This window comes from Shinella sp. GW835-FHT14H05, from assembly GCF_058793575.1.
The window spans coordinates 1-222147 of record NZ_JBXAFY010000008.1; the positions used below are offsets into that span (position 1 = coordinate 1).

The 222147-nt window shown below is 62.8% G+C and carries 222 protein-coding genes and 6 pseudogenes (1 of these 228 only partly in view); 82 read left to right on the forward strand and 146 right to left on the reverse strand.

The window, feature by feature from the left end; all coding sequences use genetic code 11:
• A pseudogene (locus AC1Q6Z_RS22205) lies at nt 1–228 on the forward strand (IS3 family transposase); the annotation flags it as partial.
• Between the two features lie 260 nt (nt 229–488).
• Here the strand turns inward: AC1Q6Z_RS22205 and AC1Q6Z_RS22210 are convergent.
• Genes AC1Q6Z_RS22210 through AC1Q6Z_RS22220 form a run of 3 tightly spaced genes read right to left on the reverse strand, consistent with a single transcriptional unit; the run spans nt 489 to nt 3222 of the window.
• Nucleotides 489–1535, reverse strand: coding sequence for a 2Fe-2S iron-sulfur cluster-binding protein (locus AC1Q6Z_RS22210; protein ID WP_492649305.1), 1047 nt, complete (start codon nt 1533–1535; stop codon nt 489–491).
• A complete protein-coding gene (locus AC1Q6Z_RS22215) occupies nt 1448–2554 on the reverse strand; it encodes a flavin-nucleotide-binding protein (RefSeq protein ID WP_492649306.1) in 1107 nt (368 codons plus the stop codon). The genes AC1Q6Z_RS22210 and AC1Q6Z_RS22215 overlap by 88 nt, the downstream gene beginning before the upstream one ends.
• A gap of 56 nt (nt 2555–2610) precedes the next feature.
• Nucleotides 2611–3222, reverse strand: a complete 612-nt coding sequence (locus AC1Q6Z_RS22220; RefSeq protein ID WP_492649307.1) for a glutathione S-transferase family protein — start codon at nt 3220–3222, stop codon at nt 2611–2613.
• A 120-nt stretch (nt 3223–3342) separates the two neighbouring features.
• Between AC1Q6Z_RS22220 and AC1Q6Z_RS22225 the strand changes: the two genes are divergently transcribed.
• The gene (locus tag AC1Q6Z_RS22225) at nt 3343–4236 is read left to right on the forward strand and encodes a LysR family transcriptional regulator (protein WP_492649308.1); all 894 of its coding nucleotides are present in this window, start codon (nt 3343–3345) and stop codon (nt 4234–4236) included.
• Nucleotides 4237–4290: 54 nt separating this feature from the next.
• Here AC1Q6Z_RS22225 and AC1Q6Z_RS22230 read toward each other — a convergent pair whose 3' ends face one another.
• The 4 genes from AC1Q6Z_RS22230 to AC1Q6Z_RS22245 all read right to left on the reverse strand — a co-directional run bounded on the left by AC1Q6Z_RS22230 (nt 4291) and on the right by AC1Q6Z_RS22245 (nt 7458).
• Complete coding sequence (locus AC1Q6Z_RS22230; protein ID WP_256115366.1) at nt 4291–4629, reverse strand: carboxymuconolactone decarboxylase family protein; 339 nt, start codon at nt 4627–4629, stop codon at nt 4291–4293.
• Between the two features lie 72 nt (nt 4630–4701).
• Complete coding sequence (gene gstA, locus AC1Q6Z_RS22235; protein WP_492649309.1) at nt 4702–5313, reverse strand: glutathione transferase GstA; 612 nt, start codon at nt 5311–5313, stop codon at nt 4702–4704.
• A gap of 92 nt (nt 5314–5405) precedes the next feature.
• Nucleotides 5406–6272, reverse strand: a complete 867-nt coding sequence (yghU, locus tag AC1Q6Z_RS22240) for a glutathione-dependent disulfide-bond oxidoreductase (protein ID WP_492649310.1) — start codon at nt 6270–6272, stop codon at nt 5406–5408.
• A gap of 97 nt (nt 6273–6369) precedes the next feature.
• Complete coding sequence (locus tag AC1Q6Z_RS22245; RefSeq protein WP_492649311.1) at nt 6370–7458, reverse strand: NADH:flavin oxidoreductase; 1089 nt, start codon at nt 7456–7458, stop codon at nt 6370–6372.
• A 62-nt stretch (nt 7459–7520) separates the two neighbouring features.
• Between AC1Q6Z_RS22245 and AC1Q6Z_RS22250 the strand changes: the two genes are divergently transcribed.
• From AC1Q6Z_RS22250 to AC1Q6Z_RS22260, 3 genes are all read left to right on the forward strand, one after another.
• Nucleotides 7521–8498, forward strand: coding sequence for a LysR family transcriptional regulator (locus tag AC1Q6Z_RS22250; RefSeq protein ID WP_492649312.1), 978 nt, complete (start codon nt 7521–7523; stop codon nt 8496–8498).
• Nucleotides 8499–8947: 449 nt separating this feature from the next.
• Nucleotides 8948–9196, forward strand: coding sequence for a DUF6894 family protein (locus tag AC1Q6Z_RS22255; RefSeq protein ID WP_256115372.1), 249 nt, complete (start codon nt 8948–8950; stop codon nt 9194–9196).
• 245 nt (nt 9197–9441) lie between these two features.
• Nucleotides 9442–9663, forward strand: coding sequence for a hypothetical protein (locus tag AC1Q6Z_RS22260; RefSeq protein WP_256115373.1), 222 nt, complete (start codon nt 9442–9444; stop codon nt 9661–9663).
• A 28-nt stretch (nt 9664–9691) separates the two neighbouring features.
• Here AC1Q6Z_RS22260 and AC1Q6Z_RS22265 read toward each other — a convergent pair whose 3' ends face one another.
• Complete coding sequence (locus tag AC1Q6Z_RS22265) at nt 9692–9883, reverse strand: DUF2934 domain-containing protein (protein WP_369431621.1); 192 nt, start codon at nt 9881–9883, stop codon at nt 9692–9694.
• A gap of 327 nt (nt 9884–10210) precedes the next feature.
• On the opposite strand from AC1Q6Z_RS22265, the gene AC1Q6Z_RS22270 reads away from it, so the two are divergent.
• A complete protein-coding gene (locus AC1Q6Z_RS22270) occupies nt 10211–11107 on the forward strand; it encodes a transglutaminase family protein (protein ID WP_492649313.1) in 897 nt (298 codons plus the stop codon).
• A 76-nt stretch (nt 11108–11183) separates the two neighbouring features.
• The gene (locus AC1Q6Z_RS22275) at nt 11184–11999 is read left to right on the forward strand and encodes a transglutaminase-like domain-containing protein (protein WP_492649314.1); all 816 of its coding nucleotides are present in this window, start codon (nt 11184–11186) and stop codon (nt 11997–11999) included.
• A gap of 119 nt (nt 12000–12118) precedes the next feature.
• Here AC1Q6Z_RS22275 and AC1Q6Z_RS22280 read toward each other — a convergent pair whose 3' ends face one another.
• From AC1Q6Z_RS22280 to AC1Q6Z_RS22310, 7 genes are read right to left on the reverse strand one after another with little or no spacing between them, the layout of a single operon-like run.
• Complete coding sequence (locus AC1Q6Z_RS22280) at nt 12119–13186, reverse strand: 4-oxalomesaconate tautomerase (protein ID WP_492649315.1); 1068 nt, start codon at nt 13184–13186, stop codon at nt 12119–12121.
• Between the two features lie 31 nt (nt 13187–13217).
• Nucleotides 13218–13724 (reverse strand): tripartite tricarboxylate transporter TctB family protein, encoded by a 507-nt coding sequence (locus AC1Q6Z_RS22285; protein WP_256115378.1) that lies wholly within the window; start codon nt 13722–13724, stop codon nt 13218–13220.
• A complete protein-coding gene (locus tag AC1Q6Z_RS22290) occupies nt 13721–14710 on the reverse strand; it encodes a tripartite tricarboxylate transporter substrate binding protein (RefSeq protein WP_492649316.1) in 990 nt (329 codons plus the stop codon). The genes AC1Q6Z_RS22285 and AC1Q6Z_RS22290 overlap by 4 nt, the downstream gene beginning before the upstream one ends.
• Nucleotides 14711–14738: 28 nt before the next feature.
• Nucleotides 14739–16259, reverse strand: a complete 1521-nt coding sequence (locus tag AC1Q6Z_RS22295) for a tripartite tricarboxylate transporter permease (RefSeq protein ID WP_256115380.1) — start codon at nt 16257–16259, stop codon at nt 14739–14741.
• A 1-nt stretch (nt 16260) separates the two neighbouring features.
• Nucleotides 16261–17145 carry an NAD(P)-dependent oxidoreductase gene (locus AC1Q6Z_RS22300; protein ID WP_256115381.1) on the reverse strand — a complete coding sequence of 295 codons (885 nt, stop codon included), beginning with the start codon at nt 17143–17145 and terminating at the stop codon, nt 16261–16263.
• 47 nt (nt 17146–17192) lie between these two features.
• A complete protein-coding gene (locus AC1Q6Z_RS22305) occupies nt 17193–17867 on the reverse strand; it encodes a 4-carboxy-4-hydroxy-2-oxoadipate aldolase/oxaloacetate decarboxylase (protein ID WP_492649317.1) in 675 nt (224 codons plus the stop codon).
• On the reverse strand, nt 17864–18598 hold the full coding sequence (locus AC1Q6Z_RS22310; RefSeq protein ID WP_492649318.1) for a PIG-L deacetylase family protein: 735 nt from the start codon (nt 18596–18598) through the stop codon (nt 17864–17866). Before AC1Q6Z_RS22310 ends, AC1Q6Z_RS22305 begins: the two co-directional genes overlap by 4 nt.
• A gap of 111 nt (nt 18599–18709) precedes the next feature.
• Here AC1Q6Z_RS22310 and AC1Q6Z_RS22315 point away from each other — a divergent pair, with 111 nt between their 5' ends.
• Nucleotides 18710–19933, forward strand: a complete 1224-nt coding sequence (locus AC1Q6Z_RS22315) for a LysR substrate-binding domain-containing protein (RefSeq protein WP_492649319.1) — start codon at nt 18710–18712, stop codon at nt 19931–19933.
• A gap of 118 nt (nt 19934–20051) precedes the next feature.
• On the opposite strand, the gene AC1Q6Z_RS22320 is transcribed toward AC1Q6Z_RS22315, so the two are convergent.
• From AC1Q6Z_RS22320 to AC1Q6Z_RS22390, 15 genes are all read right to left on the reverse strand, one after another.
• Nucleotides 20052–21167 (reverse strand): TRAP transporter substrate-binding protein, encoded by a 1116-nt coding sequence (locus tag AC1Q6Z_RS22320; RefSeq protein WP_492649320.1) that lies wholly within the window; start codon nt 21165–21167, stop codon nt 20052–20054.
• Between the two features lie 65 nt (nt 21168–21232).
• The gene (locus AC1Q6Z_RS22325) at nt 21233–22804 is read right to left on the reverse strand and encodes a TRAP transporter large permease (RefSeq protein WP_439617965.1); all 1572 of its coding nucleotides are present in this window, start codon (nt 22802–22804) and stop codon (nt 21233–21235) included.
• 18 nt (nt 22805–22822) lie between these two features.
• On the reverse strand, nt 22823–23371 hold the full coding sequence (locus AC1Q6Z_RS22330; RefSeq protein WP_439617977.1) for a TRAP transporter small permease subunit: 549 nt from the start codon (nt 23369–23371) through the stop codon (nt 22823–22825).
• 130 nt (nt 23372–23501) lie between these two features.
• Entirely contained in the window at nt 23502–24146 is a 645-nt protein-coding gene (gene mctR / locus AC1Q6Z_RS22335; protein WP_492649321.1) for a two-component system response regulator MctR, read from the reverse strand.
• Nucleotides 24143–25534 carry a two-component system sensor histidine kinase MctS gene (mctS, locus tag AC1Q6Z_RS22340; RefSeq protein WP_492649473.1) on the reverse strand — a complete coding sequence of 464 codons (1392 nt, stop codon included), beginning with the start codon at nt 25532–25534 and terminating at the stop codon, nt 24143–24145. The genes mctR and mctS overlap by 4 nt, the downstream gene beginning before the upstream one ends.
• A gap of 180 nt (nt 25535–25714) precedes the next feature.
• Nucleotides 25715–26638 (reverse strand): bifunctional methylenetetrahydrofolate dehydrogenase/methenyltetrahydrofolate cyclohydrolase FolD, encoded by a 924-nt coding sequence (gene folD, locus AC1Q6Z_RS22345; protein WP_492649474.1) that lies wholly within the window; start codon nt 26636–26638, stop codon nt 25715–25717.
• A gap of 2 nt (nt 26639–26640) precedes the next feature.
• Nucleotides 26641–27525, reverse strand: coding sequence for a formyltetrahydrofolate deformylase (purU, locus tag AC1Q6Z_RS22350; RefSeq protein WP_492648819.1), 885 nt, complete (start codon nt 27523–27525; stop codon nt 26641–26643).
• A gap of 35 nt (nt 27526–27560) precedes the next feature.
• On the reverse strand, nt 27561–28706 hold the full coding sequence (locus tag AC1Q6Z_RS22355) for a quaternary amine ABC transporter ATP-binding protein (protein WP_492649322.1): 1146 nt from the start codon (nt 28704–28706) through the stop codon (nt 27561–27563).
• A gap of 4 nt (nt 28707–28710) precedes the next feature.
• Nucleotides 28711–29583: an ABC transporter permease gene (locus tag AC1Q6Z_RS22360; RefSeq protein WP_492649323.1), complete on the reverse strand. Its 873-nt coding sequence runs from the start codon at nt 29581–29583 to the stop codon at nt 28711–28713.
• 117 nt (nt 29584–29700) lie between these two features.
• On the reverse strand, nt 29701–30705 hold the full coding sequence (locus AC1Q6Z_RS22365) for a glycine betaine ABC transporter substrate-binding protein (protein ID WP_492649324.1): 1005 nt from the start codon (nt 30703–30705) through the stop codon (nt 29701–29703).
• Between the two features lie 108 nt (nt 30706–30813).
• Nucleotides 30814–31812, reverse strand: coding sequence for an Ldh family oxidoreductase (locus AC1Q6Z_RS22370; RefSeq protein ID WP_492649325.1), 999 nt, complete (start codon nt 31810–31812; stop codon nt 30814–30816).
• 10 nt (nt 31813–31822) lie between these two features.
• Nucleotides 31823–32401 (reverse strand): DUF3726 domain-containing protein, encoded by a 579-nt coding sequence (locus tag AC1Q6Z_RS22375; protein ID WP_492649326.1) that lies wholly within the window; start codon nt 32399–32401, stop codon nt 31823–31825.
• Nucleotides 32398–34092 (reverse strand): hypothetical protein, encoded by a 1695-nt coding sequence (locus AC1Q6Z_RS22380; protein ID WP_492649327.1) that lies wholly within the window; start codon nt 34090–34092, stop codon nt 32398–32400. The genes AC1Q6Z_RS22375 and AC1Q6Z_RS22380 overlap by 4 nt, the downstream gene beginning before the upstream one ends.
• Nucleotides 34089–35084 (reverse strand): membrane dipeptidase, encoded by a 996-nt coding sequence (locus tag AC1Q6Z_RS22385; protein ID WP_439619095.1) that lies wholly within the window; start codon nt 35082–35084, stop codon nt 34089–34091. Before AC1Q6Z_RS22385 ends, AC1Q6Z_RS22380 begins: the two co-directional genes overlap by 4 nt.
• A gap of 4 nt (nt 35085–35088) precedes the next feature.
• On the reverse strand, nt 35089–36540 hold the full coding sequence (locus tag AC1Q6Z_RS22390) for an aldehyde dehydrogenase family protein (protein WP_256120232.1): 1452 nt from the start codon (nt 36538–36540) through the stop codon (nt 35089–35091).
• A gap of 99 nt (nt 36541–36639) precedes the next feature.
• On the opposite strand from AC1Q6Z_RS22390, the gene AC1Q6Z_RS22395 reads away from it, so the two are divergent.
• A complete protein-coding gene (locus AC1Q6Z_RS22395) occupies nt 36640–37533 on the forward strand; it encodes a LysR family transcriptional regulator (RefSeq protein WP_439619097.1) in 894 nt (297 codons plus the stop codon).
• Here the strand turns inward: AC1Q6Z_RS22395 and AC1Q6Z_RS22400 are convergent.
• A complete protein-coding gene (locus AC1Q6Z_RS22400; protein ID WP_492649328.1) occupies nt 37530–38489 on the reverse strand; it encodes a GlxA family transcriptional regulator in 960 nt (319 codons plus the stop codon). The genes AC1Q6Z_RS22395 and AC1Q6Z_RS22400 overlap by 4 nt on opposite strands.
• A gap of 95 nt (nt 38490–38584) precedes the next feature.
• On the opposite strand from AC1Q6Z_RS22400, the gene AC1Q6Z_RS22405 reads away from it, so the two are divergent.
• Genes AC1Q6Z_RS22405 through AC1Q6Z_RS22420 form a run of 4 tightly spaced genes read left to right on the forward strand, consistent with a single transcriptional unit; the run spans nt 38585 to nt 43614 of the window.
• A complete protein-coding gene (locus tag AC1Q6Z_RS22405) occupies nt 38585–39835 on the forward strand; it encodes a sarcosine oxidase subunit beta family protein (protein ID WP_492649329.1) in 1251 nt (416 codons plus the stop codon).
• A 23-nt stretch (nt 39836–39858) separates the two neighbouring features.
• Entirely contained in the window at nt 39859–40131 is a 273-nt protein-coding gene (locus AC1Q6Z_RS22410) for a sarcosine oxidase subunit delta (protein WP_492649330.1), read from the forward strand.
• Nucleotides 40128–43094 carry a sarcosine oxidase subunit alpha family protein gene (locus tag AC1Q6Z_RS22415; RefSeq protein ID WP_492649331.1) on the forward strand — a complete coding sequence of 989 codons (2967 nt, stop codon included), beginning with the start codon at nt 40128–40130 and terminating at the stop codon, nt 43092–43094. The genes AC1Q6Z_RS22410 and AC1Q6Z_RS22415 overlap by 4 nt, the downstream gene beginning before the upstream one ends.
• Entirely contained in the window at nt 43087–43614 is a 528-nt protein-coding gene (locus tag AC1Q6Z_RS22420) for a sarcosine oxidase subunit gamma family protein (RefSeq protein WP_492649332.1), read from the forward strand. Before AC1Q6Z_RS22415 ends, AC1Q6Z_RS22420 begins: the two co-directional genes overlap by 8 nt.
• A 215-nt stretch (nt 43615–43829) precedes the next feature.
• Here the strand turns inward: AC1Q6Z_RS22420 and AC1Q6Z_RS22425 are convergent, their stop codons facing one another.
• The 3 genes from AC1Q6Z_RS22425 to AC1Q6Z_RS22435 form a co-directional block, all read right to left on the reverse strand.
• Nucleotides 43830–44036 (reverse strand): hypothetical protein, encoded by a 207-nt coding sequence (locus AC1Q6Z_RS22425; RefSeq protein WP_492649333.1) that lies wholly within the window; start codon nt 44034–44036, stop codon nt 43830–43832.
• A 62-nt stretch (nt 44037–44098) separates the two neighbouring features.
• Nucleotides 44099–44695 carry an enolase C-terminal domain-like protein gene (locus tag AC1Q6Z_RS22430; protein ID WP_492649334.1) on the reverse strand — a complete coding sequence of 199 codons (597 nt, stop codon included), beginning with the start codon at nt 44693–44695 and terminating at the stop codon, nt 44099–44101.
• A complete protein-coding gene (locus AC1Q6Z_RS22435; protein ID WP_492649335.1) occupies nt 44689–45234 on the reverse strand; it encodes a carbon-nitrogen hydrolase family protein in 546 nt (181 codons plus the stop codon). Before AC1Q6Z_RS22435 ends, AC1Q6Z_RS22430 begins: the two co-directional genes overlap by 7 nt.
• A 303-nt stretch (nt 45235–45537) precedes the next feature.
• Between AC1Q6Z_RS22435 and AC1Q6Z_RS22440 the strand changes: the two genes are divergently transcribed.
• Entirely contained in the window at nt 45538–45747 is a 210-nt protein-coding gene (locus AC1Q6Z_RS22440) for a TOBE domain-containing protein (RefSeq protein WP_023511854.1), read from the forward strand.
• Between the two features lie 142 nt (nt 45748–45889).
• Here the strand turns inward: AC1Q6Z_RS22440 and AC1Q6Z_RS22445 are convergent, their stop codons facing one another.
• The 4 genes from AC1Q6Z_RS22445 to AC1Q6Z_RS22460 all read right to left on the reverse strand — a co-directional run bounded on the left by AC1Q6Z_RS22445 (nt 45890) and on the right by AC1Q6Z_RS22460 (nt 51997).
• Nucleotides 45890–47107: a molybdopterin molybdotransferase MoeA gene (locus AC1Q6Z_RS22445; protein WP_492649336.1), complete on the reverse strand. Its 1218-nt coding sequence runs from the start codon at nt 47105–47107 to the stop codon at nt 45890–45892.
• Nucleotides 47108–47366: 259 nt separating this feature from the next.
• Nucleotides 47367–48401 (reverse strand): XdhC family protein, encoded by a 1035-nt coding sequence (locus AC1Q6Z_RS22450; RefSeq protein WP_492649337.1) that lies wholly within the window; start codon nt 48399–48401, stop codon nt 47367–47369.
• Nucleotides 48402–48416: 15 nt separating this feature from the next.
• The gene (locus tag AC1Q6Z_RS22455; RefSeq protein ID WP_492649338.1) at nt 48417–51179 is read right to left on the reverse strand and encodes a molybdopterin-dependent oxidoreductase; all 2763 of its coding nucleotides are present in this window, start codon (nt 51177–51179) and stop codon (nt 48417–48419) included.
• Complete coding sequence (locus tag AC1Q6Z_RS22460) at nt 51176–51997, reverse strand: FAD binding domain-containing protein (protein WP_492649339.1); 822 nt, start codon at nt 51995–51997, stop codon at nt 51176–51178. Before AC1Q6Z_RS22460 ends, AC1Q6Z_RS22455 begins: the two co-directional genes overlap by 4 nt.
• A gap of 212 nt (nt 51998–52209) precedes the next feature.
• On the opposite strand from AC1Q6Z_RS22460, the gene AC1Q6Z_RS22465 reads away from it, so the two are divergent.
• On the forward strand, nt 52210–53112 hold the full coding sequence (locus AC1Q6Z_RS22465; protein ID WP_439618271.1) for a LysR family transcriptional regulator: 903 nt from the start codon (nt 52210–52212) through the stop codon (nt 53110–53112).
• A 338-nt stretch (nt 53113–53450) separates the two neighbouring features.
• Here AC1Q6Z_RS22465 and AC1Q6Z_RS22470 read toward each other — a convergent pair whose 3' ends face one another.
• On the reverse strand, nt 53451–54278 hold the full coding sequence (locus AC1Q6Z_RS22470; protein WP_492649340.1) for a helix-turn-helix transcriptional regulator: 828 nt from the start codon (nt 54276–54278) through the stop codon (nt 53451–53453).
• Nucleotides 54279–54378: 100 nt separating this feature from the next.
• Between AC1Q6Z_RS22470 and AC1Q6Z_RS22475 the strand changes: the two genes are divergently transcribed.
• Nucleotides 54379–55278 carry an SDR family oxidoreductase gene (locus tag AC1Q6Z_RS22475; protein ID WP_492649341.1) on the forward strand — a complete coding sequence of 300 codons (900 nt, stop codon included), beginning with the start codon at nt 54379–54381 and terminating at the stop codon, nt 55276–55278.
• A 98-nt stretch (nt 55279–55376) separates the two neighbouring features.
• Here AC1Q6Z_RS22475 and AC1Q6Z_RS22480 read toward each other — a convergent pair whose 3' ends face one another.
• The gene (locus tag AC1Q6Z_RS22480) at nt 55377–56030 is read right to left on the reverse strand and encodes a hydrolase (RefSeq protein WP_492649342.1); all 654 of its coding nucleotides are present in this window, start codon (nt 56028–56030) and stop codon (nt 55377–55379) included.
• Nucleotides 56031–56182: 152 nt separating this feature from the next.
• On the opposite strand from AC1Q6Z_RS22480, the gene AC1Q6Z_RS22485 reads away from it, so the two are divergent.
• The gene (locus AC1Q6Z_RS22485) at nt 56183–57076 is read left to right on the forward strand and encodes a LysR family transcriptional regulator (RefSeq protein WP_492649343.1); all 894 of its coding nucleotides are present in this window, start codon (nt 56183–56185) and stop codon (nt 57074–57076) included.
• Between the two features lie 264 nt (nt 57077–57340).
• Here the strand turns inward: AC1Q6Z_RS22485 and AC1Q6Z_RS22490 are convergent, their stop codons facing one another.
• The 11 genes from AC1Q6Z_RS22490 to AC1Q6Z_RS22540 form a co-directional block, all read right to left on the reverse strand.
• A complete protein-coding gene (locus AC1Q6Z_RS22490; protein WP_492649344.1) occupies nt 57341–58345 on the reverse strand; it encodes a glycoside hydrolase family 3 N-terminal domain-containing protein in 1005 nt (334 codons plus the stop codon).
• Nucleotides 58346–58378: 33 nt separating this feature from the next.
• Nucleotides 58379–59161: a DeoR/GlpR family DNA-binding transcription regulator gene (locus AC1Q6Z_RS22495; protein ID WP_492649345.1), complete on the reverse strand. Its 783-nt coding sequence runs from the start codon at nt 59159–59161 to the stop codon at nt 58379–58381.
• On the reverse strand, nt 59158–59787 hold the full coding sequence (locus tag AC1Q6Z_RS22500; RefSeq protein ID WP_492649346.1) for an HAD family hydrolase: 630 nt from the start codon (nt 59785–59787) through the stop codon (nt 59158–59160). The genes AC1Q6Z_RS22495 and AC1Q6Z_RS22500 overlap by 4 nt, the downstream gene beginning before the upstream one ends.
• Before the next feature lie 97 nt (nt 59788–59884).
• A complete protein-coding gene (locus tag AC1Q6Z_RS22505) occupies nt 59885–61534 on the reverse strand; it encodes a GMC family oxidoreductase (protein WP_492649347.1) in 1650 nt (549 codons plus the stop codon).
• Entirely contained in the window at nt 61531–63033 is a 1503-nt protein-coding gene (locus tag AC1Q6Z_RS22510; protein WP_492649348.1) for a GMC oxidoreductase, read from the reverse strand. The genes AC1Q6Z_RS22505 and AC1Q6Z_RS22510 overlap by 4 nt, the downstream gene beginning before the upstream one ends.
• A gap of 8 nt (nt 63034–63041) precedes the next feature.
• On the reverse strand, nt 63042–64145 hold the full coding sequence (locus AC1Q6Z_RS22515; protein WP_492649349.1) for an ABC transporter ATP-binding protein: 1104 nt from the start codon (nt 64143–64145) through the stop codon (nt 63042–63044).
• Nucleotides 64146–64149: 4 nt separating this feature from the next.
• Nucleotides 64150–65025 (reverse strand): carbohydrate ABC transporter permease, encoded by an 876-nt coding sequence (locus tag AC1Q6Z_RS22520; RefSeq protein WP_492649350.1) that lies wholly within the window; start codon nt 65023–65025, stop codon nt 64150–64152.
• A complete protein-coding gene (locus AC1Q6Z_RS22525) occupies nt 65018–65911 on the reverse strand; it encodes a carbohydrate ABC transporter permease (protein ID WP_256120208.1) in 894 nt (297 codons plus the stop codon). Before AC1Q6Z_RS22525 ends, AC1Q6Z_RS22520 begins: the two co-directional genes overlap by 8 nt.
• A gap of 69 nt (nt 65912–65980) precedes the next feature.
• Nucleotides 65981–67228, reverse strand: a complete 1248-nt coding sequence (locus tag AC1Q6Z_RS22530) for an ABC transporter substrate-binding protein (RefSeq protein ID WP_256120207.1) — start codon at nt 67226–67228, stop codon at nt 65981–65983.
• Between the two features lie 63 nt (nt 67229–67291).
• Nucleotides 67292–68605, reverse strand: a complete 1314-nt coding sequence (gene hisD / locus AC1Q6Z_RS22535; RefSeq protein WP_492649351.1) for a histidinol dehydrogenase — start codon at nt 68603–68605, stop codon at nt 67292–67294.
• A 94-nt stretch (nt 68606–68699) separates the two neighbouring features.
• Nucleotides 68700–70502 carry a thiamine pyrophosphate-binding protein gene (locus AC1Q6Z_RS22540; RefSeq protein ID WP_492649352.1) on the reverse strand — a complete coding sequence of 601 codons (1803 nt, stop codon included), beginning with the start codon at nt 70500–70502 and terminating at the stop codon, nt 68700–68702.
• Nucleotides 70503–70878: 376 nt separating this feature from the next.
• On the opposite strand from AC1Q6Z_RS22540, the gene AC1Q6Z_RS22545 reads away from it, so the two are divergent.
• The gene (locus tag AC1Q6Z_RS22545) at nt 70879–71568 is read left to right on the forward strand and encodes a hypothetical protein (RefSeq protein ID WP_492649353.1); all 690 of its coding nucleotides are present in this window, start codon (nt 70879–70881) and stop codon (nt 71566–71568) included.
• Between the two features lie 9 nt (nt 71569–71577).
• Here the strand turns inward: AC1Q6Z_RS22545 and AC1Q6Z_RS22550 are convergent, their stop codons facing one another.
• Nucleotides 71578–72402 carry a helix-turn-helix domain-containing protein gene (locus AC1Q6Z_RS22550; RefSeq protein WP_256120203.1) on the reverse strand — a complete coding sequence of 275 codons (825 nt, stop codon included), beginning with the start codon at nt 72400–72402 and terminating at the stop codon, nt 71578–71580.
• Nucleotides 72403–72530: 128 nt separating this feature from the next.
• Between AC1Q6Z_RS22550 and AC1Q6Z_RS22555 the strand changes: the two genes are divergently transcribed.
• Nucleotides 72531–73529, forward strand: a complete 999-nt coding sequence (locus AC1Q6Z_RS22555; protein WP_492649354.1) for a Gfo/Idh/MocA family protein — start codon at nt 72531–72533, stop codon at nt 73527–73529.
• A gap of 26 nt (nt 73530–73555) precedes the next feature.
• Complete coding sequence (locus tag AC1Q6Z_RS22560) at nt 73556–74440, forward strand: sugar phosphate isomerase/epimerase family protein (RefSeq protein ID WP_492649355.1); 885 nt, start codon at nt 73556–73558, stop codon at nt 74438–74440.
• Nucleotides 74441–74741: 301 nt separating this feature from the next.
• On the opposite strand, the gene AC1Q6Z_RS22565 is transcribed toward AC1Q6Z_RS22560, so the two are convergent.
• A complete protein-coding gene (locus tag AC1Q6Z_RS22565; protein WP_256120200.1) occupies nt 74742–75671 on the reverse strand; it encodes a LysR family transcriptional regulator in 930 nt (309 codons plus the stop codon).
• Between the two features lie 97 nt (nt 75672–75768).
• Here AC1Q6Z_RS22565 and AC1Q6Z_RS22570 point away from each other — a divergent pair, with 97 nt between their 5' ends.
• Both AC1Q6Z_RS22570 and AC1Q6Z_RS22575 read left to right on the forward strand, forming a co-directional pair.
• Nucleotides 75769–76089, forward strand: coding sequence for a nuclear transport factor 2 family protein (locus AC1Q6Z_RS22570; RefSeq protein WP_492649356.1), 321 nt, complete (start codon nt 75769–75771; stop codon nt 76087–76089).
• On the forward strand, nt 76089–76868 hold the full coding sequence (locus AC1Q6Z_RS22575; protein WP_492649357.1) for an SDR family oxidoreductase: 780 nt from the start codon (nt 76089–76091) through the stop codon (nt 76866–76868). Before AC1Q6Z_RS22570 ends, AC1Q6Z_RS22575 begins: the two co-directional genes overlap by 1 nt.
• A 44-nt stretch (nt 76869–76912) precedes the next feature.
• Here the strand turns inward: AC1Q6Z_RS22575 and AC1Q6Z_RS22580 are convergent, their stop codons facing one another.
• The gene (locus tag AC1Q6Z_RS22580) at nt 76913–77218 is read right to left on the reverse strand and encodes a hypothetical protein (protein WP_492649358.1); all 306 of its coding nucleotides are present in this window, start codon (nt 77216–77218) and stop codon (nt 76913–76915) included.
• Between the two features lie 370 nt (nt 77219–77588).
• Between AC1Q6Z_RS22580 and AC1Q6Z_RS22585 the strand changes: the two genes are divergently transcribed.
• Together AC1Q6Z_RS22585 and AC1Q6Z_RS22590 are read left to right on the forward strand one after the other, a co-directional pair.
• The gene (locus AC1Q6Z_RS22585) at nt 77589–78758 is read left to right on the forward strand and encodes an ATP-grasp domain-containing protein (protein WP_492649359.1); all 1170 of its coding nucleotides are present in this window, start codon (nt 77589–77591) and stop codon (nt 78756–78758) included.
• A gap of 4 nt (nt 78759–78762) precedes the next feature.
• On the forward strand, nt 78763–79497 hold the full coding sequence (locus AC1Q6Z_RS22590; RefSeq protein ID WP_256120196.1) for an esterase family protein: 735 nt from the start codon (nt 78763–78765) through the stop codon (nt 79495–79497).
• A gap of 36 nt (nt 79498–79533) precedes the next feature.
• Here the strand turns inward: AC1Q6Z_RS22590 and AC1Q6Z_RS22595 are convergent, their stop codons facing one another.
• A complete protein-coding gene (locus tag AC1Q6Z_RS22595) occupies nt 79534–79731 on the reverse strand; it encodes an SGNH/GDSL hydrolase family protein (protein ID WP_256120195.1) in 198 nt (65 codons plus the stop codon).
• A 354-nt stretch (nt 79732–80085) separates the two neighbouring features.
• Here AC1Q6Z_RS22595 and AC1Q6Z_RS22600 point away from each other — a divergent pair, with 354 nt between their 5' ends.
• The 6 genes from AC1Q6Z_RS22600 (at nt 80086) to AC1Q6Z_RS22625 (ending at nt 85212) form a co-directional block, all read left to right on the forward strand.
• Nucleotides 80086–81006 (forward strand): LysR substrate-binding domain-containing protein, encoded by a 921-nt coding sequence (locus AC1Q6Z_RS22600; RefSeq protein ID WP_492649360.1) that lies wholly within the window; start codon nt 80086–80088, stop codon nt 81004–81006.
• A 205-nt stretch (nt 81007–81211) separates the two neighbouring features.
• Nucleotides 81212–81982, forward strand: a complete 771-nt coding sequence (locus tag AC1Q6Z_RS22605) for an ABC transporter ATP-binding protein (protein WP_492649361.1) — start codon at nt 81212–81214, stop codon at nt 81980–81982.
• A gap of 53 nt (nt 81983–82035) precedes the next feature.
• The gene (locus AC1Q6Z_RS22610) at nt 82036–82800 is read left to right on the forward strand and encodes a transporter substrate-binding domain-containing protein (protein WP_492649362.1); all 765 of its coding nucleotides are present in this window, start codon (nt 82036–82038) and stop codon (nt 82798–82800) included.
• A 5-nt stretch (nt 82801–82805) separates the two neighbouring features.
• Nucleotides 82806–83495: an ABC transporter permease gene (locus AC1Q6Z_RS22615; RefSeq protein ID WP_256120191.1), complete on the forward strand. Its 690-nt coding sequence runs from the start codon at nt 82806–82808 to the stop codon at nt 83493–83495.
• Nucleotides 83492–84184, forward strand: coding sequence for an ABC transporter permease (locus AC1Q6Z_RS22620; protein ID WP_492649363.1), 693 nt, complete (start codon nt 83492–83494; stop codon nt 84182–84184). The genes AC1Q6Z_RS22615 and AC1Q6Z_RS22620 overlap by 4 nt, the downstream gene beginning before the upstream one ends.
• Nucleotides 84185–84249: 65 nt before the next feature.
• On the forward strand, nt 84250–85212 hold the full coding sequence (locus tag AC1Q6Z_RS22625; protein WP_492649364.1) for an arginase family protein: 963 nt from the start codon (nt 84250–84252) through the stop codon (nt 85210–85212).
• A gap of 31 nt (nt 85213–85243) precedes the next feature.
• On the opposite strand, the gene AC1Q6Z_RS22630 is transcribed toward AC1Q6Z_RS22625, so the two are convergent.
• From AC1Q6Z_RS22630 to AC1Q6Z_RS22650, 5 genes are read right to left on the reverse strand one after another with little or no spacing between them, the layout of a single operon-like run.
• Complete coding sequence (locus AC1Q6Z_RS22630; protein WP_492649365.1) at nt 85244–85993, reverse strand: ABC transporter ATP-binding protein; 750 nt, start codon at nt 85991–85993, stop codon at nt 85244–85246.
• The gene (locus tag AC1Q6Z_RS22635; RefSeq protein ID WP_492649366.1) at nt 85990–86823 is read right to left on the reverse strand and encodes an ABC transporter ATP-binding protein; all 834 of its coding nucleotides are present in this window, start codon (nt 86821–86823) and stop codon (nt 85990–85992) included. Before AC1Q6Z_RS22635 ends, AC1Q6Z_RS22630 begins: the two co-directional genes overlap by 4 nt.
• Nucleotides 86820–87737, reverse strand: a complete 918-nt coding sequence (gene nikC, locus AC1Q6Z_RS22640) for a nickel transporter permease (protein ID WP_256120186.1) — start codon at nt 87735–87737, stop codon at nt 86820–86822. Before nikC ends, AC1Q6Z_RS22635 begins: the two co-directional genes overlap by 4 nt.
• Nucleotides 87734–88795, reverse strand: a complete 1062-nt coding sequence (locus tag AC1Q6Z_RS22645) for an ABC transporter permease (protein WP_492649367.1) — start codon at nt 88793–88795, stop codon at nt 87734–87736. Before AC1Q6Z_RS22645 ends, nikC begins: the two co-directional genes overlap by 4 nt.
• 12 nt (nt 88796–88807) lie before the next feature.
• Nucleotides 88808–90439 (reverse strand): ABC transporter substrate-binding protein, encoded by a 1632-nt coding sequence (locus AC1Q6Z_RS22650; protein WP_492649368.1) that lies wholly within the window; start codon nt 90437–90439, stop codon nt 88808–88810.
• 292 nt (nt 90440–90731) lie between these two features.
• Here AC1Q6Z_RS22650 and AC1Q6Z_RS22655 point away from each other — a divergent pair, with 292 nt between their 5' ends.
• Nucleotides 90732–90893, forward strand: coding sequence for a hypothetical protein (locus AC1Q6Z_RS22655; RefSeq protein ID WP_256120183.1), 162 nt, complete (start codon nt 90732–90734; stop codon nt 90891–90893).
• A 119-nt stretch (nt 90894–91012) separates the two neighbouring features.
• Here the strand turns inward: AC1Q6Z_RS22655 and AC1Q6Z_RS22660 are convergent, their stop codons facing one another.
• A complete protein-coding gene (locus AC1Q6Z_RS22660) occupies nt 91013–91579 on the reverse strand; it encodes a cysteine hydrolase family protein (protein ID WP_492649369.1) in 567 nt (188 codons plus the stop codon).
• A 110-nt stretch (nt 91580–91689) separates the two neighbouring features.
• On the opposite strand from AC1Q6Z_RS22660, the gene AC1Q6Z_RS22665 reads away from it, so the two are divergent.
• Complete coding sequence (locus AC1Q6Z_RS22665; protein WP_492649370.1) at nt 91690–92130, forward strand: Lrp/AsnC family transcriptional regulator; 441 nt, start codon at nt 91690–91692, stop codon at nt 92128–92130.
• A gap of 25 nt (nt 92131–92155) precedes the next feature.
• On the opposite strand, the gene AC1Q6Z_RS22670 is transcribed toward AC1Q6Z_RS22665, so the two are convergent.
• The 3 genes from AC1Q6Z_RS22670 to AC1Q6Z_RS22680 form a co-directional block, all read right to left on the reverse strand.
• The gene (locus tag AC1Q6Z_RS22670) at nt 92156–92554 is read right to left on the reverse strand and encodes a response regulator (protein ID WP_492649371.1); all 399 of its coding nucleotides are present in this window, start codon (nt 92552–92554) and stop codon (nt 92156–92158) included.
• Nucleotides 92555–92749: 195 nt separating this feature from the next.
• Nucleotides 92750–94222, reverse strand: coding sequence for an FAD-dependent monooxygenase (locus tag AC1Q6Z_RS22675; RefSeq protein WP_492649372.1), 1473 nt, complete (start codon nt 94220–94222; stop codon nt 92750–92752).
• Nucleotides 94223–94231: 9 nt separating this feature from the next.
• On the reverse strand, nt 94232–95767 hold the full coding sequence (locus AC1Q6Z_RS22680; RefSeq protein ID WP_492649373.1) for a S41 family peptidase: 1536 nt from the start codon (nt 95765–95767) through the stop codon (nt 94232–94234).
• Nucleotides 95768–95926: 159 nt separating this feature from the next.
• On the opposite strand from AC1Q6Z_RS22680, the gene AC1Q6Z_RS22685 reads away from it, so the two are divergent.
• The gene (locus AC1Q6Z_RS22685) at nt 95927–96901 is read left to right on the forward strand and encodes a helix-turn-helix domain-containing protein (protein WP_492649374.1); all 975 of its coding nucleotides are present in this window, start codon (nt 95927–95929) and stop codon (nt 96899–96901) included.
• Nucleotides 96902–96920: 19 nt separating this feature from the next.
• Here the strand turns inward: AC1Q6Z_RS22685 and AC1Q6Z_RS22690 are convergent, their stop codons facing one another.
• From AC1Q6Z_RS22690 to AC1Q6Z_RS22715, 6 genes are all read right to left on the reverse strand, one after another.
• A complete protein-coding gene (locus AC1Q6Z_RS22690; protein ID WP_492649375.1) occupies nt 96921–97520 on the reverse strand; it encodes a histidine phosphatase family protein in 600 nt (199 codons plus the stop codon).
• The gene (locus AC1Q6Z_RS22695) at nt 97517–98557 is read right to left on the reverse strand and encodes an ABC transporter ATP-binding protein (RefSeq protein WP_492649376.1); all 1041 of its coding nucleotides are present in this window, start codon (nt 98555–98557) and stop codon (nt 97517–97519) included. The genes AC1Q6Z_RS22690 and AC1Q6Z_RS22695 overlap by 4 nt, the downstream gene beginning before the upstream one ends.
• Nucleotides 98558–98568: 11 nt before the next feature.
• Nucleotides 98569–100296 (reverse strand): ABC transporter permease, encoded by a 1728-nt coding sequence (locus AC1Q6Z_RS22700; protein ID WP_492649377.1) that lies wholly within the window; start codon nt 100294–100296, stop codon nt 98569–98571.
• A 51-nt stretch (nt 100297–100347) separates the two neighbouring features.
• A complete protein-coding gene (locus AC1Q6Z_RS22705; RefSeq protein ID WP_492649378.1) occupies nt 100348–101460 on the reverse strand; it encodes an ABC transporter substrate-binding protein in 1113 nt (370 codons plus the stop codon).
• Nucleotides 101461–101543: 83 nt separating this feature from the next.
• Entirely contained in the window at nt 101544–102401 is an 858-nt protein-coding gene (locus AC1Q6Z_RS22710; RefSeq protein ID WP_492649379.1) for a MurR/RpiR family transcriptional regulator, read from the reverse strand.
• A gap of 171 nt (nt 102402–102572) precedes the next feature.
• The gene (locus AC1Q6Z_RS22715) at nt 102573–103202 is read right to left on the reverse strand and encodes a TetR/AcrR family transcriptional regulator (protein WP_492649475.1); all 630 of its coding nucleotides are present in this window, start codon (nt 103200–103202) and stop codon (nt 102573–102575) included.
• A gap of 84 nt (nt 103203–103286) precedes the next feature.
• On the opposite strand from AC1Q6Z_RS22715, the pseudogene AC1Q6Z_RS22720 reads away from it, so the two are divergent.
• A pseudogene (locus AC1Q6Z_RS22720) lies at nt 103287–103454 on the forward strand (O-methyltransferase); the annotation flags it as partial.
• Between the two features lie 30 nt (nt 103455–103484).
• Nucleotides 103485–104201: pseudogene (locus tag AC1Q6Z_RS22725) on the forward strand (aldo/keto reductase); the annotation flags it as partial.
• A gap of 28 nt (nt 104202–104229) precedes the next feature.
• Here the strand turns inward: AC1Q6Z_RS22725 and AC1Q6Z_RS22730 are convergent.
• Entirely contained in the window at nt 104230–105165 is a 936-nt protein-coding gene (locus AC1Q6Z_RS22730) for a LysR family transcriptional regulator (protein WP_492649380.1), read from the reverse strand.
• Nucleotides 105166–105392: 227 nt separating this feature from the next.
• Between AC1Q6Z_RS22730 and AC1Q6Z_RS22735 the strand changes: the two are divergent.
• Together AC1Q6Z_RS22735 and AC1Q6Z_RS22740 are read left to right on the forward strand one after the other, a co-directional pair.
• Nucleotides 105393–105611: pseudogene (locus AC1Q6Z_RS22735) on the forward strand (MFS transporter); the annotation flags it as partial.
• A gap of 356 nt (nt 105612–105967) precedes the next feature.
• A complete protein-coding gene (locus AC1Q6Z_RS22740; protein WP_492649381.1) occupies nt 105968–106258 on the forward strand; it encodes a hypothetical protein in 291 nt (96 codons plus the stop codon).
• Between the two features lie 131 nt (nt 106259–106389).
• Here AC1Q6Z_RS22740 and kduD read toward each other — a convergent pair.
• Nucleotides 106390–107145: pseudogene (gene kduD, locus AC1Q6Z_RS22745) on the reverse strand (2-dehydro-3-deoxy-D-gluconate 5-dehydrogenase KduD).
• A gap of 3 nt (nt 107146–107148) precedes the next feature.
• Nucleotides 107149–107985: a 5-dehydro-4-deoxy-D-glucuronate isomerase gene (kduI, locus tag AC1Q6Z_RS22750; RefSeq protein ID WP_492649382.1), complete on the reverse strand. Its 837-nt coding sequence runs from the start codon at nt 107983–107985 to the stop codon at nt 107149–107151.
• A gap of 141 nt (nt 107986–108126) precedes the next feature.
• On the opposite strand from kduI, the gene AC1Q6Z_RS22755 reads away from it, so the two are divergent.
• Nucleotides 108127–109167: an aldo/keto reductase gene (locus AC1Q6Z_RS22755; protein ID WP_492649383.1), complete on the forward strand. Its 1041-nt coding sequence runs from the start codon at nt 108127–108129 to the stop codon at nt 109165–109167.
• A gap of 48 nt (nt 109168–109215) precedes the next feature.
• On the opposite strand, the gene AC1Q6Z_RS22760 is transcribed toward AC1Q6Z_RS22755, so the two are convergent.
• From AC1Q6Z_RS22760 to AC1Q6Z_RS22770, 3 genes are all read right to left on the reverse strand, one after another.
• The gene (locus AC1Q6Z_RS22760) at nt 109216–110184 is read right to left on the reverse strand and encodes an aldo/keto reductase (protein WP_492649384.1); all 969 of its coding nucleotides are present in this window, start codon (nt 110182–110184) and stop codon (nt 109216–109218) included.
• A gap of 1 nt (nt 110185) precedes the next feature.
• A complete protein-coding gene (locus AC1Q6Z_RS22765; RefSeq protein ID WP_492649385.1) occupies nt 110186–111064 on the reverse strand; it encodes an amidohydrolase family protein in 879 nt (292 codons plus the stop codon).
• Nucleotides 111065–111142: 78 nt separating this feature from the next.
• Entirely contained in the window at nt 111143–112129 is a 987-nt protein-coding gene (locus tag AC1Q6Z_RS22770) for an aldo/keto reductase (RefSeq protein WP_492649386.1), read from the reverse strand.
• A gap of 160 nt (nt 112130–112289) precedes the next feature.
• Here AC1Q6Z_RS22770 and AC1Q6Z_RS22775 point away from each other — a divergent pair, with 160 nt between their 5' ends.
• The 6 genes from AC1Q6Z_RS22775 to AC1Q6Z_RS22800 all read left to right on the forward strand — a co-directional run bounded on the left by AC1Q6Z_RS22775 (nt 112290) and on the right by AC1Q6Z_RS22800 (nt 118243).
• Entirely contained in the window at nt 112290–113510 is a 1221-nt protein-coding gene (locus AC1Q6Z_RS22775; protein WP_492649387.1) for an ABC transporter substrate-binding protein, read from the forward strand.
• A 106-nt stretch (nt 113511–113616) separates the two neighbouring features.
• Nucleotides 113617–114486: a branched-chain amino acid ABC transporter permease gene (locus AC1Q6Z_RS22780; protein WP_435268846.1), complete on the forward strand. Its 870-nt coding sequence runs from the start codon at nt 113617–113619 to the stop codon at nt 114484–114486.
• Between the two features lie 19 nt (nt 114487–114505).
• On the forward strand, nt 114506–115507 hold the full coding sequence (locus AC1Q6Z_RS22785) for a branched-chain amino acid ABC transporter permease (protein WP_492649388.1): 1002 nt from the start codon (nt 114506–114508) through the stop codon (nt 115505–115507).
• Nucleotides 115504–116229 carry an ABC transporter ATP-binding protein gene (locus tag AC1Q6Z_RS22790; RefSeq protein WP_435268848.1) on the forward strand — a complete coding sequence of 242 codons (726 nt, stop codon included), beginning with the start codon at nt 115504–115506 and terminating at the stop codon, nt 116227–116229. The genes AC1Q6Z_RS22785 and AC1Q6Z_RS22790 overlap by 4 nt, the downstream gene beginning before the upstream one ends.
• On the forward strand, nt 116226–116954 hold the full coding sequence (locus tag AC1Q6Z_RS22795) for an ABC transporter ATP-binding protein (protein ID WP_435268849.1): 729 nt from the start codon (nt 116226–116228) through the stop codon (nt 116952–116954). The genes AC1Q6Z_RS22790 and AC1Q6Z_RS22795 overlap by 4 nt, the downstream gene beginning before the upstream one ends.
• Nucleotides 116954–118243: a nickel-dependent lactate racemase family protein gene (locus AC1Q6Z_RS22800; protein WP_492649389.1), complete on the forward strand. Its 1290-nt coding sequence runs from the start codon at nt 116954–116956 to the stop codon at nt 118241–118243. Before AC1Q6Z_RS22795 ends, AC1Q6Z_RS22800 begins: the two co-directional genes overlap by 1 nt.
• Here the strand turns inward: AC1Q6Z_RS22800 and AC1Q6Z_RS22805 are convergent.
• Nucleotides 118224–119000, reverse strand: coding sequence for a FadR/GntR family transcriptional regulator (locus AC1Q6Z_RS22805; protein ID WP_492649390.1), 777 nt, complete (start codon nt 118998–119000; stop codon nt 118224–118226). The two genes, AC1Q6Z_RS22800 and AC1Q6Z_RS22805, sit on opposite strands and share 20 nt — an antisense overlap.
• Here AC1Q6Z_RS22805 and AC1Q6Z_RS22810 point away from each other — a divergent pair.
• From AC1Q6Z_RS22810 to larB, 4 genes are read left to right on the forward strand one after another with little or no spacing between them, the layout of a single operon-like run.
• Nucleotides 118966–120021, forward strand: coding sequence for an NAD(P)-dependent oxidoreductase (locus AC1Q6Z_RS22810; RefSeq protein ID WP_492649391.1), 1056 nt, complete (start codon nt 118966–118968; stop codon nt 120019–120021). The genes AC1Q6Z_RS22805 and AC1Q6Z_RS22810 overlap by 35 nt on opposite strands.
• A complete protein-coding gene (gene larC / locus AC1Q6Z_RS22815) occupies nt 120018–121241 on the forward strand; it encodes a nickel pincer cofactor biosynthesis protein LarC (RefSeq protein ID WP_492649392.1) in 1224 nt (407 codons plus the stop codon). The genes AC1Q6Z_RS22810 and larC overlap by 4 nt, the downstream gene beginning before the upstream one ends.
• Nucleotides 121238–122035, forward strand: a complete 798-nt coding sequence (gene larE / locus AC1Q6Z_RS22820; RefSeq protein WP_492649393.1) for an ATP-dependent sacrificial sulfur transferase LarE — start codon at nt 121238–121240, stop codon at nt 122033–122035. Before larC ends, larE begins: the two co-directional genes overlap by 4 nt.
• On the forward strand, nt 122032–122700 hold the full coding sequence (larB, locus tag AC1Q6Z_RS22825; protein ID WP_492649394.1) for a nickel pincer cofactor biosynthesis protein LarB: 669 nt from the start codon (nt 122032–122034) through the stop codon (nt 122698–122700). Before larE ends, larB begins: the two co-directional genes overlap by 4 nt.
• Nucleotides 122701–122705: 5 nt before the next feature.
• On the opposite strand, the gene AC1Q6Z_RS22830 is transcribed toward larB, so the two are convergent.
• From AC1Q6Z_RS22830 to AC1Q6Z_RS22845, 4 genes are read right to left on the reverse strand one after another with little or no spacing between them, the layout of a single operon-like run.
• On the reverse strand, nt 122706–123554 hold the full coding sequence (locus tag AC1Q6Z_RS22830) for a fumarylacetoacetate hydrolase family protein (protein ID WP_492649395.1): 849 nt from the start codon (nt 123552–123554) through the stop codon (nt 122706–122708).
• A gap of 28 nt (nt 123555–123582) precedes the next feature.
• On the reverse strand, nt 123583–124326 hold the full coding sequence (locus AC1Q6Z_RS22835; RefSeq protein ID WP_492649396.1) for an SDR family oxidoreductase: 744 nt from the start codon (nt 124324–124326) through the stop codon (nt 123583–123585).
• A gap of 2 nt (nt 124327–124328) precedes the next feature.
• Entirely contained in the window at nt 124329–125084 is a 756-nt protein-coding gene (locus AC1Q6Z_RS22840; protein ID WP_439618207.1) for a FadR/GntR family transcriptional regulator, read from the reverse strand.
• Nucleotides 125081–126535 (reverse strand): FAD-binding oxidoreductase, encoded by a 1455-nt coding sequence (locus tag AC1Q6Z_RS22845; RefSeq protein WP_435268859.1) that lies wholly within the window; start codon nt 126533–126535, stop codon nt 125081–125083. Before AC1Q6Z_RS22845 ends, AC1Q6Z_RS22840 begins: the two co-directional genes overlap by 4 nt.
• A gap of 161 nt (nt 126536–126696) precedes the next feature.
• Between AC1Q6Z_RS22845 and gloA the strand changes: the two genes are divergently transcribed.
• Nucleotides 126697–127113 carry a lactoylglutathione lyase gene (gene gloA / locus AC1Q6Z_RS22850; protein ID WP_492649397.1) on the forward strand — a complete coding sequence of 139 codons (417 nt, stop codon included), beginning with the start codon at nt 126697–126699 and terminating at the stop codon, nt 127111–127113.
• A 100-nt stretch (nt 127114–127213) separates the two neighbouring features.
• On the opposite strand, the gene AC1Q6Z_RS22855 is transcribed toward gloA, so the two are convergent.
• From AC1Q6Z_RS22855 to AC1Q6Z_RS22875, 5 genes are all read right to left on the reverse strand, one after another.
• On the reverse strand, nt 127214–128173 hold the full coding sequence (locus AC1Q6Z_RS22855; RefSeq protein WP_492649398.1) for an ABC transporter permease: 960 nt from the start codon (nt 128171–128173) through the stop codon (nt 127214–127216).
• A gap of 10 nt (nt 128174–128183) precedes the next feature.
• The gene (locus AC1Q6Z_RS22860; protein ID WP_492649399.1) at nt 128184–129686 is read right to left on the reverse strand and encodes a sugar ABC transporter ATP-binding protein; all 1503 of its coding nucleotides are present in this window, start codon (nt 129684–129686) and stop codon (nt 128184–128186) included.
• A 5-nt stretch (nt 129687–129691) separates the two neighbouring features.
• The gene (locus AC1Q6Z_RS22865) at nt 129692–130675 is read right to left on the reverse strand and encodes an ABC transporter permease (protein ID WP_492649400.1); all 984 of its coding nucleotides are present in this window, start codon (nt 130673–130675) and stop codon (nt 129692–129694) included.
• Nucleotides 130676–130835: 160 nt separating this feature from the next.
• Nucleotides 130836–131918 (reverse strand): sugar ABC transporter substrate-binding protein, encoded by a 1083-nt coding sequence (locus AC1Q6Z_RS22870; protein WP_435268864.1) that lies wholly within the window; start codon nt 131916–131918, stop codon nt 130836–130838.
• A gap of 376 nt (nt 131919–132294) precedes the next feature.
• Entirely contained in the window at nt 132295–133299 is a 1005-nt protein-coding gene (locus AC1Q6Z_RS22875) for an oxidoreductase (protein WP_492649401.1), read from the reverse strand.
• A 102-nt stretch (nt 133300–133401) separates the two neighbouring features.
• Here AC1Q6Z_RS22875 and AC1Q6Z_RS22880 point away from each other — a divergent pair, with 102 nt between their 5' ends.
• Entirely contained in the window at nt 133402–134334 is a 933-nt protein-coding gene (locus AC1Q6Z_RS22880; protein WP_492649402.1) for an AraC family transcriptional regulator, read from the forward strand.
• A gap of 30 nt (nt 134335–134364) precedes the next feature.
• Here the strand turns inward: AC1Q6Z_RS22880 and AC1Q6Z_RS22885 are convergent, their stop codons facing one another.
• Nucleotides 134365–134682, reverse strand: a complete 318-nt coding sequence (locus AC1Q6Z_RS22885; protein ID WP_492649403.1) for an ArsR/SmtB family transcription factor — start codon at nt 134680–134682, stop codon at nt 134365–134367.
• A gap of 79 nt (nt 134683–134761) precedes the next feature.
• Here AC1Q6Z_RS22885 and AC1Q6Z_RS22890 point away from each other — a divergent pair, with 79 nt between their 5' ends.
• Both AC1Q6Z_RS22890 and AC1Q6Z_RS22895 read left to right on the forward strand, forming a co-directional pair.
• Nucleotides 134762–135112 carry a putative quinol monooxygenase gene (locus tag AC1Q6Z_RS22890; RefSeq protein WP_492649404.1) on the forward strand — a complete coding sequence of 117 codons (351 nt, stop codon included), beginning with the start codon at nt 134762–134764 and terminating at the stop codon, nt 135110–135112.
• Between the two features lie 105 nt (nt 135113–135217).
• Nucleotides 135218–136426 carry an MFS transporter gene (locus AC1Q6Z_RS22895; RefSeq protein ID WP_492649405.1) on the forward strand — a complete coding sequence of 403 codons (1209 nt, stop codon included), beginning with the start codon at nt 135218–135220 and terminating at the stop codon, nt 136424–136426.
• A gap of 14 nt (nt 136427–136440) precedes the next feature.
• Here the strand turns inward: AC1Q6Z_RS22895 and AC1Q6Z_RS22900 are convergent.
• Nucleotides 136441–136840, reverse strand: a pseudogene (locus tag AC1Q6Z_RS22900) (fatty acid desaturase); the annotation flags it as partial.
• A gap of 48 nt (nt 136841–136888) precedes the next feature.
• On the opposite strand from AC1Q6Z_RS22900, the gene AC1Q6Z_RS22905 reads away from it, so the two are divergent.
• The 3 genes from AC1Q6Z_RS22905 to AC1Q6Z_RS22915 all read left to right on the forward strand — a co-directional run bounded on the left by AC1Q6Z_RS22905 (nt 136889) and on the right by AC1Q6Z_RS22915 (nt 137859).
• Nucleotides 136889–137044, forward strand: coding sequence for a hypothetical protein (locus AC1Q6Z_RS22905; RefSeq protein WP_435268870.1), 156 nt, complete (start codon nt 136889–136891; stop codon nt 137042–137044).
• Between the two features lie 268 nt (nt 137045–137312).
• A complete protein-coding gene (locus tag AC1Q6Z_RS22910) occupies nt 137313–137678 on the forward strand; it encodes a hypothetical protein (protein WP_492649476.1) in 366 nt (121 codons plus the stop codon).
• Complete coding sequence (locus AC1Q6Z_RS22915; RefSeq protein ID WP_492649406.1) at nt 137560–137859, forward strand: oligopeptide/dipeptide ABC transporter ATP-binding protein; 300 nt, start codon at nt 137560–137562, stop codon at nt 137857–137859. The genes AC1Q6Z_RS22910 and AC1Q6Z_RS22915 overlap by 119 nt, the downstream gene beginning before the upstream one ends.
• Here the strand turns inward: AC1Q6Z_RS22915 and AC1Q6Z_RS22920 are convergent.
• On the reverse strand, nt 137841–138647 hold the full coding sequence (locus tag AC1Q6Z_RS22920; protein WP_492649407.1) for a phosphate/phosphite/phosphonate ABC transporter substrate-binding protein: 807 nt from the start codon (nt 138645–138647) through the stop codon (nt 137841–137843). The genes AC1Q6Z_RS22915 and AC1Q6Z_RS22920 overlap by 19 nt on opposite strands.
• Nucleotides 138648–138733: 86 nt before the next feature.
• Between AC1Q6Z_RS22920 and AC1Q6Z_RS22925 the strand changes: the two genes are divergently transcribed.
• Together AC1Q6Z_RS22925 and AC1Q6Z_RS22930 are read left to right on the forward strand one after the other, a co-directional pair.
• A complete protein-coding gene (locus AC1Q6Z_RS22925; RefSeq protein WP_492649408.1) occupies nt 138734–138964 on the forward strand; it encodes an FAD-dependent oxidoreductase in 231 nt (76 codons plus the stop codon).
• A gap of 6 nt (nt 138965–138970) precedes the next feature.
• On the forward strand, nt 138971–139606 hold the full coding sequence (locus tag AC1Q6Z_RS22930; RefSeq protein WP_492649409.1) for an FAD-binding protein: 636 nt from the start codon (nt 138971–138973) through the stop codon (nt 139604–139606).
• Here AC1Q6Z_RS22930 and AC1Q6Z_RS22935 read toward each other — a convergent pair.
• Complete coding sequence (locus tag AC1Q6Z_RS22935) at nt 139599–139916, reverse strand: hypothetical protein (protein WP_435268875.1); 318 nt, start codon at nt 139914–139916, stop codon at nt 139599–139601. The genes AC1Q6Z_RS22930 and AC1Q6Z_RS22935 overlap by 8 nt on opposite strands.
• On the opposite strand from AC1Q6Z_RS22935, the gene AC1Q6Z_RS22940 reads away from it, so the two are divergent.
• Nucleotides 139915–140133, forward strand: a complete 219-nt coding sequence (locus AC1Q6Z_RS22940) for a hypothetical protein (RefSeq protein WP_492649410.1) — start codon at nt 139915–139917, stop codon at nt 140131–140133. The genes AC1Q6Z_RS22935 and AC1Q6Z_RS22940 overlap by 2 nt on opposite strands.
• A 77-nt stretch (nt 140134–140210) precedes the next feature.
• Here AC1Q6Z_RS22940 and AC1Q6Z_RS22945 read toward each other — a convergent pair whose 3' ends face one another.
• Both AC1Q6Z_RS22945 and AC1Q6Z_RS22950 read right to left on the reverse strand, forming a co-directional pair.
• Nucleotides 140211–140816 carry a nucleoside deaminase gene (locus AC1Q6Z_RS22945; protein WP_435268876.1) on the reverse strand — a complete coding sequence of 202 codons (606 nt, stop codon included), beginning with the start codon at nt 140814–140816 and terminating at the stop codon, nt 140211–140213.
• A gap of 79 nt (nt 140817–140895) precedes the next feature.
• Entirely contained in the window at nt 140896–142383 is a 1488-nt protein-coding gene (locus tag AC1Q6Z_RS22950) for a nucleobase:cation symporter-2 family protein (protein WP_492649411.1), read from the reverse strand.
• A 714-nt stretch (nt 142384–143097) separates the two neighbouring features.
• Here AC1Q6Z_RS22950 and AC1Q6Z_RS22955 point away from each other — a divergent pair.
• A complete protein-coding gene (locus AC1Q6Z_RS22955) occupies nt 143098–143796 on the forward strand; it encodes a class I SAM-dependent methyltransferase (RefSeq protein ID WP_492649412.1) in 699 nt (232 codons plus the stop codon).
• Here AC1Q6Z_RS22955 and AC1Q6Z_RS22960 read toward each other — a convergent pair.
• Genes AC1Q6Z_RS22960 through AC1Q6Z_RS22975 form a run of 4 tightly spaced genes read right to left on the reverse strand, consistent with a single transcriptional unit; the run spans nt 143768 to nt 147609 of the window.
• Nucleotides 143768–144565, reverse strand: coding sequence for an ABC transporter ATP-binding protein (locus AC1Q6Z_RS22960; protein ID WP_492649477.1), 798 nt, complete (start codon nt 144563–144565; stop codon nt 143768–143770). The genes AC1Q6Z_RS22955 and AC1Q6Z_RS22960 overlap by 29 nt on opposite strands.
• 8 nt (nt 144566–144573) lie before the next feature.
• A complete protein-coding gene (locus AC1Q6Z_RS22965; RefSeq protein ID WP_492649413.1) occupies nt 144574–145611 on the reverse strand; it encodes a FecCD family ABC transporter permease in 1038 nt (345 codons plus the stop codon).
• Nucleotides 145608–146612, reverse strand: a complete 1005-nt coding sequence (locus AC1Q6Z_RS22970) for a FecCD family ABC transporter permease (RefSeq protein ID WP_492649478.1) — start codon at nt 146610–146612, stop codon at nt 145608–145610. Before AC1Q6Z_RS22970 ends, AC1Q6Z_RS22965 begins: the two co-directional genes overlap by 4 nt.
• 19 nt (nt 146613–146631) lie before the next feature.
• Nucleotides 146632–147609, reverse strand: a complete 978-nt coding sequence (locus AC1Q6Z_RS22975) for an ABC transporter substrate-binding protein (RefSeq protein ID WP_439655532.1) — start codon at nt 147607–147609, stop codon at nt 146632–146634.
• Between the two features lie 222 nt (nt 147610–147831).
• On the opposite strand from AC1Q6Z_RS22975, the gene AC1Q6Z_RS22980 reads away from it, so the two are divergent.
• Nucleotides 147832–148713, forward strand: a complete 882-nt coding sequence (locus tag AC1Q6Z_RS22980) for a LysR family transcriptional regulator (protein ID WP_256120166.1) — start codon at nt 147832–147834, stop codon at nt 148711–148713.
• Between the two features lie 16 nt (nt 148714–148729).
• Here AC1Q6Z_RS22980 and speB read toward each other — a convergent pair whose 3' ends face one another.
• The 7 genes from speB to AC1Q6Z_RS23015 form a co-directional block, all read right to left on the reverse strand.
• Complete coding sequence (speB, locus tag AC1Q6Z_RS22985; RefSeq protein ID WP_256120165.1) at nt 148730–149692, reverse strand: agmatinase; 963 nt, start codon at nt 149690–149692, stop codon at nt 148730–148732.
• 10 nt (nt 149693–149702) lie between these two features.
• Entirely contained in the window at nt 149703–150473 is a 771-nt protein-coding gene (locus AC1Q6Z_RS22990; RefSeq protein ID WP_492649414.1) for a creatininase, read from the reverse strand.
• Nucleotides 150474–150484: 11 nt separating this feature from the next.
• Nucleotides 150485–151189: an SDR family NAD(P)-dependent oxidoreductase gene (locus AC1Q6Z_RS22995; protein WP_492649415.1), complete on the reverse strand. Its 705-nt coding sequence runs from the start codon at nt 151187–151189 to the stop codon at nt 150485–150487.
• Nucleotides 151186–151932 carry an SDR family NAD(P)-dependent oxidoreductase gene (locus tag AC1Q6Z_RS23000; RefSeq protein ID WP_492649479.1) on the reverse strand — a complete coding sequence of 249 codons (747 nt, stop codon included), beginning with the start codon at nt 151930–151932 and terminating at the stop codon, nt 151186–151188. The genes AC1Q6Z_RS22995 and AC1Q6Z_RS23000 overlap by 4 nt, the downstream gene beginning before the upstream one ends.
• 5 nt (nt 151933–151937) lie before the next feature.
• On the reverse strand, nt 151938–152711 hold the full coding sequence (locus AC1Q6Z_RS23005; protein WP_435268885.1) for an ABC transporter ATP-binding protein: 774 nt from the start codon (nt 152709–152711) through the stop codon (nt 151938–151940).
• Nucleotides 152712–152718: 7 nt separating this feature from the next.
• Nucleotides 152719–153501, reverse strand: a complete 783-nt coding sequence (locus tag AC1Q6Z_RS23010) for an ABC transporter permease (protein ID WP_492649416.1) — start codon at nt 153499–153501, stop codon at nt 152719–152721.
• A 71-nt stretch (nt 153502–153572) separates the two neighbouring features.
• Nucleotides 153573–154568 (reverse strand): ABC transporter substrate-binding protein, encoded by a 996-nt coding sequence (locus tag AC1Q6Z_RS23015; protein WP_492649417.1) that lies wholly within the window; start codon nt 154566–154568, stop codon nt 153573–153575.
• Between the two features lie 105 nt (nt 154569–154673).
• Here AC1Q6Z_RS23015 and AC1Q6Z_RS23020 point away from each other — a divergent pair, with 105 nt between their 5' ends.
• A complete protein-coding gene (locus AC1Q6Z_RS23020) occupies nt 154674–155570 on the forward strand; it encodes a LysR family transcriptional regulator (RefSeq protein WP_435268888.1) in 897 nt (298 codons plus the stop codon).
• A 169-nt stretch (nt 155571–155739) separates the two neighbouring features.
• Here the strand turns inward: AC1Q6Z_RS23020 and AC1Q6Z_RS23025 are convergent, their stop codons facing one another.
• Nucleotides 155740–157197: an aldehyde dehydrogenase family protein gene (locus tag AC1Q6Z_RS23025; RefSeq protein ID WP_492649418.1), complete on the reverse strand. Its 1458-nt coding sequence runs from the start codon at nt 157195–157197 to the stop codon at nt 155740–155742.
• Between the two features lie 9 nt (nt 157198–157206).
• Nucleotides 157207–158985 carry a thiamine pyrophosphate-binding protein gene (locus AC1Q6Z_RS23030; protein ID WP_492649419.1) on the reverse strand — a complete coding sequence of 593 codons (1779 nt, stop codon included), beginning with the start codon at nt 158983–158985 and terminating at the stop codon, nt 157207–157209.
• Nucleotides 158986–159195: 210 nt separating this feature from the next.
• Between AC1Q6Z_RS23030 and AC1Q6Z_RS23035 the strand changes: the two genes are divergently transcribed.
• The 3 genes from AC1Q6Z_RS23035 to AC1Q6Z_RS23045 all read left to right on the forward strand — a co-directional run bounded on the left by AC1Q6Z_RS23035 (nt 159196) and on the right by AC1Q6Z_RS23045 (nt 162110).
• Complete coding sequence (locus AC1Q6Z_RS23035) at nt 159196–160251, forward strand: aminopeptidase (protein ID WP_492649420.1); 1056 nt, start codon at nt 159196–159198, stop codon at nt 160249–160251.
• Between the two features lie 231 nt (nt 160252–160482).
• Nucleotides 160483–161505 carry a Bug family tripartite tricarboxylate transporter substrate binding protein gene (locus AC1Q6Z_RS23040; RefSeq protein ID WP_492649421.1) on the forward strand — a complete coding sequence of 341 codons (1023 nt, stop codon included), beginning with the start codon at nt 160483–160485 and terminating at the stop codon, nt 161503–161505.
• Nucleotides 161506–161624: 119 nt separating this feature from the next.
• Nucleotides 161625–162110: a TIGR02444 family protein gene (locus AC1Q6Z_RS23045; protein WP_492649422.1), complete on the forward strand. Its 486-nt coding sequence runs from the start codon at nt 161625–161627 to the stop codon at nt 162108–162110.
• Nucleotides 162111–162125: 15 nt separating this feature from the next.
• Here AC1Q6Z_RS23045 and AC1Q6Z_RS23050 read toward each other — a convergent pair whose 3' ends face one another.
• Genes AC1Q6Z_RS23050 through AC1Q6Z_RS23105 form a run of 12 tightly spaced genes read right to left on the reverse strand, consistent with a single transcriptional unit; the run spans nt 162126 to nt 174463 of the window.
• Entirely contained in the window at nt 162126–163217 is a 1092-nt protein-coding gene (locus AC1Q6Z_RS23050; RefSeq protein WP_492649423.1) for an AbrB family transcriptional regulator, read from the reverse strand.
• Complete coding sequence (locus AC1Q6Z_RS23055) at nt 163217–164221, reverse strand: XdhC family protein (RefSeq protein ID WP_492649424.1); 1005 nt, start codon at nt 164219–164221, stop codon at nt 163217–163219. Before AC1Q6Z_RS23055 ends, AC1Q6Z_RS23050 begins: the two co-directional genes overlap by 1 nt.
• Nucleotides 164222–164271: 50 nt before the next feature.
• Nucleotides 164272–165927, reverse strand: coding sequence for a UbiD family decarboxylase (locus AC1Q6Z_RS23060; protein WP_256120156.1), 1656 nt, complete (start codon nt 165925–165927; stop codon nt 164272–164274).
• Complete coding sequence (locus AC1Q6Z_RS23065) at nt 165924–166703, reverse strand: alpha/beta fold hydrolase (RefSeq protein ID WP_492649425.1); 780 nt, start codon at nt 166701–166703, stop codon at nt 165924–165926. The genes AC1Q6Z_RS23060 and AC1Q6Z_RS23065 overlap by 4 nt, the downstream gene beginning before the upstream one ends.
• Before the next feature lie 5 nt (nt 166704–166708).
• Nucleotides 166709–167431, reverse strand: a complete 723-nt coding sequence (locus AC1Q6Z_RS23070) for an enoyl-CoA hydratase/isomerase family protein (protein WP_492649426.1) — start codon at nt 167429–167431, stop codon at nt 166709–166711.
• 54 nt (nt 167432–167485) lie between these two features.
• Nucleotides 167486–168523: a Bug family tripartite tricarboxylate transporter substrate binding protein gene (locus AC1Q6Z_RS23075; RefSeq protein ID WP_492649427.1), complete on the reverse strand. Its 1038-nt coding sequence runs from the start codon at nt 168521–168523 to the stop codon at nt 167486–167488.
• Nucleotides 168524–168547: 24 nt separating this feature from the next.
• Nucleotides 168548–169354 (reverse strand): IclR family transcriptional regulator, encoded by an 807-nt coding sequence (locus tag AC1Q6Z_RS23080; RefSeq protein WP_435268899.1) that lies wholly within the window; start codon nt 169352–169354, stop codon nt 168548–168550.
• The gene (locus AC1Q6Z_RS23085) at nt 169351–171693 is read right to left on the reverse strand and encodes a xanthine dehydrogenase family protein molybdopterin-binding subunit (RefSeq protein ID WP_492649428.1); all 2343 of its coding nucleotides are present in this window, start codon (nt 171691–171693) and stop codon (nt 169351–169353) included. Before AC1Q6Z_RS23085 ends, AC1Q6Z_RS23080 begins: the two co-directional genes overlap by 4 nt.
• Nucleotides 171693–172175, reverse strand: coding sequence for a (2Fe-2S)-binding protein (locus AC1Q6Z_RS23090; RefSeq protein ID WP_256120150.1), 483 nt, complete (start codon nt 172173–172175; stop codon nt 171693–171695). Before AC1Q6Z_RS23090 ends, AC1Q6Z_RS23085 begins: the two co-directional genes overlap by 1 nt.
• Nucleotides 172172–173047, reverse strand: coding sequence for an FAD binding domain-containing protein (locus AC1Q6Z_RS23095; protein ID WP_492649429.1), 876 nt, complete (start codon nt 173045–173047; stop codon nt 172172–172174). The genes AC1Q6Z_RS23090 and AC1Q6Z_RS23095 overlap by 4 nt, the downstream gene beginning before the upstream one ends.
• Nucleotides 173044–173859, reverse strand: a complete 816-nt coding sequence (locus AC1Q6Z_RS23100; RefSeq protein WP_492649430.1) for an IclR family transcriptional regulator — start codon at nt 173857–173859, stop codon at nt 173044–173046. Before AC1Q6Z_RS23100 ends, AC1Q6Z_RS23095 begins: the two co-directional genes overlap by 4 nt.
• Nucleotide 173860: 1 nt before the next feature.
• Nucleotides 173861–174463 (reverse strand): SRPBCC family protein, encoded by a 603-nt coding sequence (locus tag AC1Q6Z_RS23105; protein WP_256120147.1) that lies wholly within the window; start codon nt 174461–174463, stop codon nt 173861–173863.
• Nucleotides 174464–174682: 219 nt separating this feature from the next.
• On the opposite strand from AC1Q6Z_RS23105, the gene AC1Q6Z_RS23110 reads away from it, so the two are divergent.
• From AC1Q6Z_RS23110 to AC1Q6Z_RS23120, 3 genes are all read left to right on the forward strand, one after another.
• Complete coding sequence (locus tag AC1Q6Z_RS23110) at nt 174683–176725, forward strand: tripartite tricarboxylate transporter permease (protein WP_492649431.1); 2043 nt, start codon at nt 174683–174685, stop codon at nt 176723–176725.
• A gap of 87 nt (nt 176726–176812) precedes the next feature.
• Nucleotides 176813–177355: a carboxymuconolactone decarboxylase family protein gene (locus AC1Q6Z_RS23115; RefSeq protein WP_492649432.1), complete on the forward strand. Its 543-nt coding sequence runs from the start codon at nt 176813–176815 to the stop codon at nt 177353–177355.
• Between the two features lies 1 nt (nt 177356).
• Nucleotides 177357–177929 (forward strand): UbiX family flavin prenyltransferase, encoded by a 573-nt coding sequence (locus AC1Q6Z_RS23120; protein WP_435268907.1) that lies wholly within the window; start codon nt 177357–177359, stop codon nt 177927–177929.
• 8 nt (nt 177930–177937) lie between these two features.
• On the opposite strand, the gene AC1Q6Z_RS23125 is transcribed toward AC1Q6Z_RS23120, so the two are convergent.
• Both AC1Q6Z_RS23125 and AC1Q6Z_RS23130 read right to left on the reverse strand, forming a co-directional pair.
• Nucleotides 177938–178201 (reverse strand): TonB-dependent receptor domain-containing protein, encoded by a 264-nt coding sequence (locus AC1Q6Z_RS23125; RefSeq protein ID WP_492649433.1) that lies wholly within the window; start codon nt 178199–178201, stop codon nt 177938–177940.
• A gap of 66 nt (nt 178202–178267) precedes the next feature.
• On the reverse strand, nt 178268–178915 hold the full coding sequence (locus AC1Q6Z_RS23130; RefSeq protein ID WP_435268909.1) for a TetR/AcrR family transcriptional regulator: 648 nt from the start codon (nt 178913–178915) through the stop codon (nt 178268–178270).
• Nucleotides 178916–179201: 286 nt separating this feature from the next.
• Here AC1Q6Z_RS23130 and AC1Q6Z_RS23135 point away from each other — a divergent pair, with 286 nt between their 5' ends.
• The 5 genes from AC1Q6Z_RS23135 to AC1Q6Z_RS23155 all read left to right on the forward strand — a co-directional run bounded on the left by AC1Q6Z_RS23135 (nt 179202) and on the right by AC1Q6Z_RS23155 (nt 184962).
• On the forward strand, nt 179202–179765 hold the full coding sequence (locus AC1Q6Z_RS23135) for a TRAP transporter small permease (RefSeq protein ID WP_492649434.1): 564 nt from the start codon (nt 179202–179204) through the stop codon (nt 179763–179765).
• A 10-nt stretch (nt 179766–179775) separates the two neighbouring features.
• Nucleotides 179776–181056 (forward strand): TRAP transporter large permease, encoded by a 1281-nt coding sequence (locus AC1Q6Z_RS23140; protein WP_435268911.1) that lies wholly within the window; start codon nt 179776–179778, stop codon nt 181054–181056.
• 56 nt (nt 181057–181112) lie between these two features.
• Nucleotides 181113–182129 carry a TRAP transporter substrate-binding protein gene (locus tag AC1Q6Z_RS23145; RefSeq protein WP_256120139.1) on the forward strand — a complete coding sequence of 339 codons (1017 nt, stop codon included), beginning with the start codon at nt 181113–181115 and terminating at the stop codon, nt 182127–182129.
• Between the two features lie 61 nt (nt 182130–182190).
• The gene (locus AC1Q6Z_RS23150) at nt 182191–183051 is read left to right on the forward strand and encodes a shikimate dehydrogenase (protein WP_492649435.1); all 861 of its coding nucleotides are present in this window, start codon (nt 182191–182193) and stop codon (nt 183049–183051) included.
• 21 nt (nt 183052–183072) lie between these two features.
• Complete coding sequence (locus AC1Q6Z_RS23155) at nt 183073–184962, forward strand: bifunctional sugar phosphate isomerase/epimerase/4-hydroxyphenylpyruvate dioxygenase family protein (protein ID WP_492649436.1); 1890 nt, start codon at nt 183073–183075, stop codon at nt 184960–184962.
• Between the two features lie 175 nt (nt 184963–185137).
• Here AC1Q6Z_RS23155 and AC1Q6Z_RS23160 read toward each other — a convergent pair whose 3' ends face one another.
• From AC1Q6Z_RS23160 to AC1Q6Z_RS23185, 6 genes are all read right to left on the reverse strand, one after another.
• A complete protein-coding gene (locus AC1Q6Z_RS23160) occupies nt 185138–186064 on the reverse strand; it encodes a MaoC/PaaZ C-terminal domain-containing protein (RefSeq protein WP_492649437.1) in 927 nt (308 codons plus the stop codon).
• Nucleotides 186065–186126: 62 nt separating this feature from the next.
• Entirely contained in the window at nt 186127–187113 is a 987-nt protein-coding gene (locus tag AC1Q6Z_RS23165) for a TRAP transporter substrate-binding protein (protein WP_256120135.1), read from the reverse strand.
• Between the two features lie 32 nt (nt 187114–187145).
• Nucleotides 187146–188420 (reverse strand): TRAP transporter large permease, encoded by a 1275-nt coding sequence (locus AC1Q6Z_RS23170; protein ID WP_435269395.1) that lies wholly within the window; start codon nt 188418–188420, stop codon nt 187146–187148.
• A complete protein-coding gene (locus AC1Q6Z_RS23175; RefSeq protein WP_435269396.1) occupies nt 188417–188932 on the reverse strand; it encodes a TRAP transporter small permease in 516 nt (171 codons plus the stop codon). The genes AC1Q6Z_RS23170 and AC1Q6Z_RS23175 overlap by 4 nt, the downstream gene beginning before the upstream one ends.
• Nucleotides 188932–189678 (reverse strand): SDR family NAD(P)-dependent oxidoreductase, encoded by a 747-nt coding sequence (locus tag AC1Q6Z_RS23180; protein ID WP_439618160.1) that lies wholly within the window; start codon nt 189676–189678, stop codon nt 188932–188934. Before AC1Q6Z_RS23180 ends, AC1Q6Z_RS23175 begins: the two co-directional genes overlap by 1 nt.
• Complete coding sequence (locus AC1Q6Z_RS23185) at nt 189662–190729, reverse strand: Gfo/Idh/MocA family oxidoreductase (protein ID WP_492649438.1); 1068 nt, start codon at nt 190727–190729, stop codon at nt 189662–189664. The genes AC1Q6Z_RS23180 and AC1Q6Z_RS23185 overlap by 17 nt, the downstream gene beginning before the upstream one ends.
• A gap of 205 nt (nt 190730–190934) precedes the next feature.
• On the opposite strand from AC1Q6Z_RS23185, the gene AC1Q6Z_RS23190 reads away from it, so the two are divergent.
• Nucleotides 190935–192008 (forward strand): LacI family DNA-binding transcriptional regulator, encoded by a 1074-nt coding sequence (locus tag AC1Q6Z_RS23190; RefSeq protein ID WP_492649439.1) that lies wholly within the window; start codon nt 190935–190937, stop codon nt 192006–192008.
• A gap of 7 nt (nt 192009–192015) precedes the next feature.
• Here AC1Q6Z_RS23190 and AC1Q6Z_RS23195 read toward each other — a convergent pair whose 3' ends face one another.
• Genes AC1Q6Z_RS23195 through AC1Q6Z_RS23220 form a run of 6 tightly spaced genes read right to left on the reverse strand, consistent with a single transcriptional unit; the run spans nt 192016 to nt 198300 of the window.
• Nucleotides 192016–192621, reverse strand: coding sequence for a dihydroxyacetone kinase subunit L (locus AC1Q6Z_RS23195; RefSeq protein ID WP_435269400.1), 606 nt, complete (start codon nt 192619–192621; stop codon nt 192016–192018).
• Nucleotides 192618–193619 carry a dihydroxyacetone kinase subunit DhaK gene (locus AC1Q6Z_RS23200; RefSeq protein ID WP_439618156.1) on the reverse strand — a complete coding sequence of 334 codons (1002 nt, stop codon included), beginning with the start codon at nt 193617–193619 and terminating at the stop codon, nt 192618–192620. The genes AC1Q6Z_RS23195 and AC1Q6Z_RS23200 overlap by 4 nt, the downstream gene beginning before the upstream one ends.
• Before the next feature lie 13 nt (nt 193620–193632).
• Nucleotides 193633–195345, reverse strand: a complete 1713-nt coding sequence (locus tag AC1Q6Z_RS23205) for an acetolactate synthase catalytic subunit (protein WP_492649440.1) — start codon at nt 195343–195345, stop codon at nt 193633–193635.
• Nucleotides 195346–195388: 43 nt separating this feature from the next.
• The gene (locus AC1Q6Z_RS23210; RefSeq protein WP_492649441.1) at nt 195389–196600 is read right to left on the reverse strand and encodes a CaiB/BaiF CoA transferase family protein; all 1212 of its coding nucleotides are present in this window, start codon (nt 196598–196600) and stop codon (nt 195389–195391) included.
• A gap of 2 nt (nt 196601–196602) precedes the next feature.
• Nucleotides 196603–197403 carry a CoA-transferase subunit beta gene (locus tag AC1Q6Z_RS23215; protein WP_492649442.1) on the reverse strand — a complete coding sequence of 267 codons (801 nt, stop codon included), beginning with the start codon at nt 197401–197403 and terminating at the stop codon, nt 196603–196605.
• A 3-nt stretch (nt 197404–197406) separates the two neighbouring features.
• Nucleotides 197407–198300 (reverse strand): CoA transferase subunit A, encoded by an 894-nt coding sequence (locus AC1Q6Z_RS23220; protein ID WP_492649443.1) that lies wholly within the window; start codon nt 198298–198300, stop codon nt 197407–197409.
• Between the two features lie 137 nt (nt 198301–198437).
• Between AC1Q6Z_RS23220 and AC1Q6Z_RS23225 the strand changes: the two genes are divergently transcribed.
• The gene (locus AC1Q6Z_RS23225; protein WP_492649444.1) at nt 198438–199229 is read left to right on the forward strand and encodes a shikimate dehydrogenase family protein; all 792 of its coding nucleotides are present in this window, start codon (nt 198438–198440) and stop codon (nt 199227–199229) included.
• 14 nt (nt 199230–199243) lie between these two features.
• Here AC1Q6Z_RS23225 and AC1Q6Z_RS23230 read toward each other — a convergent pair whose 3' ends face one another.
• From AC1Q6Z_RS23230 to AC1Q6Z_RS23245, 4 genes are read right to left on the reverse strand one after another with little or no spacing between them, the layout of a single operon-like run.
• A complete protein-coding gene (locus AC1Q6Z_RS23230; protein WP_256120122.1) occupies nt 199244–199993 on the reverse strand; it encodes an ATP-binding cassette domain-containing protein in 750 nt (249 codons plus the stop codon).
• Between the two features lie 50 nt (nt 199994–200043).
• Nucleotides 200044–200961, reverse strand: a complete 918-nt coding sequence (locus AC1Q6Z_RS23235) for a substrate-binding domain-containing protein (protein WP_435269407.1) — start codon at nt 200959–200961, stop codon at nt 200044–200046.
• Nucleotides 200962–201010: 49 nt separating this feature from the next.
• The gene (locus AC1Q6Z_RS23240; RefSeq protein WP_256120120.1) at nt 201011–202018 is read right to left on the reverse strand and encodes an ABC transporter permease; all 1008 of its coding nucleotides are present in this window, start codon (nt 202016–202018) and stop codon (nt 201011–201013) included.
• Nucleotides 202019–202028: 10 nt separating this feature from the next.
• A complete protein-coding gene (locus AC1Q6Z_RS23245; protein WP_439618150.1) occupies nt 202029–202952 on the reverse strand; it encodes a MaoC family dehydratase in 924 nt (307 codons plus the stop codon).
• Between the two features lie 204 nt (nt 202953–203156).
• Here AC1Q6Z_RS23245 and AC1Q6Z_RS23250 point away from each other — a divergent pair, with 204 nt between their 5' ends.
• The 3 genes from AC1Q6Z_RS23250 (at nt 203157) to AC1Q6Z_RS23260 (ending at nt 206986) form a co-directional block, all read left to right on the forward strand.
• A complete protein-coding gene (locus AC1Q6Z_RS23250; RefSeq protein WP_492649445.1) occupies nt 203157–204299 on the forward strand; it encodes a LacI family DNA-binding transcriptional regulator in 1143 nt (380 codons plus the stop codon).
• A 12-nt stretch (nt 204300–204311) separates the two neighbouring features.
• Nucleotides 204312–205487 (forward strand): CaiB/BaiF CoA transferase family protein, encoded by a 1176-nt coding sequence (locus AC1Q6Z_RS23255; protein ID WP_492649446.1) that lies wholly within the window; start codon nt 204312–204314, stop codon nt 205485–205487.
• Nucleotides 205488–205945: 458 nt separating this feature from the next.
• Nucleotides 205946–206986 carry a glutamine synthetase beta-grasp domain-containing protein gene (locus AC1Q6Z_RS23260; protein WP_492649447.1) on the forward strand — a complete coding sequence of 347 codons (1041 nt, stop codon included), beginning with the start codon at nt 205946–205948 and terminating at the stop codon, nt 206984–206986.
• 211 nt (nt 206987–207197) lie between these two features.
• On the opposite strand, the gene AC1Q6Z_RS23265 is transcribed toward AC1Q6Z_RS23260, so the two are convergent.
• The 11 genes from AC1Q6Z_RS23265 to AC1Q6Z_RS23315 all read right to left on the reverse strand — a co-directional run bounded on the left by AC1Q6Z_RS23265 (nt 207198) and on the right by AC1Q6Z_RS23315 (nt 218262).
• On the reverse strand, nt 207198–208226 hold the full coding sequence (locus AC1Q6Z_RS23265) for a trans-3-hydroxy-L-proline dehydratase (RefSeq protein WP_492649448.1): 1029 nt from the start codon (nt 208224–208226) through the stop codon (nt 207198–207200).
• A gap of 22 nt (nt 208227–208248) precedes the next feature.
• Nucleotides 208249–208968, reverse strand: a complete 720-nt coding sequence (locus AC1Q6Z_RS23270) for an amino acid ABC transporter ATP-binding protein (protein WP_256120115.1) — start codon at nt 208966–208968, stop codon at nt 208249–208251.
• Nucleotides 208965–209618, reverse strand: coding sequence for an amino acid ABC transporter permease (locus tag AC1Q6Z_RS23275; RefSeq protein WP_492649449.1), 654 nt, complete (start codon nt 209616–209618; stop codon nt 208965–208967). Before AC1Q6Z_RS23275 ends, AC1Q6Z_RS23270 begins: the two co-directional genes overlap by 4 nt.
• A gap of 9 nt (nt 209619–209627) precedes the next feature.
• Nucleotides 209628–210290, reverse strand: a complete 663-nt coding sequence (locus AC1Q6Z_RS23280; protein WP_435269415.1) for an amino acid ABC transporter permease — start codon at nt 210288–210290, stop codon at nt 209628–209630.
• 111 nt (nt 210291–210401) lie between these two features.
• Entirely contained in the window at nt 210402–211223 is an 822-nt protein-coding gene (locus AC1Q6Z_RS23285) for a transporter substrate-binding domain-containing protein (RefSeq protein WP_492649450.1), read from the reverse strand.
• Between the two features lie 124 nt (nt 211224–211347).
• The gene (lhpI, locus tag AC1Q6Z_RS23290) at nt 211348–212271 is read right to left on the reverse strand and encodes a bifunctional Delta(1)-pyrroline-2-carboxylate/Delta(1)-piperideine-2-carboxylate reductase (RefSeq protein WP_492649451.1); all 924 of its coding nucleotides are present in this window, start codon (nt 212269–212271) and stop codon (nt 211348–211350) included.
• 2 nt (nt 212272–212273) lie between these two features.
• On the reverse strand, nt 212274–213281 hold the full coding sequence (lhpH, locus tag AC1Q6Z_RS23295) for a trans-3-hydroxy-L-proline dehydratase (RefSeq protein ID WP_256120111.1): 1008 nt from the start codon (nt 213279–213281) through the stop codon (nt 212274–212276).
• A gap of 114 nt (nt 213282–213395) precedes the next feature.
• Nucleotides 213396–214562 carry an N-methyl-L-tryptophan oxidase gene (gene solA, locus AC1Q6Z_RS23300; RefSeq protein ID WP_492649452.1) on the reverse strand — a complete coding sequence of 389 codons (1167 nt, stop codon included), beginning with the start codon at nt 214560–214562 and terminating at the stop codon, nt 213396–213398.
• Between the two features lie 28 nt (nt 214563–214590).
• Nucleotides 214591–215061 (reverse strand): GNAT family N-acetyltransferase, encoded by a 471-nt coding sequence (locus tag AC1Q6Z_RS23305; protein ID WP_492649453.1) that lies wholly within the window; start codon nt 215059–215061, stop codon nt 214591–214593.
• Nucleotides 215058–216092, reverse strand: a complete 1035-nt coding sequence (locus AC1Q6Z_RS23310) for an Ldh family oxidoreductase (RefSeq protein ID WP_492649454.1) — start codon at nt 216090–216092, stop codon at nt 215058–215060. The genes AC1Q6Z_RS23305 and AC1Q6Z_RS23310 overlap by 4 nt, the downstream gene beginning before the upstream one ends.
• Complete coding sequence (locus AC1Q6Z_RS23315; protein ID WP_492649455.1) at nt 216085–218262, reverse strand: N,N-dimethylformamidase beta subunit family domain-containing protein; 2178 nt, start codon at nt 218260–218262, stop codon at nt 216085–216087. Before AC1Q6Z_RS23315 ends, AC1Q6Z_RS23310 begins: the two co-directional genes overlap by 8 nt.
• A gap of 125 nt (nt 218263–218387) precedes the next feature.
• Between AC1Q6Z_RS23315 and AC1Q6Z_RS23320 the strand changes: the two genes are divergently transcribed.
• From AC1Q6Z_RS23320 to AC1Q6Z_RS23340, 5 genes are all read left to right on the forward strand, one after another.
• Complete coding sequence (locus AC1Q6Z_RS23320) at nt 218388–219068, forward strand: GntR family transcriptional regulator (protein ID WP_256120106.1); 681 nt, start codon at nt 218388–218390, stop codon at nt 219066–219068.
• A gap of 138 nt (nt 219069–219206) precedes the next feature.
• A complete protein-coding gene (locus AC1Q6Z_RS23325) occupies nt 219207–219407 on the forward strand; it encodes an AcvB/VirJ family lysyl-phosphatidylglycerol hydrolase (protein WP_492649456.1) in 201 nt (66 codons plus the stop codon).
• A 229-nt stretch (nt 219408–219636) separates the two neighbouring features.
• Nucleotides 219637–220050, forward strand: a complete 414-nt coding sequence (locus tag AC1Q6Z_RS23330; protein WP_492649457.1) for a hypothetical protein — start codon at nt 219637–219639, stop codon at nt 220048–220050.
• 211 nt (nt 220051–220261) lie between these two features.
• Nucleotides 220262–221701, forward strand: coding sequence for a DegQ family serine endoprotease (locus AC1Q6Z_RS23335; protein WP_492649480.1), 1440 nt, complete (start codon nt 220262–220264; stop codon nt 221699–221701).
• Nucleotides 221702–222110: 409 nt separating this feature from the next.
• Nucleotides 222111–222147: the start of a LysR substrate-binding domain-containing protein gene (locus tag AC1Q6Z_RS23340; RefSeq protein ID WP_492649481.1), read on the forward strand. It continues 854 nt past the right edge of the window; the window shows 37 of its 891 coding nt (coding positions 1–37); the start codon lies at nt 222111–222113; its stop codon lies off the right edge, out of view.

Consider the following 222147-nt stretch of genomic DNA (forward strand, 5'->3'; position numbering starts at 1 on the left):
CTGGTTCACTCGATGAGCCGACGCGGCAACTGCCACGACAATGCGGTGGCCGAGAGCTTCTTCAATCTTCTGAAGCGAGAAAGGATACGTCGCAGGCTTTACCGTTCACGCGATGAAGCGCGCCAGGATGTGTTCGATTACATCGAGATGTTCTAAAACCCGAAACGCAAGCACGTCAGAAACGGAATGCTGTCGCCCGTTGAGTTCGAAAGGCAGCAGAAAATCTAACCCAAGGGTGTCTACAAAACTCGGGGCTATTCAGCCATTTTGATCAGCGAAAGCGAAGGGAAGTCCTGTCGGGCAACGGTGAATGCGCCGAGATTGACGTGAAATCCGTCTTGAAGTTCACACGCGGCACGAGCGGCCATCCTTTCGCGACTCCAGACCATCTCAGGCAAACTAAGCTCTCGAAGAAATCTGAACCGACGCCCCATGAATAGGAAGGAGTAACGCGTCGAGATTTCGTCGGCTTAAAGACATGGACAAGATCAGAGATTGACATGTAGGTCGCCGCCGGCCGCCGGGACCGAGCAACAGATCAAGGCTTCGTCGTCCGTGACAGCGTAGGCAGGGTTCGATTGATAACTGACTTGGCCTTTTAAGATCTTCGTCCTGCAATCCCCACAGTTACCAGCCCGGCACCCGAAAGGCGGGGTCAATCCTCTCAGCTCGGCAAGTTCCAACAGGGTCCCGCCATCCGGCTTCCAGCGAGCCTCCTTCCCCGATTGAGCGAAGATCACCCGGACAGGCTCTGTGGCCGCGGGTACGGCGGGAGCGGCGCGCGGACCTGGTTCTGCCTCACGCTTCAGGCCGGATGGCCCGAAGGCTTCGGCGTGGATCCTGCCATCGGCAATGTTCAGTCGCCGCAAACCGTCATAGATCGCCTGCATGAAGGAAGCAGGCCCGCAGAGATAGAAATCGTAGTCACCAAACGGCAGATGCGCCTTCAGCAACTCCATGTCGATGCGGCCTGCGGCGTCATACCTCCCCACGTCGGCAGATGCGGGACCACTCAGGACCCGGACATCTTGGACGGAGCCCTGCCCGCGCTCGACCAGTTCGGCAATCTCGGCATCAAAAGCCCTCTCGTCAAGCGTGCGCGATGATCTGAACAGCCAAACCGGGCGGCGATGGCGCGTCCTGTCACCCTCACGAACGACGTGGCGCAGCATAGACAGCAGCGGCGTAATGCCAATGCCTGCAGCCAACAACACGGCCGGTCGACTGCGTTCCATCGCATCGATGGTGAAGGCACCGGCCGGCGCCAGGGCCTCAATCTCGTCTCCCTCCCGCATAGCATGCAGGAGTGAGGACGCCCTGCCCTCGCGCTTGACGCCCAATCGGTAATAACCATCAGAGGGCGCACTCGACAGTGTGTAGCTACGACGGATGAATTCGCCGCCATCGGCGATCCGGATCGGCAAATGCTGCCCCGCCAGATACGGGATCAGCGCCTCGCCATCCACCGGGGCCAGATGCAGGGAGCGGATTGTTGCGCTTTCGGCAACGATCTGCTCGATGCGGACCGCCGCCATATCTTCGCCTTGGCGGCCGCCTGAAGGCGCGCCTCCGCCTCCTGCCAGTTGCCGGTCATCAGGATGCTTGGCGACATTCCGTCTTCCGCAAATGTCCACCGCAAGGGCAGCGCATCTGGCCGCAACACCACTTGTTCGGGGATGACCCGCCAGAGCCGTTCGGCACCCTCAAAGGCCGCAATTTCCGGACTATCCAGAATGACCTCGGTTCGGCCAGCAATCTGCAGCGTATCGCCTGTCTCATGATCGATGAACAGCAGGCCAGCGCGCGGATTGACGAGGAAATTGCCGAGCGTGTTGAAGAACAGGTTGCCGTTGAAATCCGGAATGGTAAGCCCGCCGTCCGCGTCGATGCGCACGAAGCCCTGCCGGCCGCCGCGATGGGAGACGTCGACCTGCCGGCCCTCGCCTTCGCGGTCCGTATAGGAGGCCACGAAGAACGTATCGGCCGCCGTTATGATTTGCCGCGCACGGTCTTCCAACCGGTCCGAAACGAGGGACGCTGACGACGACATCTCGGCCGGATCTCTGACGAACCGGAAATGCCGGTTCTGGATATAGCGCGGGCAGTTCCCGTAGCTGTCGTCGACAGCGACCGAAAACCTATCATTTCCGCTGCGGACGATCCTACCGTTCATTCGGTTGCGGCGTCGCGTGATAAGATCGACGCCAAGCAACCCGACAGGATCACCGTCATCCATACCCTTTTCCGCCGGATCGCCGGGATCGCGGATTGCATTGATCTCCAAGGTCTGCGGATCGGGAGAATGCAGAAAACCCGGCTCGCCACAACGGATCGTCGCCCAGGGAACGCCCTGGTGATCGACGGCTCCGATGGCAATGAATGAGATGAGCGGAAAGAACTCGCGATGTTGTTCGAGCAAGAAATGCCGCACGAATTTGCGCCCGACCCTATCCATTTGCTCGGCAACGCCAGCGTGGCGCTGCAATTCAAGCTCACCCTCGTGCCAGGGAGAAGGGGCTGGAGTGGCCTCCGACAAATCCGATTTTTGAAACATAACGCCTCCTTCTCCAAAGAGGATGCGGCCGGAACGGGCCGGCCGCGCCCACACCGTCAGGCCGCGAGACCGATTGCCGTCTTGGGGAAAGGCACAAAGCCCGGCAGTGCTTCGATACGGGCAAGCCAATGGCGGACTTCCGGGTGCGGCGTCAGATCGACATTCCCCTCCGGCGCGCCGACGATGTAGCTGTAGAGTGCGACATCGGCGATAGTCGGTCGGTCGCCGACGATGAACCGATGCCGTCCGAGTTCGGCGTTGACGAGACCCAGAATGTGGTGAGCGCGGGCAATCACCTCGTCGGCGCGAAAGTCGGCTTTGAACACCGTGATCAGGCGAGCCGCGGCGGGACCGTAAGCGATCTCGCCAGCAGCGACGGAGAGCCACTTCTGGATAGCCGCGACAGACTGGAGATCATCGGGCAGCCAGTCTTTCCGGCCGAGCTTGGTGGCCAGATAAACGAGGATGGCATTGGAATCGGCGACGATGACACCGTCATCGTCAAGGACCGGAACCTGACCGAACGGATTGAGCTTCAGGAAATCCGGCGCCTTATGAGCACCATTTGCGAGATCCACGTCAACGATGTCTGCCTTGACGCCAAGAAGCGACAGGAACAGGAGAGCGCGATGCGCATGACCGGAAAGTGGGAAATTGTAGAGTTTCATGGAAGGCTCCTTTGAAGTGCTGAACAAAAGCGTCGATGACAGCAAGGAAACTATTGGCATCCGAATTTCTGTAGTAGATTGATATCTGAAAAGGTATCCTCTCGAATTCTGGAATGATCGATGGATCGTCTCGACGCCATGTCCGTGTTCATCGCCGTGGTCGAGGCCGGCAGTCTCTCGGCTGCGTCTCGTGCGCTGCATTCGCCGCTCCCGACCGTCAGCCGCAAGATTTCCGAGCTTGAGGCCCATCTCGGGGTTCGCCTGATCACACGCACCAGCCGCAAGATCCTTTTGACCGAGGCAGGAGAAAGTTATGTGGGAGCCGCCCGCGAAATCCTTGGGCGCGTCGAGGAGGCCGAACGCCGAGCATCGGGTGAATATATTGCCCCACGCGGGGACTTGACGATAACGGCGCCGATCGTCTTCGGCCGCCTGCATGTGCTGCCCGTCGTCACGGATTTCCTAAAGGCGTTTCCCGACATCAATATCCGCCTGACGATGAGCGACAGGTCGGTCAGCCTCGCCGACGAGCAGATCGATGTGGCGCTTCGGATCGGCCATCTGGCAGATAGCAGCCTGATCGCCACTCGCCTCGGCTCGATCCGCACGACTGTTTATGCCAATCCGGATTATCTGAGGCGCAATCCTGGCCCCACCCACCCGCGCGATCTAGCGAACTTGGACTGCATCTCCTTCGAAGGACTGCTGTCAAACCGGTTCTGGACATTCCGTGACGGGCGGCAGGAGATATCCACGCCTATCCGGTCACGCCTTTCCGTCAACACGGCAGAGGCGGCGGTGGATGCCGCCTCTGCCGGTCTTGGTATCACCCGTGTCATAGCCTATCAGGCACGACGTGCCGTAGAGGCGGGCTTGCTGGCGCCCGTCCTTGAAGACTTCGAGTTGGATCCGTCGCCGGTACAACTCGTACATCTGTCGCAAGGCCTGATGCCGCTGAAGCTCAGGACTTTTCTAGATTTTGCCACTCCACGGCTCAGGGCAGTCCTGTCATAGCGGAACAGTTGATATCGAGGCCCGCAAGCTGCTCGCAACTTGATGTCGACCGCCTCAGCCGTGTTCGGCCGCTCCGAAGGCTTCAAGCGCACGGGTCGAATAGACCAGTGCCGCACCCGCATTCATCGCGACCGCCACACTCAACGCCTCGGCCAGTTCCTCGCGGGTGGCGCCAGACTTGAGCGCTTCGGCGCTGTGGATTGCGATGCATCCGTCGCAGCGCGTGGTGACGGCGACGGCAAGGGAGATGAGTTGACGCGTCTTCTCATCCATCTGCTCGGTCTTGCGGCCTGCGCCGGATATAGTGAGGTAGCCTCTCACAATGTCGGGTGACAGTTTTTGCAACTCGCCGACATTTGCCAGAAGGTTCGTGCGATTTTCATTCCAGTCCATTTGAGATTTCCTTTTTGGTCGGCCATCGCCAGTGCTGTGACCTGTAGTCGAGGATGTGAATGCGATCTGTGGTCAGCCGAGCATTACCCCCTCGGCCTCGAGCGATGCCCGTACCGTCGGGCGCTCGCCCATGCGCGCCATGAAGCGCCGGATCGCGGGATAGGCCGAAAGATCGACGTTCACGCGGTGCGACCAGGTCAGGATGTTGAAGAGATAAGCGTCGGCAACCGAGAAACCACTCTCCAGCAGATAGTCGTTGCGGGACAAGTGATCGTCCAGATAGGCGAAGCGGGTCGCGAGATTTCCTTCGATGAACCTCAACTTCGAGGCGTCGTCCAGATGGGGGTAGAACAGGTTCGCATAGCCCTTGTGCATGTCGGTCGCGATGTAACTCAGCCATTCCAGGGCTCGATAGCGCTCAGCGGATCCATGCGCCGGCAGGAGCCCGCGATCGGGATTGTGATCGGCGATCCATTGTAGGACGACAGCACCTTCGGTGATCACCTCGCCGTCATCCAGCTTGAGCGCCGGCACAAAACCCTTCGGCGTGACCTCAAAATAGTTTCCCTCGATGGTCGTCTTCGTCTTGAAGTCGACCTTGACGAGATCGAATGTCTGCCCGGCTTCCCGCAGGGCAATCTGCGGGGCAAGCCCACAGGAACCGGTGGCGTAATACAGCTTCATATTCACTCCATGGATAAGACTTCGCGCAGGCGGGATTGCCCGCGCTTTGATTGAATGGGAGATATCTGCAGTTCAGCGTGAAATGGCCTGCGCTATCGGAACAGGGCGTCGAGATCGGCAGCGCTGTGGCGTTCCCGCAGGAATTCGCTGGCCCCTCCGGACGTACGATTGACGATCCTCCCCCGCGCCACGGCAGGCCGGGCAGCAATCGCGCGGTACCAGCGCAAAAGATGCCTGTATTCCTCGACGTTCAGGAACTCATGAGTGTTGTAGACGCCATAAAGACTGCCCGGTTGCCAGGGCCAGACGGCGATGTCGGCGATCGTGTACTGATCGCCGGCCAAAAATTCGTGGCGCGCCAGGTGCGTGTCCAGCACATGTAACTGACGCTTGACCTCAATCGCGTAGCGGTCGATCGCGTATTCGATCTTGAACGGCGCATAGGCATAGAAGTGGCCGAGGCCACCGCCCACAAAGGGCGCCGTTCCCACCTGCCACATCAACCAGTTGAACGCCTCTGTGCGGGCGCGATGCTCGGTCGGTAGGAAGGCGCCGAATTTCTCCGCGAGATAAACGAGAATCGAGCCGCTCTCGAAGACAGGAGTGGCCGGCTCCGTCGACCGATCGACAAGTGCCGGAATCTTGGAATTGGGATTGATGGCCGTGAACCCGCTTCCAAACTGGTCGCCCTCGAAGATATCGATCAGCCAGGCATCGTATTCGGCGCCGGTATGCCCGGCAGCCAATAGCTCCTCGAGCATGATCGTGATCTTCTGGCCGTTGGGCGTGCCCTGCGAATAGAGCTGCAAAGGTTGCTCGCCAACGGGCAGTGCCTTTTCGTACCTGGCGCCGGACACCGGCCGGTTGCTGGTGCCGAAGACGCCGCCATAAGTCTGTTTCTGAGACCAGACCTTCGGTGGCACGTAACCTGCCGGCAGGTTTTCTTCTGAGGCATTCATGACATTCTCCTTTCGCCCACGATGAGTGGGACGTTCTGAAAAGCTTGTTGGTTGCTGATTTTGAAGGGGGAGCTGCTCGAGCCCTAAGCGGCTGATGTCACGGGCTGCCCGGCCGGACAAAGCTTTCCCATCCGCGCATGTGGTTGATGAAGCGCTCGCTCAGACCACCGTCGCGCAGAAACTGCGCGGTTACCGGCAGTTTTGGGCCCTCGTGCAGCGGGTTGGCTTTGACGAGGAGCGGGAAATCGCGCTCGAGGATGCCGGCGCGGCCGATCAACACGAAATCGCACCCTTCCTCGAGCAGTTCTGCGCTGCGCCGGGCGCTCATGATCTTTCCAGCCGTGCCGACGCGGACACCCCGACGGGGGATTTCGGTGAAGACGCTAAGCATGCGTTTTCCGCGAAACGTTCCCGTCCCGACGATCTGGGCAGAATCCCACAGCGCGAGATCGAGATAGTCGATCAGTTCCCGGTCGAGGATTTCCCAAACGATCTCGCGAAGTTCCTCCAGCAGAAGGCCATAGCGTTCGACCGAAAGGCGCCAGCCGATCTGGAAATCCGGTCCGCAGGCACGCCGGATACCCTCGATGATCTCTATCGTCAGCCGGGCTCGGTTTTCGATGCTGCCACCGTATTTGTCCTTTCGGTCGTTCATCAGCGGCGACAGGAACTCCGACAGGATCCACCCGAATGCGCCATGCGGCGCAACACCGTCGAACCTGGCAAGCTGGGCCCGTTTGGCAGCCGCGATGAAGCTGTCGCGGATCCGCTCTACTGCCTCCGTGGTCAACGCCGAAATCCCGGGCAGCGTCCGGCCAGATGCCGGCGACGGAATACCTCCGAGCCGTGGATTGGCGCGATGACCGGCATGGTGAAGCTGCACCGACGACAATCCGCCGCCCTCGCGGATCGCGGACGCCATCTGTGTCAGGCCCCATAGTTCTGCATCGTCTTGGATGCCGAGCTGCCGCTCGTAGGCGATGCCACACCCCTCGACATAGGCCGCCCCGGTATGCACCAGCCCGTAGCCGGACCGGGCGACTTGCCGGATCCAGTCCAAATCGAACTCGGTCGCGGTACCGTCGTGTTCGCTTTGCTGATTGGTGAGCGGTGCAAGCATGAAGCGATTTTGCATCGGCGGCCCGTGCAGAAACGTAAGGAGTTCAAACAAGTGCGAATGCGACATCGAAAACGTCTCCGGTGGCAGTGTCTTTCGTCGCGGCGGTAACGATGGCGACGGCATGTCCCTTGACTACCGAAGTCGATAAGACCGATAAACAAGCCGCATTTCCGAACATTGCGGACAAACTGGATGCCATGAAGATCAGAATGGAAAGCGTGAGTGCGATGTCAGCCTTCGTTCAGGCCGCAGAATTGCGCAGCTTCAAGCTAGCAGGCCAGCAGTTTGGACTGTCCTCTTCGGCAATCGGAAAGACCATTGCCAAGCTGGAGGAGCAGCTTGGCGTTCGGCTCTTCCACCGTTCGACGCGCGCGATCAGATTGACCGCGGAAGGCGAGATGTTCTTCGATCGTTGCCGTCACATCCTGTCGCAAATGGAGGCTGCCGAAGCCGAACTTGCACACACGACCGCAGCGCCACGCGGAAGACTTCGCGTGGCTGTTCCCTTTTCTCTCGATCTTCTGACACCGCTGCTGGGCGCATTTGCGGAAAAATATCCGGAGATCGAGCTTGATCTTGATTTCAACGATCGCATGGTCGATGTGATCGATGACGGTTTCGATGCGGTGATCCGATCCGGCGAAGTCTCCGATAGTCGTCTCATGCATGTGAAGCTCGGTGAGTTTTCGAACCTTTTGGTGGCCGCCCAAAGCTACATCGCGCGATTTGGAGAGCCGCGCATAGCTTCGGATCTCATCAATCACCGTCTCCTGCACCACCGCTTCTACGACACCGGCAAGCTCGGAGGCTGGGATCCCATCGTTCCGGAGGGGATGGTGCTGCCGGTGACTCTGGCGGCAACGTCGCTTGAGCCATTGATCCGGTTTGCCGAAGCGGGACATGGGATCGCGTGGCTTCCGGACTTCGCGGTAGCAGCCCGAATCCGTACCGGTGTTCTTCAGGAGGTGCTTCCCGGCTCCCAGAAACGGACACGCGCCTTCCGGCTGCTGTGGCCCCGAAGCAAGACCCCGCCACCAAAACTGTCAGCGTTCGTCAAATTCATGACCGAAGCCATTAGAAGTGGATTACACGCAAATTTCGGGTAAGCGGCGATGTCGGCTTATCGATCACACGGCGACCCTCGACAGTTGCTCGACTAAGCCCTTGAAGGGATATGAACCTACAACGTGAGACCCTTACTCCTCGCGAGATTCTCTCGACAATTCATCGACACAAGAGGGCGCAACATCTTATTACAACGCACGGGTTACCCGGAAGCCTCGGCTGAACATGCGATCATTCGTCTTTCCGACCACAGGCGCGGACGCATAGTCATCATTTCAGCAGTCGGCGAGGCCTAGCGTTTCGAGGTTCTTCAAAAGCGCCTGAGCGTACAGACTGTGGTCACCGATTCCATCTTGGGCGGTCGTCCCCGCAGCCGCGCTCCATCACGCACGTCGCCGGCACACTTGCGTCGGCTCTTTTCGCAGCGATCAGGGGGAACGTTGCGACGGATTCGTCATTGTCTATCCGCTGAGGTAGCATGGAGGGACCGATGGCCAAATTCTACTTCAAGATCCAGGATCAGGAAGACGTGTTTCAGCCGGATCGAAGTTTCGAATTTTCCGGGCTGGACGAAGCGGAGAGCGAGGCCAAATTACTCCTGGCGGAAATCGCGGTTGACGGACTCCCTCGGGGCAAGCTCGATTGCCTTGCGGTAGAACTTCAGGACGAAAACCACGTGCCGCTCATCACTGTGCGGCTCGTTATGGAGGTCATTCCCCACGGCGTCCATGAAGCGTAGGTCCGCGGAGAAGATATCTCTTCGATAGTCAGACGCGGCGGAACAAGTTGCAGTGCCAGCTATTATGCTCAGATCAAAGGGTCTTAACGCACGGCCAAACAAGCGAGCGCCCTATCTGCCTCGGGCGCTCGTTTCCTATTTGTGGATCACCTTCAAACTTCCCACTCGTAATCCGCATAAGTTGAGGTCAATTTCGCGCAAGCTTATTTAGTCAGGTTACACAGCCGAACGTATAGGAGGAGGGCGTGGAAATATCTGGCAATGCCGAAGAGCAGATTTCTAGCATTGAACGCGCGGCCTGGAACATTGCAGCTCGACACCTCGCACGCGGTCAAAAGGACCCCGTGCAAATGATTGTGGAAGCGATCAATGAAGAACGGGCGCGCTATATCGAATTATTTCGGTTGGCCGCAGGCGAAACAACCGAAATACCACCACACCTAGCCGACCCCGATTTCGAGCGGTGAAAGCAGCGCGGAACGAAAATCGTCGCCGCTAGGCTTTACCGTTCAAAGTGCGAAGGCTAGGATTCGTTGAAGGACTGGCTCCATCGACAGAACGCTCCGCGTCATCGACGTCTTTTTCGGCCTGAAGCCAATGGCCTAGAGAGCGCCCATCTAGCGACCCCTCCTGCTGCCAGATTTCAAAGGCACGCGCCTTGATGCGCCTGTCGCGTTCGTCGCCCATGGTGTCACCTGAAACCGAGGAAAGACAGCACGACAAGGACGATGACGACGAGGCCGACAATGTAGATAATTCGGTTCATGATGGAACTCCATTTGATTGGGGAGACGAACGCCGTTTCCGAGTAGAAGTTCCAATCAATTGCCCGCTGCAAATTCACGACGCGTTCTGCCTAACTCTCAATTCGCTCGGGTGTGGATTTCGCTTCGAAGCGAAAGCGACCGGACAATTGAAGCTTCGACCACCAGAGTCTGCTACGTATCGTCTTTGGATCGACCTCTATTAAACTGCAATCGGTTTCGAGGTGGCGCCGCCACAATTGGTGATTGTATGACCATATTTTCTGTCCGGCATGTCACCACGTATCAGTATAAGAGGCGCGTGGCGTTTGGTGAACATCGACTGCTGTTTCGACCGAGGGATAGTTTCGATCAGACACTCCTGAATTCTCGCCTTTCTGTGGAACCGCAACCGGATCGTATCCGTTGGATTCTCGATGTTTTCGGCAATTGCGTCGCGCTCGTCGGTTTTTCCCAAACCTCACGTAACCTCCGCTTCGAAACGATCATTCGCCTTGAGCACACGCCGCAGGCGGCGATGGATCTGCAGATCGACGAGAGGGCCCTGACCTATCCTTTTGTCTATGACGCGGAAGAGGCGCCAGATCTGGAAAGTACAATCAAGCGCCATTACCCCGATCCCGATGGTGAGATCGCCAGATGGGCACAGCAGTTTGTGAAGATCGGACAGCCCACTGAAACCGGCCATCTGTTGATGACGATGTGTTACGCGATCCATGAGGGCTTTGCCTATGCCCGGCGCATGGCGCACGGAACGCAGGCGCCGCTCGAGACGCTAAAACTTCGGCGCGGCACCTGCCGGGATTTCGCGCTGCTGATGATGGAAGCGGCGAGATCGCTCGGCCTCGCAGCACGCTTCGTCACCGGTTACATCTACGTTCCCGATCGTGACGGCTCAACGACGCTCGGCGGGGGATCAACTCATGCCTGGTGCCAGGTGTATCTGCCCGGCGCGGGTTGGGTGGAGTTCGATCCGACCAACGGCATCGTCGGCAACCGCGACCTCATCCGCGTCGGCGTTGCGCGCGATCCCAGACAGGCCATCCCCCTTTGGGGCAGCTACGACGGCAGAGCCTCCGACTTCGAGAATATGTCCGTGCAGGTTAATGTTACGACCGACGATCAGGATGCCAAACACAATGGATGAGTGGAACTCCCGCGTTTTCCGGGCGTTGCACTCGACAGCCTCGTTGGCAAAACTTCCTCCTCCAAAGGACGCGAACATGAAAATACGTGCTGGGTTTCACGTCGGCTATGAATGCAAGCAGGCGACGCCGATGCTGCTGGTCCTCAACATCCACCCATCACGCCGCCCGGATCTTCTCACGGAACAGGTGCTGAGTTTCGATCGGCCGATCGAGACATGGGATTACATCGATGGCTTCGGCAATGCGTGTAGCCGGATCGTTGCGCCGCCGGGGCTGACCACGATCTCCACGAGGTTCGAAATCTATGACAGTGGACAGCCCGATCCCGTGCCGGAAAATGCCTTCCAGCATGACATCAAGGACTTGCCGGACGACGTTCTGGTCTACCTGCTCGGCAGCCGCTATTGCGATACCGACCATCTGGCGGATTTCGCCTGGGAGACGTTTTCAGCCACTCCGCTCGGCTGGCCGCGGGTACAGGCCATATTAGATTTCGTCCACAACCATATCGCCTTCGATTACCAGAAGGCGGATCCGTTGAGGACTGCCTCCGGCGGATATGCCGACCAGACAGGCGTCTGCCGCGACTTCGCCCATCTCGCGATCACGCTTTGCCAGTGCATGAACATTCCGGCCCGCTATTGCACGGGTTATCTCGGCGACATCGGCGTGCCGATAGACCCAAACCCGATGGATTTCAGCGCTTGGTTCGAAGTCTATCTCGGAGGGCACTGGCATACCGTCGATGCGCGGCACAACACGCCCCGCATCGGCCGTATATTGATGGCAACCGGCCGGGACGCCACCGATGTGGCGCTGACAACCGCCTTCGGGCCGGCAATTCTCTCCCGCTTCGAAGTCGTGACAGAAGAGATTTCCCACGCTGCCTAGAAGGGCATTCGAAAATGCGAAGTCGAGAACTGCTGACGTTGAAGGAGAACGACCCCGGAACCACAGCTTTTCTCTGACGCAAAATCCGACGTCGCGGTGCGGATCCACATCTGGTGACCTCACTTTAAAAAGACTTGCCCATCCAACAGCTTGCGGGCGGTACGCAGGAACGAGCATTCACCGAGCCCGCCCGGTGCATCCTTGTCGAGCCGCAGCAGGATGTCCATCTGGCCCGTTGGATGCTCGACGGCGACGGTCTTAACTTCGCCTTCCGGAAGCACCGCCATGGAGGCTGCCGGGCTTTCAGAAAACATGCAGGCCGTCGCCACACTCAGCGCACCGAAAACACCGATGGAGGCATGCACGCGGTGGGGAATGAAGCTGCGGGTCATGATGGCGCCACCGCTGGTCGGCGGGGCAACGAGCGTCATCTTGGGCACGGATTTTTTCGCGACGTCACCGAGGTTCATCAATGGACCGGCTGCAAGCCGGATGCGCTCGACGCGCGCCTTGACCGTTTCGTTCGCTTCCAACTCCTCGCGGCTTTCATAACCCGTCAGTCCGAAATCCGAGGCGCGCATGACGACAACGGGCATGCCATTGTCGATCAGCGTGCAGGTCACGCCGTCGATCACGGTCGCGGCCGAACCGGTCGGCAGCAATGCGCCACAACTTGAACCCGCAGCATCGGTGAAGGCGAGGTAGACGGGCGCCGCCGATCCCGGAACGCCATCGATGCGTGCCTCGCCGGCATAGACCGGCCGGCCGTTCTCGGTGCGGATTCGCGCGACGGCGGATTGTGCAGTGTTCTCCATGAATATGCGGATGACGGTCTCACCCTCTTGGGCCCTGACGAGCCCGCGTTCAATTGCAAACGCGCCGATGCCGGCGAGGATGTTACCGCAATTCTGGTTGTCGCTGACGAGCGCCTGGTCGACGAAGACCTGGAGGAACAGGTAGTCGACGTCGAAATCCGGCCGCGTCGAGGCCCGCACGACCGCCACCTTGCTGGTCAGCGGGTCCGCGCCGCCGATGCCGTCGATCTGGCGCGGATCGGGCGAACCCATGATGCGCAGCAGAAGCCGGTCGCGTTCCGCGGGGTCTGAAGGCAGGTCGTCGGCGAGGAAATAGGCCCCCTTCGACGTGCCACCCCTCATCATCATGCACGCGATGCCATCCGGCGTCATGTCCGTCACTCCTATCGATCTCTATTCAAGTTCAGGGAAGCGGCAGTTCGAGCAGCTTGCCGAACAGCCCATAGGCAATCGCCCAGAAGCCGACACCCGTCGCGATCGCGCGCACGAACGGCCTTTCCCCGGGAAAGAGCAGCGTCGCCACGCCCGTGCCAATACCGAGGCAGAGCGCAAGGCCTATCCAGTTCGCGCTGAGCGCCACGGCAACGAAGAGGCCGAGCAGGCCGGCAACACGCGGCACGTCGATCCTGTCGCTTGAACCACCGAGGTCGATGCCGCGCAGGACCTGCACCAGATAGACCGCCGAGACGATGAGGCCGAAGACGGAGACCTGCATCGGCAATGACCCCGGCCCAACATCGCCGCGCGAATGGCCGGCAGGCAGAGCGAGGCTCATGAAGAGGAAGCTCGCATTCCACGCGATGGAAATGCAGGCCGCAACGAGGTTCTGCCAGAAGTGCTTGCGGGTGGCCTCTCCCCCCGGCGCGGGGGAGAGGTGGGAGCCCGGAACAGCCGAAGCCTGGTTCGTCATTGGGCGTATCCGTTCGCTTTCAGGAATTCGAGCTGGTTGGTGAGGTCGCTTTCAGCCCGCTTGGTGAATTCCTCTTCCTTCCAGTCTGGGCTGTCCTGGAACTGCTCGGTCTGGAACTTCTTCCAGTCTGCCGAGGCAGTGACCTTATCGACCGCCGCCTGGATCGATTCGACCACATCGTCGGGCGTTCCAGCCTTCACGGCGATCCCGCGCCAGACCGCGCCTTCGATGTCGTAGCCCTGCTCCTTGAAGGTCGGCGTATCGGGCAGGAATTCGCTACGCTTGTCGGTGGAAACGCCGAGCAGTTTGATCTCTCCATTCTTGACCTGGGCAAGGCCGGTCGATGGCGTCATCATCGCGGCGTCAATATGTTTGCCGAGCAACGCAAGTGTCACCTTGCCGGAGGCGTCATGCGGGATCCAGCCGCTCTCAAAGCCGCCCGACTTCATTAGCTGGTAGAGCATATACTGGTGGAAGCCGCCGGGCGCATGGCCGCCGACCTTCTGCCCGCTCGGGTTTTCCTTCATGTATTTCACGAAGTCGTCGACGGTCTTGAACTGGCTGTCGGACAATACCGCCAGCGAGGATGGCTCCGACTGCATGGCACGCAGCATGCGGAAGTCCTTGAGCTCGAAGGGAATGAGGCCCTGGGCGATTCCGAAAGTCAGCGTTCCCGTGAAGACGAGGATGTTGTAGCCGTCCGCCGGCTGGGTCATGATCTGCGAAACGCCGACCGCACCGCTGCCGCCCGGCCGGTTGTCGACCTTGACGCTCCAGCCGGATTCCTTTTCCAGAAGCTCGGCGAGCTTGCGGCCATAGGTATCGAGCGCTCCCCCGGCACCCGCCCAGACCACGAGTGTCACGGACTTTTCCGGAAAACCGGCCGCCATGGCCGGGGCCGGCAAAGCGACGCTTGAAAGGGCGAGCGCCAGTCCCAGGGCTGCCCCCGCCACGCGCGTGCCGAACGTTCTTCTATTGATGGTCATATGCCTTCTCCTCCTGTTGAACTTTTGATCAGCGGGCAGTGCCGTTCGCCGTTTCGTCGACATCGACCTGCCGCACGCGGCGCTTCTGGAGCCGCCGCCATAGCGGCGTCAGCAGGCTGACGAGGCTGAGGACGAGGAACAACAGGCTGACCGGATCGGTGATGAAAATCATGTAGTCGCCCTGCGAGGAAACCAGCGCTGTGCGGTAGTTGGATTCCACGAGATAGCCGAGCACCATTGCGAGAATGATGGGCGCGACGGGGAAGCGCAGCTTCTTCATGAGATACCCGACGACGCCGAAACCAAGCATCAGGTAGACGTCGAACATCAGGTTGCGGATGGCGAAGGCGCCGAGCACGGCAAAGGCCATGATGCCGACCGCGATCACCGCATCCGGCAGGCGCATCACCCGCGCCATCAGCGGCAGGAACAGCGAGCCCGCGGCATATTGCACGAGCGACGCGATAATCGTGCCGAAGAGGATCGCATAGACCAGCGAGGGCGCTTCGGTGAAGAGCTGCGGGCCGGGATGTAGGCCATGCATGATGAGCGCGCCAACCATGATGGCGGTCGTCGGCGAGCCCGGCACGCCAAGTGCGAGAAGCGGAACGAGCGCCCCGCCGACGGTCGCGTTGTTGGAGGCTTCGGGCGCGGCGATGCCGTTTGCAGAGCCATGGCCGAATTCTTCGGGACGGCGATCGCGGGCCCGCGCATAATCGCGGGCGACCCAACAGGCGATATTGCCTCCAACGCCGGGCAGGATGCCGAGCAGCGTGCCGATGACCGAACCAGACAGCATGGAGCGCCAGGTTTCCTTCCACAGCGCGCCGGACATGAAGACATGGCCGACCTTGTCCTTGATGACAGGTGCGGCCGCCACACGGTTCTCGATCATCACCAGCGCTTCCGACACAGCGAAAAGGCCGATAAGAGCGGCAAGGAACGGCACGCCTTCATAAAGCTCGAACAGGCCGAAGGTGAAGCGCGGCGTGCCGGCAATGGGGTCGATGCCGATCGTCGCGAGTGCGAGACCGAAGGCCGCGCAGACAAGCCCCTTGACCAGCGAGCCGCCGGAAAGTGCCGCGACAGACGTGAGCCCGAAAATGCCGACGGCAAAATATCCCGCTGGGCCGAATTTGAGGGCGAGCGAGGCCAGCGGCATGGCCAGCAGCAGCAGGGCCAGGCCACCGAAGACGCCGCCGACGGTCGATGCGGTGAGCGAAATCGAGATCGCCTCGTTCGCCTTGCCTTTACGGGCCATGGCGTAGCCGTCGATGGCGGTGGCTGCGGCGGCGGCCGTACCGGGCGTCGAGAGCAGGATCGCGCTGATCGAACCGCCATACTCGGCCGAGGTATAGAGCGAGATCATCATCAGCATGCTGAGCTCGGGGCCGAGATTGTAGGTGAAGGGAATGAGCAGGCTCAACCCGATCGATGGGCCGAGGCCCGGAAGCGCGCCGATGACGATGCCAAGCAGTGCACCGATAATGAGGACCGCCAGGCCCGAAAAGGAGAAGATGACGCCGAGCGACTGGATAATACCATCCATGTCAGAGGTCCTTTGCCAGGCGGCGTGCCAGCACGGGCACGAAACCGCGATATCCGTCCGTCACGGCAAGGCCCTGATCCTTCATCGCCGCGTGGGCGCTGGCGATCGTCTCGCAGGCGGCCCGCGACATGGAAGCCTTCAGCCCGAACAACTCGACGGTTTCGGCCGCTTCTGTCATTTCGGTCACGCGACGCGCGCCGTGTTCGAAGGTTCGCGACAGGTAGTAGTCCGCGATCTGCCGCCAGTCGAGCCCCGGAAAGGTTTCCCCAACGGAATCGAGGATGCGTTCGGTGACGCCAGCCCGCTCCGCCGACGACAGCGCCTCGATCAGCAGCGCTTCGACACCCTTGATCATCACCGAGCGGATCATCTTCAGCGAGGAGGCCTGGCCGGGCGTGTCGCCGACGGCCTCGAGATTCATCCCGAGCGCATTCAGCCGCTCGGCCGCCTCACCCGCCCGCTTTCCGGCTACCAGGATTGGCACCTTTTCCGCATAGGGTGGCACCCGAGCCATCACGGCACCTTCGACGAAGCTGCCCTTGCCGGTCTCGATTTCCTTTGCGGCGAGCGCCTTGGTATCGGGACCCACGGAGTTGAGATCGATGAAGATCGCGTTTGCCGAAAGATAGGGAGCGGCCGAGGCTGCAACGGCCTTGGTCGCCGCGCCGACCACGAGCGACAGCACGACATCCGCTGAAGCGATATCCGCAATGTCGTCGAGCGGCTGCACGCCCCTTTCGGATGCGATACCGCGCAGGCCAGCCGAGGTTGTCGGGTCTCGGAAGCGCAGGTCGTAGGCGGCAAGCCGCGCCGCGTTGCGGTTGTTGAGGCCGCCGGCGATGGATTGTGCTGCCTCGCCGAAGCCGATGAAAGCAATCGTGGTCATTCGTCCTCCCGTGCGGAAAAGGTTCCTCCACCTTCCCCGGCTTTCGATCAATCGATGTAGGTCAGCCCCTTGGCGGCAAGCGCCTCGCGCATCTTGTAGATGTCGAGACCCAGTTCGCCCGCGGCAAGCCGCTCGCGGGTCTGCCGCTCCTTTTCCATCCGCGCCCTGGATGCCCGCAGTGCGGTTTCCGCCTCGGTCTTCGGCACGACCATCACGCCATCGTCATCCGCAACGATGACGTCGCCGGGCGCGATACTGGCGCCGGCACAAACGATCGGGACGTTGACGGAGCCGAGCGTCGCCTTGACCGTGCCCTGCGCGGAGACGAAACGCGACCAGACGGGAAAGCCCATCTCCTCGAGTTCCGCGACGTCGCGAACGCCCGCTTCGATCACCAGGCCACGCACGCCACGCACCTTGAGCGATGTCGCGAGCAGTTCACCGAAATAGCCGGCATCACACAGTGAGGTGGGAGCGACGACGAGAATGTCGCCCTCCTGGCATTGCTCCACCGCCACATGCAGCATCCAGTTGTCCGCCGGCGGGATCGAGACCGTCACCGCCGTACCGGCCACGCGGGCGCCATGCCAGATCGGCCGCATGTAGGATTGCAGCAGGCCGACGCGGCCCATGGCTTCATGTACAGTTGCCGTGCCGCATTCCGCCAGCGCATCGACGACGTTAAGCGGCGGCCGCACGATGTTCCGGTGCACGACATTCATGCCAGCGCTCCATGGCCGAGCGTGCCGGTGACGTGCGGGAAGACCGCCTCATAGGCCTCGCCATAGGTGACCTTGTAGTCGGAGTTGCGCGCGGCCTGCACACCGCGCTGCAGGGCCACGCGGGTATAATATTCCCAAAGATGTTCCTGGCCCTCCATGCACTTGATGGCGGCCAACTTCTTCTCCCAGACGTCAGTGATGTCGAGAAGGAAATTGGGTTTCCAGTTGCATTGTTCCGGCTGGTGCGGCTCGAAGAGGTAAACCGGTGGAGCACCGAGCACGGGCACATCCGGTCGGTGGCCATGCGCCTGCGCGATGACCCGCGCATGCTGCGCGAACTCGGTCGCCATCGGGTGGTCGAAGTTGTAAGGGTCTTGGCGGGAGTGGGTCAGCATGAATTCCGGGCGGATCTCGCGATAGAGATCGACCAGCCGGTCAAATGCCCCCGACGTGATCTGCATGGGATAGTCGCCGAGATCGTAGAACTTAATGTCGTGGACGCCGAGGGCCCTGGCGGCGTTTTCCGCCTCGCGCTTGCGGTCAGCCTTCACGGCCTCCAACGTCATGCCGGGCTTACGCCACAGCTTGGCGGATTCGCCGCGTTCGCCGAACGACAGGCATACGACGGTGACATTGTAGCCCTGCTTTGCGTGGGCCGCGATCGCGCCGCCAGCCCTCCAGACGAAGTCGGCGGAATGGGCGCTGACAACGAGTCCGGTTTTCTGATGCATAATCATGCTCCTCCATTTTCGAGGGTCACACTCGCACCGATCGGGTTCCCGGCGCTAATACGAAAGCCGTTGCTTGTTATAGTTTTTTGCGAATCAGCTTACGATGCCAGCATGATCACGACCGACCTCAATCTTCGCCACCTGCGCGCCTTCATGCAGGTCTGCGAGACGGGCAGCCTCAACCGGGCGGCCGCGGAGCTGAATGTTTCGCAGCCCTCTATCTCTGTGGCGCTGGCTGGAATCGAAATGCGTTTCGGCGCGAAGCTTCTCGCCCGCTATGCCGCCGGCAGCCAGCCGACAACCGCCGGCGAAGTGCTCCTGGCGCGCTTGCGGCGCATGGAGGAACAGTTCGCCTCTGCGCTCGGCCAGGCGCTAGGTGCCAGTTCGCAGCGCGACCCCGCGCTGATCTCCAAGACCCTCGCCCGCATCAGCTTTCGCCAGATCGAGGCGCTGATCGCGCTCGCCGGCAGCGGCTCGATCGCCGAGGCGGCACGCGCCGGTGGCAGCTCAGCAGCCGCGCTGCACAGAACGCTGCACGAATTACAGGCCAATGTCGGAAAGGCGATTCTGGTTCGCAGCCCAAGCGGCGTGGCGCCGAACACTCTCGGTCGCCGCCTCGCCATGCGTTGGCAGGTCGCTCTCACCGAGCTGGAACAAGCGGGCGACGAGCTGAAGGAACTGGAAGGCCGCATGGAGGGAAGGATCAAGATCGCGAGCCTGCCGCTTGCCCGCACTCTGCTCTTGGCTCGCGCAATCAATCCGCTTTTGGCGGCCCATCCAAATGCCCGGATCGAAGTAATGGATGGTTCTTACGAACTGTTGTCCCAGCAGTTGCGTGTCGGGGCGAGCGATATTCTCATAGGTGCACTGCGCTCGGGTAGCGATCTGGCGGGCTTGCGAACGGAAGGGTTGTTCGACGATCCCTATGCGATCGTCGGTCGGGCGGGGCACCCGCTTCTTTCGCACCGCAGAGGCGCATCGCTCGATGACCTCGCGCGGCAGGAATGGGTAGCTCAGCGGCCGGGAACTCCCATTCGCGCCGCCTTCGACACCCTGTTCGAGAAATGCCCCACTTCGCCCCGCGCCAGCATCGAGACGAGCTCGCTCATCCTTACCCGCGCCATCATCCTGGAAAGCGACCGCCTGTCGATGCTTTCCCGCCGTCAGATCGCCGTCGAGGAACGCGAAGGCCTGTTGACCTGTGTGCCCGTTGCGCAGGATGTGCGTGAGCGTCTCGGCACGCGCACCATCGGCATCACAGTACGCGAAAACTGGCTGCCGAGCAGGCTGCAATCCACTTTCCTTGATCACATCCGCATGGCAGCGTCGCCCTAGAACGCTGCCATGCTTTCCTGGCTCGATCGCGAATGCACAACGTTGCCTAACGACGAGTGCCGGTCTTCACCCTACGACTTAATTACCTAACCGGCCTGGTCACAAGACAGTACGCGTACTACTTACCTGCGGCCTGCGCGGCGTACATATAGCTGTCATAGCTGTATTCTGCGACGCGGAACCACTCGAACGATTCGTCGCGGAACTTCTTCCAGCTCGGATAGATCTTCGCCCAGGCCGGGTGCTTCTCGCTATATTCGGCGTAGAGCTCGAAGGTCGCCTTGTAGGCGGCGTCCATCACGTCGCGCGGCATCGGGCGAAGATTGACGCCCTTGCCGACCAGCGAGCGGATCGCGGTCGTGTTCTTCACGTCGTAGAGCGCCTGCATGTTGATGTTGGCAGCCTTGCAGGCGGTGTCGAGCGCGACCTTGTAGGCTTCCGGCAGTGCCTCGTACTGGGCCTTGTTGATGAAGAAGTGGATCGTCAAACCGCCTTCCCAATAGGCAGGGTAATAGTAGTAGGGAGCGATCTGGTAGAAGCCGAGGCGTTCGTCGTCATAGGGACCGACCCATTCGGCGGCATCGATCGTGCCGCGTTCGAGCGCCGGGTAGATGTCACCGCCCGGAAGCTGCTGCGGCACGACGCCGAGGCGCGACATGACTTCGCCAGCGACACCTGCAATGCGCATCTTGATGCCCTTCAGGTCGTCGAGCGACTTGATTTCATTGCGAAACCAGCCGCCCATCTGGGCGCCTGTGCCGCCGCCCGGCTTGCCGACGATGCCGTATTCCGACAGGAATTCGTCATAAAGCTCGTTGCCGCCGCCATGGTAGAGCCAGGCATTCTGCTGGCGGGCATTGAGGCCGAAGGGGATGGTTGAGCCGATCGCGAAGGTCGGGTTCTTGCCGGTAAAATAGTAGCCGCAGGTATGGGCGATTTCCACGGTGTCGCTCTGCACCGCATCTATCGCCTGCGGGCCTGGCACCAGTTCTCCGGCCTGGAAGACCTGGATCTGGAACTTGCCCTCGGTAATCTTCGACAGCGCTTCTGCCATGACGACCGCGCCGCCATAGATTGTGTCGAGGTTGTTCGGGAAGCCAGATGTCAGGCGCCATTTCAGGGTCGGCAGTTCCTGGGCGATTGCGGGTGCCGCGAGCGATGCGCCAGCGACCGCTGCGGCGCCGCCGAGCGCGCCCTTGGTCAGAAAGTTGCGGCGGTTCAGAATGTCAGTCATCGTTTCCTCCTCAGGTGGCTACGTGGACCGGCCGGCACGGATGTCCGACGGACCGTTGGTTTGGGTTAGTTGGACTGGGCAGGCTGGCCGAAGCTTGGCTGCGGCGAACCGAATTCGGGCGTCTCCGTTCCGAAGGACGGCGTCGAACTGTCGTCGGACGATTCGGGTGCGCCGAAAGGCTGCGTCGGCGTTCCGAACGGGTTTTCACCCTCGGCGCCCGGCATCGGCACGTTGAGCTGGATGGTTGCCGGGTCGACCGCGGTCGCGCCGGACTTGTAGTGGGTGACGAGGCCCGGGAACGCCACGACGACAGCGACCATGAACAGCTGGATTCCGAGGAACGGCAGGGCGCCCATGTAGATCTGGCCCGAGGTCACCGGCTGGATCGTCGCCCCGGTCACCCTGTCCTTATAGGCCCGGTTGGGTGCGACGGAGCGCAGGTAGAACAACGAGAAGCCGAAGGGCGGATGCATGAACGAGGTCTGCATGTTGATCGCCAGCATCACGCCGAACCAGATGAGGTCAATGCCGAGCGCATCGGCAACCGGCGCCAGAAGCGGGATGATGATGAAGGCCAGCTCGAAATAATCGAGGAAGAAGGCAAGGAAGAAGACCAGCAGGTTGGCGACGATGAGGAAGCCAATTTCCCCGCCGGGGATCGAAGTCATCAGATGCTCGACCCAGATATGGCCGTCGACGCCGTAAAAGGTCAGCGAGAAGACGCGCGCGCCGAGCAAGATAAAGATGACGAAGGACGAGAGTTTTGCCGTGGCGTAGAGCGCCGACTTCATCATCGATAGGTCGAGACGCCGGTTGCCCGCAGCCAGAATGAGTGCGCCAACCGCCCCCATCGCGCCGCCTTCTGTGGGTGTCGCAACGCCGATGAAGATCGTGCCGAGCACCAGGAATATCAGCACGAGCGGTGGCACGAGCGACGTGACCACCTTGCGGGCGAGCTTCCAGCCGCGCAGCGTGCGGGCCTCCGGCGGCAGCGCCGGGACGCTGGCGGGCTGCAGGTAGGACATGAGAATAATATAGCCGGCATAGATCCCGACGAGCAGCAGGCCGGGCACCAGCGCGCCCTTGTACATGTCGCCGACCGAGCGGCCGAGCTGGTCAGCAAGGATGATCAGCACGAGGCTCGGTGGGATGATCTGTGCGAGCGTTCCCGACGCCGCGATCGTCCCGGCCGCTACGCGCCGGTCATATCCATAGCGCAGCATGATCGGCAGTGAGATCAAGCCCATAGAGATGACCGAGGCCGCGACAACGCCGGTGGTGGCCGCGAGAATGGCACCAACAAAGATGACCGCGAAGGCAAGACCGCCACGGATCGGGCCGAAGAGCTGGCCGATCGTATCGAGCAGATCCTCGGCCATGCCACTTCGTTCGAGGATCAATCCCATGAAGGTGAAGAAGGGAATTGCGAGCAGCGTTTCATTCGACATCTGCCCGAAGATACGGTCGGGCACGGCGCCGAAGAGGTTGATCGGTAGAAGGCCCATTTCGATGCCGATGAAGCCGAAGACGAAGCCGACGAAGGCGAGTGCGAAAGCGACAGGATAGCCCATCAGCAGCACGACGATCAGCGACAGAAACATGATGGGCGCGAGATTTTCCGCGAAGAAAGCAAACATGGGATCAGGTTCCTGGCGTTAGAGCGTCTGGGCTTCAGCGTCAGCAAGTGCCGTCGCGTCGGGCATGTCGCCCCGCAGGATCGCGATGCGCTTGATGAGCTCGGAGACGCCTTGTAGCGTCAGCAGGCCGAAGCCGATGGGGATCAGCGCCCAGACCGGCCAGAGAAGCAGCCCGCCGGTGTTGTTCGACACCTCGCCACTCAGGAACTTCGACACCACTATCGGCCAAGAGAGGTAGATCGTGATCAGGCAGAAGGGGAACAGAAAGAAGATCGTACCGAGGATCTCCACCCAGAGCTGGGCTTTCCGCGGCATGTGGCCATAGACGAGATCGACCTTCACATGCTCGCTGCTGAGCAGCGTGTAAGCGGCGGCAATCAGGAAGACGGCGGAAAAGAGGTACCACTGCGCTTCCAGCCACGCGTTGGAGCTCAGGTTAAAGAGCTTGCGCGTGACGGCGTTGACAGCACTGATCAGCACCGCGGCGAGCAACAACCACGACACCGATTTACCAATAAAGGTGTTGAGCGCGTCGATGGCGCGCGACAGCGACAAAAGGCCGGACATGATGAATTCCTCCCCAGCCGGCACCTCTTTGCCGACCGTCGCGGAAGTCGTATGGCGTCCTTATTGGGGGAACAAGACGGGCGGGATCGCCAAATAAAACCGCCTACCCAGTAGTGGGTAGGCGCAGATCTCAGCCGTCGGACAGACTAAAACCATTGTCGATCGCATAGCGAATGAGGCCGGCGGTCGTTGAAATTCCAAGCTTCTTCTTGATGTTCTTGCGATGTGTTTCGACCGTGGCCTCTGAAAGCGAAAGCGATTGGGCGATGTCGCGGTTGCTCTTGCCAGATGCCAGCAGCGTCAGCACGTCGTGCTCGCGGGTGGTGAGCGGGTTGGCGGGCTCGCTCGGTCGGCGTTCGAGGAGAACGTCGGAAACGCCGGACGAGAAATAGGTCCGGCCTGCCGCGACGGTCTCGATCGCCGTGACGATCTCGTCGGTCGAGACGTCCTTGAGGATATAGCCGGAGGCGCCATGCAGGACGGAGGCCGAGATATATTCACGGCTGTCATGCATGGAGAGCATCACGATGCGACAATGCGGCAACTTCACCTTGAACAATTCGATGGCGTCGATGCCGCTGAGCTTCGGCATGTTGATATCGATGAGCACCACCGCCGGATTGGTCTTCACCGCGACCTCCAGCCCGGTCAGCGCCAATCCCGCCGTGCCGACCACCTCGATATGCGGAAAAGTTTCGAGCACGGCGCGCAGGCCGTCGAGAACCAGCGGGTGGTTGTCGATGAGCACAACCTTGATCGGCTTGGTCTCGCTCACGCGGCTTCAGCCCGTTTATCCGCATCCGCATTTGCCGAGAGCGGCAGCATGGCGGTCAATACGGTACCCTCTGATGTACTCTTGACCAACAGCACGCCGCCGAAATGCGCCATGCGCTCCTGCATGTTGCGCAGGCCGAGGCCGTTCTGGTGCCCGTCCCCGGTCCTGCCCACACTGTCCTCAAAGCCGTTTCCATCGTCGGTGACTGTCATACGCGCTCGGCCGCGGGCGTTCCAGAGCCTGATCTGCACGTCGCGGGCACCGGAATGACGTTCTATATTGTTCAAGGCTTCCTGCGCCACCCGGTAGAGCGCGGTGCTCGCCTCGGGCTTCAGCCTGTCCTTGCCGGGATCGGCTTCCAGCACGGTACGAATGCCCGTTCGTTCGGAAAAATGGCTGCTGAGGGCGGTTAGCGCAGCGGTAAGACCAAGGTCGTCCAATGCGGGTGGCCGCAGGTCGTGCGACAGCCGGCGAACCTCCTTGATCGCGCCGTTGAGTGCGTCCACCCCCTTTTCGATGGCGCTGGAGGCGTCGTCGGTGTGGTTGCGGACCTTACGGCTGGCAAGGTCGATGGCATAGCGCACGCCGACGAGGTTCTGCGATATGCCGTCGTGCAGTTCGCGGGCGAGCCGCGTGCGCTCCTCTTCCTGGGTGTTGATGATGCGTTGCGTCAAGGCTTTCAGCTTGCCGTCCGCCAAGCGCCGCTCACGCAGTGTGACGAGCATGCAGGTGGCAAAGACCACCATCACGGCAGGCACGGCGATAAGTGCGACCACCAGAAAGGTATGGCCGATCTTTTCCCGCAGGTCGGCCTTCGCCGCCGCCGTCTGGGCGAAAACATCATCAAGATAGACGCCTGTTCCCAGCATCCACTGCCACTTATCAAGACCCATCGCGAAGGACAGCTTGTCGGCCATGGTTTCGGACGAGGGCTTTTCCCACTTGTACTGGTAGAGCCCGCCGCCTTCCTTCGCCTTCTGGATCAGATTGGCAATCACCTGATTGCCGTCGGGGTCGGTCAGGTCCATCCAATTGTGCCCCGGCCGAAAGGTCTGGCGCGGGTGGACGACGTTGTTACCATCGTAGTCATAGACGAAGAAATAACCGTCTTTGCCGTAATCGAGCGACGTTAGAATGCCACGAACGCGATCCTTAGCCTCTTCGTCATTGGCATCCGCCGAAGCATAGACCTCCTCGATCGCCGAGCGGGCAAGGTTGGTAAGGTTTAGCAGTTCGGTCTCTTTCGCCTTCAGCATATTGCGTTCGAACGTGTCGATGCTGCTCTGGGCAAGGCTCGTCGCCTGCCAAGTGATGAAGGCAGTAATGGTGAGGATCGCGATGACGAGCGGCACTACCGCAAGCGCGACGATCTGATGACGAAGGTTCACAGCACCCTCCAAATGCAATTTTTTAGAATGCAAAGCTAAAACGAGCCACGGCTTCACGCCAGTCCCTCGTCTGATGTAGCAGAACGGGCTTTGGAAAAACTTGGATGCCTGACAATCTCGCCTTCTGGCTCTTTAGTGGCATCGAACCACCGACAACTAATTTAACCGCCTGATAAAGCGCTAGGTCGAAAGAAACGGGCCAGTGCAGACCTTCGGCGGCGTCCTGCCGGCCTTGCGGTAGGCGGCGATGACGGTGTTGGCCATCAGCATGGCGATGGTCATCGGGCCGACGCCGCCGGGGACCGGCGTGATGGCGCCCGCGACCTTGGCGCATTCCTCGAAGGCGACGTCGCCGACCATGCGCGACTTGCCCTCGCCCTTCTCAGGTGTGGCAATGCGGTTGATGCCGACGTCGATGACGGTAGCGCCCGGCTTCACCCAGTCGGCCTTCACCATTTCCGGACGACCGACGGCGGCGACCAGGATATCGGCATTGCGGCAGACGGCGGCGAGGTCCTTGGTGCGCGAATGGGCGGTGGTCACCGTGGCGTTCGCGGCGAGCAGCAGGGCCGACATCGGCTTGCCGAACAGGTTCGAGCGGCCGATCACCACGGCATTGAGGCCGGAGAGATCGTTGCCGTGCGTGCGGCGCACGAAGACCATGGCGCCGGCCGGCGTGCAGGAGACGAGGCCGCCATCGAGATCGCCCGTTGCGAGCTTGCCGGCATTGACGACATGCAGGCCGTCGACGTCCTTCTCCGGCTTGATCGACTGGATGATCGGCTCGGAATTCAGGTGCTTGGGCAGCGGGAGCTGCACGAGGATGCCGTGAACGCTTTCGTCGGCGTTCAGCGTCTCGACGAGGCGGGCGAGCTCTTCCTGCGTCGTCTCCTCCGGCAGCGTGTGCTGGATGGAGGTGAAGCCGCATTCCTTGGCCATTCGGCTCTTGGAGGAGACATAGGCGTGGCTTGCCGGGTCGTTGCCGACGATAACGACGGCGAGGCCGGGCTTCACGCCGGCATCCTTCTCCAGGGCGGCGGTCGCCGACTGCACGCTCTCAATCACGGAAGCGGCAACCTGCTTCCCATCGACGATCTCGACCACGGTCACCCCATGCGCTCGGAAGCGTAGGAACCGGGGCTCGGCGGGAAGACGATGGTCTTGTTGCCGTTCATGAACACGCGGTGGTGGATATGGGCATGCACAGCGCGGGCAAGAACCTGGCTCTCCACGTCGCGGCCGATCGAGACATAATCCTCCGCCGACTGCGCATGGGTGATGCGCGCCACGTCCTGCTCGATGATCGGACCTTCGTCGAGATCCTCGGTAACGTAGTGCGCCGTGGCGCCGATCAGCTTCACGCCGCGCTCGAAGGCCTGCTTGTAGGGGTTGGCCCCCTTGAAGGACGGCAGGAACGAGTGGTGGATGTTGATGATGCGGCCCGACATCTTCTTGCAGACTGCATCCGACAGCACCTGCATGTAGCGGGCGAGAACGATGAGTTCCGCGCCGGACTGCTCGACCACTTCCATCAGCCGGGCTTCGGCCTGCGGCTTGTTCTCCTTCGTCACCTTGATGTGGTGGAAGGGGATGTCGTGGTTGACGATGACCTTCTGGTAATCGAAGTGGTTGGAGACGACACCGACGATGTCGATCGGCAGGGCGCCGATCTTCCAGCGGTAGAGCAGGTCGTTCAGGCAATGGCCGAAGCGCGACACCATGAGCAGCACCTTCATGCGCTCGTCGCTGTCGTTGAAGCGGTAGGTCATCGCGAATTTCTTGCCGACGGCGGCAAAGCCGGACTTGATCTCCTCTTCCGACACGCCTTCCTGCGAGAGGAAGGTGAGGCGCATGAAGAACAGGCCCGTCACCAGGTCGTCGAACTGCGAACTGTCGGAGATATAACACCCCTTCTCGGCGAGGTAGCCGGTGATCGCGGCGACGATGCCGCGGGTCGATTGGCAGGATACGGTCAGCACATGGCTCTTCATCGGTTCTTTTCTCTTGGATGTGGCGCCGTCGCGCCTCAGACCGGGCGTGCCGAACGCGCCAGTGCCTTGAAGGCCATTTCGCGTGTCAGCATGCCCGTCGCCGCGCCGCCCTCCGTGACGAGGATGGCGTCCTGCGCGGCGAGCAGCGGGAAGCACTGGCCGATGGCGGCACCAGCATCGACGGACGCCACCGCGATCGCCTCGCCCGTCGCTCCGCGCGCGAGAAGGCGGGGTGCGACACCATTGGTGACGACGACGCCCGGATGCTCCCGCAACAGCGCGGCCGAGCGTTCCGGGGTCGCCTCGGCGCTCGTCAGGACCGGAACCTTCGTAAAGGCCTCATGGGCATACATCGCCCGCGACAGGTCGACCTTGCGCACGAAGCGCTCGACATAATCGTCGGCCGGGCGGAATAGAATCTCCTCGCCCGTGCCGACTTGGCGCAACTCGCCGTCCTTGAGGATGGCGATGCGGTCGCCGAGATGGAGCGCCTCATCGAGATCGTGCGTGATGAAGATGATCGTCTTCTTCAGCCGCGCCTGAATATCCTTCAGCTGCTCCTGCATGTCGCTCTTGATCAGCGGGTCGAGCGCGCTGAAGGCCTCGTCCATCAAGAGCACGTCCGCCTTGGTCGCGAGCGCCCGGGCAAGGCCGACGCGCTGCTGCATGCCGCCCGAAAGCTGCCGCGGGAAGCGGTTCTCGAAGCCCTTCAGCCCGACGAGCTCCAGCTGTTCCATGCCGAGCGCCACCGCCTCGCGGCGGTTAACGCCCTGCAGGATCGGCCCGCAGATCGTGTTTTCCAGCACCGTCTGGTGCGGCAGCAGGCCGAATCGCTGGAACACCATGGAAATGCCGTTGCGGCGGAAGACCAGGAGCTCCTTCGCGTTCATCTCCATGATGTTACGGCCATCGACGAGGATGCGGCCAGCGGTGGGCTCGATCAGCCGGTTGAAGTGGCGGATCAGGGTCGATTTTCCCGATCCCGACAGGCCCATGATGACGAAGGTCTCGCCGTTGCGGATCGAGAAATCGATGTCCTTGAGGCCGACGACACAGCCGGTCTTCTGCAGCACCTCGGTCTTCTGCGCCCCGGCGCGCAGCTCGGCGATCGCATCGTCCGGGCGGTCGCCGAAGATCTTGTAGACCTTCTCGATCTGGATTTTCACGTCGGAAGCGGTCACGGCCTCACTCTCCGCTGGCAAGGTGTTTCTGGGCGCGCCGTCCATAGGACTGGGCGATGCGGTCGAAGATCACGGCGAGGAAGACGATGGCGATGCCGGCGATGAGGCCGCGGCTCACTTCCAGCCGCTGGATGCCCTGCAGCACCTGGTAGCCGAGGCCGCCCGCGCCGATCATCGAGGCGATGACCACCATGGAGAGCGCCATCATCGTCGTCTGGTTGATGCCGGCCATGATCGTCGGCAAGGCGAGCGGGATCTGCACTTTGAAGAGCTTTTGCCGGGGCGTCGCGCCGAAGGCGGTAATCGCCTCGACCACCTCGCCATCGACCTGGCGGATGCCGAGATCGGTGAGCCGGATGACCGGCGGAATGGCGAAGAACACGGTGGCGAGGATGGCCGGGATCTTCCCCGGGCCGAACAGCATGACGAAGGGGATGAGATAGACGAAGATCGGCAGCGTCTGCATGATGTCGAGCAGCGGCAGGGCCATCGAGCGCAGCCAGTCCGAGCGCGCCATCGCGATGCCGAGCGGAATGCCGACCACGATGGCCACCACCGTTGCGGCGAGCATGAGCGCGATCGTCGCCATGGCGTCGTTCCACAGGCCCAGCGCGCCGATGAAGACCAGCATGACCGCAGCACCGGCGGTCGCCTTCAGGCTGCGCGATGCGGAATAGGTCAGGGCGGCGATCGCGGCGATGGTGACGTACCAGGGCAGCCATTGCAGGAAGGTCTCCATGCCGCTGAGCAGCTTGAGCAGCGGCATCAGCAGCCGCTCGAACATATCGCCATAGTTCGCCACGACCCAGCTGAAGCCATCGTCGATGGCAAAGCGAAGACCGCGGGTGTCGATGAGCTCGGGGAAATTGTCTGCCACGGCACAAGCCTTTCAGAATACATCTCTTGCCGGCCACAACGCGGCGCGAACCATCGGCAAAGGAAGGCTGCAGGACGGCGCAACCGGGAGGATTGCGCCGACCCCACAAGATGGGCCTCAGAGCGAGGCCTTGACCTTCTCGGCGACATCGGCTGGCACCCACTTGGTCCAGATCGCTTCGTAGTTCTTGAAGAAGTACGTCGCGACCTCCTCCGGCGAGGCCTTGTTGTCGTCGCCCCAGGCCAGCACGTCGCTGATCTCGGCATTCGGCACCTGCATTTTCGACAGGAACTCGGCGACGGCGGGGGCCTTTTCCTTGAGGCTGGTCGTCGCTGCGACGGCGACTTCACCGATCGCCCAGCCGGTTAGTTCCGGCTTCTCGCACTTGGCATCGGTGAGGCAGGTGAACTTGGCCGCATCATAGGCCGGCATCTCGAGCACCTTCAGCTTGTATTTGCCGATCACCTCGGTCGGACCCCAGTACCAGCCGATGAAGGGCTTCTTGCGCGAGACCTGCCGGGCGATGGTTGCCTTCAGGTTGGCGCCGGAACCGGTTGGATAAATCTCGTAGGTCCCTTCGAGGCCGAGCGCCTTGACGAGGTTGTTGGTGATGATCTCGCAGCCCCAGCCGGGCGGGCAGGCATAGAAGCGGCCCTTGCCGGCGTTCGACTCGTCTTCGAAGACCTTCCAGTTGTCCTTGAGGTCGCTGACGGAGCGGATTTCCGGATGCGCTTCGGCGACATAATCCGGGATCCACCAGCCCTCCTGGCCGCCGCTGGCGAAGATATCGCCCGCCTTGTAGACGGTACCCTTCGCCAGCATCTGGTCCCACGTCGATTTGACGGTGGAGACCCAGAGCTCCGGAGCGATATCCGGCTCGCCCTTGGCCAGCATGGAGGAGGCGGTCGGCACCGTGTCGCCGGGCACAATCTGGACATTGCAGCCGTAGCCTTCGGCAAGGATCGCCTTGGTCACATAGGCGAGTGTGCCGGCGGAAAGCCAGGTCATTTCGGCGACGGTGATGGGGTCGGTCGTGCCGCATTCCGCAGCCTGGGCGGCGTTGCCGCCGAGAACCATGCAGGACAGGCAGGCGCCCGCAAGAATGGATGTCTTGATCTTCATGTCCGTTCCCTTTGTTGTGGTTGTGGTGGTCTTGACAATTACGATGTCGAAAGCGGCCACTTTTATCAAACCGAAATAACTGATCCGGATTTCAGAAAAACTTTAGCGTTAAAGCGCCTCGATCCGCTCGATCAGCGCCGCATCGACAGGCACGCCGTAGCGCTCGGTGTGTGTGCGTGCCGCCCCCCGGCGGCCACCGGGAAGCCGCGCGCCGTCCTGCGTGGTGATGGCGCCAAGCAGGCTTGCGACCTGTTGCGAAAAGCCTTCGGAGAAGGCTGAAGGGTCGAAGGCGATGAAACATTGACCGGTTTTCGGCGGACCGCCCGCCGTGCCGGAAAACGGGCTGGCATCCTTGCTGAGCATCGCCCCCGACAGGCAGGAGGCCAGGATTTCGACGAGAAGCCCGGCACCGAAGCCCTTGTGTCCGCCGGCGGGCAGCATCGATCCCTTGAGCGCGGCGGCCGGATCCACCGTCGGCGCGCCCTCCGCATCGAGCGCCCAGCCAGGCTCGATGGGCCTGCCCTCGCGTGATCGCAGAAGGATTTCGGATTTCGCGACGACGCTCGCCGACTGGTCGAGCACGAGTGCCGCCCCGCCCCCGCCATCGGGAACGCCGAGCGCGAAGGGATTGGTGCCAATGACCGGGGCGCGGCCGCCCGGCGGCGCAATGGAGGCCGGCGCATGGGTGGTGCAGAGACCGAGCAGGCCGGCTTCGGCGATGCGCTCCGCGTGGTGGCCGAGCACGCCGCAATTGTAGGAGTTGAACACCGTCATCACGGCGACGCCGTTTTCGCGCGCAGCGGTGATGAACTTCGCCCAGCCGGCATCGATTGCCGGATGGGCGAAGCCGGTTGCCGCATCGACGACGACCGCGCCAGGACGCGGGCGCGACACGACGGGTTGCGCCATACCATCGACCTTGCCAGCGCGCACATGCTCCGCATAGATCGGCACATAGTGCAGCCCGTGGCTGCGGATGCCATCGCGCTCCGCCAGCATCGTCGAGCGGGCGACGGCGGCGGCATTGGCTTCACTGGCGCCCGCGGCCACCAAGGCGCGCAGGCACAGGTGCTCGATCGCGGCGAGCGTCATCATCCGGTCCGTCATGGAAACATCCTCAATCGTTGTCGGTCGTGCCGGCGCCGGCGCCCTGGGCGCGCGACAGGTCCGAAGCCGGCACGTAGGTCCTGGCTGCCAGGCTAAGCGCTGCCGCGTAGGCCGCGGCATCGGTCGCCGTTGGCCGCGGCGATCCGGAGCAGGCGGGCGCGGCATCGTCAGGCATAACGCGCAAGGTCTTCATGGTGAGCAACAGGCCGCCGACATCGCTCACCCGGGCGAGTGGGGCGACATCGCCATTTCCCTGCTGCACGGTGAGGTTCAGCCCCGTATCCATCGCCGCCGCGCCGGCAAGGCCGATCAGCAACAGGCTATAGGCCTGATCCTCAGGCAAGCCCTGCTGGGTCTCTCCGCAGCACAGCGCATCGATGGCCGCTTGACCACGGAGAACGGCCTGCCTGCCCTGTGCCTCGTCGCCAAGGGCATCGACGACGACCCTGATGGCATCGACGCCGCGCGCCGAGAGCCAGACGGCTGCGTGGCCGATTTCTTCCGCGACGCCATGGGGCAGGCCCGCGCCGCTGGCCGCCTTGCGGGCGAGCGATTGCACTTCGTTGTAGGAAAGAAGGATCGTCGTCACGGCAGCACCGGAAGCCAGCAATCGTCGGTTTCGCCGGCCGTGATCTCGCCGGCCGTCGGCGCACCCTGGAAAAGCGTGATGCGGGTCCAGCGATCCGAGCGCGGGTCGAACTTCGAGGCGCCGAAGAAGGCGAGCTTGCAGCGCAGCATGTCGATCGGCAGGCAGCGATCCGACAGCAGGTTGTCGCGGATTTCCGCATAGGGCGCAGCCGCCGTCGTCTGGATGCGGCGCACCACGTGACGATGCTGCGGGAAACGCGCGAGGAAGGCGGCGACCGTCTGCCCGTCCGGCGTATCCGCAAGGTCGGCGGCGAGCTGCTGCACTTGCCGGGCGATATCGAGCGGCAGTTCCAGATCCGCGCCGGGCTCCGTGGCGCGACGACCGAGGCGGGGTTCCAGCTTCTCCTCCGAGACATACCAGAACTGGGCGGTTTCGGCCGGCGCGTCGAAGGCGATGGCCATGGCCCAGCCGTAGTGATCACGCAGGAGCCCGCGAAGGGCTGAGACCCGCATGCCCGTTTCAGGCCCCCCTTCCCGCGCGGCCGCCATGCCGTCCGCAAGATCGTCGTTCTCCGCGCCCGCCATTTCAATGATGAGAGCGGCCAGCAACTCCTGGAAGTCTATGGACAGGGATTGCGAACGGTCGAGCAGTGAGGCGACCGGGAACGAGGTGGCCAGCAGCCTTGCAGGATCGATCCAGCCTTCGGCTTGCGCCCATTCCCTGCGCAGGAGCAGGAGGCGTGCCATCAAAGCATCGTCCTCGACCGACCATTGAGCGAGATGCAGGGCCGCCTGCCGCCAGAGATCGGCCAACCGGTTCAGCGCCGCCGCATCCAGATACGGCTTCGCCCGCACCCGCGCCAAGGCGGTTTCGCGGGCGAGGACCCAGTTGTTCAGAAGCACCGGATGGTTCGCCAGGAACGGCGCCATGCCGAGGCCGGTGGAATTGCCGACACCGATATGGCGGCGCAGGTCCGGCGCGAGCGGCACGAAGGTTTTTGGCGCTCTGCGCCGGGCGACGTGCTCGACCAGATCGTGGGAGAATTCACGGATCAGCCAGACGGTCAGCATCTCCGCCTGGAAGGGACCGGCGAGCCCCTCGCGTTCCGCCAGCACGAAACGATCGGCAATGCCGAACTTGCCGTTGCCGTAGACGGCGGTGGTGCGCAGCAGGTAGCCGACCTCGCCGAGGCGCTGCCGATCCGGCTGGAGGCCGTGGGCGAGGCTGTCGGCGACATGCTCAAAGAAGCGTACGGACTTGTTGGCGCGGCTCAGCACCAGATCGCACGGGCCGAACCGCCCCGCTTCCTGCCGCGGCGCATTCGCCCGCAGCCGGTCAATCTCGGTCGCGTCGGGAATACCGTCATAGAGCACGTAGCTCGTATCCCAGGCTTCCGCGATCACGCGGTCGGAGCGCTGGTCGTCGGGAAGCGGGCAGGAGAAGGCAACGAGACTGTAGTCGTGCCCGCCGAGCGTGAGCGTATAGACCGCATCGCCAAAACCCGCATCGTCCATGCTCCAGAGCGATCGGCGGACCGTGGTGCCGCTTGCAGTAAGACGGCGGATCAGGCTGCGCAGGAAGCTGAGCCGCGTCGGGAAGGAGGCACCCATCCGCTGCAGACGCATGACGACGTCCGGCGAACGCAGCGCCAACGCCGGTCCTGTCGTGATGTCGAGCGCCCGGCTGGTCATGGCATCGGCCCGAAGGACGCGGTGTAGAACCGCAGCCAGTTGCCGCCCATGATGCCGCCGACCTCCTCCTCGGAGAAGCCGGCATTGCGCAGGCCATGGCGCAGGTTGCCGAGGTCCGCATTGCTGCCGAACCAGGCCGGCTGCCGGGGAAAGCCCGCCGCTGCCGCCGATCCTTCACCGTAATCCGTCGCCTTCGACCAGCGGCCGTTGCGCATCCAGGTCACCACGGAATCCGGCTGATCCTGGCACAGATCGCTGCCGATGCCGACATGCTCGACGCCGTAGCGCGATGCCGTATCCGCGACCATGGCGCAAAAACTTTCCAGCGTGCAGTTCGACCCGTCCTTCAGGTGATGCGGATAGAGCGACAGGCCGAGCATGCCGCCCGACTGCGCCAGCGCCTTCAGCACGGCGTCGGATTTGTTGCGCAGTGCGGGATGCCACCAGTGCGGATTGGCGTGGGTAATGGCGATCGGGCGCGTGGAAATCTCGATTGCCTCCAGCGTGGAGCGTTCGGCGGAATGGCTCATGTCGATGACCATGCCGACCCGGTTCATCTCGGCGATAGCCTGCCGGCCGAAACGGGTAATACCCGGATCTTCCCCCTCGTAGCAGCCGGTGGCAAGCAATGACTGGTTGTTGTAGGAGAGCTGCATGAAGCGCACGCCGAGCATGTGGCAGACCTCAATGAGGCCGATGTCATCCTCGATCGGCGACGGGTTCTGCAAGCCGAAAAAGATGGCCGTGCGCCCTTCCCGCATGGCGCGCTCGATATCGCTGCCGGAGCGGCCGGGGAAGATGAGATCCGGGTGACGCTCGAAATGGCGGTTCCAGGCGATGATGTTGGCCACCGTCTCGCGGAAATTTTCGTGATAGGCGATGGTGGCATGCACGGCATGCACGCCGCCGGCCCGCATCTCGGTGAAGACGCTCGGGCTCCAGTTGGCATATTGCAGGCAGTCTACGAGGGGGCTGGCGATCTTTGCGTCCATGGCCTTACTCCGGCTCCCCCGCCCGAATATAGGCGGTCTTGACCTGAGTGTAGAACTCGGCCGCCGAACGGCCCTGCTCGCGTGAACCGAAACTCGAATCCTTCCGCCCGCCGAAGGGTACATGATAGTCCGTCCCCGCCGTCGGCAGGTTGATGGTGACGCAGCCGGTTTCGACATGGCGCCGGAAATGCGTGGTGCGGGCAAGCGAGCGGCTGAAGATGCCGGCGACGAGGCCGAAGCGCGTATCGTTGACGACGGAAAGTCCCTCCTCGTAGGAAGAGACCGTCTGCACGGCGGCGATGGGCGCGAACATTTCCTCGCGGTTGAAATCCATGGCATTGGTCGTGCCGGTCAGGAGCGCCGGCGTCATGTAGAAGCCGTCATGGGCGAGTTGCAGGCGCTCGCCGCCGATGGCGACTTCGGCACCTGCGGAACGGGCGCGATCCACCCACGCGAGGTTCGCCGCAAGCTGGCGTTCGCTCACCACCGGCCCGACCTGCGTGCCGTCCGCGAGCGCATGCCCCACTTTCAACGCGGCGACGGCTGCGGCAAGTTTTTGGACGAAGACGTCATGGACCTTTTCATGCACCACAAGGCGCGAGGACGCCGTGCATTTCTGCCCCGTGCCGGAATAGCCGCCGCCAATGGAGGCCGCAACCGCGAGGTCGAGATCGGCGTCATCCATGATGAGCAGCGCGTTCTTCGAGCCGAGTTCCAGCTGGAATTTCGTGAGGTTCGCGGCGGCCGCGACTGCGACCTGGCAGCCGACCTCGTAGGACCCGGTGAAAGTGATGGCATCAACGCCGCGATGGCCGGCAAGCCCGTTGCCGACGACGGCGCCCGGCCCCATCAGCAGCTGGAATGCGCCATCCGGCAGGCCGGCGCGGTGGATGATGTCGGCGAGCGCGAAGGCCGAGGCCGGCGTCTCGTTGGCCGGCTTCCAGATGACCGCATTGCCGTAAGCGAGTGCCGGCGCGATCTTCCAACTCGCCGTGGCGGTCGGAAAGTTCCATGGCGAGACGACGGCGACAAGCCCCATCGGCTCGCGGCGCATGTCGATCTCGATGCCGGGGCGCACGGAATCCGCGTTCTCGCCGAGCTGGCGCAACACCTCGGCTGCATAATAGGTGAAGAACTGGCCGGCGCGAAAAACCTCGCCGCGGCCTTCCGCCAGCGGCTTGCCCTCTTCGCGCGACAAGAGTTCACCGAGTTCGGCGGAGCGCTCCATCAGTTCCATGCCGATCTTGTTGAGGATCGCTTGGCGCTGTTCGAGCCCGGTCGCCCGCCAGGTCGGCATCGCTGCACGACCGGCGGCAATCGCCTCGTCGACATCGGCTTCATCGGCCTGCGCATAGAGGCCGATCAGGTCGGTGACATCCGACGGATTGCGGTTTTCATGGAAGCGTGCGCCCTGCCTCCATTTGCCGCCGATCAGGTTGGCGTAGCGTTCTGCCATGTGCGGTCTCCATTCTGTTGAGACGAAAATCCGCCAGCACAGCACTTCAATCAAGCGGATATTTCTGTTATCAATTTCAGAAGAATTGAAGTTGGTGCTATGATCAAGCTGGAAGCATTGCGGGTCTTCGTGACGGTGGCGGAGAGCGGGAACATCAAGGACGCGGCCGATGCCGTCGGCCGCACGGCCTCGGCCGTGTCGATGACACTGAAACAGCTGGAAGAAGAGATCGGCGGGCCGCTGTTCCAGACCGACCGCAAGAACAGCCTGACGGCGCTCGGCAACCTGATGCTCGATCTCGGCCGCGAGCAGATCCGCAGCTTCGACAAGTCGGTCAGCATCATGCGCGCCTTCGCGCACAGCCGCATCGGCAGCCTGTCAATCGCCTCCGTGCCATCGGTGGCGACGAACGTGCTGCCGCCGATCCTGCAACGGTTTCTCGAAACCCGGCCGCAGGTGCAAGTGGAGCTTTTCGACATAGACACCGCGCAGGTGCGGCGCATGGTGGAGAGCGGCGTCGCCGATATCGGCATCGCCGGCGAAAGCCGCACAGGCGGCGGGGTGGAATTCACGCCACTCTTCTCCGACCGGTTCAAGTTGCTGTGCAAAGACGACCACGATCTTTGCCGTCTGGATCGGCCCGTGGAGTGGAGCGACCTCAAGGCTGCAACGCTGATCCGCAACGGCGCTTCCGACAGGATCGAGGCGGAAGACTATAAGCAGATTTCGGCACGTTCGCTGATCACCGTCTACAACGTCACCTCGCTCGTCGCGATGGTGAAGGCGGGTCTCGGCCTCACCATTCTGCCTTCGCTAACCATGTATGGGGCCTATGAGGGCGTGGCGGCGCTGGACCTCGGCGATACGACGGCGAGCCGTCAGGTAGGGCTTGTCGAACGGCGCGATGTGCCGCCTTCTCCGGTCGCTGCCGCTTTCCGCGCCTTCGCCCTGAAGGAAATCCCGGTCCTGGTTTCCGAGCAGCTCGGCGGTTAGCGTCGCGCACCCGCCGGTGTCTGTCCATAGGCGGCCTTAAAGGCGCGGGAAAAATGGCCGGCGCTGGAAAAGCCAGTTGCATAGGCGATCTCGGCGATGGACAGCGGGCTCTGCTCCAGGAGCCGGCGACCATGCGCCAGACGGATCGCGCGGTAAGTATTGAGAAAACTTTCCCCGCGATGGGTTAGAAAAAGCCGGTCGAGATGCCGCGGGCTGATGCCGGCAAGTCTTGCCATTTCAGGACGGCCGAGCGGATTTTCGATCGACGCCTCCATCATCTCCAGCACCGTCAGCAGCGCCGGATGATGGGTGCCGTAACGCTCGGCCGCCGAGCCGCGCTGGGGATCGGCCGATTCGGCGACGGCGGTATGGAGATACCAGTCGCTGACACGACGGGCGAAATCCGCGCCCATGCGCTCGGCGATGACGGCATGCATCATGTCGAGCGGCGCTACGCCGCCGCCGCAGGTCACGCGCCCGCCATCGACAACGAAGCGCGCCTGGCGCGGCGCGAGATGCGGAAAGGTCTCGCGCAGCAGCGGCGCATGCTCCCAATGGATCGTGAAGTCGCAGGTTTCCAGCAGACCGGCGGCGGCCAGGATATACGCGCCGCTCGAAATGCCGCCAATGCGCACCCCGTCGCGGGCGAACTTTCGCAGGGGCGCATGCAGCGCGGCGCTGTCCCGCCAGTCGGCCGGGTTGCCGCCGGCGCAGACATGCAGCGTGTGGCAGGCGCCGCCGAGATCCGCGAGCCGGCCGCAGGCGATCTCCAGTCCGGCGGAACTGCGCACCGGCAGGCCGTCCGCCGAAAGCGGTACGATGTCGTAAAGCGGAGTGCCGGCAATGAGGTTTGCCGCGCGCAGCGGTTCGCTCGCCGAGGCATAGGACATCAGGGCGAAATTCGGCACGAGCACAAAGCCGATGCGCTGGAGGTTGCGGGTGTCTGGCAGGAGCATGGCCCAAATCTATCCGAATTTGTCCTTATCATGCAATATAGGCAAGCCCGCCGCTGCTACGAAAAGCAAACAGCCTCTTTTCGACGAGCGATGCCATGCGCTACTCAGCCTTCTCCCTCCTCTGGAACGGCCTTCGCGGCAACCGCGACTGGACGCCTGCCTGGCGTCAGCCTGAACCGAAGCCGCATTACGACGTGGTCATCGTCGGTGGCGGCGGACATGGGCTGGCGACCGCCTATTATCTCGCCAAGGAATTCGGCATCGCCAATGTGGCGGTGCTGGAAAAGAATTACATCGGCTCCGGCAATGTCGGCCGCAACACGACGATCATCCGCTCCAACTATCTGCTGCCCGCCAACAACCCGTTCTACGAGCTGTCGATGAAGCTCTGGGAAGGGCTGGAGCAGGATTTCAACTTCAACGCCATGGTCTCGCAGCGCGGCGTGCTTAACCTCTATCATTCCGACGCCCAACGCGACGCCTTCACGCGGCGCGGCAATGCCATGCGCCTGCACGGCGTCGATGCCGAGTTACTGGACCGGGAGGCGGTGCGCCGCATGGTGCCCTTCCTCGATTTCGACAATGCGCGCTTTCCCATCAAGGGCGGGCTGCTGCAGCGGCGCGGCGGCACCGTGCGCCACGATGCGGTGGCCTGGGGTTATGCGCGCGGCGCCGACAGCCGCGGCATCGACATCATCCAGGGCTGCGAAGTGACCGGCATCCGGCGTGAGAACGGCCGCGTTACCGGCGTCGAGACCAGCCGCGGCTTCATCGGCTGCGGCAAGCTGGCGCTGGCGGCGGCCGGAAATTCCTCCGAGGTCGCCCGCATGGCCGATCTCAAGCTGCCGCTGGAAAGCCACGTCCTGCAGGCCTTCGTGTCCGAGGGGCTGAAACCCTTCATCGACGGCGTCGTCACCTTTGGCGCGGGACATTTCTATGTGTCGCAATCCGACAAGGGCGGGCTCGTCTTCGGCGGCGACATCGACGGCTACAATTCCTACGCCCAGCGCGGCAACCTCGCGACCGTCGAGCATGTCGCGGAGGCCGGCAAGGCGATGATCCCGGCGCTCTCGCGGGTGCGGGTCCTGCGGGCGTGGGGCGGCATCATGGACATGTCGATGGACGGCTCGCCGATCATCGACCGCGCCCACATCGACAATCTCTATCTCAATGCCGGCTGGTGCTACGGCGGCTTCAAGGCGACGCCCGCCTCCGGCTTCTGCTTCGCCCATCTTCTGGCGCGCGGCACGCCGCACGAGAAGGCTGCGGCCTTCCGCCTCGACCGTTTCCGCCGCGGCCATCTTCTCGACGAAAAGGGCCAGGGCGCCCAGCCCAACCTCCATTGACGAACCGATCGAGGACCTTCGACATGGCAAGCCTTGTGCCCTGCCCGCATTGCGGATCACGACCGAAAGAGGAATTCACCATCAAGGGCGCGGCGCTGGCGCGCCCCGCACCCGACGCCGACCCGGACAGTTGGTTCCACTACGTCTATCTCCGGGAGAACCCGCGTGGCGCCTATGAGGAATACTGGCACCACACTGCCGGCTGCCGCCGCTGGCTGGTCGTCTGCCGCGATACCGTAACCCATCAGGTCAACACCTCCCAGGATGCCGCCGCCGCGAAAGGACAAGCCGCATGACCTCCTATCGTTTGCCGCAGGGCGGCTTGATCGACCGCGGCCAACCCCTTTCCTTCACCTTCGACGGCAAGGCCATGCAGGGCGTCCAAGGCGACAGCCTCGCCTCAGCACTTCTCGCCAATGGCCGCCGTCTCGTCGGCCGCAGCTTCAAGTATCATCGCCCGCGCGGCATTCTGACATCAGGCGCGGCGGAGCCGAATGCTCTGATGACCATCGGCGGCAGCGGCCGCACGGAGCCCAACACCCGCGCGACCATGCAGGAGCTTTATGCCGGCCTCGAAGCCCGCAGCCAGAACCGCTGGCCGTCGCTCGCCTTCGATATCGGCGCGCTCAACAGCCTCGCCTCGCCGTTCCTCGGCGCAGGCTTCTACTACAAGACCTTCATGTGGCCCGCGCCGTTCTGGGAGAAAGTCTACGAGCCCTTCATCCGAAAAGCTGCCGGCCTAGGCCGGGCGACGCATGAGGCCGACCCGGACAGCTACGACAAGTGCTGGGCGCATTGCGATCTGCTGGTCGTCGGCAGCGGGCCGGCGGGCCTCGCCGCGGCGCTGACAGCCGGCCGCGCCGGCGCCAGAGTCATTGTCGCCGATGAACACGCCATGGCTGGCGGCTCATTGCTTTCGGAGACCGCAATCATCGGCGGAACGCCAGCATCCGCCTTCGCCGAGGCCTGCGCGACGGAGCTAAGATCGCTGCCCAATGTCACCTTTCTGACGCGCACCACCGTCTTCGGCTGGTATGACGGCAATGTCTTCGGTGCAGTCGAACGCGTGCAGAAGCATATCGCGACACCGTCGCCGTCCCGGCCGGTCGAGCGTCTCTGGCGCATCGTCGCCAAGGGCGCAATCCTGGCAACCGGCGCGGAGGAGCGACCGCTTGTCTTCGGCGGAAACGACATTCCCGGCGTGATGATGGCCGGCGCCATGCGAACCTATCTCAACCGCTACGCCGTTGCCCCCGGCAGGACGACGGCGATCTTCACCGCCAATGATAGCGGCTACCAGCTGGCCGCCGACCTGGAGGCGCGCGGCGTCCGCGTTTCGGCCATCGTCGACCCGCGGGCGGCGGGCGGCGCGACCTATGCCGGCAAGGCACGTGTGCTGCGCGGTGCCGTCGTCACGGACGCCCATGGCGGCAGGAGCCTCACCGCCATCGATATCCACAGCGGCAGCCGTACGGAACGGCTGAAGGTCGATGCGCTCGCCATGTCCGGCGGCTTCAGCCCGGTCATCCATCTCGCCTGCCACCGCGGCGGCAGGCCGGTCTGGTCGGATGAGAAGGCCGGCTTCCTGCCGCCGGCCAACCTCGGCGGCCTCACGCCCGCCGGTGCGGCCCGCGGCATCGACGGACTTGCGGCCTGCCTGAACGACGGCGCGCGGCGGGGGGCCAACCTGGTGGCCACGTTCGGTTTTACCGCAACGCCGGTCGCCTTCGGCACGGTCGAAGGCGATGTGCCTGTGTCGGCCCCCGCCAAAACTCTCTGGTCAATCCCCGGCGGCAAGGGAAAGGCCTTCGTCGATTATCAGAACGACGTACATCGCAAGGATCTCGACCTCGCGGTCAAGGAAGGCTACGGCCATGTCGAGCTAGCAAAGCGCTATACCACCGGCGGCATGGCGACCGACCAGGGCAAGCTCTCCAACGTCAACGCCATCGGACTTCTCGCCGAGGCGCGCGGCTTTTCGCCGGGCGCGGTGGGCACGACTACCTTCCGCCCGTTTTATACCCCAGTGTCCTTCGGTGCGCTCGCTGGCGCTCATCACGGGGAGCATTTCCAGCCCGTCCGCCGCTCTCCGCTTCATGGCTGGGCGGCCAAGCATGGCGCGGTCTTCGTTGAAACCGGCCTTTGGTATCGTTCCGCCTGGTTCCCCCGCACCGGCGAGAAAGACTGGCGCGAAAGCGTCGCCCGCGAAGTCGTCAACGTGCGCAGGAATGCCGGCCTCTGCGACGTGTCGATGCTCGGCAAGATCGAAATCTGCGGTCCCGATGCAGCCGAATTCCTCAACCGCGTCTATTGCAACACCTTCCTGAAGCTGCCGATCGGAAAGGCGCGATACGGCCTGATGCTGCGCGAGGACGGCATGATCTACGACGACGGCACGACGAGCCGGCTGGAGGAAAACCGCTTCCTCATGACGACGACCACCGCCTATGCCGCGGGCGCCATGAACCATCTCGAATTCTGCGCCCAGGCGCTCTGGCCGGACCTCGATGTGCGCCTTGCCTCCATCACCGACCAATGGGCGCAGATGGCGATTGCCGGGCCGAAATCCCGGAAAATCCTGCAGGCGATCATCGACGAGGATATCGGGGACGCAGCCTTCCCGTATCTGGCGGCGCACGAGGTTTCGCTTTTCGGGGGCGCCTTGCACGGCCGGCTGTTCCGCATCTCCTTCTCCGGCGAGCTCGCCTATGAGCTCGCCATACCCGCAGCCTATGGCGACAGCGTCGCGGAGGCGCTGATGGCGACAGGTCGGACGGAAGGCCTCATGCCCTACGGCGTCGAGGCACTGAGCGTGCTGCGCATTGAAAAAGGCCATGTCACCCACAACGAGATTAACGGGACGGTGGCACCCGCCGATCTCGGTTTTGGTAAAATGGTCTCGCTGGCCAAGCCGGACTTCATCGGCAAAGCCATGCTGCAACGCGAAGGCCTTGCCGCACCCGACCGGCCGCGCCTCGTCGGCGTCGTGCCGCTCGACCCTGCCGACACCTTTCGCACCGGCGCACATATCCTCGCCAAGAACGCGGCGGCGACGTTGGAGAACGACCAGGGCTATGTGACGTCCAGCGCCCATTCCCCGCATGTCGGCTCGACGATAGGCCTGGCGCTGGTCAAACGCGGGGACGAGCGGCACGGCGAGGAGGTCGTCGTCTGGAATGGCCTCAATGGCGAATTCACCTCCGCCCGGCTCTGCCCGCCCGTGTTCTTCGATCCCAGCAACGAGAAGCTCCATGCCTGATCTTCGCGCCCTGCCCGCCCTCGCCGATCGCACGCCTCTCGTCTCGCACGGCATCCGTCTCTCACCGCTTCCCGAGGGGACGGTGCTGCAGATGATTGTCGGCCCCGGCGCACCGGACCAGACGGCAAATGTCGAACGGCTCGCCAATGAATCTGGATTGGCGGCACGTCCCCTTTCACCCGGCCAGTGGCTGCTCATCGGCGATAAGCCGACGCGCCATGCCGATAGGAAGCAACTGCTTGCCGCACTCGAACCGCAGGCAAGCGGTATAGATCAGAGCCATGGCCGCGTGCGCATGCGGCTGGAGGGACCGATGGCCGTGAAGGTCCTGGCGAAGGGGACCGCCGTCGACTTTAATCAGCGTGCCTTTCCGCCCGGGAGATTCGTCGCGACCCTGATCGGCCATATCGCGGCCCACCTCACGCGCCATGACGTGGAGGATTTCGAGATTTCAGTCCTGCGTGGATTGGCGGAGGCATGCTGGATCGATCTCGCCGGTATGTGCGAAGAATTCGTATAGCGCGATGTTCTAGCCGAACTGTCATGCCTCGATAATCCCGCCCTTATAGCTGACCGTTGCACCGGCTCGAAGTGGTGACCCGAATACACCAAGGTGTTGATCCAACTTGAACCGTCGGCACGCCCTTCGAATTTCACAAGTGTTTGCCAACGGCACTTAGTCACGCAACACTGGGAGCCTGCATCCTGCACCTGGGAGATGAGTTTGCTGATATGTCAGCTGGACGTGAAGTGCTCAACAGTGAATTCATCCAGCACCGCCCTATCAAATTGGAACCCCCATCCCGCCCGATCGATGAGGATCAGTTGCCCGTCTTTATAGACCTGGCGTGTTTCCGGCGTCACAAGAAGCTCGAAATTGTAAATGTCCTTCTCAGGCAGGAAATGTTCGACCTCTCCGCAGCGCGCGTTACGCGGATCCATTCGCTGACACCGCCGAGCACGCTAACATCTGGCTGCAGTATGTCTGCAGAACGCTGTTCGATCTACATGCGGAACTCGTGGCGTGTCTGGTGTATCTCGCGTGTCGCTACCGGGGTTTCCAGCCTATGGGCAAGTTCAGCATGCCCGGCATAGTCGTCGGGTGAAAGAGGCTCCTCGAACCACCAGAGGCCGTCGTCTCCCGCCGCCTTTTCGAAAACGCGTGCCGCGTGCAACGCCTCACTGAAGTCGCGGTAGGCATTGTTCGCATCGAGCGCGAGCCTGCCTCGACCATCCATAGCATCGATCGTTGCCCTCACACGGTCGGCGTCTTCTTTGATCGAGAGCCCACCCACTTTGATCTTGTGGTCCGAAAAACCATGCTCGACGTTGAACCGTATTTCGCGATGGACAGCCTTGGCCCATTCCCCGTCATACGGCCGATAATATCCGCCAGACGCATAGGCCGGTACCAGCCTCACTGCGCCGCCCAGCATGACGGCCAGCGGTAAACTCCTGCGTTTCGCCGCAAGATCCCATAGCGCCATGTCGACGGCGGAAATCGCGCGCAGCGCGATCCCCTGCCGGCCGGTCAGGAGTGTCTCCTGATACATGCGGTCCCAATGGCCCCAGATGTCGTCGGCATCGGCGCCGATCAGCACGGGCGAGAGGAGTTCGGCAACGATCTTTGCGGCAACCGCGCCGCCGCGCGTACACGACGAGGTAGTCGCGCTTGGCAATCCGCGTGGGCTTGGCGACAGTCGGCGAGAAGGACGGACTGGACAGGCCAGTTCGTCGGCAATGCGATGAAATCAGCGCCCGCCAAAGCCAGCGTCCGCGAGACCTCCGGAAAGCGAATCTCGTAGCATATCGCCACGCCGACCTTGCCCACCGCCGTCTCGAAGACCGAAACCACGAAGCGATCTGCGCCAAGGAACGGCAGATGACGCTTGCGGTGGATGCCGGTCACGCCCCTGGGCCCGATGATTGCCGCTACATTATCGAGCTTCGGCCCGACCCGCTCCAGAAAGCCGACAACGACCTCCATTGAATGCTCGGCGCAAAGCAGGCGCACCTGTTCCAGCTCAGGCCCATCCTGTTCGATGGCGCATGCATCGACCGACGTGATGTTGACGATGTGGCTGGTCGGGCCGGGCGGGTTCACGAGCTGGCGCAAGTCGCGCACCGCCGCCACCATCATGTGATAGGTGCCTCCTCACGCTGATGGCGTTTTCCAAATCCCAGTCCTCGTCAGGAATTTCGGGGATCGGTTTGCGCGGAGGCGTGCGAGCATGAAGAGGTCCTCCGATAGGAGCCGAGGGATAGCAGGTATCCCCGAAAGGCAGCGACGCTATATTTTATGGAATATTTCGCTTTTCACCGATGATACGCGGGCAAATTTTCGCGAAAACGCCTGATAGTCTGGAGCTGTTCTCTCTGTCTGGACCGTAGTAGCTTTGCAACATGGCATGCTATCGCGTACTCGCCAAAACAGGAGACTCCCATGAAGATCAGCGCACGCAACCGCCTCAAGGGCAAGATCATCGAAGTAACCAAAGGCGCGACCACGGCTCATGTACGCATCGAGGTTGCCGGCGGCGCGGTCGTCACCGCATCCATCACCAATGAATCCGTCGATGAACTCGGCCTCGCCGTTGGCGGAGAAGCCTACGCCGTCGTCAAGGCGTCGGACGTGATGGTCGCCGTCGATTAAACCGGGCTAAAAATCGCTTGCCGCAACATAGAACGCGGCAAGCGCTTCGTCCTACATATGTTCCCGCGCATATATCCTAATTTCACGGCCCCGTGACAACAGCAGTCCCTCTTCCGGCGAGGACATCAGGCTGGCACCCTTGTCAGAATGGTAAAACCTCGACGACATCTCCCTCTAGTATCTCGGTTTGTTCAGAGTGGAGAACGATCATGACGTCAGCGACGGCAAGGTAACGGAGCCTCGCAGAGCCTTGGTCCGGCAAGGGTTCGACCGCCGTGGCACGGCCAAGCAAACCTTGACGCAATCGCCCTAGAAGAACCTGCGTCCGCCCCGGCGGTTTGGCGATCTTACTGGTGACTGGCAAATGCCAGGCGTGCCGCTCATTTGATCCCTTCCCACCAAGGCGGGCGATGATGGCACGCCCCAGAAGGGCGAAGCTCGCTGCCGCCGCCAAAGGATTTCCGGGGAGGAGCAGAATGGGGCAATCGTCGATATCGCCAAAGCCGACGGGCTTTCCCGGCCGCATGTCGAGCTTCCAGAACTCAAGGTAACCACGCCGGACGATGATCCGTGTCAGGTGATCGGCAAAACCAGCAGACGCGCCGCCAGTGGAAATCAGGAGATCGTGGTCGGCTGCCGCGGCGACAAGCCGTTCAAGAATGAGTTCTGGGTCGTCGCGGGCAATGCCGAGATCCGTGACGGCGGCTCCGGCGGCTTGGAGCATCCGAAGGAGCATGGGCCGGTTCGTATCGAATATTTTACCCGGCTCGAGGAGACCGGGATTGTCAACAAGTTCGTCACCTGTTGACAGAAGTGCCACCTTCGGTCGTGCCGCAACCAAAACGGATCTAAGCCCAAGCGATGAGAGAAGCGCGATTTGGCCAGGCCCGATGCGGGTGCCGGCCACCATCACGACCGTGCCCTGGGCAACGTCTTCCCCCTTTTTGCGGATATGCAGCTTGCCACCGGCGGGAGCTCTGAGATGAACCTGATCGCCATCAAGCCGGGCGGCTTCCTGCACGACGACACGGTCGGCGCCGGGTGGCACCGGAGCACCCGTCGTTATTCGCGCCGCCTCACCAGCGCAGAGCGCGCTCAAGGCTTCCTGCCCCGCCGTAATTGTCTGAGTGATTTTAAGGCAGGCGGTTCCATCCGGCCGCACATCATCTGTTCGGATGGCAAAGCCGTCCATCGCCGCATTGTCGAAACGCGGCAGCGAGACAGAGGCGACTATATCTTCCGCCAGAAGATGATCATAGGCCGCAGAAACGGAAACCCGCATGGGTGGTATTGCCGCTTCTATGTAGCTGGCGATAAAGGCCAGCGCATCGTCAAGGCTCCTTACTTCGCGATCGCTCATTGATCTTTCCACGCCCAGTTCGCTCGATTACTCGAGAGCGCGCCGTGGCAAAGCTAGCATAGGGACCAAGACATCCGCTCTTCCGAATCCGATATATTTTTTGGAATATAATGATGCAAAGATGCCAGTCGAGTCTCAACTGGGATAAGCGCATCTCGAAATCGTGTGATGATGGATCCATGCAAGCGAACTCCATCAGGCGTGCGAGCTTCCTCGCCGGTCCTGCACGTATTGGCGGCTCAGGCCGGCGCAAAGCTTCTCAACGAACGGCCGCGGCATTGCCGGAGCAGCAACCCACCGCCAGCGGTTGGCTGATGGGTTCCCAGATCGGCAGTGGAGATATCTCTCTCCCATCGGACAAGAGACCGACGCCTGCGCTTGCGCTGACATTCGCCTGCATGATCTCCGCCAGGATGGAGAGCGCGATGGAGGATGCACTCTTGCCGCTTTCGAACAAGCCCGCCGGCCCGCGGATGCGACCGAGCTTCTCTTTTTCCACACCGAAGCGCGCAAGGATGTCGAGCCGGCGCTGGTGGGTCTTTCGACTGCCCATGGCGCCGACATAGAAAGCATCGGTCTCCAGGATCAGCGGCAGCAGGTTCGTTTCCCATTCATGATCGTGAAACATCACCGCGACCGCCGTGTGGCGGTCGGCGTGAACGATGGGCAGGCTTGCCGCGCTTGGAATCGGCACGACCTCGACGCCGGGCGTTTTCAGGATCTCCTCGCGTGTTTCCGCATCGGGCGAATAAAGCACCACTTCGAAACCGGTAACAAGACCGAGCCTTGAGAGCTGGACCGCGGAGGGACCGATGCCGGCGATGATGATGCGCGTGCGCGGAGCGTAGATCCGGGTCAGCGTTTCGCTCTCGTCGCCCGCAAGTGATGGTACATGCATGATGGCCGGCAGACGGCGGTGCAGGCGCGCGTCGATCGCGACGAGATCGTCATCAGCAATGTTGACGTCAAAGACGAGTTCGATCGCACTGCCGCAGGGGAGTTGGATGTCGAAGTACTTCGATCCGCGACCATAACGCACGCGTCTGTTTTCGCCGTCCTGAATGGCGGCGATGGCTTCGCTCACCACGGCGCGCTCGATACAGCCTCCCGAAAGATAGCCCGTCCAACGCCCGCTTTCCGAGACGGCCATCTGCGCGCCAAGAGGGCGTGGCGACGATCCTTCGATCTGGACAAGCGTGACGATTGCGATCCGCTCGCCGCGGCGTTTTCGGTCAACGGCGAAATCGATGACATAGTCGTCGAATTGATCCCGTGATCCGGCCGGCATTTTCATCACGCATTCCTTTTTTCAGGCAGGTTCATAGACGACCGCCGCGGCGCTCGCTTGCGAAGGCCGCGCCTCTGCGGCGAGCTTGTAAAGCCGATCCGCCTTGAAGGGCGTTGCGTAGAGCCGCACGCCGATGGCGTCTCGAATAGCGTTGCCGAGAGCAGCGGCGACCGGATTGTAAGGGCTCTCGCTCATGGATTTGGCGCCAAGCGGACCTATGCGATCGTACGTGTCGGCGAAATAGACCTCGGCACGGGGGATGTCGGCGAAAGCCGGAATGTGATAGCCGCGGAACGTCGGATTGGTGACCTTTCCCTCTCCATCGATGTTCAGGTCTTCATAGAGGGCCGCGCCGATCGCCTGCGCGACACCTCCTTCCACTTGCCCGCGGCACTGCATCGGATTCATCACCGTTCCGGCGTCCGCCGCGTGGATCGAGCGCAAGATGCGGATTTCGCCATAACGACGGTGGATTGCCACCTCGAAACCCTGGACATTGAAGGCGACCGACCGCGGCGTACCACCGCTGCGCCCCTGCCCCGACAATTTTACGCCTGCCTCCGCAGCAGCGACAGCCAAGACAGGGAGAGCGATGCGACGGCTGCCGGCTATAACGGCACCTTCGCCAAGCTTGCATTCCGATCGCCCGACATTGGCCAAGGACGCTGCAAAATCCAGGATAATGCCGGCAAGATCTTCCGCGGCCTCCCGGGTTGCCGATCCCGCGACCACCGTTCCGGTGCTGCCGAAAGCGCCGGTATCGTGCGAAATATGATCCGTATCCGACTGCTTGATGCGGACGTGGGCCAGCGTCGTTCCAAGCAAGGAGGCGACAATCTGGCAATGTACGGTCGTGGTACCATTGCCGAATTCCGCCGTGCCGGTCTTCAATTCGTAGGTACCATCAGGCAGGAGCGTGACCCGGCTTTCGGCCCGGTGCCCGCGCGGCGGGATCGTGTCGATCATGCCGGCAGCGACACCGCGCCCGACAAGCCAATCGTCCGAAAGATTAGGGGCTGGGCTGCGGGCAAGTGCGGCTTCTACCATGTCGAGGCACTGGTCCAGGCCGTAACTACCGTACTCCACATCATGAGGCCCATCGTCAGCCGATGTCATCGGGTCACCGGGCACAACCACATTTCGCCTGCGGAACTCGATCGGGTCCATGCCGATCTGGCGCGCGATCTCATCCATCGCGGATTCAACCGCAAAATTGCTCTGGCTCAGCCCGTATCCGCGAAAGGCGCCGCTCGGCATTTCGTTGGTATAGACCGCGACGGAATCGACTTTCTTGTTCGGGCAGCGGTAGAGCGCTATGCATTCGCCAGAGCCGTGATACATCACACCCGGCCCGTGATTGCCATAAGCGCCTGTATTGGAAAGCATGCGCATGGAGATGGCGGTCAGCAGACCGTCTTTCGTCGCACCGACCTTCACCGTGATCTTCATAGGGTGACGGCTGGTGGAGGCGGAGAACTGCTCCGTTCGTGTGTACTCGAGTTTTACCGGTCGACCGGTCTTGAAGACCGCAAGTGCCACGATATCCTCGGTGATCATTTCCTGCTTGCCGCCAAAGCCCCCGCCGACGCGCTCCGCAAAGACGCGAACCTTCTCCTGCGGAAGATCGAAGAGCGTGCAAAGGGCATCGCGTGTCAGGAACGGCACCTGCGTGCTCGTTCGCATATTGAGCCGCCCGTCACCATCGAGCCAACCGATAGCTCCATGCGTTTCCAGATGAGCATGTTGCACCCGTTGGATGTAATAGGTGCCCTCGTGGATGGCATCCGCCTTCGCAAAACCTTTGTCGACATCGCCCAGATGCCCATGCAGCTCGGCGACGATATTACGCTGTGGATGGGCGATGCGTGAGGAAAGCGGCTTGTCATGAACGACATGCGCACCCGGCCGTAGGGCTTCTTCGGGATCGAAGACCGCAGGCAGCAACTCATATTCGACAGCGATCAGCTTGCAGGCTGCTTCCGCAATACCCTCGCTGTCAGCGACGACCGCCGCGACACGCTGTCCGATATGGCGAATGACTGGATCCAGCACCAGCGTGTCGTCTGGATCGTCGGTGTACATTTCGTGACGTGCGGTCGAAAAATAGTGATCCGGCGCATCTGCGTGGGTCAGCACAGTCACAACGCCCGGCAGGGCAAGTGCATTGCTTGTATCGATGGAAAGAATACGAGCGGATGGATGCGGCGAGCGCAGGATTTTCATATGCGTGAGGCCAGCAAGATCGCCAACCGGTGCGACATCCATCGTATAGCGCACGCGACCTGTTACCACGCCGGGTCCAGCGGGCGCGGCGAGGTTTCGCCCGCACGCCTGACCCGCACCGACACGCTCGACATGCTTGACGCCCTCAATGGCATCCGCGATTGCGCGATAGCCGGTGCAACGGCAAAGATTGCCCTTCAGCGCCGCGGGAAGATTGCGCCGCTGGGCCTGGTCGAGCGCCGCCGCGGTCATGATCGCACCTGCCGTGCAGAACCCGCACTGGAAACCCTGCGCATCGAGGAAAGACTGCTGAACCGGGTGAAGGTCGTCCGGAGAGCCGAGCCCTTCGATCGTCGTGACTTCCTGGTTCTCTGCCCGAAAGGCCGGCACGAGGCAGCTGTGCACGGGCCGTCCGTCGATGTGAACCGTACAGGCGCCACAATCGCCCGCGTCGCAGCCCTTCTTCACGCCGAAGCAGCCAAGATCCCGCAGGAACGTGCGCAAACACTGGCCCGGCCGCGGGATCGCCTCATGCGTCTTGCCGTCAACGAGATAGGTCATGTCCATTCTCCAAGCTCTTTACGGATTTCCTCCGCGAAAAGGTGCGTCATATGTTGGCGCCAGTCGGGCAGGCCATGAATGTCGTCATAATAGAGCGCGTCCGGAATATCGTTTTCGAGGCGGCGCTCCAGTTCGCGGGCGCTTGGGCAGTGCGGGAATGCGAACTGCACCGGTCGGCGCGTCGAAGCGGTGACCGTGAGCACGAAGCCGCCCTTGGCCGAGAGCGTACCGATGAGAAGCACGCCCGAGCGACCTAGCGGGGTAAGGCTCGCCCGGCGAAATGCCGTCCTGCGTGAAAGCGCCTCCCACGGCAGGTTGATACCGCGCAGAATTTCGCCAGGCCGCAGATCATTGCTCAGTGGCCCTTTTACGAAATCGACGACCGGGACTTTTCGTGCTGAACCATCCGATGACCATATCGTGCAAACCCCTTCGAGCGCTGCGGTCAACGAGATCATGGGGCCGGCCGGCAGGGACATGCACAGGTTGCCGCCGACAGTAGCCATGTTCCAGATCTTGAACGAGGCGAGGAATGAGCGGCAGCATTTGCCGATCAGTCGCGCTGCAGGCCATGCGACAGGTGGCTCGAAAGCATCCAGCGTCGCTACCTTGCAGGTCGCGCTGATCGATAGACCGGCATCGGTTGTTATAAGAGGCTGCCAGTCGAGCAAAGACAGATCCACGAGCCTCTGAAGTTTGGGTTGCGGCTCAGAAAACAACCATGTCCCACCGCCAAGCCATGCATCACCCTCCTGAAATGGCCAAAGTTCGGCGCGGCTCTGCGGCCTGCTGACGGCGTTGATCGTGTTGATATCCAAGGCGAAGACCTCCGGTGAACATTGGCAACGTGAATGTCCTTCATCCGGATTGATCTTGCTATTTCCAATTTAAGAGCGAATTGTTGCCTAAAAGGCATCAATGAACGGAACGTCTCATGCGCACGCCAGAAGCTGCCCCCATTCGGCCATCTCCGCCACGTGAGCGCGCACTGTCCCCTATGCTGCTCGCCCGTATATTTCACCAGCCGGCCATGATCTATTTCCAGACCGCCGCGGAACTGTTGTCCATCCGGGAATGCGCGCGCCGCCTCAACGTCGCCTCGTCTGCCGTATCCAGGCAAATCACCCAGCTTGAGGACGCATTGGGCATGGCATTATTTCAGCGCGAAGGCCGCCGCATCAAGATGACCGCCGCCGGCGAAATTCTCTATAGGCACGTCCGTCGTGTCGCCTCGCCGCTTGAAGCGGCAGTATCGGAGCTCGACATGCTGCGCGGGCTCAAGACCGGTTCCGTCCGTATCGCCACGGTCGAAAGCGTCGGTCTGTCCTTCCTGCCGGCCCTTCTGACGGCGTTTTCGCAGCGTCACCCGACATTGCATCTAAATGTCGAAGTCACGTCCTCGTCCGACGTCGTCTCCCGCCTCATCGACGAAACAATCGACGTCGGTTTCGGCTTTGTGACGGCACCGCCTCGTGAGATCGAAATGGCGGTGCGCCGCGACGTGCGTGTCGGCGCGCTCATGCGACCGGATCACCCGCTTGCCTCTCAGCAAAGCCTTACCCTCGCAGACTGCTTTGCCCACCCTGTTGCCATCGGAACGCGCGATCTCTCCATCCGCCGGGCAATCCAGCCCAATCTCGAAGCGGCAGCAACGGCACGGCCGCCATTACTGGAGGTCGGATCGATCCGCATGCTCGTGGAGTTGGCACAAGCCGGGCATCATATTTCCATCATGACACCAATTGGTGCACACAACGAGATCGGCAGCGGAGCATTGATTTTTCTCCCTCTCACCGATCCTGGGCTTTCGACCAATCGCTTCGGGCTGATGGTCCGAACCGGTGCAGACCTGCACTTCGCCCCTGCCGTCTTCTATGAACATGCAAAAGAGCATTTCCGCAGCCTGGAACTGCCTGGGGCGGTGCTATCCTAGTTTACCCGAAGAGCATCACGCTTTCACGTCGCTCCAGGCCCGAAAGCCGGAGGCAAGCTCGCTCTCAACGGGATATAGTCGGAGACCTCGTAGGCGTCGGCGCCTACGATTTTGGTGAGCGGTGATCCTGAATATCATTTCGGCAAAGGTGTCGGCACGGCTTTGGGATATCTACGAAGATGGGTTTAAATCTCTTCCTGGGCCGTGGTGACGACTTAACGATTTGCGATTCCTCGCAAGGAGCAAATCAGATTCAAGCCTGATTTTTGGGCAAGATCAGTCATGCCTGCCGATAAGGCCCCATTTATCATGGGAGCGGTTGTATCAGGCGCGCTGCCTCAGCGCTGCGCCCCCGAAATCAGCGAGCGAAACTGCTCCATCACCTCAGGGTTCGCTGGACTGTAAACCATCATGTTGAGGTCCGATCTGCCCTCGACCGCAAAATTCGAGAATTCAAGCTCTATCGGCCCCAGGACGGGATGGTGGAGGCGCTTGACGCCGTCTCGGAAACCCGCGATTTCATTGTCCTCCCAGAGCGTCTTGAACTCCGGGCTGCTGGCTGAAAGCTCATCCACCAATTGCTGAATTTCCGCGCCGGCACCTGCCCGCGTGGCATCGGCTCGGAAAGCGGCAACGACATAGCGCGCGACACTCTGCCAATCGTCCTGCGCCGCGCGAACCCGTTCGTCAGAGAACATCATGCGAAGGATGTTGCGCTTATCCTTGGGGAGCTTGGCATAGTCCGTGAGGATCACGGTTGCTGCCGTATTCCACGCCACCACATCCCATGTGGCTGTCCTGATGATGGCAGGGCTGAAAGGCATGGCATCGAGGACGCGTTGGAGCCGCGGGGTAATGCCTTCGGGCTGGCGGTATCGCGCCTCCGGCGGATGGCCGAAAGCGAGAATGTGAAGATGGTCACGTTCGGGCTCGGTCAGCATGAGCCCGCTGGCGATCCGATCAAGCACATGGGCTGAGGGGGCTCCGCCACGCCCCTGCTCCAGCCAAGTATACCAGGTCGGGCTTATGTTCGAGCGCTGGGCGACCTCTTCGCGACGCAAGCCCGGCGTGCGGCGGCGTCCAACCTGGAAGCCGAATATCGCGGGATCAAGCCGCATTCGCCGGTCGCGCAAGAACGTGCCCAGGATATTTTCGGAATCGCTCACGCTGATGATCCTGTTGGTGATTATACCATGATAAAGTCACTACTTTAACAGGACAATTTTTCATGGGATCAGGCGCTACGTCAATATCGGAGACTTTCCCATGCGTGTTTTCCTAACGGGTGCCACAGGCTTCATCGGATCCCGGATTCTTCCCGAATTGCTGGCCGCCGGCCATGAAGTCATCGGCCTCACCCGCTCCAAGGCCGGTGCGGACGCTTTGGCAGCGGCAGGCGCAAGCGCTCATCTCGGAACGCTGGAGGATCCAACCGGCCTCGCGGACGGAGCACGGAACGCCGACGCCATCATCCATACTGCCTTCGATCATGATTTCACGAATTTCGTGGCAAATTGCGAAAAGGATCGCGGTGTCATTGCCGCACTCGGGTCTGTACTGAAGGGGTCGGATCGGCCGCTGCTCATCACGTCGGGCGTTGGCATGGGGGACCCAGGCGACGGTCGGCCTGCCAGGGAAGAGGTTTTCGATGCACATCATTTCAATCCGCGCATCGCGTCGGAACTGGCGGGGCAGGTCTTGCTCGAAGCAGGCGTGAACCTCTCCGTCATGCGGCTCCCGCAGGTGCACGATACCTTCAAGCAGGGCTTGATCTCTCCCTATATCGACATGGCGCGGGAGAAGGGCGTGGTCGCCTATGTCGGGCAAGGCGCCAACCGTTGGGCGGCCGGCCACGTACGCGATGTGGCCAAGCTCTATGTGCTTGCCCTCGATCGCGCCGAGGCAGGTGCCCGTTACCATGCTGTCGCCGAAGAAGGCGTGGCGGCGCGGGACATAGCCGAGGTGGTCGCTGCCGGCCTCGATCTTCCGGTTGTCTCTCTTTCGCCGGACGAGGCGGCACCGCATTTTGGTTGGTTCGCGATGTTCGCCGGGGCGGATATCGTCGCATCCAGTGCCCAGACGCGGGAGAAATTGGATTGGGTGCCGACAGGCCCGAGCCTGATCGAAGACCTGCGGCAGATGGATTATTCCGTGAAGACAGCCTGACGTCCGGCGCGTTAGACATCAATACGAGCAAGGTAAAGCGGATGACGCAGGTCGACGAGCGGTCGGTTGCTCGAAATCCTGGTCATCCGCAGCAAAGATCAGCCGGCGGCGCTGGGCACCGGCGTGTTGAGCAGCTGTTGTTCCCACAAGTAGGCGATGCCGCTGCCGCCAAAGTGCTGGATGAGAATCTCGGTCAGCGCCTCGACATGCTCTGTGCGCGCCCAATCCCGTTGCCATTCGCCGGCGAGCGCCATCACCGTCATCACATTCGCGCCGGCCGTGATCATCCGCTGGATGGCAACCTCGTGAGACTCCTTCGAAATCCCGCCCGACGCATCGGTAATCACGGTCACGTCCCAGCCTTCGCCGGCGGCCTGGATCACAGGCATTGCGACGCAAATCTCGGTCCACAGGCCGGCGATGATCAATTGCTTGCGGCCGGTCGCCTTGACGACATTCACCACATTCTCGTCCTGCCAGGTGTTCACCCATGTGCGATCGATGACGTCCTGACCCGGAAATACGTCGGTGATCTGCTTAAAGAGAAGTCCGCCGCGCGCCGCGATCACGCTGGTGAGAACGGCCGGAACATTGAAGGCTTTTGCGAGCTTTGCCAGCGCTGTCGTGCTGTTAACCACAGCTTGCGGGTCGTGGCTGTTGAGGTTCGCGAGTTGGTAGGGTTGATGGTCGATCAGAACGAGGACCGAGTCTTCCGGGCGAAGAAGCGAATCGAGGCCGTTACGAAGGGTCATCAAGATTTCCTTTCTCTGCCGCCATGGCGGCAATGGGTTCACGGGGGACATTCGCCAATGAGTGACGTCGCCGGAACGCAATTTGCTGTTCCTTTTCGTGATGCGGTAGTGCCATAGTCAGGCAATCTGTGGAGCGAAATGAGGAACGCGGAATGGACATCGAAGACCTGCAGACATTCGTTGCCGTGGCCGATGCAGGGGGTGTATCGGCCGCCGCGCGCCGGCTCGGCGTCTCCAAGTCGATCGTCAGTCGACGGCTCTTTCGGATTGAGGCAGAGCTTGGTGTGCAGCTTCTGGCACGCACGACCCGCGGGGCGGCGCTCACAGAGGCGGGAATGACCTTCAGGGACCACGCGGCCAGGGCCAGCGCCGAGATCGATACGGCGAGAGAAGCGATCCTGCCGACCGGCGAGCTGCGCGGCCGCCTGAGGGTGGCGATGCCGCTCTCGTTCGGCCCGACCCATTTCGCCCCCGTGCTTGCAGAAATGGCGCAGCGCCACCCGCAGCTCCACATCCATGCCGCCTACAGCGATCGATTTGTCGATCTGGTCGCCGAAGGTTTCGATTGCGCGATCCGGGTCGGTTACCTTCAGGACTCCAACTTGATCGCGAAGCGCGTCGGGCCGATCTATGGAAAGCTCGTCGCAAGCCCGACTTACATCAAAACGCACGGTTCACCGGATACGGTGGAACAGCTCGCCGACCATCAGGCCCTCATGCAGGGAACGGAGGCCTGGCAGTTCATGGATGGCGAAAAGGTTGTCACGGTTCAGCCGCAGGGCAGGTTCAAGGCCGACAATGCGACTGCGCTTGCCTCCGCCGCGGCCGCGGGGCTCGGCATCGCCTGGCTCCCCGATTGCATCACACACGACTATGTGGTCTCCGGCGCGCTCGTTCCGGTGATGACAGGCTACCCCCCACCGTCGGCAGGGGCCTATGTCGTCCGACCGCCGGGTAAGCACCCTGCGCGGAAAGTCCGGGTGCTTATCGAAATGCTGATCGCGTATTTCGCTCAAAACCCAGACGTTTGGGGTTTCGACCGTTAAGACCGAAACTTGCAGCGCGCCTTAAGCTCGTCGCTGACATTCTCCCGCCACTCTCCCAAACATCAGCCTCGCCCAGGATGACGAGCACCTTGGGCGACGCGTTGCTCCGTCGGAGCCGCCGGCAAGACGCCGGCACGGCCGATCTGGTCGGAGCGTCGCACCAAAGTTGCTGCCGGCGCGGTTGATCTCCTGCAGCGCACCCATTTCGCCATCGACGGCGGCGGCGACGATACCCTGTTCGGCATCGACCGCGATGTTTTCCTCTTACGAGGCGGCCGCATTCCGCCGCACGCCGGCGGCTGCTTCCGAAAGACGACCCAGAGATATCCGTCCGGATCGCGCCGCCGCGGCAATGCCATCGCATAAGGCATCAAGGTGCGGCCCTCCCCCAACCAAAAGCAGATCGGCTCCCGCATTGACCGAAGAGATGGCGGTTTCAAGCAGCGAGCGGCCGCGCATGGTGGCCGGTGCATCAAGGTCGTCGCTGACGATCAGGCCCCCGAAACCGAAATCGTCGCGCAGCATCGCCATGACTGCCGGCGACGTACTCGCGGCATTTTGCCCGTCGAACGCGGCAACGGGCGCCGGGCCGGTCATGATCGCCTTGGTTCCAGCTTCGATCGCCGCCCTGAACGGCAGGGCATTGTGCAGAATGCGCTCCCGCGGCGTGAGCAGGGAAACATCGACGAGTGCCGGGTCGCCCGCCAGATCGTTGAAGCCCGGAAAATGCTTGGTCACGGCGGTAATGCCGGCGCTCTGGACGCCCGTGACGAAAGCGGAAACCAGCCTTGCCACGGCCTCCGGATAGCTGGCCATCGTGCGGCCCCGCAGCCATGGGTTCTGTCCGTCGATGACATCGGCGATCGGTGCCAGGAACATCGACACCCCGAGTTCACGGGCAGCCGAAGCCGTGATCCGGCACCGCTCGGCAAGCGATGCATCGTCAAGCGCGTGGGCCTCGTCCAGCGAGGGGAGCGGCGGAACCAGTCCCATGAGCCGCTGGATGCCGCCGAGTTCCTGATCCACCGCAACGATCAAATGGGGCGTGACGGATTTCAGTTCTGCGATGCGGGCCTGGAAGACGGCCGGCGTTTCGGCGGCGAGCCTTTCTGCGGACATGGCGCGTGCGACATATTCCGCCCGCGTCTCGCCGATCAGAATGGAACAGCCACCCTTTTCCAGGAAGGGCACCATGACATCCAGCACATCGAGCGTATCGAATGCTGGCAGCAGGATCGCCCGGGCGTCCTCGTCAGGTGAAAAAGCCATCGTCATCTCCGTGATGCAGGATGTTAAGAGGTGTCAGACAATCGTGACATCGACACCGGCCTCGCCGATGGCGGTGAGGATGGCGGTGTCCTTGCTGTCTGTGAAAAGTGCCGAAACGGCGGAAATCCGGGCGACTTCATGGGTTGCGGCCTGGCCGAGCTTGTCGGCGGTCGCCAGAAGAAGAGTCTTGTTCGCGGCCCTGACCATCGTGGATTTGAGGTGTGCATCCTCGAAGTCGTCGCTGCGCAGCATCAGGTCGTGATCGACGCCGCACGTACCGAGGATGCAGTAGTCGGCCCGAACCGCCCGCACGGCATCGATCGCTCCGGCACCGGTCGCGCTGCGGGTCAGCCTGCCCAGGCGGCCGCCGATCATGATCACTTCGGCGAGCGGATGGTCGAGCGCGGCGGCGGCTACATCGACGGCGGTCGTGATGATGCGAATGGAGAGCGCCGGTGAAAGACTGCGCACAAACTGGACGACGGTCGTGCTGGAATCCACCAGCAGCGTCGCGCCGTCCGGGATCGCCGCGGCGGCGGCAAGCCCGATCCGCTGCTTCTCTCCGGCATGCAGCATTTCGCGACGATGGAAATCGAGCGCAGGCGTGACAAGCCGCGCCGCACCGCCGTGAAACCGCTGCACGAGGCCTGCATCCGAAAGGTCGCGCAGGTCGCGGCGGATCGAATCTTCCGAAACGCCGAATTCCTGCGCGAGCCCGGCCGCGAGGACCCGCCCGCTTGCATTGACCTTGTCGAGAATGACAGCCTGCCGCTCCTCCGGGGAAAGCGCCGCCAGTTCCGCCTTGTCCGCGCTCATGCCGTCGCCTCCTCCACATGGGCAAGAAGTCCAAGCGCCGTTAGCCGAGCCTCGAGGGCCTCGGCCGTGCGGAAGTGTTCGGTGTGGAAACCAAGGGCTGCCGCTGCGGCAATGTTCGCCGCGTTGTCATCGATGAAGATGCACTCCTCGGCGCGCACACCCGCCCGCTCCAGGAAGCGGTTGAAGATCGCGGCATCCGGCTTCACCAGCTTCTCCGTGCCGGAAACGACGAGAACGTCGAACAGGCCCAGGAAGGGATAGATGTCCTTCGCCCGCGGGAAAGTCTCGGCCGACCAGTTCGAAATTGCGTGTACTGGAACACCAGCCGTCTTCAGGCGCCGGAGAATCTCGGCCGTCCCGGCGACCTCTCCTCCCAGCATTTCGTGCCAGCGCAGCCAGTAGGCCTCGATCAAGGCGACCCGCTCGGGATGACGCTCGCCAAGCGCGGCGATGCCCTCGGCAAAAGGCCGGCCCGCATCGAACTGCTCGTTCCAGGCCGATGTGCAGACCTCGCTGAGGAAAGCGGACACCGCCGCCTCGTCAGGGAGCAGCTTGCGATAGAGATAGGCGGGATTCCAATCGATCAGGACGCCACCGATATCGAACACCACAACAGTCGGATTCATTTTTGCCTCTTTGTGCATGTATTGATTCTAATTATGCACGAATAGGCGGATATACGCAATAAAAAACACAAAAGAATACGGCGCTTCTCATCACGCCCTACGACCGCAGAAATTCGGCCGCACGCTCGCCGATCATGATGCAGACCGAATTCGGGTTGCCGGAGATCAGCGTCGGCATGACAGACGCATCGGCGATACGAAGCCGTTCAATTCCATGCACGCGCAGTTTCGGATCGACCACCGCCATGTTGTCGCCGCCCATCCGGCACGTTCCGGCAGGGTGAAGCGCCGCGTGCGCATCCTTGACGCAGAAGGCCCTGATATCCTCCCGCGTCTTGAGCGCCGGCGATGGCGCGTGCCGTGCCGCCACGAATTTCGAGATTGCCGGCTGCGCCATGATGTCGATGGCGGCCATCGCACCTTCGGTCATGGCGTCGAGATCGTAGGGATCGTAGAAATAGCGCGGCGCCACGCGCGGGTTCGCCGCCGGGTCGGCGCTAAGGAGTGTGACTTCTCCCCTGGAGCGCGGCCGGATCTGTCCGAGATTGACCGTGCAGCCATTGCCGCCGGGAACCGCATCGACACCCTCCTCGATGCCCGCACCGACGACCATGAAATACTGGATATCCGGGCTCGCCTCGCCCCGGTTGCCCCACCAGAAGGCGCCGCCTTCGATGAGGTTGGAAGATGCGGGGCCGTTGCGGAACAGCGCATAGTTCAGCCCGGCAAGCGCCTTCCAATGCGGCTTCTTGTACTTGTCGTAGCTGTGCGGGCCGTTGAGTTGGTAGACGAGCGAAATCTCGATGTGGTCCTGCAGGTTCTGGCCGACACCCGGCAGGTCGGCGTGCACGTCGAGGCCCTGGCGCCGGATCTGGTCCGCCGGGCCGACGCCCGACAGCATCAGGAGCTTGGGCGTGGCGATCGCCCCCGTCGAGAGGACGACCTCCTGGTCGGCGCGGTACACGACCGTGCGCTTGCCCTTGACACACTCGACACCCACCGCACGCCCGTTCTCGATGAGCACGCGCGTGACCATGGCGCCGGTTTCCACACGCAGATTGCGCCGCTTGCGTGCCGGGTTGAGATAGGCCACGGCAGCGGAGCTACGGCGACCGTTGCGGGCCGTGATCTGATAGAGGCCACAGCCTTCCGGATCGCCGGAGTTGAAATCCGGATTGTAGGGCAGGCCCGCCTGCTGGCATGCCTGGAGCCAGGCGCGGGTCAGCGGATGGATGTAGTCGATATCGGAAACGCCAAGCGGACCGCCGACACCGTGGGCGGCGTTGCAGAAGCGATTGTTGTCCTCGGCGCGCTTGAAGAAGGGCAACACATCGGCATATCCCCAGCCTTCGGCGCCAAGCGCAACCCATTGCTCATAGTCGGCCGGCACGCCGCGAATGTAGATCATGGCATTGACCGAGCTGCCGCCGCCCAGAACCCGGGCCTGCACCATGGTCGGCGTCTCCGTGCGCTCCTGTTCGGCCATCGGCTCCCAGGGAATGCGCTTCAGGAGGTCGCCTTGCGCAGTCTTGTAATAGGCGCCGGGAATGTGGATGTACGGGCTGCGGTCGCGTGGTCCCTCCTCGAGCAGGAGCACGTTGACGGCGGGGTCTTCCGATAGGCGCGCGGCGATGACGCAACCCGTCGAGCCGCCACCGACCACGATATAGTCGAATGTGGTGATCTCGTCCGGATGCCGGGGCGAAATGCCGTAGCGCGCCGATCCCATATCCCGAAGTCCCATCATCGCCCCCTTGAAATGGCGCTGCCGGCCTTGATCGCGAGGGCAGCAATGGTCAGAGCCGGATTGACGGCGGCCGATGTCGGCAGCACGGAGGCATCCGTGACGTAGAGGTTTTCGACATCATGGCTGCGGCAATCGAGATCGACGACCGAGGTTTGCGGATCGCTGCCCATGCGGGCGGTTCCGCATTGGTGCGACGTCGTCTTGCGGCCGAAGGTGTGCGTCAGCACGATCGGGAAACCGGCCTTGCGCATGACCGCGCGGGTCTTGGCAATCAGCGCCTCGTGCGCGCGCATGTTCGAGCGGATCCAGTGCATGACGATGCGATTGTCGCGCACCATCACCCGGCTTTCCGGGTTGGGCAGGTCCTCGCTCGTCAGGAACCAGCCATAGGCGTAGCGCGCGATGAGTTTTGCAATCCACGTTGGCGCCGGAAATGGAAGATTGGCCTTGAGGATATTGCCAGTGATGTGGCCGAGAAGCTGCACGTTGCCGAGCGGCGCGCCGTATTCGTTGTCCGCGTTGTAGAAATCGTTGAAGGCGATGGTCTTCTGGTAGACCGAGGTATTGGCCGCGAAGGGATCGATCGTCAGCATCGCCGTCGTGTTGTGGTTCATGAAATTGCGGCCCACCTGGTCCGAGCCGTTGGCGAGGCCGGTTGGATGCGCCTTGCTTGCGGAGCGCAGGAGAAGCGCTGCTGTCTGGACCGCGCCCGCCGCCACGGCGAAGCGATCGGCGGAAATGCGGTGCTCGATCCCGTCCTTCACATAGACGGCGGCGATGACCCTGCGGCCCGTCTCGTCGGTCTCCAGCCGTGTCACGCTGGCGCCGGTCAGGAGGCTGACATTCTGATGGGCAAGCGCACTTGCGAGCGGCCCCACCTCCGCATCGATCTTGCCGACGCCCGTGTTCGGAAACGCATCCCACCCTGTCTTTGCCCGTTTCAACCAGGCCTCGATATCGATCGAGAGCGGAAGGGCGGCCGGATGGATGCCCGCCTTTTCCAGCCGGCGGCGGACGGCGGCAATCGCCGGTTCGTCAGGAACCTTCGGATAGGCATAGGACGTGTCATGCGGCGGCTCCGTTGGATCCTCGGAAACCGAACCGCGCACTTGGAAAATGCTTTCGGCTGCATCGTACCAAGGCGAAAGCGCCTCGTAGGACATCGGCCAGCCCGGAGATGCGCCGTCCATATGCGGGCGCGGAGCAAAATCCTCGCGGCGGTAGCGATACATGACGGCACCGAAGAACTTCGAATTGCCACCCACATAATAATAGTTGCCCGGAAGGAAACTCTCGCCATCCGTGCCCAGCCATTCCTCCGAAGAGCGGTAGAACCCTTTCTGGAAGATCGCACGGTCATCGCGCGCTTCCGGGCTGTCCTTCAGGTAATCGCCACGCTCCAGAATGACGATCCGCAGGCCGGAGGGGGCAAGGCTGTGTGCCAGGGATGCGCCGCCGATGCCGGAGCCGATGATGACGATGTCTGCGGTCTGGGTCATGATGTCTTTCAGTCGATGCGCGTTTCGGATTCGATGTCGAACAGCACGGTCTTCGATGTGTCGACGGACAGGGCGGCTTCCTGCCTCGCATGGGCCTGCTTGGGCGGAAGACGGGCCGTCACCTCGACGCCGCCAAGCTGGAAGACGGCCAGGGTGTCAGGCCCGGTCGGCTCGACCACGTCGAAGTCGATGGTGAGCGATGGCGGGGCAGCGCCGCCCGTGGCAATCGAGAAGTTTTCCGGGCGGATGCCGACAAGCACCTTCTTGCCGGCGTAGCGCTGCAGGGCCTCCGGCGACAGGGTGATGCCGGCAATGCGTGCCGCCGGGCGTTTGGCGATGTCGATGACGGCCGTCGCCGTCGAGCCCTGCACCTCCAGAACCGCCGGCACGATGTTCATGGCCGGTGACCCGACGAAGCGTGCGACGTAGACATTGGCCGGCCGGTCATAAACGGCCTGCGGCTCGTCGAGCTGCTGCACGACGCCGTCCTTCATGACCGCCACGCGGGTGGCAAGCGTCATGGCCTCGATCTGGTCATGCGTGACATAGACGATCGTCGTGCCGAGGCGGGCATGGAGGCGTTTGATCTCCGTGCGCATGTCGACGCGCAGCTTGGCATCAAGGTTCGACAGCGGCTCGTCGAACAGGAACAGCTTCGGTTCGCGCACGATGGCACGCCCCATGGCCACGCGCTGGCGCTGGCCGCCGGAGAGCTGCGACGGCTTGCGATCGAGCAGATGGTCGATCTGCAACAGGTCGGACGCCGTCTTCACGGCCTTGGCGCGGTCGGCCTGGGTGACGCGCCGGATCTTCATGCCGAACTCGATGTTCTGCCGCACGGTCATCGTCGGGTAGAGCGCGTAGGACTGAAACACCATCGCGATATCCCGATCCTTCGGCGAAAGCTCGTTGACGGTCTTTCCCGCGATGCGGATCTCGCCACCCGAGATCGTTTCTAGCCCGGCGATCATGTTGAGAAGCGTGGACTTGCCACAGCCGGAAGGGCCGAGCAGCACGAGGAAATCGCCGGTTCCGATGGAGATCGAAACCTCCTTCAAAACCTCGAAATGACCATAGGATTTGCGGACGCGATCGATTTCAAGAGTGGACATGGGATCAGCCTTTCACGGCACCGGCCGTCAGCCCGCGGACGAAATATCGACCAGCGACGATGTAGACGACCAAAGTTGGGATGGCGGCGATCATGGCGGCGGCCATGTCGACATTGTACTGCTTGCGACCGGTGGTCACGTTGACGATGTTGTTGAGCGCGACCGTGATCGGGCTGCTCGAACCGGAGGTGAAGGACACACCGAAGAGGAAGTCGTTCCAAATCTGCGTGAACTGCCAGATGCAGGACACGACGATGATCGGAATGGAGGTCGGCAGGATGACACTCCAGAAAATCCGGAAGAAGCCCGCGCCATCGACCATCGCCGCCTTCGTGAGTTCATCCGGCAGCGACACGAAGTAGTTGCGGAAGAACAGCGTCGTGAAGCAGACGCCGTAAGAGACGTGGACGGCGACGAGACCGGGAATGGAGCCGGCGAGACCCAGCAGTCCGAGCGTGCGCGCCATGGGAATGAGGATCGCCTGGTACGGCAAGAAGCAGCCGAAGAGCATGAGGCCGAAAACGAAATTGGCGCCGGGGAACTTCCATTTCGTGAGGATGTAGCCGTTGATCGCGCCGATCCCCGTCGACAGGGCGACGGCCGGGATGACCATCAGCAGCGAGTTGACGAAATAGGGTTTCAGCCCGGTGCATTCGGTTCCGATGCAGGCCTGCGACCAGGCCGCCCGCCATGCATCGAGCGTCACCACCTTGGGAAGGCCGATGAACGAGCCGCCATAGATTTCGTCGAGCGGCTTCAGCGAGGTCGAGACCATGACCCAGAGCGGCATCAGGTAGAGCAGTGCCACGATCATCAGGCAGGTGTAGATGACGATGCGGCCCAGCCGCGCCTTGCCGGATTGCGAAAGTGCTTCAGCCATTGTTCTTCTCCCGCAGCTCGGAATAGAGGTAGGGAATGATGATCGCCGCGACGGTCATGAGCATCATCACGGCACTGGCCGCACCGACGCCCATCTGGTTTCGCCGGAAGGTGGCGGAGAACATGAAGGTCGAGGGCAGTTCGGTCGCCGTTCCGGGGCCGCCGTTCGTCAAGGCCAGCACCAGGTCGAAACTCTTGATGGCGATGTAGCTGAGGAGGACGATCACGCTCAGCATGGCCGGGCGCAGCATGGGAATGATGATCTGCCGGTAGATCAGCGGCAGCGTGGCGCCCTCGATCTGTGCCGCCTTGATGACGGAGTTGTCGATGCCTCTCAGCCCCGCAAGGAAGATCGCCATGGCAAAACCCGAAGACTGCCAGACACCGGCCACCACGACGGTGTAGATCGCCATTTGCGGGTCGGTGATCCAGTCGAAGCGGAAGTCCGTCCAGCCGAGGTCGTTGACCACCCGCTGGATGCCGAGACCAGGATTCATGATCCACTTCCAGGCCGTTCCTGTGACGATGAACGACAGCGCCATCGGATAGAGATAGATCGCCCGCAGCGCTCCCTCGGCCCGGATGTTCTGGTCCAGGAGGATCGCCATCAGCAGGCCCAAGCCCGTGGACAGCGCCAGGAAGAGCGCGGAAAAGATGAACAGGTTGGCGACGGCGGTGTGCCAGCGGGGGGTCGCCCAGAGGCGCACATATTGTTCAAGGCCGACGAAATCGTAGGTCGGCACGAATTTCGACGAGGTGACGGAAATCAGCCCCGTCCACAGGATAAACAGGTAGACGGTGACGATGACGACGAGCAGGCTGGGAGCGACGACGATGCGCGGAAGCCAGGCTGCCAATCGCGATGACATGCGCGTAGAAGCGCTCATGGGTCAGCTCCGATTGCGGGTACGGTGGAGGAGCCGACAGGCGCGGCTCCTCCGGTTGGCAGTTGGGCTTTAACGCGCGTTGTCGATGCCGGAGACCAGCATCTTGACGGCGTCTTCCGAGCTCATGTTGCCGACGAAGAACTGCGCGGCGACGTCGCTGAAGACGGAGGCGAATTCCGGCTTGGCGGCGAAGCCGTGCGTCATAGCGCCCTGCATGCTGCCCTTCTCGATTGCCGCGGCGCGCTCCTGGTAGCCGAGCTTGGCGCAATCGTCGAAGTCGTCGACCGAGACGTCGCTGCGGGCCGGGATCGAGCCCTTGATCAGGTTGAAGCCTTTCTGGACCTTCGGATCCATGATGGTCTCGGCAAGTGCCGTCTGCGCGTTCTGCACGTTCTCGTCCTGTACGGTGAACATGCCGAAGCTATCGATCAGGTACTGGAAGGAGGTCACCTGGCCGGGCGTGGCGAAGCAGTAGAAGTCCTGGTTGGGCTTCAGGCCCTTCGCCAGGAACTCGCCCTTCGCCCAGTCGCCCATGAACTGCATCGCGGCTTCCCCGTTGATGACCATGCCCGTGGCAACCGCCCAGTCGCGGCCGACGAAGTTGTTGTCGACGAGGCCGCGCACCTCGCGCAGCGTGTCGAACACCTTCACCATCTCGGCACTGCCGAGCGCTGCCGGATCGAGATCGATCGCCGTCTTCTGGTAGAATTCCGGTCCGTTGACGTCCGACAGGAGGGCGTCGAAAATGATCCCGATCTGCCACGGCTCGTCACCCATCGCGACGGGAACGATACCCTTCTCCTGAAGCGTCTTGCCGGCCGCGATCAGCTCCGCCCAGGACTTCGGAACGGCAATGCCGGCATCGTCGAAGATCTTCTTGTTGGCCCAGACCCAGTTCTGGCGGTGCATGTTGATGGGGGCTGCAATGAAGGCATCACCCGATGTCACGAAGGGCAGGAGCTGAGGGGCAAGCGCTTCACGCCAGCCGCCGGTCTTGGCGAGGTCGTTCAGGTCGCGAACGACGCCCTGCTCCGCCCACTGAACGCCTTCCCAGCCAAGAAACTGCATGGCGCCCGGCGGGTTGCCCGCCGTGAGGCGCGAGCGCAGCGCCTGCTGCGCATTCGCGCCGCTCATGCCGCCAACGGCGGAATCCTTCCACGTAAACCCCTTGGCCTCGAGCTCCTTGCGAATGACGTTGAGCGCGTCCACCTCGCTTTGCGAGACCCAATGGTGCAGAACTTCGATCTCGCCTTCCGCACGCGCCGCAACGGGCACGAGCATGGTGGCGGCAAGAACAGTGGCAATAAACTTCGACATGACGTTGGTCCTCTCTGGTTGAGTTTTTTAGCGCGGCCCCTGTCGGGCTCTTGTGCGTGGTCGTTAAACGGGGTCTGCGGGCATCGCGTAGCCGACGTTGCGGCCGCCGTAGCGGCGGACACGAATGTTTGCCTGCTCGGCATGCCCGGCGAAGCCTTCCATCAGGCAGAGCCGCGAGCCGTAGGCGCCGATCATCGCGGACGCCTCGTCGGTCAGGACCTTCTGGTAGGTGCAGGTCTTCAGGAATTTTCCGACCCAGAGGCCGCCGGTGTAGCGGGCCGCCTTGTTGGTCGGCAGCGTATGGTTGGTGCCGATCACCTTGTCGCCGAAGGCAACGTTCGTGCGGGCACCCAGGAACAGCGCGCCGTAGTTCTTCATGTTGGCGAGGAAGTAGTCCGGATCGCGGGTCATGACCTGCACATGTTCGGACGCCACGCGGTCGCCTTCCGCCAGCATCTCCTCGATGGTGTCGCAGAGGATAATCTCGCCGAAATCCTCCCACGCCTTGCCGGCGACCTCGGCCGTCGGGAGGATCGCGAGCAGGCGCTCGATCTCAGAAAGCGTATCGCGCGCCAGCTTTTCCGAATTGGTGATGAGAATCGCTGGCGAATTGACGCCATGCTCGGCCTGGCCGAGGAGGTCCGTCGCCACCAGTTCGCCGTCGACGCTGTCGTCGGCGATGATCAGCGTTTCCGTCGGGCCGGCGAAAAGGTCGATGCCGACGCGGCCGAAGAGCAGCCGTTTTGCTTCTGCCACATAGGCATTGCCGGGGCCAGCCAGCATGTCGACCGGATCGATCGTTTCCGTGCCGTAGGCCATCGCGGCGATCGCCTGTACGCCGCCGATGCAGTAAATCTCATCGGCGCCGGCAAGCGCCTGCGCCGCAACGATCTTTTCGGCAATCTTGCCCTGGAAGGGCGGTGCGCAGGTGATCACCCGCTGGCAGCCGGCGACACGCGCCGTCAGCACGGTCATGTGGGCGGATGCCAGCAGCGGATATTTGCCGCCCGGCACATAGCAGCCGACATTCTGGATCGGCACGTTCTTGTGGCCGAGCACGACGCCCGGCAGGGTCTCGACCTCGACGTCCTTCAGCGCGGCCTTCTGGACCTCTGCGAACCGGCGGATCTGATCCTGCGCAAAATCGAGGTCCTCGCGCTCCCGGGCCGTGAGCGCGTTGATGCAGCCCGCGACCTCATCCTTCGTCAGCCGGTAGGATTCGCGATCGAACTTGTCGAACTGCACGGAAAGTTCGCGAACCGCCTTATCGCCGCCATCCCTGACTTTTGCGAGAAGTGCCTCGACCGCCTTGGTGACCGCGCTGTCGGTTCCGCCGTCGTCGATGGGAGCCTTGGCTGTTTTGATGTGCCGGATCATGACAAAGTCTCTTCGTTCACGGCCGCCGTGGGCGCCGCGCTATCAAGGATCTTGGGAGGGCAAGGGAGGCTCAGGCCTCCCCTGCTCGCGATGTCTAGAGGTGCTGTTCGCGGGCGCGCATCTCTGCGTGTGCGGCCTGCTCCTTCTCGTAGTAGGCCGGCGACGGGAAGTCCCACCAGCCGGTGGCGAAGGGACCGGCGGCATCGCGCGAGACGATCACTTCGACGAGGGCCGGACCGCCGCATTCGAGCGCCGCCTTCAGGCTGCTTTCGAGGTCCTCGTCCTTCTCCACCTTCCACGCCTGAAGGCCGAAGGCCTTGGCGGAGGCCGTGATGTCGGCGGAATAGGGCGCGCCGTTACCGGCGTGGTGGTTGAACTCGGAGGCGATGTGGCGGCCCATGAACTTGCGCTGTCCGCCGCGGATCGACATGTAGCCCTGGTTGTTCAGCACGAGGAACACGACATTGATGCCGTTCATGACGGCCGTGCCCATTTCCGGCAGCGACATCATGAAGTCACCATCGCCGACGATGGCGACGACCTGCCGGTCCGGGCAGGCGAGCTTGGCGCCAAGCGCTGCCGGCACCGCCCAGCCCATCGGCGAATAGGAACCGGAGGTGAGATGCGTACGGGGTTCGTAGATCGGGAAGCTCTGCTTGACCGAGCCCTGCGTATTGCCCGAGCCGACGACGACGATGCCGTTTCGATCGAGCACCTTGCGAAGCGCCATCAACGGGCGCTGCGAGGTGAAGGGCGTCTCGCGGCTGTTTTCGCGCGGCTCGACCTGGGCGCGCCATTCGGCCTTGGCCTTCTGCACGTCGGCGAGGAAGGTCTCGCGACGCGAAAGCATCTTCTGCGAGTCCGCATCGGAAATCAGCGAGAGAATCGCCTCCAGCGTCACCTTGGCATCGGCGACGATGCCGACTTCCGTCTCGTAGTTCTTGCCGATCTCGCGCGGGTCGAGGTCGATATGGATGAGTTTGGCCGAGGGGATCGAGAAGGAGACGCCCTTGGCATAGGAGGAGGCCGACCAGTCGGTGAAGCGGCAGCCGACCGAAACGACGACGTCGGCCGATGCGGTGATCTTGTTGCCGCAGGTCGTGCCCGTCTGGCCGACGGCGCCGATGAACAACTGGTGATCTTCGGAAATGGCGCCCTTGCCGTTCCAAGTGATCGAGACGGCGGCACCGAGCTTTTCGGCAAGGCGCGTCAGTTCTGCCGATGCATTGGCCGTGATCGCGCCGCCGCCGGCAACGATGACCGGGCGCTCGGCGGAGAGAAGAACCTTCAGCGCGGCTTCAATGGCCTTCGGATCCGGATAGGCGACGCCGACCGGCAGGCGCTTGCCGAGCGGATGGATGGTGACATCCGCCGCCTCGACCTGAACGTCCATCGGGACTTCGACATGAACCGGACCCGGGCGGCCCGTCAGCAACTCGCTGAAGGCACGGTGCATAATGCTTGGGAGGACCTGCACCGAATTGGCCTGCCAGGCGCGCTTGGTCACCTGCTCGGTGATGCGCGGAAAGGCATTGTCCTGCTGGCGTTCCAGCTCCTGCATAGTGCCGTGGCCATGCATATAGGTCTGGGGCGAGCCGGAAACGTAGAAGAGCGAAGTGGAATCGCAATAGGCGGTTGCAAGGCCAATGATCGTGTTGGCCGCGCCCGGACCGACCGAGGTGGAGCAAGCCATCGGCTTGCCGCAGGCGCGGTAGTAGCCGTCGGCCATGTGAACCGCGCTCTGCTCGTGCATCACCTGGATGAAGGGGATTTCCGATCCCTCCTGCAGGAACGCGTCGAACAGCGACCAGATGCCGTGGCCGGGCACGCCCGCCACATATTCGACGCCATATTCCTTCAACGCTTTCGCGACGACTTGACCACCTGTCAGCTTCATTGATCGACCCTCTGAAATCTCGTTATCTTGTGAGCAGGACGGGGACGCCCTCCAGCGATAGGCTTATTCTTCCGCCGAGCGGGGCAAACTCGCAAGTTCGCAGCCATCGAAACACTGACGCGAGATGACGCACTTCAAAAGCAGTTTTGCGTCAGGGTTCATGATCGCGACGGCCGCGCCGCCGCCGACGCGGTCAATTTGCAGCGGTCCGCTGGCATCCCGGTGGCGAGCGGCAGGTGATCCAGAACAACGCCCTCCTTCGCAAAGTGAAGCTGGAGCCGCGCCATCATGCGAATAAATTAATTCCGGCGCGCACTTTTTTCGCGGCGCGCGCTATGGCTTTCTCAGAACACGGACAGACAAAAGAGGCACCGCCGTGCAGAACCTGAGCAGAGACCTGGCTTTCGCAGACGACTTCATTTCCGCAACGCTTATCGAGAACGTCGCGGACTATGACGTGACGGACGCCGTCGTGGTCAATATCAGCCCCTCCCCGATGATCACCGGCGACGAACATCCCGCCATCGTACCGGCGTGGAAGTCGACCTGGCTGAAGGGCGGCCGCATCCGCTCGGCGGATCGCGCCGCGATCATCAAGGTCGTCAGGCCGACCAATCTCGGTGGCTGCATGTTTCGTGGCTGGGACTGGCTGGGCAACCGCATCCGCAGCTTTCCCCGCGACACGCCGCTCTACATATCGGCGCAGGACGAGATCGGCACCGTCACCCTCGATCCCCGCGTCTTCACCAATGAACGCGCGGCAGCCGAAGCGCCGCAGACCTTCACGCTGAAGCTCAATCTTTGGTGGTCGCCCGGCGACACGGATTGCTTCATCCATAACGAGCACCCGTTCCTGGAAACGCACACGCAGATCCATGGGTCGGGTCGCATGCAGAAATTCAAGGCGCGCGACGCAGCGACGCTCTATGAGGACGTGGTGATGCCGATCGGCTATTCGCACGATCCCTTCTGCCGGGTCACCGGCGAGAACCAGTGGACCTATCCCTGGCACCGCTACTATGCGGATACCGACAGCGTCTGGCTCGCCGTCGAACTGCACCCCTGACGGCGGCCTTCAACTCATCTGGATCATGTCGGAGCCGTCGCCGAGATATTGCAGTGCCTCGCGCGGAATGCTGGGATCATTGCGGTCCATTACCGTCAGCTCCTTGAGATGCTCGCGGCGCAGCAAGCCAGGCCCCCGGTAGTGCAGCGCGACCTTCGTGGAATAGGGCTGGCGGAAAACGGTCGCAGCAATGCCGCTGGAAATTCCGAACATGAAGCGCTTGGCGTTCCGCTTGACCTGCGCATAGACGCCAAACGTCAATTCGTTCGACTGGATGCCCTCGAAATCCGCGGTGAAGAGGCGATCGGCGACGGGGAAGCAGAAGCCGTAATATTTGAAGACATATTCCGTCTTCTTCGGGTCGTCGAAGCTCGGGAAACGCTCGACATAATAGTGCTGGAGGAATTCCTTGTTGCGATAGATGCAGAAGGCCGAGCGCAGCACGAAGCCCTTATAGATCGAGGAAAACTGATAGCGGTCGTAGATCCCGACGATGTCGTTGTGATCGGCATTGTTCTCCACGATCATCTCCGACACGAAGCGCGAGAACTCCGGCAGTTGGCGGGCGGTCGCCATCGCATGGAAGAAGTTGCCTTCCACCAGCGTGCGGAACTCCTCCGGGTCGGCAAAGAGCATGGCGACGCTGAGGCCGAAATAGTTCGCGATGATCCTCAGATTGGCCGCCGACGGCACATGCGCGCCCGACAGGTACTTGTTGAACTGCTGCCGGTTGACATTGATCTTGCGGCAGACGGCGGCCACGGAGCCGTGCTGCTCGCACAGCGTTCTCAGGTTCGCCGCCAGGGCGGCCCCATCTCTTCCCAGCTGTTCCATTAAAGCCCCCGGCATGACGCACTGTGACGCTGATTGTACTTCATATCGCTAAAGACATCAATTGTCTGCGAAGTTGTAGCGCGCTTGGCGACCGGTCAATCTCCGGATGATGAAGAGGAGGACGTGCGGTGCATTCCGGGGAAGAACTTGGATGGTCGGTCATGGGCACCGGCACCATTGCAACCGAGCACATGGTGGCGGCGATCCGTTCGGTCGGGCATCAGCCCCTGTGGGTCGTCAGTCGGAACCGGCAATATGCGACACATTTCTCGCAGGACATGCAGATAGCCGGCATCGCCGTCGATGCGCGGCCGGCCCTTCGCGATCCGCGCGTCCAATTTGCTTATGTCAGCGCCGCCCGCGACCGTCGCAAGCACTATATCCTGGCCGCGGCGGCGGCGCGAAAACACGTCCTGTGCGACGGCCCGATTGCCGGCAACAGCCGCATCGCGGCAAACTTGGCCGAAGAATGCAGGAAGGCCGGCATCCTCCTGGCCCTCAACCAGCCATTCCGCACCCTCTCGCCGCACCAGACCATGCGCCGGCTGCTGCAGGATGGCGAGATCGGCACGCTGCAGTCGCTTCTCATCGCGCGGGGCGCACCATTTCAACTCCCGCCCAACCGTCACATCGACGAGACGATGGATCGCGGCGCCGCCCTTCTTGAAATATCCGTCGACAGCATCGATCTGGCACGATTTCTCACCGGTCAGGAACCGGCGGCGGTGACTGCCCTTTCGTCCGTGCCAGGCGGCGCCGACGGCGACCAGATATCCTACGCGATCCGCCTGTCCGGTGGCGCGCTCTTTCAATCCTACGAGAGTTTCACGACCGCGGAGTTCGAAAGTATCGTCATGCTCGCCGGTGACCGTGGCACGCTCACTGCGCACGGAACCCTTAGCGGCAGAGGGACCGGTGCCCTTGTGCGCCGCCTCAACGGCCGGAACGAGCTTATTCCGGTGCGCGAACGCGACCAGCACATGACCACGATCGAGGCATTCCTCGCCCTGCCCCAAGGCTCGGGCACATGGATGTCGCTTGCCGACGACAACGTCATCGCTCTGCGCGCCGCCGAAGCCGTCCAGGCAGCGGCACGCAGGCGCCACGTTTCCGTCAGCAGCCCGTAATGAACGAACAGAGGAAGCCGGCAGCCATGACCAGAACCCAGAACCAACTCATCTTTCATTCGATGGCATCCAAATCGAACACCTTGGCCATCGACATCGAAATCGCCCGTACTATCGGGTTCGATGGCCTTGAAACCTCCGGCAACAAGATCGGCGCGTTTCTCGATGCCGGCTTCACCGTGCCGGAGTTGAAGGCGCGCCTCGACGGCCTTTTCCTCCCCGGCATCGGCTTTCTGATCGATCTGGAACGACAGGGCGACGCCCGTCGGCAGATGCTGCGCGAAGCCGAACAACTTTGCGTGTTGGCATCCGCGGCGGGCGCGAGAGGGATCGAAGCCATCACCGGTCCTTTGGATATCCGCGTTTTCGAGCCGGGCGCCGCGGAGCGCTATCCACATCTCTACCGCGGCCTGATCGACCTGCCAAAAGATATCCAGACCGAACAGACGGCCGCCAACCTTCAGGCCGTGGCCGACATCGCCGCCTCCCACGGACTAATCGTCTATCTCGAAGCCCTGTCGTGGACGCCGCTCAACACAATGGATGCGCAACAGCGGATCCTCGACTTGTGCAAGCGGGACAATGTACGGATCGTCATCGACTTCTGGCACTCCTATACCTCGGGGGATACGCCGGAGCAGATCGCACGACTGGACAAGGACCTGATCTACGGTGTGCACCTCTGCGATTCCCTGCCCTATACCGGCGGCATACCGAACGAACCGCTGCTGCGCGACGTCCCCACCGGACAGGGCGTCCTCGACCTTCAAAGCTGGGTAGATGCCGTGAAATCGACGGGCTATGACGGCTGGTGGAGCTGCGAACTGTTCTGCAACCGGCAGCATCAGGACAACAGCTTTGCCGTGGCGCGCGATCTGAAAGCCCTCATGGAGCGCCTGATTCCGGCATGACCGATGGGTTCGTCGACCCGCTTGCTAGAGATCGGGTCGCCCTTGCCATGGCCGTGTCGAACCGGGGAAGCCTCTGCTGCAAAATGGGTGCGAAGCCATGCCGGAACGCTATATCGCACCGTGCGGATTATGAACAAAAAATACGAAATAAAGCACGCCACATCGCTCTATTATAATGGCGGATAATCCCTTTTACCGGGCCATTCTTTTGCAAGGCCCGGCTTTAAAACGGGCAGGTCCGCTCTGCATCTTCGCATCTGCCGGCAACGGCAACTGATCACCACGCTTTGCAGTCTTAAGGTTATTGCATACGCCTGTTCCGGCGCTTTGCGACACTTTTCCCCGCCACCTCACGCGCCAAGGCGAGAAAAGCCTTAACGCCGGCGGATAGATTTCGGCGGCCGGGATAATACAGGCAGAGCCCTGGAAAGGGCGGCGTCCAATCCTCCAGCACGCGGACCAGACGGCCTGCCTCTATATCGGCGAGGACGCCTTGCTCCATGAAGCAACCAATGCCGATATTCTCCATGACGGCGGTTCGCGCGAGGCTTACTTCGTCGAGCATGATAGGCCCCCGCACGTCGATCTGAACCGTCTCCCCGTCCTTCTCGAAACGCCATCGGAAAAGCGCGCCGTCCGGCAAGCGCACACGGATGCATTTGTGGCCGAGAAGGTCCGGTGGGACACGCGGTTTTCCGTTGTGCCTGAAATAGTCGGGAGACCCGACGATAGCATATCGCTGCGGGCGGCCGAGTGGGACCGCGATCATGTCGCTGGGAACCAGGCCGGCAACCCGCACGCCTAGATCAAAACCATCGGCAACGATATCGATCAACCGCCCTTCGGTCACCAGGTCGACGTTCATGTCCGGATAGCGACGAAGAAATTCGATGACGAGCGGCGAGATGATTTCGCGCGCGGCAAACGGAGCGGCGTTGATCCGTATCGTCCCCGAGGGCGTCTCCCGTTGGGATCGCACCATATCCAATGCGCCATGGATATCCTGAAGTGCAGGCCCCACCCGTTCCACGAACAGCCTGCCGGCATCGGTCAGCGAGACGCTGCGCGTCGTGCGATTGAACAGGCGCACGCCAAGATTTGCCTCGAGCTTTCCGATGGCATGGCTCAGCGCGGTCGTGGACATCCCGAGATCGATGGCGGCCGCTCGAAACGTTCTCCTGCGCGCAATTGCGATGACGGCATTCAGGTCGTTCAGGCCAGCGCGCTCCATTGTCCCGATTCGTTCAATTAGTCATCCCGTTTTATCCCACTTATTCATACAATCGTCGAGCCTTATCTAGGAGGAACATGCAGATGAGGAAGAAGCGATGGATATGCCTGACGTTGTGAAAGCCTATTTCGACGCCGACAGGCGCAACGACCCGGATGCCCTGGCTGCGGTGTTCTCCGCGAGCGCCGTGGTTAAGGACGAGGGCTCCCGCCATGAAGGTGTGGGCGCAATCCGTAGCTGGTGGGTGGCAGCAAAGAAAAAGTACCATCACGTCGCCGAGCCCATCGAGACGAAAGGTGCGGGTGACAACGTTTCCGTCCGTGCGACGGTGACGGGACAATTTCCCAACAGCCCCGTGACGCTCGATTTTTCCTTCACCGTCAAGGACGACAGGATCGTCGGACTGGAGATTGGCTGATGACCGGATTTCTCACGTTGAAAGGCAAACGCGCCCTCATCACCGCTGGAACGAAAGGCGCGGGCGCCGCGACCGTCGAACTGTTCCGGGCGCTTGGTGCGCAGGTGGTCACGACCGCCCGCGCCCGGCCCGAGGCCCTGCCTGAAGAGCTCTTCATTGCTGCCGATCTCACCACCGAGGAAGGTTGTGCCGCCGTGGCCCAGGCCACGCGTGAGCGGCTTGGCGGCGTCGACATCATCGTGCATATGCTCGGCGGCTCCTCGGCGCCGGGCGGCGGCTTTTCGGCGCTGACCGATGCCGAGTGGCACAAGGAGCTGTATCTCAATCTCTTCCCTGCCATCCGGCTTGATCGGCAGCTTGTTCCGGAAATGGTCGCTCAGGGATGTGGCGTCGTGATCCATGTCTCTTCCATCCAGAGGGTCCTCCCCCTGCCGGAGTCGACGACTGCCTATGCGGCGGCGAAGGCCGCGCTTTCGACCTACAGCAAGGCCCTGTCGAAAGAGGTGTCTCCCAAGGGCGTGCGCGTGGCGCGGGTGTCGCCGGGCTGGATCGAGACCGAGGCGGCGGTGCGTCTGGCCGAACGCCTGGCAGAGCAGGCCGGCACCGACTATGAGGGCGGCAAGAAGATCATCATGGATGCGCTCGGCGGCATTCCGATGGGCCGGCCGGCAAAGCCGCACGAAGTCGCCAACCTCATCGCCTTCCTTGCCTCCGACCGAGCTTCGGCGATAACGGGGACGGAATACATCATCGATGGCGGAACCGTGCCGACAGTATAGGCGCAACCCGCCGAGGGGCAGGACGCAGCCTGGAAAAAATCAGTTCAGGCCGTCTTCCCATGCGTTTGGCGGTGGATAATCGCCCTCCAGCGTGCAACCGGCACAAAAGCTGCGACAAACAACAGGAGCGCCGCAGCGAGCAGCAGCGCCGAACCCGGCCGCTCCAACAGCACCAGCGCATCACCGCGCGACAAAAGCATGGTGCGGCGAAAATACTCCTCCATCATTGGCCCGAGTACGAAACCGATGAGCTGCGGCGCGGGCTCGAAACGGTCGAGCCGCACCCAGAGGCCGATCAGCGGAATGTTCAGCTCCAGCAGGAAGACATTGCCGATGAGGAAGCTGACCACCAGGAGGCCCCAGAAGAGGCGCAGATGCTCCTCGACGATGCGCGGGCCGGGATGCCGACCAGCGTGCGGCAGAAAGAGGCGATCGCCGTCATGACGAGCGCGACGCCCGCCCAGCCCACGCCCGCAGCCCGAAGTACAACCACGCCGCCGTGCCGGCCGTCTGCCACCGCATCATGGTGCATGCGAGCCTTCGCGCCGGCGCCGAAGGACGCGCGCGTCTGCGCCGGATCGAGGCCGTCAACGCGGCGATCGGTAGCCTTTAGGCGGGCCGGACAAAACGGTTTTGCGCTGCGATTGTGGCGCCAAGCCCCACTTTTCTCTCATTTCGACCTCGACTAATATTCCCTTTCACCTCCCGGAGCAGTTCCTCGTGAAATTCGTGTTCTTCTCTCCGCACTTTCCCGCCAACAATGCCGACTTCTGCGATCGCCTCCGGCAGGCCGGCGCCACGATCCTGGGGATCGGCGACGCGCCCTTCGACCGCCTCGCCCCGAAGCTCAAGAACGCCCTCAGCGAATATTACCGCATCGCGGACATGGAGAATGCCGACCAGGTGCTGCGCGCCATGGGCCATTTCATCCATCGCTGGGGCCGCATCGAACGGTTCGAATCGCTCAACGAGCACTGGCTGGAGCAGGACGCGGCGATCCGCACCGATTTCAACATTCCCGGCATCCGCAGCGATTTCATCGAGAACCTCAAGCACAAGTCGAAGATGAGCGCCTTCTTCAAGAAGGCCGGCGTCGAGACGATCCGCCAGCACGGCTATGTCGACCGGGCCGGCGTGGAGGCCTTCATCGCCGAGGTCGGCTATCCCATCGTGATCAAGCCGGACCAAGGCTCGGGCGCCAGCAACACGCTGAAGATCAGCGACAAGGGCGACCTCGACGCCTTCGAGGCGGCGAAAAAGCCCGGCGTGCGTTATGTCGCCGAACAGTTCATCGACGGCATCATACTGACCTATGACGGACTGGTGAACCGCGACGGCGAGATCGTCTTCGCCGCCAGCCACCGTTTCGAGCAGAGCATCATGGGCGTGGTCAACGCCGATTCCCACCTCAACTACTATTGCCTGCCCTTTGTCGATCCCGCAGTGGAAAAGGCCGGCCGCGCCGCCGTCAAGGCCTTCGGCATTCGCGAAAAGTTCTTCCATATCGAGTTCTTCCAGACGCGGGCGGATGGGCGCATCGTGGCGCTGGAGGTCAACATGCGCCCGCCCGGCGCCTGGATGACCGACGCCATCAACTACTCCTACGATATGGACGTCTATCGCGAATGGGCCGGCATGGTCGTCAACAACAAGGTCGCCGGCCCCTTCACGGGGCGCTACTATACCGGCTATGCCAGCCGCAAGAATCACATTCGCTACGTCAACGACCACGGGGCGATTCTGGCGGCCCATGGCAAGAAGATCGTGCATTGCGCGCCGATCGAGGATGTGTTCAGCCGGGCTATGGGCAATTTCGCCTATCAGTTCCGTTCGGAAGATTTTGAAGAGGTGAAAGCCATCGTGCGCTTCATCCAGGATGTGGAGCGTTAATACGGTGCAGGTCGACTATCAGAAGCGCTTCAGCCATCACCTCGGGCGGGAGATGGAGTTCAAGACCTACGGCCATGCCGGCCGGCCGGTGCTCGTCTTCCCCACATCCAACGGACGCTTCTACCAGTACGAGGATTCAGGCGGCGTCAACGCGCTCGCCGATCGCATTAACGCCGGCGAAATCCGGCTCTGGACCGCCGACGGCATCGACGGCGAGAGCTTCTTTTCCAACGGCCACGACCTTCCGGCCCGCATCGCCCGCCACGAATCCTATTTCCGCTACATCAACGACGAATTGCTGCCGGAGATCCTTGCCGCCGGCGGCGGCTTGCCGATCCTGTCGGGCTGTTCGATGGGCGCCTTCCACGCCAGCAACTTCCTGTTCCGCTTCCCCGACCGCGCCGCCGGCGTCATCGCGCTGAGTGGCGTCTACTCCACTCGGCATTTCTTCGGCGATGCACTGGACGGCCAGATCTACTTCAACTCGCCGGTGAACTATCTCGCAGGAATGCCCGAAGGCGATCTCCTCGACCGGATCCGCTCGCGCCGCCTCTTCTTCTGCTGCGGCCAGGGCGCCTGGGAGGAGCAGATGATCGAGGACACCCGTCACCTGGAGGCCGTGTTGCGCGAGAAGGGCATTCCCGCCTGGGTCGATTTCTGGGGGCCGGACGCGAGCCACGACTGGCCGTGGTGGCATAAGCAGATCGCGTATTTCTTCGGCAAGTGGCTGGAAATGTAAGCCACTCCGGCAGGGGAGGTGCCGGAGTGGCTTTGCTCAGAACAACGCCGCGACCTTGTCGGCGATCGCGTGTCCGAGCGTGATGTTGGTCTCGGCGGAGAAGTGGATGCCATCCACGCCGTCGGTCGAGACGTGGTCTCCGGCCGACAGGTACTCGACCTTCATGAAATCGGCGAGCGCCTTAGACTTTTCATAGCCGTCGCCGAACATGCCCTCGAACCAAAGGTCCGGCATGGGGTAAGCGGCGATGGGGTGCCGGATAGGGCGCGCCGACGCCGACCACGAGTTTGCCTATGCCGTCTGCTGCTTCTCCTCCTTCATCCCGGCCAGTATCTGTACGGCGCTGTACGATCTCGTCCGAGAAGAAATCCCACCATCGACGAAATCGTCGGCAAGACCTATGCTGCCCCCAAGGCAGTCGGCGCGGCAAGCCTGCCGTTCAGCTCGCGCTTCATGGTGAAATGAGGCCGCGGGGTTCCCTCGTCGCGCCCAACTGCATGTTGGTGTTGCCGTGAAGCGCGTTGCGTGGTCTCAGAACTGCGCGTATCGTCGCGCGCAATATCCTCCTTCACATGTTCGTTGATTCCGTTGGCCGACCTGCGCAACCTTCCCCTGCCGACGCTGCGAACCTTCGAGGCGGCCGCGCGCCATCAGAGCCTTGCCAAGGCGGCGGCCGAGCTTCACCTGACCGACAGCGCGGTCAGCCATCAGATCCGCCGTCTTGAAGAGGCGCTCGGCTGCGAACTCTTCGCCAAGGCTGGGCGCGGCGTGGCGCTGACGGACGCTGGCCGCATCCTCGCAAAGACGGTGTCCGCCGCACTTCAGGAAATCCTCGCCGCCACGATGCGCCTCTCCGACGCGAGCCAGGTCGGCGGGCGGCTCGACGTCGCGTGTCCGCCCATGTTCGCCAACACTTGGCTTGCCCGGCACATCAGCGATTTCTGCCAGGACCATCCCTCGATCGAATGCCATATCCGCCTGGTCGAGAACCAGCGCGTGCACGAACTCGGCGACATCGATGTCGGCATCTCCTTCGGCCCGGGTGGATGGGCGGACCGCTGGTCCGCGCTTCTTGCGCATGTCAACGTCACGCCGGTTTGCAGCCCGCTGCTGTTCGAGCGCATTGGCGGATCGATCACCCAACCAGCCGATCTTCGCCACTGCCTGTTGCTGCACTGGGACGACGGGTCCGAATGGCGGCGGTGGTTTTCCGAAGCCGGCGAGCCTGATCTCGCCCAGCAGGCTCGTCATCTCTATTGCAGCGACCTCGGCATGGCGATCGACCTTGCGATCCACGGCACCGGCGTTGCGCTGGTGAGCGACACGCTGTCGGCGTCGGACCTCAAGCGCGGCGTGCTGATCAAACCCTTCTCCTTTTCTATCGACGCTTTCGGCGGCTGGCATGTGGTCTGCAACAATGCGAGCCTTGGCCGATCCGTGACGCGGCTTTTCCTGCGCTGGCTGCTTGCACGCTTCGGTCGCGATGCCTCCTGGGACACTCTTCCCTGACGGGTTTCGCCGACGCGAAAGCTGACGGGAAATCATAAATTATTCCATTGGCTTCGCGGCTAAGTGCCATAGGGCCGATCGATACATGATTTCACATCATGTATCGGGTGAAGAATCGTCATTTGCGCAAAATGCAGCCATGTCCCTAGATGGCAAAAGAATTGAGCGGAAGAGCGGTTCGAGCCGCCTCGCCAAGAGGGATCCGATGCTGAAACTCAGCGCGACAGACATTCACAAGTCCTATGGGGCGCATGAGGTGCTGAAGGGCGTTTCGCTCCAGGCGAAAGCCGGTGACGTCATCAGCGTCATCGGTGCCAGCGGCTCCGGCAAGAGCACGTTCCTGCGCTGCATCAACTTCCTGGAGCGCCCGAGTGCCGGCACCATCGCCATCGACGGCGAGGTGCTGGCAACGGTCAAGGATCGCGACGGCATGCTGCGGGCGAATGACCGGCACCAGTTGCGCCGCATGCGCAGCCGGCTTGCCATGGTCTTCCAGAATTTCTGCCTCTGGTCGCATATGTCGGTGCTGTCGAATGTCGCCGAAGCGCCGGTCAGCGTGCTCGGCCTTTCGCGCAAGGACGCGATCGAGCGGGCGAAGGCCAACCTGGCGAAGGTCGGCCTCAACCATGAGGTCCTGGAGAAATACCCCTCCCATCTTTCCGGCGGCCAGCAGCAGCGCGTGGCGATCGCGCGCGCGCTCAGCATGAACCCGGACGTCATGCTTTTCGACGAGCCGACATCGGCGCTCGATCCGGAGCTCGTCAGCGAGGTCCTGCGCGTCATGCAGGCACTTGCGGAGGAAGGGCGCACGATGATCGTGGTCACGCACGAGATGGGCTTTGCGCGCCACGCCTCCAGCCGCGTTGTCTACCTCCACCAGGGACGGGTGGAGGAAGAGGGCACGCCGGACGTCATCTTCACCCAGGCGAAAAGCCCGCGGTTGCAGCAGTTCCTGGCCGGCCGGCTCCAGCACTAAACGCCGGCGATCCCCAAAATCCAGACAATAACCAAACCCGAGAGGACGGAACAATGAAGGCTATGCTCAAATCCCTGTGCGCCACCATGATCGTGGCCGCGACCCTGACGACGGCCCAGGCCGCCGAGACGCTCGACATCGCGACCGACGCCACATTCCCGCCGTTCGAATATATCGATTCCGAAGGCAAGCTCGTCGGCTACGACATCGAGCTGATGCAGGCTGTCTGCGAGGCCGCGCAACTCGACTGCAACATCTTCAACGCCGCCTGGGACGGCATGATCCCCGGCCTGATCGACGGCAAGTACGACGCGCTGATCTCGCAGCTCACCGTCACCGAAAAGCGCCGCCAGGTCATCGCGTTCAGCGATATCTACGACCGCCCGATCTTCCGTTTCGTCGCCAAGAAGGGTGCCGCGCTCGACATCACGCCCGAGGGACTTGCCGGCAAGACGATCGCCGTGCAGACCGGTACGCCGATGGACGCCTATGTCACCAGCCACTATCCGACGGCGACGATCACGCGCTACGACACCGGCAGCGCGCCCTATCTGGAGCTTACGGCCGGCCGCGCCGACCTGCATATCAGCTACCAGGCCCAGGTCATTCATGGCTTCCTGAACAGCGATGCGGGCAAGGATTTCGAGCTCGTCGGGCCGCAATTGACCGGCGCGGACGCCAAGGAGTTCGGCGAAGGGGTGGCGATCGCCATCAATAAGAAGAACGAGGCCCTTGTCGAAAGCGTCAACAAGGGCCTCGCCATCATCCGCGAGAACGGCAAGCTCGACGCCATCAACGCCAAATATTTCGGTCAATGACGGGCATGGTCGCCGCATTCACCGCGACCATCCTGGCAGCGGGGTCGACGACCCTGCTGCTGGCCGTGGCCTCGCTCGTCGTGGCGACAATCCTCGGCATGGGGGCCGCCTTCGCCAAGCTTTCCGGCAACCGGCTGCTCAGGACGATTGCCTCGGCCTACACCTTCGTGGTGCGCGGCATTCCCGACCTCGTCGTCATGCTGCTGATCTATTACAGCCTGCCGGCCCTGCTCAACCAGTGGATCGACGCGATGGGTATCGACGCGCGCGTCGAGTTCCCCCCAATCGTCGCCGGCATCGCCACGCTCGGGCTGATCTTCGGCGCCTATATGACGGAAACGTTCAAGACGGCGTTGCAGAACATTCCCAAGGGGCAGATCGAAGCGGCGATCGCCTATGGCCTGACGCGGCGGCGCATGTTCGTCTGCATCATCCTGCCGCAGCTCATCCGTCTCGCCCTGCCCGGCTTCACCAACAACTGGCTGGTGCTCGCCAAGGCGACGGCGCTGGTGTCGCTGATCGGGCTGCAGGACGTGATGTTTCGCGCGAAGGGCGCCGCGGAGGCGACCGGCATGCCCTTCACCTTCTATCTCATCGCCGCCGGGTTCTATCTGTTCGTGACCGTCTTTTCCCTCATCCTACTGGCGCTGCTGGCGCGCCGCTTCGAGATCGGCCTTCGGGAGCTTGCGCCATGAACTGGGACGTCATCGCCGAAAACCTTCCCCTTTACGCCGAAGGGGCAAAGCTGACGCTGCTTCTCGCGGTCGTTTCGCTGGCCCTGTCCTTCGTGCTCGCCGTGCCGCTGGCCTTCCTGCGCAACAGCCGGGTTCCAGCGGTGCGTTACGCAATCCTCGGCTACACGCTGGTCTTCCGCGGCACGCCGCTCTTGGTGCAGCTATTCCTCGTCTATTTCGGCCTCGCCCAGTTCGAGCTCATCCGCGCCAGCGTGTTCTGGCCGTGGCTTTCGAGCCCGATGGTCTGCGTACTTCTGACTTTCGTGCTCAACACGACCGCATACAGCACGGAGATCTTCGCCGGCGGGCTGCGCCACATTCCGGTGGGCGAGATCGAGGCGGCGCGGGCCTATGGCATGTCGCGCCGGGCACAGGCCTTTCGCATCCTCATTCCCGGCATGCTGACCCGGTCGCTGCCGCTCTACGGTAACGAGATGATCATGATGCTGCACGCCACCGCGCTCGCCAGCACCGTGACCCTGCTTGAGACGACCGGCGTCGCGCGCAGTATCACCCTCAACTATTACATCCAGTTCGAGCCCTATGTGACGGCCGCCGCGATCTACCTCACGCTGACATTCGTGCTGGTCTCCGGCTTCCAGCTCATCCAGCGGCGCTGGGCCGGCTACCTCGAAAGCCGGATCGGCTGATCGCCGCCGCCCTCATCCATCCAGAGTATTTTCCGGCTTAACGCCGCAACACAGGAGGACCATCCATGAATGAAAAGCCCGATCTCGGCGCGCTCTTCGGCGCGGCTGCCGAAACCGCGACCTTCCTCGGCCTTGCGGCCTGCGACAACCTCGACGCGCTCTCCGCGCCCGTGGCGCTGATCGGCGCGCCCTGCGCCACGCCCTATGCCTCGGTCGGCGCCTATTGCCGCAACGCGCCGGACGCCTTGCGCAAGGCGACGGGTGCACTGACCGCCAATGTCGACCGCCACGACTTCGATCACGGCGGCCCCGTCTTCCCGGCACCACACTTGCGGCCCGTCGACTGCGGCAACCTGCCCTTCGACGAAGCCGACACCGCCGGCAATCGCAAGAAGATCGCCGAGGCCGTCAGCAAGGTGCGCGCGCAGGGCGCCGTGCCGGTGCTCATCGGCGGCGACGATTCCATCCCGATCCCGATGATCGAGGCGATCGGCGCTTCGGCCGGCGACCAGAAATTCACGATCCTGCAGATCGATGCCCATATCGACTGGCGCGAAATCCACATGGGCGAGCGCCTGGGCCTGTCCTCCACCATGCGCCGCGCATCGGAAATGCCGCATGTCGAGCGGATCATCCAGGTCGGCGCGCGCGGCATCGGCTCGGCGGCGACGAGCGACTACGAGGATGCGCTCGCCTGGGGCGTCACGTTCGTGACCGCCTACGAGCTGCATCGGCAGGGCGTCCACGCCGTGCTCGATCTCATCCCGGAAGGCAGCAACATCATCATCTGCATCGACGCAGATGCGCTCGACCCGTCGATCGTCCCGGGCGTCATCGGCCGCGCGCCGGGCGGCCTCAGCTATTACCAGGCCGTCGATCTCATCAAGGGCGCCGCCGGGCGCGGCCGGATCGCCGCCATGGATTTCGTCGAGTTCATGCCGGAACGGGACGTCGACGGCATCGGCGCGCTGACCTTCGCCCGCCTGATCACGACGGCGCTCGGCGTTCTGGTTCGCCAGGCGGCATAACCAACGGCCTGCCGGTACGCCCGGCAGGCCCTCAAACGTCGCGCCGAAAACCTTCGCTGGCGGCGAGAAGGCCGCGGGTGTAATCCTGCGTCACCTTGCGCGCCGCGAGATCCGTGGCGGTGAGCTGTTCCACCGTGCGGCCGTTCTGCATGACCATCAGGCGGTTGCACATGTGGGTAATGACGGCGAGGTCGTGGCTGACCATGACGAAGGTGAGATTGCGGGCGGTGCGCAGCTGTTCGAGCAGGTTCAGCACTTCGGCCTGCACCGAGGCATCGAGCGCCGACGTCGGTTCGTCCAGCAGCAGGATGGAGGGTTCGAGGATCAGCGCGCGGGCGATCGCCACGCGCTGGCGCTGGCCACCGGAAAGCTGGTGGGAATAGCGGAAGCGGAAACCGGAGCCGAGCCCCACCTCGTCCAGCGCCCGCACGATGCGGCCTTCGGCATCGTCAAAACCGTGGATCGCTAGCGGTTCGAGCAGCAGCCGGTCGACCGTCTGGCGCGGGTGCAGCGAACCATAGGGGTCCTGAAAGACCATTTGGACCTTGCGATAGAACGCCTTGTCGCGTTTGCCGCCGAGGACCTTGCCGTCGACCGTGATGGTGCCGGCAGAAGCGGGCGCAAGGCCGGCAACCGCGCGCAACAGCGTCGACTTGCCGGAACCGGATTCACCGACCAGCCCGAAGGAGCCGCCGGGCGCGACGGACAGGCTCACATCCTCCAGTGCCACGAAATCGTCGAAGGCGACACCAAGCCCGTCGATGGCGAGAGCCGGCGTCATGTTCTCCACTCCGGCCTGCGGTCGAGCACCGGCAGCGGGTGCCGGTCGGCGCCGATCTCGGGCATGCAGTTGAGCAGGCCGCGGGTATAGGGGTGCCGGGCTTCGGAAAGCCTTGCCGCTGGCAGCTCCTCCACGATGCGGCCGGCATACATGACGATGACGCGGTCGCAGAAGGAGGAGACGAGCCGCAGGTCATGCGAGATGAAGATCAGGCCCATGCCCCGATCGGCAACCAGCCGGTTGAGGATCGCGAGCACGTCGAGCTGCACCGTCACGTCGAGCGCCGAGGTCGGCTCGTCAGCGATCAGGAGTTCGGGGTCGGCAATCAGCATCATGGCGATCATCGCGCGCTGGCCCATGCCACCGGAAACCTCATGGGGATAAAGACCGAAGACGCGCTCGGGATCGCGGATCTGCACGGCCGCGAGCATGTCGAGTGCGCGTTTTCGAGCCTCCGCCCGCCCGACCCGCTCGTGCGTGCGGAGCGTCTCGACGATCTGGCGGCCGATGGTCATGACCGGGTTCAGCGAATATTTCGGGTCCTGCAAAATCATCGCTATGCGCTTGCCGCGCAGCGCCCTTCTCTCGGCTTTCGAGGCCTTGAGGAGGTCGATGCCGCTGAATTCCAAGCGTTTCGCATCGATTACGCCATGCTCGGCGGTGAGCCCCATGATGGCGCGGCCGGTTTGCGACTTGCCGGAGCCAGATTCGCCGACGATGCCGAGCCGCTCGCGCCCGAGCGTGAAGGAGACGCCGCGCACGGCCTCGATGACGCCGGTGCGGGTCGGAAAGGAAACACGCAGATCCTCAACGTCAAGCAACGCACTCATTGGCCGCTCCCACGCGGATCGAGCGCATCGCGAAGGCCATCGCCGAGCAGATTGAAGCCGAGGCTGACGACGAGGATGGCAAAGCCCGGTGCGGCGGCGACCCACCATTGATCGAGGATGAAGCGGCGGCCGGAGGCGATCATCGCGCCCCATTCGGGCAGCGGCGGCTGCGCGCCGAGACCGAGGAAGCCAAGGCCGGCGGCCGTGAGGATGATGCCCGCCATGTCGAGCGTCACGCGCACGATGAGCGAGGAAATGCAGAGCGGCATGATATGGCGCAGCACGATGCGCCAGGGCGAGGCGCCCATCAGCTGCACCGCCAGGATATAGTCCGAGTTTCGCACCGTCAGGGTTTCTGCCCGCGCGATGCGCGCATAGGGCGGCCAGGAGGTGATGGCGATGGCGATGATCGCATTACCGATGCCCGGCCCGAGTGCGGCGACGAAGGCGAGCGCCAGCACGAGCTTGGGAAAGGCGAGGAAGATATCGGTGATGCGCATCAGCACCGCATCCACCCAGCCGCCGGCATAGCCGGCGACCGTGCCGACCAGAAGGCCGATGGGTGCCGCAATGACTGCCACGAGCAGCACGACCTGCAAGGTGAGGCGCGAACCGTAGATGAGGCGCGAGAGGATGTCGCGGCCCTGGTCGTCCGTGCCGAGCCAATGCGCCGGCCCCGGCGTCATCAGGCGGGACTTGGCGAGATCGCCGACATAGGGCGAATGGGGGGCGAGCAGCGGGGCGAAGATGGCGAGAAAGACCATGCCGAGGATGATCAGCAGGCCGACGACGGCGAGCCGGTTGGCGGTGAACCGCCGCCAGGCGACATAGGCGCGGCCGAGGCGGGCTTGCAGGCGCGATTGCGGCCGGTCGGTGAGGAGCCATTCGCGGCGGGTCATTGCGGTCTCGCTCATCGTGTCCTCGTTCTCGGGTCGAGCATGCGGTAGAGCAAGTCGGACAAAAGGTTGATGGCGATGAAGACGGAGCCGATCACGATGGTGCCGCCCAGCACCGCGTTCATGTCGGCATTTTGCAGCGAATTGGTGATGTAGAGGCCAAGCCCCGGCCAGGCGAAGACGGTTTCCGTCAAGACAGAACCCTCCAGCAGGCCTGCATAGGAGAGCGCGATGACGGTGACGAGCGGCACCGCGGCATTGCGCAGCGCATGGCCCCAGATGATCCGCGTCTCCGACAGGCCCTTGGCGCGCGCGGCGACGATATATTCCTGGCCGAGCTCGTTCAGCATGAAGGAACGCGTCATGCGGCTGATATAGGCCATGGAGAAATAGCCGAGCAGCGAGGCCGGCAGGATGATGTGCGAGACGATGTCGCGCAACGCGGCCCAGTCGCCGGTGATGATCGCGTCGAGCAGGAAGAAGCCGGTGACGGGCGTGAACGTATATTCGAACACCACGTCCATGCGCCCGGGGCCGGAGGTCCAACCGAGGCGGGCGTAGAAGACGAGCAGCGCTAGCAGGCCCAGCCAGAAGATCGGCACGGAATAGCCGATGAGGCCGACGATGCGCACCACCTGGTCGACGAGGCTGCCGCGCTTGACGGCGGCAAGCACGCCGAGCGGGATGCCGAAAAGCGCGCCGATGAGCGTGCCGACCGTGGCAAGCTCCATGGTCGCCGGGAAGACGCGGCGGATGTCGGCCATGACGGGATTCGTGGTGAGCACCGAAGTGCCGAAATCGCCCCGAAGCACGCCGGTCATATAGAGCCAGAACTGCTGGTAATACGGCAGGTCGAGCCCCATTTCCTGCCGAACGCGCTCGATCACATGGGCCGGCGCCCGGTCGCCGACGATCGCCAGCACCGGATCGATCGGCACGACGCGGCCGATGAAGAAGGTGACTGCGAGCAGGCCGAGATAGGTGGTGGCGACCACCACGAGGAAACCCGCCACCGATTTCAGCCGTGCAGAAGCGCGCCGTTTGGCGCGCCCTGCCGGCTTTCGCATTTCAGCCATGCTCAAGGAAGGTTATTCCTTGGAGATAGGCGCGAGCGGGTTGGAATCGAAACTTGGCCCCAGCGTGTAGCCCTTGACCTTGCCGCGCACGCCCGCCACCTCGATCTGCTGAAAGATCATCACGAAGGGGCTGGTCTCCAGCGCCTGCTGCTGGAGCTTTTCATACATTGCCGCACGCTTGGCGTTGTCACGCTCCAGAAGGGCCGCCTTGGATTCGGCGGTCAGTTCCGGAATGTCCCAGGCGTTGCGCCAGGCGAGCGTCTTGACAGACGCATCGTCGCCATTGTCCGGGTTGGAGGTGAAGGCTTCGCCATTCGAGTTCGGATCCCAGTAGTCCATGCCCCACTGGCCGATATAGAGATCGTGATTGCGAGCGCGATACTTGGTCAACGTCTGCTTACCATCGCCCGGGATGATCTCGATCTTCACGCCAGCCTGCCCGGCCGTCTGCTGGAAGGATTCGGCAATGCCCGTCACCGGCTGCGTGTTGCGCACGTCAAAGGTAACGGAGAAGCCGTCCTTCAGGCCTGCCTTTTCCAGAAGCTCCTTGGCCTTCGCGACGTCGAATTTGTAGGGGCTTGCATCGAGCGCACCGAGCACGCCCTTGGCCTGGTAGGTCTGGCGGATTTCGCCGATGCCCTTGATGAGCGTCGCGCCGATCGCGTCATAGTCGACGAGATACTTGAAAGCCTCGCGAACCTCGGGCTTGGCGAGATTTTCGTTCTTCTGGTTGAGGCTGATGTAATAGACCGTGCCCTTCGGCGCGCTGGCGGTCGTGAGGTCCGCGTTCTTCGACACGGCCTCTAGGTCGCCCGGCTCCAGGTTGCGGGCGACATCGACGTCGCCGGCCTCCAGCATCAGGCGCTGCGTGGCGCTTTCCTTGACGTGGCGGTAGATGACGCGGGTCAGCGCGGGCTTCTCGCCGTAATAATTGTCGTTGCGCTCCAGCACGACGATTTCGTTGGCGCGCCAGTCGCGGATCTTGAACGGTCCGGAGCCGGCATAGTTGGTCTTGAGCCAGCCATAGCCGAAATCGGTGTCGTATTTGTATTCGTCGCTCGGCGTCTTGGCCTCGGCGTGTTCCATCACCAGCTTCTTGTCAAGCACGGCGCCGACGGTGGCGGTGAGGCAGTTCAGCACGAAGCTCGGCGCATAGGACTTGTCGACGGTGAAGACGAAGGTGTTTTCGTCGACCGCCTTGGCCTTTTCCGTCACGTTGTCGCCCGTCAGGCCGAACTGGGTGAGGATGAAGGCGGGGCTCTTGTCGAGCTTGACGACGCGCTCAAAGGACCAGGCGACATCCTCGGCGGTGATCGGGTTGCCGGAGGCGAACTTGATGCCCGGCTTCAGCTTGAACGTATAGGTGAGGCCGTCGTCGGAGACGGTCCAACTGTCGGCAATGCCGCCTTTGACCTTCGTCGTGTCGGCGATGTCGAGGCGCACCAGCATGTCATAGGCGTTGCCGATGAATTCCGCCGGCGACAGTTCGAAGGATTCGGCCGGGTCGAGCGTGATCGTATCGTCGATCGCCCAGGCCTGGACCAGCGTATCCGCCGGCGTTTCCGCGAAGGCCGGCGCCGTGCCGCCGCAGACGAGCAGCAGCGAGAAGGCCGCGCCGGCAAGCAGCGGACGCATGCGGTTCATTGTCTTTTCCCTGTTCATTGGTGTTCCCCGTTTCTGACAATAGACCTTCGCCATCCGCCTGGACGGACGTCATTATCGTAAGTCAATCATACTATTGACGGCAAAGACAAGGGCTAAACGGACAGTCGAGGCCGCGGTCGAAAACCAATCGGCAAGTCCGGCGTGGCATTATAGCTCGATGACAACCCCGGTTGGACTTGTGGGAATGGCGCACAGGCACCATATATGCGAAGAGGAACAGAGCGCGTCGCGCACGGCGTTACCGCCTTCCTAACCCCCAAGGAGAAAATCCATGAGCAATATGAATGACGCATCTGCGTCAGCGAAGGGCTATGACGTGAAGACACTCGCGAAAAAGCATCGCATCAGCGTCGAGGACGCCACCAAGATCGTGGCTCAGTTCGGCTCGGATCGCAAAGCCTGCGACAAGGCCGCACGCCGCATCGCCGTCTGACGTTTACGTCCAGTTCGCTCCCGGTTCTCGTCCAGGGGGATCATCCCCTTGCATGAGAAACAGCTCCCGGGAGCGGTCCGGCCTGCCATTTCGACTGGGTTCCACCCGTCGCGGCGCGCCTACGGCAAGACCATCGACAGGGCATCGCCCGTTTTTAAAACCGTAGCAAACTCCTGCCGCAGCGTCGCGATATGAGCGCGATGCACGTCACGCGCGGTAATCGTCCCGCCCTCCCCGTCCGGCAGGTCAAAGCAGTCGCAGGCATCTTCAATGAGAATGATCCGGTAGCCCAGGTTCGCGCCCACGCGGACGCTGGTCGACACGCACATATCGGTCGAAATCCCGAAAAGCACGATCGTGTCCGCGCCCATGCGGCGCAGGCGAAGGTCGAGATCGGTGCCGATAAAGACGGCATTGACGCTTTTCGTCACCAGGGGTTCGTCGGCCTGCGGCTCGAAGCCCGGGCGAAAGGCATTGCCCGGCCGTTCCGGCCGCAGCGTGGAATTCGGTTCGACGCTGTCATGGCGAACATGGATAATGGCCCTCCCCGTGGCACGCCACGCACCAAGCAAGGCAAGGCCGTTCTCATCCGCCTTGCCGTTCCAACGTTGCGGCCACGCGGTCTCATCGAACGCCCGCTGCATGTCGATCGGGATCAGCACGGCGGATTGCGGTATGGTCGACATCGATATCTCTCCTTAAACGATGACCGACGCTAGTTGCTTTTTGGTCCGCTTTCGCGCAGCAAGATGGCGGATGCCCGGACATTCGTCCGGCTTAAGGAAGAGTTATCCGGATGAACGATTTGGACGAGAAGGACAGGCTGCTCCTGGGGGCGCTACGCGCCGACGCCCGCATGAGCCTCATCGAGCTTACGCGCCATGTCGGCCTCTCCCGCAGTGCAGTGCACGAGCGCATCCGCCGGCTGGAGGCAAACGGCGTGATCGCCGGCTACACCGTGAAACTCGGCACGGACAGGGAGAAACCGGGTGTCGAGGCACTCATCGCGATCGGCTTCCAGCCGGGCCGCAACTGCGACCATATCGTGCCGCACCTCAGCGGAATCCCGAACGTCGTAACATGCTGGTCGCTCGCCGGCCCCACCGACCTAATGTTGCTCATAGAATGCGCCTCGAACGCCGAGCTCGACACCATACGCCGCCAGATCGCAACGACACCCGGCATCGCGACCGTACAGACGCACGTATCGCTACGCACCCACTTCGACCGCCGCTGACTTGCCCCGTCGCATTTAGCTGCCGCTACCGGGCCTGCCGGTGCAGGATCGCGCCGGTCACTGCGATCTGGCAGTCGAGTTCGGCAATGATATCATCAAGGCTGTAGGGCTTCGAGAAGAACCGAGCACGAGCCGACATATGCCCTTCCTTCAGAGCATTCCCGCCTGAGACAACGATTTGGGCGGCGGTCGGCCGGCACTGGCTGAACAGCTCGAGCAAATCAAGGCCGCTCAAACCACCCGGCAAATCCACATCCGTCACAAGACCATCTATATGCGTAAATTTTCCCATAAGGCCAATCGCCTCCAAGACACTGGAAGCAGCGAGCACAAGGTAACCTTCATCTTGCAATGCCTCAATCAGAACAAGCCGGATCAGCGGCTCGTCCTCCACGACGAGGATGGTATGCTGGTCGGTGGGCATGGCTGTCTCCAGTCCGAGTTCTTTCGCATAACAACGCGCATCCCCCGAGTTTTTACCCATCCCCGAAATGAGTGTTTGCAAACAAATTTAATAAAATATGAACTTGCGAACGAGTAATCGCATTGCCGAAAGCACGATCGGGGCTGGGGATCTGGATAAATCGGCCAGGCCGGCCAACACTCTCGTAGCCCCATTCTATTCGATAGTGGGTTCGCCGAACCAGGTTCTCAAGGCGTCATCGAGACCTGTAGCGCTTCCATCTGCAACCCAGGCGACGTGCCCGTCGGGCCGGATCAGCACGGCGGTGGGAGTCTGGACCACGCCGATCACGGGAAGTTCGCACACCCCTTCGAATTTCGCGTCGATCAGCTTGACGCGACCCGCCCAGCCCGTGATGTCGAGAGTGTTAGGCTCTCCGAGATTGAGCAGCACCGGCCGCGCATCGTGCAAAAGCGCGAAAACCCGCGTTGGCCCGTCGACGGTGAGAATATCAAGATCGGGCATGCGGCGGCCGAGCAGCGGGTGGCCTTCGCCAAGGTCGTAGCGAATATCGAGGCCGGACATCATCGCGGAATACCAGAGGCGCGGCGCGTCCATTTGCATGACTTGCGCCATCATTTCGCGCAAGGCATTCGTTCGCTCGTCGCCGCGATTGAGCGCTGTCAGCGCCAGGGTCTGTTTGAGCAGGGCCGCTCCGACCGGATGCCGCTCTGCGTGGTAGGTGTCGAGCAGGCTTTCCGAAGAGATATCCTTGACGACCTGTGCCAGCTTCCATCCCAGATTGACGGCGTCCTGGAGGCCGATGTTCAGGCCCTGCCCGCCGACCGGAGAATGCACATGGGCGGCGTCACCGGCCAGCAACACGCGCCCCTTCCGGTAGGATGCGGCCTGGCGTGCCGCATCGGTGAATCGCGACAGCCAGGTGATGTCGTGGACGCCGAAATCCAATCCATAAGCGGCGATAAGCGCCCCGCGAAGCGCATCGATCGTGGGCTTGTCACCTCTTTCGAGCCGTTGCTCGGTCACGACGCCGCGCACGCGTTTGCCGTCCTCCAGCCTTCCAAGAGCATAGACGCCTCTTTCGCCATGCCGCATGCCCAAGGCAGGTTCGTCCGCCATGTCGGCTTCGAAGATCAGGTAGCTGATGGCCGGATCCCATCCCAGGAAGTCGATGCCGGCCGTCTTGCGGACCAGGCTGCGGCCACCATCGCAGCCGACGAGATATCTCGATCGCAATGTCCGCCCATCGTTCAACGCGACATCAACGGAGGCGTCATTCTGCACGAAGTCCGTTACTTCACAGCCGCGATAGGCTTCAACCGCCAACTCGGACGTCCAGTCGGCGAGGCCGCGCTCGATCTTGGCCTGCCACAGCGCGAGCGTGTAGTTGTAACGGGTCGGCCGGTCGCTGGCGTCGAGAACGGCGCCGGCAAACAACACGACGCGATATTTTTCTCCCTGCGAGAGGAAGCGGTCGGCGATGCCACGCTGGTCGAGCAGTTCGATCGATCGCGGATGCAACCCGCTCGCGCGCGAGCCCTCGACGTCCTGGTTCATGCGCCGCTCAACAATGGCGGCATCCACACCCGCCAATGCCAGTTCACCCGCCAGCATCAGCCCCGTCGGGCCGCCTCCGGCGATGACGACGTCATGTTCGGATGAATACATGTCGCGCACCTACGGAACCGGCTGGGCCAGGACAAGCCGCAAACCTGCGTCCTCCGGGCTGCCCCAGTCGCTCGGCTCGGGCGGGATGCTGAGATCGGGAACGAGATCCGCCTTGCCGGGAAGGAACTCGTAATAGCGTGTGGAGACGCCGACGCTGAGACCCGAATTCGGCAGAGTGAAACGCCGCACCTCCTGCCAGTTGTTCGGCGCCGCGCCGGCGGGTTCGCCGACCAGAACGGCCTCTGTCGAGCGCTGGAAATCCACGGCATTCGTCATCGCTGCAGAGAATGTCTTGCGGCCGATCATCACGTAGAGAACGCCGCGCCGGTTGAGCCAGGGGCGGCGCTTTATCTCTTCCACGAAAGCACGCCCGATATTGAAGTCGCCGCCGTCATTGTCGCGCAGGTCGATGATCAGCCTGCGCGGGTGCTCGGCGTCCAGGCTTTGCAGCAGCGCCGCCATATTGTCCGCAAGGCCGTCATACGAGCGCCAGTTCACATAGATACTGCCGTCGGCGAGCCGCTCGCTCCAGAAGGCCTGCTCCTCGTTGCGTTGCCAGAGCGGCACATCCCCACTCAGCGTGGCGTCTGCCCCCGTGTCGGTTGCCGCGGTCATGTCGACAGACTTTTGCACGCCGTCCTCAGTCTCTAAGTTGAACGTATAGGCGGGCCCCGCCCCCAGCCCGATCGCCCGAAGAACGTCCGGATTGGCCAGCAGAGCCGGCACGCCTGCGCGAAAGTGCCATTGAGTCTCCGCCTGCGGGATGTGAGCGCGAAGCCGCTCGGCGACGTCGCTGACCGCCACATTATCGACAGCAACCAACTTGGCGCCGAGCGCGCTGCTTTGTGATCCGGAAATGCCCGTGACACGCAGCCCATCCTCGAACCAATAGAATTCAATAGGCAGGCGCGGCCGCCCATGCGACTGGGCCACCGACGTATGGCCATCGCCGATCAGCGCCGCAAGCCTGCGAAATTCCACGGCGACCGCAGGCCCGTCCAGCTTGGGAAGCGCGGCGCGCAATTCCGATGCCTGTTTTTCGAACTGCGCGCGCGACACCCGATGGAAGGGAGACGCATGCTCGCTGGTGAGGATTGTCACCAGCCGGTCGAGATCTTCCGTCCATTGGGCGGTCGTCAGGTCGAGCCGCTGTTCGGGAGGCCTGAAGAAGCTTTCAGCGTCCGCGGCGGTGCGATGCGCCGTGATTGTTCCGGGCTGGCCCGCAAGGTCGAAGGCGCCGGTAAGGTCGTCTCCGGCAATGTTCAAGGTCAGGATGCCGCTTCCGCCCTGGCCCTGGAAGCGCCCGGCAATCGCGTTTCCGCCCGCTGCGTCGACCAGTTCGAACGTGGCGCCAGGGATCGACACCGTTCCGGTCACGGCCTCGCCCGATCTGTGCAACTCGATATGGATCGGAATCGCAGGCTGCGCGCCGAGGCTCGCCTCGCCGGCGAAGCGCTCGCCCGAGCCTTGTGCCATCGCAATGCTGCCTGCTGCGGCCGAGATCAGCAGGAGAATGAAGCCAAGGATGTTTTTGAAGCGGACCATATCTTATGCCTCAGCGGTTTTACGGTTACGGCGCTGCTGGACGATTGCGGCGACGCTTTGTCCCTCACCGGTGCTGAAGCCGTCGAGCGGGATGGAGACGTTGCGGACGCGAACGCGTGACATATCGGTGCTCCTTCAGTTATTGGGATCACGGACATAATGGCGCTGCACGCTGTCCGGATTGAGGTCGCATGCCGTGAGGATGGCATGCTGCGGCCCATTTCACAGGCTCGGTTCTTGCTCTTCTCGGGGGACGGAATGACACCATCGCGGGCGCGGCAGCTTTATTCGGGTGAGAAACGTCATGGGCTCTCCTTGCCGCGCCTCCAGGCCACCTATGCCTGGATGCCGCCATTCGAGGGCGCATCCCGCACGCGCGCCAATCGGCTGGAAGTCGTTTTCTCCTGCCACGACCGTGTCGCACTGGAACAATCGGGCCGCACTTACGACGTCGAGGTTGCCGCCGGCGGCTTTTATGTGATCGGCGAGGAGCCCACGACGCTCCTGAGCGTACCCGAACACAGCGACACGCTGGAAATGTATCCGCATACGTCGCTGCTGGATGCGGTAGCCGAGGAAATCGGTCGCAAGGTACCCCTCGAACCGACGCTCGGACGGCACAAAGGCCGTCAGCAATTCGCCGTCGAGCCCCTCATGCTGGGCATCGCCCACGTCTTGCGACAGGCGTGTCTGGGGCAGCGCACACTATCGCCCATCGAGGCCAGCAGCCTCGAACATGCCCTGGTCCGGCATCTGCTGGGTCCGGGCAAGGCACCCCACCCCAAAGGCCAGCTTCGCGCCTCCGTCCTCGCCAGGGTGGTCGAGAAGATCGAAAGCGACGTCGCGCAGGTCCTGACCCTTGACGATCTTGCATCGGAGGCAGGCCTCAGCCCTTTCCATTTTGCGCGTGCTTTCCGCAGAACCACCGGCTTGGCTCCCCATCGCTACGTTCTGGCAAGGCGGATGGACCTGGCCAAGAACCGGATTCTCAACACCCGCCTGCCGATTACGGACATAGCCGCATCGATCGGGTTCGAAAATCCGCACCACTTCCGGCGACAATTCCGGGCCGAATTCGGCGTGCTGCCCGGCGATATGCGCGGTGCGGGCTCTCGCGAAGCGGCCGCGGAGTAATCCCGAACCGTCGCTCCACTTAATCCGGCGCGTCGAGAACGGATGAAAATGTTGTCGCGTTGAACACTTCTAGCCTTGCTTCCCCCTTCGGGAAGGCGAGGATGGTCAGGCTGGCCGGGCCAGCCGGGATGATCCGCGCCGGTGCAAGCCCGAGCGTGCTGTCGAGCGCCGCCCGGATCACGCCACCATGGCAGACCATCAGGATCGTTTCGTCCGGCATGTCGATGGCGGCTTGGATCGCCTGCCTGATCCGGGCGCGAAAATCGGCCCAGATCTCTCCGTTCTCCGGCGCGAAGGTGCCGGCCCGCCAGCCCGCATAGGCCGCCGGTGTCTCGGCCATGAGCGACGCGATCTCTGCGCCCGTCCAGTTCCCGACGCTCTGCTCGCGCAGCAGCGGCTCGCGTACGGCATCCGCATAGCCAAGCAGTGCTGCGGTCGCGACCGCCCGTTTCAGGTCGGAGGTCAGCACCACCTCCGGCGCATAGGTCGCAACCATAGGAGCGAGCGTGCGCGCCTGTTGTTCGCCAAGCGCCGATAGTCCGATATCGGCCTGTCCTTGCAGGCGCCGGATGGCGTTCCACTCGCTTTCGCCGTGTCGCACCAGGAGAATGCGTTTCATGAAATACGTTTTCCTTCACTGTCGAAAATCGCTGCGGCTGCGGGGGGCAGCCGGAAGCGCAGATTGGGTGGTAACCGGTCCGCACTGTCCGTTATGGCGGTGATACGAATACCATTGGCCACCCCCGTCACGAGCCGGCGGCCGGCCATGGGCACGACTTCGGCAAGCGTCACGCTCACCGTGCGCGGCCCCGCCTCGTCGGCAAGCTCGATGGTCTCGGCCCGGACCATGGCGTGCCCCACAATGTCCGGCAGGGCTGCGTCAGCTACGGTGCCCAGCCATTTGCCGCCAGCGATCGGTATGAGATTGGCCGCCGGCGTGCCGACAAAACCGGCGACGAAGGCCGAGGCCGGTTCGGCGAGCAGGCGCTCCGGCGCATCGAACTGTTCGATCCGGCCGTGATTCATGACCGCCACATGGCTTGCCATGGTCATCGCCTCGACCTGGTCATGCGTGACATAGACCGAGGTGGCACCGGTCGCGGCATGCACCTTCAGCAGCTCGAACCGCATCTCGACGCGCAAGGTGGCATCGAGATTGGAGAGCGGCTCGTCGAACAGCATCACTTTCGGGCGCGGGGCGATCATGCGGGCAAGCGCCACGCGCTGCTGCTGTCCGCCGGAGATTTCGCCCGGGTAGCGCTGGGCGAGTTGCGTGATCCCGAGCATCTCCATGGCTTCGGCGATGCGTGCGCGACGCTCTTCGGCAGGCAGCCGTGCGACCTTCAGCGGCCAGTCGATATTGCCGGCCACGGTCATGTGCGGCCAGAGCGCATAGGACTGGAAGACGAGGCCGGCGTCACGTCGCGCCGGCGGCAGGGCGAAGCCGGAACCGCCATCGGCGACCAGCGTGTCGCCGAACCGGATCTGGCCGCCGGTCGGCTGTTCAAGACCCGCCAGCATGCGAAGCATGGTGCTCTTGCCGCAGCCGGACGGGCCGAGCAGCACGAGGAAGGCACCTTCCGGCACCGAAAAGCTGACATCGTCGACGACGCGGGTGCCGGCAAAGGATTTGGAGACCTGGTTGAGCGAAATCACGGGGCGGGCTCTCACGCAAAGGTCTGGCGCCGGCGGCCGCGCAACAGCGCGGCGGCGCAGGTGGCCAGCATGGAGATGACGAGAATGACGAGTGTGACGGCATTGGCGAACTGGTGGAACCCGTCGGAGGCATAGCTGTAGGACAGGACGGCGAGCAGCGGCGATGTCGGCGTGTAGAGCAGCACGGTGATCGCAAGATCGCCGATGACATTGACGAAGGAGATCAGCAGGCCGGCGGCAAGTCCGCGGGCAGCAAGCGGCAGGGTGATGGCCCAGAGCCGGCGGAAGAAACCCGCGCCGGTCATGCGCGCCGCCTCGTCGATATCGCCGGAAATCTGCGCCACGGTCGCCCTTCCTGTCTGCACGGCAAACGGCAGCATCGCGGCCGTCAGCGCAAGGCCTAGCAGCAGCTTGGTGCCATAGAGGGCGGGCAGCGGACCGATCGGCGCGCCGTAAAGGGCGATATAGGCAGCCGCAAACGCGATGCCGGGCAGGAGCATAGGCAGGAAGCTCAATTGCGAGACCGCATTGCTCAGCACCGGAACCTTCTGGCGCGTCAGCGCGACGGCGATCAATAGGCCGAGGGCATTGGCGGCGAACACCACGCCGGCCCCAAGCATCAGCGTCGTCGTCAGTGCCGAGATCAGCTGCGGATTGTGGAAGATGCCGGGCTGGCCGCGGGCGAAGGCGGGATCCGCCGCGCCGATCCAGTAATGCAGCGTCCAGTCGGAAAACAGCGACAGGGACGAGGGTGCGAGGCTGGCTGCAAGAAGAAGCAGGATCGGAAGGAGGGTGGTGAGGATGCAGACGGTCCAGGCAAGGAGCGCAAGCGGCAGCCGCATCGCGCCAAGAGCAAAGCGACGCGGCCGCGCGCCCTTGCCGCCGATGGTGGCGAAGCTGCGGCGGCTGTTGAGAATGCGGTTGCCGATGCCGAGGAAGATTGCGGAAATCGCGATCAGCAGAATAGCGAGAACATAACCGCGCTCCGTCTGGCCGATCTCGATCATGCCGAACAAGCGGGTCGACAGCGTCTGCATGCGGACCGGCAGCCCGAGCAGGGCGGGAGCCGCGAAGTTCGACACGGCGCCGGCAAAAGCGAGCGACCCGCCGGCGATGACGGCCGGCGTGACGACGGGCAGCACGATGCCGAACAGGATGCGCTTGCGCGAGGCGCCCGTCATCTGTGCGGCCTCGACCAGATCGGCGTTGACGGTCGAAAGGGCGGCGGCAATCACCGTGAAGGCCAGCGCATAATAGTGTGCGATCAACACGACGATCGTCGGCACCATGCCCCAGGACAACCAATCCGGCACGCTGAAGCCGAGACCTTCGAGGAGGCCTCCCGCGCCGCCGACGCGGCCGTTGCGGAAAACGCTGCCCCAGGCGAGCGCGGTCGCGAAGCTCGGGATCATGAAGGGAAGCGTCGCCATGAAGGCGATGAGCGGGCGACCCGGAACATCGGTCATCACCACCAGCCAGGCGAGGAAGCCACCGAGCAGCACGCAGCCGCCGGCAACGGCCAGCCCGATGATCATGGTGTTGGCCGCGGGGCGCCAGAACAGGTTCTGCGACAGGCGGCTGGCGAGAACATCGGCCCAGGCGCCGCCGCCGGGCTGAAGGGTCTGGATGAGGATCGTCGCAAGGGGAGCGGCGACCAGGACAACGAGGATCAGGGCCATGACAGCAGTCAGGCCATAGCGGGCGAGCGGCGGCCTGAGGCGGCGAAGCGGGAGTGTCATGCGGAACTCCGGAGTGGACGGACGCAGTGGCGCCCGTCCTGTCCCGTCAGGTTATTGCAGCGCGAGGACGAAATCAGCGACATTCGCCCGGATCTTGGCCGTTTCGGCGGCATCGATCTGCCAGCTCTTGAAGTCGGAAAGCGGAATGGCGTCGGGATGCTGGGCAAGGTCGGTGCGGGTCGGCCAGTCGCCGGCGACGTAGAACGGCTTGAAGCCATCGCCACCGGTGTCGCTGTCGTCGCCCATCATGAAATCGATGGCGAGGCGTGCTGCGGCAGGATTGGCGGCCGTGGCGTTAAGCGCAAGGAAAGCCGGAAAGACGATGCCGTTCGACGGCTCGATATCGTTGGCGACCTGCAAGGCCCAGCCCTCGTCTTCATTGTCGCGGCGATCCGAATAGCTGGTGAAGCCGATGGGCGGGTTCTTCTGGCCCTTCGCGCCGATCGCCCTGTTGACGTCGTCCGTCGAGCCGACCAGGACGAGATCATTGGCGAAAAGATCGGTGATGAACTGTTCGCCGGCATTGTCGATACCCTCGCCAAGCGCGATCGGCTTGCCGAAGGCAGCCTCGTAGGCCTTGGCCATGTCGTCCGACTTCAGGACGATCTCCGTCATGAGGTCGAGGTAGTCGCCGCGTTGCAGCGGATCGACCATGATCACGCGACCCTTCCACTCCGGCTTGGTGAGATCCCAGAGGTTCTTGACGGGGGAGCCGTCGGGATAGGCTTCCTCGTTATACATCAGCACCTTCGTCGAAAGACGCTGTGCGAGAAGCGGCGACTTGAACTGCTCCGGCACCAGGCTTTCCATGCGCGGCGGCACGTAGCGGGTCACGAGGTTCTGGCTTGCAAGCTCCGTCAGCACGACGGGCGCATCGGAAATGTAGATGACGTCGGCGCCCGCAACCCCTGCGGCGGCCTCGCTCTTGATGCGGGCGATCTGCTCGGTCGACGACATGTCGAAAGCCACCATGTCTATGCCGGGATACGCCGTCTCAAAGGCCTCCTCTACCCGGCCGATGCGGCTGGTGAAGGCGTAGACGGTTACCTTGGCTTCTTTTTTCGCAAGCGGCAGCAGGTCCGCGACGGACTTGCCGTCGAGGTCCTGGGCATAGGCGGACGTGGCCAGCGCCAGCGCACAGAATGGGGCGAGCATTTTCAACATGTGGGGAACTCCTCTTGTGGATGGTGTACCCCATGTAGTGTTTTCTTGCAACAATTATATGACATGCAAGTTTACTTGCAGAATCAGTCTCCGAATTGCGTGATCAGGGCGCCCAGGCGGTCGAGTTTCGCAAGCGCGTCCGGTCCCCGCCGGTCTGCAAGGGCCAGAACGACGGCATTGCAGAGCGCCATCGGGACGGTGAGCGTCTGGTAGCTCTCCCGGCTGCCGGCGCGAGGTGCGGAGAGCAGGAGATCGGGCTTTGGCTGCAGCGAAGGGCCGATGGTGCCGGACACCGTTACCGTCGAGGCCATCACGTCGCGTGCAACGTCCATGATGCGGCTGTAGTCCGGAGGCTGGCGGCGGAAGGCAAACAGCAGGACGGCGTCGTCCCGGCCAAGTGTCAGCATCTGCTCGGCGAGATCCCGGCGGTTTCCCGTCAGCCGCAGGGTGACGATGCCAAGCCGTCGCAGTCGACGCTCCATCAGGAGAACCAGCGTTTCGGCATTGCCGTGCCCGTAGATGAACACCCGGGCGCGGTCGAGCATGGCCGCGGCCTCGACGATCTGCTCATCCGTGACATGGTCGGAGACCGCTCCCAGCGCAGCCAGCTCTTGCTCGATCAACAGCGGCAGAAAACCTTGCCGCCTGCTTTCGCTGAGCGTCGCGGAAATCCGGCTGGCCGGGGCCGAGCTGCGCAGGAACTCATCCCGCAGATGCGCGCGGAACTGCGCATAGGTCGCAAAGCCGAGTTTGCGCGACAGCCGCGACGTCGTCGCTTCGTGCACGTTGAGCCGTGCCGCAAATTCGCTGGACGTGCCAAGCGCAATCTCCCGCGGCGCCTTCAAAAGCTCCGAGATCAACCGCTGCTCCGTGTCCGTCAGCGTATGCGCAACGTCCTGCACACGCTCGACAAGGGATTTGTGGTCCGCATCCTCATCCATATCCGGCACCTGTTGCTGTCGCTCAATCCCTAGAACTTCGAACGTGGCAGAGCAACGGTCGGTGGCGAAGCATGTGGGGCGGCGAGCCGATGTCCCAAGCACCGCCGAGGAGACCAGGCCCTCCACGCATTCGGGCCACCGAGCCCGTACCCAAGCCTGCACGAACAGGCGTCAAAGCTTCACCAGTGTTTCGACGTAGGCGTAGAGCATGTCCGCCATCGCGCTCGCGTAAGCGTCTATTTCTTCGTCCGTCCGCGGCGTCTCCGAAAATTCCTTGCCCACGGCGGTCAATGTCGTGACGATCAGGTCGCCTGCGACATCCCTCGGGCCATCGGGCATGCCGGGAAGCAAATCCCGGATGAAACTGTCGAAAAGCCGGTCGCCCTCCGCGCGCATCTCGCGCGCCTCCGGAGCGTCGCGGTACAGCGGCGCTGCGTCGGCGAGCGCCTGGCGGACGGGCGCCTCGTCGCATTCGGAGCGGACGAAGGCATGTACCAGCCGCCGCAGCCGGTCTTTCGGCGGCGCGATGGCGGTGAGGATCTCACGCAACATTTCGGTCGAACCACGCCATTCGTCGCTCTGCAACCGAAACAGGATGGAGGCCTTGTTCGGGAAATACTGGTAAAGTGAACCGATGCTGACCCCGGCCTTTTCCGCAACCCTCGCCGTGGTGAAACGCTGCGCGCCCTCCTCCACCAAAACCTGAACAGCCGCCGTCAGAATTGCCGAAACCAGCTCGTTCGAGCGGCTCTGTTTTGGCTCTTTTCGCGTGGAAATCCGGGGCCTTACGCGTTCAATCATCGCGTTCTCCAGCAATGCGATTAGAAAATGCGATGAATTAATCGTATTTCTATGCCCAACGCAATGCCATGTTCCGGAGACACAATGTCCACCCTGACAACATCCCCTCTCGGGCCGCTGCTTGACCGGCTGTTCGCCGAAGCCGATGCGGCCACGAGCCCGGCGATCAAATCGTTCACACCCGAAGAGCGTATCGCCCTCACCGCCAGCAAGACCGACTACCTCGACCTCTACGGCCGGCTGAAAGACCTTTGAAACTCCGTCGACGATGCGCATCCCGGCGTCTTCAAATATGGGCGCCCCAACAAGATCATCAACAACTATTCGGAAGACGCCACCCTGCGTTCGATCGAAGACAGCTTGAAGCGGCTCAAGACCGATCACATCGAGCTCGCTTTCGTCCATGACGTCGCCCAGGACTTCTATGGCGACGAGTGGCTTGCTGTCTTTGAAAGTGCGCGCAAGGGCGCCTTCAAGGCGCTCGACCGGCTGCGTGACGAGGGCGTGATCAAGGCCTGGGGCCTAGGCGTCAATCGTGTCGAGCCGATCGAACTGTTGCTGGCGCTGGAAGGTCCACGACCCGATGGCTTCCTGCTTGCCGGCCGCTACACGTTGCTTGACCATGACCGTGCGCTCCAGCGCGTCATGCCTGCTGTCGCCGAGCGTGGCCTCGGCATCGTCGTCGGCGGCCCCTATAGCTCCGGCGCGCTTGTGGGCGGCCCGAACTTCGAATATGCGCCGGCAACGCCTCAAATCCTCGACAAGGTGGCACGGATCAAAACCATCGCCGATCGTCATGGCGTGAGCATGAAAGCAGCCGGGTTGCAATTTGCGCTCGCCAACCCCGCAGTCGCGGCCGTCATTCCCGGCGCAAGCAAACCGGACCGCATCGCTGAGGATAGCGCCGCGCTTAAAGAGGTGATCCCGGCGGATTTCTGGCGCGAGATTCGTCACGATGGCCTCGTCAACTCGGCTGCACCACTTCCGATCCCAGCCTGAGGCGATGAGAGACCAATCCATGCCTCGCTCAGCCATCCGTGGGCGAGGCGTCCCCCATCGGATCGGTCGCCAGGAATTTCTGCATGCGCGGCACCGTGAAATCCAGGAAGGCCCGCACGCGGGCCGGCATTAGCTGGGCACCGCGATAGAGCGCATGGATGTCGTCAAAATCGGAAAGGGTACTGTCGGCGAGAATCTCGATCAGCTCGCCCCGGGCGATCGGACCGCGAAGATGATAGTCGGCGATGCGGCCGATCCCAACGCCCGCGATGGCCATCCGGCGGATGGTCTCGCCGTTATTGACCAGCAGAGAGCCGCTCAGCATGCGCTCGACTATACGGCCACCCTCGCGCATCGGCCAGACGGGGTTCGCACGGCGGAAATTGAAGCCGAGGCAATTGTGCTTGAGCAGATCTTCGGACGTCTGGGGCACGCCCCATTTGGCTAGATATCCGGGCGAAGCGACGATCCGGCGCCGGGTCGTGCCGATCTTCCGTGCGATAAGATTGGAATCCGGGAGCTTGCCCACCCGGATCGCCACATCGGTTCGTTCGAGATAGAGATCAACCGTTTCGTCGGACAGTGAAAGATCGATGACGATGCCGGGATAAGCTTCCCAGAAAGCGGGAAGGATCGGCTCGAGCGCCGCAACGCCGAAGGTGACCGAACAGCTGACACGGATCACGCCCTCAGGCTCGGCACCGCCCTGCGCGATCTGCTGTTCGGTCTCGTCGAGATCGGCGAGAAGCCGCTGGCTTCGCTCGTAATAGAACTCGCCCTCCTTGGTCAGCGCCAGCCGACGCGTCGAGCGCTCGACCAAACGGATGCCGAGCCGACTTTCGAGCCGGGCAACGAGTTTCGACACGGTAGAGGGTGTCATGAGGAGCGATCGCGCCGCTTCGGAAAAGCTTCCCGCCTCTACGACCTGAACGAACACCATCATCTCGCCCGCGCGATTGTCCATGACCCATCCCCGATACCAAGTCACAAGCGGGGCCAAGCATAGTCCCGAGCGCGCATGCTGTCAGGCCTAGTAGGCCCAATCTGTGAATTTTCTTCCCAAATCGTGAGAACGCGATCCGGCTACTGCGCCCCGGCGCGACGTGAGATTCATGTCGTCAAGCAACATACAGGATTTGGATTTTCAAAAACGACTGCACCCAAGTCCCTATTCGAAAAAGGATCGTCGAAATGTCCATCACGTCTGAAACACACCTCTTCTTGCCCGGTCGCAATATCTCAAAGGTCGCCCGGCCGGCAACTGGTCGTGCCCAAAAGCTGACGCTGTTTGCCCTCGCGCTAGGCAGTTTTTCGATCGGAACCTCGGAGTTTGCCAGCATGGGTATCAGCGTTCCCGCAGCGGCCAACGCGATCACTGCCTATGCCTTCGGCGTCGTCATCGGCGCACCATCGCGCTCGGAGGGTTCGAGGCGGCGCTGAGACACGGGGGTCTTACCTTCGGCGATGCTTCCATCATCGAGACACCGGTTGCGCAGACCATCCCGCCGGGGCGGCTGTGACGCGATCTCAAGATCAAGGACTGGCCGTCGCTAGCACAGGTTGCCTCGGGAGAGGCTGACGCCGCCTATGTCAAGGGCGCCGCGACGCGGGAGGCAGCGCATCGGCTCGGCCTTGCGACCCTCGCCGATATCGATGCACTGCCGATCCGCGATCGCGTCAAGAACGGAACGCCACGCCCCATCACCGTCCATGCGGATCTTCTGGAAAAGCGTCCGGAGCTGGTCATCGCCTTCGTTTCGGCAACGTTGCGCTCGGGCGAATGGGTCGGCGAAAACCGCGACCGCGTCATCTCGATCGTTTGCAAGGAAACCGGCGCGGCGCGAGACTTCGCGGAGGCCACCTACGGCTCCAATCTCAAGACCGCGATGACGCCGAGCCTTGATCGCGAACGCCTTGGTCTTCTCGACATTCAGATCGACCGCCTCGCCAGGCACGGCTTCATAGACTCCAAAGTTAATATCGACGATTGGATCGCGCCCGAAATCCTCAAGGCCGGGGCTGCAGCGTCGAAGGAAGATGTTTCTCTACTTCAATAATGCGGGTCACGGACCGCTCGTGCCAAACGTTTCACACGCACAGAACGATCGGCCGTACGTGTATAGGTCGGCGAAACGTCGTAAAGCGGAGCATATGACAGTGCGGCGCGAGGACGCGGCCCAGGGATGATTCAGCGCGCGAGCCAACCACCATCGACAGGCAGCACAGTGCCGTGGACGTAGTCGGACGCCGCAGACGACATGAACACGGCCGCGCCGCCGATATCCGTTGGCTGTCCCCAGCGGCCGGCAGGAATGCGGTCCAGGATGGCCTTGCTGCGGTCGGCGTCGTCGCGTAGCGCCGCCGTGTTGTTGGTGGCGAAATAGCCGGGTGCGATCGCGTTGACATTGACGTTGCCAGCCGCCCATTCGCAGGCGAGCAGTCGCGTGAGGCCGGCGACGCCGCTCTTTGACGCGGTATAGGCGGGAATGCGGATGCCGCCCTGGAAGGAAAGCATCGAGGCGATGTTGACGACCTTGCCGCGGCCGCGGGCCAGCATGTGGCGCCCGGCGGCCTGCGTCAGGAAGAACAGGGTCTTGAGGTTGACGTTGATCACCGCGTCCCAGTTCTCCTCGGTGAAATCGACCTAGTCCGCGCGGCGGACGATTCCGGCATTGTTGACGAGAATGTCGATGGCGCCGAAAGTGCGGATTGCCTCGTCGACGATGCCCGCGACGGGGGCGGTGGAGGACAGGTCCGCCGAAATGGCGTGAAAGGCCGCGCCGGCGTCCCGCACCAGTGCGCCCGTCTGCTCCATCGACGAACGGCCGACGGCAACGATGGAGGCGCCGGCGCCCGCAAGGGCGGCGGCGATGCCTTGGCCGATGCCGGTATTGGCGCCGGTGACCACCGCGACGCGGCCGGTGAGATCGAAAAGATTCGTCATCGCCTATCTCAGCTCGCCGATCGCCAGATGGTCCATGTCGGTGAAATCCCGGTTGTCGCCGGCCATCGCCCAGATGAAGCCGTAGCGGCTCGTTCCCGCGCCCGAATGGATCGACCAGGGCGGCGAAATGACTGCCTGGTCGCTCGCGACGACGAGGTGGCGGGTCTGGTGCGGTTCGCCCATGAAGTGGAAGACCCGGTGCTCCGGGGCGATGTCGAAATAGAGATAGGCTTCCATGCGCCGCTCATGGGTATGACAGGGCATGGTGTTCCAGATGCTGCCGGCCTCCAGAAGCGTGAAGCCCATGCTGATCTGGCACGAATCGCAGACTTCGGGATGGATGAACTGGTGGAGGCCGCGCCGGTTCGCCGTCGCCGTCTCGCCGAGCTCATGGTGGCGCGCCTGCGCCTTCGTGATGATGCGGGTGGGATGGACCGCATGGGCGGGCGCGGAAATCAGGTAGAACTTCGCCGGATCGCCCGGCGTTTCGCTTTCGAAGCGGACATCCACGGCGCCCTTGCCGACATAGAGGCAATCGAGCCGGGCGAGATCGTAGGCCGTGCCATCCACGCGCACATGCCCGGCGCCGCCGATATTCAGCACGCCCAGTTCCCGCTCGGCCAGAAAGGTCTTCTGCCCGATCGCCTTCGGCGCGCCGAGCACCAGCGCCCCCTCCAGCGGCGTCGCGCCGCCCAGCACGAAACGGTCGTAATGGCTATATGTCAGCGCGATCCGCCCCGGCGCGAAAACGGTCTCGACGAGGAAATGCGCCCGCAGCGCCTCCGTATCGAACGTGCGGACCGCATCCGGATGTGCGGCATGCCTGACCTCGATGTCCATTTCCAACCCTCCGGCGGCGTTTGCGCCGCCCTTGTCATTCTGTTGCCATCTTACATTGTTGTACGACAAGTTCTGTGTCAATATGCTTGAGAGCGCGACGCGCTTCGTCGCCGGGAAATCATCGGAAAGGGAGGAGATAGGATGCCTGAAATGCTGTCGCGGTCCGTCAACGGGAGCCTGGACGTGACGACGATGGGGCTTGGCGGCACCGGGCTTGGCAACATGTACCGCGCGACCGAACCGCAGGACGCCTTCGCCACCGTCCAGGCCGCCTACGAGGCGGGCATCCGCTATTTCGACACGGCGCCGGTCTACGGCTTCGGGCTGGCCGAAAGCCGGCTGGGCGAGGCAATCCGCTCGCTGCCGCGCAAGAACATCGTCATCTCCTCCAAGGTGGGCTACGATCTCGTGCCGATCCCCGACAGCGAGATGACGCCGCAGCTCTGGGACAAGGCGCCGCCCTTCCGCGCCGAATTCGACTATTCGCGCGACGGCGTCTTACGCTCCATTGAAGGCACGCTGAAGCGGCTCGGCACCGACCATGTCGACATGCTGGCGATCCATGATCCGGACGAGGCGCTGCATTTCGCACCGGGCGAAGACCCCTATGCCCGCAGCCGTTTCCGCGAGGCGATGGAGGGCGCCTATCCGGTGCTGGAGGACCTGCGCGCGCAAGGCGTCGTCAAGGCGATCGGCGTCGGCATCAATCAGTGGCAGATGCTGCGCGATTTCGTCGTGGCCGGGCGTTTCGACTATTTCCTGCTTGCCGGCCGCTATACGCTGCTCGAACAGGAGCCGCTCGCCGACCTGCTGCCCGCCTGTGCGGCGCGCGGCACGAAGATCGTGATCGGCGGCCCGTACAATTCCGGCATCCTCGCCACCGGCGCAAAACAGGGCGCAACCTTCAACACGCGCGCGGCACCGCCCGCGGTGCTGGAGCGGGTCGCCCGCATCGAGGCCGTTTGTGTGCGCCACGGCGTGCCGCTGCCGGCCGCCGCGCTGCAATTCCCGCTCGGTCATCCGCTCGTCATCAGCGTCATTCCGGGCGCACGCTCGGTCGCGGAGCTGGAGCAGAACCTCGCCTACATCCGCCAGCCTATTCCGGCGGACCTTTGGAGCGAGTTGAAGGCCGAAGGCCTCGTTGCCGCCGAGGCGCCCCTTCCGGATGGCGAGGCGGCCTGAACGAAAAGACCGCCCAGACGAACATCCGGGCGGTCTTCGATCCGGGTTTCAGAGTGCGGCGTCGATGGCCTGCCACATGGCTTCGGGGATCGGCAGGCGCGACCATTCGAGGTTCTGGGCGACGCGCTCCGGCCGGCTCATGCCGAGCACGACCGCCCGCACGAGCGGCGAGCGCAGCGGGAACTGGATGGCGGCGGCCTGGAGCGGCACATCGTATTGCGCGCAGATGCCGGCGATCGCCTCCGCGCGCCGGGTGACATCGGATGGCGGCGCGCCATAATCGTAGGTCGCCCCTTCCGCGCCCGGCCCCTTGGCGAGGATGCCGGAATTGAACACTCCGGCCGCCACGATGCGGGTTCCTGCCTTTTGCGCCGCCGGAAACAGGTCCTTCTCGGCGCTACGGTCGATCAGGGAATAGCGCCCCGCGATCATCACAACGTCGAAACGGCCCGCCTCGACGAAACGGGTCGCGATGTCGCTCTCGTTGACGCCGACGCCGATGGCCTTCACCTCGCCCGAGCGGCGAAGCTCGTCGAGCGCACGGTAGCAGCCCGCCATCGCCTCGTCGAAATGACGCTCGAAACCGTCCGGCCCGTGGGTGTAGCGGTCGACGTCGTGGATATAGACCACGTCGAAATCCGGGAAGCCGAGACGGCTTGCCGATTGTTCCAGCGCCCGCATCGTGCCGTCATAGCTGTAGTCGAAGACGGGCTTCAGGCGCAGCGGCGACGCCCAGAGCCCGTAGTCCACCGGGCTGCCGCGCGGCGGCACGAGATAACGCCCGACCTTAGTCGAGACCGTGATGCCGTCGCGCGGCACCGTGCGCAGGAACTGCCCCAGCCGAAGCTCGCTGAGGCCGTGCCCGTAAAGGGGGGCGGTGTCGAAATAACGGATACCGGCCTCGTAAACGGCCGCAAGCGTATCGCGCGCCACGGCCTCCGGCACGTCGCGGTAGAGCGTGCCGATGCCGCTGGCGCCGAAGCCGATGCGCGAGGCGAAGGTGAAGCCACCGGCCATGTCAGCCCCTCGCCTCCCCGGCAAATCCCGGCAGGCGATACGCGTCGATGGCGTTGAGGCCGAAGATGCGGTCGAGATCGGCTTGCGGCAGGTCCTTCAGGCATTCGCGCAGCGCATCCACCACCCGGTCGTAGCTGGCGGCGACAAGGCAGACTGGCCAGTCCGTACCGAACATGCAGCGGTCTACGCCGAAGACGTCGAGGACTTCGTGCACATAGGGCTTCAGGTCTTCGGGCGTCCACGTCTGCCAGTTCGCCTCCGTCACCATGCCGGAGAGCTTGCACCAGACATGGCCGCGCTCGGCGCGGAACTGGCGGATCAGCACCGCCCATTCGTCGAAACCGCGATTGCGGATTTCCGGCTTGGAAATGTGGTCGAGCACGAAGCGCATGCCGGGAAAGGCCTTCACGGTCGCGATGCAGGCGGGAAGCTGCGGCAGGTTCGGCACGAGGTCGTAGACGAGGCCGGCGGCTTCCACGGCCTGGAGGCCGCGCATCGCGTCAGCGCGCAGCAGCCAGTTCGGGTCGCTCTCGGTCTGGATCAGGTGGCGCACGCCGACGAGCCATTTGCCCTCGGGGCTTTGCCGTAGTGCGGCGATGGTGGCGGCGACACCCGGGTCGGCGAGATCGACCCAGCCGACGACGCCGGCGACGAAATCCGTCGTCTCGGCGGTGCGGATGAAATCCCAGGTCTCGCCGAGGTCGTTCCAGGTCTGGACGAGCACGGTGCCCGACACGCCGCTGGACGCGATCGAGGGGCGCAGGTCCTTCGGCGCGAAGACGCGGTTGATGGGTTCGAAGGGGCCGCTCAGCCAGGCATAGTCGCCGCCGCTTGCGGGATCCCAGAAATGATGGTGGGAATCGATGATGGGTGTGGGCATGGTCCGTTCCGTTGGCAATGGACGACGTGCCGTCTCCGGCGCGCCGTCTCGGATGGTCTGTCGGTCAGCCGGCGGCTGCTACCAGCGCTGATGGACGTATTGGCGGATGTCCTCGTCGTAGATCTTGACGAGCTCGTCCATGACCTCCTTGGGGAGCGCCGGCAGCGCGGCCGCCTCGGCGTTGGAGCGCGCCTGCGCCGGGTTGCGCGCACCCGGAATGGCGACCGTGATCGCGTCGAACATCAGGATCCAGCGGAGCGCGAATTTCGCCATGGTCGTGTCGCCGGAAACCAGCGGGCGGATGCGCTCGACCGCGTCGAGGCCGGCCTCGTAGGGAACGCCGGAGAAGGTCTCGCCGACATCGAAGGCTTCGCCGTTGCGGTTGAACAGGCGGTGGTCCGTCGCCTCGAACGTGGTGTCGCGCCTGAACTTGCCGGAGAGAAGACCGCTCGCCAACGGCACGCGGGCGATGATCGCAACGTTCTTCTGCTTCGCCTCCGCGAAGAAGCGTTCGGCGGGGCGCTGGCGGAAGGCGTTGAAGATGATCTGCACGCTGACGACGCCCGGATATTCGATCGCCTTCAGGGCTTCCTCGACGCGCTCGACGCTGACGCCGTAGTGGCGGATCTTGCCCTCCTCGACGAGCCTGTCGAGCCGCCCGAAGACCTCCGGATGGTAGTAGAGGTCGGTCGGCGGGCAGTGCAGCTGCACGAGGTCGAGCGTCTCGACGCCGAGATTCTTCAGGCTGCGGTCGATCCAGGCATTCAGGTTTTCGGTGCTGTAGCCCTCGACGGACTGCGCGGGCAGGCGCCGGCCGGCCTTGGTGGCGACGAAGGGTTTTTCGCCGCCGCGTTCCTTCAGAACCTTCGCGATGAGGCGTTCGGAATGGCCGTCGCCATAGACATCGGCGGTGTCGATGAAGGTGACGCCGGTGTCGAGCGCGGCGTGCAGGGCGGCCAGCGCCTCCTCGTCGTTCACCTCGCCCCAGGCGGCGCCGATCGCCCAGGCGCCGAAGCCGATTTCGCTGACGCTGCGGCCCGTGCGACCGAATTGTCGTGACTGCATTTTCATTCTCCCTTGTGGGTTTTCCATCCCGTGCGGACTTCCGAAATGCCGCCCGGCCGGTGCACGACCACGCTTGACATCTCCCTGGCAACGGTATTATCAGAAAACAGGGTTGTACGACAACCCGGTAAGACGGCAAAATCGCCATCGGGAGGAAGAAATGGTGAGATCCAGCCTATTGCGGGGCGGCGCGCTTGCGCTCAGCCTTGGAACATTCATCCATCCGGCGCTCGCGCAGGATGCGGAAAACGTCATCAAGATCGGCGTCGTCGCCGCGGAATCCGGCGCCTTCGTCTCGGCCGGCCACACGCTGCCGGCCGGCGTCGGGCTTGCCGTCCAGCAGATCAACGATGCCGGCGGCATCAAGGTCGGCGACAAGACCTACAAGCTCGAAATGGTCAAGCGCGACGACCGCACGGATGTCGCGACCGCCATCGCCGCAACCCAGGAACTGGTCCGCGACGAGAAGGTCCAGGCGATCTTCGGCTCGGAATCGCACGATTTCACGCTCGCCATGGCCAAGATCACCCAGCCGGCCAAGGTCGTGCATTTCGCCGGCAATTCCACGCTCGGCAAGGTGCTGACATCCGACGGCGTGAAGGCCGGCGGCGACGTGCATTACCTCTTCCAGTCGGAACCACAGGAGTTCCAGCGTTCGGGCTCGACGGCCCGCGGCGTGCTCAACCTGCTGGAGCCGCTGCTCGGCTACAAGCCGAAGAAGTCGGTCATGATCGTCGGAAATGATGCGACGGGTCAGTTCCTGTCCTCCTTCTACATCACCGCGCTCAAGGCCGAGGGACAGGAGGTTCCGGACATCATCTTCTATCCGCCGGATACCACCGACTTCTCGCCCTTCCTCACCAAGGCGAAGAGCTTCGAGCCGGACACGATCCACTTCTGGTACAACGGCGATTCGACGCTGACGGCCCTGCCGCAGGCGATCGAACTGGGTGCTGCCAAGAGCTACTTCCTGTTCGGCGTCGATCCGGGCATCTGGAAGGAACGCGGCCTTTCCGCCGACGTGCCGGTCGCCATGAGCTGCGTGCCGGTCTGCTGGGGCGCATCGTCAAACCCGAACTCGAAGACCTATTTCGACGCTTACTTCGCGGCCGGCGCGCCGCACGGCGTTACCTCGTCGGTCTCCCTGCTCTACCACGACTACGTGCATTTCCTCGCCAAGGCGTGGGAGAAGGCCGGTACACTCGATCCGGACAAGACGGTCGAAGCGCTGATGTCGATGGATTATTCGGGCGTCGTCTCGGACAAGCTTGCCTTCAACGAAACACACCAGGTGACGCATGCGACGGAAGTCTGCGCCGCGGCACCCGGCGGCGACATCACCTGCTCGATGCAGCAGCCGCCTGAAAAAGCGCCGGAATAAGTCCTGTGCCGATCGATCCGCTCCCGCCGGGTGAAAGCCCTGCGGGAGCGAATGCCAACGAAGGCGGAACGGCCTGGCCGCCGCCTCGCACAGACGGAAGAATGCCGTGGACATCCTCATTCAACAGATCCTCAACGGCCTGTCGATCGCCAGCGTCATCACGCTGATCGCGGTCGGCGTCACGCTGATCTTCGGCCTGACGGGCATCATCAACTTCGCCCACGGCGAATTTCTCATGGTCGGCAGCATCGTTACCTGGCTCGCCGTCGGCAGCGGCCTCGGCTTTCCGCTCGCCGTCGCGCTTGCGGTCGCGGCCGTCGCCCTGATGGGCTATGTGCTGGAACGTGGCATCTTCCGCTTCACGCTGGAAAGGCCGACGAACGGCTTCATCGTCTCGCTCGGCCTCATCGTCGTGCTGCAGCACATCGTCATCCTGTTCTTCGATCCGAACCAGAAGAGCATCCCGCGCCCGCTTTCCACCGTGTGGGACGTCGGCGGAGTGCGCATCGCCTCGGTGCGCGTCATGGTCATCCTCGTTACCGTCGCCGTGGTCGCCGCCACCTATATGATGATCACTCGAAGCCGCTACGGCCGGGCGCTGCGCGCCAGCGTCGAGGACCGCGACACCGCTGCCCTGATGGGTATTCCGGTGCGCCGCTACATCACCGGCGTCTTCGTGCTGGGCAGCGCGCTGGCCGGCCTTGGCGGCGCCCTCCTCATCGCGCTCTTCCCGATCACGCCGTTTACCGGCGGCACCATGGTCATGAAGGGTTTTGCCGTCGCGCTCATCGGCGGCCTCGGCAATCTCACGGGCGCCGTCGCGGCGGGCCTGATCCTCGGCATCGTGGAGGGCCTCAGCGCAGGCTACGGCTTCTCCGAATGGACCGACGCCTACTCCTTCGGCCTCATGATCCTCGTCCTGCTCTTCCGCCCGCACGGCCTGTTCGGCGGCACGAGCGGGCCGAAGATGGCGTGAGAACAGAACGGCAGGAACCATGATTTCGTCGCGCAACTCCCTTCATTCGCTGCTCGCGGTCCTGGCGCTGCTGGTGCTTCTCGCACTGGTGCCGCAGTTCTCGCCGAGCAACCGGCTTCTCTCGCTCGCCATCTCGGCGGGGATCAACGTCATCGCGCTGTATGGCCTTTCCGTGCTGTTCGGCCAAACCGGCATCCTGTCGATGGGCCATGCGGCCCTCGTCGGCGTCGGCGCCTATACCGCGGCCATGCTGCTGCGCGATTTCGACGTCGGCTTCTGGGTGGCCCTGCCCTTCGCGGGCCTGTTCGCGGCCGTCGCCGCGGCCATCGTCGGCATCCCGTCCTTGCGCGTCAGCGGCCACCACTTCGTCATCATGACCTTCGCCTTCGGGCAATTGCTGACGATCGTGCTGACCAATGGCGGCGATTTCACCGGTGCTGCAAGCGGCATCTCGATCCTCCGGCCGGTCACGCTTTTCGGCATGGACCTCGGCGACCTGCCGCGCTTCTACGTGCTGGTCGTCGCCTTCGTCGCGCTGGCGGCCGTGGCGAGCTGGGCGATCATCAACTCCTCCTACGGCCGCACATTGCGCGCCATCCGCGAGAACGAAAAGCTCGCGGCCGCCCTCGGCATCAATGTCGGCCGGCACAAGATCGGCGCCTTCGTGGTCAGCGGCGTCTATGCCGGCGTGTCCGGCGTGCTGCTCGCCTATTTCCTCGGCCATATCTCGCCCCAGCAATTCGCCTCCTTCCCGAGCATCTACCTCGCCCTGATGGTAATGATCGGCGGCGCGCGCCTGCTGCTCGGCCCGCTCGCCGGCGGCATCCTCGTCGCCTTCCTGCCGGAAGTGCTGAACCTCGACCCGGTCGAATCCCGCATCGTCTACGGCGTCTGCCTGATCGCCGTCATCCTGTTCCTGCCGAATGGCCTGATCGCCGGCATCGGCGAACTCTGGCAGCGCCTCGTCGGTGGCTTCAGCAAGACGAGCACCGAAGCCACCCTGAAGGAGACCGGCCGATGAGCGCCCTTCTGGAAATCTCCGGCCTGCGCAAGCAGTTCGGCGGCGTGGCGGCCCTTGCCGGCGTCGATCTCAGCATCGAGGACGGCGAAATCCTCGGCATCGTCGGCCCGAACGGATCGGGCAAATCGACTTTGTTCAACGTCATCACCGGCGTCCACAGGCCGACCGCCGGCCGCGTCACCTGGCGCGGGCAGGACGTGACCGCCATCCCGCCGCACCGCATCTCGCAGACCGGTATCGGCTACACCTTCCAGCAGGCGATGGCCTTCACCGGCCTCAGCGTGCGCGAAAACGTCACCATCGCGACCGAGCATTGCAAGCGCGCCGACGCGCGCGACTTTCCCTGGACGACGCCGGATGCGCTGATGGATTTCGTCGGCATCCGCCACCTTGCGGAAGAACGGGCGGGCGTGCTGCCCTTCGGCAGCCTGCGCCTGCTCGGGCTGGCGCTGGCGCTCGCCACGCGGCCGATCCTGCTTTTGCTCGACGAGCCCGCCGCCGGCCTCAACGACAAGGAGACGGCCGCGCTGGTCGGCCTGGTCAAGCAATTCCCGCAAAACGGCATCAGCGTCTGCGTCATCGATCACGACATGAAGCTGATGCAGATGCTTTGCAAGCGTCTGGTCGTGCTCGATTTCGGCTCCAAGATCGCCGATGGCGCGACCGCCGACGTGCTGCGCGATCCGAAAGTGCTCGAAGTCTATCTCGGAGGCGACCTGTGACCCTGCTTTCGGTTTCCAGCGTCTCTACCGGCTACGGCGCCACCACCGTCAACCGCGACGTGTCGCTCACCCTCGATGCCGGCGAGATCGTCACCGTGCTCGGGCCGAACGGTGCGGGCAAATCCACGCTGCTGCGCACCATTGCCGGCCTCGTGCGCCCGCGCGCTGGAACGGTGACCTTCAACGGCGAGGATGTGACCGGCTCGCCCCCGGACGTGATGGCGCGGCGCGGCGTCGTGCTCGTGCCCGAAGGCCGGCGCATCTTCGCCGACATGAGCGTCGAGGAGAACCTGCGGCTCGGCGCCTATACCCGCACGGATGCCGCCGCCGTCGAGGCCGATATCGCCCTGATGGAGAAATTCTTCCCCATCCTGGCCGTCAAGCGCGCGCAAAAGGGCGGCTCGCTCAGCGGCGGGCAACAGCAGATGCTGGCGATTGCCCGCGGCCTGATGGCGCGGCCGAAGGTGCTGCTGCTCGACGAGCCCTCGCTCGGCCTCTCGCCGCTGCTGGTGAAGGAAATCCAGGGCATCATCCTCAATATCGGCAGGGAATTCGGCGCTTCCGTGCTGCTTGTCGAGCAGAATGCCGGCCTGGCGCTTTCCGTCGCCGCGCGCGGCTATCTCATGCAGAACGGCCGCATCATGCTGTCGGGCGCCATCGACGAGCTGCGCGACATGTCGCTGATGCGCGAGCTTTATCTCGGCGGCGTGAAGGAGAGCGCGTGATGGGCGGGCATCCGGTTTCCGTCTCCTACGGCCGGGGGCACCTGCCCATCGACCTGCCGGCCGGGGCCGTGCCAACCGTCATCCGCAAGCGGCCTTTGCCGAAGATCACCGACCCGCAAGGCGCGGTCGAGGCCGCTCTGGAGGCGCCGATCGACGCCGCGCCGCTGTCCGAACTGGCGCGCGGGCGCAAAAGCGCCTGCATCCTGATCTGCGACATCACCCGCCCCGTACCGAACCGACTGTTCCTCGGCCCGATGGTGCGCACGATGATGGCCGCCGGCATTCCGCAGGACGCTATCGTCATTCTCATTGCCACCGGCCTGCACCGCCCCAACCTCGGCGAAGAGCTGGCCGAACTGATCGGCGATCCCTGGGTGCTGGAGAATATCCGCATCGTCAACCACGACGCCCGCGATGAGGCCGCGCATATCGACCTTGGCGTCACCCCGACGCGCGGCACGCCCGTCAAGCTCGATCGCCTGCTGGTCGAGGCGGACCTGCGCATCGCCACCGGCCTCGTCGAGCCGCATTTCATGGCCGGATGGTCGGGCGGGCGCAAGGTCGTCGCTCCCGGTGTCGCCCACCACGAGACGATCCGCACCTTCCATTCCGCGCGCTTCATGGAAGACCCGTTAGCAGTGCAGTGCAATCTCGTCGGCAATCCGCTGCATGAGGAGCAATTGCAGATCGTCCGCAAGCTCGGCGAGATCTACGCGCTCAACACCGTGCTCGACGAGGAGCGCGACCTCGTCTGCGTCACCTTCGGCGAGATCATCGCCAGCCACGCGGCGGCCGTCGATTTCGTCAGCGACGCCACCCGCATCGGCATGCCGCACAAATTCTCGACCGTGCTGACCTCATCGGCCGGCTACCCGCTCGACAAGACCTATTACCAGACGATCAAAGGCATGGTGACGCCGATCGACATTCTGGCACCCGGCGGCACGCTGATCATGGTGTCGGAATGTTCGGAAGGGTTTGGCTCGCCCGAATTCCGCGAGGCGCAAGCCCGCCTCGTCGACCTCGGCCCCGAACGTTTCCTCGCGACCCTGACGGCCAAATCACTCGCCGAAATCGACGAATGGCAGACGGAGATGCAGCTCAAACCCATGCGCGTCGGCCGGATCGAACTCTATACGACCGGCCTTCAGGGCGACGATCGCCGGCTGACCGGCGTCGGCATGATCGACGATATCGGGGCGGCAATCGCCCGCAGCATCGAGCGGAGCGGCGATCCCCGCATCGCGGTGATCCCGGAGGGGCCTTATGTCATTCCCCAGACGGCATGACGGAGGGCGGGCCAATGCGCTCCGTCGTGTCGCGCAATTCGGCAAAGCGCGCGAGGCTTCGGGTGAGATGCGTCCTCAGCGCCTTCTGCGCGCCCTTGTCGTCGCCGGCCTCGATGGCCGCGAAGATCGTTTCATGCTCGCGGTGCATGCGGCTCGTGTGCCGCGTCTTCTCCGCCTTCGCCATCGCCTCGAAGCGCGCCCATTGGCGCGGCATCATCAGGGTGCCGAACGTGTCGAACAGCCGCGCGTAATAGGGATTTTGCGTGGCGACCAGGATCGCGCGGTGGAAGGCGGCATCCTCGATCGCGCCGGATTCGCCCCGCTCGATCGCCGCATCCAGCGCATCGAGGCGGGCACGCATGCGCCGGAGGTCCTCCTCCTCGCGCCGCAGCGCGGCAAAGCCGCCGGCCTCCACCTCCAGGCCGACGCGCAGCTCGAGCACGCTGATGACGTCGTCGATCGATTGCAGGTCGTTCGGCACGATGGAGAAGGCGCGCGGTTTCGGATCGTTGGTCACGAAGGCGCCAAGCCCCTGGCGGGTGGTGATGAGCCCGCGGGCGCGCAGCGCGGCAAGCGCCTCGCGCACCACCGTGCGGCTCACGCCCGTCTGGGTCATGATCGCCTGCTCGGTCGGCAGGCGCTGGCCCGGCGCGAGATCACCGGATTCGATCTGCGCCGCCAGGGCGTCGACAAGGCCGCTGCGCAGGTTCGGGACCTGCTGGATGGCGTCGAAAAATGCCGTGTCCTTGTCCGTCATCGTCCGAATCGAACTCCTTCATGCGCCCCGGCCTGCGGGCGGCGAAAACTCCGTGCTATCCGATGACGCGGGAAAAATCAAAACGAGAGACAACCAAGGGGAGGACGCGATGAGGGAACGGATCGGTTTCATAGGGCTCGGCGCCATGGGCGCCGGCATGGCCGGCAACCTGCTGGCCAAGGGTTTTCCGCTTACCGTGCTCGCCCACCGCCGCCGCGAGACGGTTGACGACCTTGTCGCGCGCGGCGCGCAGGAAGCGGCCACGCCGCGTGCGCTGGCGCAGGCATGCGACATCGTCGTGCTCTGCGTGACGGGCTCGCGCGAGGTCGAAGAGGTCGTGAAAGGCCGCGACGGCCTCGTCTCAGCCGGCAAGCCGCTGCTTATCATCGACTGCTCCACCTCCAACCCGGCGCAAACCACCGCGCTCGCCGCCGAGCTCGAAGGGCAAGGCATCATCCTTCTCGACGCGCCGCTCGGGCGCACGCCGAAGGAGGCGGCGGAAGGCAAGCTCGACGTGATGATCGGCGGCGCGGCGGAGCACGTCGCCCGCGCCCGCCCGGTGGTCGAGGCCTTCGCCGGCCGCGTCATTCATACGGGTGCCACGGGCAGCGGCCACACCATGAAGCTGCTCGTCAACTTCGTCTCGATGGGCTACTCGACGATCTATTCCGAAGCGCTCACCGTCGGCGCGAAGATGGGGCTGACGCCACAGGTCATCAACAGCGTGCTCAGCGGCAGCCGCATGGACTGCCCCTTCTACCAGGCCTTCTTCGATTTCGTGCTGAACCGCAACGAGAACGCCCAGCGCTTCGCCATGAAAAACGCGCTGAAGGACATGAGCTATCTCGCCGCCACCGCGCAGGCCGCCGGCGTCGTCAATCCCATCGGGGCGGCAGTGCGCAACAGCTTTGCCAGCGCCGTCGCGGCCGGCAAAGGCGAGGCTTTCGTGCCGGCGCTCTCCGACGTCATCGCCGGGCTGAACGGCATATCGCTGCACGGCGAGGGAGCAGACGGCGCATGAACGCCTTCCACCTCGATCCGCTCGGCGGCATGGCCGGCGACATATTCGCCGCCGCGATGCTCGATCTGCGGCCCGAGCTGGAGCCGGGATTGCACGATCTCATCGCCCGCTGCCCGCTGCTGGACGGCGTTGCAGCCACGCTCGCGCCGCATGACGACGGTGTGCTGACGGGCCGGCGCTTCACGGTGACGAACGACAAGGCGCCAAAGGACCACCCGCCCCACCATCATCATCATGACGGCCACCACCACGACGATAGTCCCCACAGCCACGTCGAGTGGCGCTCGATCCGGCATGCCCTCGAACATATGCCGGCGCCCGCCGCGGTGATCGGCCATGCCATCGGCATCTTTTCCGAGCTTGCCGCCGCCGAGGCGCGTGTGCACGGCACGACGCCAGAGGCCCTGACCTTCCACGAGGTCGGCGCCTGGGATTCCATCGCCGACATCCTCGCCGCCGCCTATCTCATCGACGCCGTGGGGCCTGCCGAATGGACGGTCGGTCCAATCCCGCTCGGCTCCGGAAGGATACGCACGGCCCACGGGCTGCTGCCGGTTCCCGCCCCCGCGACGGTGCTGCTGCTCGAAGGTTTTTCCATGGTCGACGACGGCGTGGGCGGCGAGCGTGTGACGCCGACGGGAGCGGCGATCCTGCGCTACCTCTGCAAGGGCGGGCCTGGCGCCCCACGCTCGGGCAGGCTCTCCGGGTCCGGCCACGGTTTCGGCACGCGCCGGCTAACCGGCGTCAGCAATTGCCTGCGCGTCCTCGCCTTCGAGCGGGGAGAGCATATCCAGGCCAACCGGGTCGCCGTGCTCGAATGCGAGATCGACGACCAGACGGGCGAGGACCTCGCGATCGCCCTTGCCCATATCCGCGCCCATGCCGGCGTGCTGGATGCCGTGCAGGCGGTCGCCTTCGGCAAGAAGGGGCGGCTGATGACGCATCTGCGCGTGCTTTCCATGCCGCAGGCCGCGGATGAGGTCGCACGGCTGATCTTCGACGAAACGGCGACGCTCGGCATCCGCCGCACAATCACCGAACGCCTGACGTTGCCGCGCCTCAGCCACGAAACGCAGGCCGGCGGCCGAACGCTTCCAGCCAAGTCCGCCGCACGCCCTTCCGGCGAAACGACAAAGCTGGAGGCCGATGCCCTGTCGGCGGTCGCTGGCCGGGCCGCGCGCGAACGGCTGCGGCGCGAGGCCGAAGGCGGCAACCAATGAGCCGCCCCCTCGGCGACGTGATCGGCGAGATCGGCACGGCGGCGCTGGCGCTGAGTGGCGGCGTGGATTCCATGACGCTCGGGGTCTTTGCCGGCCGCCTTCTCGGTCCTTCCCGAGTAACGATGCTGCACGCGGTTTCGGCCGCCGTGCCGGCCGAGGCGACAGCGCGGGTCGAGGCCTGGGCGCGCCGGGAAGGCTGGCGGCTGGAGCTGATCGATGCCGGCGAATTTTCCGACGAGAATTATCGCGCCAATCCGGTCGATCGCTGTTTCTTCTGCAAGGGCAATCTCTACGGCACCATCGCCAGCCGCACGGGGGCGACGATCCTTTCGGGCACCAACACCGATGATCTCGGCGAATACCGCCCCGGCCTCGACGCCGCCAGGCGCCATTCCGTGCGCCATCCCTTCGTGGAGGCAGGCATGGACAAGCCCGCGGTGCGGTCCCTCGCCCGCACGCTCGGCCTCGGCGATCTCGCCGAACTGCCCTCTTCACCCTGCCTGTCGAGCCGCGTCGAGACGGCGATCCGCATCGAGCCCGCAATATTGGTGGCCATCCACGCGGTGGAAAAACTCGTCGCCGCCCGGCTCGCGCCCGAAACGGTGCGCTGCCGCCTGCGTCGCGCCGGCATCGTCGTGGAACTCGATCCCGCAAGCCTGTCGGCAGCGGGCGACGATGTCCGCTTGACGCTAACGGGCGACATCACCGCCCTGCTCCCACCGGAAATCGCTGGCGCGACTATCGCCTTCGCGCCCTATCGCAACGGCAGCACCTTCCTGCGGGAGGGCGCATGAGCGACGTCGTATTCGATTTCGACAGGGAAAGCCGTATCGGCCTTGGCGAGGCGGTGCTCTGCGGCGAAAAATCCGTGGCCCAGATCGACACGATCCTTGGTGGCGCCTCCGCACGCAACGCCGGTCTCCTGCTGACGCGGCTGGCGCCGGAAAAGGCTGAAGCCCTTGCCGCCGCCCACCGCGCGCAGATTGACTATTGCCCCCTCTCCCGCACCGCCTTCTTCGGCCCGGTGCGGCCGGTCGCCGATAGCCGTTCGGTGGCGATCGTCGCCGCCGGCACCTCGGATGCACCGGTCGCCCGGGAGGCGGCGCGCACGCTCCGGCATGCGGGCGTCGAGGCATCCCTCATCGTCGATGTCGGCGTGGCGGGCCTCTGGCGGCTGATGGAGCGGATCGAGGAGATCCGCACCTTTCCCGTCATCATCGCGGTGGCGGGCATGGACGCCGCGCTCGCCAGCGTGCTCGGCGGCCTCGTCGGCTCGGCGGTGATCTGCGTGCCGACCTCCGTCGGCTACGGCGCGGCGGAAGAGGGGCGCACGGCGCTCAACGCCATGCTGGCAAGCTGCGCCTCCGGCCTTGCCGTCGTCAACATCGACAACGGCTATGGTGCCGCCTGCGCCGCGCTGCGTATCCTCGCCTCCGCCCGGCGGATCACCTCCGCCTGAGCCCTTCAGGCCGCGTCGACGGTGAGCTGCTGCTGCTCGCCAAGGCCCTCGATGCCGAGGCGAATGGTCTGGCCGGCCTTGAGGTAGATCGGCTCCGGCTTGATGCCGAGGCCGACGCCGGGTGGGGTTCCCGTCGAGATGATGTCGCCCGGCTGCAGGCTCATGAACTGCGAGATATAGTGCACGAGGAAGGCGACGCCGAAGACCATGGTGCGCGTCGATCCGTTCTGGCGCGAAACGCCGTCGACCTTCAACCACATGCCGAGGTTCTGCGGATCGGCGATCTCGTCGCGCGTCACCATCCAGGGGCCGATCGGCCCAAAACTGTCGGCCGACTTGCCCTTGGTCCACTGCCCGCCGCGCTCGGCCTGGAAGGCGCGTTCGGAGACGTCGTTGATCAGGCAGTAACCGGCGACATGCTTCATCGCATCGGCTTCCGAGACGTAGCGCGCCTCGTCACCGATGACGACGCCCAGCTCGACCTCCCAATCGGTCTTCACCGAGTTGCGCGGGATGATGACGTTGTCGTTCGGCCCGGTGATGGCGCTGGTCGCCTTCATGAAGAGGATCGGTTCCTTGGGGATTTCCGCGCCGGTCTCTGCTGCATGGTCGGCATAGTTGAGGCCGACGCAGATGAACTTGCCGACGCGCGCCACGCACGGTCCCATGCGGCCGGGATCGGCGACGAGCGGCAGGGTGGCCGGGTCGATTGCCGCAAGGCGTGCGATGCCCTCGTTCGTCAGCACGCCGCCGGCAATATCGTCGACATGGACGGAAAGGTCGCGCACGCGGCCTTCAGCATCAAGCAATCCCGGCTTTTCGGCGCCGTGCGAACCGTAACGGAGAAGTTTCATGGTCTTGTTCCCGTGGAAATAAAGCGGATCAGGCGTTCGTCCAGCCGCCATCGATGACGACGGCGTTGCCGGTCATGAAGGCGGACTCGTCGCTGGCGAGGTAGACGACCAGTTCGGCGACTTCGCCAGCCGTGCCGAGCCGGCCCATCGGCTGGCGGCCGATGAAGGTGGCGCGGGCGGCATCATAGTCGCCGGTTGCGCGCATGCGGTCCTGCAGCGAGGGGCTTTCGATCGTGCCGGGGCAGATGGCGTTCACCCGGATGCCCTTCGTCACATAATCGACGGCCACCGACTTGGTAAGCCCGATGACGGCGGCCTTGGTCGTGCCGTAGATGAAGCGGTTCGGCGCGGCGATGACCGTCGAGGCGACCGACGCCATGTTGACGATCGACCCGCCGCCGCGCTCCAGCATGCCGGGCAGGAAGGCGCGGATCATGCGGTACATGGAGCGCACGTTGAGCGAGAGTGAGAAGTCGAAGGCGTCCTCGTCGCAGTCGAGGATCGTGCCGTTGTGCACATAGCCGGCGCAGTTGAAGAGGATGTCGGGTGCCGCAATCGAGGCGGCGAAGCGCTTGATCGCTTCCGGATCGAGCACGTCGAGGGCGCGTGTCTCCACGCCGGCCATGCCGTCAAGCGCCGCGAGCTTGCCGGCGTCGATGTCAGTCGCCACAACCCTTGCGCCCTCGCGCGCGAAGGCGAGCACGGTCGCGTGCCCCATGCCTTGCCCGGCGGCCGTGACGACGGCCGTCTTTCCCTGCAACCTGCCTGCCATGTTCATGATTCCTTTTCGAAATGATCGTCCGCGCCGTCGGGGTCGACAGTCGCGGCCGGGAGACCAACGCGGCGCGCGGCGCCTGCAAGATGCTCGGTCATGGCGCGCCGGGCGCCGTCGACATCGCCGGCCGCAATGGCATCCAGGATACTCTGGTGTTCGCCGAGCGTAATGCTCGCCAGATCATCCGAGCGCTGCTGGTGGCCGGAGGCGAGGATGCTGTCGCGCACCCGCTCCGAGGCGAACATCAGAAAGGGCGCCATGTAGGAATTCTGCGTGGCCGAGGCGACGGTGCGGTGGAATTCGAGGTCGGTCTTCAGCCAGGTGACGCTGCCATAGGGTGCTGCCGCCATGGTCGCCAGCGCCTCCTTCATCGCATCGATATCCGCGTCGGTGCGGCGCTGCGCGGCGATGCCCGCAATCTCCACTTCGAGGATGCCGCGGATCTCGAACAGGTTCTTGAAGGCATCCGCCTCCTGAAGGGAATCGTGGTCGATGGTGAGGACGGTGGTGTTCTGCGCATCGGCCACGAAGGCGCCGCGGCCCTGCTGCGACCAGATGCGCCCTTCCGACCGCAGCCGGGCGATCGCTTCGCGCACGACATTGCGGCTGACGCCAAAGGTCTGCGCCAGCGCCTGCTCGGTCGGCAGCTGGTCGCCCGGCTTCAGCCGCCCCTGCGCGATTTCGCGCGAGATGGAGCTTGCGACCAGCGTCGACAAATGCGGACCGCGATTGACCTTGTCGAGTTTCAGCATCATGGATCACCCCGTTCGTCCGTCTCTTCGGACGGCAGGAGTCTACCTATATTCATAATCGCCGCCGGATCGAGTGCCCGCTTGATGCGGAAGGCGAGATCGAGCGAAACGGGGTCCACCCGTTCGAGGAAAGCTGCCTGCTTGACGCGGCCGATGCCGTGCTCGGCGCTGAGCGAACCGTCGTAACGGTCGACCACGTCGAAGATCACCATCTCCGCCTCGTGGAACAGATGCTCGATATCGGCGGGATCGTCCATGCCGACCGGCGGCACGATGTTGAGATGGATGTTGCCGTCGCCGACATGGCCGTAGGTGACGGCGAGCGCCTGCGGGTGGCTTGCGGCCAAGGCCACAAGTGCATCGTCGACGAAGCCGGCAAGGCTGGAGATCGGCACGGAGACGTCGGTGCGCAGGTAACGCCCGCCGCGCCCCTGCGCTTCCACCATCACCTCGCGCAGCAGCCAGAGCTGCGCTGCCTGCGCCCGGCTCGTCGCCACCGCGCCGTCGACCACCAGATCGGAAGCACCGATCAGGAAATCCTCAAGGATGGCGCGCAGGTCGACGCGCCCGCCGGCCGAGGCCTCGATCAACACATAGACGGGGCAGACCGTCTCGAAGGGCTCGCGGAAATCGCTGCGGGCGGCAAGCGCGATCTCGATGCCGCCGCGCAGGATCAGCTCGAAGGCATTCAGCAGGTCGCTGCATTCGCGCCGCGCCCGGGCGTAAAGCTCCATGGCATCGGCAACCGAGCGCAGGCCGACCAGCGCGGTCTCGATCTGGCTGGGCTTCGGGAACAGCTTCAGCGACACCGCGGTGACGATGCCGAGCGTACCTTCGCTGCCAATGAAAAGCTGCTTGAGGTCATAGCCGCGGTTGTCCTTGCGCAGGAGCTTGAGGCCGTTCCAGATGCGGCCGTCGCTCAGCACCACTTCGAGGCCCAGCACCAGGTCGCGCGTCATGCCGTAGCGCAGCACGTTGAACCCGCCGGCATTGGTGGCAACGTTGCCACCGATCCGGCAGCTGCCCTGCGCGCCAAAAGTGATCGGCAGGATGCGGTCCTGCGCCTCCGCCGCAGCCTTGGCATCCTCCAGGATACAGCCGGCCTCGACGACCATGGCATAGTCGATGGGGCTGACGGAACGCACCCGGTTCATGCGGTCGAGCGACACGACGACCTCGTCGCGCGGCGTGGAGGCGACAGCCGCACCGACTAGCCCGGTCAGCCCGCCCTGCGGCACGACGCCGATGCCGTTTTGCGAACAGAGGGCGAGCAGGCTCGAGACGTCGGCGGTCGAGCGGGGCCGCGCGACGGCGAGCGGCAGGCCGTGGTGATCGCCCGTCCAGTCGCGCGTGTAGCGTTCCATGTCTTCCGGCGCGGTCAGGAGAAGGCCGGCCGGCAACTCCGCCAAAAGCGCCGCCAGCTTTTTTTCGCGCGCGGAACCCGCCACGTTCATCACTTCTTCTCCTCGCTCGCCCGAAGGGCTGGACAAGTATCCTACTTGCATGGTTATCATACAACACTGATAAGGAACATCAAGGGCGGCCACACTTTTTCCAAAGCCGTTCCGATGTGGAAGTCAGAATGAAAACTGCCACTTAATGGAGGAATGCCACCATGGCCGATGCACCGAGCCAGTTCCGCATGATGCACACGATGATCCGGGTTTTCGACCTCGACGCCTCGATCAAGTTCTACACCGAGCTTCTCGGCATGACGCTGCTGCGCCGCGACGACTATCCCGAGGGCAAGTTCACCAATGCCTTTGTCGGCTACGGTCCGGAAGAGACGGACACCGTCGTCGAGCTGACCTACAATTGGGGCCGCGAGGAGGGTTATGACCTCGGCACCGGCTTCGGGCACCTCGCGCTCGGCGTGCGCGACATCTACGCCGTCTGCAGCGCGCTGGAAAAGCAGGGCGCCCGCATTCCGCGTCCGCCTGGGCCGATGAAGCACGGCACGACGCACATCGCCTTCATCGAGGACCCGGACGGCTACAAGATCGAGCTGATCGACCTCGACACGATGTCCTGACCGCAAATAGCGGGGTCCTGATCGCCAATGGAGGGAGCCGCGCCCGATGGCGCGGCTCCCCAGCGGGCGAATGGGAGAGTTTCCGCCCGAACCGGCCATGTCACTTGATGACCGGGATCTTGCTGCGGTCAATGGTGATAGCGACCGCGATGATGAGCACGGCGCCGAACACCACGTTTTCCGCAAAGATGTTGACGCCGACGAAGGTCATGCCGATCCGTACGATCGAGATGATCAGCGCGCCGACGGCCGTGCGCGCCACACCGCCGAGCCCGCCGGTAATCGCCGTGCCGCCGACGATGACGGCGGCGATGGCCGGCAGCAGCAGCTGGTTGGCGAGGCTCGGCGATCCGCTTGAAAGGCGCGAGGCGAGGATGACCCCGGCTATGGCCGAGAGTGTTCCCGACAGGGCGAAGGCGACGATCTTCACGCGGTCGACATTGACGCCCGCCGCCAGCGCCGCCGGCTCGCCTGCCCCGACCGCGAAACTGTAGCGGCCGAACCGGGTGTAGCGCAGGACGAGGAAGCTTACGAGGCCGACGCCGGCCGCCAGGATCGCCACGACCGGAAGGCCGCCGACCGTGCCGTTGATCCACATCGTGTTCTGCCGCCCGGCCTCCTCGATGGTGATGGCGCGGCCTTGCGCGATCCACAGCGCGATGCCGGCGACGACGCCCCCCGTCGCCAGCGTCGCCACGAAGGACGGCACGCGCAGGCGCACATGCACGACACCGCTGAGGATGCCGAAGACGGTTCCCGCCGCGATCGCAACCGGAAAGGCAAGAATGCCGAGCGACGGCAAAAGCTGGGCGAGGATGACGCTCGCCAGCGACGCGACCGCCTGGATGGAGAGGTCGATGCCGCCGAGTAGGATGACGAAGGTGACGCCCGTCGCCAGGATGAAGAGGACGGCGGTGTTGGCGAGCAGCAGCGCCAGCGTCTCGCCCGTCAGGAAACCCGGCGAGCCGATCTCGACGATCACGATCAGCAGGACGAGCAGGGCTGGCGGAATGGCGCCCTGGAACCAGCCGGCCGCGATCCTATCGGAAAACTTCTTCATGGCCGTCTCCTCACACCATTTCCCGCACCAGATCGACCTGGTCCGGCTTGCTGCCCGCCGCCGCATCGAAATGCGCCGTCACCGCGCCGTCACGCATGACGAGCACCCGATGCGACAGGCCGATGGTCTCCTCCAGCGTGTCGGAGAGAAGCACGATCGCGATGCCCTGGTCGCAGAGGTCGCGCACGAGGTCGTAGACCTCCTCCTTCGCGCCGACATCGAGGCCGCGCGTCGGGTGGTCGAGGATGAGGATGCGCGAGCCCGCCGTCATCCATCGCGCGAGCACGACCTTCTGCTGGTTGCCGCCCGAAAGCTTGCGGCAGGCGACATCGGGGCCGGGCGCCTTGATCTTCAGCTTCTTTATCCACTCCGCCGCCAGCCGCCGTTCCTTGCCATAATCGATGGCGCCGCCGCGCATGACGCTGGAAAGATCGGGGAGCGAGATGTTTTCGGCAATCGACAGGAACATCACCAGCCCCTCATAGCGGCGCTCGCGCGGGATGTAGCCGATGCTCTTCTTCACCGCCTGTTCCGGCGAGGTGAACCGCACCTCCTCGCCGCGGACCTTCAGCACGCCTTCGCTCTGCGGCATGAAGCCGCCGAGCGTGCGGCTCAGCTCCTCGCGGCCGGAGCCGACGACGCCGGCAATGCCGAGGATTTCGCCGGCATGGATCTTGAAATCCAGGTTGTGGAAGGCGCCCTTGACGCCGAGGCCATTGGCTTCGAGCACCACGTCGGGGCGCGGCGGCTTCTGGCGCGGCTCCTTGTAATATTCCGTCTGGAGGCCGCGGCCGACCATGATCTCGTGCAGCTGCGGCGCCGTCACATCGGAAGCCTTGTGCTCGGCGACCACCTCGCCGTCCTTCATCGTATAGACGCGGTCGGAGATGCGCAGCACCTCGTCGAGCCGGTGCGAGACGAAGACGAAGCTGGCGCGCGATTTGAGCGCGCGCACCCGATCGAACAGCACCTCGATATCGGCGGCGGTCAGCACCGAGGTCGGCTCGTCGAGCAGGATGACGAGCTGGCGCGACACCGATTCCTCCAGCGTCAGCGCCTTGGCGAGCTCCACCATCTGGCGGGCGGCGAAGGACAGTTCGGCGGTGCGCGTCGTCACATCGATGTCGACGCCGATCTTGGCAAGCTGCCGGCGCGCGGCCGCGCGCATCGCTCGCCAGTTGACGATGCCGAAGCGGGTGAACCGGTCTTCCTGGCCGAGATAGATGTTTTCGGCGACCGACATGTTGAGGAGCAGCGACTGTTCCTGGAACACCATGCCGATGCCGTGCAGCGCCGCGTCGCGCGTGCCGCGCAGGCGCAGCGGCTCGCCATCGAGCGTCAGCGTGCCGCTGTCGGGCCGCAGCGTGCCGGCCAGCGTGCGCATCAGCGTCGACTTGCCGGCGCCGTTCTCGCCGATCAGGCCGATCACCTCGTTCGGCCTGATCTCGATGGAGACATCCTTGAGCGCCTTCACGCCCAGGAAGGATTTGGAGATTGCGTTCACGCTCAGCATGGCGGTCACTTCACGATCTTGAGGCGCAGGCGGTCCAGCGAAAGCGCGACCGCCGCGATGATCAGCAGGCCCTGCACGGTCTGCTGCACGTAGGGGGAAATGCCGAGCAGCACCATGCCGTTGGCAAGCACCGTGACGATGAGGACGCCGGCGAGCGTGTTCAGCACGCCGCCCTCGCCGCCCGTCAGCGCCGTGCCGCCGACGACGACGGCCGTGACGGCGGCAAACAGCCGACCGTCGGCGATGACGGCGTTCGACTGGCCGAGCTGTGCCGCGGACAGCACGCCCGCCACGCCGAAGAAGAAGCCGGCCACGCCGAAGGCAAGGATGCGCACCCGCACGAGGCTGACACCAGAGAGTTCGGCCACGTCCTCGCCGCCGCCGATCGCCACGATATGGCGGCCGAGCCTTGTATGATACTGGATCACCACCGCCAGCAGGAAGGCGGCAAGAGCCACGAAGACCGCCAGCGGGAAACCGAGGAAACGCTCCAGCGAAAGCGCGCGAATGGAGGCATCCGACAGCCGCACGGCCGACCCGCCGAGCATGTAGACCGATATGCCGAGCCCGATGAACCACATGCCGAGCGTCGCCATGAAGGAGGGGATGCGCAGCATCGTCTGGATGAGGCCGTTGAGCAGACCGATCGCGACACTCGCGGCGATCGCCACCAGCACGGCCAGCCAGCCGTAATCGTTGCCGTTGAGGTCGTTGGCGGCAAGCATCACGAGCACCATCGCCGAGACCGACAGGGCACCCTCGACGGACAGGTCGATGCTGCCCATCAGGATGATGAAGGTCATGCCCATGGCGAGCGTCAGCGGCACCGCCGCGGAGTTGGCGATGCGGATGAGATTGCGCGGCTCAATGAAATTCGGGTTGGCGATCGCGATGAGCACGCAGAGAACGATGAGCACGACCAGAGGGGCGAACCGGCGCAAGGCCTTGCCCCCGCCCCTTCCCGCAAAACGCGCGAACAAGCCTCGCATGGTCGATGCCTCCCCCGCGTGTTCCACGACCTTCATGCTGTCAGAATTGGCAGTCAAAGGAAACACTCCGCTTCAAAGGCTGAAAGGTCGCCGGCGAAGCGATCGCCGGCGACAAAACCCGGCGCGCCGCGCCGGGTCCTTGGGAAGATGGATGCTCTCGTCAGGTCCGGATCTGGCCGACGACACGACCCCACAGGTCGTTCCAGTCGATCGTCGGCTGCGCCTCGACATTCGTCTTGTAATATTCCTCGACATTGTCCTTGGTGATCGCGACGACCTTGCCGTAGAACTCGCGATGCTCCGGCGGCTCCGCCGTCGGATCGAGCTTCTTGGTCAGCGCCGCCAGGCCGAGCGCAAGGCCGATGCCCCCCTGCCAGAACGGGTCGGAGGTGATGGTGCAGGCGAATTCGCCGCTGCGCACCGCATCCACCGCCGCCTTGATGCCGTCGATGCCGACCACCGGCACCTTGCCGGCAAGGCCTTCCGCGCGAAGCGCTTCCAGCGCGCCGGTGCCCATGTCGTCGTTCGCCGCCCAGATGCCCTTGATCTCGTCGCCGAAGCGGGTGAGCAGGTTGCCCGTCAGGTCGAAGGCTTCGGTGGATTTCCAGTTGGCGACCTGGAAATCGAGCAGCTTGATGTTCGTATTGGCGGCCAGCGCCTCATCGAGGCCCTTCTTGCGCTCGATGGCCGCCGTCGTCGAGATCATGCCGCCGAGCGCCACGATGCCGCCCGATCCGCCGATCGCGCTGAACAGCACTTCCGCAATCTGCTTGCCGCTGGCGATGCCGTCGAATTCGATATGCGAAACGTAGTTCGGGTTGAAATCGACCGGATGCAGGTCGGCCGGCTTGTTCCACTGCGTGACCACATAGGCGCCCGCCGCCTTGCAGGCCTCGACGATCGGACGGGCGTCCGGCGTGTCGTTCGGATCCGAGTTCAGCACCATGTTGCCACCGGTCTTGGCGAGCATGGCCTTGATGTCGGCGATGCCCTTCTCGCTGTTGCCTTCGGAGACGAGCGTGACATGCTCAAGCCCGACCGACTTGGCGAAAGCCTCGGCGCCGGACTTCCAGACGGCATGGTAAGGATTGGAAAGCGAACGGATCGACGTGACCAGCGTCGGCGCGCCTTGCGCGAAGATGCGCCCGGGCATGGCGGCGACCGCCAGGCCAGAAGCCGCGCCGAGCAGCAGCGTGCGCCGCTTCATCGTTCCGAAATGTGCAAATTGACTTCCATCAGTCATTCTCGTTCCTCCCGTGAAACAATGGAAATTCCGTTCCCCGCCGGTTCGGCCCGGCTGCCTGAACCCTTTGCGCAGTCGTCGTCCAAAACTCCTATGTTGTACGACAACCCTTCAACACGATAACCATACCCTTGATCGCGACGACGCACAAGGGACTTGAGAATGTCCGTGCGAAAGGGAAACAAAATTCCTCGTGAACGCTGATGGAAAGGGTATGCCGGATGTTTTTGGCAGGGGCCGGCGCGGTCCCGGGTGCGCGGTCGAAGTCGCTCGGCTGCAAGAATAACGTTACAGTGCCGTCCAAACAATTGTGGCGGCAAACAATGCCGCCACCAATCTCTTCGGGTGATCTATAGCTCTCGCAGAATGGCTGGGCTCAAGCCGGCAGGCTGCTTCCCGTCATGGCCTCGCTGAGCTTCCACAGCCGCTCTGCCGAGGCCGGGTCGATGGCATAGGGAGCCACTTTGGACGTCCGCCGGTCGCGGCCTTCGAGCGTCATCGTGACCTTGCCGTCTTCGAGCTCCGCAATATCCGAGCTGGCGCAGAAGACACCGCCCTTGTCATCGAGCTGTGGGCTGACTGCGCACCAGACATGGGTGGCGGCACCCTGCGGGATGGATTTCATGTCGCGGTCGGGATCGATGACCGGCTCCCCGTTGGCGTCGAGATTGCCCATCTCCTTCAGCCGCTCGACCGACAGATGCTTGGCAAGGCCGGTTATGATGCCGCCCGGATGCAACGAGAACGCACGAATGCCATGCTCGCGGCCGCGCCGGTCAAGCTCGACCGCAAACAGAATGTTGGCGGTCTTCGACTGACCGTAGGCGTTCCACGGGTCATAGGCCCGGTTTTCATAGTTGATGTCGTCCCAGACGATATCCGAGAAGCGATGCCCCATGGACGAGACGGAGACGACGCGCGCACCGTTCGCGCGGATGAGCGCCGGCCAGAGCCGCAGCGTCAGCTGAAAATGACCAAGATGATTGGTCGAGAACTGCATCTCGTTTCCATGGGCATCCTGCGTGCGTTCGGGCACGGCCATGATGCCGGCGCTGTTGATCAGGATGTGGAGCGGCAGGCCCGACTGGACGATGCCGCGGGCAAAAGCATCGATCGAGGCCGGGTCCGTGAGGTCCATCGGCTGGACCTCGATGCCGCCGCCGATCTCGGCGATCGCCCGGCGGGCGCGCTCGACATCCCGCGCCGGCACGATGACGCGCGCACCAGCGGAGGCCAGCGTACGGGCGGCTTCGAGGCCAAGACCGGCATAACCGCCCGTGACGATGGCAAGCTTGCCGGTCAGGTCGATACCACGGATGACGTCGATCGAGGTCGTGTAGGCTAAAAAGCCCGATCCAAGCGGTTTCTGGGGCGTGGTCATTGTTGCAAACTCCGGTGGTTGATCGCTATGGCTTGGATATGCGCTCTTCTTCCTGTATTTTGAATGCGCAATAATCCCTCATTCTATAGCCAGAGTTCAGAAATGGCCCGTGATCCCCTGTCCCAAACCCTTGAACTGATCGATGCCCGGATGATCTATGCCGGTGGCTTCATCGGCGGTGGCGACTGGTCGATCCGGTTCGATCCGCCGCGCAAGATCAAGTTCTTCGTGATCGGACGCGGCTCCTGCCTTCTGGTGCTCGACGGAACCGCGACACCGTTCCCGCTAGAAGCCGGCGACGTCTTCCTCCTGACACGCAATGCCGGTTTCACCGTGACGACCGACCTGTCGCTGGCGCCGAAGCCGGCGCATGCGATTTTTGCGGGCGCTGGCGCGGCGATCGTACCGGTCGGCCAAGGCGACGATTTCCTGTTCCTCGGCGGCCATCTCGACACCGATCACGCGGGCGGGCGGCTGATGGTGGAAAGTCTGCCGGATTTCCTGCACATCCCCGCCTCGCAGAGCGGCGCAGGCCGCCTTGGCGCGCTGATCGGGGAATTGGTCGAAGAGGCCGCGGGGCGTGCTCCCGGAGCGGAAATGGCCTGCTCCAGCCTCGCGCACCTGCTGCTGATCCAGATCCTGCGCCGCCACCTCGCGGCCGCCGCTCAGATCGAGCCCGGCTGGCTGCGCGTCGCCTGCGACCCGCGGCTTGTGCCGGCATTGGCGCTGATGCAGGGCAACCTTGGGCACTCCTGGAGCTTGCCGGAACTCGCCCGTGCCGCCGCCATGTCGCGGACCGCCTTCGCGACGCATTTCCGGGCCGTCGCCGGCATTCCGCCGCTTGCCTATCTGACCGAGTGGCGCATGCGCCAGGCAGACCGCGCGCTGCGCCGCGGCGGCAGTTCCGTCGCCGAGATCGCCCATTCGGTGGGCTACAGTTCGGAAGCGGCATTCAGCGCAGCCTTCAAGCGCGTCATGGGACGCTCACCGCGGCGCACCGCCCGGACGAGTAGCCGAGAGCTGGATGCGGCGTAACATGTCGGCTTAATGGGATTCCCACACCGTTCAGGCGCTCGCCTTCCCCGCAGCGACGAGATTGAGCAAGCCCGGCAGGCGCCGATCGATCTCGTCGCGCCTCAGCGTCGCCGCCCGGCTGTTGCCTCGGTCGACCTGACGGATCAGCCCCGCCTCGCGAAGAACGCGAAAATGGTGTGTCAGCGTCGCCTTACTGACCGGCAGTCCGAAGGAAACGCAGGTGCGCTCCGTTCCGGCCGGCGCCAGCGCCAGTTCCATGACGACCTGCCGCCGCAGCGGGTCCGCCAGCGCCGACAGGACGCTGCCAAACGCGATCTCCTCCTCGTCAGGATGACCTTCATGATCCATGCGAACACTCCAAGGTATGGATTGCATCATACCTTATGCAATGATAGGTACGGTGCAATTCATACCAAAAGGAAATGCCATGTCGAGCCCGGCCTTCACCCTTCCCGCACGAGGCACAGATGAAATCGGCCCCTATGCGCTTGCCGGACAAGCCCGCGCCAAGGCAGGCATGGCCGACGCCCTGGAAACTGCCCTGCTTGCCCTCGTCGACCCGACGCGCGAGGAAGACGGCGTTTTGCAGTACCATGTCCATCGCGACCGCGCCGATCCGGATCTCTTTGTCTTTTACGAGGTCTGGGCAAGCACGGCGCATCTCGAGGCGCACCTCTCGCAGCCCTATGTGAAAGAGTTCCTTGCCAAGCGCCACACGATGCTCGCCGGCGATATGGATGTGCGCTGGCTGCGCATGGCGAGCCCCTATCCGGCTTGATATCTTTCACTTGAAAGTACCGGCAGCCCTTGCCCTGATGAGCGGAAGAACAATACGATCTGAGTCGGATACTTTATGTTTTTCCGAAAGATCACGAAAACAGCTATGACAGCCGCCGTTCCCACCGCCTCGCGTGCCAAAACCCACCTTGCCGTTCTGGTCGTTCTGGGTTTCAGCCATCTCCTCAACGACCTGATGCAATCGCTCATCCCGGCCGCCTATCCGATCCTGAAGGATGCCTATGCGCTGGATTTCGTGCAGATCGGCATGATCACCATGACCTTCCAGATTGCCGGATCGCTGCTGCAGCCGGCCATCGGCATGGTGACGGACAAACATCCGGCCCCCTATTCGCCGGTCGTCGGCATGATGTTCACCCTTTCCGGGCTCGTCAGCCTCGCATTTGCGCACAGCTATGCGGTTATCCTCGTCTCGGTCGCCCTGATCGGCATCGGATCCTCCATCTTCCACCCGGAAGCGACGCGCATGGCGCGCTACGCGGCCGGCGGCCGGCAGGGACTGGCGCAGGGGCTCTTCCAGGTGGGCGGCCAGGCCGGCGGCGCGCTCGGCCCGGTGTTTGCGGCGCTCATCATCGTGCCATGGGGCCAACCGAGCCTCGCATGGTTCGCCGTGCTTGCTTTGCTGGCCATGGCGCTCCTGCTCTGGATCGGCAGCAAACAGCGCCAGATTAGCGCAGAATTCGCGGCCCTGCGGGCGAATGGCAAGAAGGTGGGCGGCACGGTCCGTCACGCTCCCGCTACGATCGGCCTGGCCCTGGTGGTTCTGACCCTGCTGATGTTCACCAAGAACGCGTATGGCGAAAGCTTCCGGTCGTTCTACACGTTCTACCTCATGGAGAGGTTCGGTCTCTCCATCCCGTCGGCACAGATGATGCTGTTCATCTTCCTGCTGGCCTCGGCCGCGGGCGCGCTTATCGGCGGGATTATTGGCGATCGGATCGGGCGCTATCGGATCATCTGGATTTCCGTCCTGGGGCCGCTTCCCCTGACGCTGCTCCTGCCGCACGTCGATCTGTTCTGGACGGGCGTGCTCACCGTGCTGATCAACCTGATCATGGCAAGCGCCTTCGCCTCGATCCTGATCTACGCCATCGAGCTTCTGCCGCACCGCATCGGACTGATCGGCGGGCTGTTTTACGGCCTGAACTTCGGCCTCGGCGGCATCGCCGCCGCCCTTCTCGGAATTCTCGCTGACAGCTACGGCGTCGAGACGGTGTATTATATCTGCTCTTTCCTCCCGCTCGCGGGCCTGCTCGCCTGGTTTCTTCCGAAGATCGAAGAGGGTAAGCCTTAGCCGAAGCGGAGCGGTCAAAACACCCTGAGTTCCGCCGAATGCGGGTCGTCAGCCTCGTAGACGTCCTCAGTGACCGTGAAATCGGATTGCGTGTGGCGAGGATGGCGGGGGGCATCATGCGGCTTCAGCAGGAAGCGGCGTGCCACGTCGAGATAGCCGTCATAGACCAGGCCGCCATTGATCTCGATCAGCGCATCCCTGTACCGATGGAACGCCTGGCCGCTTGTGGTGCAGCACATGCAGGTTGTTGTAGAGGAACAGCAGCCCGAACAGCGGGCTGTTTTCGACGATCGCCGTGCGTTCGTCGTGGTGGTCGGCATAGCGATGCTCGGCGAAGGACCGCAGCCTGGAAAGCGCCGTTGCGATATAGACGAAGCCGAAAAGATAGAGCCAGAGCGGCATGCCGACAAGGATCTCGCCATCCTAGACCCGGCCAACCGCTCCGGCCCGGTCGATCTCAACGTGATCTGGTCGGTGCAGCAGGGCCTGATCTCCTTCAAGCCGGGCTCGCCCGAATGGGAGCTCGATGCCGCCGAAGAGCTGGAGCAAGTGTCGGACAAGGAAATCCGCTTCAAGCTGCGCAGTAGCCTCGCCTCTACCGGCGGCTACGCGACCTGACGGCGGAAGATATGAAGTTCTCTTTCGAACGCTTCATCAAGCCGGATAGCGAAGGCAAGCCCGTTACCTATGCCAAGGACTGGTCCGCGCTCGACCGCGTTGACGTGACCGGCCCGCTCGAAGGCCGCATCATCCTGACGAACCCGGCGCCGGCACTCTATACGATTGCGCTCCCCGATGGCTCGGCCGCATCCTCTCCAGGAAGGCTTTCGAAGCGCTCGGCGAAAAGGCGATCGCCACGAAGCTGATCGGCAGCGGCCCCTATGCGCTGAAGGAATGGACGCCGCGCGAACAGTTCGTGCTTGAAATCAATCCCGACCATAAAGGTCCGATCCAGTCGCACTTCCAGCAGATCGTCGGCAAGCCGATCGGCGAGCAGAAGACCGCGGAAATCGCCTTTCAATTCGGCGAGAATCGCCTTCACCGCGATCGACGCGGAAAGCGGCAAGGCACTCGCCGCCGCGCCGCCAGACGGGCGGCGGGCACGTGTTCTCCTGCTGGCTGGAGGCCGCGTGATGGTGGCACCGGTTCTCACCCTGAAGGATACGGTGGTCCGCTACGACCGGCTGACCGCCGTCGACGGAATTTCGCTGGAGCTCCGCCGCCGGCGCGAGCGCATCGTGCTGTCCGGTGAATTGCCGAGCCCGAGCAATCCGCCATCCGGATGCCGCTTCCACAAACGCTGCCCCCTCGCCCAGCCGAAATGCGCGGCCGAAGTGCCCGCCCTCCAGGCCGGAACGGGTGGCCGCAGTGTCGCCTGCCATTTTCCGCTCGCCGCGGAACCGGCCGTCCTCTCTCAAGCGATGGCGGGGTAGCCATGGCGCGCAGCATCCCGATCCAGCTCCGCCAGGACCTCGTAGTCGGCATCGCCGAGCAGGCTGATGTCGCGCAGCGAGAGCGTATCGCAGACTTCGGCAAGTGCGGGATCGGCAATGGTCTGCGCCAGCGCGCGCCGCAGGGTTGCCAGGTCCGCTGCCGACGTCGAGGCGGCGGTAATGAAGGGCAGGCCCGGCCCCTTCGCCGTTTCCGCCAGGATACGCACGCCGGCGACACGCTCGGGATCGAAGCGCAGAGTGTTGCCGAAGGTCACGCAGTCGATCGCCGCGACATCGGCCGCCCCGCTCGAAACGGCATCGATGCTCGCCCGATGGCCGCCGGTCTCCAGCACGGAGGCGAAGACGCGCCCATCCACTGCATGCGGCGCCACGAAAGCGCGAAACAGGTTGTAGCCGGAATTACTGCCGGGCTCGTTGATCGCGGCCCGCCCGCCCCTCAGCTCCTCGATCGACTGTGCGGAGGACGCTGCATTCACGATGATGAAGCTGCATTTGAGCGGACCATCGCAGCCGGGAAGCCCGTAAACGGGGGAAGCGACCAGCTGCACCTTGCCGCGCAGATGCTGGACGTAGGGATAGCCGCAGGTCTGGCCGAACAGCAGGTCCGGGCGAAGCCACGCTTCGTCGTAGCGCACACCGTCGTCAAGCGCTTGGGGCGCATCAAGCCCAAAGTCCCGCAGCCGCGTGCCGAGCGCCTCCCAAAACAGCCGCGTCGCCTGCGCGACCGGCTCCGGGCTAACATACATGGCGAGGCTGGCGATGGGCATGGACGAACTCCAGAAACAACTCAAAAACCTATGCAATACATAGATTTAAACCGCAATAAGATTTCTTACCTCAAAGGATTTCTGTCATGACGCTGCCCTCGCAAGACGCCGACTTTACCACCACACCTGCAACCGAGATCGCCTGCGACGTGCTCGTGATCGGCGGTGGTCCGGCGGGATGCTGGGCAGCGCTTGAAGCCGCGGCAAGCGGTGCCAAGGTTGTCCTGATCGACAAGGGCTATTGTGGCAGTTCCGGCGCCACCGCCTCCGCCGGCACCCAGATCTGGTACGTGCCGCCGGACCCAGAGGAGCGGTAAGCGGCGATGGCAAGTCGCGAGGCGATGGGCGGTTACCTCTCCGAGCGCTCGTGGATGGTGCCCGTCCTCGACAAGACCTATGAAAGCGTCAATCGGCTGGCGGACTGGGGTTATCCCTTCCCCGTCAACGAAAAGGGCGAGCAGCAACGCCTTTCCGTCCAGGGGCCGGAATATATGCGGCTGATGCGCCGCAAGGTGAAGAATGCCGGCATCACAATCCTCGACCACCATCCTGCTACCCGGCTGGTGAGCGATGGCGCCGCAGTCATGGGCGCGACGGGCCTGCGCCGGCAGGAAGGTGGCCACTGGGCGGTCCAGGCAGGCGCGGTCTTGCTGGCAACGGGCGGCTGCGCCTTCATGAGCAAGGCGCTCGGCTGCGACGTGCCGACGGGCGGCGGCTACCTGATGGGCGCGGAGGCGGGCGTCGAACTCTCCGGCATCGAGTTCTCCTCCGCCTACGCCATATCGCCGGCCTTCGCCTCGAGCACCAAGATGGCGCTCTATCGCTTTGCCCAGTTCTACCGCCGGGATGAAAGCCTGATCGAGCGCGCAGGCTCTGCCTGTGGCCGCTCGATCATCGCCCGCATCCTGCTTCCGAGCCCGTCTATGCCCCGCTCGATCTTGCTGAAACGGATCAGGTGAAGGCGATCCTGCGGCTGACCGCCTCGCCTGTACCGCCACCGTTGCCGGCTTTAATGCCGCGAGCGACAATGCCACCCGCGAACCGATCTGCGGCGCTGCAACTGCGCCAGGCCCAGGCCGCCGTGAGGCAGGAGACGACCGATCCGGGGGTATACAGGGAGGCCGCCGAATAATGATCGAGGTTCCCAATACCGACACCTGCACGGACTGCATTCTCTGCGTCCAGGGTCTGGCCCACCAATGTCTTCGAGGCGATGCCCGAAGGACCGCCGCTGATCCTGCGGCAGGCATCCTGCCAGACCTGCTTCATGTGCGAGGTTTATCGCCCGGTCGATGCACTCTATGTCGATCCGGATGCCGAAGCCGTGCATGGGCTGACGGTCGAGGGAGCAAGCCGTTCGGCAGCTACCGCAAGGCGATCGGCCGGCAGAAGTAAACCCGCCACCGCCCTCACATCGACGACCATTTCCGCCTGCCACAGTGATGGCAGAGGCTCGATGACCGGATCGAAGAATTTGGTCGGTTGATCGCCCGACACCAAACGCGCCGCCGAGGGCAAAAACCACCGGCAGCGTGCCCGGGGAGGAGCTGGGTAAGAAAGAGGTTAGTTGAGGGGGATGGCGTTGCCGTCCTTGCTTGTCTGGTAGACGACGGAGAGATCGTCGTATTTCAGGCGGATGGCTTCGGCTCGCTCCTTGAACTCCTCGCGCTGCGGCTCGGGAAGGCGGTCGATCAGGGCTTGGATCGATCGGCCTTTCCAGAAGGCGTTCGTCTTGTTGTAACCGCCGGCGTCCAGTGTGAAGACTTCCTTCAGGATTTTCAGATCGTGCGGGATGGAAAACGCGTCGCGGGAATCTTCGTGGCTGAAGAAATAGAAGAAGTTGTCGAAGCCGGCCCAGGTGATCGCCGAAAGGCACATCGAGCAGGGCTCGTGCGTCGACAGGAAGATGAGATCTTTCGAGTCCGGCCGGTCGCATTGCGGCATCTCGTAGAACCGCTTCAGGGTATGGACCTCCCCGTGCCACAGCGGGTTTTCCATCTCGTTGTTGGTTTCGACGAGGACCGTCGACAGGTCCGACTTGCGCAGCAATGCTGCGCCGAAGACCTTGTTTCCGGCCGCAACGCCGGTTTCCGTGGCGGGGATGACGCCATCTTCCATCGTGCCGAACAGGGCGTCGAGCAGGCGGCGGGTTTCGGTTTCTTCCGACATTTTGTCTCCTTTGAGGTCGGTGGAAAAGTGGGTCCGGATCAGGGGCCAATCCCGATCCGGATCGCGTGGTGCAAGGCGCCTAGTGGGCGGCTTCCGGGATCATCGGGATCTCGACACCCTTGGCGTCGTAGAGCCTGCCATTGAGGAAGTAGTCGCCGTCGTGCAGGCGGGCGATGTCCGTGTAGCGGATCGTTCGCTCCGTGCCCGCCACGAAGACGGATTGCTGATCGGAGTTGCCGGCCTTCACATGGTTGAAAAGCAGGTTGAGGACGATCGCCATCAGGGCGGCCGAACTGATGCCGGAATGGAAGATCGTCGCGACCCAGGCCGGGAAATGTTCGTAGAAACCCGGCGAGGCGATCGGGATCATGCCGAACCCGATCGACGTCGCGACAATGACCAGGTTCATATTGTTCTGGTAGTCGACCTTGGAGAGCGTGCGGATGCCGCTGGCCGCGACCGTGCCGAAGAGCACGATGCCGGCGCCGCCGAGGACCGAACTCGGCACCGCGGCCACAACGCGCCCCATGACGGGCAGCAAGCCTAGGATCACGAGGAACAGGCCGCCCGTCGCCACCACATAGCGGCTCTTGACGCCGGTGACGGCGACGAGGCCGACATTCTGCGCAAAGGCGCTTTGGGTGAACGAGCCGAAGATCGGAGCAAGTATGCTGGAAAGCATGTCGGCGCGCAGCCCGTCGCCGAGGCGGCGGGAATCCACCTTCGTCTCGACGATCTCGCCGACCGCCAGAATATCGGCCGAGGTCTCCACCAGAGTGACGACGATGACGATCAGCATGGAGATGATGGCCGCGATCTCGAAGGTCGGATAGCCAAAGTGGAAGATCGTCGGCAGCGCGAAGACGGGACCGTTTGTCACTTGCGAAAAATCGGTCATGCCGGCGGCGTAGGCAATGCCGGTTCCGATCACCAGGGCAAGCAGGATGGACAGCCGCGAGATCGAAGCGCTGCCCACCTTGCTGAGCAGGAGAACGATGGCAAGCGTTACGGCCGCAAGCTGGATGTTCGACGGGCTTCCGAAATCCGGCGCCTTGCTGTTGCCGCCCATGGCCCAGAAGGCTGCGACCGGCATCAGCGTCAGGCCGATCGTGGTAATGACGATGCCCGTGACGAGCGGCGGGAAGAAACGCGTGATCCGCGAGAAGACCGGCGTAATCAGGAGGCCGATCAACGAGGCGACAATGACGGCGCCCAGGATGGACGGAATGCCGCCATTGCCGGAAATGGCGACCATCGTCGCGACCCCGGAAAACGAGACGCCCTGCACGAGCGGCAGGCGGCTGCCGAAGAAGGGCAATCCCAGGGTCTGCAGGATGGTCGCAAGACCGCCCGCAAAAAGCGATGCCGTCACCAGAAGGCCGACATCGCTGGGGCTCAGCCCCGCTGCCTGGCCGACGATCAGGGGGACCGCGACGATGCCTCCATACATCGTCAGAACGTGTTGAAGCCCATAGGCGATGTTGGCGCCAATGCCGAGCTTTTCATCTTCCGGCCGTGCGATGGACGCACTGTCTTCATCTGCTTTTGCCAAGGTAAACTCCTCCATACCTTTGCCTGCGTTGAACTGTGAGGTGAGCCCCGTTTCACTCAGGCGCTTCGGCATGGCCACGGGGGCACGGACGCATGCCGGAGCGTGTCTCACGCCTGAAGCTGAGATCCGGGCGCCAGCCGACATGGTGCGGCAGGACAACCTGCCGGGACGGTCAAATCGGCGTCGCGCCGCCAGCCAACGTGATGGTTGGCCGCAAACGAACGACATGCCGATGGGCTGCCCGAAGTACGAACAGAAGAAAAATCGCCAGGAAAGAGAGTATCCGTCGTCATGCCCACCAGCTTCCATAGTTGAACCGGCTTGTCGCCAGTTTCGCCAGGACCCTGTTCCAGGAGGTGCGAGCTCCGGATCGTCATCAACATGCGTTGAGCGGGGCATTTCTGTGCGGGCTTATACCTGCACTGTTACAAAGCTTGCATTCTCATGGTGGAGCCTGTCAAGGCGAGGTGCCGATAATTCATTCGTTCGACCATACACATCACGCCGTGGAGGCCTGCGCGTTCTGTGCCTCGAATTCAGCCAAAACCGGGCGTGGCCGCGCTCTATGCGGCCCACCGCCAGCACCATCTTTTCGAAAAAAGCAAAACAGCTTCAGCGAAACCGACATAGGAAGCGGCTGCAAACGCGCGCCTTGACGCATTTTGCACTTTTCGCAGGAGTGTCAATATCTTAAAAGGTTGACACGGGAAAATTGCATAGGAGGTTGCGGTGAGCCAGGACCAGAAAACCATCACGACCTGGTATGTCGACCCGGACGCGGAAGACCGGATGTCGGATGGCCATGCGCCGATCTGGCGGCACCTCATCGAGCTGATCGTCGAGCGCGACCTCAGCCAGAAAAGCGTGCTCGATTTCGGCTGCAACCAGGGCGGTTTGCTGCGGCATCTCTATGCGCTCCGGCCCTTCCGCAAGGCCCTCGGCATCGACATCGCCGAACAGTCGGTCGCCAAGGCCGAAGCCTTCAAGGGCAATATTCCCGTCCAGCATGCCGTCGGCGGAGCGCTTGAGGGGTGGGTCGGAGAGTTCGATCTCGCGATCAGCCATGAGGTGATCTATCTCATCGAGGATATCGACGCCCATGCAGCCGATATCTTCAAGGCTTTGAAGCCGGGCGGGGTCTACTACGCCGTCACGGGTTGCCACACCGACAATCCGCTCTGGCCGAAATGGCGCGATCTGGTCGCCCAGCGCACGAACACGATCGTTCAGGATCGCTCGATCACCGACTACGCAAAGGCCTTCGCCAAGGCCGGTTTCCAGGTCTCCGCCCGTAAGCTGGAATATGATGGCTTCATTCCCTACTTCGCCGATGGCTGGACGCCGGATTTTGCCGATGCTCTCGACTATTACACACAGACGAAGATCGTCTTCCGGCTCGTCAAGAACCAGGCCGGTGCAGCTTCGTAAGCTCGACGTCGAAATGGGGCGGCTTGTCGGGCGCGACCTCGACGAAGCGGCCCCGCACCCGGAAGGTCTTTTCGATCAGGCCGCTTTCGGCGAGCGCCTTCGGCTCGCCGTCGAAGCGTAGCTCGCCCTTTTCCAGAAGGGAGATGCGGTCGCTGACGGCAATCGCCTGGTTGATGTCGTGGATCGCCATGAGGATCGTCACGCCGCGCTCGCGGCTGAGGCGGTGCACGAGGTCCAGCACCTCCACCTGGTAGCCGATATCGAGGAAGGACGTCGGCTCGTCCAGAAGCAGAATGCCGGCCTCCTGCGCCAGCGCCGCCGAAATCCATGCGCGCTGGCGCTCACCGCCGGAAAGCTCCTGCAATGTCCGATCGGCAAAGGCGGTCAGGCCCGTGCTCTCAAGTGCCCATTCGATCGCCTCCTCGTCCTTCCGGTCATAGGAGCGGAACAGGCCGACATGGGGAAAACGGCCCTGGCGCACAAGCTGGGCGATCGTCATCTCGTCCGGGGCCGCCGGCTGCTGCGGCAGGAAGGCGAGCTTCTTGGCGATGTTGCGCCGCGACATCGAGGCGACCGCGACGCCCTCGATGTCTGCCCTTCCCTTCGAGGGGGTGATCAGCCCGGCCAAGGCCTGGAGCACCGTGCTCTTTCCCGATCCGTTCGGGCCGATCAGCGCACGGATTTCCCCCTTCTCCATCGACAGGGAAAAATCGGCCAAGGCGCTGCGGCGACCATAGTGAACCGACAGTTGCGAGCAGGCGAGCGGCATGGGCGACCTCATGGAACCTTGCGCAGAAGCACGAGCAGGACGGGCACGCCCATGAGGGCGGTGACGACACCGATCGGCACTTCTTCCGGCCCGCCGGCGAGCCGGCCGATCAGGTCGCCCAGCGTGACGATGACGGCGCCGAGAACGATGGTCAGCGGAAGGACCAGCGGAAAATGCCGTCCCGCAAGGAAGCGCGCCAGATGCGGAACGATCAGGCCGACGAAGACGACCGGCCCGACCGCGCCGACGGCACTGGCCGCGAGCGCGCAGGAGACGAGCAGGACGAAGGAGAACTGCTTTTTATAAGAGAGCCCGAAGGAGCGGGCGACGGCCGCGTCGAACCGAAGCAGGATGAGCGGCCGGTAGATCAGCGGAAGCATTGCGAGGCCGACGATTGTGAACGGCAGCAGGAACAAGGCGTGATCCCAGGTCCTCGCATAGAGGCTGCCGGAGAGCCATTCGAGGATGATCTCGATGCGCGCCGAGCCCCATCCCGCAATCAGCCCTATCGCGATGGCGTGCAGCACCGCGCCGATGGCGATGCCGCAGAGCGTGATGCGCAGCGGGCTGAGATCGAGGCGGAAGGCGAGCAGATAGATGATGCCGCCCGCGATCATGCCGCCGATCATGCCGGCGGGCGGAAGCCAGGCGATGGGCAGTTCGTTGACGGAATAGGAATCGGGATTGGCCCGATAGACCGTGAAGAGAAGGAAGACCGTGACGGTCAGCGTCGCGCCCTGCGAGACGCCCATCAGCGAGGGATCGGCGAGCGGGTTGCGCGTGATGGTCTGGAGAAGCAGGCCCGCGAGGGCAAACTGCACGCCGGCGAGAATGCCCGTCACGATCCGGGGCAACCGGATATCGAGGATGATCGAGCGCGCCTCCGGCGATCCGCTGCCGGTCAGCGCCGACAGGACGTCATGGGCGGGGATATCGACGATGCCGAGGAAAACGGCGGCGACGAACGACAGGAGGACGAGCAGAAGGGCGGCAGGAAGGACCCAGCGGCTTGGCCGGCCGATCGCCGGGGCGTCGTGCAGGCTCATGCCCCCTCCCCCTTGAAATCGAGCCGGCCACGCTGGATGAGATAGACGAAGAGCGGACCGCCGAGCAGAGCGGTGACGATGCCGACCGGAAGCTCCTTGGGGATGGCGATGGTTCGCGCGATCAGGTCCGCCGCCGTCACGATCAGCGCCCCGATGGCGGCGGTGAGGCCGATCTCCGAGAGCGTTCCCCGTGGCCGGAGCAGCCTCGCGATATGCGGTGCAGCCAGGCCGACGAACGCCACGGGACCGGCGACAGGCGCAACACCCGCCACGGGGCATATGCCAAGCAGGAGCAGGACCGGTTTCCACAGCGTGAGCTGCACCCCCATCGCCGCGGCGGAATGGTCGCTGAGGGCGAACATGGCGAGGGCCCGATGGAGGAGCAAGGCGCCCAGCACCCCGATCAGCACCCATGGCAACATCTGGAGCAGGTGCATCCAGGTCCGGCCGGCAAAACCCCCGGCCAGCCAGAACAGCAGCGCGGTCGATTGCGGTCCCGCAAACAGTAGCACGTAAATCGTGATCGCGCTGAGGAAGAGCGAGACGCTGACGCCACCGAGCGCCAGATGGAGCGGATGGCTGTTGCCGCCCCGCGCCACCCAGAACGTCACCGAAGCCGCCGCAAGCCCGCCGGCAAGCCCGACGAGCGGATAATAGAGCCCGGAAATCCAGGGAAAGAACACGAAACAGGTGACGATCGGCGCGATCGCCCCGGCCGTAACCCCCGTGATGCCGGGATCGGCGAGCGGGTTTCGGGTGAGCGACTGGAGGAGATAACCCGACACGGCAAGCCCCGCACCCGCTGTCGCTGCGGCAAGGCTCCGCGGCAGCCGCAGGGTCCAGACCAGGATCGACTCGATCTTGCCATCGGGGCTCACGAGCGCCCGCAGGACCGCATCGAACGACAGCGTCCGCGCACCGGGCATCAGCCCGGCCGCAATGACGAGAAGGGTCGCGACGACGATGAAGCCGATGGCTATCGAGGATTTCCGTGCATCCATCGTCGTCGCGGTCAATCGCTTATTTCTGGAGTTCGGCCGGGATGATCTTGGCCGCTTCCGCCTTCACGTCAACCTTGGGGAAGACATCCGGATAGAGATAATGGGCCGCCTCGCGCAGAACGATCTCGCGCGCGATCGGACCGTTGGTCTCGACCCACTGGTCGCCGACATAGAAGACCCGGTTGTTCTTGACCGCCGTGAGCTCCTTCCAGATCGGGTTGTTCTCGTGCGGGCGATCCGGACCGTAATCATAGATGAACAGGACTTCCGGATCCTTTTCGAGCATGGTTTCGAGGCTGAGATCGATACCGAACTCGCCGCCCGGCGTCATGGCGCCGGCAATGTTCTCGCCGCCGATGGCGTTCACGATCGAGGCGGACGTATTCTCGTCATGGAAGGCGAACGGCACCTCGCCGCCCCACATGATGGCATAGCGCGGATGCGTGTCCTTCGGCGCCTTGGCCGCAATCTCGGCGAGGTGCGCGCGGAAATCCCTGTTCAACTCGATACCGCGCTCGGGCTTGCCGAGAACCTTCGCCAGCGCTTCGATTTCCTTGTCGCTGCCATCGAGCAGCTCCATGTTCCAGGCGACGTAGGGCGCGATCTTCTCAAGCTGCGGCGCATTGCCGACGGTGTAGCGTCGGATGGCGACGATGAGGTCGGGCTTTGCTTCCGAAAGCAGTTCAAGGTTCGGCTTCGCGCGCTGGCCGATCTGCGTCATGCCCCCGGTGAGGCCGAGCAGGAATTCCGGCGGACGATCCGCCACCATGTAGGTGCTCGCCACCGGCTTGATGCCGAGTGCCAGCGCCACGTCGTCGGCGAAGAACGAGATCGAGGCGATCCGTTTCGGGTGGGCGGGGATTTCGACCTCGACGCCACGGTCGTCGGTGACCTTCTGCGTCGCGTCCTCGGCAAGGACGGGCATGGCCGCAAGGCAGACGGCGAATGCGCCGGACAAAACAGCGCGCCTGCTCGGCAAGGCAAAACTGGAAAACATGGTTCTCTCCCTCGATCAGTGATGACAGTGGCGGACCGCAGGCTGCGCACGCCGTTGCGCAGAATGCATGCTGCCGCCCGGCAGAAAGCCCGGCGTGCCTTGATCGCGCCGCTTGCGGATATCGGTCTTCAAGACTGGGCTTCCCGGATAATTCTTGTCGCTCCGGAAGAATGTGGATAGATATAGTCAACTTATTTGCAATCGAAAGATTCTCACGCCGGCATGAGAAATCCTCAATCCAACCGCATCAAACTGCCGCCGCTGGCGACGCTCCCCGCCTTCTCGATCGCCGCGCGCACGGGCAGCCTAACGCTGGCGGCGCGGGAACTGCACCTGACGCCCGGCGCGATCAGCCGGCAGATCAAGTCGCTTGAGGATACGCTCGGCGTTCAGCTGTTCCACAGAAGGCACAACGCAATCTCGCTCACAGATGCGGGGCGGCAGTACCTTATCCATGTGAATGCGGCGCTGGCCACGCTGGAAAACGGCACACTCGCCCTTTTGCCGGATCGCGTGCGCCTGGTGATCCAGGCGCCGATCACGCTGGCGCGGCGCTGGCTCATCCCGAGGATCGGCGCCTACCTGCAGGAAAACCCCAGCGTCGATCTCAACATACAGTCGCTCGCGCTCGGCGCCAGCGATCTGCCCGATGTCACGATCAGCTATACCAGAGGCGCCGACGAAACCCGGTTTCCCTCCGCCTTCCTGCTCGACCGGACGGTCGCCGTCTGTTCCCCGCTCCTGATCGGCAGCGTGGCCAAAACGGTGACGCCGGAGGCGCTGCTGGATCTGCCGATCCTGCTCGACACCGCAGATGCCTGGTCGTGGCGCCGCTGGTGCGAGGCAGCAGGCATACCCTTCCGGCCGCGCAGCGGAAGCATCACCTTCGACACCGACGAAGCCTCCATCGATGCCTGCATGACCGGACTCGGCATCGGCCAGGCAAGCCCCTTCCTGATCGAGAGGGAGTTGCGCGAAGGCCAGCTCATTCTCCTCCGCCCCACGATCAATCCCATCGTCGGAGCCTACGAGATCGCCGGATCCACCCCGACCGGCAGGGCGGTCGGGTTCAACCAATGGCTCCAGACCTCGCAGGCGGCGTGACGTCTGCTTTTGATCGTCAACGCAGGCGGCAGCGGTCGACCTGTCTTGCCATGACGCACATCAACTCGAAGAGGATGGTGGCGCCGGCGATCGCGGTCATGCCGGCGAGGTCGAATGGCGGGGCAACTTCCACGACATCGGCGCCGACAAGGTTCAGACCATCGAGGCGCCGCACCAGGTCCTGAGCTTCCCTGGTCGTAAAGCCGCCGATTTCCGGCGTGCCGGTGCCTGGCGCCATGGATGGATCGATCGAGTCAATATCGAAGGTCACATAAGTCGGTGCGTCGCCAACGATGTCGCGAACCTCGGCCATTATGGCCTCGGGACCGCGCGCGCTGAACTCTTCCATATAGATGATGCGCACACCCTGCGCCTTGGCCCAATCATGTTCGTCCGGCGAATAGATAGAGCCGCGAATTCCGATCTGCACCACCCTGCGGGGATCGAGCAGGTTTTCCTCGATTGCGCGACGGAACGGCGTGCCATGCGTGTACGGGTTGTCGCCGAAATAGGTGTCGTTGGTGTCCGAATGCGCATCGAAGTGGATGAGGCCGACCGGCGCTTTCCTGGCGACCGCCCGCAGAACCGGAAGCGTGGTAAGATGATCGCCACCGACACAAAGCGGCAGTGCACCAGCGTTGACGATATCCGCAACACCACCCTCGATGAGCTTCAGGCCATCGAGGAGATCGATCGGATTGACGGAAAGGTCGCCGACATCGGCAATATTGGCGATCTTGAACGGCTCGGTCTTGAAGACGTGATGGGTGCTGCGCATGAGGCTGGACTGGTTGCGGACTTCGCGCGGGCCGTGTCGCGCACCGGCACGGTTGGTCGTTCCGCCGTCCCAGGGGATGCCTGCAAGCGCGATATCGAGCCCTTCGGCCGAGGCGACGGCGGGCAGCCGCATGAATGTCGCATGGCCTGCAAAGCGCGGCACCTTGGCGGCATCGACCGGCTGGTGGAATTTCTCTCCCATGATCAAAGTCCTATTTGAATTCTTCGTTGATGATGTCGATCATCCGGCCGACGCTGTCGGCCAGGAGCCATTCGCCCTTTTCCGCCGTCGAGCCTTCCGTCATGGACAGGACCCCGGATGGCGGCACTTCGACGGGCGGCTTGGGAAAACGATCGTAGGGCCGGAATTGTGCCGGCCCATCATGCAGGGCGCGGGTAAGATCGACGAGGTCGGGCCTGATCGCCAGCATCAGGGAGGTCTCGAGCACGCTCGCATGCTCGAGTTCGATGCCGGGATAACCGTCGGGGAAGATGCGCGCGATGGTCTCGGGCCGCGCGAATTCCCAATGATCCATCCGCAGGATTGTCAGGCCATCCGTCTTGTCGCGGCCGATGGCGTCCAGCGCCAGTTCGATACCCTCGATCGAGGGCCAGATGTTTTCATAATGTCCGTTGAGGACGACGATCCGCCGGACCTTCCGGCGATAAAGATCGACAAGGATATCCCGCACGACGAGCGAGAAGGTATGGGCCGAAAGATTTATGGTGCCGGGGAAGGCCGGGCCGCCGCCCGAACGCGGCTGCGAGCGGTTGCCGTAAGGCACCGTCGGCGCGATCAGGCCACCCACCGCCCTTGCGACGCGCTCGCAGATCGCCGTGGGAATGACGACATCCACGTTGAGTGCCATGTGATGGCCGTGCTGTTCGGTTGCGCCGAGTGGCAGGAACACCGGTGCGCCCGCGGCAATTTTCGCTTCGGCCTCGGGCCATGTGTGGTCCGCCCAAAATACGGATTCGTTCATCTTGTACCTCCCTAAAACATTGCCGCGCCGCAATTGGCGCCAAGGCATTGACCCGTGAAGAGCGTAGCGCCCGGCCCGGCCAGGAACACGACGCTCGCGGCCACCTCCTCCGGACGGCCGATCCGGCCAAGCGGATTTGCCGTCTCCGCGGCTTTCTGCTCGGGCGTAAGATTGCCGAAGTCGAGAAGCGGCGTATCGGTGGGGCCGGGTGCGACAGCGTTGACCAGGATGCGGGGCGCAAGCTCGCGCGCCCAGGAGCGGGTGAGGCCAAGAAGCGCCGCCTTCGTGGCGCAGTAGACCGAGGCATTGGCGCGACCGAGATACGCAAGCTCGGACACGATGTTGATGATCCGCCCACCCTCCGGCATGTGCGGCAGGCATTCGCGCGCCACCAGGATCGCACCCCGCACATTGACGGAGAACATCCGGTCGATATGGGCGGCATCGATGTCCGCAAGCGCCTTCTCTTCGAGAATCCCGGCATTGTTGACGAGGATATCGACCCTGCCGAGGAGCGCCACCGCATCGGCCACGGCCTCCCTGACGCTCTCTTCGATCGTCAGATCACAGGCGATGATCTTCGTGCCATCGTCCGGCACATCGCGGTCGAGCCCCACCACCGTCGCTCCGGCCGAATGCAATGCCAGTGCGCTGGCGCGACCGATGCCGCGCGCCGCGCCGGTGACAATCGCGGTTTTTCCCTTCAACACGTTCACCACGGCACTTCCCCCCTGTCCACACCAAGCGACTGGCCCGTAATATTGCTGGCGCGGTCCGAGGCCAGGAATAGGTAGGCCTCGCGCATGTCCTGCGGCTCCATCAGCCCGTCGAGAGCCTGGCCGGCAACGATCTCCCGCAACAGTCCGTCCTCGTCCGTCTCGCGGGCGGCGGCCATCAGGCCAAGAGAACGCATCGAGGCTTCGGTGCGCACCCATCCGGGGCACACGGCATTGACGCGAATGCCGAGCGGCCCCAGTTCCTTCGCCCAGGTCTTGGTCAGCCCGATGATCGCGTGTTTCGAGGCGACATACGCATCGAACTGCGCCTCCGCCACGCGGCCCCAGATCGACGCCGTGTTGACGATCGCGCTGCCCGGCCGCATGCGCGCGATCGCGCGGCGGGTCACGATACCCGTGCCGACGACATTGATCTCGATGACGCGCCGGAACGTGTCTTCGACACGATCGCTCTCGGACACCAGAGGCGTCATGCGCTCGTAACCCGCATTGTTCACCAGGACGTCGATCCGGGAAATCGCGTTAAGAGCGTCTTCGATGGCGTGGGGCTCTGTGATGTCGGCCCGGTAGGCTTTCGCGCCGAGCTGGCGGGCGGCCTCAAACACGCCCTCGTCATCGGCGATGATATGGACGTCCGCGCCCTCGCTGGCGAACCCGCCCGCCACTCCGAAACCGATCCCCCGGCTTGCTCCGGTTATGACGATGGTCCTGTTTTCGAACATGCCGGTCACATCATGTCTCCTGTTTCATTGCGGATGAGATGGAGCACATGGTTCCTGAGCTCGAAGAAGGCGGGAGACTCGCGGATATCCAATGTCCTCTCCGCCCCCAGCCGCGCGACAACGTCGATATCCGCGACGACGCGCGCCGGCCGGCGGGAAAACAGCACGATGCGGTCTGCCAGGAACACGGCCTCTTCCACATCGTGGGTGACGAAGATGACGGTCTTCTGCTCGCGGTTCTGAATGAGCCGCAGCTCCACCTGCAGGCGTTCGCGCGTCAGGGCGTCGAGCGCGCCGAAGGGTTCGTCCATGAGGAGCACGTCGGAGCCGGCGGCAAGCGTTCTGGCGATCGCCACGCGCTGGCGCATGCCGCCTGAAATGCGGTTCGGATAGGCGCGGGCAAAATCTTCAAGCCCGACGAGCTTGAGATAGTGCTGGCGGCGCCGGGCCTTTTCCCCGGCAGTGAGATCATTGCGATAACGCATCCCGAAGCCGATGTTTTCTTCCACGGTGAGCCAGGGGAAGGACGAATAGGACTGGAAGACCATGCCGCGCCGGCGGTCGGGCTTGTCGACGACTTCGGATTCCAGGCGCACGCAGCCGGCCGACGGCGTATCGAGACCCCCGACCATGCGCATGAGCGTGGTCTTGCCGCAACCCGACGGGCCGAGGAAGACGATAAACTGGTTGCGGTCGATCGACAGGTTGGTGCGCGAGACGACATCCACCGGCCCGAACGCCTTGGAGACATTGTCGAAATGAAGATAGTTCTGGGTCATCCTGGCCTCACAGATAGCGGAAGACGCGACGATGGATCATGCGAAGCAGCTGGTCCGTGACGAGGCCGATCAATCCGATCACGACGACGCCCGCTATGACCTCGGGCGTTTTGACGAAACGCCGGGCGGTCCAGATGATGTAGCCGATGCCGGAATCGGCCGCGACGATCTCGGCGATGATCACGTAGGTCCAGCACCAGCCGAGCGTGATGCGCATATTGTCGAGCAGCGACGGCGCCATGGAGCGCAGGGCGACATCCCGCATTACATGCCCGGAGTTCGCCCCGAGCGTGCGGGCCACCTCGACGAACTCGTTCGGCACGCGCCGCATGTCGTCTGCGACAAACAGCACGAGCTGGAAGAACGTGCCGAGCCAGAGCAGGAATATCTTGGTGGATTCCCCAACACCGAACCAGATGATCGACAGTGGCACGAGTGCGGGCACCGGGAGATAGCGAACGAAGTCGACGATGGGCTCGAGTGCTGCGCCGACGATGCGGTAGCTGCTCATGAGGATGCCGATCGGGATCGCCATGACGGCCGCGATGAGAAACGCGCCCCAGACGCGGGCCGCGGATATTCCCGTATGGTATAGCAGGGACTGATTGGTGATCAGGCTCCACAGGGCGACGAAGACGCGACTTGGCGCCGGCAGGAACTGCGGACTGATGAGACCGCCCCGCGCGGCGCCCTCCCAGACGAGAAGCAAGGCTGCCGCGGACAGCGCACCGATGGTGGCCTCAACCAACGGGCTCGACCTCGCCCGGAAGACGAACAGGTTTGTGAACATGAATGAACCGGAAAGGTTGGGCACCAGCGCCTGCCATTGCAGCCGCTGGTGCTAGGTTATCCGAGGGTCGATTATTCGGCGCCTGTCACGGTGCTGATGATCGAATTGTCGATCTGGTCTTCGGCGATCAGCTTGTTGTCCGCCGCACCGTTTTCCAGGTTGAGCGCCATGACGGTGTCGAAGATCGCGCCGAGCGTGCCTAGCTTTCCGTCCGCCCCCATATAGGCTTTGGATTCCGCTAGGCTGGTATAGGAAAGGCTGCTTTCGACGACACCCGTGACCTCGGCCGGGGTCAGTCCGAATTCCGGCGCCACCATCTCCGCGAATTTCGCTGGTTCGGCCTTGATGAAATCGACCGCCTCGTAAAGGCACGCGAGGAATTCAGCATATTTCTTCGGGTTCGCCTTGAGGTCGTCATTGCGTGCGATGATGGCATCGACGATGAGGCCACGCTTATCCTTCGACGAGAGAAGCACCTTCGCGCCGGAACGCGTGGAGTTCTGGACGGCCTGGGACATGAAGGGTTCGTAGGTCGCAATGGCGGCAATGCTTTCGTCGGCGAAGACGGCCGCGGTATCGGCCGTGGCAATGTCCTTGATCTGGAGATCGGCGAGCGAAAGCCCGGCCTCCTTGAGGGCCGCCTGCAAAAGCAACCGTGATGGAATGTTGAGCTCCGAGGCCACGGTCTTGCCCTTCAGGTCGGCGACCGAGGCGATCTTGTCGTCGGTGATTACGCCGTCACCGCCCACGGATTCGTCGATCGTGCCGATGATGATGCCGGGCGTGTCCTCGTCGCGCGGGCGGCCCTGGTATTCGCCGACCGAGCGCATCTGGACCTCGATATCGCCGCGCGCCATCGCCGCCATGACATTCGCGAGATCGTCCTCGAACTTGATGCTGACATCGAGGCCGCGGGCCGTGAAGCAGCCGTTCTGGATGCCCACATGGACGGGCGCAAAGCCGAGCCAGGTCGGCGCGAGGATACGGATCTGCTCGGCGCTCTGCGCGGCCGATGCCGTGGAAGACAACAGGATTGCAGCCGCGGCTAGTCTGGTGAAAGCGTTCATTTTTATTCCCCTTGACGTTTTATGGGGACAGCCTGCCACGCGCTACATTGAAGTAAATCAAATTGTTTGCGACCCTGCATCGAAGATTATCAATGTGAGGTGCAGATGCGCAGATTGGACAATATCGATATCCGCCTCCTGCGGGTATTCGTGGCGCTGGCGGATGCTCGCGGATTTGCCGATGCTCAGATTGCGCTCAACCTCTCCCAGTCGACGCTGAGCACGCATCTTGCCGAACTGGAAAAGCGCATCGGCGCCCAGCTTTGTCTGCGGGGAAAACAGCAGTTCCGCCTGACGGAGGCCGGCCAGGCAACCTATGACGCGGCCCAGCAGCTCTTTCTCGACCTCGACGGATTCACCCGGCGGGTCAGTGCCGCACGCGGCAGCCTCGCCGGCCGGCTGCGCATCGGCGCCTCGGACGGCATCTATACAAGCCCGCAACTGGGCCTCCAGCACACCATCCGCCGCTTTCTGAAAGATGATGCCGATGTCTTCCTGGAGCTGACGCTCGCCATGCCGTCCGAACTTGAGCAGAAGGTGGCCGACGGGGACCTCGATATCGTCATCGGCCCCCTCTCCCAAAAAGCGCCGAGTGTCACCTATCGCGACTTCGCAACGGAACCGCATTCACTCTATTGCGGCGCCGCACATCCGCTTTTTGCCAGAAACGACAAAGATCTCGACATGAAGGACATCGAGAACAGCCGGTTCTGCGTGCGGCGCTACCGGCATTTCGACGACCTCTATATCGTCGGCCATCCCCGCGCCAGCGCATCGGCCGTAGAGATGGAAGCGCAAGCCATGATGATTTTATCAGGCCATTTCATCGGCTTCCTGCCCTGCCATTTCGCCGAGCCCTGGGTGAAAACCGGCGAGTTGAGAGCCTTGAAGAAGGGAACCTTCGACTTCTCCTCCACACATCGCATCGCGTATCGGACTGCAAACGCGGCGAACCCCTTGGTCGTTGCTTTCTTGCAGGCCTTGCTCGAGCCAGCGAGATGAAATCTAGCGCTCCGTCCCTTGACGGAATTCAAACAGCTGGCCCCTCGTGTAGACAAGGATCATGCAGACTTGGACTTGATCAGTTTCCAGCGAAGCTGGTTCTCAAATGCGGCGGCTACAATGTATCCATCACTCTTCTACTTCGGCAATTTGCGAATCCGACAAGACGTCAAAGCGCAATTTTGATCGTCTTCATCTGGGTGAATTCCAGCAGTTCCTCGATCGATTCTTCACGCCCCACGCCGGAAAGCTTGTAGCCGCCGAACGGTGCGCCGATGTAATGGGATGACGTGTCGTTGACCCACACGAAGCCGGACTGGACCTGCCGGGCCGCGCGATGGGCCGTGGTGACATTCGTTGTGTAAATCGCCGCGGTGAGCCCGTAGTCGACACTGTTGACATGGCGCATCATATCCGCCTCGTCAGTCCATTTGATCACGGCGAGGACAGGCCCGAAGATCTCTTCGTGCGCGATCGCCATGTCGGGCGTGACATCGGTAAAAATCGTAGGCTCGATGAAGTAACCATTGGCAAGGTCGGGCAACGTCGGGCGCGCGCCACCCAGCCGGAGCGTCGCGCCCTGCTGCTTGCCGAGCTCAATGTAACCCATGATCTTCTCGTACTGCGCCTTGGAGATGATGGCGCCCATATTCGTTGCCGGGTCTGTGGCAAGGCCGGGCTTAAAGCGTCGCGTCGCGGCGATGATGCCCTCAACGACAGCATCGTGGATATCTGCGTGGACGAAGAGCCGCGATGTCGAACCACAGGACTGGCCGCACCAGGTGAAGTTCATGCCCCGTACCGCACCCTCGACGGTGAGGCCGATATCGGCATCGGCATAGGCGATCAACGCGTTCTTGCCCGAGAGTTCACAGATCATCGGTTTCAGCCGGTCGGCGCAGGCCTTCGCAACCGCTTTTCCAGTGGCGATGCTACCGACAATCGACACCATGGCGACATCGCGGTGCGTGACCAGCGCCTGAGTGGATTCAAGCCCACAGGTCATGAAGTTGATGACACCCGGTGGCGCAATACCGTCGATCAATTCCGCCAACCGCAGAGCGGAGAGCGGGGCCTGCGGCGAAGGCTTCATGATCACGCTGTTTCCAGCTGCCAACGGCGCGCCGAGCTTGCCGCCGGCAAAGGAGAGCGGGTGGTTGAAAGCGCCGATCCGGAGGCAGACACCCCAGGGTTCGCGCACTGTCATGCACATCATGTCCTGGCCAGCGGGGATCGTGCTGCCTTTGGCTTCAAGCGCCACGCCGGCAAAATAGTCGAGCTTTGTGGCGGCGTTTTCGGCATCGCGCAACAGTGCGGTGACAGGATTGCCACAGTTGGCCGCATCGAGAAGGGCGAGTTCCTCGGCATTCTTCCGGATGACAGCCGCAATCTCACGCAACAAGGACGAGCGCGTTTTCGGCAGCGTTCCCTGCCAGTCTTCGAAACCCGAGCGGGCCGCAGCGATCGCCGTTTCAACATCGCTGATATCGGCCTGCGCAACCGGGCCTAGGCTTTCACCGGTCGACGGGTTGAACACATCTGTATAGCCGCCATTGGGAGCGTGCCAGCGGCCGCCATAATAGAGATCGCGATTTGCGGGAAGGACCGACTGTATTGTTCTGCTCATCACTGCCTCCTAATGCCCACGGGTCACGATCTTCTTGGTGTATCCGAGGGCGATATGCGCATCGATCAGATACGGCCGCCCGGCATCGACCACGGCCAGCCCGCGTTCGATCGCCGCCATCAGGTCGTTGACATTCTCGACCGGGCCTTCTGCTTCGACACCTTGCGCGCGCGCCATGCCGGCCAGATCGAGAGCCGGATTGTCGATCTGTTGTCCGATCCAGCGGTTCTCTGGCGGGCGCCCGCGGTCTTTGGCCATGGCAGCCTGATGGATCTCGTCGTTGTAGTTCGAACGATTGTTGGCCACGATGAATAGTGCCGGGATCTGGTAATGCGCGGCGGTCCAAAGCGCCGTGACGCCCTGGAGAAAATCGCCGTCGCCCATGACACCAACCACTGTGCGGTCGCTGCCAAGCAGTGCCAACGCTACGCCGACCGTCAGCCCCGGGCCGGCGCCGATGCCGCCGCCGCCGTTATGCCCCATGAAGTCAAGCGGTCCACGGATCATGAAGGCGCGCGTCGACCAACCGATATTGTTGTTGGCGAGTGTAACCTTACGGCTCCCGGCGATCTTTTTGACCGCTACTTCCAGGTCGAATGGGATAATTTCCCGGTCGCCATTGACGTTGAACTCGACCGGCCCCGGATCGATGCGCGATATGCCGGTCCAGGTCGAAATACCCTTATCCCGCCCGTTCAGGCTAACAAGGAGTTGTGCGACGAAGGCATCAGGATTGGCATCGATGGGGAAATCGGCCGGTGGCAGGCCGAAATACCCCATGTCCCAGCCATTGTGGAGTGAGCGATCCTGCGTCACGTGCACGATCCTGGCTTCAAGCTGGTCGGATTTGCGATTGACCTGCCGCAGCAGGCCGTTGAGATCAACCCAGTCGAACGAAACGATGAGATCTGCTGCCTCGACGATCGGTTTGGCGTCGGCATCAAGCCAGGTGAGCGGTGGGGCAGCATGGCGAGGATGGTCGGTCGGAAAGACCGCCTTGCCGCGGGTCGACGTCATCACATAGGCACCGGCGGCCTCGACCAGCGCCACCCTGCGATCCCAGTCGCCCTGATCGACCGAGCCACGGCCAAACAGGAACAGGGGATTTCGGGCCGCCCGGACAAGATCGGCCACAGCGTCGATATCGCGTTGCGTGGCGCAGGCGGGTGAAATCGGCTGATAGCGCTCGGCCGTCGGAATATGGAAGTGTTCAGGGGCCGGGTCCTCCTGCAAACCAGCGTCCAGGCAGATGTAGACTGGGCCACGCGGCGTGGACGCGGTGATCTGGTGGCCGCGCAGGAATGCCTCGACGATGCCGTCCGCAGAACGTGGTTCATCATCCCACTTCACATAGTTGCGCAGCAATCCGCCCTGATCCTTGGAGGTGTGGATCCAGTCGATATAGGGGCGCCGCTTTTCCGGCTCGACAGGACCGGTCGCACCGATCACGATCATCGGCGCTCGCCCGCCCCAAGCATTGAAGATGCCCATCAGGCCATGCAATAGCCCGACATTGGAATGGAGCACAGCGCCCATCGGCTTGTCGGTGACCTTCGCATAACCATGCGCGATCGAAATGACGTGGTCTTCGTGCAGGCACAGCAGCATTTGCGGCGAACGGTTACCGAGGTAGTTGACGAGGCTGTCGTGGAAACCGCGATAGCTGGCGCCGGGATTGAGGGCGACATAGGGGATATCGAGCCTTCGCAACATCTCCGCGGCGATGTCACTCTTCCAATCAAGCGTCGAGGGTGTCTCCAACCCAATGGGGCGATCAAACTTGTCCAACTCTTCCTCCTCCGGTTGTCAATGCACTTGGAAATTCCGCCAAATAGAATTTTTGATTATTATTTCGTGGGAAATTCCGTTACGTGGAATTACTTATTTTTAATCCATAAAATTTCTTCTAAGCTATACAAATACTTCAATCGCCGTCAAGCGCGTCGGAAATATAGACGCGACGCGAAAGACGGAAGGAATAGCATTGAGGAGGATTGCATGCCGCTGCACGGTCTCATGACGGGTACGCTTGATTATCTACGTCGCCCCCTGGTGGCCAACATCACGCCAGGCATGAACGTGCTCATCATGACCGATACGGCGCATGATCCAAGGGTCTGGCAGGCTGTCATGAGCATTGTCAGCGAACTCGGCGCAGACGGCACATTGGCGCTGTTTGATCCACGACCGGCCGACTACTACGATCCGCCCAAGACAGTCTGTGAAGCGATGCTGCATTCGGACCTCAACATCCTGCTGGCATCGACCGGCATGCTGCACGCTCATGCAAACGCGGTTGCGATGGATGCTGGTGTTCCGGTCATCTGCATGGATGGCGGCATGACGCTGGAAATGTTTCAGTCCGGCGCAGTCACCGAGGACCAGAAGGAAATGGCGATCCGGCAATATTGGGTCGCTACCAACATCTTCGGTAAAGACGCCAGGCATTGCAGGGTTACCTCCAAATATGGCTGCGACTTCACCTATTCGGTCGAAAACCGCATTTTCATCCCGAATATGCCGGGCGACGACTTCGTTGCCTACAAGATCCAGAACGTCTCCAAAGTTCAGAACCGCAAGTCCAACATGCTGCGGTTCCTCTATCCCAATGGCGAATTCAACATTCCGCCGGTCGAATACAGCGGCAGCGGCAAACTGGTCATCGATCTGTGCATGCACCAGATCGGCCGGATATCCAGCCCGATCGAGCTTACGGTCGAGCACGGGCGTATCGTCAAGATCGACGGTGGCGCAGACGCGCACTTCCTGCGCAACTATCTTGAGCAGTATGGCGACGAGAATGCCTATGTCTGCCCAGCGGAGGCGTCGGTGGGGATCAACTCGAAGGCCCAGATCCGCGGCGTCCAGCGCGAAGACAAGAACATCCTGGGCACCATGCATTTCGGGCTCGGCACCAATGTCGATGTGGGTGGAACCCTGCTGTCGAACATTCACATGGACGGGGTGATCCTCGAACCAACGCTTTATGTCGACGGAGACAAACGGATCGAAAACGGACGCTTCCTACGTCCGATCGACGGCCCCTTGAGCTAAGGACCATAAGCCAAGAAACTTCCGCGCGGCTCCGCGTGACCCGCGCCGTCGAAGCGCGCCCGTATTTGGTGAAATATATATCAATAAAAACAAGACAATATTGCAAAATCCTATCGTATTTCCGGATGGCGGAATTCTTTGTTCAAGCAATTGCCAAGTTTTCCTTTGCTTCCTACCGTCTCTATATTGCCTCGCAGGGGAAAGCGAGGTCGATCACTGGAGGAAAGCATCATGTTGAGACAGACCGCCATGCATTGGCTGGCGCGCGGCGCCGTCGTACTCACTGCCCTCGTTGCCGCTCAACCCGTTCTCGCGCAGGAAGATTTCTACGCAGGCAAGACCATCGAACTGGTCATCGGTTTCGCGCCCGGTGGCGGAAACGATCTCCTGTCCCGCGTCGTCTCCAACCATCTGGGCGACAACATTCCGGGTAAACCGACGATCGTGCCGATCAATCTGCCCGGTGCCGGGGGCCTGGCGGCGGCCAACCAGCTCTACAACACGTCGCCACAAGATGGCACGGTGATCGGCATTGTCTCGCAGGCCGTGCCGCTGCAATCCAAGATGATCGACAATGTCGAGTTCGAAATGTCGGGCTTCAACTTTATCGGCCGCGTCCAGCCGTCGACCAGCGTGACCATGGTCTGGAATACGAGCGACATCAAAGACATACAGCAGGCGATGAAGGAAGAAGTGATCCTCTCGGCGACCAATGTGGGTTCGTCGATTTCGCTGTATCCGCGCGCGATGAACCAGTTCCTCGGCACCAAATTCAAGCTCATCATGGGCTATGAGGGCTCCGCAGCCGGTATGCTGGCCATGGAACGCGGAGAAGCCGAAGGGCACTCCACGACCTTCGAAGCCCTGATGGCTGCCAATCCCACCTGGTTCAAGGAGGGAACGGTCCGCATTCTTGTGCAGCATGCGCTGAAGCGCGATCCGGTGCTGCCCGATGTTCCGACCTCCGTCGAGCTCGCCTCGGAAGAGAACCGGCCTGTCATGGAACTGATCATGAGTTCCAATGACATCGGAAAGTACTATTTCACGACGCCCGGCATTCCGAACGACCGGCTTGAAATCCTGCGCCGTGCCTTCGATGCCATGGTCAAGGACCCGGCTTTCCTGAAGGATGCGGCTGCGATCGGTGCAACCGTCAATCCGATGTCCGGCGAGGACTTACAGGAGATGATTGCGCGCTTCGACAAGATCGATCCCGCGCTTCTCACCAAGGCGAAGGCGGTTTATGGCGAATAGAGACCGATTTCGAAATCTAAAGGGGCGCTTGCTAGGCGCCCCTCATGTTATCCGTCGGCCTCTGGCGTGCTCGCAGCCCTATGAGCACGTAGAATGACGGGAATGACGGAGGACGAGACGTGCGACTTTGGGACTTTGCCCTCGATTTCTATCGCCGAGAAGGCGTTGCAATGGCCTGCCTCGAGTTGCAGGATCGGGGCAATGTCGACGTCAACATCCTGATTCATGCCCTCTGGCGGACGTCAATCCGGGAAGAGACCCTCGAGCAAGGCGACATCGAGGCCGCTGATGCGCACGTGGCTGCCTGGCGCGAAGAGGTCGTTATGCCGCTGCGAGCCATCCGCCGCCGATTGAAATCAGGACCGGCACCGGCACCGGACAAGGCGACCGAAAAGCTGCGCGACCGTGTCAAAGCTGCTGAACTCGACGCGGAACATATCGAACTCGATACACTTGAAGCCATGCCAGCGGCTGCATCGCTATCAAAAACATCCGATACGCGCCAACGCGCCGCGGCGGCCGTCCTCCTCGTTCTGGAGCATTTCTCGCCGGGCCAGAGCGAGCTGCTCGCGCATGCCATAGAAAATCTCATCGACGCAATCTAACGACAAGCTGCGGCATCACGCGTCACTATCATCACTCGTTTTGCGCGGAGCTAATATGATGGCACCGCGAAACAGGAGCTGCGCCAGAGCGACAACCAGGATCACGCGAACGATATGGTGGCCGGAGACGAATGCCACTTCGAGATCCATAGCGAGTGCGACAAGACTCATTTCGTTGAGGCCGCCAGGAGAGTAGGCCAGAAGGATCGCCTCCAAGCCGTAAGGGGAGACAACAGCGAGCCCCATGGCGAAGAACAGCGCAATGGCGAGCATGATCGTCACAGATCCGGCGCTGACCAACAGGATGACACCGATGCGTTTCGGCGGTACGCCGGCGAAGCGGCACCCGATGAGCGTTCCGAGAACCACCTGCGCGAGAATAATCACCTCGGCCGCCGGCTGGAAATCCGTAGCGCCCGTCATATGCACCGCGGCGGAGATAAGCATCGGTCCAAGAAGGTATCGCGCCGGCAGTTTCAGGATTCGTCCGGCGACCATGCCGACCACGACACAACCTGCTAGCAACAACTCGCTCATTATGGATGTCTCAGCAATCGACAGGCGAGTTGCACTCGCTCCGGTCACAATTGTCACATCCGCGAGAAACGCGATAATCAGTGGCACCGCGGCCACGACGAAGAGGATGCGCGCAGAATGCACCAGCGCAATCGTTCTGCCGTCACCGCCTTTCTCTTCGCCGACGAGCATCATTTCAATGACGCCGCCGGGCATGGCGGAGAAGAAGGCGGTCGGCAGGTCCATGCCCGCGACCAGACGGAAGTAGGGCGTTACCAGAACAGCGCACACCAGCACATAGCCAACAAGACCGAGTAACGTAGGCACCCAGCCCGTGAGGCTGGCGAGTTGTTCGGGCGAGAAGCTCGCTCCAAGCAAAACTCCAATGATCGCGGTCATGAACGGGCGAACCGCCGCGACGGGCCGCACTGGCAGGCGGAGCAACGTTGCGGCCGTGCAGGCACACATCGCTCCGAGCATCCAGGGGAGAGGAAAGCGGATATAGGCGAAGACTGCTCCTCCGGCCGTACCGATCAGGAGCGCAAGGCCGAAGCCGGCCCACATCGCCGTTTTCGATGCCGATCCCACCATCAGGAGCCGGCGAGCTTATCGGCCTGTTCGCGGGCCTGCGTCACTTGCCCCAGAATGGAGATCGCCAGCGATGCGGCATCTCTGGTGGGACCAAACAACCCAACCGGACCATGGATCGTATCGATCAAGGTCTCTGCGATGCCGGCCTGCCTTAGGGCATCAACGCGCATCAGATGGGTTCTCCGGCTGCCAAGCGCGCCGATAAAAAACGGCTTGTGTTCCCGAAGGAGATGGCAGAGCAGGCCAAGTTCCCATTCATGGTCGTGAAACAGGAACACGACGGCGGTATAGGGATCGACAGCGAAATCGGGGCGATCGGAAGGCATCGAAAGCCAATGCGCCTTGGCGCCATTGCGGTAGACGCTGTCCGCCGTTTCGCCGTCGGCACAATAGGCGACCACCTCAAGACCGGCAGCGGTCGCTATGCGTGCCGTCGTTTCCACCTCAAGCCCACGACCGATCAGAACGAGGCGCGTCCTTGGTCGGTAGACGCGCTCGAAAATGTCGAGCTTCCAGCCCGTCCCATCGGCCTCATCGAGCGACTGGTCGAAGCGCAGCCTGCCCTCCTTAGGCAAGTAACCAATACGGAACGGCTCACGAAATTCCATCGCCTCAATGGCGGCGCGCACAATCACGGGATCGGGGGCCACATGGATATGCAGGTCGATACCGCCACCGCAGGGCAGACGCACGTCGATGAGCGGCGAGCCCGAGCCGATGCGCAACACCTGGCCGCGCGCCTTCTCGATGGCCTGGATGGCTTCAGCGGCAATGGCCGCCTCGACGCATCCACCCGACACATAACCACAATAGCGACCGTCTGAGAGCACCGACATATGGGCACCCTTGCCACGCGCCGACCCTCCGATCACCTCCACGACAGTGATGAGCGCGCAGCCGAGGCCTTCCTGTTGACCGGCCTCGATCAGCCGGAAGGCGGTGAGCGCGTCGTCGGGCTGGCTATCAGGTGCGCCGAGCGGGAAATCGACGCGGGCCGCCATCATCGGCGCGCGCCTTGGGAAGATTTGCATTGGTCCTCTCCTGCGGGCGCGGATTACTCGAGATTGCGCGCAGAATCTTCGGGACCCTTGCCCGAATGCTGCCGCGGCAAGGTGTCGTCGCCGTTGAGCTGCCAATCGCTTGCGGTGGCGCGCTGCGCCAAGGTTTCCCAGCGCTCGGTCCAGTCGCCCAGCGTGTAGCCGTGCCAAGGGGATTCCGCCTTGATAGCCGGCAGCCCCAATTCCTCCCAGATCGCCTTGGCGTTTTCCATGAATTCCTTCTTGGGCAAGGCGAGAGGCGGCAGCGGGCGCTTCTGCGTCGCGTCGATCAACAGGCCGGAATCGGTGTTCGAGGGGCCATATTGCGCACCCTGCACACCGCCTCTGTTGGGCGTGATCAGCACGTCCTCGGAGGGGGTCGATCGGTAGGCCATCGACCACAAGATAGCGTCGACTGAATTGGGGTCGATGTCCTCACTGATCGCGATGACGATCTTGCCGACGCTACCCATGAAGGAAGACGCGGCGTAGAGCCCACGCCAGACCTCGCTGCGCGGTGTTCCATAGGCATATTGAAGGAAGATGACCGGGCGAAGATTGGTCAACCGCTCGTGCAACACGACCTTCTTGATACCCTTGATCGACAGTTGCTTGGACAGATGGTGCAGGAACAGCGGTTCGTAGGCGACCTTCTTTATGACGCTCGATTCCGATGGGGTCACCTGGCTGATGATGGCGTTGAAGATCGCCTTCCGCTTGTGCGTGATGGCCGTCACGATCATGGGCATGTTGTAGCCCTCGAGGGCGACATAGCCGTTGCTTTCGCCGAACGGGGCTTCCGGCTCAAGGACGGAGGTATCGATGTATCCCTCGATGACGATCTCGGCATCTGCCGGAACTTCAAGGTCGTTGGACACGCATTTCACCGTGTCGATCGCCTGTCCTGCTAGACCCCCGGCGACGGAAAATTCATCGACATCGACGGGCAGTTTTTGCGGTGAGGTGAACACGACCACGGGCGCTGCCCCGAGCGCGATGGCGATCGGCATCTTCTCTGCGCGCTCGCGATACTTGAGCCAGTGCAGCCATCCGCCGGCGCCGCCGGGCTTTGCCGCCATGCGAATGACCATGCGGTCCGGGGCTTTCAGAGCAGCGCGATACATGCCAGCATTCTGGACGCCGGTTTCCGGATCGCGCGTGATGCACATGGTCGCCGTGAGATAGGGTGCGGAATCGAAGCCCGGCGTCGAAACGGGCACCGGCAATGCCGCAACGCCACCATCTGGCCGCGTCAACGCCTCGCCTTGGATGACGACCGCCTGGCACGGGGCCTCCGTGACCCGGTTTGGTGGAATCGGATTGGCAATCGCGTGGTTCCAGGCGTCACCGATCTCCTCGACCGGACGGCCCATGCCCATGGCATAGATGCGCGGGGAGGCTGCCAATGCGCCAAGAAGTACCGGCATGTCGTATTTCCGGCCTTTGGAATCCACCACGTTGGTGAACAGAAATGCCTTGCGGTCGTTCTCCTCCAGTCCACCCAAGAACTGCCAGCGCACCAGCGGGTGGAGTTCCGTATCCTTGTTGATGGGGCGGTCGACCCGCACCAGCAGACCCGCGGCATCGAGCGCGTCAAGATGGTCATTGAGATTGAGCGGCGGGGTTCTAGGGACGGTCATGGTTCCTCCAGCGGACGTGTTCGTTTCAATCATGCGACCGCCTCGGCAAAAGTGCCAAGGATTGCGGCAATGTCTTTTGGCCGTTCGAGTGGGGACAGGTGTCCCGCTCCGACAATTTCCTTGTAGTCGGCGCCCGGTATACGTGCTGCCAGATCCTGCATAACGGACGGCGAGACACTTTTGTCATCGGTCGCCGCGATCGCCAGGGCGGGCACCCGGATCGTTCCGAGGCTGCCGGCATGATCGAGGCCGGCCATGGCCCGCCAGCACCGCGAATGAAGAACCGGGTCATCTTCGAGAAGCCAAGCACGAGCCGTCGCCACTGTCGCCGGGTTGGCATCTTCCGAGAACCAGCGTTCCAGCGTCGTCTCGACGATAGCCGGCATGCCAGCCATGGCTGCATTCGCCCGGGCGAGAACCGCTTTCCGACCGGCATCGTCACGGCTATGTCCGGCGCTGATGACCACCATGCCTCGTACGATCTGCGGGGCCGCGATCGTTACCGCTTGGGCCAGCATGCCGCCAAGCGAACATCCGCAAATAATTGCCGGTGGTGTGCCGACCGTCTCGATGAGGTCGATCACGTCCCGCGCCATATCCTCAAGGCTGAAATCCGTCGCTGGCACATCGCTCTGGCCGTGGCCGCGCAGGTCGGGACTGATCAGCCGAAAACGGTCCGACAGCGCATCGATTACCGGATCCCAGAAGGCAGCGCGCAATCCGACCGGGTGCAGCAGTACGATGACGGGTCCAACACCGCGAGTCTGGTAATGCAGCCTCAATCCGGAGCGCGTGACGATCTGCACCATCGTTCTCAACTCGCCCTAACAAGCGCCAGCAGCGCGCCGGCATAGTCCGAAGCGGCCTCCGGTGCCATGCTGGCGGAAAGACTCTGATATTTCTTGATCGTCGCGAGATTACGACGCGGGCGCGATGCCAGTTCGTCCACGAAGGTTTGTGCTTTCTCTTCGAAGGTGTCCTGGGGCAGGATCGCGCTGGCAAGCCCGATATCGACCGCACGCGTCGCGGAGATCGTCTCGCCTGAATAGATGAGCCATGCCAGGGCTTTGGGCGACAGATGCCGCATGACGGCGGTCATGGCCATGGTTGGGGGAATGCCGTGGTGAATCTCGCTGAAGGCGAATTTCGCTTCGCTTGCGGCAAGCGTGATGTCGCAGGCCCCAGCAAGCGCAGCACCGAACCCCAGCGCGTCGCCATGTACCTTCGCAATGACGGGGACGGGAACTCGCCGGATCGCAGCATAGAGATCGAGTACAGCCCCCATCGACTGTTCGCGCATATCGTAGGCCGAGAGTGCGCCCGGCGTTTCACCGCGGCCGTCGCGTCCGAGGCAAAAGGCCGGCCCGCGCGCGGCCAGGATAACGGTATTCAGCTGCTCCCGACCCGCAAGCTCGTTCAGCTTCTGCGTCAGCAGGCGCATCATGTCACGGGTCAGTTTATTACCCTCGTCCGGGCGGTTGAGATCGACCGTCGCGACGGTGCCCTCTCGCGAAAATTCTACAGCGAACTCGAACATGGTTCTTTCCCCTATGGAGAGACGCGCCGGCAGAAGCCGGCACGTCAGCTCTGCTTACTGGTTCGGCCAAACGGCCTTGACGCGTGCGATCAGTTCGGGCGTGGCCGAGGCCGCTTCGCTAACCACTTTCTGGAGCTCCTCGCCCGACATCGGCGAAATCTCGAGCCGCTGTTGCGTGAGTTCGTTGACGAAGTCCGGGTCCTTTAGCATGGCATCGAAAGCCCGGCGCAGCGCCTCCACGCGATCTGCAGGCACGCCGGGCGTGGTAAGCACGGGCTTGCCAACCTCTACGCCGCCGAGGATCAAACGGGTTGCCGCGAGTTCGGCCGGATCCTTGATCAACTCGATCGCCGTCGGCACATTTGGTAGTTCCGCGTGGCGGGTCAGCCCGTACTGAACGAGGAAGTTGACTTTGCCGCTTGTCATCCATTCGGGGTGGGACGTCATGACGGCAGCAAGGCTCGTCGAATGTCCATCGACCTCGCCACGCTCCATGGCCAGCATGGCCTCGGCGGACCCCTCATAGCCCATGACGAGCTTGAACTTCGTTCCGGCCATGGTGTTCATCACCGAGGGATAGATCGCCACGGTCGAACTTGCACCGGTCGCCGCCAGAATGGTTTCCGTGTTCATGGCATCCTGGACCGTCTTCACATTGGTCGATGCGTTGACGAACGTCACATTGGTGTTCGAGGCGACACGACCGATCCAGTTGAAATCGGCGGACTTGAACTGGATATTCTCTGAACCCAGCTGCTCGTCGAGCGGGATCGTCGATGCGACGACACCGAGAACCGAGCCATCCTTGGGCGCAATGTTGGCAAGGTGATTTGCAGCAAGCAGACTGCCGCCGCCGGGCATGTTCAGCGGAATGACCTGGGGATTGCCGGGAATGTGCTTACCAATGTGATTGGCCACGGCGCGTGCATAGGCATCATTGCTGCCGCCCGGCGCGTAGCCGATGACCATATCGATTGTCTTGCCTTTGTAGAATTCCTCGACGGTCTGGGCGAGGGCCTGGTGCGGCACCGTCGCCAGGAAAGCGATCGCGCCCGCCAAAAGCATGCGTCTTGTCTTCGAATACTTCATCATGTTTCCTCCCAAAGATGAAATGGATCAACTCACATCAAGCATGCGACCGGAATGGCCCATCATGTGTGAGAGTTTGGCAGCGTTCGAGCGGACAAGTTTTATGACCTGCCGCTCCAGTTCGGGCGTCATACGATGCTCCGGGGTGACTATCCCGAGGGCGCCACAGACGACTCCCGTTGCATCGAAGACTGGAGCCGAAATTCCGATGGCGTCGGGCGCGGCTCGCTGCCCGACGCTGCGCGCATAGCCGTGCCGCCGCACCATGGCGAGTTCGGCCGAAAGCGCGTCCTGACTTGGTATTGGCGCACCGGTCAGCGGGGACGGTCCTCCCTCGGACAGAACACGACGCAGTTCGCCCGGCTCCAGCCACGCCATCACCGCGCGGCCGAGCGATCCCCAGATTGGGGAAATGTTCATCAGCAGATCGAACTTGAAGCGAAGCGGATAAGCGGAATCCACTTTGTGGGCGAGCACGATACGGCTGCGCGACGGCGTGACGATAGCCAGAAGGCAGGTCTCCTTGCTCTCCTCGGCCGTTTTAGCCACGACCGGCTTGGCGACATTCAGAAGGCTGTAGCGCGTCTCGACGAGGGCCGCGATACGAAAGAGTTCTGTTCCCACGCGATAGCGCCGCTTGGAGGCACGATCGATCAAGCCCTGTTCGACCAGCGGCCCGAGGAGCCTGTGCGTCGAGCTCGGCGCGAGATTGAGGGCTTCGCTGATCTCGCTGATCGAGAGTACGCCCGGCCCCTCGGCGAAGATCTTGAGGACGGCGACCAATCGCTCTGCATAGCTCGCCGAATTCATGGGAACGCCTCCGTCTGCCATCATGCAACGCTCCTTGCCTTTGCTTCGTCGATCAACTGGATGATGCGTTGCGGCGACAATGGCGCCTCGGCGATGTGGACGCCAAGGGGCGCCAGTGCATTGGCTACAGCGTTGACGATCGCCACGATGGTGGGGATGGTTCCCCCCTCGCCCGCCCCCTTGACCCCAAGCGGATTGTTGGGGCTTGCAGTCTCCTGATGATGGATTTCGACGCGTGGAACATCGGCCGCGAGCGGCAGCATGTACTCACCGAAATTGGTGGACAGCGGCTGCGCTTGGTCGTCATGGACCATGCGCTCGAAAAGCGCATTGCCGACACCGTGGGCAACCCCACCAACGACCTGCCCATCGACCACCATGGGATTGATCACCCGGCCGCAGTCGTGGGACATCACGAGCCGGTTGATGTGCACGCGGCCCGTCTCGACATCCACCTCGACTTCCGCAACGCTGGTCCCGTTGGCATAAGAGGATTGCGTGGGCGTGAAATAGGCGGTGTTCTCCAGCCCCGGGGTCATGCCGGGCGCGAGCGAGAAGCCGGGTTTGCCCAACGAATAGACGGCAAGTTCGCGTAACGTCTTGAACCGGTTGGACGGCCCCTTCACTCGGGCCACACCGTCGGTCAGCTCGATATCGTCGGGCTCGACCTCAAGCAGTTGCGCGGCAATCTCGCGCACCTTGGTTGCCACCGCTTGACCGGCGAGGTGCGCTGAAGAACCTGCATTGACGGCCGTTCGCGACGCGAAAGTGCCGATACCAAACGAGATGTTCGACGTATCACCCGTCTCAACCGTCACGGCATCGATCGAGACGCCGAAGTGGTCGGCGACAATCTGTGCCAGCGTCGTCTTGTGCGCCTGACCTTGCGGCGTGGCACCGGTATATGCAGTGATGTTGCCATTGGTGCCAATACGCACTGTTACACCCTCATAGGGGCCAAGGCCTGTCGCCTCGACGGCATTGCCGATGCCGATGCCGATATAGCGACCTTCTGAAAGCGCCGCTTTCTGCCGTTCCGCAAAGGCCTCGTAGTTGACGGCCTCAAGCGCCACCTCCTGGCATTTGGGATAGTCCCCGCTATCATAGACGACTGGACGACCATCGCGAAAAATGACCCCGACATCGTAGGGCATCTGTTCCGGTTTGATGAAGTTGCGTCGGCGCACTTCGGCCGGATCGAGGCCAAGCTCCTTGGCGACACGCTCCAGAAGCCGCTCCATGACGAAAACAGCCTGTGGCCGGCCCGCGCCCCGCACCGGCGTGGTCGGCACCTTGTTGGTGATGACCGAAATGAGGGTCATGTCATAAGCGGGAATTACGTAGGGACCGGGCACGGTTGCGACCGAAATCCACGGCAGCACGATTCCCCACGGCGTGTAGGCGCCGTTGTCATGGGTGAGCGTGCCACGGACACCGAGAATCTTGGCGTTCTCGTCGACGGCGATCTCCACGTCCCAGTACTGGTCACGCTCCTGGTGGGTAGCGACGAAATTCTCGCGGCGATCCTCGATCCATTTGACCGGACGTCCGGTTGCCATCGAGGCCGCAGCGACGGCACCATATTCCACGTAGTACGAACCCTTCGGGCCGAAGCCGCCGCCGACATCCGGCGTTACGATGCGCAGCTTGGAATCCTGAATATCGAAAAGTTCGTGGAAGGACCGCTTGATGCGATGCACGCCCTGCGATGAAACATAGACGAGCAGGTTTTCGCTGAACTGATCGTAGTGGGCGATTGCGCCGCGGCATTCCATGAAGAAGGCGCCACCGCGGTGCTGGAAGATCGACTCCTTGAACACATGGCGAGCGTTGGAGAAGGCAGCGTCTATGTCCCCCGTCACCGACGGCATCGTCGCCGCAATATTGGAGTCTGCACCAAGATGCGATCGGGGCGCTCCTTCCATAAGCCCAGCCCGGCAGTCGGCGACCACGCCGAGAGGTTCGAGGTCGACCATCACCTGCGCAACCGCGTCCTCCGCGATGTAGCGGTTTTCCGCAACGACAATGGCAATGGCCTCGCCGACATAACAGACTTCATCACGTGCCAAAGTGTACGGAAGCCGCGGATTGGTGAGTGATTCTACCGGCACGACCAGCGGCAGGCGGCGCTGCCGCAATGTTTCGGGCAGTTCGTGGTACGTGATGACAGCAATGACACCGTCCATTGCACGTGCAGCACTCGCGTCGATCGACTTGATTTTCGCGTGCGCGAGGGGGCTTCGCACGAAAGCCGCATGCGCCATGTTGGGCAACTCGATGTCATCGACATACCGCCCCTTGCCGGTCAGAAACGCCGGGTCTTCCTTACGCTTGATGCTCTGTCCGAATGAGCGCATCTGCATCACTGTTCTCCCCGCGCCTGAGCCGCCGTCGCGAGTACCGCGTCAACGATCGCCTGATAGCCGGTGCATCGGCAGATGTTGCCCGAGAGCGCATCGCGAACCTCGGATTCCGTCGGATCGGGGTTCTCTTCGAGAAACTCCGTCATGGTCATCAGGATGCCGGGGGTACAGAAGCCGCATTGCAGCCCATGTTTTTCCCAGAATTGGTTCTGCATCGGCGTCAGCTTACCGTCCTTGGCGAGGCCCTCGACGGTCGCGACCGACTTGCCGTTGGTCTGCACAGCCAGCATCAGGCAGGAGCGGACCGCCTCACCTTCGACACGAACCGTGCATGCACCGCAGGCACCATGCTCACAGCCCAGATGCGTGCCGGTCAGCTTGAGATCGAGGCGCAGAAAGTCGGCGAGCGTGCGCCGGGTTTCGACTTCGCGCGAATAGGGTGTGCCGTTCACGGTCACGGAAATGGTACGCAGGTCTTTCATGCTCGAACTCTCTGATCGGCGCGCTCGGTGGCCTTGGTGAAGGCGCGGCGCGTGATGACGCGCGCCAGATGGCTCCGGTAGTCGGAGGTGATATAGGCGTCACTCATGGCCTCGATATCGCCAGCAGCAGCGGCAAGATCGGCGGCTGTTCCGGCATCAGGCATTGTGCCCCGCAAGCGGCCTTCCATCTCGGTGAGGCGAACAGGAGTTTCGCTGACGCCCGAAACCGCGACTGCCAGCCGGTCGATCGCGCCCCGATCGTCCAGCGTCATCAAGCAGGACACGGCACAGATCGCAAAGTCGCCATGGCGCATCGCGAATTCCTCGAAGCCATAGCCATGACCTTCCGGCCAGCGGGCAAGACAGACCGATCGCAAGAATTCATTGGGTTGTACGGATGTCGTTAGGAAGCCCAAGCCGAATTCACCGAAGCTGATACTCCGGTCACCGTCCACGCTCGTCAGCGTCAGCACTGCATCATGCAGCGCGGCCATGTTTACCAGTTCGGCGGACGGATCAAAATGACAGAGAGAGCCGCCAATCGTGCCGCGGGCTCGTGTCTGGCGGTGTCCCACATGCGAAAGGGCTTCGCCAACGATCGGCATGTGCTTGGCGATATCCTGAGAACGCTGCAGGAACCTCTGGCGCGTGGACGCACCGATTTCGATGAAGTCCCTCTGGACATCGACATAGGCAAGGCCGCCAACGGTGTTGAGATCGATGAGATGGCCGGGCTGTACGAAGCGGAAATTCATCATCGGCATTAGAGACTGACCGCCTGCAATGATGCGGACGTCGTCGAGCGTTCCAAGCAGTTCGGTCAGTTCGGCCGTCGTTGTGGGCGCGTGATAGGTGAAGGGCGAGGGCTTCATATGTCAGCCGCTTCCTTTTGATATGACGGATAGAAGGTCGTGATTTTGCGTTGTGACGCGCCCAGCAACTCGGAAAGCGTACGCGCCTTGTCGACAAGTGCCGCGAGCCAGTCCTTCTCCCATTCCGCGCGAAAGCGAATCTGCGGAGCAGTGACAGCCATGGAACCGAAGACCATCTCGCCGCGGTAGAAAATCGGAACGGCATAGCCGATCGCTCCCTCCACGCTTTCTCCACTCGACACCGCATAGCCACGGCTTCGGATCAACGCTATGTCGGAGTTGAGCCTTTCAAGATCGGTGACCGTTTCCTTCGTGGCTGAAGGAAGTCCGTGGCGCGCAATGACCGCATCGGCGTCCGCGTCGCCCATCCCTGCCAGAATCGATTTGCCGCCGGCCCCCATATTGAGATGTCGGGTATCACCGACATTGAGCGCATACGAGAGCGAGTGCGAGGTTTCCGCGACCGCAACGCAGACACAGAAGCCTTCGCTCGGAATGTACTTGTTGAGAGTGACGGTCTCCCCCGTCGTCTCCGACAGCTCCCGCATAAGCGGCAGCGCCAGTTCCTCCTCCGATGCCGCATTCCAGATGCGACGCGCCAGTTGCAGCGCCTTCCAGCCGAGGCGGTAGTGCCCGGCCGGGCCAACCACCACAAGCCCTTCCTCGACCAGTTGCGACAGCACGCGGTGCACCGTCGATTGCGGCATCTCCAGATCGCTGGCGATGCTGCCAAGCGTGGCATGTTCGCCGGCTTGGGCGACGTGCAACAACAAAGTATGAGAGCGCCTCAGCGCGGACATGGCCAGCGACATGTCAGCCCCTTCTCGACGCGCCGAAAAGGCCACCGAACCAGGCGGTAAAGATCTTCCAGAGCATGCCGCCGCCGATAGCATTGTTAGCCGATGCAGTTTTCCGCCCAGCGGAAATTGGCTCCTCTCTTTCGGAGGGCAGATCAGCCACATTTTGGGCGCTTATCTGTCGGCGGAGGTTTTCCGCGAACTGGGAAATGATGGTGCTGGACACCGCGGTGATCACACCCGAAGCGCGGCCATATTGTGCGACGAGCCCCGAGAGTTGCAGATCGGTGTCGAGCGTCACGGTCGAACCGGCAGCCGACGGCTCAACGCGCATCGTTGTGACTGCGCCGGCATTTCCCCGGCCCTGCTGGTCTGTGCCGTTGGCGCGGATGAGTGCGGTGCGGGTAGCGGAATCCGCCGTTTCGATCGTCGCCGACCCGTTGAATTTGAGCGCGACGGGACCGAGCTTCACGGAGACACGGCCCTTGTAGACGTTATCCGATTCCTTGGAAGTCAGCTCGGCACCCGGAACGCATCCAACGATACCCGGCACGTCCAGAAGCGTCTGCCAGGCTTCCTCGGGTGAGGTCGGAACGTCAAATTTGTTCTGCAGTATCACGCTGATGCTCCTCCGGTATTTTCACTTTCGGTCCGTGCATACGCACAATCGACCCAAAGAAATTCCACTTAGCGGAATTATTTTCTGCTGTTCTTGCAATTAGCATCAGGTCCAAGTCACATGTCAACAAGACGGAAACTAATTCCGCCTCGTGGAAATTGAGCGCCCCAAACTGTGGTGAGGATGGGCCGCACGTGCGAAATAGGAGGAGTTTCGGACATGGACGTTTCGCTCTTGGGGGTTGCTGGCTCAGCAATGCTCAGCGTGCTCGAGCCCTATCGCTTGATGATGCTGTCAGCCGGCGTGCTGATGGGTCTTGCATTGGGCATCATCCCCGGCATCGGTGGACTTCTAGGGTTGGCGCTGCTGCTTCCCTTCACGTTCACACTTGATCCCGTGACCGCCTTCGCTCTTCTTTTGGGTATGAAGTCGGTGACGGGCACCAGCGACACGATCCCGGCGATCCTGTTTGGCGTGCCCGGCGGGTCGTCAGCCCAGGCCACCGTGCTCGACGGCTACGCGATGGCGAAGAAAGGCGAAGCAGGCCGCGCCCTCGCCGCCGCTTATACCGCGTCCCTGATCGGGGGATTGTTTGGTGCCGCCTTGCTGGCGGCGCTTATCCCCGTCATGCGTCCCCTCGTCCTCCAGATCGGCAGCCCGGAACTGCTTGCGCTGTCGATCTTCGGTGTCTCCATGGTGGCGACGCTCTCAGGCAGTGCCCCGTTGCGCGGGCTGGCGCTCGCCAGCTTCGGCGTGATGCTCTCCATGATCGGCACCGATCCCCAGACCGGCACGTTGCGCTGGACGATGGGTCAACTCTATCTCTGGGAGGGCGTACCGCTGGTGCCGATCGCACTCGGCCTTTTTGCAGTTCCGGAACTCGCCGATCTTGCCATTCGCCGGGCGGCGATCGCCAGCCATTCCCGTTTCAACGTTCGCGAGGGCATGGGTGCCGGCGTGCGTGATGCGCTCACGAACTGGTGGCTAGTACTGCGTTGCGGGGGCATCGGCGCCGCCGTGGGCGCCATCCCCGGCCTCGGTGCTTCGGTCGTCGACTGGCTTGCTTATGGCCACGCCATGCAGACGGTCAAGGGTGCGCGCGAGACCTTCGGGAAAGGCGACGTGCGCGGGCTTATCGCGCCGGAAAGCGCCAACAACTCCATCACCGCCGGTTCGCTCATCCCCACCATCGCCTTCGGCGTCCCCGGCAGCGCCAGCATGGCGATCCTGCTCGGAGCATTCCTTATCCAGGGCCTGATCCCCGGGCCGGAAATGCTGACCACCAACATCGAAATCACTTTCTCGATGATCTGGTCGATCGCCATCGCCAACATCCTCGGCGCCGGTATCTGTTTTCTGTTTTCCGGCCAACTCGCCAAGCTGGCGACGCTTCGCTACACGCTCATCCTTCCCATCGTTCTCTGTGTGGTGTTCATGGGCGCCTATCAGGAAACCCGCGATTGGGGCGACATCTACGCGCTTCTCGTATTCTCCGTGCTCGGATGGACGATGAAGCGGTTGGGTTGGGCGCGCCCGCCCCTTATGCTGGGCTTCGTCCTAGGCGCGCTGATTGAACGTTACATGTCGATCTCGGTGGTTCGCTACGGTGCCGACTGGCTACTGCGGCCGGCCGTCGTCGTCATTCTCACCGTCTCCGTCCTCGGCATGGTTCGCCCATTCCTGCGGGAGACCAAGCGCAGCGGCGGGCTCAAGCGGATGCTGCTGGAGTTCCATCGGCCGACATTCAAGGTCGCCGACCTGTTCTATGTGCTTCTTATCGTCGTGGTCGCCATGATGATGTTCCAAGCCGCGGGATGGCGGGCACCGGCAAACACCGCTCCCATCATCGTAGGTTGCGTCTTCATGATCACCGCCGGCATCAGCCTCGTCTATCAGGTTCTGCGCCGGGGTGGGGTCAGCCTTCGGGAGGGCGAACAACGCGAATCCGCCGTTCACATGGATATCAGCGGCGATGAAGCGATCGACACCCGCACTTTCCTCGTGCGGTCCGGCATCTTCCTTGCCTGGTTTGGTTCCTTCATCGTCGGAGTATCGCTGATCGGTTTCCTCCCGAGCTCCTTTGTCTTCATCATCGCATATATGCGCGTGGAGGGACGCGAGCCGTGGTGGTTGAGCGTGACGCAGGCAACATGCTTCACCATCTTCATCCATGTCCTGGCCGATCGCATCATGCATATTCCGTGGCCGGCAACGGTGCTAGGCAAGCTCATTCCTGCCCTCACGATCATCCCCACCGTCTAATGTGAACAAAGGCGCGGCGGACTTACTGCCGCGTCCCAATCGAAAGGTTCGCGATTGCCCCGACTGCCTAACCTCGACCCCGCAACCATGTCATCCGAACAGCGCAAGATCTGCGACGAAACACTCGCCGGGCCGCGCTCCAGCCTGCCCGCTCCTCTCAAGGCCTGGCTGTTCCGGCCCGAACTCGCTCGGCGCGGGCAGAGTCTTGGCGCCTATGCCCGTTACGGCACGTCGTTGCCGGCGGAACTGTCCGAACTCGCGATCCTCGTCACCGCCCGCTACTGGATGAGCGAGTACGAATGGCATGCGCACAAGCGCGAAGCTCTACACGCCGGCATCACACCGGATATTATCGATGCCATCGAAACCGACGCCACGCCACGGTTCGCCGATACGAAGAGCGCCTGTGTCTTTGCGTTGGTGAACGAGCTCTACGTGTCACGCAGTCTTTCCGCGGAAAGCTATGAATGCGGTATCGCAGAACTGGGGCAAGACGGCATGATAGACCTCGTGGCAATCGCGGGCTACTACAGCTTCGTCGCCATGACGCTCAACGTCTTCGACATTGGTGTTCCCGAAGGCGTGGCGCGACCCTTCGCCGAGCTACGTAAGACAAACGGAGGTCCATGACATGCGCCGGCTCATCGTTGCGATAACCGGGGCCTCTGGCGTCATCTATGGCATTCGCGCACTGGAGATGCTCCGGGAAATCGAGGACATCGAATCCCATCTCATCCTGTCGCCCTCAGCCATCCGGACGATCGGAGAGGAGACGGACTACGAGATCGACGCGGTCCGCGCTCTCGCAGACACTGTGCACGCGTTCAAGGACATAGGCGCTTCGCTCTCATCAGGCTCTTACAAGACGGAAGGCATGCTGGTGGCGCCCTGCTCCATCAAGACATTGAGCGGCATTGCCAATAGCTATAACGACGAGCTGATCGTGCGCGCCGCCGACGTCTGCCTCAAGGAGCGCCGTCGCGTGGTGCTGCTGCTTCGCGAAACTCCGCTGCATGCCGGCCATATCCGCCTCATGGAACAGGCGACACTCAACGGTGCCATCATCATGCCGCCCGTACCCGCATTCTACCACCGTCCCAAAACCCTGGCCGACATCATCGACCAGACCGTCGGACGCGCGCTCGATCTCTTTGATATCGATACGCATAGGGTCAAGCGCTGGACGGAAACGAAAGAGGTTTGAAGAAGAGGTCAAACGAGTTGGAATAGGGGATCGGCCGGGTCAGTCGTCAGCGTGTTCTGTTGCGCAATTTGGAACGCGGAGACCGTGACGAGCGCGCCGATTTCGGCGCGCTGGCATTTGGTGCCGATTTCGTATTGCTCGCCGGTGGTCGGCTTGGAGATGTTGTGGCTGAAGTCCGCACCAGCCTGAGGCTTGAACGACTGCGCGAAGCTGACACAAGACGCGATGCCGCTATCGAAGAGATAACTCGGACGGTCGAGCCTGTCACACAAGGAGGTGGCGTGTTCCTACCGGCGCGTGCCGGATATCGGAAGAAAAACGCGTTGTGGAAGGGCAAGTCAACTACGCTCATTTTTAAGGTAGTTTATAACCGCGTCGGCGATCATGCCCTTGTGCCGCACCATTATCTCGGGTTCTGAGAGATCCCGGCGGAAGATCGTGCCGAAGGTGTAGCGGTTGGAGACACGGAAGAAGCAGAAGGCACTGATCAACATATGCACATCGATCGGGTCGGCCTGGCGCTTGAAGACGCCATCCGCGAGGCCGCGCTCAAGGATGCCGGCGATGGTCTCGATGACCGAGACGTTGAGGTCGCGGATCGCGTCCGAGCGCAGCATGTGCGCGGCATGGTGGATGTTCTCGATGCTGACAAGACGCACAAAATCGGGATTGGCCTCGTCATGCTCGAAGGTGCTGGCGATCAACGTGCGCAGCGCCTCTTCCGGCGCAAGGCTTGCGAGTTTCAGGTCCTCTTCGAGGGTTCTGATCTTGCGGTAGGCGCGTTCGAGGACGGAAAGATAGAGCCCCTCCTTTCCGCCGAAATAATAATAGATCATCCGCTTTGATGTTCGCGTGCGCTCGGCGATGGCATCGACACGTCCGCCAGCGAGACCGTGAGTCGAGAATTCCTCGGTCGCGACAGCAAGGATGTCCTCCTTCGTCCGCTCCGGATCGTTCTTTCGGTTTGTTTCAGCTCGCGCCACCATTCCTCGTCACTTCTCTCCGGCGATCGTCCTGATTTTCATCAAGAAAAGCGCCATGAAGCGGACGCGCTAACGGCCTCCGCTTTCTATCGCTCGGGGAAGTCATATTGAGATTGAAGGGCTCTTTCAAGAGAGGGCACTTGACATACGTACTAGTTCGTACATTTTGTACCGGACTTTGACGGCGAGGAGGAAGCTGTCAAGGCGCGGTGCCCCTAACGCGTCCCGGCGGACCGCGCTAGGTAGGAACAGGGCCGTGCAAGCGGCAATTGGCTTTGGGAGGAGCACAATGGTTCGCATCATCGATTTCTGCTTCTGGGGACTGAAGGCTGTGATCGCCGCGCTGCTCGCCGGCATGGTCGTGCTGGTCTTCGGCAATGTGGTCCTGCGCTATGCCTTCAACACCGGCATCACCTATTCGGAAGAGCTGTCGCGCCTCTTTTTCGTCTGGCTGACCTTCCTCGGCGCGGTCGTCGCCATACGTGAACATGGCCATCTCGGCGTTGATTCCCTGTTGCGCCGCCTGCCGCCGGGAGGCGCGAAGATCGCCGTTCTGGCCGGCCAGGCGCTAATGCTCTGGGCCATCTGGCTGATGATCAGCGGAAGCTGGACGCAGACTCTGATCAACCTTCACGTCTCGGCCCCGGCGACCGGCATTTCCATGGGCGTCTTCTACGGCGCGGGCCTTGCCTTTGGCATCCCGGCTGTGCTGCTCGTCCTCTCCGACATGATCGGTGTCCTCACCGGCCGCATCGACGTCACCACGGCCGAATTCGTCAAGGACAGCGAGGACGAGTTGGCGCTGGATCACCAGCCCACTGCCCCGCTCACCGCCCCTTCCATCAAACAGTGAGGCCCCGCCGATGACTGTCTCGATCTTTCTCGGCGCCCTTCTCGTGCCCATGGCGCTCGGCGTGCCGATCGCCTTCGCCCTCATCCTCAGCGGCGTTGCCCTGATGATGTATCTCGGCCTCTTCGATGCGCAGATCGTGGCGCAGAACGTGCTCAACGGCGCCGACAGCTTTCCGCTGATGGCCGTGCCCTTCTTCCTGCTGGCTGGGGAAGTGATGAACACCGGCGGCCTTTCGCGGCGCATCGTCAACCTTGCCATGGCGATGGTCGGGCATATCCGCGGCGGGCTCGGCTTCGTGGCCATCTTCGCGGCCTGCATCCTGTCCAGCCTTTCGGGCTCGGCGGTCGCCGATGCCGCTGCGCTCGGCGCCCTGCTCTATCCGATGATGCTGAAATCCGGCCACGATCCGGCAAGGACGGGTGGGCTGCTCGCATCCGCCTCGGTCATCGGGCCGATCATCCCCCCGTCTATCGGCTTCATCCTCTACGGCGTCGTCGGCGGGGTCTCGATCACGAAACTCTTCCTTGCCGGCATCTTTCCCGGCCTGATGATCGCCGGCGCGCTCTGCCTCACCTGGCTGCTCGTTGCCCGCAAGGAGCAATTCGCGCTACCGCCGCGCCAGAGCGGCGCCGCCCGCCTGAAGGCCTTCACCGACAGTATCTGGGCGCTGATGCTACCTGTCATCATCATCGTCGGCCTGAAATTCGGCGTCTTCACGCCGACGGAGGCGGGCGTGGTCGCGGCGGTCTATTCGCTGTTCGTGGCGATGGTCGTCTATCGCGAACTGCCGCCGGCCAAACTCTTCGGCGTCTTCGTCGCGGCGGCGAAGATCACGGCGGTCGTCATGTTCCTCGTCGCCTGCGCCGCCGTCTCGGCCTGGCTCGTCACCGTCGCCGACGTTCCCGGCGAACTCGCCTCGCTCGTCCGGCCACTGATGGACAACCAGACGCTGCTGCTGCTCGCCATCATGGCCCTGGTCGTGGTGGTGGGCACCGCCATGGACATGACGCCGACCATCCTGATCATGACGCCGGTGCTGATGCCGATCATCCGGGAGGCGGGCATCGATCCGGTCTATTTCGGCGTGCTTTTCATCATCAACAATTCCATCGGCTTGATCACGCCCCCCGTCGGTACCGTGCTCAACGTCATCTGCGGCGTCTCCAAGCTCAGCATGGAGCAATTGATGAAGGGGGTCATGCCCTTCCTCATCGCCGAAATCATCGTGCTTCTGCTGCTCGTGCTGTTCCCACAGCTCGTCACGGTTCCCGTGGCGCTGATGGGACACTGAGCCGCGGAAACTCAACCGGCCGAGTGCAAAGGCACGGCCAAACCTGGGAGGAAACCATGTTCGATACACTGAAGAAACTGGCGCTCGGAACGATCGTGCCGCTCGCCCTGCTTGTCGCCTTGCCGGCCTCGGCGGAAATCCGCGAACACCAGCTCAAATTCGCTGCCGCCAACAACAAGGGTCATCCGCAGGTGACCGGCATGGAAAAGTTCGCCGAACTCATGAAGGAGAAGAGCGGCGGAAAGATCGAGGTAAAGCTGTTTCCGGGCGGCGTTCTCGGCGGCGACGTGCAGACCGTTTCGGCGCTGCAGGGCGGCGTCATCGAGATGACCGTGCTGAATGCCGGTATCCTCGCCGGCAACGTCAAGCAATTCGGCGCGGTCGACCTGCCCTTCCTTTTCAACAGCGGCGAGGAAGCCGACAAGGTGATGGACGGCACCTTCGGCACGAGCCTCATGGAGCTTCTGCCCGAAACTGGCCTCGTCGGCCTCGGCTATTGGGAACTCGGCTTCCGGAACCTCACCAACAACCGCCATCCGGTGACTAAGCTTGAGGACATCAAGGGGCTGAAGATCCGCACGATCCAGTCGCCGATCCCGATCGAGCTGTTCAACAGCCTCGGCGCCAATGCCGTGCCGCTGCCCTATACCGAACTCTACACCGCGCTCGAAACCGGCACCGTCGACGGCCAGGAGAACCCCTCCGCCAACATCCTCAATGCAAAATTCTTCGAAGTGCAGAAATACATGACCGTGACCCGCCACCAGTACAACCCGCAGATCGTGCTGATCAGCAAGAAGGTCTGGGACGGCCTCAACGACGAGGAGAAGGCGCTCTTCCAGTCCACCGCGGCGGAAGCCCGCGACTACCAGCGCACGGTCTCGCGCGAGGTGGACGCCAAGGCGCTCGCGGACATCAAGGCGACCGGCATGGAGGTGAGCGAGCTTTCGCCCGAGGAAACCCAGAAGCTGCGCGACGCCGTCAAGCCGCTGATCGAAAAATTCGGCGCCGAAATCGGCCCGGATACGGTCGCCGCCCTCTTCAAGGAACTCGAAACGATCCGCGGCCAGTAAACCCGCCGGAACCGGCCCGCCGGACGGGCGGGCCGGACCACACCCCAATGGATTGCAAGAGATGATCGACACGCTCATCAAACCGATGAAAGCCGGCCTGATCGGTGCTGGTATCCAGGCATCGTTGACTCCGGCCATGCATATGCGCGAGGGCGAGGCTCAGGGTTTTTCCTACGACTATACGCTGATCGACCTCAACCAGATCGGCGCCACGCCTGAAGACCTGCCGCGCCTGATCGGCGAGGCGGAGGCGCGCGGGCTTGCCGGGCTCAACATCACCCATCCCTGCAAGCAAAGCGTCATTCCCCATCTCGACGAGCTATCGCCGCAGGCGCGCGATCTCGGCGCGGTCAACACGGTCGTGCTGCGCGACGGCAAGCGCTTCGGCCACAATACCGACTGGTGGGGTTTTGCCGAAAGTTTTCGCAGGGGCCTGCCGCAGGCCGAGCTATCCGCGGCGTTGCAACTCGGCGCTGGCGGAGCGGGCGCGGCGACCGCCTATGCTCTGCTATCGCTGGGACTGGAAAGGCTTCTGGTCTTCGACCGGGAGCCGGAACGCGCCGCAACCCTGGCAGACAGCATGGCCGCGCTTTTTCCCGCAGCCCATGTCGAGGCGGCCGAGAATCTTGTCGCGGCCATGCGCGCCGCCACGGGCCTCGTCCACGCGACACCAACCGGCATGGCGAAATATCCCGGCCTGCCGTTGCCGGCCGATCTGCTCGCGCCGCGCCACTGGGTCGCTGAGGTGGTCTATTTCCCGCTCGAAACCGCGCTGCTGCACGAAGCGAAACGCCACGGCTGCCGCACGCTCGACGGCGGGGGCATGGCGGTGTTCCAGGCGGTCGGCGCGTTCCGGCTGTTCACCGGCCGCGAACCCGATGCCAACCGCATGCTCGCCCATTTCAACATGCTCGCCCGCTGAGAAGCGCCGGAGGACATCGCCATGAAGACCTCGATCGCCACCGTCTCGCTCAGCGGCGACCTCAGCGAAAAGCTCGGCGCCATCGCCAAGGCCGGCTTCGACGGCGTCGAGATTTTCGAGAACGATTTTCTCGTCTTCGACGAAAGTCCGCGCCAGCTCGGCCGCATCGTGCGCGATTTCGGCCTGGAGATCACGCTGTTCCAGCCCTTCCGCGATTTCGAAGGGATGCCGGAGCCGCTGCGCAGCCGCACCTTCGACCGGGCCGAGCGCAAGTTCGACCTCATGCAGGACATGGGCACCGATCTCGTGCTGGTCTGCTCGAACGTCTCCAGCGCCGCCCTCGGCGGGCTCGACCGCGCCGCCGCCGACTTCCACGAACTCGGCGAGCTCGCGGCAAAACGCGGCCTCCGGGTCGGCTATGAGGCGCTCGCCTGGGGCCGGCACATCAACGATCACCGCGACGCCTGGGAAATCGTGCGCCGGGCCGACCACCCCAATATCGGCCTGATCCTCGACAGCTTTCACACTCTGGCGCGCAAAATCGACGTCAACTCGATCCGCTCGATCCCGAAGGAAAAGATCTTCATCATCCAGCTTGCCGATGCGCCGAAGATCGACATGGACCTGCTCTACTGGAGCCGCCACTTCCGCAACATGCCGGGCGAAGGGGACTTGCCAGTCGAGACCTTCATGGCCGCCGTGGCCGAGACCGGCTATGACGGCTACCTCTCGCTCGAAATCTTCAACGACCAGTTCCGCGGCGGCTCGCCGGGCGCGATTGCCGTCGACGGTTACCGTTCCCTCGTCTATCTCGGCGACCGCATCCGCCGCGCCAACCCCAGCCTCTCCCTCGACGTGCCGGCCATGCCGGCGCGCAGCCGCGTGGAGGGGGTCGCATTCGTCGAGTTCACGGTAGACGAGGCAGAGGCACCCGATCTCGAAGCCATGATCGCCACCCTCGGCTTCCGCCGGGAGGCCCGCCACAAATCGAAGAACGTCACCGTGTTCCGGCAGGGCGATATCCGCCTCGTCGTTAATGCCGACGAGCGCGGCTTTGCCGGCTCCTCCTATCTCGTGCACGGTACCTCCGCCTATGCGATGGGCCTTCTCGTCGAGGATGCGAGGGCCGCGCAGGCGCGCGCCGTCACGCTCGGCGCCGAGGCCTTCGGAGAACCGCTCGATCCCGGCGAGATCGAAATGCCGGCGGTGCGCGGCGTGGGCGGCGGCGTGCTCTATTTCCTCGACCGGACGAGCGAACTCGCCCGCATCTGGGACATCGAGTTCGATCCCGTGGAGGGCGATCCGGGAATGCGGGACGCCGGCCTCGGGCACGTCGATCACGTCGCCCAGACCATGCCCTATGACGAGCTTTTGACCTGGCTGCTGTTCTACACCGCGATCTTCGAGGCAGAGAAGACGCCGATGGTCGACATCGTCGACCCGTCGGGCCTGGTGCGCAGCCAGGTGGTCGAGAACGGCGAAGGATCGCTGCGCATCACCATGAACGGCGCGGAAAACCGCAACACGGTGGCCGGCCGCTTCATCAGCGAAACCTTCGGCTCCGGCATCCAGCATCTCGCCTTCACCACCGACAACATTTTTGCGACGGCCGACGCGCTCGCCGCAAACGGTTTCGTCGCTCTGGACATCTCGCAGAACTACTACGACGACCTTGAAGCGCGCTTCGGCCTCAACCCCGCCCTCACCGAACGGCTGCAGGCCCGCAACATCCTCTACGACCGTGACGAGCATGGCGAATATTTCCAGCTCTACAGCCCCACCTACGGCGAGGGTCTCTTCTTCGAGATCGTCGAGCGGCGCGGCTATCGCGGCTATGGCGCGGCAAACGCGATCTTCCGCATCGCCGCCCTGCGCCGTCATCTCCGGCCACTGGGAATGCCGCGTTCCTGACACGCAATTTCCTGACGGAAAATCGGACAACCAATTTTTCGAAGGAACGTTGTGCTTGGGGAACGCATGTATGCGGCCTTCGCTTGGCGACGGCTTTTGGTGTCAGCGCGAGCCGGTGGGGTTGAGGCCGCCAACTAGACTCCGAACGTCCATTAATTGACATCGCATGAAATGATCACAGTACCGCCGCGCCAAACCCGACCGCGGTCGTTTGGCCGTCCTGATTAATCAGCCAATATTCAATCTCAACGCTGGTCCCACCATCTAACGGTTCCCTACTCGTCACGATGCCCTCGATCGTGATCACGTCTTTCGGATAGATCGGCATGAGGTAGGTCGAGAAATGCCGGCCGGTGGAAAGAAAGCTTTCGCCGAAGAGGCCTGCGAGATATTGCGACGCCCAGCAGGATTCCATCATGCCCTGGGCGATGCATTCACGCAGGCCCGCCTTCTTTGCGATCTCCAGATTGGTGTGGATGCCCTGCTTGTGGAATTCGGCACCGGTGAAGACGGACATCTGGGCCTGGCGCACCTGTTTCGTCATCGGCCGCAGCGCCGTGCCAACCGGCGTTTGCGCGGTGACACGTCCTGCCCGCTCGCCCGGTAGAGCACGCGGGCTGACCCGGCGCTCCGGCTCGGCCGAGCCCGTGCCGACCTTGACGCCTTCAGGCATGCGCATGACTTCCGTCGATCGTTGCAGGATGACGATGTCGCCCTCTTCGTCGCGGGCGATGCTTTCCAGCACCGTATAACCCTTCCCGCGCTTCATGTATTTGTCGACATAGGTACCGGTGAGCGTCAGCTTTGCACCAACCGGCACGGGCTTGTAGTGGATGACCTCTTCCTTCTGGTGCAGGCCCACCACCTTGTCGCGGTCGTAGACCGTCAGGAAGATCTGCATGAGATCCGACACGATCATGTGGGGCGGTACCGCGCCGACCGGCTGGACCATGCCGTCGACGATCCGCATGCCGCTGTAATCGTCGAGGGCATAGGCGTAGCTGCGCAGGAAAAAGTCGTCGAGCACGAGGTCGACCGGTCCGAAGGTCTCGCCGATATAGACGTTTTCGTAGGTCGGGTCCTTGAAGGTCGGGGGCGTCATCGTCAATCGAATCCTTGTCGAGATGGGAGCCCGCCACCCTGCGGCAGCGGGCAGAATGCGGGTTACTGAACGCTGCGGACCTTGGCGAGAAGCGCGACGGCCTTGTCGCCGAGGCTGGCGGCGAACTCGTCCTGGAAGGTGGCAAGACGGGCTGCGAACTTGTCGAGACCCTGGGTCTCGATGATGGTCACGCCGGCCTTCTTCATCTCGTCGAGCGCCTTGTCATTGAAGTCGTTAACGAGGCTTGCCTGATAGGCCTGCGCCTCGGCAGCCGCGTTTACCAACACGTCCTGCTGTTCCTTGGGGAGCGCATCGAACTTCGCCGAATTCACCGGGATGAAGCGGAAGTGCCAGATGTGCTTGGTTAGGCTCACGCTCTTCGTCGTCTCGTACCATTTGGTGGTCGAGAGCGTCGCCGGCTCGCCTTCCGTCGCATCCGCAACACCCGTCTCAATGGCGGAATAGACTTCCGGGAACGGGATCGGCGTCGGAACCGCATTCAGTGCCTTGGCAAAGCCGATATAAAGGGGCGATTCCGGCACGCGGATCCGCAGCCCGTCCATGTCCTCGATCGTGTTGATTGCCTTCTTGCTGGCGATCGACCGGGGGCCGAGGTAGAGGAAACCGAGATTGCGCACGCCCTGTGCCTGGAAGGCTTCCTGCACGTCTGGCGCAATTACCGCGGCAACGCGCTGCATGTGGTCGAGGTCCTTATAAAGATAAGGAAGCTCCAGGACCTGCAATTCCGGGAAGAAGCGACCGATGCCCGACATGCCGCTCGGCGCGATGTCGACCGAGCCGGAAACGACGCTTTCCGCCAGTTCGCGCTCATTGCCGAGCGTGGCGTCGCCATAGACCTCGATCTTCACCTCGCCATTGGTGCGCTCGGCGACCAGCTCGGCAAAGCGCTTGTCGGCCAGCGTGTTGCTGTGGTCGGCCGCATAGATGTCGCCAAGCGTCAGCGTTGTTTCGGCCTGGGCCAGCGCGGTGCTGGCGGCAAGTGCGAGTGCGGTCAGCGCACCCATCAAGAAACGTTTTTCTACGAACATGCTCTACTCCTCCGTTGAGCCTTGATGCACCGTCACATGAAGGACGGCAGATAGGTTGTGAAGAACGGGACGAATGCGATCAGCAGGTTGACCAGCAGCAGCGGGATCAGGAACACCCAGACCAGCACGAGGATGCGCGACAGCGGTATGCGCGCGATGCTGACCCCGATGAACAGCAGCGTGCCGACCGGCGGCATGACCGCGCCCATCATGATGGCAAGCACCATGACGACGCCGAACTGCACCGGATCGAAGCCCATCTGCAGGCCGATGGCGGCAAGCGTGGGCACGAACAGCACGGCGGTCGATACTTCGTCCATCAGGCCGCCGATCAGTGTCAGCACGATGATCAGGATGGTGACGACGAGCAGCGGTTCTGTGGTGATCGAGAACAGCACCGAGGTGATCTGCTGCTCGAAGCGGCCAAGGGCCAGAATGGTGCCGAAGACCGCCGAAAAGCCGACGATCATCATGATGTTGGCGGACGAGAGGGCCGCCGACATGGTGAGTTCGCGCAGGTTCTTGAGGTTCAGCGAGCGTTCGATGACGAAGCCGTAGAACAGCGCATAAACCACCGCCACGATGCCGGCTTCCGTCGGCGTGAAGATGCCGAACCGGATGCCGCCGATGATGACGAAGGGCATGACCAATGCAAAACCCGCCTTCATAGCGGATTCCTTCAAGCGTTGACCGGAGAATTTTACCGTCTCCACCTTGAACGACGTGAAGCGTGTCAGGATAAAGGCGAGGATGAGCAGCGAAAGGCCGACAAGCAGGCCCGGGATGATACCAGCGAGGAACAGCCGTCCGATCGAAACGCCGGACATCGAGCCATAGATGATCAGGAAGATCGACGGCGGGATAAGCGGCGCCATCATTGCCGAGAATGCCACCATCAACGCCGCGAACTCCGGCTTGTAGCCCTGCTCCTTCATGGCCGGGATCAGGATCGAGCCGGTGGCAGCGCAGTCGGCCGACGCAGAGCCAGAAACGCCCGCCATCATGACATTGGAAATGACCGTGACATAGGCAAGGCCGGCTCGAAAATGCCCGACGAGGGCGATCGCCAAATCAACGATGCGTTGCGTGAGGCCTGACCGCGACATGACCTCGCCGGCCAGCACGAAGAACGGGATCGCCATCAGCGTGAAAGAATCCATGCCGCCGAAGGTTTTCGTGATCAGCAGGCGTTCCTGCACGATGGGATAGTTGAGTACGACGACGAGCGCCGCAAGACCGGTGGAGAAGGCCACCGGCAGGCCGAGCAGCAGAAAGAGGAAGAAGCAGCCGAAGAGTGTGAGCGTCATCGGCCTGCCTCCTGTGCACCGTTACGCACGTCGCGCAACATGCGTGCGATCGTAGCAAATATGATGAGGGCCGCGCCGACGGGAATGGCGAGATAGATCCAGAAGAGCGACAGCGACAGCGCCGACGACAATTGCGGCGCATTCACGCGCGCCATCAGCCAGCCGTAGTAGACGAAGGTCCCCATCAGCACGATGACGGCAAGATCGAGAAGGATCGCGATGACGCGCTGTATGCGCTTTGGCAGCATGTTGGTGAACAGGTCGACCGTGAACATGGCGCGCCGCCAGACGAGGATCGGCGCGGCCAGCCAGAACAGCCAGATGAAGGCATAGCGGATGACCTCTTCCGACCAGAACAGCGCGTAGTGCCCGTTGAAGACATAACGCAGGCAGACGGACGCAAAGCCTATGGCGATGATGGCGAGCATCAACGGAACGATGACGGCTTCCCCGATACGCTCGAGCAGCGTCGGATTTTCTGGGGCTTCGACGATTTCGGATTGTTCTTGCATCAGGCTGCCAGTGCTCCCCCGTCGACCTTGATAACGGCGCCGGTTATATAGTCCGAGAGCGCGCTGGCAAGGAAAGCGATGGCGCCGCCGACTTCTTCTGGATTTCCCGCACGCCCCATCGGAACGCGGTTTTCCACCTTCGCCAGCCATTCCTTGTTGTGGAAGAGCGGCTCGGTGAGTTCGGTGCGGAACCAGCCCGGCTCGATGGCATTCACCCGAATGCCGGCCTTGGCCCATTCGACGGCGAGGCCCTGCGTGATCTGCTTGACGCCGCCCTTCGAAGACCCGTAGGCGACGATGGCCGGCATGCCGATCTCGCTTGCCATCGAGGCGATGTTGATGATCTTGCCATAACCATTGCTGCGCATGACACGGCCGGCCGCCTGCGACATGAAGAACAGGCCGCGCGTGTTGATCGCATGTACCCTGTCCCAGTCCTCGACGCCATAGTCGAACGAATCGCCGCGGATGTTGAGGCCGGCGGCGTTGACGAGGATGTCCAGCTTGCCATGTTCGGCGACGATACGCTCGACGAGCGCGCGTGTTTCCGTTGCATCGCTGACATCGCAGGTCATCGCCTGCGCTCCCGCCTCGGTCGCAGCCTTTTCGAGCACATCCTGACGCCGGCCGGCGATGATGACGGTTGCACCTGCCGCCACCAATGCATCCGCACCGGCCCGCCCAAGCCCCGTTCCGCCACCCGTGACGAGTGCGATACGGCCTTTCAGATCAATGGACAGCGACATGTTGAAACTCACCTGCATTTTGAAGATTGATACGGCGGCCATCGCTTTCGACGACCGCATGGGCAAGAGCCAGCGCCGCGATGCCATCCTCGATGGACGGGATGACCGCGCTGCCCGCCGCAAGACTGGCCGCGAGATTGCGCATCTCGCCGACATAACCCATGTGGACGAGCGACGCGTTCTCGCCGGAAATGTTCGTCATGTTCGGTTCCCAGATCAAGCGCTCGCGCTCCGGCGAGAAGGCGCGGCCGGGCACCATGGGTTCGGCATCCCGTGTATAGGTGACGCGCGTGACGTTTTCGACCGTGACGCTGGCGCCCTTCGAGCCGGTGATCTGCACGCGCTCGTTCGGCACGCCACGGCTTTCGTAATTCGATATTTCAAGCAGCCCGGCCGCCCCGCTGGCATAACCGAGCAGCACCGCGAAACCGAACCGCTCATCGGATGCCTGTGTCTTGACGGCCGAGACCCAATCGACCGGGCCGCCGTAGAAGCGCATCAGATCGAGAAAGTGCACGCTGTGATCGAGCACGAAGGAGAACGGCGTCAAGGTCTTCGACCAAGCCGGCGTCCAGACGCCGGAGGTGATGCGCGCGCTCACCATCTGTATCGCGCCGAAATCCGCCGTCTCGGAAATGTCCTTCGCCATGCGGTAGCCGGTCGCGAAGCGCTTCATGAAGCCGACGATGAGTTGCCGGCCGGCCTTTCTTGCGGCCAGCGCCATCGCCTCACCCTCGGCAAGCGTGATTGCCGGCGGCTTCTCGACGAAAACATGAACGCCGTGGGCAAAGGCCTGCACGGCGAGTGTGGGATAGATCGTCGGGCCGACAGCCATGACGACCGCATCCATCGTTTCCGCGGCCAGCATAGCGGACATGTCGGCGTAGCAGGCGCTGGCGCCGGCGGCCCGCATCGTCGCTTCAGCGCGCGCCGCATCCGGGTCGCAGACTGCCACGATGTCGATATCAGCCATGCGCATCGCTGGAAGCAGCGCGGCATTGGCAAACGCCCCGCATCCTACTAGCGCCGTTCGCAGACGGTCCTGCTGCATCCTGAAACTCCTCCACCGGAATGAGGCCTCCACGCCTCAGAAAACGTTTTTCGAAAAACGGTTTTCGTCGTGTTGATTAGCCCCCTGCCCGCGACCTGTCAATGTTAGTATTTGACTATTTCCGCCGACGATTCTCAGCTAATGTCGCTTGGCGCCGTGAAAATAGCGCCACGATAAAATCGGTTCTGCAACTGGAGTTTGAAGCGTGCCCGACAATGGCCGGATTACAATCAGGGATGTGGCTGCGGCGACCGGACATGCGGTTTCGACGGTCTCGAATGCGTTGGCCGGCAAGCGGCACGTTAACGAGGAAACCCGCCGCCAGGTGAAGGAAGCCGCCGAACGGCTGGGTTATCGACCCTCCGCCGTGGCGCGCTCGCTGCGCATGAAGCTGAGCTCGACCATCGGCGTACTGGTGCCCGATGTCAGCAATCCCGCAATCCCGGAATTCATCCGCGGCATCGACGACATCGCCGTGCGCGAGGGCTGTACCATCCTGCTCTGCAACACCGACGAGCTCGTCGAGCGCCAGGTCAGCCAGATGCAGACGCTGCTGGATCGGCAGGTAGACGGCATGATCCTGATCTCCCAGCACTGCGACACGCCGGAGGTGCGCAAGCTGCTCGACGGCAAGACGCCCTTCGTGCTCATCCAGCGCCGTTCTTCACGTTTTCGCGACGACTACGTTGGCTCTGACAATCTTCAGGGCATGCGCGACAGCGTGACCTACCTGCACGGGCTCGGCCACCGCCGGATCGGCCTCGTGACCGGCCCAGGAACCTCCAGCACGGCGCAGGAACGTTTCGAAGCCTTCGAGGCGACCATCGCCGACCTCGGCTGCGACGAGGACCCCGACCTGATCTATCGCGGCGACTACACCGTCGAGGCCGGCTATGACGCCATGCACTACTTCGCCACACTCTCGAAGCGGCCAACGGCGGTGATCGCCAGCAACGATGTCTGCGCGCTCGGTGTGCAGGATGCGGCAAGCGAACTCGGCCTGTCGATTCCGCAAGACCTATCGCTGCTTGGCTGCGACGATATCGATCTAGCACGGCTGCGCCGCATCAATCTCAGCACGCTTCACCTGCCCAAGCGCGAAATGGGCGCTGCCGCCGCGGAACTGCTGATGCGCCGCATCCACTCCAAGCGCCCGCCGACGCCGCGTGAAGTCATCATACCGACGGAGTTGGTCCTGCGCGCATCCTGTGCGGCCCCTGCCGATGGCGGGAACGCAAAGAGGCCGGCAGAACGCCGGCCTCTCGTCTCTCCGGGCTGATAGCGGGTCAGACCGCGATTGCGGCCGAAAGCTCCTTGATCGCTAGCATGCCGGGATCATCGATGCCGATCGTCTGGTCACCGAACATACGTGCGCGGCCGATGCGGTTCGGCCGCGAACGGAATGTTTCGAGCGCCTCGGATGCCGCCTTCGCTGCATCCCGTGTCGCCTGCTCCGGCGTTTCGGCGCCCTTTAGCGCCTCGGCAATGGCATCGAGCGAATCGAGCACGGTCTTGTCGCCAAGCGACGCGCCGCCGCGCGCAATCATCGCATCGCGCGCCGTCGCAAAGAGGCTGGAAAGGTCGCCAACGTCGAGTGTCGCCCGGCCCTTTGCCTCGCGGCCCGCGGCAAGCAATCCCGTCGCGAACAAAGTGCCCAGGCTCGATCCCGTCGCAACCGTCGCCGCTTTGGCGAGCTGGCTCAAGGCAGCGCCCGGATCGGCGGTGGAAGACAGGTCGACCTCGGCCATCTTGCCGATGACCCGGGCGAGCATGCCGCCCGTGTCGCCGTCGCCGAGTTTTGCATCGGCGTCGTTCAATATCTGCTCCAGCCCGCCCATCGCCTTATCGGCGCGGGTGACGGCAGCGGCGATGGAGGCGACCGTAATGCTCATGCCGTCACCGTCCAGAATGGGCAGTGGGCGGGGGCGGCCAGCAGCGCCTCGATCTCGTCGTCGACGAAGCAGAGCGAGATGGAGGCGCCGGCCATTTCCATCGACGTCGCATAGTGGCCCACGAGCGGCCGGACGATCTCGATGCCTGCGACTTCGAGCGTCGCCCTAGCTCGGCGATAGAGGATGAATAGCTCTTCCAGCGGCGTGGCACCAAGGCTGTTGACGAGGATGGAGACCCGCTTGCCCGCCCCCTCCGGCTTGTCGGCGAGCAGGCGCTCAATCATCTCGTCGGCAATGGCGTCGGCTTCGCGCAGCGTGTCGCGCCAGATGCCCGGCTCACCATGGATGCCCATGCCCATCTCGATCTCGTTTTCGCCGAGCGTGAAGGACGGCTTGTCGGAGCCCGGCACCTGGCAGGGCGCAAGTGCAACGCCAATGGTGCGCGTGCGATCCACCGTCTTCTGCGCGATCGCCGTCACGGCATCGAGATCGGCGCCGGTTTCGGCAAGTGCCCCGGCCGTCTTGTAGGCATAGATGATGCCCGCAACACCGCGGCGTTTCTGCCGCTCGGCCGGACCAGCGCTCGCGACATCGTCATTTCCGAGCACGGTCGTCGTGCGGATGCCCTCGTCCTCCAGCATTTCGCCAGCCATGTCGAAGTTCATCCGGTCGCCACCGTAGTTGCCATAGAGGCGCAGCACGCCCTTGCCGCCATCGGCAAGCTTGATCGCCTCCATGCAGGAGCCGACCGTCGGCCCTTCGAAGACGTTGCCGATCGAGCAGCTGTCGAGCAGCCCCTCCCCGACATAGCCGGTGAAGAGCGGCAGGTGGCCGGAGCCGCCGCCGGAAACGACGCCGACCTTGCCGCTGCGGATAGGCTTTGCGCGGTGCACGACGCGGCCGGTGTCGCCGCCGAGCGCCAGCGAGGGATTGGCGGCAACGAGACCGTCGAGCATTTCATCGACAAAGCCCGAGGGCTTGTTCATCAATTTCTTCATGACGTCGCCTCCCTCAGTAATTCAGCGCGGAATTGTCGTTGAACATGGTGATCGGCGGATAGGCGCGCTCGTCGGTAACGACGTCGAGAACGGTCGTGGTGTTGGCCGCGAAGGCCACCTTCAGCGCCGGCAGGAAATCCTCCGCCTTCTCGATGCGCACGCCCGCGCAACCCGCCCCGCGAGCAATCGCCGCGTGGTCGACTGGCGTGAAATCGCAGGCATCGGAATATTCGTTGAAGATCACCTTTTCCGCGTGTTTCTCATAGCCGAGGATCGAGTTGTTGAGCACCGCGACCACGACGTTCAGCCCCATGCGCCGCGCCGTCTCAAGCTCCGACCAGACATGCGCGAAACCGCCATCGCCGACGAGCGCGAAGACCGGCGCATCCGGCCGGGCGCATTTGGCGCCAAGCGCATAGGGCAGGCCCCAGCCGAGGCCGGCAAGGCCACGCGGCGTGAGGAAGCGCATGCCGGGCTTGCGCGCGGTCAGGTGGTTGCCGATCCAGATCGAGGAATAGCTGGCATCCGAGACGACGATATGGTTCGGCGTCAGCAGGCTGTCGAGATCCCGCATCAACCGCTCCGGGCGAAGCGGGCTGGCATTCGACGTTTCGACAGCGGCGGCATCTTGGCGGCCCTTGGCAAGGCCTTCAGCAATGGTCTTTTCAAGCGCCGGACGGGCCGCCTTGCGCTTCGCCACATCTTCCGCATCGAGCGCTGCCGAGAGCGCCTTGATGCCGAGTTTCGCATCGCCGACGAGGCGCAGCGCCTCGTAGTTGCGGCCGATTTCCTGACCGTCCACGTCGAGGTGGATGTATTTTGCGCCCTTCGGGAAGAGCGACCAGCTATCCGTGCCATTTTGGTTGGTACGGTTGCCGATCAGCATGATGACATCCGCCTCGGTGACCAGCGCGCGCAGGTGCTTGGTGCGGCTGCGCGTCGCCATGAAATAACCGACGATGCCGACGGAGAGCGGATGGCCCTCGTCGACAGCGCCCTTACCCATTACGGTGGTCGCCACCGGAATAGAGAAGCGTTCCTGAAGAGCTGCAAGCTCATCGGCAGCATCAGACACATGCACGCCGCCGCCGGCGATGATCAGCGGGCGCTCGGCGGAGGCGAGCAGCTTGGCCGCTTCCGCGATGCGGTCCGGATCAGGTCCGCTGCGATCGAGCGGGAAAGTGCCGAGCGATGCCATGCGTCCCTCGGTACGGCTTTCCGCCGTATCGACGAACATGTCGATCGGCGCGATCAGCACTGCGGGGCCGGGTCGACCGGAGGCAGCGGCCGTGAAGGCCATGTCGATATAGTCGTCGATGCGGTTGACGTCGGCGACGCGCTTGATCCACTTGGCCACGCCCTTGAAGAGGTCAAGATGATCGAGTTCCTGGAAAGCGTTCTTGTCGGCGAAGGGGCGCGCCACGTCCTGCACGATGGCGACGATCGGGATCGAGGCCTTGTAGGCTTCTGCCAGACCTGCCACCAGCAGCGTCGCGGCCGGCCCGTTCTGCGCCGTCACGACCGCCACCTTGTGCGAAATGCGCGCATAGGCGTCGGCCATCACCGCGCCGGCATTTTCCGTGCGATAGCCGATTTGCCGGATGCCGTAATGCGGCGCCGCGAGGAAAAGCGCTGCCGGAATAGCCTGGCCGAAGATCACCTCTACACCATGCCGCTTCAGCGCCTGCGCCATCACATGCGCCCCGCTCCTGTTACCCTTGCTCACGTTCTATCCTCCTCGAAACCTTTGAAAATGCGGATGAATTCTGTCAGATGACCGTTGCCGAGCGAAGCTTGGCGATCGCCTCGTCCGTCATGGAAAGCCACTCGTGCAACACGTCGTCGGAATGTTCGCCGAGCATCGGCGGCGGACGCCGCACGGCGGTCGGCGTGGTGCCGAGACCGACGGGCGGCCCCTGCATCGGCACCACGCCAGCCTTGGGATGCACGACATCGACGATATGACCGGCTTCGCGCATGTAGGGGTCGTTCGCGACCTCCTCGACGGTGCGGATGCGGGCCGAAGGAAGTTCTGCAACGCGCAACACCGCGAGCACCTCGTCCGCCGTGTGCTCCGCAATCCATGCGGCCGCGATCGCCTCGATCGCCTCGACATTCACCATGCGCTGCTCGAGCGTCGAGAAGCGTGGATCGTCCAACAGGTCGGGTCGGCCGATCATCGCCGCAAAACGCGGGAAATGCGCATTGTTGCCGGCGACCATGTGGATCCAAACGTCGTCCTTGGCGCGGAAAGTGTTGGCGGGCGCGGCATACCGGTCGCGGTTGCCGGCGCGTGTCATGCGGCGGCCGTTGACCAGGAATTCCGGAATGGCAGTCATCAGCATGGAGGTCGCGCCGCCGATCAAGCTGACATCAACGACCTGCCCCTCGCCCGCCCGGTTGCGATGGTTCAATGCGGCGAGAATGCCGATCGTGGCATGCAGCGCAGTGGCATAGTCGACGAGGAAGGTGCCTGCCATCATCGGGCCGCCCTTCGGATCGCCAGTGAGGTCCATGAAGCCCGTGATCGCCTGGGCGATGCCATCGAAGCAGGGTTCGGCGGATAGGCTGTTGTTCTGGCCGAAGCCGGAAAGCCGGGCCATGATCAGCTTGGGGTTGATCTTGCGCAGATCCTCCCAGCCGCAGCCCATTTTCTCCATCGTACCGGGTCGGAAATTCTCGACCAGCACGTCGGCCTCCAGCACGAGGCGGCGCAGCAAGTCCTGCGCCTCCGGATTGCGGAAATTGAGCGTCAGGCTGCGCTTGTTGCGGTTGAACATCATGAAGTAGATGCTCTCGCCCGCAATGTAGGGGCCGAGCGAACGGGTGTCGTCGCCGGCGCGCGTGCGTTCGACCTTCACGACATCCGCACCGAGATCGCCGAGCAGCATGGCGCAATGCGGGCCGGCGATGAAGCGTGAGAGATCCAGCACCTTGATGCCGGAGAGGGACGAAACCGTGGACTGTGCGTTTGAAGACATGATCAGACTTTGAGCAGGATGCGGTTGGGGTCGATATCGGTGCGGATGTGGGCGAGTTCCTTCACCGTCGGCGGCTCGGTCTCCGGAATCGTTTCTGGAACCAGCGGAACAAAAGACATGGCGGCGAGCACCGCATCCTTCGTCACGCCCGGATGCAGCGATTTCAACCGCATCTCGCGGGTGTCTTCGGCAAAGTCGAAGACCGCTTTGTCGGTGACGACAAGCGCCGGACCACCCTCGCTCAGCCCGGCCTCGCGGCGACTGTTACCGCCCGAGAGATGGCCGGCGCTGGTAATGAAATCGACCTTCTCGACGAAGCTGCGCGCATCGAGGTCCATTAGCAGCAAGGGGCGGCGCACGAAGGCAAAATGCTCAGGCTGCGCCAGGCTGCCGACAAGGCGCACCTTCGGATTGCGGTAGTCGCCGATCGCCGTGATGTTCATGTTGCCGTAGCGATCGAGCTGGGCGGCGGAATTAAACGATACGTCGAACCGTCCGCGCGCCAGCATGTCGCATTTCACGCCCGTATCCGGCGGGCAGGCGGCGGCCTGCCATTGCGTGAACGTATCCTGCGTGAAGTGTTCCGGGATCACCGAAAGGTCTGGCTCCAGCAGGTTGCCCCAGTAGACGGCGGCACCCGGCGCATGGTGCAGCTGCGCGAGCCGCACGGCAGCCAGCGGCATGCCGACGGCGAGCGTGAAGGCGCGTCCATTGGTGCCAACGCCGACGAAGCAAAGATCGTCTTCGCGGATCTGGCGGGAGAGATAGGCGGTGATGAGTTCGTTATTGGTGAAGTCGGCCATGGCTTACGCCCTCCCCTTGACGTCGAGGGCGGCGAGCGCATCGAGGCCCCCGCATTTTTCGAGATAGGCAGCGTGATCCGGCAGAGCGTTTGCGAATTCGTCGAGATAGGCCTTCACGCCGTCGGCGGTCTTCGAGCGGGCGATGTAGTCGCGCAGATGCGCGTCGTCCTCGTCATAAAGCGTGTCGCAGGCCGCGGGATGCGCGCCATAGGGCACCTCGACGATCGCCTCCACCCAATTGCCGGGAATGTAGGTCAGCGACGGCTGCTTCTTGATCTCCTCATGTGGCACGATCTTTTCGACCGTCACGATCAGGCGCTTGGCGCCGGAAGCGAACGGCTGGTCCATATCGTCAGTATCGCGCACGACCGGCCATTGCACATTGCCGTATTTGTCGCCGGCATAACCGTGGATGAGAGTGAAGTCCGGCTCGGCGGCGGCAATCGCCTGCAGCTTCTGGCCGGTGAACGGGCAATCGAAGGTGCGGATCTGCTCGGGATTCACCTTGGCGATATCGGAGCCGAACAGCGTGCGGATCGGCAGGAAGGGCATGCCCTGGGCGGCCGCGCGCAGGCGCGCCACCATTGCCGTTTCGGAGAAATCGCGCACCTCGATGCGCCCGCTCTCGACGGCGCGGCGGAAATTCGGCGCCAGCCCGTAGTTGAACAGGCCGACATAGATGCCCTCCCAGCGGCGAATGGCATCCGCGGCAGCCAGCAGATCGATCGCCGTCGTGCCGGCCCAGCTCATCACCGTCAGGTCGCGCACCCCAGCGCGGATCAGCTGGCGCACGGCGGCGTTCGGCTGGCGGCGCAGCAGACTGCCGCCGATCGCCACGGACGAGCCGGACACGATCGGAGACAGCGCCTTCTCCAGGGTCGTCAGTTTCTCTTTCAAAATGCAGTCCTCCCGATGGGTAGAACCGGATATAAAAACGTTTCTGGAAGTTGGCAACAAAAAACGTTTCTTGTCTCGTATTTTTCTGTTAGGCCGAAGCTCGACAGACACCACCGAATGGCAGGAGGAAACGCCGGATGGCGGATGAACATCGTCTTTATGGATTGATCGGATACCCGATAGGCTTCGTGCGCTCGCCGGGCATTCTGAATGCCTATCTCGCCGAACACAGCCTGCCGGGCCGCATGATCCCGTTCGGCGTAAAGCCGGACTCGCTGGGCGCCGCCCTTGCCGGCTTGCGTCACGTCGAAAACCTCGCGGGTTTCTTCGTCACAATGCCGTTCAAGGAGAGCATCCTGCCACTTCTCGATGATGCCAGTGAAACGGCGCGCATTGCCGGCGCTGTGAACATCGTCCGCCGCACGCCGGATGGCCAGCTCTTCGGCCACCAGCTCGACGGTGCCGGTTTTGTCGGCGCCATGACGGCCGCAGGCATCACCATTGCCGGTGCCTCGGCCCATGTGGCCGGTGCGGGCGGCGTCAGCGCCGGTATCTGCTGTGCACTCGCCGAAGCCGGCATCGGCCGCATCGCGATCGCAAACCGCAACCGAGAACGCGCGGAAACACTTGCGAACCGGCTTCGCAGCGCCTTCCCGGCGACCGTCTTCACTGTGACGACTGCTGCGCCCGGCGCAGAGATCGACATCGTCGTAAACGCCACCAGTCTCGGTCTTTCGGCCGACGATCCGCTGCCCGTCGACCTTTCGGCGACGCGGCGCGGCATCTTTGTCGGCGATGTGGTGAACGTCCCGCATATGACGCCCCTTCTGGAAATGGCCGAGGCGCGCGGCTGCCGCACGCAGCATGGCAAGGCGATGTTCGGCCTACAGATCCCGCTGGCGCTCCGCTTCTACGAAAACGGTCTGTGACGTCTTGGTCGTGCTCAATGCACGACCAGATTGCCACCGGTGATGAGCTTGACGATGTCGTCGGGACTGGTTTCGGCCTTTTTACGCACCCCTGCCGTCTGGCCCTGACGCAGCACATGGATGCGGTCGCAAACCTCGAAAATATGGTGCAGGTTGTGGCTGATCAGGATGATCGAGAAGCCGCGCGAGCGCAGGTCCTTGATCAGCGACAGGACCTTCTCCTGCTCCGGCACGCCGAGTGCCGCCGTCGGCTCGTCGAGGATGACGACCTTGCGGCCGAAGGCGACGGCGCGTGCGATGGCGACGCTCTGGCGCTGGCCGCCGGACATGCCCTTCACGGTAAAATGCGTCGACTGGATGTGGATGTTGAGCGACTTCAACAGATCCTTCGAGCGGCTGTGCATCTCTTCGGCCTTGAGAAACTTCGCGCCGAGCACGTTGCGCACGGCCTCGCGTCCGGCAAAGATGTTTTCCGCGACGTTGGAATCGTCGAAGAGCGCCAGATCCTGATAGACCGTCTCGATGCCGAGATGCCGGGCATCCTCGGGCTTGCGCACCGTCACTTCGCGGCCCTCGAACCAGATCTGGCCGCTATCGGCCGGCTGCGCGCCGGAGATGATCTTGATGAGGGTGGATTTTCCCGCACCGTTGTCACCGGCCAGCGCCACCACTTCCGATTCATAGAGTTCGAAATCGATATCGGTCAGCGCGCGCACGGCGCCGAACGACTTGCAGATATTGTTCAGTTTCAGCAATGGGGTCATCACGCATATCCTCTGGGCGGTCGAGGGGATGGCCCCTCGACCGCAGCCGATTACTTGCAATAGGTGTCGTGCGTTTCCTTGGTGATCATCGGTGTATCGAGGAAGGTCATCTTCTCGACCTTTTCGCCGGCCAGCACCTTCATCGCGAGCTCGAGCGATTCCGGGAACATGGTGGGGTAATAGACCGAGCCCGTCAGGCGGCCGGCGGCAACGCCGTCGCAGCCTTCCTTCGCCCCATCCATGCCGACGGTGGCGACACCTTCGATCTTCTGCTCCTCCAGCACCTGAGCCGCACCCAGTGCCATCGTGTCGTTATGCGCGAAGACCGCCTTCACATCGCGATGTGCGGTGACAGCGTCTTCCATTGCCGCCACGGCTTCCTGCAGACGATAATGGCCGACATAGGAGACCACAGTGATGCCCGGATGCTTGGCGATTTCCTCTTCGAAGCCCGTCTTTCGGTCGACGGTCGCGGACGCGCCAGGCGTGCCTTCGAGCTGGATGACCTTGCCCTCCTCGCCGATCTTCTCGACGACGAAGCGCGCGGCGACGCGACCCATCTCGACATTGTCCGAGCCGATGAAGGCGGCGAAATCCGTTTCCGGTACGTCGAGCTTACGGTCGAAGATGATCAGCGGAACGTTGGCGCGCTTGGCGGCGTCGGCGATCGGCGCCAGCGCCTTGGAATCGTTCGGCGACATGACGACGGCCGAGACGTGGCGAGTGATCAGATCCTCGATGCCGGACAACTGCGTCGCGCTGTCACGCCGGCCGTCAACAATCGTCAGCTTTACGTCTGGGTGCTCGGCGCCCCAGGTCTTTGCCCGCTCGATGCCGCCGACGCGGTAGGGATGTTCGAGGTTCGGCTGGGCGACGCCGATTTCCACCGTCTGGGCAGTCGCTGCCGCCGGTGCGGCGAGGATCGTGCCGGCCAGCATGGCGATTTGGAGTGTCTGTCTGTAAGTCATGGTTTCCTCCCGTTTTGACTTGATCCGGCCTGCGCCGGAGTTTGCTGCGCTATTTCCTCACCCGGCTCCTGGCCTCACGGCGTATGCTGAACATCACGGCGACGACGATGATGACGCCGCGTGCGAAGTCCTGTGCGTAGGGTGAGACGGAGAGAAGGTTCAGGATGTTGTAGGTCAGCCCGATCACCATCAGGCCGACGAAGGTGAGCAAGATGCTGCCGACGCCGCCAACGAAGGGCGTGCCGCCGATGACGACCGCTGCAATGCCGGAGAGTTCGAACAGCATGCCGCCGGTCGGCTCCCCGACGCCAAGGCGTCCGAGAAACAAGAGGCCCGCCATCGCCGCCAGCACACCATGCAGCGTGTAGACACTGCGGATGACGCCCTGGACCTGAATCCCGGAGCGGTGCGCGCCGACCGGATTATCACCGACGAGGCAGACATGCCGGCCATAGACCGTGTATTTCAGCGTCACCGCTGCGACGATGAAGACGATTGCCGTCAGCAGCACCGGCATCGGGATCGGCCCTAGATAACCGCGGCCGAAGGCGAAGACGAATTCCGGCGCGAGATCGGCCGTCACCGTGCGTCCCTCGCTGAGGATGAGCGCAAGCCCACGCGCGGCAGTCATCATGCCGAGCGTGGCGACGAAAGGCGGCACCTTGCCCCAGGTGATGAGGGCGCCGTTGATATAGCCGCAAGCCGCACCGACGAGAATGACGACGGCGATCATGCCGGCCGATCCGACCAGCGGAGCGGACAGAGCGCCGACGACAGTCGCCAGCGCCAGCACGGCGCCGCCCGAAAGGTCGATGCCGCCGGAAATGATCACGAAGGTCAGGCCGATCGCGATCAGCCCCACCATAGTCCATTGCCGCAGCACGTTGAACAGGTTGTCAGCCGTCAGGAAATAGGGTGACAGGAAGGCCGAGATGATGATGAGCACCAGAAGACCGGTGACCGCGATGTTGCGCAGCAGCAGATCCTTGACGGTCGCCGAGAGATTGCCTTTGGCGAACATGGGTGTCCTTTCGCTGAGGTTAGTTCCGTTCGACACGTCAGCCTCCTCAAACCTCGACCTTGGCAGACGCCCAGCCGGCGGCGGTCATGAGACCATCCTGGTTGCGCGTCCAGATTTCGAGTTCGAGCCGGCCGTCATCCGTGCGGCCGGTGACGACGCCATGCGCCGTCAGCTCGTCGCCGGCATAGACCGGTTGCAGGTAGACGTTCTTCATCCAGCCGGAGGTGAACCAGGCGGCGGGACCGAAGAAATTCGCCAGCATTTCCGACATCCAGCACGTCGTCTGGACGCCCTGCGCAAGGCGGGCGCGGAAGCCGGCAGCGCTTGAGACGTGGTCGTCCGTGTGAATGTTGTGCCGGTTGAAGTGGATGCCCGAGAACACGGCCATCTCGTCGTTGTGCGCCGTCTTCCTTAGCGACGGGATCGGTGTGCCAGCGGGGATATCCAGACGGGCGCGGCCGATTGGAGAAACGTTTTCGGAAACCGTGCCGGAAACGCGCCCCGCGCCCGGCGTGGAACTGCCCTCGCCCATGCGGATGCCTTCGGGAATGCGCATGATCTCCGTCGATTTCTGGCGCACCAGAAGGCGGCCGGCCTCGTCGCGCACGTCGACGTCGAGTACGCAGTAACCCTTGCCACGCCGTTCGTATTTATCGACATATTCGCCGGTCAGCGTCACCTTGCCGCCGAAGGGAACGGGGGCGTGGTACCAGAGCTCTTCCGATTGGTGCAGACCGACGACGGTGTTCGGATTGTACTTGGTCAAAAACAGCGCAACACCGTCACGAACCAGCGCTGCGGAAGGCACGATGCGGTATCCGAATGCCGGGTCTGCATGAAAATAGCAGTCGGAATAATCGGACAAAGCAAAGCAGGCCGAGCGCAGGTAATGCTCGTCCATGTCGAGAACCTGGGGGCCGAATGTTTCACCCAGTTCGACGGATTCGAAGGTCGGATCCTTGTAGTGCATAGAACTCCTCACCGGTATGGCGCCGGCCCTGCCGGCGTTTTCAAGACAGCCGCACGCATGTCGTGAACGCCGATCAAGGCGCATCACCGGACATACCGTTTCCCTGGCAAATCTTCTCCCGACACGAAGACTTTCATATAAAAACGTTTCTGCAAACGTTTTTATTGGTCATAGTACAAAAACCATCAGGCGGAGGAGCAAGGGATGGGAGCGAGACGACGGGCAAAACGCGGCGTCACCATCGTCGATGTGGCAGAGGCACTGGGTGTGGCGCCATCCACGGTGTCGAACGCCTTGCACGACAAGGACATCGTGGCGCCGCGCACGAAGGCGCGCATCATGGCCATGGCGAAGGCCATGAACTACGAGGCGTCCGCGGCCGCCCGCGCGCTCGTCACCCGCCAGTCCTCCTCGGTCGGCGTGATCCTGCCGGATTTCGCCAACCCGGTGTTCAACGAGATCATTAGTGGGCTGAATTCGATCCTCGTGCCCGCCGGCTACGCAACGCTCGTCGCCAGCACCGCGAATGACGGGCGGACCTGCAAGGCGGCGATCCATGCCTTCGCCAAGCGCGACGTCGACGCCATCGTCGTCATTTCACAGTGTCTCGACATCGAGGAGACCGCACAGCTTGCCGGCTGCGGGTTGCCGGTCGTGCTCGTCCACCGCACACCCGCCGACTGGCAGACCATGCATGCGCCAAGCTCGACCTTCGACTATGTCGGTATGGACAATACCGGCGGTGTTTACGCCCTCGTCCGCCACCTCGCCGATCTCGGTCACCGACGCATCGGCTTCATCACCGGCCCCAAGCAATCCTCTGCCGCCTGCGAGCGCACCCGAGGCTTTCGCGATGGCGTGGCGGCCCTTGGCCTCGACGCCGCCCCCGAACTGGTTGCGGACGGCAGCTACGATTTCATCGCCGGCATGCGCGGGGCGCGCGAACTTCTGTCGCTGCCACAGCGTCCGACGGCCGTGATCGCAGCCAACGACCTTATGGCCTTCGGCACCATGGATGTGGCGCAGCAGATGGGGCTTTCCGTGCCGAAGGACCTGTCTATCGTCGGCGTCGATGACGTCTTCTTCTCGGCCTTCCCGATGATCTCGCTGACCACCGCCCGCCAGCCGGCGACCGAAATCGGCGAAAGCGTCGGCGAGCGCCTGCTGGAACGCTTTTCCGACGAGGCCCTGTCGCCGATCGCAGCAACGCTGCCGGTCGAAATCATCGTGCGCCATTCCACGGCGGAGGCCCCGGTCCAGGTCGATCCTGGCCGCCCGCTCTCCACCGACAATCTGGAGGCTTATCTCGCAAGCCGCTGGAAACCATCAACCATCATCGTTGCATAGACTGGAGCAGACATGTCGCTTACCCCGCCCCTCGCCGCGCCCCTTGATGGCCTGCGCGTTCTCGACCTTTCCCGTTTTATCGCCGGCCCCTTCTGCGCCATGCAGCTCGGCGACATGGGCGCTGATGTCGTGAAGATCGAAAAGCGCGGCAGCGGTGACGACACGCGGCTCAACCATCCGAAGATTGCTGGCGAGAGCACCTATTTTCTGTCGTTCAACCGCAACAAGCGCAGCGTCGAACTCGATTTTCGCGACCCGAAGGACCAGGAAACTTTGCGCCAGCTTGCCGCCACGGCCGATATCCTCATCGAGAATTTTCGACCTGGAACGCTCGAAAAGATGGGCTGCGGCTGGGATGTCCTGTCGGCGATCAACCCGCGCCTCATCGTCGTGCGCATTTCCGGCTTTGGCCAGGATGGCCCTTTCGCCAACCGCGCCTGTTTCGATGTGATCGCCCAGGCGATGGGTGGCATCATGAATCTGACGGGCCAGCCGGACGGACCGCCCACCATGGCCGGCACCTTCATGGTCGATTACTCGACGGCGCTCTACGCGACGATCGGCACGCTCTGCGCGCTGGAGGCCCGCCGCCAGACCGGCAAGGGTCAGCTCGTCGAAGCAAGCCTGCTCGAAACGAGCGCCAGCCTGCTGATGAGCGCCATCCCGGATTTCAGGCAGCTCGGCCAGTCGATGACGCGCATGGGAAGCCGCGACCGCTACACGGCACCCGTCAACAGCTTCCGGTGCAGCGACGACGAATGGGTCTACCTCTCAGCCGGCACCGACTCGCTCTTCCGCCGCTTCGCCGCAACCGCCGACCTGATGCACCTGCTCGACGATCCACGTTTTGCCACGGCCGACGCCCGCCTCGCCAACCAGGAGGCGATCGAAGCGATCGTCCAGCAATGGGTTGGCCTGCATCCCTCAAGCGCCGTCGTCGAGGCGATGGAAAAGGCAGGCGTGCCCTGCGCTAAGGTCACCAGCATTGGCGAGGTGACGGAAAACCCGCAGCTTCGCCACCGGGGCCAGATCGTCGATATCGAACACCCAACCGTCGGCACGTACACGACCCACGGCGTGACCGTGACGTTGCACGACACGCCCGGCCGCATCACCCGCCCCGCGCCCCTGCTTGGAGAGCATACGGACGAGGTGCTGGCGGAGTGGTTGGGCGATAGGGAAATATAAGGAATGTCCAAACTTTACATATTTTTGCCAGGCAAGAGGAAGCATTATCAGAAGCGGAGGAGCTTTTGAGCTCGCTTGCAACACGGCCGAGGAACAGTTTGTTGCAAAGCCGGAGCGCCAGCCCAGACGAAGATGCTATCCACCGCGGTAGAATAGTCATGTACGCGAGCTCGCCAGCGCCCCTATGAGGGCTTAGGCGTCCGGCAAAAAGCACCAGATTAACATATTCCTTTTCTGCCGGAGCAACGTGAACTGCCAGCAATAGGCGTGCCGACATTTTGTGCAGAGTGCCTAATTCGCACTCATCCCGTCCGCGTGGGGTTATCCAATTCCCCGCAACATGCGCCCAATTTCCTGCGCGTTGAGCGGCAAGCCAGATTGGCACGATACCTGCTTCTGAACTTGCGAATGTCGATGAGGGTCGACTTCAATTTGGTCCCATGCGTGAAGGAATTCGTATGACAAAGTTTAAACTCGAATATGCCTGGCTCGATGGCTACAAACCAACCCCGAACCTTCGCGGCAAGACCCTCATCAAGGAATTCGACGCCTTCCCGACTCTAGAGCAGCTCCCCTTCTGGGGCTTCGACGGTTCCTCGACCATGCAGGCCGAAGGCAACAGTTCGGACTGCGTGCTCAAGCCCGTCGCCGTCTATCCCGACCCGGAGCGCAACAACGGCGCCCTCGTGCTTTGCGAAGTAATGATGCCGGACGCCAAGACGCCACACCCGTCCAACACTCGCGCCGGAATCCTTGACGACGACGACGCCTGGTTCGGCTTCGAGCAAGAATATTTCTTCTACCAGAACGGCCGCCCGCTTGGCTTCCCGGATGCGGGCTTCCCCGCCCCGCAGGGTCCGTACTATTGCGGCGTAGGGTACAGCAATGTCGGCGGCGTCGCCCGTAAGATCGTCGAAGAACATCTCGATATCTGCCTTGCAGCCGGTATCAACCACGAGGGCATCAATGCCGAAGTCGCCAAGGGCCAGTGGGAATTCCAGGTCTTCGGCAAAGGCTCACGCAAGGCGGCCGACGAAATCTGGCTTGCCCGTTACCTGCTGCAGCGCCTGACGGAAAAGTACGGCATCGACGTCGAGTACCATTGCAAGCCTCTTGGGGACACCGACTGGAACGGGTCGGGCATGCACGCCAACTTCTCGACCAAATACATGCGCGAAATTGGCGGCAAGATGTATTTCGAGGGCCTGATGGATGCATTCGCCGAAGCCCGTGCGGACCACATCGCCGTTTACGGCCCCGACAACCACATGCGCCTCACCGGCAAGCACGAGACCGCCTCGATCCACCAGTTCAGCTATGGAGTGGCTGACCGCGGTGCTTCGATCCGTGTTCCGCACAGCTTCGTTAACAATGGCTACCGTGGCTACCTCGAAGACCGCCGCCCGAACTCACAGGGCGACCCCTATCAGATCGCATCCCAAATCCTGAAGACGATTTCAACGGTGCCGACAAACTTGGAAAACCGTGAAGCAGCCTGACGGCGGGACAAAATCACGCGCCACCCGCGCGACCCCGAACGGTGTCCCGCGGGCGGCAAAGTGGTTTACCGGAGTTGGTTACCAACCTTAACGCCTCTGTCGGTGGGCGACCTGCTCACGCGCAAGGTGGATATCGCAATACGCTCACACCGCCGGTTCAGTCCGTCGCCGTGGTGCAGAAACTGCTGCTCCGAAAGCCGGATTGCAATGATCACCTGTGCATCGGCCAGGTGTCGGAGACTCGATAGCCCCCCTGGAACGGGTCAGCGGGATCGACCATCAGTTGTTTCGTTCCGACGATCCAGGCGCGGCCTGAAAGGGTCGGCCGAATTGCTGGCAAACCGTTGAGCTCAAGCGCCTCGTCGAGGCTGCAATGGAACTCGCTGTCGAGCAACGAGATGCCGACGAACCCGTCGCCGGCCTTCATCAAGCCCCTGGCGTAGAGAACGGCCAGGCGGGCGGAGCAGCCTGTGCCACAGGGCGAACGATCGACCTTGCCGGGGCGGATCGAGACGGCGTTCTTACCGTGCAGGACGCCGTCTTTCATAAACACGGGATCGGTCATCTGGCAGAAGGAAATCCCACTCCAGCCATTTGTTGGGTGGTTGAAGCCGATCTGCTCGTTGGCGGCCTCCGTGATCTTCACACCCATGCGCGCAATGTCGCGCGCCTGCTCGGGGCGGAGGCTCAAGCCGAGCGACGCGGCATCGACGATGACGAAGCTGTCGCCGCCATAGGCGGTATCGACGGTGATCGTGCCGATCCCTTCCACTTCGAGCGTCACGTCGAGCTTGTCGGCGAAGGAGGGCACGTTGCGCACGCGGATACGCTCGGCCTTGCCGTTTCGGCATTCCGCCTCGACATCGATCAGGCCGCCAGGCGCTTCCAAGGTCAGGCGTGTGACCGGCTCCTGCATGGGGATGATGCCGGTGTCGAGCAGGACTGTCGCCACGCACATCGAATTCGAGCCGGACATGGGCGGCGTATCGGCGGGCTCCATGATGATCCAGCCCATCTGTGCCTTCGGGTCCTTCGGCGGCACCAGCAGGTTGACATGACGGAACACGCCGCCGCGTGGCTCGTTGAGGACGAAGTTGCGGAGTGTTTCGTCTTCCGCGATCCAGCGCGCCTGGTCCCAGATCGTCGCACCGGGAGGCGGCGCGACACCGCCGACGATGACGTCGCCGACTTCGCCTTCGGCATGGCAGCTCACGACATGGACTATCTTGGATGAGCGCACTGTTCAGGTTCCTAGATGGAGGTCAAATGGATTTGAGGAAAGCCGCGGTTTCCGGCTGCTGGGGGTTCTCGAAGATCTGATCCGGCGAGCCGATCTCGTGAATGCGCCCCTCGCGGAAGAAGGCGACGCGATCCGACACTTCGCGTGCGAAACGCATTTCGTGGGTGACGACGATCATCGTCATGCCCTCCTTCGACAGCATGCGCATTGTATCAAGCACCTCGCCGACGAGCTGCGGATCGAGCGCCGAGGTGACCTCGTCGAACAGCATATAGTCGGGTGACATCGCAAGCGCTCTTGCGATCGCCATGCGTTGCTGCTGGCCGCCGGAAAGCCGGGACGGGAACACGGCGAGCTTTTCCTTCAACCCGACATGAGACAGTTGCTCGACCGCGATCACCTCCGCCTCTTCCCTGGATTTGCCGAGAACTTTTCTCGGCGCAAGCGTGACATTCTCCAGCACCGTGAGATGCGGAAAGGCATTCCACTGCTGGAAGACGATTCCAATGCGGCGGCGCAGTTTGTTGAGGTCGGTGGCCTTGGCGTGAACTTCCACGCCATCGACCGTGATGCGGCCCTGCTGGATGCCTTCGAGGCCGTTAATACACATCAGCATCGTCGATTTACCGGATCCCGACCCGCCGATCATCGACAGGACCTCGCCCTTCTGCACCGACAGATCGACACCTTTCAGCACATGCAGCGCGCCGAATTGCTTGTGAACGTTCTCGATGGCGATCATTGCGTGCCCCACTTCTTCTCAAGTTGATTGCCGAGTCTGGCGATAGGAAAGCTCATCACGAAGTAGATCAGCCCGGTGATGCCGAGGATCAGCAGCGGTTCCTGAACCCGCGACGTGACGATCTGCGAGCTGCGCAGGAGTTCGACGATGCCGATCCACAAGACGAGCGCCGTGTCCTTCATCACGCCGAGCGTCAGCCCGATCCAGCTCGGAAAGACGATCCGGTTGGCGATCGGCAGCGTGATCGACGTCAATTCCTGCCGCCAGGTGAGGCCGAGAGAACGGGCAGCGCGGCGTGTCGTCTGAGGGACTGCGCCGACACCGCTTCTGACGATCTCGGTGCAAAAGGCTGAGGCGTAAATTCCCAGGCAGATGCAGCCGACGGTGAAGGTCGGCCAGTTCAGCTTGAGCATGCTGTTGAACGAGTTGAACAGCACGAGCTGGATGAGGAGCGGCACGGACCGGAAGACATCGAGGACCGCGCCGAGCGTGTTGCCGATCCACCAGGGCGCGCCGGCCCGGATCAGGCCGAACAGGACACCGAGGACGGTACCGATGACGACGGCGACAAGGGTGATTGAAAGCGTGGTCACGGCTCCCGACAGAAGGAAGAAGAAGTCGCCCCACGAAAATGATCCACCGAAATACATCGCGACCTCCTAATAGCGGAACAGGCGCCAGGCCACGACGCGCGCCGATAGCGTGAAAGCCTTGGAAATGAGGTAGTAGAGGCACGCCGCGACGAAGAAGTACTCGAAGGTCCTGTAGGTCACGACGTTGAGTTTCTGGGTAACGCCGGTCAGGTCCGTAGTCAGGCCGACAATGACCCCGAGCGAACTCATCAGGACGGACCACACCATCTGGTTGGTCATGGCGTGGAAAACCGCGCGCAGCATCTGTGGGATCACGATGTGCCACTGGGTCTGCACCGCCCCCAGTCCAAGGGAGCGTGCCGCCCGTGTCTGCGTCTCTGGAACGGCTGCAAAGCCACCGCGGAACGTCTCGGCGAGATAACCGGCATTGTTGAACGTGATGCCGAGCAACAGCGCGGCGTAGGATCCGACCTGCAAGCCGAGCGAGCCCAGGCCGAAATACAACATGTAGATCTGGAAGAGTGCGGGCGTGTTTCTCGCCGTCTCAATCCACATGTCGGCTGGCAAGGACAGGTATTTTTTGCCGGATCGTTTGGCGAGGGCCAGGAAAATGGCGAGGACCGTTCCGAGCATCATGGCGAGGCCCGCGATCTCGATCGTTTGCAGAGCGCCCCACAGCATCTCGGGAAGCGAACGCAGGACCGGCCTCCACTGAAATTCATAATCCATTTGCGACCTCATTCTTTGTCAGCGCTCGGTTGTCGCGGACGCATATGCGCGCCCAAGGTGGCGCCCGATCGATTGCGACCGGGTGCCTTCTTGCGATGAGACGAATGCTGGTTATCGGTAGACGCCGGGGACGGTTAGAGCCGGGGCTGCACCGGCATCCTCACCGATCCACTTCTTGTAGAGTTCGGCATAGCGGCCCGAACGCACCTGGCGGTTCAGGAACAGGTTGACGTAGTTGAGCCAACCCTGTTCCTGTCGCTTGACGATCAGTGCGCAGTAATCGGCATCGACCGGCGCGGGGCCGACAACCTTGAGGCCCGGATATTTGCCGGATTCGATGATCGCTGCGGCGATCGTCGACGTGGTGTAGGTCGCGTCGATGCGCTTCTGGCCGAGTGCCAGGAAGGTGTCCGACTGGGTCTGGAACGTCAGCATCTTCGACGCCGGATCGTTCTTCTTCTCGACCTCCTTGGCAAGCGCGAGCGTTTCATAGGCGCCCGCTGGACCGCCGACCGTATGACCCTTGATATCGTCAGGCGCCTTGATGCCCGAATCCTCGCGCGCCAGCACAATCGTCTCGAACATGAAATAGGGGATCGAGAAGCCTACGGTCTTCGCACGCTCCAGCGTGTCGGAGGCGACGGCGACCGCAACGTCGGCCCGGCCCGACAGGATCGCCGGGATGCGGTCATTTTCCGGCGTATCGACGATTTCGACTTCGACGCCGAGCGCCGCGCCGAGGTCGTTGCAGTAGTCGACGTCGAAACCGATTGGGTTATTTTTCGCGTCGCGCGAGCCATTCGGCGGGAAGTCGAGCTGCACGGCGCAGCGAAGCTTGCCGGCACTGATGATGTCGTCAAGCTGGTCTGCCTGTGCAGCCGAACCACATATTGCCACAGCGGCGAGCGCCATAAGTGGGATCATTTTCTTCATTTGCAGTTCCTCTCTTGTTATGGATTATTTCGCATATTGGCTATCGTATACGCTCGAAAGTGCCGCTGTTCCCCGCAGATGGAGGGGAGGGGCGCCTTGAAACGAATCCGATGGCCTTCCCAATTCACCGCGACGGCCGATCCGAAGTGTCCGTAGCGATCATTGCACGCGCCACGCGGCATGCCGCGAGGTCCCACGCCGCACAGCCGACGCTCTTGAAGAAGATCGGGCCAGCGACATCTGCCGTTCCCTTCAGAACGTCAGACAGGGAAATCACCTTGTACCAATCGATGCCGGCCTGGATGAGATCGCCCGCCTCGTGCCGCGCACCGGCGGGATCATCGACGACCAGAGTGCTAGCCAGCACTGTTTCCCTTCCAACCTCGGCTGCATCCGGCGTAAAGGCCCCTACCCCCACGACAAGCCGGTCCCGCGTCGCAACTTCCGCATAGACCGGCGTCTTGCTGGTGGTCAGCGTCACCACGACGTCAACGCGAGACCAGTCGCGATCCGCAAAGGGCCTGACGGCGCAGGCGGTATGCCTTGTACAAAATTGGTCTTCCTCTTCCCGGGAAATCCCAGCGACGACCAGGTTTGCGCCGGGAAAGAAGGAGGCGAATGCCTGTGCATGTGTGGACGCCTGCTTGCCTGTTCCGATGATCGCGATGGTCTTCGGCGGCGTTTTCCGAAGCCGGCTGATGGCCAGCAGCGTCACCGCCGCCGTTCGCCGTCCGGTGACGGTCGGACCGTCGAGGGCGAAGAGGGAAACGCCGGTGACGGCATCGTAGGCAACGACCTCACCGTTGATCGTCGCAAGATTGCGCGAAAGGTTCGACGGGCAGACATTGACGAGCTTGTGGCTCGCAATGTCCTCGGCGCTCGCGGGCATGGAAAGCATGACACCGCCGGCCGCTAGAGGAATGACCAGCCGCTCCGGACTGACGATCTTTCCGTCGGCATACGCGGCCACGGTTCTTTCCAGCTCACCGACGAGCAGACCGAAGGGCAGCAATGTCTCGGTTAGGGATGCATCGAAGTGCTGGACCATCGTCAGCTCACCAGGAAGCCGTATTTGAGCGGATCGGCTTCATCGATCACCCAGTTGGCAAAGCCGCAAATATGGGCGCTGCCTTCCACTTCCGGGACGACGGCGTCGAAGTCGCCGACCTTGGTTTCGAAAAGCACGCGTCCCTTGAAGATCGTGCCAATGATCGATTCATTGACCAGCGTCTCGGCACCGGTCATCTCGCCGCGAAGATAAAGCTGGGCAACACGGCCTGCAGTACCCGAACCGGTCGGCGAGCGGTCGACGGCGCGGTCGGCATAGACGCAGCAATTTGCCTGTGTGGAGCCCGCATGGCGGGGGTCGCCATAAACCATCACGCCGTAGACATTGTTGAATTCCGGGATTTCCGGATGCACGAACGGCATCTTGGCATTCACCGCCTTCTTGATCTCGTATCCGAGCTGCATGACGCGCTGCGCATCGAATTCGCGAATTTCGACGCCGTGCTTGCGGCCGTCGACGTAGAAATAGGTCGCACCACCATACGCGACATCGCCGGTGACCTCGCCGAAGCTCGGCGTCTCAACGGTTACGTCGCGGCTGAAGATGAACGAGGGCACATTGACGAAACGAACCGCGCCGGTGCGCTCGCCATCCCATTGGACATAGGCTTCGATGAAGCCGCATGGCGCATCGATGCCGACCTTCGTTTCCGGCGCTTTCCGCTCGATCCAGCCGAGCTCCACGGCGGCGGTCGCAAGAGCGATGACACCGTGACCGCAATGGGGGCTGTATCCCATGTTGTTGAGGAAGATCACGCCGAAATCGGCCTCGGGATGAACCGGCTCGGTCAGATAGCCGCCGTAGAGATCCTTGTGGCCGCGGGGCTCCAGCAGCACGGCGCGTCGATAGTGATCCGCGTTCTGTTCGAGCCAGGTGATGCGCTCGACAATCGTCTTGCCGGGGATCTTGGGCAGGCCCTGGGTGACCAGGCGAAAAGTCTCGCCGCAGGTGTGCAGCTCCACCGTGGTCAGGAAGCGATCGAATTTCATGTGTCTTCCTCTCACCGACGACCCGTTCGTCGTCGTTCATTCTTCTATTTCAGATATCGTATACGATCTACCAAATGTGTCAAGGCCGTTTACCGCCTTGCATCGACGATATGTTCAGTGGAATGGCAGGCCCGCGAAAAATCGCTCCAGGCTGAATGCCGAAAGATCAGGAGTAGGCCTTCCCGTCAGCACGGCCGATACCGTCTCGCCAATCCCCAATGCATGTTTGAACCCATGACCCGAACAGGCGGACACGAGGAACAGCCCTGCAATGTCCGGATGCCAATCCAGCAGGAATCCATGATCGGAGGTCGACGTGTAGTAGCAGGCCTCCATCGCCTGCAATTCCGGGGAAATCCCGGAGAAGAACGGCGCGACATGCTGCTCGAAAAACCGATCGCTCGACTGGCCGATGCGGGCATCGACCTCCGTGTCCGCGACAAAGAACTTGAGCCCCTCCTCCGATCCTTCGAGCGGGAAAACCGTCGCGCAATCACCACCGACACGCTCGCGAAACCACATCAAGGTCGGGAATCGCTCCGCGCGGTAGGCAGCCGCATCACGCACTTTGAACGTAAAGGTCCGCTGCCGGCCGACAGTCAGCAGGCTCGCAAGCTGGTCGCCAAGGAGTTCGCCCATCCACCGCCCTGCCGCAACGACGACCTGCCGGGCGCGGATCCGCACCCCCTCGGCCTCGATCTCGACACCGCCGGAGACCGAAGTGATCCGTTTGACGGCAGTATTCCTCAAAATCTCGGCGCCCGCGTGTTCGGCAAGGGCGATCTGCAGATCCAACAGCGGCTCGGGGCGGATGAACCCGGCGTCAGGCTCAAGATAACCCGTGTCCTCTTCGGCTATGCCGATGAGCTGCGGATAGCGTCTGCGCAACTCCCTTGACGGTAGAACTTCGTGCACAATGCCATTCGCCTGGGCAATCCCAATGGTATCGCGCAGGAAACCGCTGGCGCTGCTCGTCGCCTCCGACCCGATGATCAAAGTTCCCGTGCGCTGCATCAGGCTGACGCCGTAGCGGTGTTCGAGGTCACGCAGCAGCGCATTCGAGCGCCGGACAAAATGCAGATAGGCCGGGCCTTCGGCAACGGCTTCTCTCGTCACCTTGTAGCCGCCATGGCTTGCGCCATGGCCATGCGGGGGGCTGTATGTGTCGATACCGACGACCTTCCCGCCCGACTGGGCCAGGAAATACAGCGTTGAAGCGCCCATGACGCCAAGGCCGACAACGGCACAGTCGACGTCGAGAATGGTTTGATGGGTAGCCATGATAGCTCGAAACCCCACTTGCCGTGCCTCAGGACGACTGGCGCATGAAGAAAAGACCGGGCAGGTTGGCCGTGAATCCCCACTTTTCGTAGAAGGGCCGCATTTCTTCGAGGCAATAGAGTTCGCGATGCTTGACGCCCGCAAGGACGGGATCCGTCATGACGGTGTCCATTAGGAGGCGCCCGAGCCCGGTGTTCCGCCAGGTATCCTTGACGATGATGTCGAAGATCATCGCCTTGTAGACGCCGTCCGTCATGGCGCGCGCGAAGGCGACCAGCTCTCCGTTCAACGGATCGATAAAGGCGAACACCGGCCCGGCATTCTTCATCAATCGTTCGACATCCGCTTTCTCCCGGCCTTTGGTCCACCACTCCTGCTGAAAGAGATCAACCAGTTGGTCCACCTGCTCGGGCGTGAGGTCCCGCCGAACTTCAAGTCTGTTCCTGTCGAGCATCATTTCATGGCCTTCCTGTTTGAGCCGATCCGTTTCAGGTTTCATGGCGCCTCCCCCGCCAGCGTTCGAAGCCGCTGGAGTTCGCCCTGTGCGATCGGGATGCCGGACTGCTCGGCCGCCGCACGGTTCGCAAATCGCCGCGCGCCGGGGAGCCGATCCTGGCCGGCATCGATCAGCCGGGTGCACAGATGCGCAAGGCGAGTTTCAAATCCGGTAGAGCCACCCCAGTTCGGATCGATCACGACGAGGAACTGCCCCGCTTTCGGCGTTTGCGCGCCGGGATAACCGGTAAAGTCGTTTTCGAAGGAGAACTGCCCCCCTGTGACGGCGCTCGCGAGAATTTCGACGAACAGGGCGATCGAAGACCCCTTGTAGCCGCCGAAGGTGTTCAATGCCCCGCCCGCCAGGATCGCATGAGGATCCGTCGTGGCATTGCCGTCGCGGTCGACACCTGTTCCGACAGGCACCGGCTTGCCGGCGAGCGCCTGCAGGCGGACTTCGCCATTCGCCATGACGCTGGTGGCCTGATCGACGACGAGCGGCGCGGCGCCTTCCACCGGTGCAGCAAAGGCAATGGGATTGGTTCCATAGATCGCCTGCCGGCCACCATGGGGAACCACATTCGCGAGACCGTTCACTGCCGTGAGGGCCATGTAGCCCGAAAGCGCAAAAGGTTCGACATCCGGCCACAATGCGCTGAAATGGTGGGAATTGCGGATCGCGGCGACGGCTATGCCCGTCTCGCGAAGCGCGTTTCTGACGAGCGGGTCCGCGGCCGCAAGCGCACGCTGGGCAAAACCGTTCCGCGCATCGACGCGGATGAAGGACGGTCCAAGGCGCGTGGCATCGGGCACCGCCAGACCGTCCACCCATCCCGACCGCAGAGAACCGACATAGCCCGGCATGCGGAAGATGCCATGGCTCAGCGCACCGTCCCTTTCGCATCCGGCGCAGTTTTCCGCGAGGATTTCGGCGGTCTCCGAGGCTGTGCCATTGTTGACGAAAACCGTCTTTAGAAGCGCTTTCAGCTCGTGAAAGCGAAGGCGGGTGTCTCGGGTTTCGTTTCTCTCAACCATCAGCGAGAAACCTCCTCAGGCAATTTTCGAGAAGCCGCGAGACATTGTTGTCGTAGTTGTTGTGCGAAAGGCTCCCGCAAAAGGTGATCGAGCCGACGGCAAAAAGCCCCCCGCCCGTTTCGGACTTTCCGTAGACGATGTTGGCGCTGATGCCGCCATGCGCCCGCGGCGCGCCGTCGAACACATCAGGCAGAAGAAGCTCCTCGAACGTCGTGTGAAACGAAGGCCCATGCCCTTCGGAGAAGGCGACGATCGTCGCGAATTCCGGCGTGCCGAGATCGGTTGCGGCCTGGTCGATCTCGAAACCCGCCGCCCCACCACCGGACAATCCAAAATCGCCGATGCGCTCATCGGGCGATATGCCGTCAAAAAGAAAGGCAAGGTCCTCCGCGTAGGAGGCAGCGGTGCGGACATAATACGAGCCCTCGAACCCGCCCTCGGCAGTAAAGCCTACGCCGGCAACGGCCTGGGGCGGAATTCCGTTGCGACGCCAAAGGCCGCCATAGTCTCCATCGAGCTGGTGGTAATACTCGCCCGGCTGGCTCGCCCATACCCGCATACCGCCCTCGGCACGCCGGACCTCAATCAGATGCGGCAAGTCGTCTTTGCGGCCGATCTTCCAATAGAAGCCGTTGCCCCCTAGATAGATGAGATTGCCGCCGGCTTCCCGATAGGCGATCAGTGCCTCCATGGTGCGCCGGGTGTGGTATTCGGGGTGCGTGCCGGTCAGCACGACGTCATAGGGTGACAAGGCGGCAAGGCCATCTCGATCCAGGTCCTCATCGGTGATGACGTCAAAGGAGAAACCCTTTTTCTCAAGCCAATCCGTCAGATGCGAATCCGCCGGGAAATGGCGCATACCCGATCCGTTCGCATCGAAGTAGGTGAGATAGTTCGGGCGCATGGTCAGAATGGGCCGCAGGCGCGATGACAGGGTGACCCCGGTTCCGTCGGGATGGCGGCTATAGGTGGAATAGCCGTAGGCGCCGACCTCATCGGGATTGTGCGGATAGGCGTTCCAGGCGGCGGCCCTTTCCGCGAGATCGCCGGCGAAGTTGTCGCGCGCAAAATTCGCATAGGCCATGTAGGTGAAGGTCGGTGCCAGGAAGACGATCCGCTGCCGCTTGGTCCTCTCTCCCGGAATGACATAGAACGGAATCGTGTCCTTGCCGGCGCCGTTGTCGATCTCAAGCCCGTAGACACCGGATTGCATGCCCTCGGGTACCTTCATGCGGATCGTTGTTTCCCAGGCACAATCGCTGAGGTCGTCGGAATGAAAACGGATCGCGGCATAGTCTTGCGGCGCCTGCTTCCAATCCTGATTGCGCCCGGACCAGGCCGATGACCGGACGGCACGCATCGGCATGTTGATCAGGGAAAGGCGCGCTTCGCCTCCCGTCGCATCCGCCACCCAGGTGTCACGCGCGTCCCCGCCGAAATTCCAACTGGCAATGATTTCCCATGCGGACGTTTCCAGTCGCCTTGCGCTCGCTAAAGGACCTTCTAGGGCTCCGTTGAACGCCTGCGTGGGATGACCTCGCCACACAGCGGCAATGCAGATGTGATCCGCGCCAGTCAGCGCCGCACTCGTAACGTGGGGAGAACTGGCCTGCTTCCCTTCGACGCCGCGGGGGCTCTCCTCCACGATCACAACCGAGAAACCATCGGGCTTGAAAGTCAAGTCAAGACGAGACCAACGATTCAGCGGCAGAGCGAGGCCGACATCGAATACCCGATCCGTTCGCAACTGCTGGAGAAATAGCATGCCGCCGCGAACAATCATTGCCACGCCTGTGGTTCCTTCGGCGTTCTGCAAGGAAAAGACTGTTTGTGCGCTGTCGGAAAAGAGAGTCGGCTGTATTACCAGCTCGATCTCGACCAACACATAGTCGCTCAGATCCGGAATCTGACCAAACGCGCAGGAACCGAGATGCGCATGCTGCTCTGAAGCCGGATAGCTTTCCGCGAGGCCGAAGTCAGCAGCCTCGGTCTTGAAGCCAGGTCCTGCCGGATTCGGATCACAGCAGATGAGACGAAGTCCCCGCGCAGCAACCGGCCGATTGCCGTGAGAGGAAACCTTGAATTCCAGAGTGCCACCGGGCGTAGCGCTGAGGGGCGTAACGTAGCCGATCAATCCCGGTGTTTTTTGCCCGTCCACCACGCGCAGCACTCCTTCTTTCCTTATATAGAATATCGTATACGATTACGAGTCAAGACAGACAAGCACCGATCGTATATACGCTACGGTATTCGAAGCGCCCCACGCGACCGCGCCGAGCGACCATGGAGTGAAAGTTGCCGCTGAAAGCCCAAAACCTGCCGTCACTCGGCAGCACGCCCCCGACTTCGGATATCATCGCGAAATACATTCGCGAAGCGATTGTCACTGGCGTCCTGGATGAGGGCGAGCCTATCCGCCAAGACGACATTGCCAAGCTCTTCGACGTCAGCAAGATTCCCGTCCGCGAAGCGCTGAAGCGTCTCGAAGCCGAGGGGCTTGTCGAGTTTCAGCGCAACCGCGGCGCTGTCGTAACGAGTATCACCGAACCGGAAATCGCCGAGATTTTCGAAGTGCGGGCCATGCTGGAAGCCAACGCGCTGAAACTTTCGGTTCCGAGAATGACCGAGCGCACATTCGAGCGTGCTGAAGGCTATTGCGACGAGTTCGCCCGCGAGACAGATGTCGCGCGATGGGCAGAACTGAACTGGCAATTTCACTCCTGTCTCTACGAAGACGCAGACAAGCCCTTCCTGCTCAACCTCATCCGATCGGTGAACGACCGGATCGAACGATATCTTCGCATTCAGCTGACACTATCGGGCGGAACCGGCGTCGATGATCGAGAACACCGCCAGATTCTTGCCGCCTGCCGGCAGCGCGATGTTGCGCTCGCGACGGACCTGCTCGTCACCCACATCACCAAGGCATGCGAGTCTCTGCTGAGCAATCTGCCCAAAGTCAGAGGGAACAAATAGTCACTTGCAGCTGTATTTGCCGTTGAAAGGATCTTGACCGCCGACCCGCAAAGTGGACGAGCAAGAGTGCGCCCCGTCTCCCCCTGTGCGCTGCTTCCGCCCGAGCGTAAGCCGCATTAGACGGCCGACCATATCCGTATGTCCCACCAGGTCGACGACATCGAAGGCGAGCATCATTTCGACAACGAATACGAAGGCCTTGCCGACCGCATCATAGATGGGCTGAAGGCGCGGCTGGCCCCGGCAGTAAACCCCCACTCGATGCCTGAGAGAAAGATTACAGATCGGCCATGTTTGGTGCCTGCGCCCGGCGCAACACAGAGAAAAGCAAACCATTGACAAGAAACGGTAATTCGAGAACACTTACCGGGCAAGCTCCTCAATCCGGGCATTAATTTGGCGAAAAAGGCGCCCGAAACTTTATTTAATTGTAACATGACCAGACTGGGCGGGCGGGCCTATAGATGATGACAGGCTGGATGCCGCCGGCGGGAAGGAACCGCGACGCGACGACACCGGACAGCCGGGTGGAGGGTACGTCTTCCCTCCTTCTTCGAGGATACGCGTCATGCGCTCGACATTGAAAACCATCACCTTTGCCACTATCGCTCTTTCGCTTTCCGTAGGCGGCGCCTTCGCCGCCAGCCGGCACGAGCCTCCCTCGGGGCGTGTTTCGACCCATGATCACGACTCTACCGATCCCCAGGCGTCATCGCAGTATATGCCAGCGCTTCTCTACAAGCCGAGCCTCAACCAGGTTCTCATCAGGCTACGTTCGGCCGACGAGAAGATACAACAAGAAGAGGCCATGCATCGGTTGTCGGCAAGCGCCGTGCGCAAACTAGAAAGCGAAACCGGTAGCATCCACAACCAGGCAATGACCGCCGCCAACTCCCATGCCGGCGCGATCCCGAACACCACTTACAAACGCCTCGAGAGCGACATCCGCAAGCTCGACCAGGATATCGTACGGTTGAGCTGACCTTCGGTACCCGTCGGCGACGTTCGACCACATTTCACCCCCCAGCCTGAACACGAGAGCGGCCGCCCTGCACCTGCGGTCCGGTCTCGTACGCTCCGGCGCCTGTCTCGCAGGCACCGGAGCACCGAACAAAGGAAGACGACCATGACCAGAATTCTTGAAAAAACATCGTGTCGCAGCGCTCTTCGGCGTCGCCCTGCTGGTGCTGCCGATGGCTGCCTCCGGCCTTTTCGGCACGAAAACCGCGCAAGCTGCTGCACCGCAAAGCTTCGGCTCACCGCTCGCCGAGGGTTCCTTCGCCTCGGTCGTATCGGCCGACAAGCCAGCCGTCGTCACCATTACGACAACCCTCAGTGCGGAAGATGCCAGTGCCGATGGCACCTCCCCCTTCGGTGGCGGTTCGCCCTTCGACCAGCAGTTCCGCGACTTCTTCGGCCAGCGGCAGATGCCGCAGCCGCGGTCTGCCGAAAAGGCCCAGGCGCTCGGCTCCGGCTTCGTGCTGACGAGTGACGGTTACATCGTCACCAACAACCACGTCATCGACAAGGCGAACACCATCAAGGTAACGCTCGACGACGGCACGGAACTGTCGGCGAAGCTCATCGGTGCGGACCCGAAGTCGGACCTAGCCGTGTTGAAAATCGACAGCGACAAGCCGCTGGCCACGATTGGCTGGGGCGAATCGGATAGCTTACGCGCCGGTGATCCGATCCTCGCCATCGGCAACCCCTTCGGCATCGGCACGACGGTAACGGCCGGCATCGTCTCGGCCCGCGGCCGCGACCTGCACAGTGGACCTTATGACGATTTCATCCAGATCGATGCACCGATCAACCACGGCAATTCGGGCGGTCCGCTTGTCGGCGCCGACGGCAAGGTCGTCGGCATCAACACGGCGATCTATTCGCCGAATGGCGGCAGTGTGGGCGTCGGTTTCGCCATACCTTCCAACCAGGCGCAGGCGGTCGTCGCCAAGCTGATGAAGGACGGCTCGATCGAGCACGGCTTCATCGGTGTGCAGATTCAGCCCGTGACCGCCGACATCGCCGATGCAATCGGGCTTGCCAAACCGACGGGTGCACTGGTGGCGAAGGTCGATGACGGCACACCGGCGGGCAAAGCCGGTATCCGTTCCGGCGACATCATCACCGCGCTCGGAGGCAAGGCAGTGACCTCGCCGCGCGATCTCTCACGCATGGTTGCCGATCTCAACCCCGGCGCGAAGGAAAGCCTGACGGTCTGGCGCGATGGCGGCGACAAGGACCTTTCGATTACCATCGGCAACAATGAGGACGGCAGTGGGCAGATCATAGCCGATGCTGGCGGCAAATCGGGCAAGGCGGCACAACATGTGCCGACCATCGGCGTTCAGCTTGGTGACCTGACGGCGGACATGCGGCAATCGCTCGGCCTGCCGAAGGATGAAAACGGCGCGGTCGTCGAGGGTGTCAACCCAGACAAGCCCGCCGCCGACGCCGGCCTCCAGCCGGGCGACGTCATCCTTTCGGTGAATCAGAAGCCGGTTGGCTCGGCCGGTGAAGCCAAAACCGCGGTTTCTGAAGCGGGCAAGGCAGGCCGCAAGGCCGTCCTGCTTCTGGTACAGCGGCAGGACCAGCAGACCTTCGTGACGGTCCCCTTCGCCCAGGGTTGAGTGTTTCAGCCTTTCAACAGCCGTCCAGCGCTGCTGGGCGGCTGCTTTTTGACGGCATCCGTCGGCTAGTCACATTCCTGAGGCGAAATAGGTGCGAGAGCCGGCTCCCCTCGAGCGACTTACGTTATGCGCGGGAACGAAAAGTTAATTGCAGCGATTCCTGAGCAACTGTCGCGCCTGATAGGCGCGAACCGACACGAATACCGCCCAGAGACGGCGGGCAGTGCTCTGTGATTTCGCTTTGTCTGTCGAACGCATCGTACTGTCCTCGCTTTCCGGCGTGAATCTACAACCTGCCGTGTCAGCGACGCAGTGCAGATTGCGCATTGCAGCGTTGCAGCTTGCTCGATGCTTGGCGGAACGGAAGGTAGATGATTTAAGAAAGCGAACCTTATGCGGACAATCCCTGATGCACATCCCCATCAAGCCGATTTTTGTCTTCCATA

Excerpts from the sequence above, each read along its gene's own strand:
- AC1Q6Z_RS22210 (WP_492649305.1), bottom strand. The coding sequence starts at position 1,535 with ATGGCGGCGGTCCGCATCGAGCAGATCGTTGCCGAAAGCGCAACAATC.
- AC1Q6Z_RS22215 (WP_492649306.1), bottom strand. The coding sequence starts at position 2,554 with ATGTTTCAAAAATCGGATTTGTCGGAGGCCACTCCAGCCCCTTCTCCC.
- AC1Q6Z_RS22220 (WP_492649307.1), bottom strand. The coding sequence starts at position 3,222 with ATGAAACTCTACAATTTCCCACTTTCCGGTCATGCGCATCGCGCTCTC.
- AC1Q6Z_RS22225 (WP_492649308.1), top strand. The coding sequence starts at position 3,343 with ATGGATCGTCTCGACGCCATGTCCGTGTTCATCGCCGTGGTCGAGGCC.
- AC1Q6Z_RS22230 (WP_256115366.1), bottom strand. The coding sequence starts at position 4,629 with ATGGACTGGAATGAAAATCGCACGAACCTTCTGGCAAATGTCGGCGAG.
- gstA (WP_492649309.1), bottom strand. The coding sequence starts at position 5,313 with ATGAAGCTGTATTACGCCACCGGTTCCTGTGGGCTTGCCCCGCAGATT.
- yghU (WP_492649310.1), bottom strand. The coding sequence starts at position 6,272 with ATGAATGCCTCAGAAGAAAACCTGCCGGCAGGTTACGTGCCACCGAAG.
- AC1Q6Z_RS22245 (WP_492649311.1), bottom strand. The coding sequence starts at position 7,458 with ATGTCGCATTCGCACTTGTTTGAACTCCTTACGTTTCTGCACGGGCCG.
- AC1Q6Z_RS22255 (WP_256115372.1), top strand. The coding sequence starts at position 8,948 with ATGGCCAAATTCTACTTCAAGATCCAGGATCAGGAAGACGTGTTTCAG.
- AC1Q6Z_RS22265 (WP_369431621.1), bottom strand. The coding sequence starts at position 9,883 with ATGGGCGACGAACGCGACAGGCGCATCAAGGCGCGTGCCTTTGAAATC.
- AC1Q6Z_RS22270 (WP_492649313.1), top strand. The coding sequence starts at position 10,211 with ATGACCATATTTTCTGTCCGGCATGTCACCACGTATCAGTATAAGAGG.
- AC1Q6Z_RS22275 (WP_492649314.1), top strand. The coding sequence starts at position 11,184 with ATGAAAATACGTGCTGGGTTTCACGTCGGCTATGAATGCAAGCAGGCG.
- AC1Q6Z_RS22280 (WP_492649315.1), bottom strand. The coding sequence starts at position 13,186 with ATGACGCCGGATGGCATCGCGTGCATGATGATGAGGGGTGGCACGTCG.
- AC1Q6Z_RS22285 (WP_256115378.1), bottom strand. The coding sequence starts at position 13,724 with ATGACGAACCAGGCTTCGGCTGTTCCGGGCTCCCACCTCTCCCCCGCG.
- AC1Q6Z_RS22290 (WP_492649316.1), bottom strand. The coding sequence starts at position 14,710 with ATGACCATCAATAGAAGAACGTTCGGCACGCGCGTGGCGGGGGCAGCC.
- AC1Q6Z_RS22295 (WP_256115380.1), bottom strand. The coding sequence starts at position 16,259 with ATGGATGGTATTATCCAGTCGCTCGGCGTCATCTTCTCCTTTTCGGGC.
- AC1Q6Z_RS22300 (WP_256115381.1), bottom strand. The coding sequence starts at position 17,145 with ATGACCACGATTGCTTTCATCGGCTTCGGCGAGGCAGCACAATCCATC.
- AC1Q6Z_RS22305 (WP_492649317.1), bottom strand. The coding sequence starts at position 17,867 with ATGAATGTCGTGCACCGGAACATCGTGCGGCCGCCGCTTAACGTCGTC.
- AC1Q6Z_RS22310 (WP_492649318.1), bottom strand. The coding sequence starts at position 18,598 with ATGCATCAGAAAACCGGACTCGTTGTCAGCGCCCATTCCGCCGACTTC.
- AC1Q6Z_RS22315 (WP_492649319.1), top strand. The coding sequence starts at position 18,710 with ATGATCACGACCGACCTCAATCTTCGCCACCTGCGCGCCTTCATGCAG.
- AC1Q6Z_RS22320 (WP_492649320.1), bottom strand. The coding sequence starts at position 21,167 with ATGACTGACATTCTGAACCGCCGCAACTTTCTGACCAAGGGCGCGCTC.
- AC1Q6Z_RS22325 (WP_439617965.1), bottom strand. The coding sequence starts at position 22,804 with ATGTTTGCTTTCTTCGCGGAAAATCTCGCGCCCATCATGTTTCTGTCG.
- AC1Q6Z_RS22330 (WP_439617977.1), bottom strand. The coding sequence starts at position 23,371 with ATGTCCGGCCTTTTGTCGCTGTCGCGCGCCATCGACGCGCTCAACACC.
- purU (WP_492648819.1), bottom strand. The coding sequence starts at position 27,525 with ATGAAGAGCCATGTGCTGACCGTATCCTGCCAATCGACCCGCGGCATC.
- AC1Q6Z_RS22365 (WP_492649324.1), bottom strand. The coding sequence starts at position 30,705 with ATGAAGATCAAGACATCCATTCTTGCGGGCGCCTGCCTGTCCTGCATG.
- AC1Q6Z_RS22370 (WP_492649325.1), bottom strand. The coding sequence starts at position 31,812 with ATGACGGACCGGATGATGACGCTCGCCGCGATCGAGCACCTGTGCCTG.
- AC1Q6Z_RS22380 (WP_492649327.1), bottom strand. The coding sequence starts at position 34,092 with ATGACCAGCCGGGCGCTCGACATCACGACAGGACCGGCGTTGGCGCTG.
- AC1Q6Z_RS22385 (WP_439619095.1), bottom strand. The coding sequence starts at position 35,084 with ATGGACGCAAAGATCGCCAGCCCCCTCGTAGACTGCCTGCAATATGCC.
- AC1Q6Z_RS22390 (WP_256120232.1), bottom strand. The coding sequence starts at position 36,540 with ATGGCAGAACGCTACGCCAACCTGATCGGCGGCAAATGGAGGCAGGGC.
- AC1Q6Z_RS22395 (WP_439619097.1), top strand. The coding sequence starts at position 36,640 with ATGATCAAGCTGGAAGCATTGCGGGTCTTCGTGACGGTGGCGGAGAGC.
- AC1Q6Z_RS22400 (WP_492649328.1), bottom strand. The coding sequence starts at position 38,489 with ATGCTCCTGCCAGACACCCGCAACCTCCAGCGCATCGGCTTTGTGCTC.
- AC1Q6Z_RS22405 (WP_492649329.1), top strand. The coding sequence starts at position 38,585 with ATGCGCTACTCAGCCTTCTCCCTCCTCTGGAACGGCCTTCGCGGCAAC.
- AC1Q6Z_RS22410 (WP_492649330.1), top strand. The coding sequence starts at position 39,859 with ATGGCAAGCCTTGTGCCCTGCCCGCATTGCGGATCACGACCGAAAGAG.
- AC1Q6Z_RS22415 (WP_492649331.1), top strand. The coding sequence starts at position 40,128 with ATGACCTCCTATCGTTTGCCGCAGGGCGGCTTGATCGACCGCGGCCAA.
- AC1Q6Z_RS22420 (WP_492649332.1), top strand. The coding sequence starts at position 43,087 with ATGCCTGATCTTCGCGCCCTGCCCGCCCTCGCCGATCGCACGCCTCTC.
- AC1Q6Z_RS22425 (WP_492649333.1), bottom strand. The coding sequence starts at position 44,036 with ATGGATCCGCGTAACGCGCGCTGCGGAGAGGTCGAACATTTCCTGCCT.
- AC1Q6Z_RS22435 (WP_492649335.1), bottom strand. The coding sequence starts at position 45,234 with ATGATGGTGGCGGCGGTGCGCGACTTGCGCCAGCTCGTGAACCCGCCC.
- AC1Q6Z_RS22440 (WP_023511854.1), top strand. The coding sequence starts at position 45,538 with ATGAAGATCAGCGCACGCAACCGCCTCAAGGGCAAGATCATCGAAGTA.
- AC1Q6Z_RS22445 (WP_492649336.1), bottom strand. The coding sequence starts at position 47,107 with ATGAGCGATCGCGAAGTAAGGAGCCTTGACGATGCGCTGGCCTTTATC.
- AC1Q6Z_RS22450 (WP_492649337.1), bottom strand. The coding sequence starts at position 48,401 with ATGAAAATGCCGGCCGGATCACGGGATCAATTCGACGACTATGTCATC.
- AC1Q6Z_RS22455 (WP_492649338.1), bottom strand. The coding sequence starts at position 51,179 with ATGACCTATCTCGTTGACGGCAAGACGCATGAGGCGATCCCGCGGCCG.
- AC1Q6Z_RS22465 (WP_439618271.1), top strand. The coding sequence starts at position 52,210 with ATGATCTATTTCCAGACCGCCGCGGAACTGTTGTCCATCCGGGAATGC.
- AC1Q6Z_RS22475 (WP_492649341.1), top strand. The coding sequence starts at position 54,379 with ATGCGTGTTTTCCTAACGGGTGCCACAGGCTTCATCGGATCCCGGATT.
- AC1Q6Z_RS22480 (WP_492649342.1), bottom strand. The coding sequence starts at position 56,030 with ATGACCCTTCGTAACGGCCTCGATTCGCTTCTTCGCCCGGAAGACTCG.
- AC1Q6Z_RS22485 (WP_492649343.1), top strand. The coding sequence starts at position 56,183 with ATGGACATCGAAGACCTGCAGACATTCGTTGCCGTGGCCGATGCAGGG.
- AC1Q6Z_RS22490 (WP_492649344.1), bottom strand. The coding sequence starts at position 58,345 with ATGGCTTTTTCACCTGACGAGGACGCCCGGGCGATCCTGCTGCCAGCA.
- AC1Q6Z_RS22495 (WP_492649345.1), bottom strand. The coding sequence starts at position 59,161 with ATGAGCGCGGACAAGGCGGAACTGGCGGCGCTTTCCCCGGAGGAGCGG.
- AC1Q6Z_RS22500 (WP_492649346.1), bottom strand. The coding sequence starts at position 59,787 with ATGAATCCGACTGTTGTGGTGTTCGATATCGGTGGCGTCCTGATCGAT.
- AC1Q6Z_RS22505 (WP_492649347.1), bottom strand. The coding sequence starts at position 61,534 with ATGATGGGACTTCGGGATATGGGATCGGCGCGCTACGGCATTTCGCCC.
- AC1Q6Z_RS22510 (WP_492649348.1), bottom strand. The coding sequence starts at position 63,033 with ATGACCCAGACCGCAGACATCGTCATCATCGGCTCCGGCATCGGCGGC.
- AC1Q6Z_RS22515 (WP_492649349.1), bottom strand. The coding sequence starts at position 64,145 with ATGTCCACTCTTGAAATCGATCGCGTCCGCAAATCCTATGGTCATTTC.
- AC1Q6Z_RS22520 (WP_492649350.1), bottom strand. The coding sequence starts at position 65,025 with ATGGCTGAAGCACTTTCGCAATCCGGCAAGGCGCGGCTGGGCCGCATC.
- AC1Q6Z_RS22525 (WP_256120208.1), bottom strand. The coding sequence starts at position 65,911 with ATGAGCGCTTCTACGCGCATGTCATCGCGATTGGCAGCCTGGCTTCCG.
- AC1Q6Z_RS22530 (WP_256120207.1), bottom strand. The coding sequence starts at position 67,228 with ATGTCGAAGTTTATTGCCACTGTTCTTGCCGCCACCATGCTCGTGCCC.
- hisD (WP_492649351.1), bottom strand. The coding sequence starts at position 68,605 with ATGATCCGGCACATCAAAACAGCCAAGGCTCCCATCGACGACGGCGGA.
- AC1Q6Z_RS22540 (WP_492649352.1), bottom strand. The coding sequence starts at position 70,502 with ATGAAGCTGACAGGTGGTCAAGTCGTCGCGAAAGCGTTGAAGGAATAT.
- AC1Q6Z_RS22550 (WP_256120203.1), bottom strand. The coding sequence starts at position 72,402 with ATGGAACAGCTGGGAAGAGATGGGGCCGCCCTGGCGGCGAACCTGAGA.
- AC1Q6Z_RS22560 (WP_492649355.1), top strand. The coding sequence starts at position 73,556 with ATGACCAGAACCCAGAACCAACTCATCTTTCATTCGATGGCATCCAAA.
- AC1Q6Z_RS22565 (WP_256120200.1), bottom strand. The coding sequence starts at position 75,671 with ATGGAGCGCGCTGGCCTGAACGACCTGAATGCCGTCATCGCAATTGCG.
- AC1Q6Z_RS22570 (WP_492649356.1), top strand. The coding sequence starts at position 75,769 with ATGGATATGCCTGACGTTGTGAAAGCCTATTTCGACGCCGACAGGCGC.
- AC1Q6Z_RS22575 (WP_492649357.1), top strand. The coding sequence starts at position 76,089 with ATGACCGGATTTCTCACGTTGAAAGGCAAACGCGCCCTCATCACCGCT.
- AC1Q6Z_RS22595 (WP_256120195.1), bottom strand. The coding sequence starts at position 79,731 with ATGCCGGACCTTTGGTTCGAGGGCATGTTCGGCGACGGCTATGAAAAG.
- AC1Q6Z_RS22605 (WP_492649361.1), top strand. The coding sequence starts at position 81,212 with ATGCTGAAACTCAGCGCGACAGACATTCACAAGTCCTATGGGGCGCAT.
- AC1Q6Z_RS22610 (WP_492649362.1), top strand. The coding sequence starts at position 82,036 with ATGAAGGCTATGCTCAAATCCCTGTGCGCCACCATGATCGTGGCCGCG.
- AC1Q6Z_RS22615 (WP_256120191.1), top strand. The coding sequence starts at position 82,806 with ATGGTCGCCGCATTCACCGCGACCATCCTGGCAGCGGGGTCGACGACC.
- AC1Q6Z_RS22620 (WP_492649363.1), top strand. The coding sequence starts at position 83,492 with ATGAACTGGGACGTCATCGCCGAAAACCTTCCCCTTTACGCCGAAGGG.
- AC1Q6Z_RS22625 (WP_492649364.1), top strand. The coding sequence starts at position 84,250 with ATGAATGAAAAGCCCGATCTCGGCGCGCTCTTCGGCGCGGCTGCCGAA.
- AC1Q6Z_RS22630 (WP_492649365.1), bottom strand. The coding sequence starts at position 85,993 with ATGACGCCGGCTCTCGCCATCGACGGGCTTGGTGTCGCCTTCGACGAT.
- AC1Q6Z_RS22635 (WP_492649366.1), bottom strand. The coding sequence starts at position 86,823 with ATGAGTGCGTTGCTTGACGTTGAGGATCTGCGTGTTTCCTTTCCGACC.
- nikC (WP_256120186.1), bottom strand. The coding sequence starts at position 87,737 with ATGAGCGAGACCGCAATGACCCGCCGCGAATGGCTCCTCACCGACCGG.
- AC1Q6Z_RS22645 (WP_492649367.1), bottom strand. The coding sequence starts at position 88,795 with ATGGCTGAAATGCGAAAGCCGGCAGGGCGCGCCAAACGGCGCGCTTCT.
- AC1Q6Z_RS22650 (WP_492649368.1), bottom strand. The coding sequence starts at position 90,439 with ATGAACCGCATGCGTCCGCTGCTTGCCGGCGCGGCCTTCTCGCTGCTG.
- AC1Q6Z_RS22655 (WP_256120183.1), top strand. The coding sequence starts at position 90,732 with ATGAGCAATATGAATGACGCATCTGCGTCAGCGAAGGGCTATGACGTG.
- AC1Q6Z_RS22660 (WP_492649369.1), bottom strand. The coding sequence starts at position 91,579 with ATGTCGACCATACCGCAATCCGCCGTGCTGATCCCGATCGACATGCAG.
- AC1Q6Z_RS22665 (WP_492649370.1), top strand. The coding sequence starts at position 91,690 with ATGAACGATTTGGACGAGAAGGACAGGCTGCTCCTGGGGGCGCTACGC.
- AC1Q6Z_RS22670 (WP_492649371.1), bottom strand. The coding sequence starts at position 92,554 with ATGCCCACCGACCAGCATACCATCCTCGTCGTGGAGGACGAGCCGCTG.
- AC1Q6Z_RS22675 (WP_492649372.1), bottom strand. The coding sequence starts at position 94,222 with ATGTATTCATCCGAACATGACGTCGTCATCGCCGGAGGCGGCCCGACG.
- AC1Q6Z_RS22680 (WP_492649373.1), bottom strand. The coding sequence starts at position 95,767 with ATGGTCCGCTTCAAAAACATCCTTGGCTTCATTCTCCTGCTGATCTCG.
- AC1Q6Z_RS22685 (WP_492649374.1), top strand. The coding sequence starts at position 95,927 with ATGGCGCTGCACGCTGTCCGGATTGAGGTCGCATGCCGTGAGGATGGC.
- AC1Q6Z_RS22690 (WP_492649375.1), bottom strand. The coding sequence starts at position 97,520 with ATGAAACGCATTCTCCTGGTGCGACACGGCGAAAGCGAGTGGAACGCC.
- AC1Q6Z_RS22700 (WP_492649377.1), bottom strand. The coding sequence starts at position 100,296 with ATGACACTCCCGCTTCGCCGCCTCAGGCCGCCGCTCGCCCGCTATGGC.
- AC1Q6Z_RS22705 (WP_492649378.1), bottom strand. The coding sequence starts at position 101,460 with ATGTTGAAAATGCTCGCCCCATTCTGTGCGCTGGCGCTGGCCACGTCC.
- AC1Q6Z_RS22710 (WP_492649379.1), bottom strand. The coding sequence starts at position 102,401 with ATGGATGAGGATGCGGACCACAAATCCCTTGTCGAGCGTGTGCAGGAC.
- AC1Q6Z_RS22715 (WP_492649475.1), bottom strand. The coding sequence starts at position 103,202 with ATGATTGAACGCGTAAGGCCCCGGATTTCCACGCGAAAAGAGCCAAAA.
- AC1Q6Z_RS22730 (WP_492649380.1), bottom strand. The coding sequence starts at position 105,165 with ATGGACAATCGCGCGGGCGAGATGATGGTGTTCGTTCAGGTCGTAGAG.
- kduI (WP_492649382.1), bottom strand. The coding sequence starts at position 107,985 with ATGGACATCGAGGTCAGGCATGCCGCACATCCGGATGCGGTCCGCACG.
- AC1Q6Z_RS22755 (WP_492649383.1), top strand. The coding sequence starts at position 108,127 with ATGCCTGAAATGCTGTCGCGGTCCGTCAACGGGAGCCTGGACGTGACG.
- AC1Q6Z_RS22760 (WP_492649384.1), bottom strand. The coding sequence starts at position 110,184 with ATGGCCGGTGGCTTCACCTTCGCCTCGCGCATCGGCTTCGGCGCCAGC.
- AC1Q6Z_RS22765 (WP_492649385.1), bottom strand. The coding sequence starts at position 111,064 with ATGCCCACACCCATCATCGATTCCCACCATCATTTCTGGGATCCCGCA.
- AC1Q6Z_RS22770 (WP_492649386.1), bottom strand. The coding sequence starts at position 112,129 with ATGCAGTCACGACAATTCGGTCGCACGGGCCGCAGCGTCAGCGAAATC.
- AC1Q6Z_RS22775 (WP_492649387.1), top strand. The coding sequence starts at position 112,290 with ATGGTGAGATCCAGCCTATTGCGGGGCGGCGCGCTTGCGCTCAGCCTT.
- AC1Q6Z_RS22785 (WP_492649388.1), top strand. The coding sequence starts at position 114,506 with ATGATTTCGTCGCGCAACTCCCTTCATTCGCTGCTCGCGGTCCTGGCG.
- AC1Q6Z_RS22790 (WP_435268848.1), top strand. The coding sequence starts at position 115,504 with ATGAGCGCCCTTCTGGAAATCTCCGGCCTGCGCAAGCAGTTCGGCGGC.
- AC1Q6Z_RS22800 (WP_492649389.1), top strand. The coding sequence starts at position 116,954 with ATGGGCGGGCATCCGGTTTCCGTCTCCTACGGCCGGGGGCACCTGCCC.
- AC1Q6Z_RS22810 (WP_492649391.1), top strand. The coding sequence starts at position 118,966 with ATGGCGTCGAAAAATGCCGTGTCCTTGTCCGTCATCGTCCGAATCGAA.
- AC1Q6Z_RS22805 (WP_492649390.1), bottom strand. The coding sequence starts at position 119,000 with ATGACGGACAAGGACACGGCATTTTTCGACGCCATCCAGCAGGTCCCG.
- larC (WP_492649392.1), top strand. The coding sequence starts at position 120,018 with ATGAACGCCTTCCACCTCGATCCGCTCGGCGGCATGGCCGGCGACATA.
- larE (WP_492649393.1), top strand. The coding sequence starts at position 121,238 with ATGAGCCGCCCCCTCGGCGACGTGATCGGCGAGATCGGCACGGCGGCG.
- larB (WP_492649394.1), top strand. The coding sequence starts at position 122,032 with ATGAGCGACGTCGTATTCGATTTCGACAGGGAAAGCCGTATCGGCCTT.
- AC1Q6Z_RS22830 (WP_492649395.1), bottom strand. The coding sequence starts at position 123,554 with ATGAAACTTCTCCGTTACGGTTCGCACGGCGCCGAAAAGCCGGGATTG.
- AC1Q6Z_RS22835 (WP_492649396.1), bottom strand. The coding sequence starts at position 124,326 with ATGGCAGGCAGGTTGCAGGGAAAGACGGCCGTCGTCACGGCCGCCGGG.
- AC1Q6Z_RS22840 (WP_439618207.1), bottom strand. The coding sequence starts at position 125,084 with ATGATGCTGAAACTCGACAAGGTCAATCGCGGTCCGCATTTGTCGACG.
- AC1Q6Z_RS22845 (WP_435268859.1), bottom strand. The coding sequence starts at position 126,535 with ATGAACGTGGCGGGTTCCGCGCGCGAAAAAAAGCTGGCGGCGCTTTTG.
- gloA (WP_492649397.1), top strand. The coding sequence starts at position 126,697 with ATGGCCGATGCACCGAGCCAGTTCCGCATGATGCACACGATGATCCGG.
- AC1Q6Z_RS22855 (WP_492649398.1), bottom strand. The coding sequence starts at position 128,173 with ATGAAGAAGTTTTCCGATAGGATCGCGGCCGGCTGGTTCCAGGGCGCC.
- AC1Q6Z_RS22860 (WP_492649399.1), bottom strand. The coding sequence starts at position 129,686 with ATGCTGAGCGTGAACGCAATCTCCAAATCCTTCCTGGGCGTGAAGGCG.
- AC1Q6Z_RS22865 (WP_492649400.1), bottom strand. The coding sequence starts at position 130,675 with ATGCGAGGCTTGTTCGCGCGTTTTGCGGGAAGGGGCGGGGGCAAGGCC.
- AC1Q6Z_RS22870 (WP_435268864.1), bottom strand. The coding sequence starts at position 131,918 with ATGACTGATGGAAGTCAATTTGCACATTTCGGAACGATGAAGCGGCGC.
- AC1Q6Z_RS22875 (WP_492649401.1), bottom strand. The coding sequence starts at position 133,299 with ATGACCACGCCCCAGAAACCGCTTGGATCGGGCTTTTTAGCCTACACG.
- AC1Q6Z_RS22880 (WP_492649402.1), top strand. The coding sequence starts at position 133,402 with ATGGCCCGTGATCCCCTGTCCCAAACCCTTGAACTGATCGATGCCCGG.
- AC1Q6Z_RS22885 (WP_492649403.1), bottom strand. The coding sequence starts at position 134,682 with ATGGATCATGAAGGTCATCCTGACGAGGAGGAGATCGCGTTTGGCAGC.
- AC1Q6Z_RS22890 (WP_492649404.1), top strand. The coding sequence starts at position 134,762 with ATGTCGAGCCCGGCCTTCACCCTTCCCGCACGAGGCACAGATGAAATC.
- AC1Q6Z_RS22895 (WP_492649405.1), top strand. The coding sequence starts at position 135,218 with ATGACAGCCGCCGTTCCCACCGCCTCGCGTGCCAAAACCCACCTTGCC.
- AC1Q6Z_RS22915 (WP_492649406.1), top strand. The coding sequence starts at position 137,560 with ATGGTGGCACCGGTTCTCACCCTGAAGGATACGGTGGTCCGCTACGAC.
- AC1Q6Z_RS22920 (WP_492649407.1), bottom strand. The coding sequence starts at position 138,647 with ATGCCCATCGCCAGCCTCGCCATGTATGTTAGCCCGGAGCCGGTCGCG.
- AC1Q6Z_RS22925 (WP_492649408.1), top strand. The coding sequence starts at position 138,734 with ATGACGCTGCCCTCGCAAGACGCCGACTTTACCACCACACCTGCAACC.
- AC1Q6Z_RS22930 (WP_492649409.1), top strand. The coding sequence starts at position 138,971 with ATGGCAAGTCGCGAGGCGATGGGCGGTTACCTCTCCGAGCGCTCGTGG.
- AC1Q6Z_RS22940 (WP_492649410.1), top strand. The coding sequence starts at position 139,915 with ATGTGCGAGGTTTATCGCCCGGTCGATGCACTCTATGTCGATCCGGAT.
- AC1Q6Z_RS22935 (WP_435268875.1), bottom strand. The coding sequence starts at position 139,916 with ATGAAGCAGGTCTGGCAGGATGCCTGCCGCAGGATCAGCGGCGGTCCT.
- AC1Q6Z_RS22945 (WP_435268876.1), bottom strand. The coding sequence starts at position 140,816 with ATGTCGGAAGAAACCGAAACCCGCCGCCTGCTCGACGCCCTGTTCGGC.
- AC1Q6Z_RS22950 (WP_492649411.1), bottom strand. The coding sequence starts at position 142,383 with ATGGAGGAGTTTACCTTGGCAAAAGCAGATGAAGACAGTGCGTCCATC.
- AC1Q6Z_RS22960 (WP_492649477.1), bottom strand. The coding sequence starts at position 144,565 with ATGCCGCTCGCCTGCTCGCAACTGTCGGTTCACTATGGTCGCCGCAGC.
- AC1Q6Z_RS22965 (WP_492649413.1), bottom strand. The coding sequence starts at position 145,611 with ATGAGCCTGCACGACGCCCCGGCGATCGGCCGGCCAAGCCGCTGGGTC.
- AC1Q6Z_RS22970 (WP_492649478.1), bottom strand. The coding sequence starts at position 146,612 with ATGGATGCACGGAAATCCTCGATAGCCATCGGCTTCATCGTCGTCGCG.
- AC1Q6Z_RS22975 (WP_439655532.1), bottom strand. The coding sequence starts at position 147,609 with ATGTTTTCCAGTTTTGCCTTGCCGAGCAGGCGCGCTGTTTTGTCCGGC.
- AC1Q6Z_RS22980 (WP_256120166.1), top strand. The coding sequence starts at position 147,832 with ATGAGAAATCCTCAATCCAACCGCATCAAACTGCCGCCGCTGGCGACG.
- speB (WP_256120165.1), bottom strand. The coding sequence starts at position 149,692 with ATGGGAGAGAAATTCCACCAGCCGGTCGATGCCGCCAAGGTGCCGCGC.
- AC1Q6Z_RS22990 (WP_492649414.1), bottom strand. The coding sequence starts at position 150,473 with ATGAACGAATCCGTATTTTGGGCGGACCACACATGGCCCGAGGCCGAA.
- AC1Q6Z_RS23000 (WP_492649479.1), bottom strand. The coding sequence starts at position 151,932 with ATGTTCGAAAACAGGACCATCGTCATAACCGGAGCAAGCCGGGGGATC.
- AC1Q6Z_RS23005 (WP_435268885.1), bottom strand. The coding sequence starts at position 152,711 with ATGACCCAGAACTATCTTCATTTCGACAATGTCTCCAAGGCGTTCGGG.
- AC1Q6Z_RS23010 (WP_492649416.1), bottom strand. The coding sequence starts at position 153,501 with ATGTTCACAAACCTGTTCGTCTTCCGGGCGAGGTCGAGCCCGTTGGTT.
- AC1Q6Z_RS23015 (WP_492649417.1), bottom strand. The coding sequence starts at position 154,568 with ATGAACGCTTTCACCAGACTAGCCGCGGCTGCAATCCTGTTGTCTTCC.
- AC1Q6Z_RS23020 (WP_435268888.1), top strand. The coding sequence starts at position 154,674 with ATGCGCAGATTGGACAATATCGATATCCGCCTCCTGCGGGTATTCGTG.
- AC1Q6Z_RS23025 (WP_492649418.1), bottom strand. The coding sequence starts at position 157,197 with ATGAGCAGAACAATACAGTCGGTCCTTCCCGCAAATCGCGATCTCTAT.
- AC1Q6Z_RS23035 (WP_492649420.1), top strand. The coding sequence starts at position 159,196 with ATGCCGCTGCACGGTCTCATGACGGGTACGCTTGATTATCTACGTCGC.
- AC1Q6Z_RS23040 (WP_492649421.1), top strand. The coding sequence starts at position 160,483 with ATGTTGAGACAGACCGCCATGCATTGGCTGGCGCGCGGCGCCGTCGTA.
- AC1Q6Z_RS23050 (WP_492649423.1), bottom strand. The coding sequence starts at position 163,217 with ATGGTGGGATCGGCATCGAAAACGGCGATGTGGGCCGGCTTCGGCCTT.
- AC1Q6Z_RS23055 (WP_492649424.1), bottom strand. The coding sequence starts at position 164,221 with ATGATGGCGGCCCGCGTCGATTTCCCGCTCGGCGCACCTGATAGCCAG.
- AC1Q6Z_RS23060 (WP_256120156.1), bottom strand. The coding sequence starts at position 165,927 with ATGATTGAAACGAACACGTCCGCTGGAGGAACCATGACCGTCCCTAGA.
- AC1Q6Z_RS23065 (WP_492649425.1), bottom strand. The coding sequence starts at position 166,703 with ATGGTGCAGATCGTCACGCGCTCCGGATTGAGGCTGCATTACCAGACT.
- AC1Q6Z_RS23070 (WP_492649426.1), bottom strand. The coding sequence starts at position 167,431 with ATGTTCGAGTTCGCTGTAGAATTTTCGCGAGAGGGCACCGTCGCGACG.
- AC1Q6Z_RS23075 (WP_492649427.1), bottom strand. The coding sequence starts at position 168,523 with ATGATGAAGTATTCGAAGACAAGACGCATGCTTTTGGCGGGCGCGATC.
- AC1Q6Z_RS23080 (WP_435268899.1), bottom strand. The coding sequence starts at position 169,354 with ATGATGGCAGACGGAGGCGTTCCCATGAATTCGGCGAGCTATGCAGAG.
- AC1Q6Z_RS23085 (WP_492649428.1), bottom strand. The coding sequence starts at position 171,693 with ATGCAGATGCGCTCATTCGGACAGAGCATCAAGCGTAAGGAAGACCCG.
- AC1Q6Z_RS23090 (WP_256120150.1), bottom strand. The coding sequence starts at position 172,175 with ATGAAAGACCTGCGTACCATTTCCGTGACCGTGAACGGCACACCCTAT.
- AC1Q6Z_RS23095 (WP_492649429.1), bottom strand. The coding sequence starts at position 173,047 with ATGAAGCCCTCGCCCTTCACCTATCACGCGCCCACAACGACGGCCGAA.
- AC1Q6Z_RS23100 (WP_492649430.1), bottom strand. The coding sequence starts at position 173,859 with ATGTCGCTGGCCATGTCCGCGCTGAGGCGCTCTCATACTTTGTTGTTG.
- AC1Q6Z_RS23110 (WP_492649431.1), top strand. The coding sequence starts at position 174,683 with ATGGACGTTTCGCTCTTGGGGGTTGCTGGCTCAGCAATGCTCAGCGTG.
- AC1Q6Z_RS23115 (WP_492649432.1), top strand. The coding sequence starts at position 176,813 with ATGTCATCCGAACAGCGCAAGATCTGCGACGAAACACTCGCCGGGCCG.
- AC1Q6Z_RS23120 (WP_435268907.1), top strand. The coding sequence starts at position 177,357 with ATGCGCCGGCTCATCGTTGCGATAACCGGGGCCTCTGGCGTCATCTAT.
- AC1Q6Z_RS23130 (WP_435268909.1), bottom strand. The coding sequence starts at position 178,915 with ATGGTGGCGCGAGCTGAAACAAACCGAAAGAACGATCCGGAGCGGACG.
- AC1Q6Z_RS23135 (WP_492649434.1), top strand. The coding sequence starts at position 179,202 with ATGGTTCGCATCATCGATTTCTGCTTCTGGGGACTGAAGGCTGTGATC.
- AC1Q6Z_RS23140 (WP_435268911.1), top strand. The coding sequence starts at position 179,776 with ATGACTGTCTCGATCTTTCTCGGCGCCCTTCTCGTGCCCATGGCGCTC.
- AC1Q6Z_RS23145 (WP_256120139.1), top strand. The coding sequence starts at position 181,113 with ATGTTCGATACACTGAAGAAACTGGCGCTCGGAACGATCGTGCCGCTC.
- AC1Q6Z_RS23150 (WP_492649435.1), top strand. The coding sequence starts at position 182,191 with ATGATCGACACGCTCATCAAACCGATGAAAGCCGGCCTGATCGGTGCT.
- AC1Q6Z_RS23155 (WP_492649436.1), top strand. The coding sequence starts at position 183,073 with ATGAAGACCTCGATCGCCACCGTCTCGCTCAGCGGCGACCTCAGCGAA.
- AC1Q6Z_RS23160 (WP_492649437.1), bottom strand. The coding sequence starts at position 186,064 with ATGACGCCCCCGACCTTCAAGGACCCGACCTACGAAAACGTCTATATC.
- AC1Q6Z_RS23165 (WP_256120135.1), bottom strand. The coding sequence starts at position 187,113 with ATGTTCGTAGAAAAACGTTTCTTGATGGGTGCGCTGACCGCACTCGCA.
- AC1Q6Z_RS23170 (WP_435269395.1), bottom strand. The coding sequence starts at position 188,420 with ATGACGCTCACACTCTTCGGCTGCTTCTTCCTCTTTCTGCTGCTCGGC.
- AC1Q6Z_RS23175 (WP_435269396.1), bottom strand. The coding sequence starts at position 188,932 with ATGCAAGAACAATCCGAAATCGTCGAAGCCCCAGAAAATCCGACGCTG.
- AC1Q6Z_RS23180 (WP_439618160.1), bottom strand. The coding sequence starts at position 189,678 with ATGTCGCTGTCCATTGATCTGAAAGGCCGTATCGCACTCGTCACGGGT.
- AC1Q6Z_RS23185 (WP_492649438.1), bottom strand. The coding sequence starts at position 190,729 with ATGCAGCAGGACCGTCTGCGAACGGCGCTAGTAGGATGCGGGGCGTTT.
- AC1Q6Z_RS23195 (WP_435269400.1), bottom strand. The coding sequence starts at position 192,621 with ATGAGCATTACGGTCGCCTCCATCGCCGCTGCCGTCACCCGCGCCGAT.
- AC1Q6Z_RS23200 (WP_439618156.1), bottom strand. The coding sequence starts at position 193,619 with ATGAAGAAATTGATGAACAAGCCCTCGGGCTTTGTCGATGAAATGCTC.
- AC1Q6Z_RS23210 (WP_492649441.1), bottom strand. The coding sequence starts at position 196,600 with ATGTCTTCAAACGCACAGTCCACGGTTTCGTCCCTCTCCGGCATCAAG.
- AC1Q6Z_RS23215 (WP_492649442.1), bottom strand. The coding sequence starts at position 197,403 with ATGGCCGACTTCACCAATAACGAACTCATCACCGCCTATCTCTCCCGC.
- AC1Q6Z_RS23225 (WP_492649444.1), top strand. The coding sequence starts at position 198,438 with ATGGCGGATGAACATCGTCTTTATGGATTGATCGGATACCCGATAGGC.
- AC1Q6Z_RS23230 (WP_256120122.1), bottom strand. The coding sequence starts at position 199,993 with ATGACCCCATTGCTGAAACTGAACAATATCTGCAAGTCGTTCGGCGCC.
- AC1Q6Z_RS23235 (WP_435269407.1), bottom strand. The coding sequence starts at position 200,961 with ATGACTTACAGACAGACACTCCAAATCGCCATGCTGGCCGGCACGATC.
- AC1Q6Z_RS23245 (WP_439618150.1), bottom strand. The coding sequence starts at position 202,952 with ATGCACTACAAGGATCCGACCTTCGAATCCGTCGAACTGGGTGAAACA.
- AC1Q6Z_RS23250 (WP_492649445.1), top strand. The coding sequence starts at position 203,157 with ATGGGAGCGAGACGACGGGCAAAACGCGGCGTCACCATCGTCGATGTG.
- AC1Q6Z_RS23255 (WP_492649446.1), top strand. The coding sequence starts at position 204,312 with ATGTCGCTTACCCCGCCCCTCGCCGCGCCCCTTGATGGCCTGCGCGTT.
- AC1Q6Z_RS23260 (WP_492649447.1), top strand. The coding sequence starts at position 205,946 with ATGACAAAGTTTAAACTCGAATATGCCTGGCTCGATGGCTACAAACCA.
- AC1Q6Z_RS23270 (WP_256120115.1), bottom strand. The coding sequence starts at position 208,968 with ATGATCGCCATCGAGAACGTTCACAAGCAATTCGGCGCGCTGCATGTG.
- AC1Q6Z_RS23275 (WP_492649449.1), bottom strand. The coding sequence starts at position 209,618 with ATGTATTTCGGTGGATCATTTTCGTGGGGCGACTTCTTCTTCCTTCTG.
- AC1Q6Z_RS23280 (WP_435269415.1), bottom strand. The coding sequence starts at position 210,290 with ATGGATTATGAATTTCAGTGGAGGCCGGTCCTGCGTTCGCTTCCCGAG.
- AC1Q6Z_RS23285 (WP_492649450.1), bottom strand. The coding sequence starts at position 211,223 with ATGAAGAAAATGATCCCACTTATGGCGCTCGCCGCTGTGGCAATATGT.
- lhpI (WP_492649451.1), bottom strand. The coding sequence starts at position 212,271 with ATGGTCCAGCACTTCGATGCATCCCTAACCGAGACATTGCTGCCCTTC.
- lhpH (WP_256120111.1), bottom strand. The coding sequence starts at position 213,281 with ATGAAATTCGATCGCTTCCTGACCACGGTGGAGCTGCACACCTGCGGC.
- solA (WP_492649452.1), bottom strand. The coding sequence starts at position 214,562 with ATGGCTACCCATCAAACCATTCTCGACGTCGACTGTGCCGTTGTCGGC.
- AC1Q6Z_RS23305 (WP_492649453.1), bottom strand. The coding sequence starts at position 215,061 with ATGAAACCTGAAACGGATCGGCTCAAACAGGAAGGCCATGAAATGATG.
- AC1Q6Z_RS23310 (WP_492649454.1), bottom strand. The coding sequence starts at position 216,092 with ATGGTTGAGAGAAACGAAACCCGAGACACCCGCCTTCGCTTTCACGAG.
- AC1Q6Z_RS23325 (WP_492649456.1), top strand. The coding sequence starts at position 219,207 with ATGTCCCACCAGGTCGACGACATCGAAGGCGAGCATCATTTCGACAAC.
- AC1Q6Z_RS23330 (WP_492649457.1), top strand. The coding sequence starts at position 219,637 with ATGCGCTCGACATTGAAAACCATCACCTTTGCCACTATCGCTCTTTCG.
- AC1Q6Z_RS23335 (WP_492649480.1), top strand. The coding sequence starts at position 220,262 with ATGGCTGCCTCCGGCCTTTTCGGCACGAAAACCGCGCAAGCTGCTGCA.